General features: G+C 35.0%; 216 protein-coding genes, 5 tRNA genes, 4 pseudogenes and 2 riboswitches (1 of these 227 cut by a window edge). Of the genes and pseudogenes, 85 read left to right on the top strand and 140 right to left on the bottom strand.

What is annotated here, in order from left to right; genetic code table 11:
• From serC to J3U57_RS06445, 6 genes and pseudogenes are all read right to left on the bottom strand, one after another.
• Nucleotides 1–945 carry the 5' portion of a 3-phosphoserine/phosphohydroxythreonine transaminase gene (gene serC / locus J3U57_RS06470; protein WP_267344217.1) on the bottom strand. It extends 141 nt beyond the left edge of the window, so 945 of the gene's 1086 nt are visible here — the first part of the coding sequence; it begins with the start codon at nt 943–945; its stop codon lies beyond the left edge, outside the window.
• 159 nt (nt 946–1104) lie between these two features.
• Nucleotides 1105–2478 carry an argininosuccinate lyase gene (gene argH / locus J3U57_RS06465; protein WP_267332653.1) on the bottom strand — a complete coding sequence of 458 codons (1374 nt, stop codon included), beginning with the start codon at nt 2476–2478 and terminating at the stop codon, nt 1105–1107.
• 205 nt (nt 2479–2683) lie between these two features.
• A pseudogene (locus J3U57_RS06460) lies at nt 2684–3901 on the bottom strand (argininosuccinate synthase); the annotation flags it as partial.
• 104 nt (nt 3902–4005) lie between these two features.
• On the bottom strand, nt 4006–4785 hold the full coding sequence (gene argB, locus J3U57_RS06455; RefSeq protein WP_267344218.1) for an acetylglutamate kinase: 780 nt from the start codon (nt 4783–4785) through the stop codon (nt 4006–4008).
• Between the two features lie 91 nt (nt 4786–4876).
• Nucleotides 4877–5887: an N-acetyl-gamma-glutamyl-phosphate reductase gene (argC, locus tag J3U57_RS06450; protein WP_267344219.1), complete on the bottom strand. Its 1011-nt coding sequence runs from the start codon at nt 5885–5887 to the stop codon at nt 4877–4879.
• Nucleotides 5888–6181: 294 nt separating this feature from the next.
• The gene (locus J3U57_RS06445; protein WP_267344220.1) at nt 6182–7645 is read right to left on the bottom strand and encodes an aminoacyl-histidine dipeptidase; all 1464 of its coding nucleotides are present in this window, start codon (nt 7643–7645) and stop codon (nt 6182–6184) included.
• Between the two features lie 139 nt (nt 7646–7784).
• Here J3U57_RS06445 and gpt point away from each other — a divergent pair, with 139 nt between their 5' ends.
• Genes gpt through proA form a run of 4 tightly spaced genes read left to right on the top strand, consistent with a single transcriptional unit; the run spans nt 7785 to nt 12018 of the window.
• Nucleotides 7785–8318, top strand: coding sequence for a xanthine phosphoribosyltransferase (gene gpt, locus J3U57_RS06440; protein WP_082209453.1), 534 nt, complete (start codon nt 7785–7787; stop codon nt 8316–8318).
• Nucleotides 8319–8334: 16 nt separating this feature from the next.
• Nucleotides 8335–9597, top strand: coding sequence for an alpha/beta hydrolase (locus J3U57_RS06435; protein WP_267344221.1), 1263 nt, complete (start codon nt 8335–8337; stop codon nt 9595–9597).
• Nucleotides 9598–9623: 26 nt separating this feature from the next.
• Nucleotides 9624–10733 (top strand): glutamate 5-kinase, encoded by a 1110-nt coding sequence (gene proB, locus J3U57_RS06430; protein WP_267344222.1) that lies wholly within the window; start codon nt 9624–9626, stop codon nt 10731–10733.
• Between the two features lie 31 nt (nt 10734–10764).
• Nucleotides 10765–12018: a glutamate-5-semialdehyde dehydrogenase gene (gene proA, locus J3U57_RS06425; protein ID WP_267344223.1), complete on the top strand. Its 1254-nt coding sequence runs from the start codon at nt 10765–10767 to the stop codon at nt 12016–12018.
• 56 nt (nt 12019–12074) lie between these two features.
• On the opposite strand, the gene yegQ is transcribed toward proA, so the two are convergent.
• Nucleotides 12075–13418 carry a tRNA 5-hydroxyuridine modification protein YegQ gene (gene yegQ / locus J3U57_RS06420; RefSeq protein ID WP_267344224.1) on the bottom strand — a complete coding sequence of 448 codons (1344 nt, stop codon included), beginning with the start codon at nt 13416–13418 and terminating at the stop codon, nt 12075–12077.
• Nucleotides 13419–13816: 398 nt separating this feature from the next.
• On the opposite strand from yegQ, the gene J3U57_RS06415 reads away from it, so the two are divergent.
• The 3 genes from J3U57_RS06415 to J3U57_RS06405 all read left to right on the top strand — a co-directional run bounded on the left by J3U57_RS06415 (nt 13817) and on the right by J3U57_RS06405 (nt 17690).
• Entirely contained in the window at nt 13817–15118 is a 1302-nt protein-coding gene (locus J3U57_RS06415) for a GntP family permease (protein WP_267344225.1), read from the top strand.
• 17 nt (nt 15119–15135) lie between these two features.
• Nucleotides 15136–16293 (top strand): glycerate kinase, encoded by a 1158-nt coding sequence (locus tag J3U57_RS06410; RefSeq protein WP_267344226.1) that lies wholly within the window; start codon nt 15136–15138, stop codon nt 16291–16293.
• A 242-nt stretch (nt 16294–16535) separates the two neighbouring features.
• Nucleotides 16536–17690 carry a sugar diacid recognition domain-containing protein gene (locus tag J3U57_RS06405; RefSeq protein ID WP_267344227.1) on the top strand — a complete coding sequence of 385 codons (1155 nt, stop codon included), beginning with the start codon at nt 16536–16538 and terminating at the stop codon, nt 17688–17690.
• A 31-nt stretch (nt 17691–17721) separates the two neighbouring features.
• Here the strand turns inward: J3U57_RS06405 and J3U57_RS06400 are convergent, their stop codons facing one another.
• Both J3U57_RS06400 and J3U57_RS06395 read right to left on the bottom strand, forming a co-directional pair.
• Nucleotides 17722–17913, bottom strand: a complete 192-nt coding sequence (locus J3U57_RS06400) for a hypothetical protein (protein WP_267344228.1) — start codon at nt 17911–17913, stop codon at nt 17722–17724.
• 327 nt (nt 17914–18240) lie between these two features.
• A tRNA-Cys gene (locus J3U57_RS06395) sits at nt 18241–18314 on the bottom strand.
• Nucleotides 18315–18719: 405 nt separating this feature from the next.
• Between J3U57_RS06395 and atoD the strand changes: the two genes are divergently transcribed.
• The 12 genes from atoD (at nt 18720) to J3U57_RS06335 (ending at nt 31090) form a co-directional block, all read left to right on the top strand.
• On the top strand, nt 18720–19376 hold the full coding sequence (gene atoD, locus J3U57_RS06390) for an acetate CoA-transferase subunit alpha (protein WP_267344229.1): 657 nt from the start codon (nt 18720–18722) through the stop codon (nt 19374–19376).
• An 11-nt stretch (nt 19377–19387) separates the two neighbouring features.
• Nucleotides 19388–20044: a 3-oxoacid CoA-transferase subunit B gene (locus J3U57_RS06385; RefSeq protein ID WP_267344230.1), complete on the top strand. Its 657-nt coding sequence runs from the start codon at nt 19388–19390 to the stop codon at nt 20042–20044.
• A 6-nt stretch (nt 20045–20050) separates the two neighbouring features.
• Nucleotides 20051–21397: a TIGR00366 family protein gene (locus J3U57_RS06380; protein WP_267344231.1), complete on the top strand. Its 1347-nt coding sequence runs from the start codon at nt 20051–20053 to the stop codon at nt 21395–21397.
• A 23-nt stretch (nt 21398–21420) separates the two neighbouring features.
• A complete protein-coding gene (locus J3U57_RS06375; protein ID WP_267344232.1) occupies nt 21421–22602 on the top strand; it encodes an acetyl-CoA C-acetyltransferase in 1182 nt (393 codons plus the stop codon).
• A 171-nt stretch (nt 22603–22773) separates the two neighbouring features.
• Nucleotides 22774–24618, top strand: coding sequence for a two-component system sensor histidine kinase AtoS (atoS, locus tag J3U57_RS06370; protein ID WP_267344233.1), 1845 nt, complete (start codon nt 22774–22776; stop codon nt 24616–24618).
• A 14-nt stretch (nt 24619–24632) separates the two neighbouring features.
• Nucleotides 24633–26027, top strand: a complete 1395-nt coding sequence (locus J3U57_RS06365; RefSeq protein WP_267344234.1) for a sigma-54-dependent transcriptional regulator — start codon at nt 24633–24635, stop codon at nt 26025–26027.
• A gap of 306 nt (nt 26028–26333) precedes the next feature.
• Nucleotides 26334–27173 (top strand): MurR/RpiR family transcriptional regulator, encoded by an 840-nt coding sequence (locus J3U57_RS06360; protein ID WP_267332641.1) that lies wholly within the window; start codon nt 26334–26336, stop codon nt 27171–27173.
• Between the two features lie 279 nt (nt 27174–27452).
• Nucleotides 27453–27884 carry a PTS sugar transporter subunit IIA gene (locus J3U57_RS06355; RefSeq protein ID WP_267344235.1) on the top strand — a complete coding sequence of 144 codons (432 nt, stop codon included), beginning with the start codon at nt 27453–27455 and terminating at the stop codon, nt 27882–27884.
• Nucleotides 27885–27894: 10 nt separating this feature from the next.
• Nucleotides 27895–28368, top strand: coding sequence for a PTS system mannose/fructose/N-acetylgalactosamine-transporter subunit IIB (locus tag J3U57_RS06350; RefSeq protein ID WP_267332639.1), 474 nt, complete (start codon nt 27895–27897; stop codon nt 28366–28368).
• Nucleotides 28369–28412: 44 nt separating this feature from the next.
• Nucleotides 28413–29207 (top strand): PTS mannose/fructose/sorbose/N-acetylgalactosamine transporter subunit IIC, encoded by a 795-nt coding sequence (locus J3U57_RS06345; RefSeq protein WP_267332638.1) that lies wholly within the window; start codon nt 28413–28415, stop codon nt 29205–29207.
• Entirely contained in the window at nt 29204–30019 is an 816-nt protein-coding gene (locus tag J3U57_RS06340) for a PTS system mannose/fructose/sorbose family transporter subunit IID (RefSeq protein ID WP_065635003.1), read from the top strand. The genes J3U57_RS06345 and J3U57_RS06340 overlap by 4 nt, the downstream gene beginning before the upstream one ends.
• Nucleotides 30020–30028: 9 nt before the next feature.
• On the top strand, nt 30029–31090 hold the full coding sequence (locus tag J3U57_RS06335; protein WP_267344236.1) for a tyrosine-protein phosphatase: 1062 nt from the start codon (nt 30029–30031) through the stop codon (nt 31088–31090).
• Nucleotides 31091–31232: 142 nt separating this feature from the next.
• Here the strand turns inward: J3U57_RS06335 and J3U57_RS06330 are convergent, their stop codons facing one another.
• From J3U57_RS06330 to J3U57_RS06125, 42 genes are all read right to left on the bottom strand, one after another.
• The gene (locus tag J3U57_RS06330) at nt 31233–34304 is read right to left on the bottom strand and encodes an FAD-binding and (Fe-S)-binding domain-containing protein (protein WP_267344237.1); all 3072 of its coding nucleotides are present in this window, start codon (nt 34302–34304) and stop codon (nt 31233–31235) included.
• A gap of 119 nt (nt 34305–34423) precedes the next feature.
• A complete protein-coding gene (locus tag J3U57_RS06325) occupies nt 34424–35035 on the bottom strand; it encodes a YiiX/YebB-like N1pC/P60 family cysteine hydrolase (RefSeq protein ID WP_267344238.1) in 612 nt (203 codons plus the stop codon).
• 88 nt (nt 35036–35123) lie between these two features.
• A complete protein-coding gene (locus J3U57_RS06320) occupies nt 35124–35540 on the bottom strand; it encodes a DUF4878 domain-containing protein (RefSeq protein WP_267332634.1) in 417 nt (138 codons plus the stop codon).
• A 146-nt stretch (nt 35541–35686) separates the two neighbouring features.
• Nucleotides 35687–36394 (bottom strand): tRNA pseudouridine(65) synthase TruC, encoded by a 708-nt coding sequence (gene truC / locus J3U57_RS06315; RefSeq protein WP_267344239.1) that lies wholly within the window; start codon nt 36392–36394, stop codon nt 35687–35689.
• Nucleotides 36395–36415: 21 nt separating this feature from the next.
• Nucleotides 36416–37234: a pyridoxal phosphatase gene (locus tag J3U57_RS06310; protein WP_267332632.1), complete on the bottom strand. Its 819-nt coding sequence runs from the start codon at nt 37232–37234 to the stop codon at nt 36416–36418.
• Nucleotides 37235–37325: 91 nt separating this feature from the next.
• On the bottom strand, nt 37326–37931 hold the full coding sequence (gene recR, locus J3U57_RS06305; RefSeq protein ID WP_267332631.1) for a recombination mediator RecR: 606 nt from the start codon (nt 37929–37931) through the stop codon (nt 37326–37328).
• 210 nt (nt 37932–38141) lie between these two features.
• Nucleotides 38142–38741, bottom strand: a complete 600-nt coding sequence (gene plsY, locus J3U57_RS06300; protein ID WP_267344240.1) for a glycerol-3-phosphate 1-O-acyltransferase PlsY — start codon at nt 38739–38741, stop codon at nt 38142–38144.
• Between the two features lie 149 nt (nt 38742–38890).
• Nucleotides 38891–41731, bottom strand: coding sequence for an excinuclease ABC subunit UvrA (uvrA, locus tag J3U57_RS06295; RefSeq protein WP_416379659.1), 2841 nt, complete (start codon nt 41729–41731; stop codon nt 38891–38893).
• A 314-nt stretch (nt 41732–42045) separates the two neighbouring features.
• Entirely contained in the window at nt 42046–44298 is a 2253-nt protein-coding gene (locus J3U57_RS06290) for a GDSL-type esterase/lipase family protein (protein WP_267344242.1), read from the bottom strand.
• Between the two features lie 13 nt (nt 44299–44311).
• Nucleotides 44312–45097, bottom strand: a complete 786-nt coding sequence (locus tag J3U57_RS06285) for a hypothetical protein (protein ID WP_267344243.1) — start codon at nt 45095–45097, stop codon at nt 44312–44314.
• Nucleotides 45087–47495: a phage tail protein gene (locus J3U57_RS06280; protein ID WP_267344244.1), complete on the bottom strand. Its 2409-nt coding sequence runs from the start codon at nt 47493–47495 to the stop codon at nt 45087–45089. The genes J3U57_RS06285 and J3U57_RS06280 overlap by 11 nt, the downstream gene beginning before the upstream one ends.
• Complete coding sequence (locus tag J3U57_RS06275) at nt 47485–47688, bottom strand: hypothetical protein (RefSeq protein ID WP_065574299.1); 204 nt, start codon at nt 47686–47688, stop codon at nt 47485–47487. Before J3U57_RS06275 ends, J3U57_RS06280 begins: the two co-directional genes overlap by 11 nt.
• Before the next feature lie 15 nt (nt 47689–47703).
• Complete coding sequence (locus J3U57_RS06270) at nt 47704–47937, bottom strand: hypothetical protein (RefSeq protein WP_065574298.1); 234 nt, start codon at nt 47935–47937, stop codon at nt 47704–47706.
• Nucleotides 47938–47954: 17 nt separating this feature from the next.
• Nucleotides 47955–48761, bottom strand: a complete 807-nt coding sequence (locus J3U57_RS06265) for a phage BR0599 family protein (RefSeq protein ID WP_267344245.1) — start codon at nt 48759–48761, stop codon at nt 47955–47957.
• Nucleotides 48742–49929, bottom strand: coding sequence for a hypothetical protein (locus J3U57_RS06260; protein WP_267344247.1), 1188 nt, complete (start codon nt 49927–49929; stop codon nt 48742–48744). Before J3U57_RS06260 ends, J3U57_RS06265 begins: the two co-directional genes overlap by 20 nt.
• A complete protein-coding gene (locus tag J3U57_RS06255) occupies nt 49926–53096 on the bottom strand; it encodes a phage tail length tape measure family protein (RefSeq protein WP_267344248.1) in 3171 nt (1056 codons plus the stop codon). The genes J3U57_RS06260 and J3U57_RS06255 overlap by 4 nt, the downstream gene beginning before the upstream one ends.
• Nucleotides 53097–53098: 2 nt before the next feature.
• A complete protein-coding gene (locus J3U57_RS06250; protein ID WP_267344250.1) occupies nt 53099–53233 on the bottom strand; it encodes a hypothetical protein in 135 nt (44 codons plus the stop codon).
• A 77-nt stretch (nt 53234–53310) separates the two neighbouring features.
• Nucleotides 53311–53727 carry a DUF6631 family protein gene (locus J3U57_RS06245; protein WP_267344252.1) on the bottom strand — a complete coding sequence of 139 codons (417 nt, stop codon included), beginning with the start codon at nt 53725–53727 and terminating at the stop codon, nt 53311–53313.
• A 72-nt stretch (nt 53728–53799) separates the two neighbouring features.
• Nucleotides 53800–54561 carry a hypothetical protein gene (locus tag J3U57_RS06240; protein WP_267344253.1) on the bottom strand — a complete coding sequence of 254 codons (762 nt, stop codon included), beginning with the start codon at nt 54559–54561 and terminating at the stop codon, nt 53800–53802.
• Between the two features lie 19 nt (nt 54562–54580).
• Nucleotides 54581–55030 (bottom strand): hypothetical protein, encoded by a 450-nt coding sequence (locus tag J3U57_RS06235; RefSeq protein WP_267344255.1) that lies wholly within the window; start codon nt 55028–55030, stop codon nt 54581–54583.
• Nucleotides 55027–55548, bottom strand: coding sequence for a gp436 family protein (locus J3U57_RS06230; protein WP_267344256.1), 522 nt, complete (start codon nt 55546–55548; stop codon nt 55027–55029). Before J3U57_RS06230 ends, J3U57_RS06235 begins: the two co-directional genes overlap by 4 nt.
• 25 nt (nt 55549–55573) lie before the next feature.
• The gene (locus tag J3U57_RS06225) at nt 55574–56524 is read right to left on the bottom strand and encodes a hypothetical protein (RefSeq protein WP_267344258.1); all 951 of its coding nucleotides are present in this window, start codon (nt 56522–56524) and stop codon (nt 55574–55576) included.
• Nucleotides 56525–56587: 63 nt separating this feature from the next.
• Nucleotides 56588–56947 carry a hypothetical protein gene (locus J3U57_RS06220; protein WP_220215152.1) on the bottom strand — a complete coding sequence of 120 codons (360 nt, stop codon included), beginning with the start codon at nt 56945–56947 and terminating at the stop codon, nt 56588–56590.
• Between the two features lie 65 nt (nt 56948–57012).
• Nucleotides 57013–58089, bottom strand: a complete 1077-nt coding sequence (locus J3U57_RS06215) for a hypothetical protein (protein WP_267344260.1) — start codon at nt 58087–58089, stop codon at nt 57013–57015.
• 230 nt (nt 58090–58319) lie between these two features.
• Nucleotides 58320–58850 carry a phage virion morphogenesis protein gene (locus J3U57_RS06210; protein WP_267344262.1) on the bottom strand — a complete coding sequence of 177 codons (531 nt, stop codon included), beginning with the start codon at nt 58848–58850 and terminating at the stop codon, nt 58320–58322.
• Between the two features lie 53 nt (nt 58851–58903).
• Entirely contained in the window at nt 58904–60133 is a 1230-nt protein-coding gene (locus tag J3U57_RS06205) for a PBECR2 nuclease fold domain-containing protein (RefSeq protein ID WP_267344264.1), read from the bottom strand.
• Nucleotides 60126–61625, bottom strand: a complete 1500-nt coding sequence (locus J3U57_RS06200; RefSeq protein ID WP_267344265.1) for a DUF935 domain-containing protein — start codon at nt 61623–61625, stop codon at nt 60126–60128. Before J3U57_RS06200 ends, J3U57_RS06205 begins: the two co-directional genes overlap by 8 nt.
• A complete protein-coding gene (locus J3U57_RS06195; protein ID WP_267344267.1) occupies nt 61625–63304 on the bottom strand; it encodes a hypothetical protein in 1680 nt (559 codons plus the stop codon). The genes J3U57_RS06200 and J3U57_RS06195 overlap by 1 nt, the downstream gene beginning before the upstream one ends.
• A complete protein-coding gene (locus J3U57_RS06190) occupies nt 63304–63852 on the bottom strand; it encodes a phage protein Gp27 family protein (protein WP_267344268.1) in 549 nt (182 codons plus the stop codon). Before J3U57_RS06190 ends, J3U57_RS06195 begins: the two co-directional genes overlap by 1 nt.
• Before the next feature lie 2 nt (nt 63853–63854).
• Nucleotides 63855–64151 carry an ArsR family transcriptional regulator gene (locus tag J3U57_RS06185; RefSeq protein WP_267344270.1) on the bottom strand — a complete coding sequence of 99 codons (297 nt, stop codon included), beginning with the start codon at nt 64149–64151 and terminating at the stop codon, nt 63855–63857.
• Between the two features lie 6 nt (nt 64152–64157).
• Nucleotides 64158–64460 carry a DUF2730 family protein gene (locus J3U57_RS06180; RefSeq protein WP_267344272.1) on the bottom strand — a complete coding sequence of 101 codons (303 nt, stop codon included), beginning with the start codon at nt 64458–64460 and terminating at the stop codon, nt 64158–64160.
• Nucleotides 64457–64657 (bottom strand): TraR/DksA C4-type zinc finger protein, encoded by a 201-nt coding sequence (locus J3U57_RS06175; protein ID WP_267344274.1) that lies wholly within the window; start codon nt 64655–64657, stop codon nt 64457–64459. Before J3U57_RS06175 ends, J3U57_RS06180 begins: the two co-directional genes overlap by 4 nt.
• Nucleotides 64658–64761: 104 nt before the next feature.
• On the bottom strand, nt 64762–65229 hold the full coding sequence (locus tag J3U57_RS06170) for a hypothetical protein (RefSeq protein WP_267344275.1): 468 nt from the start codon (nt 65227–65229) through the stop codon (nt 64762–64764).
• Nucleotides 65222–65845, bottom strand: coding sequence for a transglycosylase SLT domain-containing protein (locus tag J3U57_RS06165; protein ID WP_267344276.1), 624 nt, complete (start codon nt 65843–65845; stop codon nt 65222–65224). Before J3U57_RS06165 ends, J3U57_RS06170 begins: the two co-directional genes overlap by 8 nt.
• 2 nt (nt 65846–65847) lie before the next feature.
• Nucleotides 65848–66249, bottom strand: a complete 402-nt coding sequence (locus J3U57_RS06160; RefSeq protein WP_267344277.1) for a putative holin — start codon at nt 66247–66249, stop codon at nt 65848–65850.
• Between the two features lie 82 nt (nt 66250–66331).
• Nucleotides 66332–66724, bottom strand: coding sequence for a hypothetical protein (locus tag J3U57_RS06155; protein WP_267344279.1), 393 nt, complete (start codon nt 66722–66724; stop codon nt 66332–66334).
• Nucleotides 66714–66959, bottom strand: coding sequence for a hypothetical protein (locus J3U57_RS06150; protein ID WP_267344281.1), 246 nt, complete (start codon nt 66957–66959; stop codon nt 66714–66716). The genes J3U57_RS06155 and J3U57_RS06150 overlap by 11 nt, the downstream gene beginning before the upstream one ends.
• An 8-nt stretch (nt 66960–66967) precedes the next feature.
• Complete coding sequence (locus J3U57_RS06145) at nt 66968–67834, bottom strand: hypothetical protein (protein WP_267344283.1); 867 nt, start codon at nt 67832–67834, stop codon at nt 66968–66970.
• A 29-nt stretch (nt 67835–67863) separates the two neighbouring features.
• Entirely contained in the window at nt 67864–68079 is a 216-nt protein-coding gene (locus J3U57_RS06140) for a hypothetical protein (RefSeq protein WP_267344284.1), read from the bottom strand.
• Between the two features lie 163 nt (nt 68080–68242).
• On the bottom strand, nt 68243–68641 hold the full coding sequence (locus tag J3U57_RS06135) for a hypothetical protein (RefSeq protein WP_267344285.1): 399 nt from the start codon (nt 68639–68641) through the stop codon (nt 68243–68245).
• The gene (locus J3U57_RS06130; RefSeq protein ID WP_267344286.1) at nt 68638–69099 is read right to left on the bottom strand and encodes a hypothetical protein; all 462 of its coding nucleotides are present in this window, start codon (nt 69097–69099) and stop codon (nt 68638–68640) included. The genes J3U57_RS06135 and J3U57_RS06130 overlap by 4 nt, the downstream gene beginning before the upstream one ends.
• A 4-nt stretch (nt 69100–69103) precedes the next feature.
• Complete coding sequence (locus J3U57_RS06125; protein WP_267344288.1) at nt 69104–69517, bottom strand: helix-turn-helix domain-containing protein; 414 nt, start codon at nt 69515–69517, stop codon at nt 69104–69106.
• Nucleotides 69518–69610: 93 nt separating this feature from the next.
• Between J3U57_RS06125 and J3U57_RS06120 the strand changes: the two genes are divergently transcribed.
• From J3U57_RS06120 to J3U57_RS06050, 15 genes are all read left to right on the top strand, one after another.
• Nucleotides 69611–69802 (top strand): DNA-binding protein, encoded by a 192-nt coding sequence (locus J3U57_RS06120; protein WP_065567015.1) that lies wholly within the window; start codon nt 69611–69613, stop codon nt 69800–69802.
• Between the two features lie 45 nt (nt 69803–69847).
• On the top strand, nt 69848–70153 hold the full coding sequence (locus J3U57_RS06115) for a helix-turn-helix domain-containing protein (protein ID WP_267344289.1): 306 nt from the start codon (nt 69848–69850) through the stop codon (nt 70151–70153).
• Nucleotides 70154–70164: 11 nt separating this feature from the next.
• Nucleotides 70165–71142, top strand: a complete 978-nt coding sequence (locus J3U57_RS06110; protein WP_267344290.1) for a hypothetical protein — start codon at nt 70165–70167, stop codon at nt 71140–71142.
• Between the two features lie 15 nt (nt 71143–71157).
• Nucleotides 71158–72939: a hypothetical protein gene (locus J3U57_RS06105; RefSeq protein WP_267344291.1), complete on the top strand. Its 1782-nt coding sequence runs from the start codon at nt 71158–71160 to the stop codon at nt 72937–72939.
• Nucleotides 72939–74174, top strand: a complete 1236-nt coding sequence (locus tag J3U57_RS06100; protein ID WP_267344293.1) for an ExeA family protein — start codon at nt 72939–72941, stop codon at nt 74172–74174. Before J3U57_RS06105 ends, J3U57_RS06100 begins: the two co-directional genes overlap by 1 nt.
• Nucleotides 74174–74446: a hypothetical protein gene (locus J3U57_RS06095; RefSeq protein WP_220215129.1), complete on the top strand. Its 273-nt coding sequence runs from the start codon at nt 74174–74176 to the stop codon at nt 74444–74446. The genes J3U57_RS06100 and J3U57_RS06095 overlap by 1 nt, the downstream gene beginning before the upstream one ends.
• A gap of 19 nt (nt 74447–74465) precedes the next feature.
• Nucleotides 74466–74987 (top strand): host-nuclease inhibitor Gam family protein, encoded by a 522-nt coding sequence (locus J3U57_RS06090; RefSeq protein WP_267344295.1) that lies wholly within the window; start codon nt 74466–74468, stop codon nt 74985–74987.
• A 2-nt stretch (nt 74988–74989) separates the two neighbouring features.
• Complete coding sequence (locus tag J3U57_RS06085) at nt 74990–75133, top strand: hypothetical protein (RefSeq protein ID WP_267344296.1); 144 nt, start codon at nt 74990–74992, stop codon at nt 75131–75133.
• Nucleotides 75126–75464 carry a DUF5406 family protein gene (locus tag J3U57_RS06080; RefSeq protein ID WP_267344298.1) on the top strand — a complete coding sequence of 113 codons (339 nt, stop codon included), beginning with the start codon at nt 75126–75128 and terminating at the stop codon, nt 75462–75464. Before J3U57_RS06085 ends, J3U57_RS06080 begins: the two co-directional genes overlap by 8 nt.
• Nucleotides 75455–75736 (top strand): hypothetical protein, encoded by a 282-nt coding sequence (locus tag J3U57_RS06075; RefSeq protein WP_267344299.1) that lies wholly within the window; start codon nt 75455–75457, stop codon nt 75734–75736. The genes J3U57_RS06080 and J3U57_RS06075 overlap by 10 nt, the downstream gene beginning before the upstream one ends.
• Nucleotides 75737–75744: 8 nt before the next feature.
• Entirely contained in the window at nt 75745–76434 is a 690-nt protein-coding gene (locus J3U57_RS06070) for a DUF2786 domain-containing protein (RefSeq protein ID WP_267344300.1), read from the top strand.
• Nucleotides 76435–76836: a gp16 family protein gene (locus tag J3U57_RS06065; RefSeq protein WP_267344301.1), complete on the top strand. Its 402-nt coding sequence runs from the start codon at nt 76435–76437 to the stop codon at nt 76834–76836.
• A 10-nt stretch (nt 76837–76846) separates the two neighbouring features.
• Nucleotides 76847–77353, top strand: a complete 507-nt coding sequence (locus J3U57_RS06060) for a hypothetical protein (protein WP_267344302.1) — start codon at nt 76847–76849, stop codon at nt 77351–77353.
• A gap of 3 nt (nt 77354–77356) precedes the next feature.
• Nucleotides 77357–77719 carry a Mor transcription activator family protein gene (locus J3U57_RS06055; RefSeq protein WP_267344303.1) on the top strand — a complete coding sequence of 121 codons (363 nt, stop codon included), beginning with the start codon at nt 77357–77359 and terminating at the stop codon, nt 77717–77719.
• A 244-nt stretch (nt 77720–77963) separates the two neighbouring features.
• On the top strand, nt 77964–78701 hold the full coding sequence (locus J3U57_RS06050) for a cyclase family protein (RefSeq protein WP_267344305.1): 738 nt from the start codon (nt 77964–77966) through the stop codon (nt 78699–78701).
• A 104-nt stretch (nt 78702–78805) separates the two neighbouring features.
• Here the strand turns inward: J3U57_RS06050 and J3U57_RS06045 are convergent, their stop codons facing one another.
• Nucleotides 78806–79744, bottom strand: a complete 939-nt coding sequence (locus J3U57_RS06045; protein WP_267344307.1) for a sugar kinase — start codon at nt 79742–79744, stop codon at nt 78806–78808.
• Between the two features lie 27 nt (nt 79745–79771).
• The gene (locus tag J3U57_RS06040) at nt 79772–80242 is read right to left on the bottom strand and encodes a YhcH/YjgK/YiaL family protein (RefSeq protein ID WP_267344308.1); all 471 of its coding nucleotides are present in this window, start codon (nt 80240–80242) and stop codon (nt 79772–79774) included.
• A 331-nt stretch (nt 80243–80573) separates the two neighbouring features.
• Between J3U57_RS06040 and J3U57_RS06035 the strand changes: the two genes are divergently transcribed.
• The 3 genes from J3U57_RS06035 to J3U57_RS12790 all read left to right on the top strand — a co-directional run bounded on the left by J3U57_RS06035 (nt 80574) and on the right by J3U57_RS12790 (nt 82666).
• Nucleotides 80574–80702 carry a hypothetical protein gene (locus tag J3U57_RS06035; RefSeq protein WP_267344309.1) on the top strand — a complete coding sequence of 43 codons (129 nt, stop codon included), beginning with the start codon at nt 80574–80576 and terminating at the stop codon, nt 80700–80702.
• A 255-nt stretch (nt 80703–80957) separates the two neighbouring features.
• Entirely contained in the window at nt 80958–81392 is a 435-nt protein-coding gene (locus J3U57_RS06030; protein ID WP_267344310.1) for a hypothetical protein, read from the top strand.
• Between the two features lie 1022 nt (nt 81393–82414).
• Nucleotides 82415–82666, top strand: a complete 252-nt coding sequence (locus J3U57_RS12790) for a hypothetical protein (protein ID WP_416379658.1) — start codon at nt 82415–82417, stop codon at nt 82664–82666.
• Nucleotides 82667–83024: 358 nt separating this feature from the next.
• On the opposite strand, the gene J3U57_RS06020 is transcribed toward J3U57_RS12790, so the two are convergent.
• On the bottom strand, nt 83025–83357 hold the full coding sequence (locus J3U57_RS06020; RefSeq protein WP_065634991.1) for a DMT family transporter: 333 nt from the start codon (nt 83355–83357) through the stop codon (nt 83025–83027).
• A gap of 929 nt (nt 83358–84286) precedes the next feature.
• Nucleotides 84287–84362, bottom strand: a tRNA-Lys gene (locus J3U57_RS06015).
• A 237-nt stretch (nt 84363–84599) separates the two neighbouring features.
• Between J3U57_RS06015 and J3U57_RS06010 the strand changes: the two genes are divergently transcribed.
• On the top strand, nt 84600–85271 hold the full coding sequence (locus J3U57_RS06010) for an OmpW/AlkL family protein (protein WP_267344312.1): 672 nt from the start codon (nt 84600–84602) through the stop codon (nt 85269–85271).
• A 51-nt stretch (nt 85272–85322) separates the two neighbouring features.
• Here the strand turns inward: J3U57_RS06010 and J3U57_RS06005 are convergent, their stop codons facing one another.
• From J3U57_RS06005 to J3U57_RS05975, 7 genes are all read right to left on the bottom strand, one after another.
• Nucleotides 85323–88181: a valine--tRNA ligase gene (locus J3U57_RS06005; RefSeq protein WP_267344313.1), complete on the bottom strand. Its 2859-nt coding sequence runs from the start codon at nt 88179–88181 to the stop codon at nt 85323–85325.
• Between the two features lie 182 nt (nt 88182–88363).
• Nucleotides 88364–89209 (bottom strand): pantoate--beta-alanine ligase, encoded by an 846-nt coding sequence (panC, locus tag J3U57_RS06000; RefSeq protein ID WP_267344314.1) that lies wholly within the window; start codon nt 89207–89209, stop codon nt 88364–88366.
• 18 nt (nt 89210–89227) lie between these two features.
• Nucleotides 89228–90070: a 3-methyl-2-oxobutanoate hydroxymethyltransferase gene (panB, locus tag J3U57_RS05995; RefSeq protein WP_267332612.1), complete on the bottom strand. Its 843-nt coding sequence runs from the start codon at nt 90068–90070 to the stop codon at nt 89228–89230.
• Complete coding sequence (locus tag J3U57_RS05990) at nt 90067–90909, bottom strand: Rossmann-like and DUF2520 domain-containing protein (protein WP_267332611.1); 843 nt, start codon at nt 90907–90909, stop codon at nt 90067–90069. Before J3U57_RS05990 ends, panB begins: the two co-directional genes overlap by 4 nt.
• Nucleotides 90910–91202: 293 nt before the next feature.
• Nucleotides 91203–92564 (bottom strand): hypothetical protein, encoded by a 1362-nt coding sequence (locus J3U57_RS05985; RefSeq protein ID WP_267344315.1) that lies wholly within the window; start codon nt 92562–92564, stop codon nt 91203–91205.
• A gap of 459 nt (nt 92565–93023) precedes the next feature.
• Nucleotides 93024–93479, bottom strand: coding sequence for a DNA polymerase III subunit chi (locus J3U57_RS05980; RefSeq protein WP_065799149.1), 456 nt, complete (start codon nt 93477–93479; stop codon nt 93024–93026).
• 12 nt (nt 93480–93491) lie between these two features.
• Nucleotides 93492–94973: a leucyl aminopeptidase gene (locus tag J3U57_RS05975; protein ID WP_267344316.1), complete on the bottom strand. Its 1482-nt coding sequence runs from the start codon at nt 94971–94973 to the stop codon at nt 93492–93494.
• 138 nt (nt 94974–95111) lie between these two features.
• Here J3U57_RS05975 and lptF point away from each other — a divergent pair, with 138 nt between their 5' ends.
• On the top strand, nt 95112–96212 hold the full coding sequence (gene lptF, locus J3U57_RS05970; protein WP_267344317.1) for an LPS export ABC transporter permease LptF: 1101 nt from the start codon (nt 95112–95114) through the stop codon (nt 96210–96212).
• 12 nt (nt 96213–96224) lie between these two features.
• A complete protein-coding gene (gene lptG / locus J3U57_RS05965) occupies nt 96225–97289 on the top strand; it encodes an LPS export ABC transporter permease LptG (RefSeq protein WP_267344318.1) in 1065 nt (354 codons plus the stop codon).
• A 722-nt stretch (nt 97290–98011) separates the two neighbouring features.
• Here the strand turns inward: lptG and msrB are convergent.
• Genes msrB through msrA form a run of 3 tightly spaced genes read right to left on the bottom strand, consistent with a single transcriptional unit; the run spans nt 98012 to nt 99573 of the window.
• Nucleotides 98012–98449 (bottom strand): peptide-methionine (R)-S-oxide reductase MsrB, encoded by a 438-nt coding sequence (msrB, locus tag J3U57_RS05960; protein WP_323849451.1) that lies wholly within the window; start codon nt 98447–98449, stop codon nt 98012–98014.
• Between the two features lie 54 nt (nt 98450–98503).
• The gene (locus J3U57_RS05955; RefSeq protein WP_267344320.1) at nt 98504–99022 is read right to left on the bottom strand and encodes a cytochrome b; all 519 of its coding nucleotides are present in this window, start codon (nt 99020–99022) and stop codon (nt 98504–98506) included.
• Nucleotides 99022–99573 (bottom strand): peptide-methionine (S)-S-oxide reductase MsrA, encoded by a 552-nt coding sequence (gene msrA / locus J3U57_RS05950; protein ID WP_267344321.1) that lies wholly within the window; start codon nt 99571–99573, stop codon nt 99022–99024. The genes J3U57_RS05955 and msrA overlap by 1 nt, the downstream gene beginning before the upstream one ends.
• 149 nt (nt 99574–99722) lie before the next feature.
• On the opposite strand from msrA, the gene J3U57_RS05945 reads away from it, so the two are divergent.
• Nucleotides 99723–99995, top strand: coding sequence for a DksA/TraR family C4-type zinc finger protein (locus J3U57_RS05945; protein WP_267344322.1), 273 nt, complete (start codon nt 99723–99725; stop codon nt 99993–99995).
• 62 nt (nt 99996–100057) lie between these two features.
• On the opposite strand, the gene J3U57_RS05940 is transcribed toward J3U57_RS05945, so the two are convergent.
• Nucleotides 100058–100699 carry a DUF421 domain-containing protein gene (locus J3U57_RS05940; RefSeq protein WP_267344323.1) on the bottom strand — a complete coding sequence of 214 codons (642 nt, stop codon included), beginning with the start codon at nt 100697–100699 and terminating at the stop codon, nt 100058–100060.
• A 469-nt stretch (nt 100700–101168) separates the two neighbouring features.
• On the opposite strand from J3U57_RS05940, the gene J3U57_RS05935 reads away from it, so the two are divergent.
• A complete protein-coding gene (locus tag J3U57_RS05935; RefSeq protein ID WP_267344324.1) occupies nt 101169–101705 on the top strand; it encodes a DUF2165 domain-containing protein in 537 nt (178 codons plus the stop codon).
• Between the two features lie 97 nt (nt 101706–101802).
• Here the strand turns inward: J3U57_RS05935 and J3U57_RS05930 are convergent, their stop codons facing one another.
• The 3 genes from J3U57_RS05930 to J3U57_RS05920 all read right to left on the bottom strand — a co-directional run bounded on the left by J3U57_RS05930 (nt 101803) and on the right by J3U57_RS05920 (nt 103923).
• On the bottom strand, nt 101803–102552 hold the full coding sequence (locus J3U57_RS05930) for an SDR family oxidoreductase (protein ID WP_267344326.1): 750 nt from the start codon (nt 102550–102552) through the stop codon (nt 101803–101805).
• 22 nt (nt 102553–102574) lie between these two features.
• Nucleotides 102575–103282, bottom strand: coding sequence for a carboxymuconolactone decarboxylase family protein (locus tag J3U57_RS05925; RefSeq protein WP_267344327.1), 708 nt, complete (start codon nt 103280–103282; stop codon nt 102575–102577).
• Between the two features lie 146 nt (nt 103283–103428).
• A complete protein-coding gene (locus J3U57_RS05920) occupies nt 103429–103923 on the bottom strand; it encodes a cupin domain-containing protein (protein WP_267332598.1) in 495 nt (164 codons plus the stop codon).
• 176 nt (nt 103924–104099) lie between these two features.
• On the opposite strand from J3U57_RS05920, the gene J3U57_RS05915 reads away from it, so the two are divergent.
• On the top strand, nt 104100–105005 hold the full coding sequence (locus J3U57_RS05915) for an AraC family transcriptional regulator (RefSeq protein WP_267344328.1): 906 nt from the start codon (nt 104100–104102) through the stop codon (nt 105003–105005).
• 223 nt (nt 105006–105228) lie between these two features.
• Here J3U57_RS05915 and J3U57_RS05910 read toward each other — a convergent pair whose 3' ends face one another.
• The gene (locus tag J3U57_RS05910) at nt 105229–106311 is read right to left on the bottom strand and encodes an ankyrin repeat domain-containing protein (protein WP_267344330.1); all 1083 of its coding nucleotides are present in this window, start codon (nt 106309–106311) and stop codon (nt 105229–105231) included.
• Nucleotides 106312–107099: 788 nt separating this feature from the next.
• Between J3U57_RS05910 and J3U57_RS05905 the strand changes: the two genes are divergently transcribed.
• Complete coding sequence (locus J3U57_RS05905) at nt 107100–107957, top strand: EcsC family protein (protein WP_267344332.1); 858 nt, start codon at nt 107100–107102, stop codon at nt 107955–107957.
• 320 nt (nt 107958–108277) lie between these two features.
• On the opposite strand, the gene J3U57_RS05900 is transcribed toward J3U57_RS05905, so the two are convergent.
• From J3U57_RS05900 to J3U57_RS05890, 3 genes are all read right to left on the bottom strand, one after another.
• Nucleotides 108278–108613, bottom strand: coding sequence for a carboxymuconolactone decarboxylase family protein (locus J3U57_RS05900; protein WP_267344334.1), 336 nt, complete (start codon nt 108611–108613; stop codon nt 108278–108280).
• Nucleotides 108614–108830: 217 nt separating this feature from the next.
• A complete protein-coding gene (locus J3U57_RS05895; protein ID WP_267344335.1) occupies nt 108831–109376 on the bottom strand; it encodes an RNA polymerase sigma factor in 546 nt (181 codons plus the stop codon).
• Complete coding sequence (locus J3U57_RS05890) at nt 109360–109590, bottom strand: DUF2892 domain-containing protein (protein WP_267344336.1); 231 nt, start codon at nt 109588–109590, stop codon at nt 109360–109362. Before J3U57_RS05890 ends, J3U57_RS05895 begins: the two co-directional genes overlap by 17 nt.
• Nucleotides 109591–110867: 1277 nt before the next feature.
• Between J3U57_RS05890 and J3U57_RS05885 the strand changes: the two genes are divergently transcribed.
• Both J3U57_RS05885 and J3U57_RS05880 read left to right on the top strand, forming a co-directional pair.
• Nucleotides 110868–112157 carry a PAAR domain-containing protein gene (locus tag J3U57_RS05885; protein WP_267344337.1) on the top strand — a complete coding sequence of 430 codons (1290 nt, stop codon included), beginning with the start codon at nt 110868–110870 and terminating at the stop codon, nt 112155–112157.
• Nucleotides 112157–112462, top strand: coding sequence for a hypothetical protein (locus J3U57_RS05880; protein WP_267344338.1), 306 nt, complete (start codon nt 112157–112159; stop codon nt 112460–112462). Before J3U57_RS05885 ends, J3U57_RS05880 begins: the two co-directional genes overlap by 1 nt.
• A 21-nt stretch (nt 112463–112483) precedes the next feature.
• On the opposite strand, the gene J3U57_RS12785 is transcribed toward J3U57_RS05880, so the two are convergent.
• The gene (locus J3U57_RS12785) at nt 112484–112558 is read right to left on the bottom strand and encodes a DUF4113 domain-containing protein (RefSeq protein ID WP_416379657.1); all 75 of its coding nucleotides are present in this window, start codon (nt 112556–112558) and stop codon (nt 112484–112486) included.
• Between J3U57_RS12785 and J3U57_RS05875 the strand changes: the two are divergent.
• Nucleotides 112538–112711, top strand: a pseudogene (locus J3U57_RS05875) (IS3 family transposase); the annotation flags it as partial. The gene J3U57_RS12785 and the pseudogene J3U57_RS05875 overlap by 21 nt on opposite strands.
• 398 nt (nt 112712–113109) lie before the next feature.
• On the opposite strand, the pseudogene J3U57_RS12780 reads toward J3U57_RS05875, so the two are convergent.
• The 5 genes and pseudogenes from J3U57_RS12780 to erpA all read right to left on the bottom strand — a co-directional run.
• A pseudogene (locus tag J3U57_RS12780) lies at nt 113110–113157 on the bottom strand (hypothetical protein); the annotation flags it as partial.
• Between the two features lie 5 nt (nt 113158–113162).
• The gene (locus J3U57_RS05870; protein WP_267344339.1) at nt 113163–113294 is read right to left on the bottom strand and encodes a hypothetical protein; all 132 of its coding nucleotides are present in this window, start codon (nt 113292–113294) and stop codon (nt 113163–113165) included.
• 226 nt (nt 113295–113520) lie between these two features.
• Nucleotides 113521–113596 (bottom strand) — tRNA-Gly (locus tag J3U57_RS05865).
• A gap of 17 nt (nt 113597–113613) precedes the next feature.
• A tRNA-Leu gene (locus tag J3U57_RS05860) sits at nt 113614–113701 on the bottom strand.
• 222 nt (nt 113702–113923) lie between these two features.
• The gene (gene erpA / locus J3U57_RS05855; RefSeq protein ID WP_267332595.1) at nt 113924–114262 is read right to left on the bottom strand and encodes an iron-sulfur cluster insertion protein ErpA; all 339 of its coding nucleotides are present in this window, start codon (nt 114260–114262) and stop codon (nt 113924–113926) included.
• Between the two features lie 156 nt (nt 114263–114418).
• Here erpA and hemL point away from each other — a divergent pair, with 156 nt between their 5' ends.
• Nucleotides 114419–115732, top strand: a complete 1314-nt coding sequence (gene hemL / locus J3U57_RS05850) for a glutamate-1-semialdehyde 2,1-aminomutase (protein ID WP_267344341.1) — start codon at nt 114419–114421, stop codon at nt 115730–115732.
• Nucleotides 115733–115780: 48 nt separating this feature from the next.
• On the top strand, nt 115781–116257 hold the full coding sequence (gene bcp / locus J3U57_RS05845) for a thioredoxin-dependent thiol peroxidase (RefSeq protein WP_267332593.1): 477 nt from the start codon (nt 115781–115783) through the stop codon (nt 116255–116257).
• A gap of 21 nt (nt 116258–116278) precedes the next feature.
• Here bcp and J3U57_RS05840 read toward each other — a convergent pair whose 3' ends face one another.
• Nucleotides 116279–117367 carry an AI-2E family transporter gene (locus tag J3U57_RS05840; RefSeq protein ID WP_065633015.1) on the bottom strand — a complete coding sequence of 363 codons (1089 nt, stop codon included), beginning with the start codon at nt 117365–117367 and terminating at the stop codon, nt 116279–116281.
• Between the two features lie 55 nt (nt 117368–117422).
• Nucleotides 117423–118943 (bottom strand): helicase HerA-like C-terminal domain-containing protein, encoded by a 1521-nt coding sequence (locus J3U57_RS05835; RefSeq protein WP_267344342.1) that lies wholly within the window; start codon nt 118941–118943, stop codon nt 117423–117425.
• A gap of 108 nt (nt 118944–119051) precedes the next feature.
• Between J3U57_RS05835 and J3U57_RS05830 the strand changes: the two genes are divergently transcribed.
• Nucleotides 119052–119267: a YdcH family protein gene (locus J3U57_RS05830; protein WP_267332591.1), complete on the top strand. Its 216-nt coding sequence runs from the start codon at nt 119052–119054 to the stop codon at nt 119265–119267.
• Between the two features lie 358 nt (nt 119268–119625).
• On the opposite strand, the gene mgtA is transcribed toward J3U57_RS05830, so the two are convergent.
• Nucleotides 119626–122334 carry a magnesium-translocating P-type ATPase gene (gene mgtA, locus J3U57_RS05825; protein ID WP_267344343.1) on the bottom strand — a complete coding sequence of 903 codons (2709 nt, stop codon included), beginning with the start codon at nt 122332–122334 and terminating at the stop codon, nt 119626–119628.
• A gap of 696 nt (nt 122335–123030) precedes the next feature.
• Here mgtA and J3U57_RS05820 point away from each other — a divergent pair.
• Nucleotides 123031–123729, top strand: a complete 699-nt coding sequence (locus J3U57_RS05820; RefSeq protein WP_267344345.1) for a hypothetical protein — start codon at nt 123031–123033, stop codon at nt 123727–123729.
• 63 nt (nt 123730–123792) lie between these two features.
• On the opposite strand, the gene J3U57_RS05815 is transcribed toward J3U57_RS05820, so the two are convergent.
• The 8 genes from J3U57_RS05815 to hutW form a co-directional block, all read right to left on the bottom strand.
• On the bottom strand, nt 123793–125685 hold the full coding sequence (locus J3U57_RS05815; protein ID WP_267344347.1) for a DNA topoisomerase III: 1893 nt from the start codon (nt 125683–125685) through the stop codon (nt 123793–123795).
• 15 nt (nt 125686–125700) lie between these two features.
• Nucleotides 125701–126471, bottom strand: coding sequence for a GNAT family N-acetyltransferase (locus J3U57_RS05810; protein WP_267344348.1), 771 nt, complete (start codon nt 126469–126471; stop codon nt 125701–125703).
• Between the two features lie 33 nt (nt 126472–126504).
• Nucleotides 126505–127506, bottom strand: coding sequence for a zinc transporter ZntB (zntB, locus tag J3U57_RS05805; protein ID WP_267344349.1), 1002 nt, complete (start codon nt 127504–127506; stop codon nt 126505–126507).
• An 82-nt stretch (nt 127507–127588) separates the two neighbouring features.
• Nucleotides 127589–128365: a heme ABC transporter ATP-binding protein gene (locus J3U57_RS05800; protein ID WP_267344351.1), complete on the bottom strand. Its 777-nt coding sequence runs from the start codon at nt 128363–128365 to the stop codon at nt 127589–127591.
• A 16-nt stretch (nt 128366–128381) separates the two neighbouring features.
• The gene (locus J3U57_RS05795; RefSeq protein ID WP_416379528.1) at nt 128382–129371 is read right to left on the bottom strand and encodes a FecCD family ABC transporter permease; all 990 of its coding nucleotides are present in this window, start codon (nt 129369–129371) and stop codon (nt 128382–128384) included.
• Nucleotides 129372–129417: 46 nt separating this feature from the next.
• Nucleotides 129418–130056: an NAD(P)H-binding protein gene (locus J3U57_RS05790; protein ID WP_267344352.1), complete on the bottom strand. Its 639-nt coding sequence runs from the start codon at nt 130054–130056 to the stop codon at nt 129418–129420.
• Nucleotides 130057–130064: 8 nt separating this feature from the next.
• Nucleotides 130065–130565, bottom strand: coding sequence for a heme utilization cystosolic carrier protein HutX (hutX, locus tag J3U57_RS05785; RefSeq protein WP_267344353.1), 501 nt, complete (start codon nt 130563–130565; stop codon nt 130065–130067).
• A 28-nt stretch (nt 130566–130593) separates the two neighbouring features.
• A complete protein-coding gene (gene hutW, locus J3U57_RS05780; RefSeq protein WP_267332581.1) occupies nt 130594–131994 on the bottom strand; it encodes a heme anaerobic degradation radical SAM methyltransferase ChuW/HutW in 1401 nt (466 codons plus the stop codon).
• 226 nt (nt 131995–132220) lie between these two features.
• Between hutW and J3U57_RS05775 the strand changes: the two genes are divergently transcribed.
• The 5 genes from J3U57_RS05775 to J3U57_RS05755 all read left to right on the top strand — a co-directional run bounded on the left by J3U57_RS05775 (nt 132221) and on the right by J3U57_RS05755 (nt 139475).
• The gene (locus J3U57_RS05775) at nt 132221–133072 is read left to right on the top strand and encodes a heme/hemin ABC transporter substrate-binding protein (RefSeq protein ID WP_267344354.1); all 852 of its coding nucleotides are present in this window, start codon (nt 132221–132223) and stop codon (nt 133070–133072) included.
• A 104-nt stretch (nt 133073–133176) separates the two neighbouring features.
• The gene (locus J3U57_RS05770; protein WP_267344355.1) at nt 133177–135480 is read left to right on the top strand and encodes a TonB-dependent receptor domain-containing protein; all 2304 of its coding nucleotides are present in this window, start codon (nt 133177–133179) and stop codon (nt 135478–135480) included.
• 684 nt (nt 135481–136164) lie between these two features.
• A complete protein-coding gene (locus J3U57_RS05765) occupies nt 136165–137415 on the top strand; it encodes a nucleoside permease (RefSeq protein WP_267344356.1) in 1251 nt (416 codons plus the stop codon).
• 70 nt (nt 137416–137485) lie between these two features.
• Nucleotides 137486–138520 carry an ADP-ribosylglycohydrolase family protein gene (locus tag J3U57_RS05760; protein WP_267344357.1) on the top strand — a complete coding sequence of 345 codons (1035 nt, stop codon included), beginning with the start codon at nt 137486–137488 and terminating at the stop codon, nt 138518–138520.
• On the top strand, nt 138498–139475 hold the full coding sequence (locus J3U57_RS05755) for a PfkB family carbohydrate kinase (RefSeq protein WP_267344358.1): 978 nt from the start codon (nt 138498–138500) through the stop codon (nt 139473–139475). The genes J3U57_RS05760 and J3U57_RS05755 overlap by 23 nt, the downstream gene beginning before the upstream one ends.
• A gap of 169 nt (nt 139476–139644) precedes the next feature.
• Here J3U57_RS05755 and J3U57_RS05750 read toward each other — a convergent pair whose 3' ends face one another.
• From J3U57_RS05750 to dusA, 4 genes are all read right to left on the bottom strand, one after another.
• Entirely contained in the window at nt 139645–140382 is a 738-nt protein-coding gene (locus J3U57_RS05750; protein ID WP_267344360.1) for a GntR family transcriptional regulator, read from the bottom strand.
• Nucleotides 140383–140955: 573 nt separating this feature from the next.
• Nucleotides 140956–141032, bottom strand: a tRNA-Arg gene (locus J3U57_RS05745).
• A gap of 449 nt (nt 141033–141481) precedes the next feature.
• Nucleotides 141482–143500, bottom strand: coding sequence for a DNA helicase Rep (gene rep / locus J3U57_RS05740; RefSeq protein ID WP_267344362.1), 2019 nt, complete (start codon nt 143498–143500; stop codon nt 141482–141484).
• Between the two features lie 102 nt (nt 143501–143602).
• Complete coding sequence (gene dusA, locus J3U57_RS05735) at nt 143603–144598, bottom strand: tRNA dihydrouridine(20/20a) synthase DusA (protein WP_416379656.1); 996 nt, start codon at nt 144596–144598, stop codon at nt 143603–143605.
• A gap of 46 nt (nt 144599–144644) precedes the next feature.
• On the opposite strand from dusA, the gene J3U57_RS05730 reads away from it, so the two are divergent.
• A complete protein-coding gene (locus tag J3U57_RS05730; RefSeq protein WP_267332572.1) occupies nt 144645–145016 on the top strand; it encodes a DUF5362 family protein in 372 nt (123 codons plus the stop codon).
• A gap of 81 nt (nt 145017–145097) precedes the next feature.
• Here the strand turns inward: J3U57_RS05730 and bamE are convergent, their stop codons facing one another.
• Nucleotides 145098–145541, bottom strand: a complete 444-nt coding sequence (gene bamE / locus J3U57_RS05725; RefSeq protein WP_267332571.1) for an outer membrane protein assembly factor BamE — start codon at nt 145539–145541, stop codon at nt 145098–145100.
• 210 nt (nt 145542–145751) lie between these two features.
• Between bamE and J3U57_RS05720 the strand changes: the two genes are divergently transcribed.
• Complete coding sequence (locus J3U57_RS05720) at nt 145752–146363, top strand: FKBP-type peptidyl-prolyl cis-trans isomerase (protein WP_267332570.1); 612 nt, start codon at nt 145752–145754, stop codon at nt 146361–146363.
• A gap of 50 nt (nt 146364–146413) precedes the next feature.
• On the opposite strand, the gene J3U57_RS05715 is transcribed toward J3U57_RS05720, so the two are convergent.
• Nucleotides 146414–147610 carry an MFS transporter gene (locus tag J3U57_RS05715; RefSeq protein ID WP_267344365.1) on the bottom strand — a complete coding sequence of 399 codons (1197 nt, stop codon included), beginning with the start codon at nt 147608–147610 and terminating at the stop codon, nt 146414–146416.
• A 129-nt stretch (nt 147611–147739) separates the two neighbouring features.
• On the opposite strand from J3U57_RS05715, the gene dapB reads away from it, so the two are divergent.
• The 5 genes from dapB (at nt 147740) to J3U57_RS05690 (ending at nt 156300) form a co-directional block, all read left to right on the top strand.
• Nucleotides 147740–148561, top strand: a complete 822-nt coding sequence (gene dapB, locus J3U57_RS05710; RefSeq protein WP_267344366.1) for a 4-hydroxy-tetrahydrodipicolinate reductase — start codon at nt 147740–147742, stop codon at nt 148559–148561.
• A gap of 10 nt (nt 148562–148571) precedes the next feature.
• Nucleotides 148572–149072 (top strand): tRNA adenosine(34) deaminase TadA, encoded by a 501-nt coding sequence (gene tadA / locus J3U57_RS05705; protein WP_267344367.1) that lies wholly within the window; start codon nt 148572–148574, stop codon nt 149070–149072.
• Between the two features lie 526 nt (nt 149073–149598).
• Nucleotides 149599–150138 carry a hypoxanthine phosphoribosyltransferase gene (hpt, locus tag J3U57_RS05700; RefSeq protein ID WP_267332566.1) on the top strand — a complete coding sequence of 180 codons (540 nt, stop codon included), beginning with the start codon at nt 149599–149601 and terminating at the stop codon, nt 150136–150138.
• Nucleotides 150139–150812: 674 nt separating this feature from the next.
• Nucleotides 150813–152495: an autotransporter assembly complex protein TamA gene (locus tag J3U57_RS05695; RefSeq protein ID WP_267344383.1), complete on the top strand. Its 1683-nt coding sequence runs from the start codon at nt 150813–150815 to the stop codon at nt 152493–152495.
• A 1-nt stretch (nt 152496) separates the two neighbouring features.
• Nucleotides 152497–156300, top strand: coding sequence for a translocation/assembly module TamB domain-containing protein (locus tag J3U57_RS05690; protein ID WP_267344368.1), 3804 nt, complete (start codon nt 152497–152499; stop codon nt 156298–156300).
• 156 nt (nt 156301–156456) lie between these two features.
• On the opposite strand, the gene J3U57_RS05685 is transcribed toward J3U57_RS05690, so the two are convergent.
• Nucleotides 156457–157395 carry a hypothetical protein gene (locus J3U57_RS05685; protein WP_267344369.1) on the bottom strand — a complete coding sequence of 313 codons (939 nt, stop codon included), beginning with the start codon at nt 157393–157395 and terminating at the stop codon, nt 156457–156459.
• Between the two features lie 202 nt (nt 157396–157597).
• On the bottom strand, nt 157598–158302 hold the full coding sequence (mnmD, locus tag J3U57_RS05680; RefSeq protein WP_267344370.1) for a tRNA (5-methylaminomethyl-2-thiouridine)(34)-methyltransferase MnmD: 705 nt from the start codon (nt 158300–158302) through the stop codon (nt 157598–157600).
• A 90-nt stretch (nt 158303–158392) separates the two neighbouring features.
• Here mnmD and J3U57_RS05675 point away from each other — a divergent pair, with 90 nt between their 5' ends.
• The 6 genes from J3U57_RS05675 (at nt 158393) to J3U57_RS05650 (ending at nt 163963) form a co-directional block, all read left to right on the top strand.
• Nucleotides 158393–159124 (top strand): 1-acylglycerol-3-phosphate O-acyltransferase, encoded by a 732-nt coding sequence (locus tag J3U57_RS05675; protein WP_323849449.1) that lies wholly within the window; start codon nt 158393–158395, stop codon nt 159122–159124.
• Nucleotides 159125–159127: 3 nt separating this feature from the next.
• Entirely contained in the window at nt 159128–159907 is a 780-nt protein-coding gene (gene cmoM / locus J3U57_RS05670; protein ID WP_267344371.1) for a tRNA uridine 5-oxyacetic acid(34) methyltransferase CmoM, read from the top strand.
• An 862-nt stretch (nt 159908–160769) separates the two neighbouring features.
• Entirely contained in the window at nt 160770–161696 is a 927-nt protein-coding gene (gene rfaD / locus J3U57_RS05665) for an ADP-glyceromanno-heptose 6-epimerase (RefSeq protein WP_267344372.1), read from the top strand.
• Nucleotides 161697–161706: 10 nt separating this feature from the next.
• The gene (gene rfaF / locus J3U57_RS05660) at nt 161707–162750 is read left to right on the top strand and encodes an ADP-heptose--LPS heptosyltransferase RfaF (RefSeq protein WP_267332560.1); all 1044 of its coding nucleotides are present in this window, start codon (nt 161707–161709) and stop codon (nt 162748–162750) included.
• A 6-nt stretch (nt 162751–162756) separates the two neighbouring features.
• On the top strand, nt 162757–163719 hold the full coding sequence (rfaC, locus tag J3U57_RS05655; RefSeq protein ID WP_267344373.1) for a lipopolysaccharide heptosyltransferase RfaC: 963 nt from the start codon (nt 162757–162759) through the stop codon (nt 163717–163719).
• A 43-nt stretch (nt 163720–163762) separates the two neighbouring features.
• Nucleotides 163763–163963: a YaeP family protein gene (locus J3U57_RS05650; RefSeq protein WP_267344374.1), complete on the top strand. Its 201-nt coding sequence runs from the start codon at nt 163763–163765 to the stop codon at nt 163961–163963.
• On the opposite strand, the gene J3U57_RS05645 is transcribed toward J3U57_RS05650, so the two are convergent.
• From J3U57_RS05645 to J3U57_RS05620, 6 genes are all read right to left on the bottom strand, one after another.
• A complete protein-coding gene (locus tag J3U57_RS05645) occupies nt 163956–165359 on the bottom strand; it encodes a heavy metal sensor histidine kinase (RefSeq protein ID WP_065635100.1) in 1404 nt (467 codons plus the stop codon). The genes J3U57_RS05650 and J3U57_RS05645 overlap by 8 nt on opposite strands.
• Nucleotides 165346–166032, bottom strand: a complete 687-nt coding sequence (locus tag J3U57_RS05640) for a heavy metal response regulator transcription factor (protein ID WP_065635101.1) — start codon at nt 166030–166032, stop codon at nt 165346–165348. The genes J3U57_RS05645 and J3U57_RS05640 overlap by 14 nt, the downstream gene beginning before the upstream one ends.
• A 362-nt stretch (nt 166033–166394) precedes the next feature.
• A complete protein-coding gene (gene trmA / locus J3U57_RS05635; protein ID WP_416379655.1) occupies nt 166395–167492 on the bottom strand; it encodes a tRNA (uridine(54)-C5)-methyltransferase TrmA in 1098 nt (365 codons plus the stop codon).
• A 295-nt stretch (nt 167493–167787) separates the two neighbouring features.
• On the bottom strand, nt 167788–167916 hold the full coding sequence (locus tag J3U57_RS05630) for a hypothetical protein (RefSeq protein ID WP_267344378.1): 129 nt from the start codon (nt 167914–167916) through the stop codon (nt 167788–167790).
• A 102-nt stretch (nt 167917–168018) separates the two neighbouring features.
• Nucleotides 168019–168360, bottom strand: coding sequence for a hypothetical protein (locus tag J3U57_RS05625; RefSeq protein WP_267344379.1), 342 nt, complete (start codon nt 168358–168360; stop codon nt 168019–168021).
• Nucleotides 168361–168377: 17 nt separating this feature from the next.
• Complete coding sequence (locus J3U57_RS05620) at nt 168378–169757, bottom strand: hypothetical protein (RefSeq protein ID WP_267348215.1); 1380 nt, start codon at nt 169755–169757, stop codon at nt 168378–168380.
• 601 nt (nt 169758–170358) lie between these two features.
• Here J3U57_RS05620 and srmB point away from each other — a divergent pair.
• Nucleotides 170359–171681 carry an ATP-dependent RNA helicase SrmB gene (gene srmB / locus J3U57_RS05615; protein ID WP_267344804.1) on the top strand — a complete coding sequence of 441 codons (1323 nt, stop codon included), beginning with the start codon at nt 170359–170361 and terminating at the stop codon, nt 171679–171681.
• Between the two features lie 109 nt (nt 171682–171790).
• The gene (locus J3U57_RS05610) at nt 171791–172393 is read left to right on the top strand and encodes a peroxiredoxin C (RefSeq protein ID WP_267332554.1); all 603 of its coding nucleotides are present in this window, start codon (nt 171791–171793) and stop codon (nt 172391–172393) included.
• A 250-nt stretch (nt 172394–172643) separates the two neighbouring features.
• Here J3U57_RS05610 and J3U57_RS05605 read toward each other — a convergent pair whose 3' ends face one another.
• Both J3U57_RS05605 and J3U57_RS05600 read right to left on the bottom strand, forming a co-directional pair.
• On the bottom strand, nt 172644–172958 hold the full coding sequence (locus tag J3U57_RS05605) for a DMT family transporter (protein WP_267344805.1): 315 nt from the start codon (nt 172956–172958) through the stop codon (nt 172644–172646).
• A 31-nt stretch (nt 172959–172989) separates the two neighbouring features.
• Nucleotides 172990–173313, bottom strand: a complete 324-nt coding sequence (locus J3U57_RS05600; RefSeq protein ID WP_267332552.1) for a DMT family transporter — start codon at nt 173311–173313, stop codon at nt 172990–172992.
• 364 nt (nt 173314–173677) lie between these two features.
• Here J3U57_RS05600 and J3U57_RS05595 point away from each other — a divergent pair, with 364 nt between their 5' ends.
• Nucleotides 173678–174325 carry a TetR/AcrR family transcriptional regulator gene (locus J3U57_RS05595; RefSeq protein WP_267344807.1) on the top strand — a complete coding sequence of 216 codons (648 nt, stop codon included), beginning with the start codon at nt 173678–173680 and terminating at the stop codon, nt 174323–174325.
• 59 nt (nt 174326–174384) lie between these two features.
• On the opposite strand, the gene J3U57_RS05590 is transcribed toward J3U57_RS05595, so the two are convergent.
• From J3U57_RS05590 to eco, 8 genes and pseudogenes are all read right to left on the bottom strand, one after another.
• A complete protein-coding gene (locus tag J3U57_RS05590; RefSeq protein ID WP_267344809.1) occupies nt 174385–176628 on the bottom strand; it encodes a TonB-dependent siderophore receptor in 2244 nt (747 codons plus the stop codon).
• Nucleotides 176629–176785: 157 nt separating this feature from the next.
• Nucleotides 176786–177718: an alpha/beta hydrolase gene (locus J3U57_RS05585; protein WP_267344811.1), complete on the bottom strand. Its 933-nt coding sequence runs from the start codon at nt 177716–177718 to the stop codon at nt 176786–176788.
• Nucleotides 177719–177875: 157 nt separating this feature from the next.
• The gene (gene ribB, locus J3U57_RS05580; RefSeq protein WP_267344812.1) at nt 177876–178520 is read right to left on the bottom strand and encodes a 3,4-dihydroxy-2-butanone-4-phosphate synthase; all 645 of its coding nucleotides are present in this window, start codon (nt 178518–178520) and stop codon (nt 177876–177878) included.
• Nucleotides 178521–178720: 200 nt separating this feature from the next.
• Nucleotides 178721–178879: riboswitch (FMN riboswitch) on the bottom strand.
• Nucleotides 178880–179645: 766 nt separating this feature from the next.
• Nucleotides 179646–180482 carry an ABC transporter permease subunit gene (locus J3U57_RS05575; RefSeq protein WP_416379536.1) on the bottom strand — a complete coding sequence of 279 codons (837 nt, stop codon included), beginning with the start codon at nt 180480–180482 and terminating at the stop codon, nt 179646–179648.
• Nucleotides 180483–180647: 165 nt separating this feature from the next.
• Nucleotides 180648–181520, bottom strand: a pseudogene (potH, locus tag J3U57_RS05570) (putrescine ABC transporter permease PotH); the annotation flags it as partial.
• A 318-nt stretch (nt 181521–181838) separates the two neighbouring features.
• The gene (gene potG, locus J3U57_RS05565) at nt 181839–182975 is read right to left on the bottom strand and encodes a putrescine ABC transporter ATP-binding subunit PotG (RefSeq protein ID WP_218056922.1); all 1137 of its coding nucleotides are present in this window, start codon (nt 182973–182975) and stop codon (nt 181839–181841) included.
• A 105-nt stretch (nt 182976–183080) separates the two neighbouring features.
• Nucleotides 183081–184190 (bottom strand): extracellular solute-binding protein, encoded by a 1110-nt coding sequence (locus J3U57_RS05560; protein WP_065635108.1) that lies wholly within the window; start codon nt 184188–184190, stop codon nt 183081–183083.
• 313 nt (nt 184191–184503) lie between these two features.
• Nucleotides 184504–184998, bottom strand: coding sequence for a serine protease inhibitor ecotin (eco, locus tag J3U57_RS05555; protein ID WP_267332547.1), 495 nt, complete (start codon nt 184996–184998; stop codon nt 184504–184506).
• 103 nt (nt 184999–185101) lie between these two features.
• Here eco and ydiK point away from each other — a divergent pair, with 103 nt between their 5' ends.
• From ydiK to J3U57_RS05540, 3 genes are all read left to right on the top strand, one after another.
• A complete protein-coding gene (gene ydiK, locus J3U57_RS05550; RefSeq protein ID WP_267332546.1) occupies nt 185102–186154 on the top strand; it encodes an AI-2E family transporter YdiK in 1053 nt (350 codons plus the stop codon).
• Nucleotides 186155–186293: 139 nt separating this feature from the next.
• Complete coding sequence (gene pssA / locus J3U57_RS05545) at nt 186294–187649, top strand: CDP-diacylglycerol--serine O-phosphatidyltransferase (RefSeq protein WP_267332545.1); 1356 nt, start codon at nt 186294–186296, stop codon at nt 187647–187649.
• Between the two features lie 154 nt (nt 187650–187803).
• Nucleotides 187804–189180 (top strand): MATE family efflux transporter, encoded by a 1377-nt coding sequence (locus tag J3U57_RS05540; protein WP_267332544.1) that lies wholly within the window; start codon nt 187804–187806, stop codon nt 189178–189180.
• A 69-nt stretch (nt 189181–189249) separates the two neighbouring features.
• Here the strand turns inward: J3U57_RS05540 and J3U57_RS05535 are convergent, their stop codons facing one another.
• The 6 genes from J3U57_RS05535 to J3U57_RS05510 all read right to left on the bottom strand — a co-directional run bounded on the left by J3U57_RS05535 (nt 189250) and on the right by J3U57_RS05510 (nt 197146).
• The gene (locus J3U57_RS05535; protein WP_267332543.1) at nt 189250–190143 is read right to left on the bottom strand and encodes a tetratricopeptide repeat protein; all 894 of its coding nucleotides are present in this window, start codon (nt 190141–190143) and stop codon (nt 189250–189252) included.
• A 158-nt stretch (nt 190144–190301) separates the two neighbouring features.
• Nucleotides 190302–193163, bottom strand: a complete 2862-nt coding sequence (locus J3U57_RS05530; RefSeq protein ID WP_267344814.1) for an SEL1-like repeat protein — start codon at nt 193161–193163, stop codon at nt 190302–190304.
• Between the two features lie 231 nt (nt 193164–193394).
• Complete coding sequence (locus tag J3U57_RS05525; protein WP_267332541.1) at nt 193395–194183, bottom strand: tetratricopeptide repeat protein; 789 nt, start codon at nt 194181–194183, stop codon at nt 193395–193397.
• A 221-nt stretch (nt 194184–194404) separates the two neighbouring features.
• Nucleotides 194405–195100 (bottom strand): tetratricopeptide repeat protein, encoded by a 696-nt coding sequence (locus J3U57_RS05520; protein ID WP_267344816.1) that lies wholly within the window; start codon nt 195098–195100, stop codon nt 194405–194407.
• Between the two features lie 261 nt (nt 195101–195361).
• Nucleotides 195362–196255 (bottom strand): DMT family transporter, encoded by an 894-nt coding sequence (locus J3U57_RS05515; RefSeq protein ID WP_267344817.1) that lies wholly within the window; start codon nt 196253–196255, stop codon nt 195362–195364.
• Between the two features lie 24 nt (nt 196256–196279).
• On the bottom strand, nt 196280–197146 hold the full coding sequence (locus J3U57_RS05510; protein ID WP_267344818.1) for a YicC/YloC family endoribonuclease: 867 nt from the start codon (nt 197144–197146) through the stop codon (nt 196280–196282).
• 159 nt (nt 197147–197305) lie between these two features.
• On the opposite strand from J3U57_RS05510, the gene rph reads away from it, so the two are divergent.
• Nucleotides 197306–198022 carry a ribonuclease PH gene (gene rph / locus J3U57_RS05505; RefSeq protein WP_267332537.1) on the top strand — a complete coding sequence of 239 codons (717 nt, stop codon included), beginning with the start codon at nt 197306–197308 and terminating at the stop codon, nt 198020–198022.
• A 13-nt stretch (nt 198023–198035) separates the two neighbouring features.
• The gene (gene pyrE / locus J3U57_RS05500) at nt 198036–198683 is read left to right on the top strand and encodes an orotate phosphoribosyltransferase (protein ID WP_267332536.1); all 648 of its coding nucleotides are present in this window, start codon (nt 198036–198038) and stop codon (nt 198681–198683) included.
• Nucleotides 198684–198814: 131 nt separating this feature from the next.
• On the opposite strand, the gene J3U57_RS05495 is transcribed toward pyrE, so the two are convergent.
• Nucleotides 198815–199519 carry a GntR family transcriptional regulator gene (locus tag J3U57_RS05495; RefSeq protein WP_267332535.1) on the bottom strand — a complete coding sequence of 235 codons (705 nt, stop codon included), beginning with the start codon at nt 199517–199519 and terminating at the stop codon, nt 198815–198817.
• A 176-nt stretch (nt 199520–199695) separates the two neighbouring features.
• Between J3U57_RS05495 and J3U57_RS05490 the strand changes: the two genes are divergently transcribed.
• Nucleotides 199696–201570 (top strand): glucose PTS transporter subunit IIA, encoded by a 1875-nt coding sequence (locus tag J3U57_RS05490; protein ID WP_267344819.1) that lies wholly within the window; start codon nt 199696–199698, stop codon nt 201568–201570.
• 13 nt (nt 201571–201583) lie between these two features.
• Nucleotides 201584–203020, top strand: coding sequence for a 6-phospho-beta-glucosidase (locus tag J3U57_RS05485; RefSeq protein ID WP_267332533.1), 1437 nt, complete (start codon nt 201584–201586; stop codon nt 203018–203020).
• A 124-nt stretch (nt 203021–203144) separates the two neighbouring features.
• Here the strand turns inward: J3U57_RS05485 and dinB are convergent, their stop codons facing one another.
• From dinB to J3U57_RS05450, 7 genes are all read right to left on the bottom strand, one after another.
• Entirely contained in the window at nt 203145–204200 is a 1056-nt protein-coding gene (dinB, locus tag J3U57_RS05480; protein ID WP_267344820.1) for a DNA polymerase IV, read from the bottom strand.
• A gap of 81 nt (nt 204201–204281) precedes the next feature.
• Nucleotides 204282–205988, bottom strand: a complete 1707-nt coding sequence (gene cptA, locus J3U57_RS05475; protein WP_267344822.1) for a phosphoethanolamine transferase CptA — start codon at nt 205986–205988, stop codon at nt 204282–204284.
• 170 nt (nt 205989–206158) lie between these two features.
• Complete coding sequence (gene thiQ / locus J3U57_RS05470) at nt 206159–206863, bottom strand: thiamine ABC transporter ATP-binding protein ThiQ (protein ID WP_267332530.1); 705 nt, start codon at nt 206861–206863, stop codon at nt 206159–206161.
• Complete coding sequence (thiP, locus tag J3U57_RS05465; protein WP_267332529.1) at nt 206850–208415, bottom strand: thiamine/thiamine pyrophosphate ABC transporter permease; 1566 nt, start codon at nt 208413–208415, stop codon at nt 206850–206852. The genes thiQ and thiP overlap by 14 nt, the downstream gene beginning before the upstream one ends.
• A 17-nt stretch (nt 208416–208432) precedes the next feature.
• A complete protein-coding gene (gene thiB / locus J3U57_RS05460) occupies nt 208433–209431 on the bottom strand; it encodes a thiamine ABC transporter substrate binding subunit (RefSeq protein ID WP_267332528.1) in 999 nt (332 codons plus the stop codon).
• Nucleotides 209432–209470: 39 nt separating this feature from the next.
• Nucleotides 209471–209579, bottom strand: a riboswitch (TPP riboswitch).
• A 43-nt stretch (nt 209580–209622) separates the two neighbouring features.
• Nucleotides 209623–209976 (bottom strand): hypothetical protein, encoded by a 354-nt coding sequence (locus J3U57_RS05455; RefSeq protein WP_267344823.1) that lies wholly within the window; start codon nt 209974–209976, stop codon nt 209623–209625.
• Entirely contained in the window at nt 209977–210252 is a 276-nt protein-coding gene (locus J3U57_RS05450) for a hypothetical protein (protein WP_267344825.1), read from the bottom strand.
• A 210-nt stretch (nt 210253–210462) separates the two neighbouring features.
• Between J3U57_RS05450 and argS the strand changes: the two genes are divergently transcribed.
• A complete protein-coding gene (gene argS, locus J3U57_RS05445) occupies nt 210463–212196 on the top strand; it encodes an arginine--tRNA ligase (protein ID WP_267344826.1) in 1734 nt (577 codons plus the stop codon).
• A 550-nt stretch (nt 212197–212746) separates the two neighbouring features.
• Entirely contained in the window at nt 212747–213763 is a 1017-nt protein-coding gene (locus tag J3U57_RS05440; protein WP_267344827.1) for an amidohydrolase family protein, read from the top strand.
• A gap of 100 nt (nt 213764–213863) precedes the next feature.
• Here J3U57_RS05440 and J3U57_RS05435 read toward each other — a convergent pair whose 3' ends face one another.
• From J3U57_RS05435 to rnm, 5 genes are all read right to left on the bottom strand, one after another.
• A complete protein-coding gene (locus J3U57_RS05435) occupies nt 213864–214904 on the bottom strand; it encodes a hypothetical protein (protein WP_267344828.1) in 1041 nt (346 codons plus the stop codon).
• A gap of 204 nt (nt 214905–215108) precedes the next feature.
• Nucleotides 215109–215270, bottom strand: a complete 162-nt coding sequence (locus tag J3U57_RS05430) for a hypothetical protein (protein ID WP_267344829.1) — start codon at nt 215268–215270, stop codon at nt 215109–215111.
• A 528-nt stretch (nt 215271–215798) separates the two neighbouring features.
• Entirely contained in the window at nt 215799–216806 is a 1008-nt protein-coding gene (gene rluB / locus J3U57_RS05425) for a 23S rRNA pseudouridine(2605) synthase RluB (RefSeq protein WP_267344831.1), read from the bottom strand.
• 81 nt (nt 216807–216887) lie between these two features.
• Complete coding sequence (locus J3U57_RS05420) at nt 216888–217508, bottom strand: L-threonylcarbamoyladenylate synthase (protein ID WP_267332521.1); 621 nt, start codon at nt 217506–217508, stop codon at nt 216888–216890.
• A 108-nt stretch (nt 217509–217616) separates the two neighbouring features.
• Nucleotides 217617–218450, bottom strand: a complete 834-nt coding sequence (gene rnm / locus J3U57_RS05415) for an RNase RNM (RefSeq protein ID WP_267344832.1) — start codon at nt 218448–218450, stop codon at nt 217617–217619.
• Between the two features lie 70 nt (nt 218451–218520).
• Here rnm and rraB point away from each other — a divergent pair, with 70 nt between their 5' ends.
• The gene (gene rraB / locus J3U57_RS05410; protein ID WP_267332519.1) at nt 218521–218916 is read left to right on the top strand and encodes a ribonuclease E inhibitor RraB; all 396 of its coding nucleotides are present in this window, start codon (nt 218521–218523) and stop codon (nt 218914–218916) included.
• 69 nt (nt 218917–218985) lie between these two features.
• Here rraB and J3U57_RS05405 read toward each other — a convergent pair whose 3' ends face one another.
• From J3U57_RS05405 to prfA, 5 genes are all read right to left on the bottom strand, one after another.
• Nucleotides 218986–221661, bottom strand: coding sequence for a beta-N-acetylhexosaminidase (locus J3U57_RS05405; RefSeq protein ID WP_267344834.1), 2676 nt, complete (start codon nt 221659–221661; stop codon nt 218986–218988).
• Nucleotides 221662–221670: 9 nt separating this feature from the next.
• The gene (locus J3U57_RS05400; protein ID WP_267344836.1) at nt 221671–223098 is read right to left on the bottom strand and encodes an OprD family outer membrane porin; all 1428 of its coding nucleotides are present in this window, start codon (nt 223096–223098) and stop codon (nt 221671–221673) included.
• Between the two features lie 459 nt (nt 223099–223557).
• Nucleotides 223558–224415 carry a 3-deoxy-8-phosphooctulonate synthase gene (gene kdsA, locus J3U57_RS05395; protein WP_267332516.1) on the bottom strand — a complete coding sequence of 286 codons (858 nt, stop codon included), beginning with the start codon at nt 224413–224415 and terminating at the stop codon, nt 223558–223560.
• A gap of 13 nt (nt 224416–224428) precedes the next feature.
• Complete coding sequence (prmC, locus tag J3U57_RS05390) at nt 224429–225265, bottom strand: peptide chain release factor N(5)-glutamine methyltransferase (RefSeq protein ID WP_267344837.1); 837 nt, start codon at nt 225263–225265, stop codon at nt 224429–224431.
• Nucleotides 225262–226347: a peptide chain release factor 1 gene (gene prfA / locus J3U57_RS05385; protein ID WP_267332515.1), complete on the bottom strand. Its 1086-nt coding sequence runs from the start codon at nt 226345–226347 to the stop codon at nt 225262–225264. The genes prmC and prfA overlap by 4 nt, the downstream gene beginning before the upstream one ends.
• Before the next feature lie 337 nt (nt 226348–226684).
• Between prfA and J3U57_RS05380 the strand changes: the two genes are divergently transcribed.
• The 3 genes from J3U57_RS05380 (at nt 226685) to J3U57_RS12775 (ending at nt 229593) form a co-directional block, all read left to right on the top strand.
• The gene (locus J3U57_RS05380) at nt 226685–227869 is read left to right on the top strand and encodes a carbohydrate porin (RefSeq protein WP_267332514.1); all 1185 of its coding nucleotides are present in this window, start codon (nt 226685–226687) and stop codon (nt 227867–227869) included.
• Nucleotides 227870–228007: 138 nt separating this feature from the next.
• On the top strand, nt 228008–229195 hold the full coding sequence (gene manA / locus J3U57_RS05375; protein WP_267344838.1) for a mannose-6-phosphate isomerase, class I: 1188 nt from the start codon (nt 228008–228010) through the stop codon (nt 229193–229195).
• A 242-nt stretch (nt 229196–229437) separates the two neighbouring features.
• Complete coding sequence (locus tag J3U57_RS12775) at nt 229438–229593, top strand: SymE family type I addiction module toxin (protein WP_416379654.1); 156 nt, start codon at nt 229438–229440, stop codon at nt 229591–229593.
• 42 nt (nt 229594–229635) lie between these two features.
• On the opposite strand, the gene J3U57_RS05370 is transcribed toward J3U57_RS12775, so the two are convergent.
• Both J3U57_RS05370 and J3U57_RS05365 read right to left on the bottom strand, forming a co-directional pair.
• A complete protein-coding gene (locus tag J3U57_RS05370; RefSeq protein WP_267344839.1) occupies nt 229636–230151 on the bottom strand; it encodes a DUF2247 family protein in 516 nt (171 codons plus the stop codon).
• Between the two features lie 272 nt (nt 230152–230423).
• Nucleotides 230424–230686: hypothetical protein (locus J3U57_RS05365; RefSeq protein ID WP_267344840.1), on the bottom strand; the 263-nt coding region annotated here is incomplete at its 5' end.

Below are 230686 nucleotides of genomic sequence, written 5' to 3'. Positions count from 1 at the left end.
TTCGCTAACAAACTTTTTATCAAGATCGTCATTGGGTGACAAGAAGGTTACATTCATGATAGATCGATTAGAGATAGCCACGGTATTACGATAAAAATCAGATTGATCAATAAATTGATATAACAATTGTGCCTTAGCTTGATTACGTTGCTCAATCGCTTTTAATCCACCTAAATTTTTAATCCATTTGAATACTAACCCAGACATGTACCAAGCGAATGTAGGTGGCGTATTAAACATTGAGTCATGATCCATTAAGATTTTATAGTCTAAAACGGAAGGTAATACTTTTTGAGCATGACCAATTAGATCTTCCCGAACGATGACAATCGTGATTCCTGAAGGGCCAATATTTTTCTGTGCCCCCGCGTATATAATGCCATAGCGACTTAAATCAATCGGTTGAGATAAAATACAAGATGATAAATCAGCAACGACTGTTTTATCGCCAAAATTAGGTTGTTCGAATATTTCCACTCCGTCAATGGTTTCATTAGGGCAATAATGAATATACGCGCTATCATCACTCAATTGCCATTCGGACATGGGTTTGATTGAGGTCATGCCTTGGTTTTTAATCACCACATTTTGTTCAATCACATTACAGTATTTTGTTGCCTCTTTGGCGGCACACTGGCTCCAATAACCACTGTTTACATAATCAGCACTTGTTTTATTACCAAGAATATTCAAAGGTACGGCAGCAAATTGCGCTCTTGCTCCACCTTGGCTAAAGAGAATTTTATAATTATTAGGTACGTTTAGAATATCACGAAGATCGTTGGTTGCTTCAATTGCACAAGCATCAAAATCCTTACCTCGATGACTTAACTCCATGACAGAAGCACCTGTATTATGCCAATCTAATAATTCAGTTTGAACTTGTTTTAAGACATCAGCAGGTAGTTTTGCAGGACCTGCACTAAAGTTATAACTTTTACTCATTGCAATTCACTTTAATCCTTTCAAAAAGAGCTCTATTTTTACACTGTCTTAAAAGATATACAATCATATTTTTAGTAAAAATATTTGTTTAATAAATAGGTTTTTATCAAAATGCCGACTTATCATCGGCAAATTATATAGCTAGATTTAGATAGAAAGTTATAAAACTTGTTGTTTTGCGTTGGCTATCGCTATTTTAACTTGTTGTGGTGATACACCACCTTTGGCTAATCGCTTAGCTAAACATGATTCGAGTGAGAGATTTTCATAAACATCTTGTTCAATAACCGAACTGAAGATTTTTAATTCATCCAAAGAGAGTTCTTCTAATGCTTTTTGTTTTGCTATTGCACCAATAACCGCTTCGCCGACAATATGATGCGCTTCTCTAAATGGTATCCCTTTAGCCACCAAATAATCGGCAAGTTCAGTTGCATTAGCGTAACCTTGCTTTGCAGCTTGTCGACAAACAGCATAATTGACTTTTATATCTTCAAGCACTAATGCGGCCATATCTAAACACTCATGCCATGTGTCTAGTGCATCAAATAAATGTTCTTTATCTTCTTGCAGATCTTTATTATAAGCAAGAGGTAAGCCTTTAAAGGTTATCATTGCCCCAGTTAGTGCACCTGCAACTCGCCCTACTTTACCTCGAATAAGTTCTAATGCATCAGGATTCTTTTTTTGTGGCATTAATGATGAACCCGAGGTTACACGATCAGACAATTCAATGAAATTGGCTTCACCGCTATTGAAAATGATTAGATCTTCAGCAAATCGAGATAAATGAACCATACCAATTGACGCATTGTTCAATAGTTCTAAAATATGATCACGATCAGAAACAGAATCTAAACTATTATTGGTCGCGCAAGAAAATCCTAACCAATAAGCTAACTCATCACGATCGATTGGATATGCTGTGCCAGCAAGCGCGCCACTACCCAAAGGACTGACATCTAAACGTTTTAACGTATCTTGCAAACGACTTTCATCACGTGTAAGCATTTCGTAATACGCTAAGCACCAATGCGCAAACGTAACAGGTTGTGCACGTTGTAGATGGGTATAGCCAGGCATAACCGCATCTTGATGCTGCTCGGCTGTAAGCACTAAGCGTTTTCTGAGTTTGTTAATAGCTGTGATAAGGTGAGCAATTTCATCTTTACACCATAATTTTAGATCGGTTGTTGATTGATCGTTACGGCTACGCCCCGTATGTAATTTTTTACCTAAATCACCAACTTTTTCGATGAGTTTTTGCTCTACCCAACTGTGAATATCTTCCGCATCACTTTGTAGAATTTGTTGTGGGTTTTGCCGTACTGATTCTAATAATTCATTTAAAGCTTTTTCTAATTTTTTTTGTTCATCATAAGATAAAACGTCAACTGTCACCAATGCTTTAGACCATGCAATTGATCCAATGATATCTTGCTCTGCAAGCCGATAGTCAAAGCGTAAAGAATCATTAAAATGTTTAAATCGTTGATCTGCTGCTTGGCTAAAACGCCCACCCCATAATGCCATAATTACCTCAAATATTATCTTTAAATCAATTATAAATTTATAAATTAATTAATAATTCTATAACACCATAAACAATATATACAGGACTTTGCCTGTATATATTATTAAGTTTTATCAAATTTAGTGGTTAAAACTATTTTTTAGTTTTAGTCGCTGTTTTCGATTTGTTTGCTGTTGTTTTAGTATCAGCTTTTTTAGCTGGTTGTTTTTTCTTACCTTCATTTAATGCTCGAATGCGTGAAGATAATGAGAACAAGCGAATAAATCCACCTGCGTGACTGTGGTCGTACACTTCATCTTCACCAAAAGTCGCAAATTCTTCACTATATAAGCTATTAGGTGATTTTTTCTGAACGGCTGTAGCACTTCCTTTATAAAGTTTAACGACAACTTCACCTGTCATATCCTCAGCCAAAACATCAGCTGCCGCTTGAATTGAACGACGGTATGGCGCAAACCAACGACCATCATAAACAACATAAGCCATTTCTAAACCTAACTGTTCACGCCATTTGAAGCTATCACGATCTAAAATTAACTGTTCTAAACCTCGTAATGCAGTCATCATAATTGTGCCGCCTGGGGTTTCATAACAACCACGCGATTTTATACCAACTAAACGGTTTTCAATAATATCAACACGGCCTACACCATGTTTAGCACCAATTTTATTTAAAGTCGCAACACAATTGTATGGTGATAATTTCTTGCCATTGACTGAAACCACTTCACCTTTTTCAATACCAATGGTGACAAGTTCTGGTTTATTTGGTGCATCTTCTGGTGATACTGTCCACGCCCAACAATCTGCATTGGCTTGATTCCATGTACTTTCAAGTACACCACCTTCTGTTGAAATATGCCATGCGTTCTCATCACGACTATAGATTTTTTCAACGGTTGCAGTTGTTGGAATTTTACGTACTTTTAGATAATCAATTAAAGCTTCGCGCGAACGCAAGTCCCATTCACGCCAAGGTGCAATAACTTTAAGTTGTGGAGCAAGTGCAGTATACGTTGTTTCAAAGCGCACTTGGTCATTCCCTTTACCTGTAGCGCCATGACATAATGTATCGGCACCCACCTCTAAAGCATATTCAACTTGCGCTTTAGCAATAATAGGACGAGCCATAGAAGTGCCTAGGTAGTATGTACCTTCATATAAAGCACCTGTTTTTAATACCGGGTAAACATAATCTTTAACAAATTCTTCTCGTAAATCGACAACTTTACAAGCTACTGCCCCAGATGCTTTAGCTTTTTTCTCAACATCTTTTAGCTCTTTAGGATCTTGACCAACATTAGCGACTAGAGCATAAACTTCACAATCGCCATAATTTTCTTTTAACCAAGGAATAATTGCTGATGTATCTAAACCACCTGAATAGGCTAAAACAACTTTTTTTGTTCCACTCTTTTTCATGTTATACCCTTTCTTAATTAACTTACGACAAATAAATGAGTTAAAGACGTTTGTTACTTACTTTAAATATAAATGACCAGTTTAATATACTGTCTGAATTATATTTAAGCAATAATTCTTGTCCCTGTTATTCCTGTTTTTCCATTAAATAAATCAATTAGTTTATCTGCTTGTTTCCAACTGGCTATATCAATAGGTCTACCTAATGCTTTAGCCGCTTCAAAAGCTGAATTTACTTTTACTACCATGCCATCGGTAATCACCCCAGTAGCAATTAAATTATCGGCATTTGATTGAGTTAATGATGCTATTAATTGCTTATTACCATCTAAAACACCAACAACATCAGAAAGTAAAATCAAATCAGCATCTAATGTTTTTGCGAGTGCAACCGCTGCATGATCGGCATTAACATTCATCATTTTACCTTCTTGAGTTATACCAATAGAACTCATAATGGGTAGATAACCTGAATTAAGTAGTAAATTTACTAATCTAGGATCGCCACTGCTAGCTTTCCCAACATAACCCAATTCTTCTGATATCTGTTTAACTTCAACACTATTACCATCTGCTAAACAGAGCCCAACGCTTGGAATAGCTAATTTTTTTGCTTCAGATAACAAGGTAGTATTGGCACTGCCTGCTAAACTTCCAACAATAACATCAATCTGATCAGCAGGCGTAACACGTAATCCATTTCGACGCACAACAGGTAAGGATAGACGGTCCATTAAAGAATCAACAACACTACCTCCACCATGAACAATAACAAGTGAACGTTGAAAATTTTTCTTATATTTACTAATCACGTCAAATAGATCACTTAATGCATCTTTATTATCGAGTAACACTCCACCAAGTTTAATAATTAATGGTTTCATTTTCATTTCCTATTGATTCAAATTAAGTTAATCATTTTAAAATTGAATAGTTTGCAAATTGTTAATAAGCTTGTCGCTGAATTTATTTCACCTAAAATAATGAAGTTGTTTCTTCAAAACCAAATCGAATATTCATACATTGTACCGCTTGCGCTGCTGCACCTTTTAATAAATTATCTTCGACCGCAATCAAAATAAGATGTCGCCCTTTTAACGCAAATCCAATATCACAAAATGGCAAATCCACTACGGACTTTAAAGCAGGCCAGGCTTTTTGATAAATTCTGACTAACGGTTTATTGTGATAATATTTATTTAAAGCCGCCAAAATATCATCTGATGTAACGCCTTCTTTTACAAGGCAAGTAATGGTGGCATGAATACCTTGTTTAAAACTGCCAAGATGGGGAGTAAAAATAACGTCTTGCTTTAAATGTGTGGCAATTTCAGGTTGGTGTCGATGTGTAAATAATCCATAAGCATGCAAGCTCACTTCACAAAATAGATTATTAAGTGAAGGTTTACGACCTGCACCACTAACGCCACTTACAGCATTAATAACAGGCCATTGCGTTTTATCTAGTAGATCTTCCTCAATTAATGGTTTTAACGGTAATTGTGATGCGGTGGGATAACAACCAGGCACTGCAATTAATTGTGCTTGTTTTATTGCCTTATAATTCCATTCTGCCAAACCATATACTGCTTGTTCTAACCATGTTTTATGTTGATGTTCAAAACCATAAAATTGCTTATAAAAAGAAGTATCATTAACACGAAAAGCACCTGATAAATCAATAACAGTGCAACCTCGCTCTAAAAAATAAGGCGCAATATTATGGCTAACTTGATGATCAGTTGCGAGAAAAACAACATCAACCTGCTCGATAAGGGAAGAATAATCATTGGTTGCAATTAAAGGTAAATCAACAATACCTTTTAATTGAGGATATAAATCCCGATCTGAGATACATTTTCCCCCATCTTGGCTATTTTCAGAAACAGTTAAGGCGATAATCTCGATATTAGGGTGCTTATTTAAATAATAAGAAAGTTTAGCACCTGCATAACCACTCGCTCCCACAATTATTGCTTTTAACATATTATTCCTTATTTATTATTTTTAATAATAGACATATAGTAGGATATTTATTATATCAACACAAGCAATAAAATGAATTTTTATTCACTTTTTATGAATTTAATTTCATTTTTAATTTAATCTTTAGCAAACAATTTGGACAGTATAGCGGTTTATGCCACCTAAGACGTTAAAAGATAGATATTTTAGCGTGATTGTATGAATCATCACTCAATTAAAATAAGTGATGTCTAAGAAAAAATTAGAAGTGATACTAAAAAGATCCTGTCGGATAAACACGACAGGATTTTAAAATTATCTTAATTGAGTTGCAGAACGTAACATTGCAATGAGTAATTCCCAATAACGAATTACACTTTGGATATTAACTTTTTCATCAGGTGAATGTGGTGAAACAATGGTTGGACCAATCGAGATCATATCCATGTTTGGATAAGACTGCTTAAATAAACCACATTCTAATCCAGCGTGGATAACCATAATCTTCGGTTTTTGCGAGAAGATTTCATAATACTTATCTTGTGCTAACTGTAAAAGGCTCGAATTTAAATTAGGTTCCCAACCGGAGTATCCCCCTTTTATTTCGTAATTCGCATTAGCTAATTGACTAAGCGAAATAAGTGTTGAAACAACGGCATCTTTTGCACTATCAACTTGTGAACGAATTAAAAAATGAACATACAGTTGGTTATCCTCAATATTCACAATCCCTAAATTTAATGAGGTTTCAACAACACCCTGCAATTGATCACTCATTCGCACTACGCCATTTGGTGCCGAATTTAACCAATTGATAATTTTATTTTGATGTTCTGTCGTTAAAACGCGTTTAATCTTATCGGATTTAACTTCAGTTAAGGTAATTTCAAGGTTTGGCTCGACTTGTCCTAATTCATTTTGTAATGTCGATTTGTATTGATCAATAATAGATTCAAATTTAGATAAATCATCTTTACTTAAACTGATTTCGACAAAAGCTTCCCGTGGAATTGCATTACGGAGTGAACCACCTTTAATATCAGCGAGGCGAAATGAAATATCTTGCGCATATTCAGCTAAAAATCGCGCCATTAATTTAATTGCATTACCGCGCCCTAAATGTATATCACAACCAGAATGCCCTCCTTTCAACCCTTTAAGGGCGATCTGCATATAACAATCATGTTTTTCAGGCATAACGGCATAAGTCACAGCGAAAGTAGAGGTAAAATCGACCCCACCAGCACACCCAGTAAAAATTTCGCCTTCATCTTCAGAATCAGTATTAATCAAATAGTGACTTTTTAACCAATCTGGTTGCAAACCAAATGCACCATGCATACCTGTTTCTTCCGACGTTGTCACTAAAACTTCAATTGGACCGTGTTCAATGGCAGGATCGACTAAAACAGCTAGAGCTGATGCTAAACCAATACCATTATCGGCGCCAAGTGTCGTTCCTTTTGCTTTAACCCATTCGCCATCAACATAGGCTTCAATAGGATCGGTAAAAAAATCATGGACTGTGCCTTCATTTTTTTGTGGAACCATATCCATATGAGCTTGCAATGCAATTGATGGGCAATGTTCCATCCCTTTAGTTGCAGGTTTTGTTAACAAAATATTACCAACTTTATCAAGTTCACAATGGATGTGATGTGAATTGGCAAAATCAACTATATATTTAGTTATCATTTGTTCATGATGAGAAGGATGTGGAATCTTACAAATATCATTAAAAATCTGCCAAACAAATTTTGGCTTTAGTGTAGATAGCATAATTTAACCTCAATATTATGTCATTAATGAATTAATGAGTGGTTTTTTTTGTCTAATCACTCTATAATAAGGTGCAATTTTACATCTATTTCAAGCCCATTAATATTAATTTATTAACGATTAAAATTGCAGGTTACTCATGTCAATAGAACAAACACTAACAGAAGAAGAAATTCAAGCTAAAAAACAACATAAAGCAGAACTCATCGCTGAAAAAGAAAAATTCAACGTAACATGGGAAATGCTACAATCCTATGGTCGACAACTTTCAAAAAGATTATTACCCGCAAACCAATGGAAAGGCATCATTGCTGTTAGTCGTGGTGGTTTAGTTCCTGCTGCGATTCTTGCTCGTGAACTAAGTATCCGTTATGTCGATACTGTTTGTATTTCAAGTTATGATCATGATCATCAACGCGAAAAGTTAATCTTAAAACAAGCAAATGGCGATGGTGAAGGTTTTATTGTCGTTGATGATTTAGTTGATACAGGTAATACAGCTCATACTATTCGAGATATGTATCCTAAAGCACGCTTTGTTACTATTTTTGCCAAACCAGCAGGTAAACCATTAGTTGATGATTATATTGTGGATATCGAGCAAGATACTTGGATTGAACAACCATGGGATACTGGCGTGATGTTTGTAAAACCGATTAGTGACCACAAATAATAAGGATACTAAGGTTGTGATAACAAATACCGAAAACCTATCAGAAAAGATCTTTAAACCACAATATGATTATCCTGAAACAACCACGCTGGTCAATCGTATTGATTGCAGCGAAGGTAACAGTGTTAGCCCATTAGATGGTGAAGTTGATTCAAAATGGTATCGGATTGTTAATCCTATTTTATGGTATTGGCGTGGTTTACCCAAATTAGAGTTGGAAGAAGTACTATCAAAAATAGCTGCCTCGACCAAACGCCATACCAATGATAACTGGTTAGATTCAGTCATTGGTTATCAACCAGGTAATTGGATTTATGAGTTTTTGAATCAAGCAGCAAAATGGCAAGCCAAAGCGGATTCTATCGATAAATCCAATTTAACTGAAGATAATAAATCTAAATTAAATCAATATTATTTGATTGCTAGTCAATATTGTAGTATTGCAAGCTATCCTCATTTTAAAAATGATGAGCTAGCTATGTATGCGCAAACATGTGCTTACCAAGCTTATCATAAGGCATTAAGCTATTCACCATTTACAAGCAAAGAATTGGAATTTAACGTCGATGGGCGTAATGTTAAAACAATTTTACATTTACCACAAAATTGTGATGGTGTATGCCCTGTCGTCTTAGTATGTAATGCATTGGGTAATTTACAAATCGATTATTACCGATATTTCAGTGAATTTTTAGCACCAAATGGACTAGCGATGTTAACAGTCGATTTACCAACTGTTGGTTTTAGTCGTAACTTCGCTTTAACACAAAATAGTAGCCAAATTTACCAAGCTATTATTGAACAGCTTTCAAACATTCCTTGGATTGATAGTAATCGTGTTATTGTTGCGGGCTTTCGATTTGGCTCACATATTGCAACGCGTTTGGCTTACTTAATGCCCAATAAAATTAGAGGGTTATTTAATTTCACGCCGTTTGTTCATGAAATGTTTGTAAATAAAGAATTACAAAAAAGTCTTCCTAATGTTTATAAAGACATGTTAGCAAGCCGCCTTGGATTACCTTGTGTATCAAACCAGCAATTAGCAGCAGAATTAAATTATTTTTCGCTTAAAAATCAGGGTCTTTTGACCCATGCTTGTTCTTTGCCTGTTATGAATATTGTTTTTGAAGGTGATAAATTAAGTAGTATTAATGAAGCAAAATTAATTCATTCAACTAAGCAAAATAAAATAGTTACAATACAAAAAACACCATTACAAAAAAACTTACATGATGCTCTAACGCAATCGGTAAAATGGATGGAGACTATTTTGTAATACATTATTTTAAAAAGAGTATTGTTATGGACAATAAAAAACAACAAACTGTAGTGGTTAAACTTGGTACCAGTGTATTAACTGGTGGCACGAAAGAATTAGATCGTGCTCGAATAGTTGAGTTGATTCGACAATGCTCTCACTTACATCAAGCCGGACATAAAATTATCATTGTGACATCTGGGGCAATTGCTGCAGGTCGTGAATACCTAAAATTCCCTACTCTTCCTAATACTGTCGCTTCAAAACAATTGTTAGCATCTGTTGGACAAAGCAAATTAATACAACTTTGGGAACAATTATTTTCGATTTACAAAATTTACATTGGGCAAATGTTACTAACCCGAGCCGATTTAGAAGATCGTGAAAGGTTTTTAAATGCTCAAGATGTCTTAAAGGCAATGTTAGATAACCATATCATTCCTGTAATCAATGAAAATGATGCTGTCGCTACTGCCGAAATCAAAGTTGGAGATAATGATAATTTGTCTGCACTAGCGGCTATTTTAGCCCAAGCAGATAAACTTATATTATTAACAGATATCGAGGGCTTATATACAGCCGATCCGAGATCCGACAAAAATGCAAAATTAATCGCAGAAATTGAACATATTGACGATCATTTACGTAGCATCGCAGGGGATAGTGTTTCAGGTCTTGGCACCGGAGGCATGAGCACTAAAATTCAGGCAGCCGAAGTGGCAGGTAGTGCAGGAATAGAAGTCATCATTGCGGCAGGAAATAAAGAAAATGTGATAATTGATGCCGTCAATAATCAATCGGTTGGTACGCGTTTTTTACCACAAAAAACCCCATTAGAACATCGTAAGCATTGGTTATATGGCGCGCCAAATGCTGGAAAAGTGATACTAGATGACGGTGCTGTCAACGCGATTTTGAATAATGGTAGTTCACTCTTACCTAAAGGAATTGTAGCGGTTGAAAAAGATTTTTCGCGTGGAGAAGTCATTGATATCTGTGATAAGTCAGGAAAACGAATCGCTAGAGGTGTAACTCGTTATAATAGTGATGCATTAAAACAAATTGCAGGACACCATTCTCAAGAAATCAACCAAATCATTGGTTATGAATATGGCGCTGTTGCTGTACATCGTGATGATATGTTAATTAAATAACCTATAAAAATATTATATATAGAGGCAAAAAATGTTACAACAGATGGGAAAAGATGCAAAACAAGCTTCATATCAATTATCACAATGCCCTACTGCCATTAAAAATAAAGTGTTAAGTAGTATTGCTGATTTACTCGAAAAAAACAGCACAATCATCCTTAATGCAAACAAAAAAGATATTGAACTCGCTAAACAACAAGAATTAAGTGAGGCACTACTTGATCGCTTACTTTTAACCCCAGAACGGCTAGCCTCTATCGCAAATGATGTACGTAAAGTCGAATTATTAACCGATCCAATCGGTCAAGTCATTGATGGCTCAACCTTAGAAAACGGATTAAAGTTACAACGTCACCGAGTGCCGCTAGGCGTTATCGGCGTAATTTATGAAGCAAGACCCAATGTAACTATCGATATTGCAGCATTATGTTTAAAAACAGGCAATGCCACAATATTACGTGGCGGTAAAGAAACTATTCACACCAATACCGCTATTATAGCGATTCTTCAACAAGCATTAGAACAAGTTGGACTGCCCAAAACCGCGATACAATTTATTGATAATCCTGATCGTAAATATATCAATGAACTACTAAAGCTCGACCGATATGTTGATATGATTATTCCACGTGGTGGTTCAGCCTTGCATAAATTGTGTCGTGAACACTCCACTATTCCAGTCATTACAGGTGGAATTGGTGTTTGTCATATGTTCATGGATGAAAGTATGGATTTTGATTGTGCATTTCCAATAATTATTAATGCAAAAACCCAACGTCCAAGTACTTGTAATACACTTGAAACATTACTTGTTCATACTAATATTGCCGATACATTTTTACCCAAACTTAGTCAAATCATGGCAGATAATAACGTAATATTACATGCCGATGCTGATGCATTTAAAATTTTAGAAACAGGCGTTGCCAACGTATTTCCTGTTGAAGATGCAGAGCTTCGTCAAGAATGGCTATCAAAAGATTTAAATATTGTCATTGTTGATTCGCTAACCATGGCTGTTGAACACATTCGCGAATATGGCAGTGGTCATTCCGAAGCTATCTTAACGCGTGATTTAGCTAATGCCGAACAGTTCGTTAATTTAGTTGATGCAGCAGCGGTTTATGTCAATGCATCTACTCGCTTTACAGATGGTGGACAATTTGGCCTTGGTGCTGAAGTTGCCGTAAGTACGCAAAAACTGCATGCGCGCGGACCAATGGGACTTGAGGCATTAACGACTTATAAATGGATAGCTTTTGGTGACGATTTGATTCGTCAATAGTAAGATAGTAAAGGCTGTTCGGCTTGTTTGCCGAACAGTTTTGAATCGTAAATAAATTAATCAAAATTACGCATTAGTAGTGCATAATTTAGGTCAATTTCTTCCGGAATTGGGATATAAACAATATGTCCATCACCAAGACCTGCTGGAACAGGTTGCCCTTTTTTATTTTCCATTCGTTCAATTACAAAATTTTTATTGCCTTTTGGCGTCATCATTTCCACACTATCGCCTACCGAAAACTTATTTTTAACAATCACTTCGGCAAGACCATTTAAACGTTCACCGCTAAACTCACCAACAAATTGTTGCCTTTCTGACACTGAATGACTATGCACATAATTTTGCATATCTTCGTGTTTATGACGGCGTAAAAAGCCTTCAGTATAGCCTCGATGCGCTAAAGAATCCAATTCAGCTAATAAGCGAGGATCAAAAGGTTTACCTTCACTTGCTGCATCAATAGCTTGACGGTAAACTTGAGCAGTCCTTGCACAGTAATAAAAAGACTTAGTGCGCCCTTCAATTTTTAAAGAATGAACACCGATCTTAGTCAAATCACCGACTAACTCAACAGCTCTTAAATCTTTTGAATTCATGATATAAGTGCCATGCTCATCTTCATAGGCTTGCATATATTCACCTGGGCGCCCAGATTCTTCAAGCATAAAAACCTGATTAGTGGTTGGTCCAATACCTAAAGTAGGATCAATTTGCTGAACTGGTATAGGTTCACATTTATGCACAATTTGCCCTATTTCATCCTCTTTGCCTTCAGATACTTTATACTCCCAACGACACGCATTAGTACAAGTACCTTGATTTGAATCTCTTTTATTAATGTAACCGGAAAGCAGACAACGCCCTGAATAGGCCATACACAGTGCACCATGAATAAATACTTCAAGCTCCATTTCAGGTACTTTTTCACGTATTTCAGCTATCTCATCGAGTGATAATTCACGCGATAAAACTACACGGGTTAATCCCATTTTTTGCCAAAATTTTACTGTCGCCCAGTTAACGGCATTCGATTGCACCGATAAATGCACTTCCATTTCAGGAAAATGCTCACGAACCAACATAATCAATCCTGGATCTGACATAATAAATGCGTCAGGCTTCATATTAACGATTGGTTCTAAATCTCGAATAAATGTTTTTAATTTTGAATTGTGTGGCGCAATATTAACAACCACATAGAATTTTTTACCCTGTGCATGGGCTTCATTAATCCCGATAGCTAAATTTTCGTGATTAAATTCATTGTTACGAACGCGCAAACTATAACGTGGTTGACCGGCATAAACCGCATCGGCACCATAAGCGAACGCATAACGCATATTTTTTAAAGAACCAGCAGGAGAAAGTAACTCTGGTTTTGCATATAAAAGTGTCATTAAAAAATGCCTCTGATTTCAAGTCAGTATTACTTATCAGTAATAGGTTAAGCAAAATAGGTGGGCATTTTACGCTTAAGCGGATCGGTTGGCAAATTTATGTGAATCACTTAATTTAGATAAATGATTTTAAGCATCATGTAAGAATATTTTGTAAAAATCACTTAAAAAAATATAACATCAATCATATATTGAAACATATATTCTAACTTATTGTTAAAATAATAAATATATTACCCAATAATGTGACGTAGCTCACATCAAATTATAACTACGCCCAATTTTATTAAACTTATAACTTATGATTTTTGGGCAATGTTACATAGCTTTAAACTCATCCTAAGATTAAAATTAGCCGAATTCAAATTAATGCTATTTTCAAAACAAGGAGGATTTTAATGACTGAACTGATCAATTGGTACGGTGCACTAATAGGTTTGTTTTTAGCTATTTTTTTAATTTTGCGTGGTATAAATCCTGTTTATTCACTATTCTTTGGCGCTATCATTGGTGCTTTTATTGGTGGCGCAAACTTACTTCAAACAGTATCGATATTAACTAGCGGTACACAAAGTATTATGGGAACGGTGATTCGTGTATTAGCTGCAGGTATTTTAGCTGGTGTGATGATGGAATCGGGCGCTGCAGAAACGATTGCCCAAGCAGTGGTACGAAAATTAGGTGAGAAAAAAGCATTACTCGCTTTAGCGTTAGCAACAGGAATTATTACCGCATCAGGTGTCTTTATACCTGTTGCAGTATTAATCGTAGCCCCTATCGCACTGTCAGTCGGCAATAAAATGGGCATATCACGTTTAGCACTTTTATTAGCACTATCTGGAGGTGGAAAAGCAGGAAATATTATTTCACCAAACCCAAATACTATAGCCGTTGCAAATGGATTTAATTTAAGTTTAAGCGATGTGATGATAGCTGGTTTCATTCCTGCAATATTTGGGTTAATGGCTACAGTTGTTATTGCTTCATTAATAAAAAATAAAGGCGACAAAATCGCGACTCAAGAAGTGCTAATGTTAAAAAATAATACTGAGGAAAAAACCAATAATCCTTCATTAGGAAAAGCTATTGTCGCCCCCGTTACTGCTATCTTATTACTAATGCTAAGTCCAATTGGTAATATTTTTCATATTGATTTTTTAACTAACTTAAAACTAGATGCATTATATGTTTTACCTATTGCCGGTATGGTTGGTATGATAGCGATGGGTCAGCATCGTAAAATTGCGCTGTACACTAAATCAGGTATCGATAAAATGACGCCGACTGTACTTATTTTGGTTGGAGCTGGTGCTATAGCGGGATTAATTGGTTCATCTAACCTCGCTAAACAAGTCATTGATATTATTGATTCTATGGGAATATCAGGTTATTACCTTTCACCAATTTCAGGTATTTTAATGGCTGCAGCAACCGCTTCAACATCAACAGGGGTAATTCTAGCAACCGGTACATTCGGTACAACCATTACTGATTTAGGAATACCAAGTATAAGCGCTGCTGTCATGATGCATACCGGTGCAACGGTAATTGACTCCTTACCTCAAGGTAACTATTTCCATGTCACTGGTAATAGTATGAACATGTCAATTAAACAACGTATGAAATTAATTCCTTTTGAAGCACTTGTTGGTGGCACGATGACAATCGTCGCAACAATTTTATATGACTTTATTATTTAATATCGGGATATTATGTTATGAAACAAAAAACATTTGTACTTGCACCGGATTCTTTCAAGGAAAGTATGACTGCAAAGGAAGTTTGTAAAGCAATGGAATCAGGTTTAAAAAAAGTATACCCTGATGCAAATTTTATTCATGTTCCTATGGCTGATGGTGGTGAAGGAACAACACAATCCTTAGTTGATGCAACAAATGGTACGCTTTATTCTTGTCAAGTAACAGGTCCTTTAGGCGATAAAGTAACTGCACATTATGGAATATTGGGTGATAAAACTACTGCAGTTATTGAAATGGCTTCTGCAAGTGGCATTCAATTAATATCAAAAGAAAAACGTAACCCGTTGATTACCACAACTTACGGTACTGGTGAATTGATTCTAGCTTGCTTAAAACATGACGTAAAGAAAATCATTTTAGGTATTGGTGGAAGTGCAACTAATGATGGTGGAGCTGGAATGGCTCAAGCTTTAGGGGTTAAATTCTATGATAAAGATCATAAAATATTAAGCAAAGGTGGTGGTGCGCTAGCTGAATTGGTAAAAATTGATGTGACTGATATAAATCCAGCACTAAATACAGTTCAGTTTATAGTTGCAAGTGATGTAACTAATCCATTATGTGGAGAAAAAGGTGCTTCAAACGTTTTTGGTCCACAAAAAGGAGCTACCCCTGAAATGGTCAAACAATTAGATAACAATTTAAAACATTATGCCTCGATTATCCAATCTCAACTCGGCAAAGATGTAGCGACTATTCCTGGTGCAGGGGCTGCAGGTGGATTAGGAGCAGGATTAATGGCTTTTACTAACAGTAAGATGGAACGAGGCATTGATATTGTTATCCAATACAGTGGCTTAAAAAACAAATTAAAAGGTGCCGATTTTTGTTTCACTGGCGAAGGTGGTATTGATTTCCAGACAAAATTCGGAAAAACACCTTATGGTGTTGCACAAGTTGCTAAAGACTTAAGTATACCTGTTATTGCATTAGCGGGTACTGTTGGTAAAAATATTAATGAACTATATCCGGAAGGAATTGATGCAATTTTTGGCATCATTCCATGTGCTGCAAATATAGAAGATTTATTGGATTCAGGTTTTTGCAATATTGAACGAACAAGTGAAAATATAGCTCGTTTAATTAATATTGCTCAACTTAAAAACAAAATCTAGGCAACATCCGAAAATAAGTAAAAAGGATAGAGTAAACTAAAAGATAAAATTTAGTTAAACTTTATCCTTTTTTATAAATAAAATTTTCTTTATTAATATAGTAAAGATATTATCGTTTTCATTTTAGAAAATAATTTACATAACTTAAGTTGATATTATTACAATAAGTTTTATACAAAATGCAATTTAGATCCAATATTTTAATGGCTATTTTATTATTAATCTTTTAAGGTATTTGTCCTATGAAATCTAATAATTTCACGCCAACTCTTGCTCAATATATCGTTGAAAAAACAATGAAAATTATCGAGCACAACGTTAATGTCATGAATGGCGAGGGTAAAATTATTGGTAGTGGAGATTTGGATAGAATTGGACAACTACATGAAGGCGCAATGCTTGCCATTTCACAAAAAAGAGTAGTAACCATCGATTCACCTACAGCAAAAAAACTTAAAGGAGTTAAGCCTGGCGTCAATTTTCCACTTAAATTAAACGATGAAATCGTTGGCGTAATCGGCATCACCGGCGAACCGACTAAAATCACACAATTTGCTCAGTTAGTTTGCATGTCAGCCGAAATGATGATGGAACAAGCGCAATTACTTAATCAATTATCACAAGATAATCGCTTAAAAGAAGAATTTATTTTATCCGTAATTCAATCAGAGAATACTGTAGTAGATGTGACAGAATGGAGCAGAAAACTCAATATCGATCTTTCTTTACCGTACGTTGTTGTGATTATTGAGGTTGATAGCGGTCAACTAGGCATACAAACTGCCATGAGTGAATTACAATATATACAAAATGAGATAATTAACATTACTAAGAATAATCTTGTTGCAATAAAATCATTAACAGAAATTGTCATGTTGATGCCGGCACTGAATAAATTTAATCGTTGGGATCTTGCTAGTCATAAACAAAAATTAGAACAATTAGTAAGTCATATCAAATCTTCCAGTAAATTCCTAGTGAGAATTTCATTGGGGAACTATTTTCATCAAAATAAAGATAGGATTGTCCGTTCCTATCAAACAGCTAAAACAGCGCTGTTAGTCGGTAAACAAAGGATGCCACAATGTCGTAACTTTTATTATCAAGAACTTATTTTACCTGTATTACTTGATAGCTTAAATCAAGATTGGCAAGCTGAAGAGTTACTATCACCTTTGAAAAAATTACAATTAGAAGACTCTAATGGAGTACTACAAAAAACACTTTCCACTTGGTTTTGTCATAATTTACAATATAACAAAACTGCAGAAGCATTATTTATTCATCGCAATACATTAGAGTATCGTTTAAATAAAATTGCGGCTTTAACAGGATTTAATTTGGCCAAATTTGACGACCGAGTGTTACTTTATATTGCCCTGCAACTAAATAAATAGATGCTATAGGTTCAAATTTAATAAAAAATGATTAATGATTTGGACCAATTAAAGGTAAATATTCTTGCCAACGATATTCTCTAATTGGCATCGGTTTAGCATCTTTGAAATAGAGAACTAAAGCGGGTTTAATGCCATTCCAATTATCGACAAATTCATAATGAATAAGCATACCATCTTGAATTAATTTTTTTGCTTTTGCATGATAATTGAAATATGCCATAAGTTATTTTCCTTTCTGTGGTCAATACTAAGTGGTTTTTTAGTAATTATAATTCAAACTTGAATCAACGTTACAGAAAAAACATGAATTGTGTGATGCCATCAATAAAAATAACAAGCATACTCACAACATAAAACAAGACCTAAAATTAAACTCAATCAATCACCAAAACAAGTTAATACCTATGACAGAAATGCCAAAGTTACACCGATGTTAAACCCACTCATAAAGAAGATTTATTCTAACTGTATATTCTAAGTATATTCCAAGTGTTTTAATTTTTTGAGTGATTAATTATTTAATTTATTGATTTTCTAGATGTTTTAATGGAGGCGCGTCCCGGAGTCGAACCGAGGTAGACGGATTTGCAATCCGCAGCATGGCCACTCTGCCAACGCGCCGTAGGGGTCTATCTGAATAGGTGGCAAATATTAGCATTGCCTTGTTTAGACGTCAAGTTTAAATAGACTATAATTACAGCAGTCATGTGTTTTGGGGTTAAATTTTTAAAAATAGAATTTATCTGTGAAAAAAGATACGCAATAACGTATGTTTTAAAAAATAGTGGCTAGCCCATACCGATGCAGTTCTTGGTCATTTTTCCATTCTTTACTCACGCAATAAATTTTGCACTTATATGCAAATTATTTCCTAAAGTCACTTTTATTTTCAATATAAAAATCAGATTAAATACTTTTAAATCAAATAAATAAATTAAATTCCTATCCTCTTATCTGATGTGGTATGGCATTTGCAATTGAAATTGTAATAACAACTATTTTGGTTTTATACCATGGAGGAAATGGATGAAAAAAAAATTAATAAACTCAGAACAAATTAAAGCGCATTTGAAAGATGGCATGTCAATTATGTTTGGTGGATTTATGGGATGTGGCACACCTGAAAAAATCGTCCAAGTCATTCTAGATTCAGGCGTTAAAAATTTGACTTTAATTGGTAATGACACCGCCTTTGTCGATACTGGCGTTGGTCCGTTAATCACCAATAATCGCGTAAAAAGATTAATCGCCTCACATATTGGTACGAACCCTGAAACCGGAAAAAAAATGATTGCAGGTGAAATCGACGTTGAATTAGTTCCACAAGGTACGCTTGCTGAAAGAATTCGTTCTGCCGGTGCTGGTTTAGGTGGCGTATTAACCCCAACTGGTGTTGGAACAATCGTTGAAGAAGGTAAGCAAATTTTGACCATTAATGGGGTTAAATATTTGTTAGAACTCCCTATCCATGCCGATTTGGCAATTATTCAAGCTTATCAAGGCGATTATAGCGGTAATCTTGTTTATCAATACTCAGCTCGCAATTTCAATCCTTTAATCGCAACAGCCGCAAATACCGTAATTGCTCAGGTGGATAATTTACTCGAAATTGGTCAAATCGACCCAGATGCCGTTATGACGCCAGCAGCACTTGTTGATTACATAGTCAGTTCTGATAATTAAGGAGAATCATAATGGATAATAAAGAGTTAATAGCTAGACGTGTCGCACAAGAACTGAAAGATGGCGATGTCGTTAATTTAGGAATTGGTTTGCCAACTCAAGTAGTGAATTACTTGCCGACAGATGTTCATATCACGTTGCAATCGGAAAATGGTTTTTTAGGCTTAGGACCCAAAACAGTTGATCATCCAAACATTGTCAATGCCGGAGGACAACCTTGTGGCATCATCGCAGGTGGTGCGACATTTGATAGTGCATTTTCTTTTGTATTAATTCGAGGTGGTCATGTTGATGCATGCGTGTTAGGTGGTTTAGAAGTTGACCAAGATGCCAATCTAGCCAATTGGATGGTACCAGGCAAAATGGTACCCGGAATGGGCGGAGCGATGGATTTAGTCACAGGCGCTAAAAAAGTGATTATTGCCATGGAGCACTGCACTAAAAATGGCGAAGCAAAAATATTACGCCATTGTACTTTACCACTCACCGCCAAAGGAAAAGTAAACATGATTGTTACCGAACTTGCGGTATTTGAGTTTCGCAATGGCCAGCTTTACTTAATAGAAATGGCAAATGGAGTCGATTTAGCCACAATCAAAAGTAAAACACAAGCTGAGTTTTTAATTGCTGAAAAGTTAAAAACCATGTCAATTGGTCATGAGGAGTAATGCAATATGATCTCTCGATTATCAAAATATACCACGAGTTTAGTTAGCAAATATCTACCTGATCCACTCATTTTTGCATTATTACTTACCTTTGTTATCTTTTTTATGGCATGGGGATTAACCGATTCACAACCTCTTGGCTTAGTTAAAATGTGGGGAGATGGTTTTTGGAACCTACTAGCATTCGGTATGCAAATGGCACTGATTGTTGTGACAGGCCATGCTTTGGCAAGCTCTCCCCCAGTTAAAGCCATTTTAGTCTCAATTGCTTCATTGGCAAAAACCCCAACACAAGCAGCCATGCTTGTTACTTTTGTTGGTTGTATAGCCTGTATTTTAAATTGGGGATTTGGATTGGTTGTAGGCGCTATGTTAGCCAAAGAAGTGGCAAGACAAGTGAAAAATGTTGATTATGGTTTGTTAATTGCATGTGCCTATATTGCTTTCATGACTTGGGGGGGTGGTTTATCAGGCTCGATGCCATTAATGGCTGCTACGCCGAATAATCCTGTTTCTCACTTTATGGTATCAGAAAGTAATCCTCAAGGGATTATCCCTATTTCACACACAATGTTCTCGGCAAGTAATATTTTTATTACAGTCATGTTAGTCATTTGTTTACCGATCTTAGTACGTTTTATGATTCGTAAAGATGATTCGATTCATACTGTTAATCCAGAATTACTGGCTCCTGAACCTGATTTTCAGAAAAAGATCGACCGCAAAACAGCAACAGCAGCTGAAAAATTAGAAGAGAGCAAAATATTATCGTTATTGATCGGTGTACTAGGGATTAGCTATTTAGCCATCTATTTTTACAATCATGGCTTTAACATTACCATCAACACGGTCAATCTAATCTTCTTAACTGCGGGGATCTTATTACACCGCACACCAATGGCATATATGCGCGCGGTGTCTAATGCAGCTAAAAGTACCGCAGGAATCATCATTCAATTTCCATTCTATGCAGGCATCCAGTTAATGATGGAACACTCAGGTTTAGGTGGATTAATTACGGAATTTTTTATCAATATTGCTAATAAAGATACCTTCCCAATTTGGACCTTTTTCAGTTCAGGCATCATTAACTTTGCTGTGCCTTCTGGCGGTGGGCACTGGGTTATTCAAGGACCGTTTGTCATTCCTGCTGCTCAAGCGTTAGGTGCAGATTTAGGTAAATCAACCATGGCCATTGCCTATGGTGAACAGTGGATGAATATGTTACAGCCATTCTGGGCTTTACCTGCTCTTGCAATAGCGGGATTAGGGGTACGAGACATCATGGGCTATTGCATGACAGCCTTAATCTTTACTACTCCAATATTTCTCATCGGTTTGTACTTTTTTTGATTACCAATAAAAGGATGTAAATTATGAAAAAAGCAGTAATTGTTAGCGCCACCCGAACAGCAATAGGCACTTTTAATGGTTCATTAGTATCAGTTGGTACTATTGAATTGGGTGCAATTGTCATACAAGAAGCGTTAAAACGCGCAAAATTAGACGCCAATTTAGTTAATGAAGTGATTATGGGGAATGTATTACAAGCCGGTTTAGGACAAAATCCTGCTAGGCAAGCAGCGTTAAAGGCAAATATTGCTAATAGGGTTCCTGCTTTCACCGTCAATAAAGTGTGTGGTAGTGGGTTAAAATCAGTTGAATTAGCCGCACAAAGTATTTTGGCCGGTGACAACGATATCGTCGTTGCCGGTGGGATGGAAAACATGTCACAAGCGCCCTATTTAATCAACAGCAAAGCTCGTTGGGGATTAAAAATGGGAAATGCCGAACTCTATGACACTTTAGTTAACGACGGTTTAACTTGCGCAACGCATCATTACCATATGGGAATCACAGCAGAAAACGTTGCTCAGCAATATAATATCACTCGCCAAGAGCAAGATCAGCTTGCGTTACGTTCTCAACAGTTAGCCTCTCAAGCAATTAAAAATGGAATGTTTGTTGATGAAATAGTGCCAGTAACCGTGAGTAGCCGTAAAGGGGATATTATCTTTAATCAAGATGAACATCCTAAATTTGATGCCAGTTTAGAGGCATTAACTAAACTCCGCCCTGCTTTTAAAAAAGACGGTACAGTGACGGCTGGCAACGCCTCAGGTATCAATGATGGTGCCGCCGCATTAGTTATCATGTCGGAAAGCAAAGCCAAGGAGTTAGGGCTAAAACCATTAGCATATATCCGTAGTTACGCATCAGGTGGAGTTGCTCCTAGTGTTATGGGATTAGGACCGGTGCCTGCAACTCAATTAGCGCTACAAAAAGCTGGACTAAACCTTTCTGATATTGATTTAATCGAAGCTAACGAAGCCTTTGCCGCTCAGTTTTTAGGCGTTGGTCGAGAGCTCAATCTTGCTCTTGATAAAACCAATATCCATGGTGGAGCTATTGCACTTGGTCATCCTATAGGGGCAAGTGGTGCACGCATTTTAGTCACTTTACTTTACTCAATGATTCATCATGATAAGCAATTAGGTCTTGCAACCCTATGTATTGGTGGTGGATTAGGCACTACGGTCATTATCGAACGTTATTGAAAATAAAGACAATCTAACATGTAAATAATTAATAATTAGATAAAAATTGGTGGTTTAGGCGATCATTCCTATTCCACCGACCTTGTGAGCACGAGTGATTTAATGCATAATCACTTACAGGAATAAAAATTAAATTTAAGATAAATATATAACAACTATTAAAAATAATGGATGATTAAGGATATCAAAGTATTTATGCCGTCTAGTTTTTTCAAAAAATTATACCCCGATAAAATTAGCGCGCGTATCTTTTTATTGGTTACGTTACTTTCTTGCTTTTCTATAATTATCTTTGCCGTATTAATCGACAAAGAAGGTCGCAATCTTCTTAACCAAGAAAAAAGTCAAAAGTTATACGCTATTAGCCAAATGCTTGATCTATTATTGGATGATGCTTACCATAAAATTGACACAAATCTTTCTCATCAACAGCAAATCGAACAAATAAATCAATATCTTTCACCTAAAATAGAACCGCTCTTAGCCAATATGCCTAAAATTGCTGCTGGCTATTATCATAAACAATTAGATGCAATTGTTGTCTATGCCCCTAAATCAGCTTATGGAAACAATGTAGGCAAACCAATAGCTGCTTCGCATAAAGGGCGAGAAGTAATGAATAGCGGTCATAGTATGGTTGATATTGGTAAACAAGTCAGAGGCAACATCATGAATGCCATGATACCCATTGTGCGTGATAATCAAATTTTAGGCTATATTTGGGCAAATGAAACGATTGATGACATTGAAAAACAAACTTTCGTTTTTGATAAAAATGTGATTATTATCAGTATTTTGTGCATGTTAAGTTGCATTTTAATTGCCTGGATTTTATCACAAAAACTCAATTCGGATATCGATGTCATTAAACATGGATTGCATGCATTACCCTTTGATCTTACCTTACATCTGCCTGCGATACGTGGCGAATTAAATGAAATTGTCACTGGCATAAATAATCTTGCCGAAACATTGAGTAAAACCAAAACAATCAATGAACTAATCTTAGAAAACAGCTTAGACGGAGTCATTACTATCGATATTAACGGTGCAATTACCATGCTTAATCCTGCCGCTGAAAAAATGACCGGATATCAATTAAAACAAGTTTTGGGTAAGCCCTACTCAACATTATTAGATGATAAAGAGTTTAAAAGTCCACTACTTGATACTTTATATAACGGCATTGATCATAATAGTGTGGAAGTCGACTTTCCGGTGTCAGGTCAGGTTATCAAAATTTCGTCTAGCACCAGTCACTTAAAAGATCATCAAGGCAATATAATTGGCGCCTTAGTCATTTTTAAAGACATTACCGAACAAAAAGAGATTGAAAAATTAATACAACAAACAGAACGACTTGTGTCATTAGGCGAATTAATGGCAGGTGTTGCCCATGAAATTCGTAATCCTTTAGCGGCAATACGCGGTTTTGTGCAATATTTGCAAAACAATATCAGCAATAGCGAAAAGTCTGAATACATCACAATTATTCTCAACGAGGTGGATTCAATTAACCACGTGATACAACAATTACTAGACTTTGCAGCCCCATCAAAAAACTTTTATAGTTCAATCAATATCAACCACTTAATCGAAGAAGTGTTAATATTGATAAACACTTCACACCGTTCAAATAACATTGATATTGAGCTTTCGCTTGACCACCAGTTATCTACCTTATATTTGGATAAAGAGTTAATTAAACAAGCATTATTAAACTTAATTATTAATGCCATTCAAGCAATACCAGCGCAAGGCATTATACAAATCTCGACAAAATTATCGAGTAATCAAAAGTATCAACTGATTTGTATTAAAGATAATGGTGAAGGTATTCCCGAAGCACTATTTAATAAAATATTTAACCCTTTTTTCACCACAAAACTATCCGGTACTGGTTTAGGATTGCCCATAGTACAAAAGATTATTGCCTCTCATAAAGGTAAAATCACAATTAAAAATAATGTGAACAGTACAGGTGTTACTGTTGAGATCGCACTACCTATTAATTAAAAATTAAGGATCCTATGTCAGAAAAAATTTTAATTGTTGAAGATGAATTAAATTTACGAAAGTTATTAAGTCTTTTGTTATCAGAACAACATTATCAAGTTGTTGAAGCAAGCAATAGTGAAGAAGCGATCGCTATCATCAAACAACAACACATTGATCTTATTTTGTTAGATAATCGTCTACCAAAGATGAGTGGTCTTGAAGCATTAAAAATAATTAAAGCAATAAATCCTGATATCTATGTTATTTTAATGACAGCTTATGCCAGTGTCGACACTGCTGTTGAGGCATTAAAACTCGGTGCTTATGATTATATTGTTAAACCATTTGACTTAGACGAACTAAAAGCGTTGATTTGTCGTACACTTGAATTTAGTCAAGCGCAAAAAAATGGCATTTCGCTAGTGCCACAAATTGAATTAGCCAATTCTGATAATAAAGAGCATATATTAACCAATAGTTTAAATATGATGGAGTTGTGCCGTAATATCGCAAAAGTATCTCAAACCAATACCACCGTCCTGATTACCGGAGAAAGTGGCACAGGTAAAGAGTTAGTTGCGAAAACAATTCATTACTACAGCACCCGATCAACAGGTCCATTTATCAAAATCAATTGTGGTGCTTTACCTGAAACATTGCTTGAAAGTACACTATTTGGTCATGAAAAAGGGGCATTTACTGGCGCTTATCAGCGTCAAATTGGTTTATTTGAACGTGCGCACCTTGGCACGCTATTTTTAGACGAAGTTGGCGAAATGTCGACTAATCTACAAGTAAAATTACTACGAGTTATTCAAGAAAAAGAGTTTGAACCGCTGGGTGGAAATAAATTAATTAAAAGTGATTTTCGACTAATTACAGCAACCAATCGTAACTTACAAAATTTAGTTGAAACAGGAAAATTTCGACAAGATCTGTTTTATCGTTTAAATGTTATGAGCTTAGATTTACCGCCATTACGCGAAAGACAAAATGATATCATGTTATTAGCACGCTATTTCGCTAACCAATTTTGCCACGAACAAAATAAAGCCTTATTGGATTTTTCAATTGATGCGGTAGAAGCACTGAATCAATACGCATGGCCGGGTAACATCCGTGAATTAGCCAATGCCATTGAATATTCGGTGATTATGTCAAATGGATTATTTATCTATGCTAACGATTTACCTGCACAAATAAATGCCAATAAAAACATGCATGATTTAACGGTGAATTTTAAAGATTCTGACTCACCAAGTACCACCTTAAAAGACAAAGTGAAAAATTACGAAAAAGAGCTAATTATTAACGCATTAAAACGCCATAATGGTCATCGTGAAACTACCGCAAATTCGTTAGGTGTTAGCAAACGAACGTTACTTTATAAAATGCAAGAATATAAAATATTTGAAAAAATACACTGATTATTAAATACATTAGCATATCTCGCTAATTGTTACCTTAGTAGCAATATTTTTAAAGCACTTTATCAAATGCTCATCTCATTTTCGCTTTCAGTTAACAATAAGATAAAATCAAAATAATTTGCATGAATATGATTAAGTGGTATTTTACCCATCAACAGCATCAATAAAACTTATTTTATCGAGTGCATCAACGTGAAATAATTAAATCACATTTAGAATAGATAAGATTTAATTATAAATTTTTCAAATTTATACACTAATTTTGTATACTCAGAATATGAGATTTGAACATTGAGGTGGGTAATGATTGATTTAAAACTTAGGGAAGTGAAAAAAGATCTGTCCGCAAAAGAACTTGCTGTGGCAACGTTTATTCAAGCAAACACCGATGCATTAAAAAATATGAGCATTCAATCATTAGCTAAATTAAATCAAGTTAGCACCAGCACCATTTTGCGTTTGTGCAATAAATTAGGATATAGTGGTTTTAGTGATTTTAAAGTCGATCTTATTTCTTCCCTCCCCCGAAAACTCAACACCGATGTGTTACAAGATGACATCAATCTTAATGATTCCCTGCAAGATGTGAATAATAAAGTCCAATCAATGGAAAAATCATCAATAGATGAAACCCACTCGATGATTAATTTGGAATCATTAAATAAAGCTATCGACCTAATCATAGATAGCAATAAAATTATTATTTTTGGCGCAAGTAGCAGTGGATTAGTTGGTAAGGAATTAGAATATCAACTCATTAAAATAAAAAAAGATGTCAGCTGTCATTTCGATTCCCACATTCAAAAAAGTATTGCTAATAATTTAGACGGCAATGATTTAATTATTATTATATCGCACTCAGGTGAAACACCGGAATGCATAGACTTACTTAAGTTAGCTCAAAAAAACAATGTACGTTCTATTGCAATAACTAAAATGGGACAAAGCCAGGTATCATCGCTTGCTGAGGTAATTTTACATACCACATCAACCGAACATGTTTCTCGCTTAATTCCTATTCGTTCCAAAATATCACAAATTTCGGTAATCAACATGCTAGTCACGAATTTGTTTATACGTAAATATGATGAACGCTTGTTACAACAAATCCTACACCGTGAAGAACGAAAATATCCACATTAATAAAACAATGATCAAACAATAAACTAATGTTTGATTAGCCTACCTAATTAATCACTATTAATCATATTGATAGTGAATTTTATCACTTTAACTATGCCACTATCTAAATTGCAATTTACCAAGCCCAAAACACTTTTTTTTATAAATATGATCGAGTTCACAAATTTTTAAAAATTTAAAAAAAAGAGATGACTTACATCGCACATAGATGTAATTTTATTACTAAATATAAAACACATAAAAGTAATATTATTACTAAAAAGCTAAAGGAAATAGATGATGCAAACACAAATACCAATCATTCTTGCCAGTCATGGCCCGTTTGCACAAGGTGCACTTGAATGTGCCGAAATGCTGATGGGTAAACAATCAAACATGCAAGTGATTTCGGTTTTAATCGATAGCAATATTGATAATTTACGCCAACAAATGCAAGAAAGTTATCAAAAATTAAATAATGGTAAAGGTGTAATTATTTTAGTCGATATTCTTGGTGGAACACCATGCAATCTTGCTAGTGAACTTTTATTAACTCATGATGATGTATTGTTGTTTTGTGGCTTTAACATTCCTGTATTACTTGAAGTTTTAAACAATCGAGAAGAAACACTCACAGACGTTAAACAAGCTATTGAAGAAACCTTCCCACAAAGTTGTATTGACGTTAGTCAAGTACTCAATTCTCATCGTGAACAATCTAATGAGCTGTAAGGAGAACACCATGCCAATTAATGTAGCTAGAATTGATGATCGCTTAATCCATGGACAAGTAATTACTACTTGGGTAAAAAATTACGATATTGAACAAGTGCTGATAATCAATGACAAGGTCGCTGCGGATAAAGTACAGCAATCAGTACTAACCATGTCAGCACCGCCAGGATTAAAAGTATTGGTTTTCGGTGTTCAACAATTTATTGATATCTTAAAAAAGACCCCTATCAAAAAACGTACTATGCTTTTATTTACCAATAGTATTGATGTTAATGCCTTAATCGAGGGCGGACTTGAGCTAGAAAAATTGAATGTTGGTGGTATGCGCATGCAAGACGGGCGTCATCAATTATCAAGAGCGGTATCTGTTACGCCTGAAGAAGAACAGGCTTTTAGAAATATTATCGCGAATAATGTTGAAGTTGAAGTCCAAATGGTGCCAAAAGATCCAGTAGTTGATCTTAAAACTTTACTTAACTGATTTTCGCTTTTATCGCTATGACTAATCAAATTGGAGGTTAACTTATGTTAACACAGGCTATTCTTGTCGCCATTTGGGCGGGAATTTGTTCGATGGATGACGTCGGACCACAAATGCTACGAAGACCATTATTAACCGGTACAGTAGCTGGAATTATTATGGGAGATATGGTTCAGGGACTTGCCATTAGTGCTACCCTAGAATTAATGTGGATGGGTATTGGCAATGTAGGGGCTTATTCAGCGCCCGACATTGTTGCAGGCGCAATTATTGGTGTGTCTTTAGGGATTACAACAGGTGGTGGTATTGCAACAGGAATTGCACTTGGCGTGCCGGTCTCTTTACTGTGCCAACAATTACTCATTATTTGGCGTTCGTTTGCTTGTTTCCTTAATCCATGGGCAGAACGTTCTGTATTAAGTGGAAGTTATAAAGGCCTAGCTAGAGTTCACTTTTTTTCAACGCCTGTCTGGTTTTTAATTCGAGCTGTGCCGTGCTTTATTGCGATTTATTTTGGTAGTGATTTAGTTAAAACCATTCTTGATGCTATTCCAAAAAGTATTATTGACGGCATGGGCGTTGCATCAAAATTAATTCCAGCGGTCGGTATTTGTATCTTATTATTAATGTTGTTAAAAGGACGCATGTGGTTCTTCTTTTTACTTGGTTTTATGTTAACCACTTACTTAAAATTACCTATTATTCCAATCACCTTTATCGCCCTTGCCTTTGCTGTGCTTTATGACATGGCGTCAAGTGGTAACAGTAATAACAATAACGCCGAACAATCAGATAATAAACCTGCATTAAATAATACTGAAGAGGACTATGATCTATGAGCACTCAACATAAAATCACTAAAAAAGATCTTAATCGTATCTTTTGGAATCTGCAAACCATGTCTTTTTCTTATAACTATGAAAAAATGCAGATGATCGGATTCGCCCACTGTATGACGCCGGTATTAGAACGGCTTTATCATGATGCTGATCAAGAAACCCGTGTGCGGGCTATGAAACGCCACTTGGAGTTTTTTAACACGCAAATTAATGCAGGTGCATTAATATTAGGTGTAACCGCTGCAATGGAAGAAAAAACCAGCGAAGATGAAAAAGAAGCCGTTGTATCGGTTAAAGCAGGCCTGATGGGACCCTTTGCAGGTCTGGGTGACAGCTTACTAAAATTTACTTGGATGCCAATTTGCGGCAGTATTGGCGCAGCTTTTGCCTTACAAGGTAACATTATTGGTCCGATTTTAATGTTTTTGATTTATAACTTGGTGAATGTACTATCAAAATACTTTTTTATTCATTATGGTTATAACAAAGGGGTTGATCTCATAGAACAATCTAAAAATTCTAACATTATTCAACGAATAAGTAATCTAGCTAATGTTGTAGGTGTTATGGTTTTGGGTTCATTAATTGCAACAACGGTAAAAATATCCACGCCACTATCGATTAATGTCGGTGAACAATCCATAAAAGTACAAGAGATGTTTGATAAAGTCATGCCAAACTGTTTGACCTTACTTTTTGCCTTGGCTACATTCTTTTTAGTTAAAAAATTTCAAGGAAAATATACCGTTACTTTGATTTTAGGTGTCATGGTAATTGGCGTGATATTTTCAATGTTTGGTATATTAAAGTAAGGATGAATCATGATTACAAAAACACAAATAGCATCAGTTATCCGCAATAAAGTTGGACAATTAGAAGTCTCGTTTAACATTGATCAAAACCAACCTGTAGATTTATATTGGACTGATGAAGCTAATGCCAACTCTGTACATAAAACATTAGTGAGTAAAAACATAAAAAGTCCTTTTACTTTTGATGACCCATTACAGGGTAAAAAACGAATTTATTTAATTTTGGCCATTGCAGGAAAAGATAACTTCATATTTGCTGAAAGAACATTACCTATAACCGGACTAAATAATTTTCGTGATTTTGGTGGCTACCTAGGTGCATCAGGTAAACGTGTAAAATGGGGACAACTTTATCGTTCTAATCATTTATATGGTTTAAAGCCGGATGCTGAACAATATATCAAAGCATTAGGGATTAAAACGATTATTGATTATCGAAGCATAAACGAAATCAAAACCAGCCCAAATACTTTTGTCGGTGAAAAACATACCTTCCATTTAGATGCATCAGCACAAACAGCCGAACTGGCCGCACAGTTTGCCGCCGATCCAAGTGATGAAGATCGTGCATTAGTTGAAAGTGTTATTCGAGATATACCAAAAGAGTTGGTCAATGGCGAAGGCAAACAAGTTCTAGAACAATATCGTAATTTTGTATTAAGCGATAAATCTAAAAATGCTTATCGGCAAATGCTCAACGTTGTTTTAGATGCCAATAATAGCCCTAGCATTCAGCATTGTCGTGGCGGAAAGGACAGAACAGGTTATGGGGTATTATTAATTCAAGTCATGCTTGGTGTGAGTGAAGATGACATCATTTATGATTACATGTTGACACACGATAATCGCTTAGAAAGAAATAAAATTAAAATGGCGGCTTATCGCAAGATTACCGATAATGAAGATGTGCTTGGTTATCTGCTAAGTCTAATTGATACTCGAGAAAGTTTTGTAATTGAAATCCTCAATACCATGAAAAAAGTAGCAGGAACGCCAAGTAATTATATCAAGCAAGAGCTTGGTTTTACTGATGAACACTTCAAATTAATGCAATCTATCTACTTAGAATAATTCATTAACAAATAACCAATAGAAAAGCGCAATTTTATTGCGCTTCTTACAATTAATTTAAGGGCTATTTTGCATTGCCCTACTCACTTAAATTTACCATTCATCAATGAAGTTAGTTATGCTAAAGCATGACAATGACACATTAAGTTAAACAATTAAACGAAACCAATTCCAATAATGCCTGCACAGGGTGTTTTAAACTATAGTTATCAAAGCGCTTAACTTGGCTGCGACAAGAATAACCCGTTGTTAAACAAAATTGTTTAGGATATTTTTCAAGTGCTTTTTGCCAAGATAATTGATACAGCTGTTTCGATGAGTGCAAATTATTAACTTCATGACCATATGTACCTGCCATACCACAACATCCAACACTAATAGGTTGTAATTGTGCGCCAAACTGCTTGAAAATATATTGCCACTGTTGATTACTTGCTGGTAATTGTGTCGTTTCGCTACAGTGACCAAGTAAAAACCATTGTTTATCACCATTACTGATTGTGATATTAGGTTTTGAAATCTTAGTTAAAACATGCGTCAGCCACTCATGTGACAGTAAAACACTAAAATCGCCTAACTTATCTTGTAAAATCAATTTATATTCATCACGGTAGCAAAGCACTAAAGCAGGATCAACGCCAACCATTGGAATATTTAATTGCGCTATTTGCGATAACACATCAGAAGCAGTTTGAGCAGTTTTGGCAAATTGTTTTAAAAAGCCTTTTATATGCTGAGCCTTACCATTAGGGACAAAAGGCAATACAACGGGTTTGAAGCCTAATTTTTCAATCAAACACACAAAATCAAATACGACTTTTGCATCGTAATAGGTTGTAAAGGGATCTTGTACCACTAATACATATTGCGCTTTTTCAGTCGCCGATAAATTCTGTAAATATTCTAATTTAACATTTGCGCTAGGATGCCCAATTAACTGTTTTTTTAATGTTGGAAAAGACAACATTGGTAAACTTGCCATTCCAACTGTTTTATTAGTCAGGTATTCTGTCACCGACATTTTCATAAAAAAATTAAAAAAACGTGGGGCACGAGCCATTATTGGTAAATAGGATTCAATATTACCAACTAAATAATCACGCATTGGTCTTAAATAACGGGTGTGGTAAAGTTGTAAAAACCGAGCCTTAAAATCAGGTACATCTATTTTAATCGGACATTGTGTTGAGCATGCTTTGCATGACAAACAATGGGCCATCGAATCTTTTACCTCGTGAGAAAAATCATATTGGCCAAATTTGGCCTGTAAAGTATAAACAAGCTTTTTAGCAAAACTGACTAAACGACTCTGTTCCTTGGGTAATAATGTATTAAGTTCATCTTCTTTAACACCCAATTCTACCATCAAACGTAGCCATTCTCGCACTAATGCTGCCCGCCCTTTCGGTGAATAAATACGGTTTTGAGACAATTTCATTGATGGACACATTGGACTATTAACATCGAAATTAAAGCAAAGACCATTACCATTGCATTCAGTGGCACCATGAAATACGCGTTTTACACTAATTGGAATTTGTCGATCATAAAAACCACGCGTGACTGATTCAATACTTATCATGGGGTCATTACTATTTAATGGTGCACAAATTTTACCTGGATTGAGACGATTATCAGGATCAAATGCTGTTTTGATAATACGAAGCCCATGATATAACGTTTCGCCAAAAAATGCTGGGCTATATTCGCTACGAAAACCTTTACCGTGCTCACCCCAAAGTAAACCGCCATACTTAGCCGTCAGCGCCACAACTTGATCCGAAATTTGCTTTACTAACTTTTCTTGCTGTGGATCACACATATCTAAGGCGGGTCTAACATGTAATACCCCAGAATCGACATGCCCAAACATACCATATGTTAAATTGTGGCTATCAAGTAATGCTCGAAATTCATGAATATAATCGGCTAAGTGCTCAGGAGGAACACATGTATCTTCAACAAAAGGAATCGGCTTACGTGTCCCTTTAGCATTACCAAGCAAACCTACTGCTTTTTTACGCATTGCATAAATTTTTTCAATTTCGCCAAGTTCGTGACATGTTTGATAGCCGATGATGCCTGTTGAATGATCTAACATAAGTTGATCAAGAATCAGGCATAACTTATCCATTTTCCCTTTGACAGAATCAAAATCATTACCAGCAAATTCAACAATATTAATACCTTGCATCTGATGATTATCGACCTCTGTAATTAGGTCCTTAATCGATTGCCAAATAATATCTTCTTTGGCTAGACCTAAAACTTTTGAATCCACTGTTTCAACAGATAAAGCGTCTGCTTTGACTAAAAAGGGAGCATTACTTAGCGCGGATTGAAATGAATCATATTTGATATTAATTAAAAATCGATATTTTGGTAATGGAATAATATTTAATTTAGCTTCGGTGACAAACGCTAATGATCCTTCACTACCTGTTATGATTCGTGTTAAATCAAACTCAGTCAAATTATCATTAAAAACATGTTTAAGATCATAACCGGTCAAAAAGCGATTTAATTGAGGAAATTTATCTAAAATCAATTGACGGTTATTTTTGCAATAATCAAAAACAGAACGATAAATAGAAGAATCATGCGCTAATTTTTCGATTTCGGTTAGATTTTTTTTGCCTGTTTCAAGTAATTCACCAGTAATTAATACCGCTTTGAGTGCCAAAACATGATTAGATGTTTTACCATATATCATCGAACCTTGTCCTGAAGCATCGGTATTAATCATCCCGCCAATGGTTGCCCGATTACTGGTTGAAAGTTCGGGTGCAAAAAAATAACGATAAGGTTTTAAGTATTGATTTAATTGATCCTTAACGACACCAGCTTCAACCCTCACCCAACCTTCTTCAATATTGAGCGCTAAAATTCGGTTCATATAACGTGACAGATCGACAACAATACCACTGTTTAATGACTGCCCGTTGGTGCCTGTTCCTCCACCCCTTGGGGTAAATTTTATCGTTTTAAACTCATCACGTTGAGCTATACTTGCTAGTAATTGTACATCATCAGTTGAACGAGGAAATAAAATAGCTTGAGGCATCAATTGATAGATACTATTATCTGTCGCCATGCTAAGACGTGATGCATAGCTGTGTTCAATATCACCTGTATAAGCAGAATTTTTAAGCGCTATTAAATAGTTAAGTGTTACCTCATTTATTTGAGGCGAGATGGATAATCGAGGAATCATAATAAATCTGCTATCAACAATTGATTTTTTACACAGTGTAATTCAAGCTGAATATATCGTCAAAGCATGTTGATCTATTATACAATGCTCATTATTTAATTTAGTTATGACTAGAAACTTTAATTGACTTCAGGGTACTTATAGATCCAAGTAATATTAGGATAATTAGCAAACGCATTCGGAAATAAGTAAATGCCAGTTAATAACGGAACATGTGAATACGTCCATTCTGGATTAAAATCAGGTTGAACTTTAACAATGGAATCAAAAAGCAGTGTAGTGCAGTACAAATGGGGGTGATCACGCGATGCTAATACAAATTCCTCACCCTTTTTCGTTAAAATATCCTCAACAATTTGCTGCTTTTGTCGATCTGACAAAAAATTAGGTCTGGCTACCGCATATTTTTCGGCAAACTCTGGAGTGATAAATTCGGCTAAACTAGAAATAATGACTTGGTTTGGATAGTTAATATCATCACTTGTTGTTGCGTGAATAATTTTAACTTCAGGCTCGATGGATATTATCATACCAATATGTGAAAAATCCCCACCACTAACCTGATTAACAATAAGACTATCAACTTGAATCCCTTTTCTAAAGATCCAATCGCCCACTTTTACTGAAGCTGTTAATTGACGATTTACATCGGCAGTAGCAACCGGTATATTGGTCAAAACAAACTTCGTCAATATGATAAAAATTATAGGAAAAAAGCGAACATATTTCATCAAAACCAATTCCTAATAAAAAAGGGTAAATACGCTTTACCCTTTCTTATTGTATTATCACAATATTGATTATTCAATCATTGATAGACTAGTTAAAATTCATCAACCATTTACCATCAATTTTTATTAAACTTGCACTCCCACCCTCTTGTTGCGTTTTATCTTTGAAAAAGACAGTGGTTTTAACTTTTGCCATCGTTTTATCTTCATTGATATATTCAGCAGGGGAAGCTTGAACTTTATCAACGCCACCATGTGCTTGAGCCAATTTTTGTGCTTTATCTATGACTTGTTGCATTTTTGATTTAACTAAGTCTTTCATATCAAAATTTTTGTTAGTTTTGTCTTCTGGTAGATACATTAGATTGATAACAGTCTCTAGATCACCGCTATAAACAGCTTTAACACAATTTTCGGCCGTTCTTTCTGGTGATTCTTCGGAAGAACATGCAGAGACTATAAGAGCAAGTAAAAAGACGCTAAAGAATTTCATTACTAATTTCATTGTTTCATTTCCTTACAGGGATAATTTAAAATGTATTAAACTGTTAAGCCATATTGCAATAATAAATATGGCTCATACTTACGAAACATACTAACGTATTTATCTAGATGAATCAAAGGTAAAATAAACAATATACTCAATATCAGCTATTTGAAATTAAGAAGCATATTTTGCCAACTTTGATCTAATTTAGCTTCAATCACTATCGGTTGTTGTGTGATAGGGTGAATTAACGCTAAACAGCTAGCATGTAACATTAATCGTTTAATACCAAAATAGTCAGTGAAAGCTCTATTTTGATGAAGATCGCCATGCTTGCTGTCGCCTAAAATGGGATGAAAGATATGTTTCATATGACGACGTAATTGGTGTTTTCGACCAGTCTTAGGTTTTAACTCTACAAAGCTATATCGTGCTGTTTTAAATTTTCCAACACTGACAGGTATCTCAATTTTGCTAATCGCTCGATAAAAAGTTACAGCATCTTGAGCTGGTTTATTACGTTGCGCAAACTTATCGGCAATTTTATCGAGCTCTTCAATCAAGGGATAATCAATCACTGCTTCACCATCGACATAACCACGAACTACTGCATGATAAGTTTTTTCAATTTGTTTTGAGTTAAATTGTTCTGACATTAGACGCGCAACGTCACTTGATAATGCAAATAATAATACACCAGAGGTTGGTCTATCTAACCGATGTATAGGAAAGACATGCTGCCCAATTTGATCCCTTAGTGTTTGCATAACAACAACGGTTTGTTGTTTGTCTAACCAGCTACGATGTACCAACCATCCTGAAGGCTTATTAATCGCAATTAAATCATTATCTTGATAAAGAATGTCGAACACAATCAATATTTACCACGTTACTTATAAAAAGAGTTTTTTCAATTCAGTTGCAATACTTGGGCTGTTATTATCACCAATTGCATAATTGGCATGTGATTTAACTTCATCATCAGCATTTCCCATCGCGATGCCCAATCCTGCAATCGTTAGCATACTGATGTCATTATAACTGTCACCAAAAGCAACAATTTCGTTTAAATCGATTTGCTCATGTTGTGCCCAATGAGTAAGTCCATTACCTTTAGTATTGCCTTTGATCGCAACATCAGCACGATTCGACCAAGACCATTCACACGAAAACTGATCAAGTTTGTCCACTGCTTGCGAAAATTGCTGTAATGCGGGTAAATTATGACTACTTGTTGCAAATTTAAATATTGCTTTAGACTCTTCAATTACCTTTGCAAAACTATCGACCTTTTTAATTTCAGGCTGTAAAAAAGCTGGTAGCGCATTAACCCATTTAAAAAATCCTTCCAGATGATCATCTAAAACTTCATAAGTCATCATCTTATCAGTGTAAATCAAAGTATGGATACCATAATGATTAACTAGATTTAACAATATATTAGCTTGATCTTTAGTCATTGGTTTTGCCGCTAAAGTTTTATGATTTTCGAAATCATAAAGATACGATCCGTTGCAACAAATAGCCGGCGTTGATAAGTTAAGTTGATAATAATAAGGATAAATAACTGAATGATGGCGACCAGAAACTAAAATAACTTTTATACCTTTATCACTGATTTTTTTTAGTACATCAACTGTTTCTGGTAAAATTAGGCGATTACTCGCCAGTAGTGTGCCATCCATATCAAACGCAACCGCTTTATACTTCATATCTATCCTCTTGTGTTTATACCATTTAACCTTAAAGTAAATATCCAATCGTTAATTTTATACTATAAACAATCTTACTAAATAAATAAGATTAAAATTCTATTTTTTGACGACCAATAAATGAGTGAGATAGTGTTGTACCATCTACCATTTCAAGTTCACCACCTACCGGAACACCATGAGCAATGCGCGTAGCGATAACATTAAATTCAAGACACATTTGCGCAATATAATTAGCTGTAGCATCACCTTCAACAGTCGGATTAGTAGCTAAAATAACTTCATTTATTTGCTCTGTTGATAATCTTTGTTTAAGCAAATCAAGACCAATATCCGTTGGTCCAATACCATCAAGCGGTGATAAATGACCCAATAAGACAAAATAGCGACCACTATATTGTCCTGTTTGTTCAATAGCAATGATATCAGCGGGTGTTTCAACCACACAAAGTTGACCACTGCTTTGTCGGCGAACATTAGCACAAATATTACAAATATCTTGTTCAGTAAAAGTACGACACTGCTTACAATGGCTTATATTAATCATAGCTTCATGCAATACATGCGCTAAATTTATACCACCTTGTCGATTGCGTTGTAATAAATGAAAAGCCATTCGTTGTGCTGATTTTGGTCCTACGCCTGGCAAGCAACGCAAGGATTCCATTAATGATTCTAGTAATGGGCTAATTTGCATAAAATAATTTAGTAACCAACAATTTATTATTTATATTCATCATACCTTGTTTCTATTATTGATTAAACAAGATATGTTCTATTGATTTAATTAACGATTAATCAAATTTATTCAAAATGTGTAAGCAATTTTTCTAATAATTTATATTTTATAAGTCATAATGTTGTTAAATTCAAAACAAATTAGCAAACATTCAATACTGTTTTTCAACTATTTTAAATGTTCACGATAAAAACTTTTAGGCTCAACACCTTTAAATAGTCTGGCAATGTTACTGCTATGCCGAACAATAATTAGGCATGAAAGCATCGCAACAGGTAAGGTGAGTTCAGGTTTAAATAACCAAACATAAAATGGCGCTAAAAGAAAACCAACAATTGCAGCGACAGAAGAATAACCGGTGATAAGTAAGACAATAAGCCAAGTTAAAATAAAACAACCGGTAAAATCTAACCCAATTGGGACCATCATCCCCAAAGCTGTCGCCACGCCCTTTCCACCGCGAAAATGAAAAAAACAAGGAAAAATATGACCCAAACAAGCAGCAATACCAATTATGCCTAAAAAGAAAGGGGAAATACCAAGCCGATAAGCAATATAAACAGGAATAGCACCTTTTAGCATATCAAAAACTAACACAAATACTGCTGGCAATTTGCCACTAATGCGCAGTACATTTGTTGCCCCCGGATTATGAGAACCATGTAATGAGGGATTTTGTAATTGCATAATACGACTAATAATCATCGCACCGGATAGTGATCCACATAAATAGGCAATAATGATCATCGTTACAATTTGTATTATCAAAATGCCATCCCTCATAATTTTTAATGATCCAAGTAAAAACAGGTAATGCCGCATTGGTATTAACTACTTTATGCGGCATTAAATTGTTAATAATACAAATTATACTTAAGTAAAGAACTAATCCCTAATGTCATTATTAACAAACAACTTTAACTCTTTTTTTGCTTTTCTAATAATGGTTTTAAATATTGCCCAGTATAAGATATTTTCGATTCAGCAACATCTTCTGGTGTACCTTCGGCAATTATTTGACCGCCACCACTACCACCTTCAGGCCCCAAATCAACAATCCAATCGGCAGTTTTGACAACATCTAAATTATGTTCAATAACAACAATGGTATTGCCTTTATCCCTCAACGAGTGTAACTGTGCAAGTAACTGTTTTACATCTGCAAAGTGTAAACCAGTAGTTGGTTCATCTAGAATATAAAGTGTGCTACCAGTATCTCGCTTAGATAACTCTTTTGCAAGTTTTACTCGTTGCGCTTCACCGCCGGATAATGTTGTTGCTGACTGACCAATGGTAATATAAGCAAGACCAACATCAATTAAAGTCTGTAATTTGCGTGAAATCATCGGTACCGCATCAAAAAATTCTCGACCTTCTTCAACAGTCATGTTGAGGATTTCGTTAATCGATTTACCTTTGTATTTGATTTCTAATGTTTCTCGATTATATCGTGCGCCATGACACTGATCACAAGGTACATAGATATCGGGCAAAAAGTGCATTTCAACTTTTATTAGACCATCACCTTGACAAGCTTCACAGCGTCCCCCTTTTACATTGAAACTAAATCGACCTGGATTATATCCTCGTGCACGCGCTTCAGGTACGCCTGCATAGAGTTCACGAATAGAAGTAAAAAATCCAGTATAAGTTGCAGGATTAGATCGGGGTGTACGACCAATTGGGCTTTGATCAATCGCAATCACTTTATCAAAATAGTTAAGCCCTTTTATTGCTTTATAAGGTGCAATTTCACTCTTTTCTGCACCATTTAACTCATTTTGTGCAAGTGGATATAAAGTATCATTAATCAAAGTCGATTTACCCGAGCCAGACACGCCAGTAATACAGGTAAATAAGCCGACAGGAATATTTAAGGTAACATCTTTAAGATTATTACCGGTTGCACCAATAAGTGAAAGTATTCGTTTTTTATCGACTTTAGTCCGATTTTTGGGAATTTCAATTTTTTCTTTACCAGATAGATATTGACCAGTTAATGAATTTTTACAGTCCATAATCTGTTTTGGTGTACCTTGTGCAACAACTTCACCACCATGCACACCAGCACCGGGGCCAATATCTATCACATAATCGGCCGCCATAATGGCTTCTTCGTCATGTTCAACGACAATAACGGTATTACCTAGGTCACGTAAATGGGTCAACGTATCAATTAAACGGGTGTTATCTCGTTGATGTAAACCGATTGACGGTTCATCAAGAACGTACATCACGCCAACTAATCCAGCACCGATTTGACTAGCGAGTCGAATACGTTGTGCCTCACCACCCGATAACGTTTCGGCCGAACGTGACAAAGTCAAATAATTTAATCCAACATTAATTAAAAATTGTAGACGATCATTAATCTCTTTCAGTATTTTTTCAGCGATTTGCGCACGTTGACCAGTTAAAGTTAGCTTATCAAAAAAATCTTTGGCTTGCTGTGTACTTAAATCACTAATCGTTGGCAAATTAGTATCATTAACATAGACATGCCGTGCTGTGGCACATAATCGAGAACCACCACAGCTTGGGCAAGGACGATTACTAATATATTTAGCCAGCTCTTCACGAATAGTTTGCGATTCGGTTTCTTTATAGCGGCGAGTTAGATTATTAATAATCCCTTCAAAAACATGTTTACGTTTAACTACATCACCACGATCATTAGTGTAAACAAATTGAATTTCGGTATTACCAGAACCATTTAATAAAATATCTTTTATTTTTGCCGATAATTTTTCATAAGGAGTGTCAATATCAAACTTATAATGCTCGGCGAGTGATGTTAACATCTGAAAGTAATAAAAATTACGACGATCCCATCCCTTAATTGCGCCAGCAGCCAATGAAACCTCGGGCATTTGCACAATACGTTTTGGATCAAAGTATTGCTGTACCCCTAAGCCATCACATTCAGGACAAGCACCCGCTGGGTTATTAAACGAAAATAATCGAGGCTCAAGTTCAGAGATGCTATAACCACAAATTGGACAAGCAAAATTAGCTGAATATAGCTGTTCTTCGGCTTTTGGATCATCTAAATTGGCAACTTTTACAATACCATTTGTTATTGAAAGTGCGGTTTCAATAGATTCAGCTAAACGTAATTTTAAATCATCGCGAATACGAAAACGATCCACCACAACTTCAATCGTATGTTTTTTCTGAAGTTCGAGTATTGGGGGATCAGATAGATCATACACATCACCATCAACTCGAACACGGATATAACCACTGGCTGCGAGCTGCTCAAACAGTTTAACAAATTCACCCTTACGTTCAGTAACAACGGGGGCAAGCAACATATAACGGTTTTCAGATGGCAACGCCATAATACTATCAACCATTTGCGAGACTGTTTGCGCAGCTAAAGGTAAATTATGATTTGGGCAACGTGGTTCACCGATACGAGCAAATAAAAGTCGTAAATAGTCATAAATCTCAGTGATTGTCCCTACTGTTGAACGCGGATTATGCGATGTTGATTTTTGCTCAATCGAAATCGCTGGTGATAATCCTTCAATATGATCCACATCGGGTTTTTCCATAAGCGATAAAAACTGACGAGCATAAGCCGACAACGATTCAACATAACGGCGTTGTCCTTCTGCATATAAAGTATCAAATGCTAACGACGACTTTCCTGAACCAGAAAGTCCGGTAATCACAACCAGCTTATCTCTAGGAATGATTACATTGATATTTTTCAGATTGTGCGTTCGCGCACCACGAATATCGATATCTTTGATTGACATAGATCTCTTCTTAAAGTGAGTTTTTAGACGAATTAGGAAAAAATTAACTGTATATTATACCAGTAACATTTGATTAAATATACTACTATATAGATCAATAGTGTCGGTTAGCAAAATTTCAATCATATTAGCCAATAATTCTTAATTAATTAGCACGAATAAAGCATTTTTTGCCTCTTACTGTGCGTATTCAAACTTTTTGGTAAATAAATTAGAACTAAAAATGATGCAAAACGCGATAATTAAATGATAAATCAATTGATAATTGCATTTTGCATCAGTTTCAATATAAGAAAATAAATTTCTTTTTAACGATCTGTATACCAAACCTCAAATCGACTTAACTCAACATTCATTTCTTGAGTCAACCCTGCGCCACAGTATCGATAGATATTACCAGCAACACCAGATATTGGCGGAATACTATTTGTTACACCTTCCCACGATATTGTTTTTATCTGTGATTCATTCTGATAAAAATCTATTGTTGCATAGCCATTTTGATTAAAATACGCTCTCAATTTAATGCAGTGTTTCCCATCACTATCAGCACTAACGGCCACAGAATCTCCAATTTGGGTATAATTTGATTCTTTCGTTTCCGTGTTATAGCGATGAACATAGATTGAAACAGTAGCGCCAAATCCAAAAAGTATAATACCATTTATCGTATTTTTTCTTCTCCCATTTGCTTGAACTAAAAAAATACCAGTTCCATTAGCAAACATTCCTTCCAAATAAATATTTGTTATTTTATCTTTATTGAATAATTGTATAACATTTGTTCCATAGTTGTCGTAAATGTCCGGTGAAAATTGAAATGATACAATTCTTTTAGGTTCTGCTATTGGTGCTATTAATGTTTTATAATCTCGAAAAATACCCGTATTTTGTAATATATTTTTGTTTACCAATTTTGCTTGATAATTTGCAACAAAATCAAAATGACCAAACAATACCCCGGTAACAATATTATTATCTCCAACTAATTGAATCCGATTTAACCCATATTTTAATTGTCCTATATAATGGGGCGCATCAACCGTACTATAATCGTTAAATTGAAATGATAAAAAACCTGGTGTTGTTTTAATGATATTACCCGTTAATATGTCAGTTATTTTTATTATTGAGTCATTCGCATCATTTAATAGCATTCTGTAAATAATTGATGCGTCAACGTGCTCACACCATACCCAGATGTCCATCAGTATTTGATTTCTACAATCAAATTTAGATGATAAAACAAATGGATTTACCCCAAACTTAGCATTTGTTGTTGTAGACATAGCATCACTGCCAATCGGTGAATTAGACCTTGGATCTAAAAAATAAATGCTTTCATATGTATTATTACTGTCTATTTTTACTATATTATTAAATAGTATATTAGCTAACCAACTCGCTTGATATTGATGCCCTAAATCTCCCCAATGAGTTTTATCTGGTTGTAAATCAGCATAATTATATTTATCTGTGTTTTTTTGCATCCAATTTTTCATTGCTGTATCTAAGTCAAAAATAGGAATGTTTCGCATTTTTGCTATGTATTTTTTGAGATTATTCAGTCGCTCTATTTTTAATAATTTATTATCACCATGTCCAGTCAATCTTGAACGAACAACGTTACATGTTAATAAAATTGGTAGTGCACCTGATTTTTTTATTTTATCTATTAATAAATTTGTTTGAATTAGTGTGTCATTTAATACGTTAGTATTATTAGAACTTGCATCATTAATACCAAACCCAATAAAAACAATATCACATTTCCCGTAAAATTGATTATTTACTATCAATTTTTCGTAATTGTTTGTTGCCCATCCATTATCTAACCGTTGCCCAGAAAATCCAGCATTGAAAACAAAAATATTTTTGTTCTTATACATTTCTCTTAATATGTTTTGCAATTGTATCGGCCATGCGTTTGGAGCATTATCATTATGATTAGAACCTGCTACATTTCTAATCCAGCCTGTTGTCGTATTTCCATCTGTTGTCGAATCGCCATAACATGCGATTTTTACTGTTTGACCCGCTGCCATCTGAGAAATATAATAATCTAGTAAACCATTACTATCCAACTCTGCTTGCACTGTAGAGCCTTTATAACCAATACGAGCGCTACCATCTGAACCAGATAATTCACTTCTTAACGATGAATCACCAACCAAAACCCACCTACCACCCCCAATTCCTCCAGAGCTTTCTGGTGTGCTATTAGCTACAATTATTTTAGGCAGATCACCTGTCCATCGATAATATTGCCCGTCTGATTTATATAAAAGTACTTCATTCGCTAATGTGAGTTTTGCCCCATCTTCAAATGAAGATAATAGTATAAATCCAGTTTTTGCTTGTTCTGTGATATCTTCATTTTGTTTCTTGATGTACGCCATGCGTTTTGCTAGGTCAATAATGGGTTTGTTTAAATTACCATTTAACCCACCACCCACCGTATCATCTCGCATGATGAGCCGTACTTTTCCCCATTCAGGATTTTCTGGAGCATAATCTTGCTCATTATTTAACGCTTCAGTAGTTGCATTTTGTTTATTCATAGTTTATACATCCTCAATACGCTGCGTAGTAATCGTCATTTGCAATAATTTCATCATTGCAATAAATAGTTTTAAATTCAGTTGGTTTATAAAAACGCCCAAATAGCCCAAAATCAGATTTGGGTGATTTGGTTAAATCGGGTAATAGTTGCAATACAGTTTCAATATTGGAAAATTCTGATTTGTCATCAATTAATGTAATGGCTTCAATTGGATCTAGTGATAGTCGATAAAATTCGACAAATACTTTATCGTTTTCATTTGCTAGATTAATGCCTTCATAACGCATCATTAACTCAATATGTTCACTATTTAAAATACCAATTCCTGAGCCAGCCGAATAATCGTATTCAACAATGAACGGTTGTTTAGATGGAGTTGTAATGAATTGAACTGAACCGAATTCATAATTAACAATAAAATCGATGTTTTCAGTTAGATTTTGAATATAGATATCTCTAATGTTCTGATGCCTCAATGAAACATTCATTCCTGATGCGATGCCATTGAACTTTTCTCGTTGCCAACTTTGGCCGCCATTTATGTGCTTACCACCTAAAATTAATGATAGATTTTCAACAGAACGCTCAAACCATGTTGCTGTAATATTTCCGCCAGTGAATGTTATAAAACGCTGATGATTTACCAGACGACCACCAATACTGCGTTTACTGTATTGTTCTTCAAATTCAAAGTTTAGTTTTAGTGATGATACATCACCAATCCAACGCCATTGAGTATTACCAATGTATGGAGCTAAATATACTTTACCTTGTCCGTAATAATATTCACTCTGCATTATCAACCTCCGAGACATCAGTCATTACCCGTCCTTTTGGCAGTTTTACTGTGAATTTGTTTAGTGATTCATAACCGTCACGAATTGTATATAACGTTAGAATATGAATATCATCATTGATATTATCGTCCGTCGATGAATACGGTAATTGAATTAATGTATTAGTTGTATTAATTTGCCAAAGTACTGCTTTTGTATACGAATCAGAAATTTCAATTTGATATGTTGCATTATTTTCAGGTCCAATATTGCTAGATAAGCAGTCAATCAATCTATCAATTTGTAATACTCTGTCACGATGTGCAAAACTCAAAACGTAATTTTCAGCAGTTTTAATTGAATCAGGATATAACATATTGTTGATTCTAATATTGCCCGGCAAATATGGACGAATTTGACGATGCTGCATACAAACACTCTTAATTGGCGCTATACCTTCATTTAGAGTGCCAGCGCTTGTCTGCGTTAAGAGTTTTACATCAACTTTTTCACTTGATAAATAATCAATATCATCAGTTTCAATATTGTTCATGTAAAACCAAATATTAGAGCCAGCTTTATGCGCTCTCGGTAATGAATCTAGGCAACCACGACCTACAATAATTGTATTATTTTTAATATCAACTGAATCGATGCGCATGAATTCGTCATTAATTAAAATTCCTTCACCAATACTTGGTTGATAGTCAGAATCAATTTCAAATTTTGATGTTAATTTATCAATATTACGAATTAATGTTGCACGAGGAGTCCAGTCGCCCTGATTTTGTGTGACAAATTCCGCGCCGGTTGCACGAGATTGTAAAATATAATTAATTGATGCTAAGGTTGGTGCTGATGCCATAACACCTATGTATCCTGACGATGGTTTTACATAATCTAGATCCGCTGCGCTCAATGTTGATACAAGAACCGCATAAGGTAATTCAATAAGTTGTACATCATTAACGGCCCGAATTGAATTATCTGGTGCTACCCATTCGCTTGTTTGTTGTGATGTATTGTAAGATGTTGATGACAAACTAAAAACATCTTGCACGCCAGTTATTAATAAAGCACCATCATTTTGTTCTTCTATTTTTCCGACGCGTAAAATCATATTTTCAATATCACGGTCGGGTAAAGATACACGGAAACACGATGCCGGCTCTAATATGCCGCCACGTCTATCAAATTTAATGATTAAACGTGTAATGCCCGCTGCATTCATTTCAAGATCTCGCTCAGCCACGCGAGCGGCCAGTTCTTGTGTTGGTACTGCTTTATATTCAACTGAATTGCTAATTAAACCGACTTGTTGAATTGATGCTAGATTTTGAGCACGAACAGTTCCATCTTCATGTGTTACAGGATTACTATATGTAACAACTATTTCATTATATGTAGCATCATTACTCGCTGAATCATCATCTTGTACTGATAAAATACCGTTATCATAATTAAATAATGGTAATTTTTCTGGATCATAGTCGTTGCGAATCAGCTTTAATGTTAATTTCCCTGTTGATAAATCAGCATATTGAGCAGCACCAATATGGTCTAAAATTTGCTGTATAAATGTTTGCAATTGGTCTTGTCGGTTGTATCGAAAACATAAACCAAACTTTTCATTAAATAGTGTGTCTGCCGCTTTTTTAAAACTTTCAATATCAATTTCATCCCAGTTTAAGCCACGCCCCCAATCTCGATTGGTTGCGCACTCGAATAATATGTGTGCAGGATTCATTGCATGTATATCACGAACATTTTTATTCAGTGCTGCTCGTAACTCTGCAATTTTCCTTCGGCGTTCTTCTGCTTTTCGTTTTTGTTCTTCTCTCTCTCTTTCAATTTCTTCTTTACTTTTATTTTTATCTATTAAATGACCTCGACCTCTGGAATTCAATGGTCTCATGCGGCTTTCTATTTCACTATCAATGCCAGTTATTTCAGATAAATCATCACGCAATAAGATCAAACATTTTTCTGGATACCAAACATTATTTTTATCCCACCCTTTAGTTGTTCGACGAACTCGATATGACCACGGTTTTGGTGATGCGCTATAGCAACTTATTAATCCGGAGTAAAATGTTGTGACCACACCACGAAATCCCGGAATCAATCCTTTTAAAATACTTTTTAAACTATTTGATGGAATTTGGTTTAGTTCACCCATCATTATTTCAATGTTCCCCTGAATACCACCTTCACCACCAGTGTCTTCTCCACCAAATAAATTGGGCTTATTAATGTAAATAGTGCGATTCTTATTTGCGTCACTTTCTTTTCCCAACCACACAATTTTCTTATCAGCAGTAATTGCGACAATAGAGTTAATTGGACCACGACCTAACCCGCAAAATAAATCCCATGAATAACGATATCCTACGGTAACCTTTTTCTTTTTAGATCCCATTTGACTTCATCCCTGTTTTTGCAATATTGACAATATGTAGTGCTAACGCATCACCTGTTTTTAAAACTATTTCTGAATCAATATATCCATCACGAATAAACGCATTTAAATCCAAGTTATAGCGTTTAAAAAACTCACGTAATCCTCCGGCACAACCACCGCCCGCACGAATATGTTCCATTGTTATTTTCATAATAAATGCTCCAATTTACTTACGAATTGCACTATAACGATAGTTACCGTAACCCAGTACAAACCAATCCGCAGTCCAACAGTCACCGAAAAAAACACACTGAGGAGTGCCCTCATCAGGTATCGGCATATTCCAATCATCTTCGGTTGCAGCGGTTGGACGATTACTTTTGGGTTGTTTCGCAGTAACACGTGCAATCACATAACTGGCAACAATAACAGCAACAAATTTAGCGACAGCCCACCACACAATAAAATTCCTCCAAATTAAAAAAGCTTGACGATTGTGAACGGTGAAATGCCCGGAATGTGGGGTTGTCCACCATAATTGAGATGATTATTAAATTTTTCATTGCAGGTTTTGATGGTTTTATTACATCCGGGATATAAATTAATACGCATCCCTTTACTTAACCCTTGAGTACCACCAAGAACACCAATCACGTTATTAACATGTGCTTTCAATCCACGCAGTTCTTGAATACCATCGATATAAAATTCCATGTATCCACCAGAAAAATAACCCGAATTAAATCCTGATAAATTTACGGTGATATTTGCTCCATCGAGCGCAATAATTTCGATATTCGCGGCTTTATAGTTTTCTTGTCGAATCCGGCAATTGTGGTCATACAGTGCATAGGGACATGAACGCCCGTAGGTCAATCGTAGGCCGCTGCGCTCAAACGAACTTGCAACGCTTGCCGTAATTAATTTTGCTTTTTCAATTGATTCACGTTTAACTTCTTGGATTTTTCCGACCCAGATAACTTTAAATTCATTGTCATTTTCGTGTAACTGATACATTTTGATTACAACAGGTTTGGTGGGTGGTACTCCACGAAATAAACGAACTACGTCCGACGTTGATGGCAATGTAATTTCTAGACTATTACCAGTGCCTATACTTAGTCCTGTATTACTGATTACTTCACTTATCCACGTCACACCATTAAAATCAATATTTCTATCAGCATTGGTATAGCGATAGTATTTTTGTTCATTACGAATAAACTCATATAACGTTAATGGTTTGCCATTATTGGTTGAATATTCAAATTGATTCCAACTCATCTCGCACTCCTCTAAAACTACAAGTTATATTGGCTAGTCCATCGGCATCGGTTACATGTTTCCAGCTAACTGCATCGCTATTTAAACGGCATAATGTTAAAAATGAAACAGAAAGAATATCGTCAGCATTTACATTAATAGGTTCATTCAGTAGTAAACGCTCAATCTCATCAGAAACGATAGCGACAAGTTCAATACGACGATATAGCTCACTGCCATTACATAAAGTTATGACTAAATCTTTTCGACCTGACATTAACCCAATTTCATTAAATCCAGTGTTTTCAACTTCAAGAACTCGACCGTCAACAGTTATGACATTAAAATCACTGGTTTGGCTTGATATCCAAATGTTTTTTTGACAACCATTCAGATAATAAAATAGTTTGCGTAACTGTATTTGCTCATTTCGTTCAGTCAGAAACCAACGAAATTCTGTTACAAAAAATGGTAATTTTGCTGTATCTAATCGTTTTGGAATGCCTGAACCGTTGTCTAATTCAAATAAAACACGCTCATATCGGCATTTGAGAGATTCAGACCAATCAGGCTGAATATTGAGTACTGGAAAGTGTCGGTAAGTTGGCAAAAATGAAATATCGTTACTAAATGCGTTATGCTCACTAATTCGGAAACGAATTTGCGCACTTAATAGGTCATCATTATGCCGTGTAAGTTCTGGCATATCTGTTAATACAGCCAATCGAACAGGATAAATATATGCTCCCGCAAAAAACTGAGTTTTAACTGGATTAACTAATGTGATTGAATTTTCATTTACAGCTGAGACTTCTAGTAATGCTGTTTGATTAATATTGTTAATCTCGCTTTGAATGAGCACTTTATTGCCAACTACAAAATCACGACCAATTGTGTTACACGGCAGAACTGTTGCACCTGTATTAACATCATCATCGAGATAGGTGACGTCTGTATAAACAGGAAAATACCAAGAATTTCCGCCAACAAATGCTAATCGGTTTTCAAACCGTGAACGTTCATTACCATTAATTAGAATTGAAAATTCAAACATCCGGCGCGGTGATAATCGCCGAGCAATGCGTTGTTCTGCGCCACTGTACGATTGTAAAATATCGGTTTTCCATTCCAGTATTTCAGTTATGCCATTAGTCCAATCTGGTTCAGCCTGCCATAAAAATATATTCATGATAACACCTGCTTTAATGTTGGTGCATTAGCATGAATCCATGTCATTAATGCCCTTGAACCATCGACAGAACTAATACCAGACTTCATCATTTCACCGCTATCGAGAACAAGAGTTTGCTGAATTACGGGAGCAGGTTGAACTTGACTTGTTATGCGAGATGATGAATTTTCATCAGATATATTTGGTGCCTTCGGACTGCTGGCATTTGAAACTAAACCACCAGTTGCATAACGATGTAATCGTCCCGTGTTGATTGCATGAAGATAATCAACCCCATATTTTTTAACGGATTCCGCTTTAACAACATATTCTCCGTTAGATAGTTTTGCCGGAATCGAGTCAGACGTTGATGTTCCGGCACCAGTAATATAACCACCAGTTGCCGCGGCTACAGCCGCTGCTCCCATGGCAGAACTACCTGCATTTGCACTAGCCGCAGTAATCATTGCTGCACTAATAATTTCACCTGCAGCTGTGCCTGCAGTAATCATTGATGCAGAAATAGTCTCGGCACCAATTCCAGCAGACATCGATATTGACTCACCCATCAATCCTGCGCCAGTAGCGGAACTGGTTGCAATTGCTGTTTCCATTAGTCCTGCTGAAGCAGCAGCACTTGCATTATCAACAGCTGCATCAGTAGCTGTACCAAATAATGAACTTCCTAAATTTGATAATTCATTCATGGCCATATCAGCAAGTCCTTTACTTGCTACTTGCGCCATTGACGATAAAATGCTTTGCGCTAGATTTTGCAGGGCATCTTTTAATTCAAATGTGCCTTTAGCCAAACTGTCTAAACTACCTTGGATACCGCTTTGCAATCCGTTTTTAAATGCATTTGTTAGTGCATCAGTAGTTTTATTTAGTTCTGCAATTTGTAACTGAAGTGTCGCAAGTGCTTTTTGTGCATTTTCGCCTGCTTGTCCTGGTAATTCAGTCATGGCTTGCAGGATAGGTAAATATTCTGTAAGTTCTTGCGCTGTCTGTTTGTGTAAATCGACTAATTGGCTTTGTGCTTCAACTTGTGTAATTAAACCACTAGTTACTTGTGCTTGAATACTTTGTTCTTTCGTTGATTGACGTGATTGTGCTTGCTGAATTTTTGTTGTGATTTCATTTAAATTCGCGTCAGCTTTTTTCAATGGTAAAATTTGGTCGATTAAATCGATGCCTTCTTTATTACCAGTCTTTTTAAACTGTGCTAATAGATTGTTATACCATTGTTCAACAGTATCATCACTTGCTTTGGTGCCTAACAACAATTCATTTAACTGTTGCTGTAGTGCTAGATTGTTTTTATCATTTGATAATGAAAAATCAGTTTTTTTGTTATGTTTTGCTGCGTTTTTCGCGTCAACTTGTTTTGCCAGTTCAATGGCTCTGTCTTTTTCTGCTTGTGATGCATTTTTATATTTTCCGTTGTTGATTTCATACATCACTCGTTGCAATTCTGTTGTCAGTTTTAGTGATCTTTCAACCCCTTTATTGTATTCAAGAATACCTTTGTCAGTAATATTTTTAACATCTTTATCATATTGACCACCAGAAAATGATTTACCGTCTTTTGAAGTTACCCCCTGTGCTTGTAAATCTTTACGACCTTTTTCATCAGACCACAACGCTGCATATTTTTTACGTAATTCATCAACCGCTTTTGCTTGTTTTTCAGCATCACTGGCATTTTGTTTATGTAGCTCATCAAGCTCCTTTTGGGCATTGATTGCTTTTTCATTAATTACATCTGTGTCATGCTTTTCTTGTGCTTCTTTTTGAAGTTTATCTCGTTGAGCATATTTTTCTTGTAATGCTTTATCATCATTTTTAGTATATGGAATAGATACTGACCCAGGAACAATAAAAAAACCTCTTTTTTTAGCTTTCTCCATTCTTTCAATATCTTCTTCTAGGCTTGATAATCCTAAATCAAACTTAAGCTCTTTCTTTAATTCATTACCTAGAACACTAACCCCATTTTTGAAGCGTCGCCACGCATTTTCTAACCAATTGAGCTGTTCTTTCATCTTATTAGCGCTGACTTCCATCTCTGAAGCATATTTATCTGTAGCGATTGCAATAGCTTCTTCGGTTCTACCTTGTTCTTCTAACGCACTTATACGCTGATAAGTAGCCAGATCTAAAAAATGATATTGTTTATTACTTTCAACCGCCCAGCTAGTGACCGAATTTTCAATACCTTTAAATGATTGAACGGCGTCTTGGGCACTTTTTTCTGTCACGGTTGCCATATAGGCTGATGCTGTAGCGATATTTTCAATCGATTTTGCTGATAATCGTCCCTCTGATGTCAGTTCTGCAATAACATCACGTGTTTCATTGTAGTTATGATTAATTTTACCGATACGTTGAGACATAGTCTCAAGCCCACCTGCAGTAGTACCAGCATAATTACCCGTTGAAATTAATGCACGATTAAACCGCTCTTGGTCTGAAATTATCGTACTTATCACTTGGGATATTTTGTAAAAAGTCGCGATGAAAACACCCACCGATAATGTGGCAGCGCTAAATAATGGCGGTAATCGGCCAGTCATATTGCCGATATTAAATAATGAATTTCCTGCTGACGCAAAATTACCGCTGGCCAATTGCCTGATCATACTAGCAATGCTGCGACGCGTACCTTTAGTATTTAAATCTAATCGTTTGGTGCTTTCATTCAGTGAGTCTACCGTTGATAATGCTGCTCGTTGATTATTGATTTTTCCGAGATAATCATCAAATGTATCGTTATCTATCACGCCAGCTTTTTTTGATTGACGAAGTTTACTTTCTAATGCATCTAATCGACTTAAACCTTTAGTTGCTGGATCAATACTTGCTAATAATTGATCCAACCCAGATTTTAACTTCTCAACCTCTTTTTGATGAGCCTTAGTAACTTTTGCTGCTGCCTCTTGTGCTTTAACGAGTTTATCTTGCTCTTTAATGTAATCATCCCACAACGATTCAATATGAACTCTTTTCCATGATTCAGATTGTTGATTAAATAATTTTTGGAAACTTTCAGCGTTTTTGCGGTTTGCTTCTTGAATGGTTTTTGCTGAATCTTTAACTTCATCACTCACTTCATGAATATTTTTTTTAGCACGATTCACGTCAGCCGTGAACTTCATTGCAATATTCATATCGTTATTAGCCATTATTATTGCTCTCCGCGTAACTGTTTTACAAACTTAGTAACTTGTTTACCACCATTAAAACCAACACAAACATCTTCAATTCGGTTAGCTCGCTCTCGGTTTTGTAGCTTAATTAATTCATCGTAATACAGCAGCAACTGTCGCTGTGTGTAATGAGGTAACTGCTGTGCATCATGTCCGTTTTTGATTAATAGCGTAAAAACTTCACTCCAACTTACTGGTCGACTTGTTTGGCGGCGTTTTGACGAATGATTTTGCGAGTTACCGCGTTCATAAAAAAACCGGAATTAACAACCCACCACCAATCTAATAATTGCAGACCATCGCTATATGACAATGATTCAATAAACGAAATCGGTTTTTGAATTGATGTACTAATTAATGAATAAATCAGTTCTAGATTATTAATAAAGATTGTATCCACTTGTTCAATCGTGATTATGTTTGTACCATTCATCTCATTCACAATTAATGCAACAAACTGGTTAATGTCATTACCAATTGTCAAGGCATCTTTAAATGAATATTCACGTACTGTAATTGTTTCACCAGCTAGCATGATTTCACGATTTGGCATTAATGTTGCTAAATCATTTGATTCTTCTTTTTTTGCTGTCACTTTTTCTGCCATGTTATTTACCTACTAATAAAATTAGAGAGTTGAATAATTAGCGGTGACACATCACCGCATAATAAAATAAATTTATTTCGCCTTTTGAACGTATGAGCCAAAATAACCAAGCGAACTATCCTTGTTTTGACTCATATCAGCTAGAACAGTAGCAGTTAACGGTAATTCACCGTATCCCTCATTGTGTAGTAACGAGAAGTTAGAAATTGGGTTGAATTTAACGCGGAATAGCTCCACAATTACATGTTCATTTTCACGGTCAGTATTGATACCATCGAGCATAAACCATCGTTCAGGCGGTTGTCGGGTAAAAATACCCAAGCTTTCAGCCTTAGCGTATGAATAATCTATCGTTGCAGTTAATGCCGCTGTAGTTAATAATTTGATTAATCCTGCATATGCTGATTCGACTTCATAATCCGTGCCTAATGCTAATGTGGTTCCATCAGCCGTTTTTAACTCAACATCTGCAACAAATGGATGGGCTAATTTTATGCGGTCACCGACAACTAAACCTTCAGGTAATTTTTCATCTGTCGCTATACCAGAATCGACAGTAATCACTTCGCCATAAAGCGCCAAAGCAATATTTTCAATTGACCAATCTTTTAACGTAAGATTTAGCGTACCACTTTTACCCAGTGTTAATTCACCAACTTGTAGACGTTGTCCAGTGTAAGACTCATTTTGCGTAACTGTCTCAACACTTAACTCCATCTCGCAAGAGTCAGCGGTACCCACATGCCGAAAGGCATTAGGTCGAACGGGTGAACTTGCGGTATTACGTGTGGCAAGGTTAATCGTACCCTGAAGACTCATTAATAAATCTGACATATCTTTCTCCTAAAACTATTTATCGGCTACCAATAAAATGCTGGGTTTGAAATGAATCAATCCAAACAAGTACGCCGTTTTGAAAACCTAACGTTTGCCCACCAATCCAACTAACTGGGCGCACTCCATCAATAAACTGAACTGTTTTACCAATCAACAAATTACGCACCGCACCAATCACTGGATTAGCTAGCTGTTTAACATTTTGAATATTGGTTGCTTGACTTGAAATATCACGTGCAACAATCACAACACCAAAATTAACACTTACTGACTGCCGTGTTCCTGTTGGCTTATCATTCGGCGTTTCCTTACCAAGCAAAACGTAAGCAGCAGGGGTAGGTACTGAAGTTAAATCAGCTAGCTTGCTGTATTCAGCACTGGCACCAACAAAAACTAAGGTTTTATCAGACATTAAACCTTTTAGTTTTTCTGCAATGACTGATACATCAAATGGTGCGCTACTCATCGTCCAAAATCCCGTAATGTGTTCATATCAAATACTCTTACCGGTCCAGTCTGTTTTGGTACACCACCTGCGACAGGCAAAGCATCATCAATACCCAGCGAATATTTCCCTTCAGCGACCATTTTTAAAAAGCCCAGAACTTGTTTGTAATCACGCACGATAGGATCGCTTTTTTCATCAGAAACACGATTGCGATGTAATTTGTAACGAACAATAATGCGTGCCCAATCAGCTAGCAGACGTGGTACTTTAATTAATGGTAGTTTGTGCCCACGTTGACGTAAAAAACCGTTTATCTCGGCTTGCGCATCAGCGATTGATTCATTAATGCGTGAGATTGCTCGATTTGCATTAATAACATCATCAGGTAACCAATTTGAAACATCACCACCATTAATAATGACTTCCAATAAATTAGCATCTACGGGCATTTCACCATCTTGAGCAACTAATTGCGATAGCTCAACTAGTCCTGGACGTTCGGATAAATTTAGCAATGTAATGTAATGAATATTCATCATCTTTACCCAAACCAACGATAAATTACCGTTGGTTGTTGTTCACATTATTAACTTTTGCTGGAATAACATTTTCAAACAAATAGCCCGCATCTTTAGCCACAACTAGCTCTTTGACCGATTCACCGACTCGAACACGTTGACCACCCCGTAAACCGATATCTGGATCAATAATCGAACCCGAAACACGATCTTTAAATTGAGCTGTATAACCGAACGTCACACCACCTTTAGTATTTGCTAATTTATTGCGTACCGTGAATGATGCTTTATTTCCCCAAGCACGAAGTAATGCCGGCGATTTACCTGGTTTTGCACTATTTAAAAATGCATCACCGACATAAATGTCCTCTAGCTCTAATAAGTCAGCTAAAAATTCGAGAGGAACTAAACCACTTTCACCGGCATTTCCATGGTATGCTGAAACAATCTTTGGATGACGACGTAATATTGTGGCAACTCGACGTCCTAGTGTGCCGATATTTGGACGCTGAACCATTGAATCAAATGCATCCGTTATTAATGCTACTGGGTTACTATCAGGATTATTCCATTGCTCAGCAGAAGTTAATGTTTGTTTATTGTTGTAATTTGCACCATTAAAAAGCAAATTTGCAGCTCTAACCTCACGATCTAACAAAATTAAATCAGTCGTGGCCTCAACGGCATGACCCAGTGGGTTATAGCCTGTAATGGCTGTATCAATATCATCTTGAGGGACAGGGCTATCGAGTCCCCAATCTTCAACTGAACTTTCTTTTTCTTTGGCACTAAACTCAACTTGATTCGGTTGTGACGTCCGACCAACTTTTGTATTAGGCAAAGTAAATCGCTCTGAAAAATCAAATTCAAGCCATTTAAATGATGTGCTAGAAACAGGTACACGGGGCAAAACCTCATCGGCAATTAACTTATTATTACGGTAAGCGATAGCAATTGCAGTCAACTGAGGTTCGACTGGGAAAGGGCGTTGCATATAAAACTCCTATTTATTAAAACGTGTTTATTAAAGGTCATAGACCATTAGTTAAATAAAAGGCTAAGCTTGTTTGCTTGGTGCAATCCAAATAGTGCCTAACTCATCGGCATCACCCACAACTTCGGCATAGCCAATTATAAAATCACCTGACATCGCTTTTTTAGCTCGACCATCGGCATTTGCTGTGATTGGATCACCAATTGCAATTGCTTCGCTATAAAAAACTTGTGCCAACCCACTGCGCACAACATCAAACACTTCACCGTTACCACCACCAACAATTGTTGATACACCGATTAATAATGCGTTACCGTCAATCGCTGTTTTTGCTAGCCCATCTTCACTACCATGACAGACAATCACGCGTGGTTTGACTTCGCCTTCAGCGGTTTTTGCTACTGTTAATCCTGGAATATTCATATAAAAACCTTTTGGTTAAAATTAAAATGATGCTGACATTAATAATCAGCCTGTAATTAATACTCTTACTTTTTAGCTTTGGTTACATGCGTAACGGCTTGGCTAATTGAAATTGTATTGCCTTTGTCTGCCTGTTCTTTTTGATAGGCTTTGGCAGCATCAGCAATGACTTTTGGATCTTGTTTGCCAACGTTATCTTCACTATCACTAGCAGCCGATTTTTCAGCAAAGTTCATAAAAGCGGGACGCTCTGAAAGTACTTTTTTAATTAAATCAACAGGGGAACTGTTAACAGTTGCATCACCTTCAGCAAATGAAATTGGTTCACTACCCAACGCCATAAATACTTCAACAACTGTAGTTTTATGAGTAGGTAATAATTTTCCACCTTTAACTAATTCATCAGCAAATGATGCAAATTCGGCCCGTTTGTTAGTTTGTTCTTTTTCTAGTAATGCTTGTTCACGTTTGGCTAGTTCAGCATTTTTAGCGTCAATTGCAGCGTGTTGTTCGGCAAAGCTAGCGTCTAAAGGTTGTGGCATTTTTTCTTTCTCCTTTTGTTTTTGAACAGATATTGAACGCAATGATTCAAGGCGCCATTGCGGTAAAAACAAGTCAGCACTAGCAATGCCTTCTTTCTCAATCAAGAGGTCACGCAAATTAGCTAAAATTGAAATCAAATTCTCATCAAATTCTTCATCAGCCATAGAGAACTCTGCGGCACCTTGCTCACCTTCAGACTCCGCAAAACTGACGTCAGGCAAGCCTTTAATGGCCGGCGCTGCAGCACCTAAAAAGCCGATATGCCGAGCATAGTAATGACCCGGTTTAGGATTTCCTGGTGAATCCGGTAAATAAATTGAAAGTGAACGTTTTTTATAACTGCCTGCATTATAGGCTTCAGCAAATTCTGGATTAATCTGATCTAACTTGGCATAAACCAAACCATCTTTTACTTCAAATGATTTTGCCCACGCATACGCAGGAGCAGTTAATTTGGGGTGACCAATTACAGCAGGCGCTTCAGATAAACTTGGATCGTAGCTTTCAGCTAAATCAATACAATTTTCTAAAGTAAAAGTAAGTTTTCTGCCGTCAACGGCAGTATGCGTACCAGGTTTAAAAACGGGAATAAGTGCCATAAAAAATGCTCCAATAAATTGATATAGAGCATCATGATCTATTTTAAAGAAATCGTAATCTGAACGCGGGCAGATAATTATTAGAAGGATTTAATGGAAATTGAAATAAAATATCAGATAAGAGGTATGCTATAAATTATTATAAAGCATTTATGGCCTGATTAAAGTTTTTATACATAAACTTATTAGCATTTCATTATAAAATCGCTTAAAACGCGTTATATTGTGTTTTAAGCAAAACCTAAATGTTCACGAACAACATCGACTAAAAGCAATTTATCTTGGATACTAATACCTAGCCATGGTCTTGCTGGAATAACCACTTGTTTTACTGGACGCCCACCAACATTTAATGCATTAGCGCTGACTGGTTTAATAATGCCCCCAAAATGAAGGATAGCGCCGTACAATAAATTGGTACCAAACAATAATGTATTACCTTCAATCTGCCAATGCAACGTACTTCTTAGATTACCATCTAACGTTAAAATTTTATCTTTTTGCTTGGGCTTAGATTGTTGATACCATGGAGATAATGCTTGCCATGGTATACCATCTGGTGATTCTTGTGCATTAAAGCGTGCTTCATGAATATCTAATAACACTTCACCTATGTGATCAAATAGACCAGACATATCATCTATTGCTGCTTCAATATGAAGCATAGCATCAAGCGCATCTTGTATATTAAACTCAATATTTACGCCAGTCATTTTTTCACCTATACTAGTTTTATCGTATGTACGGGCAGCTTCCGCCAAAGCCTCGAATCCCACGTACAGCGACCCAATCGTGGCGGTGATTGGGTTTTGTTTTATTTACGTTTAAAGACTCGAACACCAACGCGCAGTTGTTCTAGATACTCAGGGGTATCTGGCGCAAATGTTGTTACACCAAGCCAACCATCATCACCAACTTCAAACACCGCTAGCATGGGCTTAACTTCGCCATCAATCATAAAACGCGAGATATAACGCCGACGAACCACCGATTTTTGTAGATGATCAAAGTATTCCATTCTCGTCCAAATCTCATCCGGTAGTTTTAATGAATCAGCTAGTAATAACAAAAATTGCTCACGACCACGTTTTGTAACTTTCAGTTCACCAGTTTTGCTAACAGTGAAAAGCTGTTTACCGATTACTAATGCATCACCGGCTACATCTTTAAAAATAGCTGGCTTAGTTAACGTTGCACCAAATTCATTTAAGAAAATATTGGCATAATCTTCTTCAGTTAAGCCTTTTTCTAACAGTCTATTTTTGCTTACCTCACGGATTGCTGGCCATTCATCAGTTGCTTTGCTTGATGGTAAACCTCGTTTTAAAGTTGGATCTGTATCTAATGGATTTGGTACAAAATTATCAAGTCGTGATTGCCCTGGTCTATGTTCAAAACTTGGATCAATGCCCTCAGGCACTCTTACAATTCTAGGATTACCGCTATTTTCCCCAATTACTTTATCAACCCAATTTATTGTTGGTGCTTTGTCTGGTTGATTTTTTCCCATCCGTTTTAAATCACCTGTAGTGCGTCCACGAACGCGGCACTGACAGCCATAACCATTGGGTGGAAAGTGAGTATTCCACCAAGAATCATTAAAATTTAAAACTAAGTGATCCCAGCTTTCATGTAGCTCTCTTGGATGTTCGACATAGTCACTGTGAAGATATTCCATATAAGGAAATTTAGCATCTTTCAGCTGCTGATAACGACCCGCTTGATAAGCTGAATTTAAATTAGTTTCGTAGATGATACGAGTACGCCAGTTAAAACCGCCGTTATAACTCCAGCCATGTTTTTCGACAATTTCGGCAAAATCCTTTCTAAATTCTTCAAGTGTAGTACCTTGACTAATAGCTTTATCAATGGCTGCACGAAAATCATTTAGTAATGCATTACGATTAGCACCCGCAACCACAAATGCATAATCGTGTTCATTGTTATAGATATCAGCGTAACTATTGGTTGGCACATTTGCTTTACGCCGGAAAAACTCGATTTGCTCTTCAAATGGCAACGAGCCATATGCCACATTAGCCATTTTTGCTATCCTCAAGTAGTTCTGTGCGACCCGCTAAATTAGCAGCAGTTAATGCCTGTGCCATGACAGCCGCATAATCATCAAGCTGCATATCAGGAATAAGTTCATAGAGTTTGTCACGTAGCTCTTCAAGCGATTCAACACCATCAACCAGTTCTTTAATTTGATTGTTCCATTTGTCGGTAACGGGTTGCATCTCGTCATTTAAACGCTGTGATTGCAGCACAGGTGCAAAGTCATTTTGCTTTTGTGACTCGGCAAACTCGGCTATTTTTTCCGGTTGTTCATTCGTCTTGATTTGTTCTGGTTGTGGTTTTTCTTCCCACTCTCCGCCATAAGTATCTTGCACATAGGCAAGCGTTGGGCGGTAGCCTGTTGCATCAATAATATTCTTATCACGTTCTGAAAGGGATTTAAGATCTTCTGGCTCTTCAAAAATACGCGAGACTTGCGGAACGGCTGCATCAGGGAAATTCATCTGCGTAAACCAAGTGCCAGGACCACGATTCCAACTTTCACACATCACATCAGAATCTGATTTTGCAATTGAACTTAATACTGCAGCTTGGAGTGATTCATCACCACCAATTGAACTGGACGCACCACCAGATGAAGTAATTTGACCCACAGTGACACGGCGAATCGCTTCGTTCATGGCAATATAAAATGCGTTATAGTCACCCGCCCCCGAGCGTGCAATTTGTAATAGCTCTAGATTCATCCCTTCAGGAATAATAATTCCAGAATCAGTTTGAATTGCACGAGTCAGGGACAAAAGGTCGCGCTTTTGTTCAGTAGTTGCACCCGTACCATATTTACCAACAGCCGTTGGCATTCCAAACTTTTCAAGAAAGATAAGCCAAAACTTAATATCATTGCGCTTAAAAAAGCTCGGCCAGTAAAGCCAGTGTGCCAAGCCTAAACCATACGGTTCATCGTCGTGGTCGGCACCCGTTGCATAATGCCAAAAATACGGTGATTCACAAGCAACACCCTCATTCATATTGTATGGCGTCAGTAAACGCAGTTCTCCAGTTGGTGTAAAGCGAAAACGGCGACGATCACGCACTTTGATATCATCGATCCAGTACATATTATCTTTGATGCCGTAGATTAATTCTGCAACGGCATAGCCATAGAACACGCCGTAATGCATTAATTTAGTCACACGATCAAAGCCTACTGATTTAAGTAACTCACGCATAGCATCAGCCGCTTCAATATCAATTTGTGCTTCACCGCCTGGTTCAACTTTCCATTCACGAGAGATTACGGCATCTTGGCGTTGGGTAAAGGCGGATTTTACTTCATCGTCGTTTAAGACTTCTTTGTAGATATCAAGTCGGCCACCTCCACGATTACGTAAAACACTATCATCGGATAGCGCTAGTGCACCAAGATAGGGGCGAGTAATATCATTACCGTCACCTGTTCCGGCTACTTCACGGCCAGTTTCAACGCTTGGCTTTTTGCCTTTAAACCAGTTCAACATTAAATAAATCCTCCAAAATCGTTACCACCACGAACTGTTCCAAAACCAGTATCGGCAAATTGTCCAAATGATGAATCATTCACATAACCATATAACTGATGATAAATATCACGCTCGCCTGTTGATTGTCCCTCAATTTGTGCCATTTTATTTAACGTTGCATACCAAGCTAAGCAGCCAGCAATTGCAGAGTCACCGTGGCGAACTAAATCAGGATCTTTTAAGTCCTTCCTCTCCAGTTTCGGCACCATTGGAATTCCGTCAACAGAGCGTACGGCACGTAAATCTTGCTCAATATTTGAATCACGTGGAATATCAATTGTGCCATCTTCAAATGCGCTGATAAATTTTTGCATCCACAGTCCATACCATTGACGGTTTAAATTAATTTCTGCAATAAATGGTCGCCCAAATTTATCTGCTGTGTATTCAGCTAAAACCATGCCTGGGCCAGTAGCATCCATAGCACCACCCATTAAGCGCGGTAATTTGCTAATAATAAAAAATAAAATCTGTTGTTGTTGAGCGGATGGGACATTATTCAGCTCAACCGAAAATGGCACTTTACGCATTAAATTTTGTTCAATAGCCATTGGCCAAATAACTGAAAAATGGCGATGTCTAGCAAAGTCCATTCCAAAAACATGTTCATGTTGGTGATTTAAGACTGCTATCAATGGCTCTATATCTTGCTGAATCCAGTTATCACACCAAGAAATGCGATCTAATTCGTCTTTTTCAGCAAAATCATCACCGCAGATCAAGCGCAATACTGGACGTTCCTCACGCATAGCGCGTTCAATCCAAACACCCGGAATACATACACCTTGACCATCACGAGGAATAGCATCAAGCTCTTCACGCATAGCGGCTTTATTTGGTCCGTATGAATTACGAATTGTTGTATACCATTTCTTTTTTGATTCAATGGTTGGCTCTTCTCCTTTCATATAACAAACACGTTCATATAGACCGTTAGCAACAGCATCATCAAATGTCACTCGGTAAACTTGTGCTGTGTTACCATATATACCGTTTTCGATATCGATAACAAATTGATTAAATGGGTTGGATTTACCATTATGTGATGAAATAACGATGATGCGACCTCCCCAGATTAATAAAGCTGTTGCGGCATCAAGTACACCTTGTACGTCTTGGTGAAACGCAGCCTCATCAATAATGACTAAACCTTGTAAACCACGGATATTAGCGGGACGAGAAGATAACGCCGTAATTTGATAGCCTGATGAAAAACGAATTCGGTACGCCGTGATATAACGTGAATTTTTATTTTCATCAACATCTTCAAATAGAAACTCTTCAATACTTGATACTGATGATGATTGTTGCTCGGCAATAACTTTAGAAAACTTGGCACAATAGCCGATAAATTCAAGGCCTTTTTCTTTTGTGTCACCAATATAGAAAACATTCATACCACCAGCAGATTTACGAGCACCAGCGACAAGTACCGCTTCAAAACTGAATGCAAAAGTAATACCTGTACGACGACCTTTCGGGACAGCTAAAATAGCAGCTTGAATTTTTAACGCTTCAATTTGGTGTTTCATCAACACGCCATCAAATAACGGATTAAAATTATCAGGAATATCACGGGCACGGGCGGGTAATTCCTCCCATTCAATCACTCTAACGGTTGATGCAAGTTGCTTCATTATTTGATCCCTAATACTTTTTCTTTCCAGAATTGGATTGAATTTTCATCAAGACCTTGTGCTTTGGCTACACTATTAAGATTTGACTCTTGCTCGCGCAATAACTTGTCACGTGCCGCTTTTTCAATTTCTTGGCGCTCTTTAAAACTAAGCTGCCTTGCTTGCATGGCCTCTTTAGCGGCTTTAGCTAAAAAGCTGATTTCTTTGATTGTAATATCTTCTGATTCATGTGCTTTAAATGCGGCACGTGTTGCTAACGTTGTGACAGCTTGTGCAAGCAAAGCACCAGATTTGTCATCAACACTATCACCCAATTCATCCACTAAAATACGAGACGCCGTTTCAATTTCACGTAAGCTATTGGTCATTTCATTAAAACCTTTTTGATAGCGGTGAAGACTGGAACGGCTTGGTGTTTCATTACTTGGAAACTTTTGTTGCAGTTCTGCAATCATTTCATCAAGAGTAAGTTGATCTGCTCGTAGTAGTTTCTCAATATAACTACGTACCTCAGGATCTAGTTTGTGGATCGTTGATTTACGTCCCATAATTATGCCCCCGCGCTTGGACGCTTTACACCAGAAACAACAACTTTACCTGTTGCCACATCTGCACCAAAATCAGTTAAACGTCCTACAATGACATTCCCAATAGTTTCTGTTTTAATTAAATCTTGCTGAGATAACCAACTCATATGTGTTTTAACTTGGTCGCGACTAATAGCGTGACCATAGTGATCTAACGCGCTATAGATAATGCTAGAATTACTGCTGTAACTTGGCATTTCATACAAGATACTCAAAATGACCAATCGTTGATCTTCTTTTAAAAATTCGGCGTAACTCATAGTCCCTCACTTGTTCTTTAATAAAAATTGGTTAATGTTATTTAATTGTTGAGATAAACCTGTTAACCGATCAGATACACCAGCTAACGTAGCTTCATTACGACTCAGTTTTTCAATAAGCTGTGTAACTTGATGCTGAGTAGGCACGTGCTTAATTTGATTTTCAAGCGAGACAATACGTGTACGTAGCTCCAATAACTCTTTTGAGCTGGCCGCTTGCCTACTCATTAACCATGAATAAATTGCTATTGCAGCAGTAACTAGCCATTGAACTAAACCAAAATTGAAATTAAGATCAGTAAAATTCATACATGTTTCCTTTTTTCTTCCAATGCTGCACATTCAATACATAAATCAGTAACAATTAACTGTCGACGTTCTTCAGCTATAGGCTCTTCACAGATTCGACAATACAGGCTCGATACTCCTGTCTTTGCTTGATGTTTTGCTAGTATTCGTTCTCGTGCTTCCATTTCAACAATTGATGCTAAATCAGCGTTATCCATTGTTTGCCTCGTTGATATATTTTATTAGTTCAATAAATCGACCTGAGCACTGCCCATATTGGTCATAAAGCTGTTTTAAGGCTTCAGCTAAACCATCCGCCGTATTATTTCGTCGTTTTACGGGTAATTCGCATGGTACCGTCAGTTGTGCTGGTAAAACCATGAGTTGTTGCTTGAGCGGCATTTGCACGGGCTGAGTCGATGAACTGCAAGACACTATCATCAAACACGCAATGATTGCGATCATTAGCTGTTTTATTAAGTGCATCCTGTAATGCTTGAGTTGATTGTTCATCATATAATTTCCTTTCTGCTATCCGTTGTGACAATGAATAACTTGCATCATTAGCTGTTTTAGTTAGTTGCTTTGTGCTCTCAATCAATTGACTTAAAGTATCCATTGCTTGTTGTGCTTCTAAAGCAATATATTCTTGTTTAGCCATTGATTTGCCATGATTGATACCTAATTGGTAAAGTGAACCAAAACCAACAATCAAAAATATTCCCAACAACAAATAACTTTTATTGTTCACAAAAAAGCTTTTGATTAATTTGTATATATTTTTAATCATTACAAACTCCTAAACCCCAATTTTCAGTAATGTAAACAGGTTGCCAACGGTAGATAATGCGAATCGGATAATCACGGTTTTCTTTAAAATTAATGCTCTTACGTCCGCCATTAATATTTTCAACAACGCCCCAGTAGTGCGTGGCATCTTGGTATTCTCGTTTTGCTCGCTGACGATCACGATTCACCCAACCAAGCCCACCGTTATATGCTGAGAGCGTGAATCCCCACCTGTCACAATTGCTAGCAGTTTCATTTATACGTTGATATAACCAATAGTCATACTGAACCAATGCCCGAAGAGACCACGACGGATTGAACGGTTCATTGCTTCCTAATGATTTAGAGTAAGCCCCTGCAATCCAATCCGCAGTAGTTGGCATAAACTGAGCCAAACCTTGAGCACCCACATGTGATTTTGCGTTTACTTTCCATCGAGATTCCTGATGAATTTGCGCTGCAAACAATGAAACAGGTGCATCAAGACCAAATATGGCTCGTGCATTACGTGTCAGTTCCCGTTGATATGGCTTTGCATCATTTGGTACGCCTGCTATAGCAGGTGCTAAATGACAACTAAACAGCATAAACACAACGATTAAAGTTAAATAACGCATGGCTATAATCCAAGTGTTATGCCAAGAATCACAGCGGAAACAATCAACGCCCGACGAATCAGAACAACCGCAAACAGGGTTCGATACTCATCAAGAACAGGGTATTCAGCTGCATATTTAGTTGGTATTTCATCTTCACCTTCTTTTACATATAGCTGCGTATAATAATTTTTTCCGTGTGACCTCCAGTTCTGATAAAGATAACTGCCTGGGGAAGAATATGGAAAAAGTGCCCGATCAAGGTGATATCCAACAACAGCAGAAAGTAAAACAAGAGACAGTTTGTAAGCTACAACTGGCAACTGTTGAGGTGATAGTAGCGTAATAATTGCAAATAAAGTAATGGCGACTAAATACCATTTAAACAAACGAATCTGGGATAATTTTTTGATAGGGTGTTCCATAAAAAACCTCATATCTAATTAGATTAATGTATGAGGTTATTATGATCTTACTTACTAGAAATGTAATTTGAACGGGGGCAGATTAATCTTTGTTTTGATATAAAGTAGATTCAAGCTCTTTCATGCTTGCATCTACATTTATTCGGTACATATCTAATTCTTTATTATAAACGTCTTCTTTTAGTTCAATTAATTCTTGCCGTTTCTCTTCTGATAATTCTTTATTTTTTAATCTTTCATCTATTTTTTTTATGAAACTCTTCTGAGCATTTTCGGCAATTACTTGCTCTAGACTCTTAAATGAAAAACGGGGTAAAAAAGTACAAATACAGTAAGAGATGCCAAAAGCTATACCTGGAATTGCTAAACTATATTCTTGTATCCAAGAATGCAATGAACAAAGTTTATTTAGCAATGGGGTTAATAATGATATTAGAATTGCTTGAACAGCTAGATAAGCTTTTTTATTTAGCACAATTCAATCCTTGTGCCAGTTTCTGCTTTCTTCTAATCTCTAATATGTCATCAAGTAACTTTTCATCATTTATATATAATTTTTTGCTATTTTTTATACCTTTTTCATCAATAACTGTTAACTTAATATACCTTAATGGTTTAAACTTTGCATAAATTCTAATAACAATCCCTCTTACTAATAAGAGGGTTATAATAAACGCGGCTATAAAAATTAAAATGTCTAGAATAGACATGGTATCACCTAAATTATTTTATTTTCTTGCGCAGCTCTATGGCGTAAAACTCGCTCAATAGAATAAGATGTGTTCACAATTTTATCGTCTTCTTTTACTGTTTCTGTGCGCAATGATACAACAAATAAATCATCTTTGGAAAATCTTGTTTCATTTTTGTTAACTCGCTCCAAAAAACTTTCATCATTCATAGCAACTGAAAGGTGAGTATTATCAGGCAAAATAATACTCCATCCACGAACAGAAGAAAAATTTACTTTCGCAAAATTAACATTCAATTCTTCATCATCATATTCTATTGTTTTCAATACAGGGGTAGATTTCTTTTTAAAGTTGATCACGTTATTTTTTGTTACTTCTGTTCTAATTGTTTGATCCGATGTTTTTAAATTAAATGTTGAAGAATTATTAGTCTGTAATGGTTGATAAACCAATTTATCTATCTCTTGTCGAATAATAGGACTTGTTACTAGTTTTTTTACATCCTCTGTACACTCAATCACCTCATCATCAACAATTAATTTCGATGTACCTTTTTGTTTATCAACAATGATTTCAGCAATAACTTTTCCTTTCAACATTTCAATTGCAGACCAAATAGATGCAATTGCTGTTGCACTTCCTGTAGCCAATCCTAAGGCTTGTAACGTATTAACAGATATTCCAATTGCCTCACAAATAACTTCAAAAGACCCTTCTTTATGGGCTTTTATTGTGAGTTTCGGAGTGGCATTTTCACCATTTAATAACTTATCTGAATGCTCTATGAGTGAAGCTAAAGAAGAAAGAGCATTACCAAGCGTTCTTGCATCAATCTGGTTATCAGAATAAGCATCACCGCCATATACAATTGAAAATTCTGTTTGATTTGCCATTATTTTATCCCTTCTATAAAAAACATTTCTTATTCATCACAATTCTTCTGCTTTTCAACTTCTTTTAATTGATCTAAACGTCTATTCGCACTTTTCAGCGCTTCGCCTTTTTCGATAACATTACCAACGCCAAAATCACCTAAAAACGATAACACAGAACGTCCATCAAATTTGCTTTCTTTCTCAACATGTTCAATAAAACCTTGAACTTTTGCTGATTCAAGTGCTATTTCACGGCAAGTCATGGTGTCTTTTTCATATTGAGTTAATTCTCCCTGACGACCGTAATTTTTAGTAGCACAGCCAGTTAAAACTAAAGCTAAACATAAAATTAGTAAATTTAATTTATTTATACTCAGTCCTATTTATTTAAATAGCCTGCTTTAAAGGCTTTTTTAATATTATAGATTAACCATCAATAATCTTCATTTTCTCAATAACTTCAAATCTATCTGTGTTTGTTAAATGGCTAACTTCCTCAACACCACCTTGGGATAAAAGTAATCCACTTATTTCAGATGGATTTTTGTAGATTGCAAATTCATATTCTTTATAACCAGTAAAAGCACCATACCCATTTTTAGCATTAATAAATACAACATAAACAGTTGCATCATGACCATCTATTTTTCCTTGCATATAGCCTTTAAATATATATTGTGCACTATCTGGATCTTTCAGTTTACCCATCATATAGTTTTTTATTTTTCCCTCATATTCTGGGTGAGAATCACAGCCAACTAATAAAAAAACGCTAAATATAATTGAAGTACAAAATAACCAATTTATTTTATTTATTATTTTCATTTTTCACCCCTTAATTTCCTTTTTTGAATTTCGAGTTCTAGCTCATAAATAATCTGATTATTTTCAGATAAAATTGGGTGTAAATACTTGGTTTTAGTATATAAAGCTCGAGCTAAAATTGAAATCAAGATAAAAGCGGACATCGTAATTATTAAAAGTAAATTTTCAGGGAAAAGAGGGCTGTGGATTAGAAGACCGTTTGAAATGATAGAGTATAAATTCATACCCGTTATAAATATTAAAGCTAGAGAAACAATTAAAATACCAAAACTAGGAAGGTTAAAAAATTTTTTTTTAGCTATTAGTTTATTTTCTTGTTTTATATAATTAACAGCTAGTAACAAGCGTTGTAAAGATAATTCACTAATATCTAACTTTTTGTTTCTTAGCTCAATGTAAACATTATAGATATTATTTGCTGCAACTTGTCCGACAGTATGATTAAAATATTGCTCCATAATCTCACCTTTTCCTTTTCACTCCAATATTATTATAAATATTTTCTGCAGAAACTTGACCAGCTATATTTCCGTTAAAAATTTGTTTGGCGGATGTTTGCTGAGCAGTTCCTGCTGTTAAAGCTCCCAGTGCAGCAGCTTTAATTGTTAATGGTGCATTACGATATAATTCAATTAATTCTTTTTCTTCTCTAGATAAAATTAGACCAACTTGTTTTTCTCCGGTTAAAATATATTGAATGTCAGCACCAATTTTAGAAAATGCAATTAGTACTTCCATACCGGGCGATATAATACCTGCTTCATATCTACTCCATGTCTCACGCTTAATACCAAACAATTCAGCAATTGCCGATTGAGTTAATTTTAATTTTTTTCGTTCTTCTTTAATTCTATCTTTTGGTGATGTAATAGTCACAAAAACCCCTTGACTTTGTGATTTAAAAGTCACAATATATAACATATAATTTATAAATCACTTATTAATAACTTATATCAAAAGGAGCTAAAAATGTCTAAAGTTCTCACTCCCGAACAAGTTAAACAACAATTTCAACAAAAAGGTAAAACGATCAAATCTTGGGCGATTGAAAATGGTTACCATCCCGTTGTTGTTTATAACGTTTTAAATGGTTTAAGTCGTGCTCATCGCGGTAAAACACACGATATAGCAGTAAAACTTGGCTTAAAACAAGCCTATTAATACCGATTGTAACAGTTTTTCACATATAGAAAAAGGGCGAAAAACATGCATAAATCACAAATTTCAACGTCTGGCACTCGAATACTTAAGGTACTAAAAGCGCTTAAAGGTTATACATTAACGGGGTTATCTAATGGCGATATCGCAAAGATGATCAATGAATCACCTGTTAATGTAACGCGTTCACTTCAAACACTAATCGAGGAAGGACTAGTAATTAAGCTAGATAATGGTTTGTTTGCTCATAGTGTGCAAATGTTACAAATAGCACAAGCGCATGCAATTCACATCACTAACATGCAAGACCAAATAACAGAAATCAATCAGCGTATTACGGCTGGCGCAAGATAAGGATAACCAAAATGGCAAGAACAGCAAATCCAACTAAAGACGAAATTGAACTACCAGCAATTGATGAGCAAGGGATTAATGATGCAATGAATACCATGACTACTATTCAAAGTGAATATAACGAAGAACGGGATCTAGTTAATCAGCTTTTGGGGCAAGTTCAAATGGCTGACTCATTCAGCCAATTTTCGAAAACGGTTTACGTTTCGAAATTAGCATATGTTAAAGAAAATCAATTGTATAAAAATTTAAAAGGTCGCAAAAACGTAAACGGTTTACTTTTTTCTGGTACATGGGAAGAATTTTGTCAATTATTGGGAATGTCACGAGTTAAAGTTGATGATGATATTGCTAATCTAAGGATATTAGGCGAAGAAGCCCTTGAGTCTATGTCTCGCATGGGCATTGGCTACCGTGAATTACGCCAATATCGCAAGTTGCCCGAAGACCAAAAAACAGCATTAATTGAAGTGGCAAAATCGGGTGATAAAGAATCATTAGTTGAATTAGCAGAAGAGTTTATCGCTAAAAATAATAAAGAAAAAGAGCAGCTCAAAAAAGAAAATAGTAATTTACAAGCGGATTATAAAGCCCTTAGCAAACGCAATGCTGATGTAGCAAAAGAAAAAGAAGAACTAGCAATAAAACTTGCACAATTTGAAATGAAAACCGTACCACTAGATGAACGTTTAGAGCCGTTTAAGAAACAAATAGCAGAAACACAATCACGTATAGATGAATTACTGGAACAGCAACGACAATATTTAAAAATTGTAGATAATCTACAAAAAGAGATTATTGAAAATGATGATTCTTATGATCCAGAACACCATTATCAACTACCTGAGGCATTAGTTATAACGCTAACAGTATTGTATCAGTCATTAAAATTAACATCATCACAGAGTAAACGTATATATAACGATTTTTGGAATAATTTTAGTGATGATATTGAAATAAATCCCAATGAAATTGAGACGAATTATTAATATAAGGTCAAAAAGATGATAACGCCGAATATTCGTGAATATCTAAATAATGTTGCTATCAAATTGGATAATGTTGGTCACGGTCAACGTGGACCAATATTGGATGAAGCACAAGTATTTTTGGGGGTTTCAAGACAAACAATCTACAGACAATTAAAAACAGTTTGCGGTTGGTCAAGTGAGCGTAAAGCCAGAAAAGACAAGGGAAAAATGTCTGTTTCAACTGATTCATTGTTAGCATTGGCAACAATGAGTCGTGAATCAGTGCGTGATAATGGCAAACAAACCATGTTTACAACTACAGCGCGGGGCATATTAGAGCAAAACGGGCATGAGATTAATGTGAGTAATGCAACGCTAAATCGTTTAATGCGACAAAGAAAGTTAAATGCGAAAGCACAACAAGTTGCTAACCCTGTGCAATCATTGCGTGCATTACACCCAAACCACGTTCACGAAATCGATCCGTCACTATGTTTGATTTATTACATGAAAAATAAACAACATATTATGCGGGACCGAGATTTTTATAAAAACAAGTTAGAAAACTACGCAAAAGTTAAATACAAAGTTTGGCGTTACACATTGTATGACCGTGCATCTGGCATGATTATACCGTGGTATGTTGAAGCTGCTGGCGAAAACCAACATTCATTATTCCAATTTTTAATGTTTGCGTGGGGTAAGCAAGATGGACGTTTATTTCATGGTGTACCACAGCTGCTTTACTGGGATAAAGGTTCATCCAATACTTCATCAGCTATCAAAAACTTATTGGACCATTTGGAAGTGAAATACCTTGAGCACGAGGCAGGTAATGCGCGTGCCAAAGGTGGTGTTGAAAATGCCAATAATATTATCGAAACACAGTTCGAAAGCCGTTTGAGGTTCCAACCCGTTAGCAGTATTGATGAATTAAATCACGCAGCAATGAATTGGGCAGAAGCCTATAACGCTAATCGTTTACCTGGGCAAGATACACGTTTGCGTCGTACAGGATTATCAGAGCCTATCTCACGTCAAAGCCTATGGCAACATATTAAAGCAGAACAATTACGAATATTGCCGTCAGTAGAAATTTGCCAAGCATTAATGGCAAGTCGTGAACAACAGCGACAAGTGAAAGCAGATTTAAGCATTAGCTTCAAACATCCACAATCAGAATCATCATTAATCTATAGTCTAAAAGGCTTAGATGGCGTTGCTGTTAAAGATAAAGTTAGTGTGCGTTCATTAGTTTACGGTGATTGCGCAATCCAAATTGAAGTACCGCGTTATGACGGAGAGGCACTGATTTATCGTATTGAGCCTGATCGCAATTTTGATCAGTTTGGACAACGTTTAGATGCGCCAGTTATTGGCGAGGAATATAAATCTAAAGGTGATACCGAAATTGAACAAGCAGCAAAAGCGATGGATCAAGTGGCATACCCTGACATGACCGAAGATGAAATCAAAAAAGCGAAACAAAAACAAATAGCACCGTTTGATGGCAAGCTCAATACACTGAGTTATCTAGGTGATATAAATCATCCAGCCTATTTTGAACAAAAAGGCAATGAAATTGAAACACCGGAACATTTAAAGCCAGCTATAACAACATTAACGCTAACAGCAGCATTAATGCGCATTACTAGTTCAATCGGTCGTAGATTAACAATAGATGAAAATAAGTGGCTATCTGCACGTTATCAAGATGGTGTGCCTGAAGATTCGTTAGAATCACTGATTCGTACATTTACAACGCCCGTTACAGCAATCGCAGACGGTACAACAGGTTTTAGGAGTGTTAAATAATGTTGAAATTAAAAAGCGTAATGAAGCAATTCAATATCAAACAGGCGCAACTCGCTAAACATATTGATTATAAAGGAAATTCAATCAGCCAAGCAGTAATTAACCAGCTCGTTAATCACAATATTTGGCCACGCTCTATTAAACATGAAGAACTAGAGCAGAAGATTGAAAAAGCATTAATAAAATTAGGTTTAAGCAATGATTATTTACTAAATATTTTTGAAGAAGAAACTGACACAGCCGAAATCTTGGCGGACGACGCTGTGCCAGTTGACTCAAATGAAAATGAACATTTAACAAAGGAGTCAGCCTATATGTTACTACGAAAACAAACTATAAATCGAGATGCGCGTGCACATTTTCGCATTCCTCGTGACCCGTTCACTGACGAAATGACCGAAGACGCTGATGTTTATCTATCTGATGATATCCGTTACGTTCGTGCAGCAATGCGTCAAACAGCCAAGCATGGTGGAATGCTGTCAGTGATAGGTGAATCGGGAAGCGGTAAATCGACATTGCGACATGATTTAATTGATTGGATCAATATTAATCATGAACCAATCACTGTTATCGAGCCTTATGTACTAGGTTTAGAAGACAATGAGGTTAAAGGAAAATCGCTCAAAAGTATGGATATAAGTAGTGCAATTATAAGCGCTATCAATCCCCAAGCTAAACCAAAACGTAGTGCAGAAGCCCGCGCAAGGCAAATGCACGAATTACTGAAAAATAGTGCGCTATCAGGTCGTAAACATCTGTTAATTATTGAAGAAGCACACGGATTACCAATTCCAACGCTAAAGCACCTAAAGCGATTTTATGAACTGCAAGAAGGTTTTAAAAAATTAATATCAATAATTCTAATTGGACAAACAGAACTACAAACCAAATTATCAGAATATAATCCTGAAGTTCGTGAAGTTGTGCAACGTTGTGAAGTGGTTAATCTAAAACCATTAGATTTTAAAGTTGAAGAATATATCAAACATAAATTCGCTCGCATCAATATGGACTATACAACATTATTTGATTCGTCTGCATTTAACGAAATCATTAACCGATTAAGAGTTGCATCAACTCGACGTGGTGAAAAGCAAGTGCGGTCATTGTGTTACCCATTAGCAGTAAATAACTTAGTTTCTAACGCATTAAATCTAGCTGCACGTATAGGTGCCCCGAAAGTTACAGATGAAGTGATTGTTGAATGTATAAAAGATCGGGGAGATATCTAATGAAAAATAACCACGTAATCAATAATGGAATAAATGCTGTTAATAAAGCAATCAATGCATTATCAAATGAAGAGTTGACAGTTATTGGTTTTTATCATGATTCACTTTCAAGACCTACGGTTGAAATTGAACACCACCCCAAATGCAATAAATATATAGCCGCAGGGCAAGCAACATATTATCGGCATGAAGGTTATTATCGGTTTGGTCAATTTGAATTAGCTGGTTGTCGTATTGTATGGAAAGAACGCGATATTAGTCGGTTGCACTAATCTAAGAGGAGCTATAGAAATGATAAAAACTAAAAAACATATTAAAGCTAGCGCATCAATCTATGTTGTGCAATCTAAAAAGCAAGCGTCAGAAGCTATTAAATATTTAGGCGATATACAGCGTGAATTAACCCGATTAGAAACCGAAATGAACGACAAAATTGCTGATATAACAGGAAGCTATTCATCCAGTATTGAAGTATTAAAAAAGAAGTCGACAGAAATACAAAAAGGTATTCAAATTTGGTGCGAAGCAAACAGGGATGAATTAACCAATAATGGAAAAGTCAAATCTGCCAATCTAACAACTGGCGAAGTTCAATGGCGTAATCGCCCTCCGTCATGTGTTATTCGTGGAATAGAAACAGTTATTGAATCGCTCAAAAGTTTAGGATTAAATCGTTTTATTCGGACAAAAGAAGAGATCAACAAAGACGCCATTTTGAATGAACCAAACGTTGTTGCTCATGTTCCCGGCATCACTATCAAAAAAGATATTGAAGATTTTGCGATAGTGCCATTTGAACAGGAGGTTGTGTAAATATGCAAACACAAGATTATTTAATTGTGTATCTGTTTTTACTCAATAACGTAGCTAATTTTATTCAGTACTGCAAATTACGCGGTTTATCTGAATTTGAAGCAGATCGCATCATTGACGAGCTAGAGGAATTAACAAATGGCTAATAATATCAATTTTGACCCAAATTATATAGCAAATCTGCGTGCGGCAGAGCAAAAAATTAAACTCGTATTTGGTATTTGGCAATACAGATACGAGACTATTGTTGATGTAAAGATCAATCGTTATGGGATCCCTGCCATCGATTGGGCTATTGAAGTTTTGTACGAACAACTATTTGGAGATCAAGAACCTGCTATTTTAATTATGAAAGATATTGAAGGCAATGAGCTAGAAACGTGGGATGAAGATGAAGATGAATATGACTGGTTAAAATCTATGTTGATTAGTGCAGAAATACTTTCATTTGAAGGAGACAAGTCTATATGGAAATAAATAAGTTTTCTAATCCAAAACGTTATATGCCTGATTACCAAGTATCAATTAGTCATATCCGTGCATATATGCATGGGGTCAATGGACAAGGCTATATTGATGGAAAGCTTTATGATGAACTCTATGACAAATATAGAAAATTAACGCTAATTGGAATATTGAAAAAGCACATTATTCGATTGTTAGAAAAGCATATTTGTAAGTTCATCATTATGTATTGTGTTAGTGCTTTTATATTTTTTGTTTGGTTTATTGGTTGGGTAATTTTTTAGGTTTTAATATGACAGATAAAAATGAAAAGTATATTGAAAAAATCAAAAAACTTTTAGCTTTAGCAAAATCAACAAACCCTCACGAAGCTGCTATTGCAATGAATCAAGCCATCAAATTGATGGTAAAACATAATATTAGTAATAAAGATGTGGAATTATCTGAAATTGAGGAACATGTGTCAAAACATGCCCCGTCAAATGCAGAAAAACCACCAAGATATTTTTCAATATTAGTAAGTATCATTTCAAGCGCATTTGGTGTGCGAGCTTATTTTACTTGGGAAAACAATAAACGAAAGGTTTCATTTTATGGACTTAGAGAACGACCACAATTGGCAGCTTATACATTTGACGTTTTAAGTGTTCAATTAGTTAAAGCTCGAAAAGAATTTTTATCGCAACAAAATGGTAATTGTAAAAAAATCACTAAAATCAACCGAGCTGATGCGTTCTGTGTTGGCTGGGTTAATGGTGTTTATCAATTAATTGAAGATTTTGCAATGACTGATGAAGAACTAAATCTATTAGCTGAATATAGAAAGACCAAAGACTTATCACCTGCTAAGGTTAGAGATGCTAAAAAATGTAATGGTTCGGATTCTGCACAATTTATTGGGTATTATCAAGGTAAGAATGCTCAGTTGAATCATGGCGTGTCAAGTTCAGGTTATTCTCCATCATTAATAGGGGTTAAATAGATGAAATCTAAATCCATCAAGCTGATTCATATTGCAAAATCTCAACTTAATCTTGATGACGATACATATCGTCATCTATTACTGAATGTAACTAAAAAAACTAGTACCAAGGATATGACCGTTTGGGAACTGGAAAAAATCCTAAACAACATGAAATTAAAAGGTTTTAAAGTTAAATCATCAAAAAAAACGGGGAAGATAACTGCTACAGAACTAGTTCATAAAAAAATACGCTCATTATGGCTGGAACTAGCTGATGCAGGTGAAGTAAAAAATCGCTCAGAAAAAGCCATTAATTCATATGTAAAACGTATTACTGGTGTTGAAGTGATGGATTGGTTGAATACCGCTCAAGCGATGAGAGTTATTGAAAGCCTTAAAAATTGGCTGGCTCGCATATAAAGGATAGAGAATGAAGCTAACACGTTGCCCTATTTGTCATAACGAAATTAATTTAGAAGCATTGATGGAGGATGATTCTGGCAGAGAACTACTAAGATTGGTAAGTAATTTAAGTTATGGCTGCGCTAAACCTATGATCGCATATATTGGTTTATTTCGTACAAAAAAATCAAATTTAAGTAACACACGAGCAGTAAATTTGATAAACGAAGTGCTACAACATTTTCAACCAAGTAGGCATCTGGCACATGCATTAAGAGAAACCGTTAATAATATTCATGCTAAACGTGCACTGGGTGAATACAAACCATTCAAAAATCATAATTATCTAAAGTCAGTTTATGATTCTACTAAGCATTTATTTGCATACATTGAGCATAAAGAAGAAGACAAACCTATTCGTAGTAGTAACGAAGAATATTTTGAGCAGATGTACAGAACAGGCGTTGATTTTAGTAAGTTAGAAAAAAATATACCAGGCGCACTAGATTGGTATAAGAAGAAAACAGGAGCGTAAATTATGACTAAGTCTGCAATGTCAATTAAACGTCATGAATTACTCACACACGTATCATTATCTGTAGCTAACGATGCGATGGATTACGGTTTACCTGAAGATATTGCAGCACAACTCGGTGATAATATTGCAAATACAATTTCAGAACTTTTTGGAGGTCAAAACTTCACGTTTCCGCGTGATTATATCTTCAAACTTAACCAACGTGATCTACAAATCTATGATGCATTTAAAGGTAACAACTATGCAGAACTAAGCCAAAAATATAATATGACGGAACGGGGTATCAGGAAAGTAATTGACCGAGTTCATAAACGAATGATAAAAGAAAAACAACCAACCTTATTTAATTTCAACGATGCCTAATCAATTTTTAGAGCAAAATTTTTTAGGTAGTTTTTTATTTCATATTTAGTAACATTTTTTCAAAAAACAATTTCATTATTTCCCTGTTTATTTTGTTATATCCCATTTATCTCATCATTCTGTTATTATTTATCATGTTCTATTTCATAAAAATTATATTTTTATAACTGAAAATTATTAGTTTAGAGAATTTACTCACCTTACAATAAACCAATCATACATTTTTTTAAAAAAAGGAGCTATTTTGAATAACGAAGTCTTGCAAGCATTAAATTTATTAAAATCGAAAAAATGGGTAGATTTAACTCATGCATTCGATCACAATTCTCCCCATTTTTTTATGTTTAAACCTGCTGAAATAAAAACGCTGTTCGATCATAGCGACGGCTTTTTAGCACAGAATTTTAGTTTCGCTGGTCAATATGGTACCCACTTAGATGCACCAATTCATTTTGTTCCTAATACTCGGTATTTGCATGAACTTGAATTACAAGAATTAGTATTACCATTAATCGTAATCGATCAATCTAAACGCGCAGAACAAGATCCCAACTTTTCTTTTTCTAAAGATGATGTTTTAGCTTTTGAAAAACAACACGGACAAATTGAAGCGGGTAGTTTTGTCGCACTGCGAACAGACTGGAGTAAGAAATGGCCTTCACAATCAGCAATGGAAAATAAAGATATAGAAGGAAACAATCAAATTCCAGGCTGGGGAATTGATGCATTAAAATTTTTATTTGAAGAGCGTAAAATTAAAGCTATTGGTCACGAAACGTTTGATACTGACTCTGCGAAAGCATTTCGAGAAAATAATGCGTTAAAGGGTGAATACTATGTTTTAGAGCAAGATACTTATCAAGTTGAGTTAATGACCAATTTAGATCAATTGCCAACCAAAGGAGCAGTTATTTTTAATATCGTAGCCAAACCCAATAATGCCTCAGGTTTTCCGGTACGTTCTTTTGCAATATTGCCCTAATCTATTTATTTAACCCTAAAAATTAGCATTTAATATTTTATAACTAATATATTAATTTACGTTATTGTGGTATAAAAAACGGTCATTATTGACCGTTTTATTGGCTAATTTTCAATTAATGTCGGCGTAGCATCCAAAGGAATAATAGCCCCACGATACTGAATAACAGTGCCGGCAACAAGGTGCCCTTGCAATGCTGATTGCGCAGGATTTTGCCCACTTAAACGTGCACCCAGGTAACCGGCACTAAATGAGTCGCCTGCAGCTGTCGTATCAATCACTTTTTCTTTGGCTATTTTATTAGCAGGTACATCAAAACGTCCTTCGGCTGATTCGATAATACAACTATCGCTACCACGTTTAATCACAATTTCTGTCACACCAAAGTTTTTAGTACGGTCAATGACTTGTTCATATGGTAGTTTGCCCCATAATAGATCTTCGTCATCTAGCGTTAAAAATGCAATATCGGTGTAAGATAGAATATCGGCATATACGCTACGCGCTAAATCAAGACTACGCCATAAGCGCGGACGGAAGTTATTATCAAAAATCACTTTACCACCATTGGCTTTAACGCGTTTTAATAAATCCAATAATTTCAGAATACTTTCAGCATCTAATATGGCGATACTAATGCCACTCAAATAAACATATTCATAGTGAGCTATTTGCTGGGTGATACTTTCAGTTTGAGTCGTCTTTAACCAAAACTTAGCCGCTGCATCATTACGCCAATAATAAAATGAGCGTTCGCCATGTTCATCGGTCACAATCGAATAAAGCCCAGGCATTTTATCAGACATTTTTTGCACAAGATCGGTTTGGATCTGCTCTTTTTGCCAGCTATCAAGCATTTCTTGACTGAAAGGATCAGTTCCTAATCCAGTCACATAGTGAATCGAAAAATCTTTATTTTTTAATAAACGAGATAAATAAACCGACGTATTAAGTGTATCGCCTCCAAAGCTGCGGGTTGTTGAATCTTGTTTTATCGAAAGTTCAATCATACATTCGCCAATAACAGCGATTTTTGTTGTCATAGTGCTACCTAAAATCCTTACTTCTATTTATAAATAATCCAATGCGATTTTTACCACAACTTTTCGAACCGTTGCAATCTTATTATCGACAGCACAAAGCGGTTTATGCACTTCATTAGGTAAAAAAACAATAAAATCGTTCGGTTGTAATATTAACATGGTTTCTTCTTTTGGCGTCTCGATAAAAGCAATATCATTTTCAGCGATTTTATCATCTAAAATTTGAGTATAAGGAGGTAAAGTAGAAATAGCCATCCCTTCTTGACCCGCTAAAACAATTTGCACATCAATATATTTTTTATGGTATTCAGGCTTTGCTTCATGAATATATCTTGATGAATTATCAGACACCATAAAAAACATATTATCACCGTCAATATCATAACGACCAACAGGGGTATTGCTATTAACATTGTCTTTTACATATTCAATGGATTGTTTTATTTTGGCGGGTAAATAAGGGACTAACCCTAAATGATTAATATTACCTAAAATCATACTCAATGATCCTTAACTGAGAAATTGGCACAATACCAGATACTTTCATTATTTGGAATAATGGCATCGGATAGAATAGCGACTTAAATTTTTATGAGTATATACTTAAGTCACCTATTTTTGTAGGGGTATTATGAATAACTTTTTTACTCTCTTTTATGTTTTTAATAACTTGATATATTTTTCGGTAATTACACAAGGAAAGTGAATGAAATTATCATTTCCAAAAATAACTCGTTATGATGATTAAAATTCAAGTTTAAAATAATATCATTTATCTAATTCAGACAATTAATCAAAACTGGACTTAATGCTGTTAGCGATCGATATAATGAAATATTTAGAGCGAAAGATTACCGATATTTTATCTATTGGTTATCTGGATAGCGATAATCAAATTTTAACTCGATTGAGTATTTATCACATTGATACGCAATTACTTGATTTATCTTCTACTTAAAAGCTATCGTCATCAATATTTGCAATAATCTGCCAACACTTTATATCATTAATCTTTTATGATTATAGATAATGAAGATATTTTATAGCGCTTTGTATGTTGCGGTTATTTAACATTTGAGAATCAAGGTCAATAATATTTACTAAGTAAAAATAGGCTTGCTTAAAAATCGCTACAAATGGGCGAGAGCTTATCAATTTTGTCTTTGAACTCGCTCTAAGCCAAGCTGCTAGATAGATAGAAAAGGATGATTTTATGACTAAAATAGTGGAATTATGGCACAAGCAACAATTGCCAATTAAAGACGGTATTTATTTTGCCAGTGGTCAATCTATTGCGCTCAATGCGGTATTTTTTCCGCAATTATCAATTCAGATAGGTGAACAATTTGACCTTGATGTTATTTTAAATAACGACGCCGATAATTTAACCAATATTGATATTTTCGATAAAATCTTCCTTGCTAATGGTGATCAATGCATTATAGGAGAAGGAAGTTATGGTTCAGAAGGTTTTATTGCCTATCTATCGGCTAATCAGGATTTAATTTGGGTGATATATTTTGAAAAATCGAATCCTTTTATCAAAGTATTATCATTAACTGACCAATCAATTATGGTTGAATCAAGCGCCAATTTTCAATTGATTATCGAACTGGCTAATCCGGTCAATCTTAAATTAATAAAATAAATTACAAATTACCTTTATTTGATCTAGGGGTGCTCAATTATTTATCAAAAAAATAAACAGAATATATAATATTTCAATTGTAAAACAATTGGTTATAATGAAATAACAATCATTCTATAAAAGAATAAAAAATGAGTGAATTAGCTAAATTATGCCAAGACTTAGATTTCCCCTTTATTGATACCTTTAGTCAAGACTGGAAATATGAAGTCCCAATTAAATATCGAACGTCTGAGTGGTTAGCGAAATATTTATACGTTTATCTTAATAATAATTACTCAACGGTACAAAAACAGATACTCATGAATTTGTGTCTTAACATATGCAATGATTTATTATCTGAAAATCCTAACCAAAACAATCCTATAATTTTTCAATTATTGAAGGTACTCTATAGCCATTATCAACTACATTGGCAGCTAATTCATTATTGGGCGGCAACAAATCAACCTTTAGATAATTGCTTTGCTTTAACCCCAAAAATAAGAGAATTACAACAAACATATCTTATTAATGCTAAAGAGTGGCTTGCGTTAAATCAGGCAGAACAAGATCTGTTAACCGCTAAGAACAATTTTTGGCAATGTCCAGATTTTTTAATGCAGCTTCAAATCGCCCTGAATTTATCATCGCAACAAGTTGTCGCATTAAGATTAATCGGTGAGGGTAAATTAAAGGATGAACAGCTAAGCCATTTACTACCAAGCATTATTGCTATCGCATTAGATAATAAGAATGATAACTGTATTCTTGCACAAGACATTTTACTAAAGCTGAAAAGCAATCCCTATATTAATCAGCAAATAATCAATCTATTAAATGATTATATTGATGATCATGATCAAATTATCTACCGCAAAATGGTGCAGCTATTGGCTATTTTAGATTTTCCAGATTTAACCAATCGGTTAATGAATCGCTGTAAAACGAGTAATAGAATTGAAATTGTTCAAATTTATAATGATTTTACCAAACAGATAATCAATCAATCTAACCGCCTATCGGACGATGAATTAAACCTAATTCAAAACCGATGTGATAGTGCAGCACCTGGTCCATGGCAATCGTACGTGGAAGGTCGTGATCATAGCAGTGGTAGCAATTTTATTATGACGGGGAATGAACACGAGCGTGGTGAGGATATTGAACTAATTGGTGCAACAAATAACGATCAAGACTTTATCGCCCATGCAAGACAAGATATACCTGAGTTAATTAACGAAATCAGACGATTAAAGCAGTTAATCGCCCAAAACATGCAGCCTAAAAAATGAAATTAGGTAAAATCATTATGCCTTTGCTAGCTTAACCCGAAAACGTTTTAAAAAGAAAAAGAATTGGCAAAGATAATTTATCTAAAAAGGCACTTAACGCTATGAATCATGACAACTTGCAACTAAATAGCCATTTAGATACAAGACGGTTAAGTATAAAATCATTGAAATAACTATTTTCAGAATGAAAAATCAGTGTTTTTAGCAAAGGTAACAAAATAGAATATCACGTGATGTTTATCAAAGATCTCATTAAACCAGAATAAAACTTGTCATCGAATCTTATTTCATCGTTTTATCCTATTTAATCAATGAATTTTTGCTGGTGACTCAGTGGTCAACCAGCAACTTTTTTCCATCAATGCGCTGCAACTTTTGAAAAAAGATTAATAATGACCACACCAAACATAATAAATCCCATACCAATTAAAGCGGCAAGATCTAATGTTTGTTTCATAAATATCCAGGCAATTAAACTAATAAACACAATCCCAATTCCAGACCAAATTGCATAAGCGATACCGACAGGAATGGTTTTTAAGGCCAATGAAAGAACATAAAACGACGCACTATAACCAATAATGGTAATTATTGAATACAACAAATGCGTAAAGCCGTTAGAAAGTTTTAACGAAGAAGTTGCAATCACTTCACAAATAATCGCAATAAAAAGTAATAGATATGAATTCATATTATGACTCATAAGTTGGTTGAAATAAAAAATGAAGACTCACCACAAATCTTAGTGTAAAAATGATCAATAAAAACTCAATAATCACACAATTCAGGAAAAAATAGAATAAATGCTGTGGTATAAGGGGATCAGAAAAGAGCTATTTAAAAAATACCGATTAAACATACAATGTTTATCATCCACCCAACACCTTGATGTAATATATCACTCCTCAATAATAAAGTAAAAAGTTAAAAGAAAGCGGATTACATTTTAGTATATTACTTTTCGAGTGATGAGTAGCTTAATGTAATTATCAATTTTCATTGATTTATACAGTTGATTCAGGACTTTTTATAATCAAGCTAAACTATTTAATATGTTAATCAGCACGACAATTGCTCATAATTTTTGATAAAATACAAATAGCCAACTAAAAGATTTTGGTAGTCTATTTAATCTCATACATAGAACAAATAGTTCAATTAAATACCTGTACTTCAATTAGCATTCAATACTATCATCTTACAGCATTATCTCAAAAAAGGTTCAGCTACTAAGCAAACACAAAAAACTTAATAATGAAAAAATTATGCTAACAATGATAAAGCCGATTAATAATTTACCAACCTTGTAATAAAATTTATTTTCCTGATTTTCCCGCTTCTTTCTATTGAAACAGAGCAGAAAAATACCTATGAGAAGAATCGGTAAATAGATATACCAAAAACAAAACGGTGCAGCTATTACAAGAATTAGAATTGCTTGACCTGTAGTGAGTGAAAACATCTGAAATTTATATACTTAAATGATTATAACGTGCCATTGAGAATCATCAGAAATCTATGATTCAACTTTATAAAGGAGAAAGAGTATATGTAACGTCTTAATAAATCAATAATTATTTTTTAAGAAGCGTTATCATCGTTTTGGATGACGCTGGTAAATGGTGGGTTGTGAGGGGATCGAACCCGCGACCAATTGATTAAGAGTCAACTGCTCTACCGACTGAGCTAACAACCCACGAAAGAATTGGAGCTATTGTATATAAACTTAATAAACAATGCAAATTATGATTGGCATTTTTTTAAAATGTGAACTAAATTGCAGAATTATCAAATTTATTATGATATTTTTTTAATATTAAAAGAGTTATACTAATAAAATAATTTTAGACATAAAATCTGAAAAACATTAAATAAAATTCCATTTTTTGCATATTTATAAATTATGGATTAGAAGTAAAACGAGGAGGCAAAAATGAAAATATCTTCTATTGCAATGCTCATGTCAATGGGTTTAGCAAGTTCTATGGCTTATGCACATCATGCAAATGAAATCATCGTCCGTGGTGGTCCTGTTTACGTTCACCCAAAAGATTCAAGTGATCATGTTAAAGTAGGCGGAGCCAAAAGTGATTTAAAGGCTAAGGCAGATAAGGACACACAGCTCGGTTTAAACTTTCAGTATATGGTGACTGATAATCTTGGTATTGAACTACTCGCCGCAACCCCATTTAGTCATCGTGTAAAACTTGGAGGGGGCAACTCTACTGGTTTAGCGGGTGCTCATCTTGGTAAAATTAAGCATTTACCACCAACATTAAGTGCTGTATTTTACCCACTTGATAGTAGCTATGAGTTCCAACCTTATGTGGGATTAGGCGTTAACTATACTTTCTTCTTTGATGAAAAACTGAGTGGCGATGCTAAAAATGCAGGTTTTCATGGTTTAGATTTGGATAGCTCTTGGGGATTAGCTGCGCAAGTTGGTGCTGATTATAACATTACTGAAAATTGGCTTATCAATGCTCAATTACGTTATATCGATATTGAAACTAAAGCTAAAACTCATTTAGGTGATACCAAAGTAACGGCCAAGTATAAACTTGATCCATGGGTTGCCATGATTGGTGTTGGTTATAAATTCTAATATTATCAGGTCTAAAAAAACTCTCGTAACAACGAGAGTTTTTTTTTCAAACTAAAGACTTTTTATTGCTTCATACTGCTCTTGTAATTTAGCTTTGTCAGCCACATAGCCTTGTTGTTTTTCTTTCTCTTTAGCCACTACAGCTGCTGGTGCTTTATCAACAAAGCTGGCATTGGAAAGCTTGTTATCAATACGTGCAATTTCGCCTTCAATGCGAGCTATTTCTTTTTCAAGACGAGCTAGCTCATCATCTTTATTGATCAAACCAGCCATTGGAATAAGTAACTCTGCACCATCAACCAATTTGGTTACCGATAATGGCCCTGCCTCACCTTCATCTAACAAGACAATTTCGGATAATCTTGCTAAAGACTCAATAAATGTGACATTGTCACTAATAATGCGATGCACAGTCGGCGATGCTTTTCTAATCAATAATTGTAACGGTTTGCTTGGTGCAATATTCATTTCAGCACGAATATTGCGAACAGCGATAACGGCATCTTTAATCCAATTGATATCAGCAACTGCTTCATTATCAGCTAATTTGCTATCAAAGGCAGGCATTGGTTGTAACATAATAGTATCTGCTTTGATGGCCATTAATGGTTTTACACTTTGCCAAATAGCCTCAGTTATAAATGGAATGATTGGATGAGCCAAACGCAAGAGTGCTTCAAGGACTGTTACTAACGTATGACGAGCTGCTCGTTGTTGATTTTGCTCGCCATTAGCTAATACTGATTTGGTTAACTCCAAATACCAGTCACAGAACTGATTCCAAGTAAATTCATATAAGATATTAGCCGCTAAATCGAAACGATAAGTATCAAATGCTTCGCGGTATGTTTTCACCGTTTGATTAAACTCCGCTAAGATCCATTTATCCGCTAATGAATACTCTAAATCACCACCTTTAAATCCACAATCGTGATCTTGAGTGTTCATTAATACATAACGGCTAGCATTCCATAGTTTATTACAGAAATTACGATAACCTTCTAAACGTTTTAGATCCCAATTAATATCACGACCAGTGGACGCCAGTGCCGCTAAAGTAAAACGTAATGCATCGGTACCGTGGGCTTCAATGCCATTAGGGAACTGTTTTTCAGTACGTTTGGCAATTTTTTCAGCAAGCTGTGGTTGCATCATGTTACCAGTACGTTTTTCTAATAAATCGGCAAGTGATATTCCATCAATCATATCTAAAGGATCAATAACATTCCCTTTAGATTTTGACATTTTCTGCCCTTCTTCATCACGAATCAAGCCAGTTACATAAACTGTTTTAAAAGGTACTTGAGGTTTGCCATGTTCATCTTTGATGAAATGCATCGTCATCATAATCATTCTTGCGACCCAGAAGAAGATAATATCAAAACCAGTTACAAGAACATTAGTTGGATGGAAAGTCGCTAAATCATCGGTCTTTTCTGGCCAACCTAAGGTTGAGAATGTCCACAGCGCTGATGAGAACCAAGTATCAAGTACATCATCATCTTGTGATAACTCGATATCAGCAGATAGACCGTTTTCACGGCGAACTTCAGCTTCGTCACGACCAACATAGACATTACCTTGATTATCATACCAAGCCGGAATTCGGTGTCCCCACCATAATTGGCGCGAAATACACCAATCTTGGATGTCATTCATCCATGAAAAATACATGTTTTCGTACTGTTTAGGTACAAATTGAATATCGCCATTTTTTACAGCAGCTATTGCTGGTTCAGCTAAGACTTTAGCGCGAACATACCACTGATCGGTTAACATTGGTTCAATGACCACGCCACCACGATCGCCGTAAGGAATGGTCAGATCATGTGGTTCAATTTTTTCTAAAATACCTTGAACTTCACACTCTGCAACAACTAATTTACGTGCGGCAAAGCGTTCTAAATTTTGGAATTGTGTCGGAATATCAGTTGAGTAAGCGGTGCTTGACTCACCATTAGTATCAAATACTTCTGCTTGCGTACGAATCTCACCATCAAAGGTAAAGATATTAATCATCGGTAGTTGATGACGACGCCCTACTTCATAGTCATTAAAGTCATGAGCAGGCGTAATTTTTACACAACCCGTACCTTTTGTCATATCCGCATGTTCATCCCCAACAATAGGAATACGACGATTGACAAAAGGTAATATAACAAATTTACCAATAAGATCTTTATAACGAGGATCTTCAGGATTAACCGCCACCCCAGTATCACCAAATAGTGTTTCAGGACGAGTGGTTGCGACAACAAGATAATCTTTACCATCTGCCGTTTTTGCACCATCCGCTAATGGGTAGCGCAAATGCCACATTGAACCTTTAACTTCACGATTTTCAACTTCAAGATCTGAAATTGCCGTGCGTAATTTTGGGTCCCAATTTACTAAGCGTTTACCGCGATAAATCAAATCTTCTTGATAAAGTCTTACAAAAACCTCTTTAACAGCATTAGAAAGGCCTTCATCCATCGTAAAACGTTCACGATCCCAATCAACCGAATCCCCTAAACGTCGCATCTGTTTAGTAATGCTACCACCTGATTCGGCTTTCCATTGCCAAATTTTTTCGATAAAGGCATCTCGACCATAATCATGGCGAGTTTTATTTTCTTCAGCGGCAATTTTACGTTCTACCACCATTTGGGTAGCAATACCTGCATGGTCAGTACCTGATTGCCAAAGCGTGTTATTACCTTGCATACGGTGATAGCGAATTAGTGCATCCATAATGGTCTGTTGAAATGCATGTCCCATATGCAAACTACCAGTTACGTTTGGTGGTGGAATAGCAATGCAATAGCTAGGCTGAGATTTGTCACCATTAGGCTTAAAGTAACCACTTTCTTCCCAATGTTGATAGATAGGTTGTTCGATTTCTTGTGGATTATAAGTCGTATTTTTCATAATAAAGGCATCAATCCTAATTCAAGGCATAAAAATGGCTATTATTCTACAGTAAAAAGACATAACAATAAATTGCTATACGAATAAAGTCGTTGATTAAATCGATTTTCCGAGACGGGTAGAATATGTTAAAAAAAAGATCGCCGGTCGATAAGCGATCTTTTATATTAATAAATTGATTGTTAATGATGATAAATAAAATTATCGATCAATCGAGTTTTACCAATATAAACCGCTAAAGCGCATAGTGTATCTTGTGTTAACTGCGATACGGGTTTTAATGAACTAAGATCGACAAATTCAATATAATCAATTTTAGCAAGTGACTGTTGTTCAATAAGTAATTGCATCGCGCTAAGAATGGTCGCTACTGATCTTTCCCCTTGAGCGATCATAGTATTAGCAAGTTCTATCGATTGATAAAGACAAACGGCTGCTTTGCGCTCATTATCAGACAAATAGCTATTGCGCGAACTCTTAGCCAATCCATCACTTTCACGCACAATCGGACAACCAATAATTTCGATGGGAATATTGAAATCTTGAACCATTCGTTGAATGACGGCTAATTGTTGCGCATCTTTTTGTCCAAAATAGGCGCGATCAGGTTGAGTAATATTAAATAGTTTGGTGACAACCGTACAAACACCTTTAAAATGTCCCGGTCGCTTTTTTCCACAAAGCGCATCAGTTAAACCATTAACATTGACATAGCTATTGAAATTCGCGTCATACATTTCATCGGCGGACGGACAAAAAATCAAATCAACGCCCATTTGCTGACAGGCTTTTTTATCTCTTTCTAAATCACGCGGATAGCTAGCTAGGTCCTCTTTAGGACCAAACTGCATTGGATTAACGAATATTGTAACAATCACTCTTTGATTATCTTTTTTAGCGCTAGCCATTAAGCTTTGATGACCTTCATGCAGATATCCCATGGTCGGCACTAAACCAATACTTTCGCCATTGTTACGCCAAGCTTTAACCTGATCGCGGACTTCATCGATAGTGGTTATAACTTTCATGTTTATTATTCTTCCAAGCTAGTTTGAAAATTCAGATTTGAGTTTAGTCATGATCTCATCATCAATAGCAAACTCATGAATAGGTGCAGGGAATTGTTGCTGTTTAACTTCTTGGCAATAATCCGCAAATGCCTGTTTCATTTGGTCCCCCATTGGGGCAAAAGATTTAACAAATTTGGACGATACACCATCATACATAGATAACATATCTTGATAGACTAAAACTTGCCCATCACAACCATGACCTGCACCAATCCCAATAGTAGGAACGCTAACAAGTTCAGTTATGAATTTAGCTAAATCGGCAGGTACACATTCGAGTAAAATTGCCGCAGCACCTGCCTGTTCAACAGCTAAAGCATCTAAAATAATCGCTTTCGCTGCTTGGTAATTTTTACCTTGTACTTTGTAACCACCCAATGCTAATACTGATTGTGGCATTAAGCCAATATGAGCAATAACCGGTATAGAAGCTTGCGCTATCATTTTGATATGTTCGCAAAAAGCCTGCCCACCTTCAAGTTTAACGGCTTGAGCATTGCCTTCTTGAATCAATCGACCAGCATTATACACTGCATCATAAACAGAAGCATGGTAAGACATAAACGGTAAATCGGTTACAACTAAAGCCGTTTTAGCCGCTCTAGCAACAGCTTTTGAATGATGAATCATATCCTCCATGGTGACCGATACAGTGCTATCATATCCAAGCATAACCATGCCTAAGGAGTCTCCAACTAACAGACAATCAACACCACTTTCATCCATTAGTTTTGCGGTAGTATAGTCATAAGCTGTCAACATCGTAATTTTTTGTTTATTTTGTTTATATTTTTGTAAAGTAAGGATAGTATTTTTCAAGGTAACAACTCCAATTCTAATTGTCGATAGTCCTTATTGGGATGTTTTTGTCGACTAATATTAAGCAAAATAGTCGATAATTGTTGATAAATTGGTTTGAGCTCATTTGGCATTGCCATCATATGTTGCTTAATGGTTTCAATATCGTTACGCTCTACAGGTCCAGTTAATGCATCAATGACACCCGCTTTACAAATGTTGTTAGCATTACCAAGAAATAGAGGATGCCAAGCTTGTTCACTAAACTCTTTATCTAATCCACATTGATTAAGTAAATCTACACCTATTTGTACCAGAGCTAGCACTTGATTACTTAGCATGACACAAGCAGCATGATATAGTGGCTTTTTATTTGCTGAAAGAATTGCCAAGCGATTAGGTAATAGCGCTAAAAAACGTTGTAATTGGTCGATAATAGCTTTATTTGCTTCGAGTGTAAAAGAGACGTCCGACATAGCATTATAGCAATCGAACTTATCATAAATAGCGTATAAAGGGTGTAATGAAAAAGCAAATGGATGCACAACTTTATTTTGCTGAAATATGTGTGATGTCAATAAGCCACTACAATGGCCAATCCATTTATTGGTAATAGGTAATTGACATAAATCATGCCAAACAGAAGCAATTTGACCATCAGCTACTGTCACCAATAAACAATCGCAATCATTCACTAAATCAGCTAAAGATGAATAGGCATAAGATTGAGTAAAATCACTTGCTTGTTTGGCATGTTCATAAGTTCGGCTATAAAAGCCTGCAACTTGCAAACCAGATAAACTAAAATATTTCGCTAGTGTGCACCCAACTTTACCTGCTCCAATAAAACCAATAATCATATAAATACATCAATTTTAAAATGATCTGCATTATAACTGAATCGCCTTAATATTCAATGCGATTGATATAATCGACTCTAATAAAATTTCAATCACTATCTAATTGAATGATATGGCATTGAGTTGCTAGTTATTCTTTGATATTTTGTCAAATAAAACCACTAATTTAGGTTATTTTTTAAGCGAAAAAAATTGGCAAACCTAATATCGTAAAACGATATTAGGTTTGCCATTATAACTTTATAAATAGAGCATTTATTTTAAGCTAATTATACAATTTAAATAAAAAATAATTACGGCGTGACGCATCCTGTTAAATAATTAGGCTCTTCATCACCTCGATTACCTATAACGCCATTTCTTGCATCCACAACATAATGATTTTGATCACTTCTTAAATCCGATGTCCAATAATAAGCACCTCCAAAATAGGGATCATGATAATTATCCCAATCACTACCGACATAATAATCATTCGTTACACTTCCCCATTCAGAAAATAATTTACCCATCCACTGTCCACTACTATTTCGGTAACTAATTAATCGTCGATCTACTTCTTTCACACCCGGTACGCCATTATTCCAATTAATATTATTACCACTTCCATCGGTTACTCGATTCGAATTGGTGAAATCCAAAACCCCTGGTAATCGGTAACCTCCATTTAATGAGTTACATCTATTTTCTGAATTCAAATACCCCCCTGAGGCACCAGGAATACCAATATACCAGCGCGATATCGTAAATGTATAAAAAACGATAGATTTATCTCTATTCGCATATAATCTAAATGTGAAAGGTGTAAATACGCCACCATTACTCGATAAAGATAGACCTTTTAGGGTTACACGCAATAAACCGCCATAATTACTCAAACTTAAACTCACACCACTACCAGACACTTGTCCAACGCTACTCCCATTGATATTTATTAGTTCATCAGCAGATAATCCAGCAACTTTCAAATCAAAAAATAAATTATTTGATCCCGTTGTTGGAAAGTTATTTTGTGGATTGTTAAGATCATAAGAATAAAATCCTTTTCCATACTTCCAATTATCTCCAACATCTTCTTCGCTCGCTAAATTGGGTTTTGCATAGCAAAATTTTGCAAGTGAATCAACGTTCGGATAAAGATAATAACTTTTACTTCCACCTTGAAACATACTAGTATTTGGTATGCCATATTGTGTTGATATAAACCCAACTACGGGTGTAGATAGCGTCAATTGGTAAGGTGCATTACAGCCTTCTAATTCACTATTGAAATTACTTTTTACAAAATCAGTTATGTTATTTCCCTCATAATCATACCAATTTAACGCTATATTCCCAGTAACCGCTGGTTGACCATCACCATCTCTGTCCCCCCAGTAATTCGATGCAGTAATAATCTGTGTTAATGACTGTTGTGGATAACTTGAGTTTTCATTAGGAGGTGAAACAAACGTTTTAATATCAGAAAACTTTGCTTTACCTGTGACAAGCTGAATAGGATTTGAGGAGGTTGAAACATCATTATCAGGTGCGACTTTTGTGCCATCGGGCAATATTATTCTTAAAAGAGGGGTAATATCAGTTGCTTTGGTTAAGCCGTTGAATGATATATAAGGGGCATTACCTTTAATTGCATTAACCGATTGTGCTGACAAAGCCGAAGTGTGATTGATAAAAGTAAATAGACTTAAAAATAATAATAGATTTTTATTTTTTAAAAAGTTGCCAAGTATTGATGAATTATTGGCTGGCCTCTAATCCCTTATATTTTAACATATTAGCATATCCTTTTCTATTTTATTTACTTTTTTTATTAATTTTTAATTAAGATTAATAATCTGCTAAAGTATAAATAACTGCAGATGGCTGAGCAACAAGAAATCTGAGATATTTGTTAAGATTTGTTAACTTCAATCATTATCAATCTTCACCAAAATAACGGAGAGTAAACAAAATAAAAAGATAATAAACATCTGTCATTTTCTTATATAAAATGACAGAATAACAAATAGATGATAGTAAAAAAGTATTAAATTTTCATCAATACAAAACGCGAATTAGTGATGTTAATTACCCAATTTTTTATATAGTTTAACGAGTTAACTCAGTATTTTTTATTCACATAACACAGGGATAGTTTTCAAATTAAACCCCGCATCTTTATAAGATTTGTATCTTTCTCGGGCGAGCGATTTTAATCGCTCATCAACCGGAACAAAATCTATAATATTATGGTAAACAGCAGAAAAATCAGGAAATTGCTCTTGCAAGTTAATTAAGATTTGTCGATTACCATTACTGCGCTTTTGCGGCCAACAAATTTCAACAGGTGATCCGCCTTTCATGCCTTCACCTGCTAAATTATGGGGTACAAAATTATCTGTATCTAATTGCCAAAGATACTCATCAATTCTCTCTGCTTGCATCTGATCATGACAAGTTACAAGTATACGTTGATTGTTTTGATATGCTTCAACAATTTTTTCACAAGCAAGTTTTTCATGATATAAAATACCTGATTGATCTGCTTGTGTCTGGTTTTGTAAAAGATAGAAAATGACTTTTTTCATAATAAAATGAATTTACTGAGCCATTAAATATTCAACTAACATCGCCACCGGTCGACCAGTCGCACCTTTACTCGCGCCAGATTTCCAAGCGGTTCCTGCTATATCTAAATGCGCCCATTGATATTTTTCAGTGAATCGAGACAAAAAACATGCAGCAGTAATCGTCCCACCATCGCGACCAGCAGCATTCACAATATCAGCACACGTTGATTTAATTTGATCTTGGAAATTATCATCAATTGGCAACGCCCAAGCTTTATCATCAGCGTTATTTGATGCAGTAACTAATTGAGCAACTAATTGTTCATTATTACCCATCACGCCAGTATAATGATGGCCTAAAGCAATAATACAAGCCCCAGTTAATGTTGCAATATCGATAACAGCTTTAGGTTGATATTTTTCAACATAGGTTAGTACATCACATAACACCAAACGACCTTCTGCATCGGTATTAATCACTTCAACCGTGATACCTGACATAGTGGTTAAAATGTCCCCAGGGCGGTAAGCATTACCATCTGGCATATTTTCACAACCCGCCATGACACCAACTACATTAATAGGTAGTGCTAGCTCGGCTACGGCTTGCATCACCCCATAAACAGTTGCTGCACCACACATGTCGTACTTCATTTCGTCCATACCGGCAGCGGGTTTAATTGAAATGCCACCTGAATCAAATGTTAATCCTTTACCAACTAAAACATAAGGTTGAGCATTTTTGTCTTTGGCACCTTTATATTCAATAATGGTCATGATTGATTCGTTCTCTGAACCGCGACCTACCGCTAAATAAGCATTCATATTTAATTTAGCTAACTCTTTTTCGCCTAGGCACGACACGTTTAAAGATGTGTGCTTTTTACCCAATTTTTTACCTTGTTCAGCTAAATATTGGGCATTGCATACATTAGATGGCATATTGGCAATTGTTTTAGTTGCATTAACCGCTTCTGCAATAATTTGACCTTGCACTAAATAATTTGTAATAGATTTAAGCTGTTTTTTATCACTGGATACTAATGTTATTTTATTTAAACTTGGTAATGGGGATTTTTTTGATTTGAATTGATCAAAATTATAAGTTATATCGTTAATAATTTGGGGTAATTGCTTAACGATATCGTGATTAATGGCTGAGCAAATCGTTAATAAGTCCCAACTAATATTTTTAACTTTCTTTTCAATTAATGTTGTAATAACGGCTTTAATTGTAGTTTTAGCTCGGGCTAAATCGAACTCTTTTAATTTACCACACCCAACAAATAATAATTTTTGTTTTAAATTATTTGAACCAGAATATAAAAATGCCGTTTTACCCAGTTCACCGCTGATATCTTCTGATTTAATTAATTGCTGAATAAAACCATTAGTAGCATCATCAACTTCTTTCAATATTGCAGACTTAGTTTTGTCGTCGTTAACAGCAATAACTAAACATTCTGATTTTTGATCTGTGATAGTAAGGCTATTTTTAATTAAAATTTCCATAAGGATTCTCTTATATTATATTCGTTGTGATTACTAATATTTTATCGGTTCATTTGGGGATAGCAACAAAAAGATAACTAAACAAAACAAATCAGATTATAATAGGCAAATTTATAGAAACGTTTAGATAGGTTAAATGTGATAATTCGTCGATATTTAGTTAAAGAAACATTAAAAACACAAGGGGCAATACTGTTTATTTTGTTATTAATTTTCTTTTCACAAAAATTAATTAGAATATTATCCAGTGCTATTGAAGGCAATATTCCACGTGATTTGATTATGCCTTTACTGGTTTTAGGTATTTCTAATATGGCCGATTTAATTTTACCTTTGAGTCTTTTTCTTGGCATTTTAGTGACCTTTGGCCGGTTGTATTCTGATAGTGAAATGGTTGCTATGCAAGCTTGTGGTGTAAAAAAGAATTTAACCTATCAAGTTGTATTTTTTCTATGTATATTGACTTGTGCATTAACCTCAATAAACTGCCTTTGGTTTGGACCTTGGTCGAGTCTTAAACAAGATCAATTAATTGAAAATGCTAAAATTAATCCTAGTTTAGCGGGGCTTTTAGCGGGTCAATTCCAACAAACACCAGATGGTAATTCAGTCATTTATATCAACAGCGTCAATAATAATGCCTTAGATAAAGTATTTATTGCACAAATCAATCCTAAGAACAACCAACGACCTTCAATTATTATTGCTAATAAAGGTAAAACCGGTCATGATGATGAGGGTAACCAGATTATTACATTAGAAGATGCCAATCGTTATGAAGGTACTGCGCAGTTGAAAGATTTTCGGATATCAAATTTTCATAATTATTTAGGCATTATAAAGCCCAGAGAGCTGGATTCTATTGATGATGAAAAAACCGATGTCCAACAATTGAGTTTAACAAATTTAATCCAAACTAAAACGCTGAAAGCAGAAGCTGAATTTTATTGGCGACTAACACTTATTATTTCTGTCCCACTTATGGCATTTTTAGTTATACCGCTAAGTGTTTCTAACCCTAGGCAAGGTCGCTTGGCACAAATTTTACCCGCCCTATTGCTGTATTTGATTTATTTTCTATTAGCAAGCTCAATTAAAGCAAATGCCGGTAAAGGTCGATTAGATCCCGCCTTATGGTTTTATATCATTAATTTAATTTATTTTATAATAGCTTTGTTTTTAAACTGTTGGGATAACTTATTTATGCGTAAACTTCGTTTAAAATATATTGCATCATAAAGGAGAAAAAGGATGTTTTCGATTTTAGATCGCTATATTGGTAAAACTATTTTAAGCACAATTGGTATTTGCCTATTTTTATTAATTAGCTTATCGGGCATTATACGTTTTATCGACCAATTAAGAAAAATAAAAGTTGACTATGATGCTTTTGCTGTGGGTATCTATTCTTTATTAATGGTACCAAAAGATTTAGAGATTTTTTTCCCTATGGCTGCATTACTAGGTGCATTAATAGGTTTAGGTATATTAGCGTCTCGTAGTGAGCTAATTGTCATGGAAACGTCTGGATTTAGTCGTTTTAAAATAGCATTAGCCGTGATGAAAACAGCATTACCATTAGTGATTTTAACAATGGCGATTGGTGAATGGGTTGCTCCCGTGAGTGAACAAACTGCTCGTAATATGCGATCTGAAAAATTATATGGAAATTCATTAATGGCACAACAAAATGGTCTGTGGGCAAAAGATGGCAACGATTATGTATTTATCGGCCATGTCAATAATGATAACTCCATCTCTAATATTGATATTTATTCAGTAGATAATAATAAATTATTATCAATTACTCATGCCGAAAGTGCTGTATTTAAAGATAACAAATGGACTTTATTACAAATTGAAAGAAATGATCTAACCCAACCAAACAAAATAATCGATAATGATATGGTATCGATGCCATGGAAAACAAACATCACTCCAGACAAACTTAATATTGTTGCTTTCGATCCTGATTCACTATCTGCTTCTGGACTTTACCAATACGCCCAATATTTAAAAAGTTCAGGTCAAGACACTAAATATTATGATTTACTTTTCTGGAAAAAACTTATTAAACCGATTTCTGTTGCAGTCATGATGTTATTAGCACTTTCGTTTATTTTTGGGCCTTTACGTAGCGTATCGATGGGAGTACGTGTCATCATTGGGATAAGTTTTGGATTTATCTTCTATATTGCCGATAATCTTTTTGCACAAGCAAGTATCGTTATGGGTATCTATCCTGTGATAGGATCAATGTTAACAAGTTTAGTTTTTTTAATTATCAGCTATGTTTTATTTAAACGTAAGAATTAGCTAGCAATTTTTATATTGTTTATCCTTAATGATAGAGATAACAAGTATTTTAAAAATTATTTTTGCGCATCATTCAGTAAACACGTAGGCAAAATAATTAAGCTTTTTATCTCTATTTTAATCATCTCAATGTAGCTTTGTTATAAAGAAAAACTAAAAATCATAACATGGCTTTCACCTAATTAGTAAAAACAAAAAATTATTAAGCCGAAAAGTCATTAGCATTGCGCTAAAACGTTTATTGTGAAATCAGTCAATATTTTATACAAAAAGCTAACAGAATATTCTATTTCAATATCAAGCTTTCCGGTTCACACATGTCGTTGAAGTGTCGTCGAAACCAGTGAGCACGTTTAAAAAACAGAACAATTGCAACAGAAATGCTTTCGCTATGGATTAAACATGAGTATTAACCGAAAATTTAGTAAGATTTAAAATCTAGTCATCAAAATAGAATGATGCTAGTAAAGTTAAATAGACAACGAGATATCGTAATAATCACTTTTATGCTAATTTATCTTTATTAAGACACCCATCATGTTGATCTTCATTGTTAGTATTTGAGATGTTATTTTAAAAAAAAGCATTTAACTGATAATCTAAATTGCTTTAATGGTTTTCGATAGCGAATGTATTGACAAACCTACCTAATAAAATTGATTACAAAAAAGCTGAAAATCCTACCAATCGTCGATACGATGATAGGATTAAAATTATTCAAATTACTCAAAAAGCGGTAAGTATTGACCATAACCTGCTGCTTGAAGTTGTTCTTTCGGTATAAAGCGTAAAGCGGCAGAATTGATACAATAGCGTAATCCTCCTAATGATTTTGGACCATCATCAAAAACATGACCAAGATGGGAATCGGCTTTTAGTGAACGCACTTCAGTACGATGCATGCCATGACTTTGATCTAGTTTTTCAATAATGCTTTTGTTATCAATCGGTTTACTAAAACTTGGCCAACCACAACCAGAATCAAATTTATCTAAGGAGGTAAATAATGGCTCTCCCGAGACTATATCGACATATAAACCATCTTGGTGATTTGCATTGAATTCATTTTCAAAAGGCGGCTCAGTACCATTTTGTTGAGTAACATAATATTGCATCGGACTCAATGCTGACACTGCTTTTTCTTTCATTAACTTATTCATAATGCACCTAACTATTTTAAAGAGTTAAACATCAATTAATGGTAAAAATTGGCTTTACAGCATCGATTGTAATACTTTATCTTTCATCCCGAAATAATGATACAAGGCTCCTGCAATATGTAAAACCAAAAATATTGCTAACAAATAGCAACCTAACAGATGAGCACGATGAAAAAACATATACCCCGCGTTTGGCATATCAATAGCAGGAATTGAGATGACCCCAAAAACATTAAGATCATGACTACTCATCAAATACCCCGACAATGGAATTAAAAGCAATAAAATATAGATAAATCCTTGTATTGATTTTGACAAAATTCGTTGTAATTTTTTATCATAGGGCAAAACATTAGGTACGCCCTGTTTGATGTTGATATAAATGCGCCAAATCGTCAATAAAAATACCACTAAGCCAAAAGATTTATGCAGTAAATAAATAGAAAACATTCCGCCTAAAAATTGCGACAAAGTGATTTTAAATAGTAACAGTGATACCACCATACAAACCAATATCGCAGATAGCCAATGGTTCCATTTTTGACAAGCACTATATTGAGGATAATTTTGCATTATTTATTCACCTTTGGACTGTTTTTATCTAACCAATGTTTGGATATAAAGTGAGAACGTCCAGAGAGTTGATAATAACGGTCATAATGTTGTGATTGTTTTTTATAGTAGTTTTGATGATACTCTTCTGCTGGATAAAATACGACAGCAGGTTCTATCTTCACTTGAATAGGACTAGAAAATCGGTGACTTTCTTCCAATGCCTGTTTAGATTCTAGCGCGAGTTTATGCTGAAATTCATTATGATAAAAAATAACGGGACGATAAGAATCGCCTCTGTCAGCAAATTGACCGCCTGCATCAGTTGGATCAATTTGTTGCCAAAAAATATTCAACAACGTTTTATAGCTAATTTTTTTCGGATCAAAAGTGATTAAAACCGCTTCGGTATGACCTGTATCACCTTGACAAACTTGTTGATAAGTAGGATTAGCTACATGCCCCCCCGTGTATCCTGACACCACATCAATTACACCTTCATATTTATCAAAAGGTTTTACCATACACCAAAAACAACCACCTGCAAAAGTTGCTTGTTCATATTGTTGCATATAAACCTCCAATTAAACGATATTAATTAAAAGCGTTGCCAGTTACATAATACCACCATTACTACAAACATCTCTATTATTAATCACTTTTTTTTACTTGAAAATGATTAAATTATCACCATATTGAGTTGTAAGGGGGGAATTCCATCATGGCAAGTGGCTGGGCATCGGATGATGCAGTTAATCAACAAATTGAAGGTACTATTGCAGATGCAATAGAAAACGCAAGGCGTCAATTAAATCAAGGTTTAGAAAGTGCTCATTTTTGTATTGAATGTGGCGATCCTATACCCGAAGCACGGCAATTAGCTTTACTGGGGGTTCAATATTGCTTAGTTTGCCAGCAAAATATAGATAAAACTTTAGCTAAGACGGCAAATTTATATAATCGACGTGGTAGTAAAGATAGCCAATTACGTTAGAATTTATTAAGGTGGATAGTTATTTATCCACCTATTTATAAAATAAAATCAATAAATTATGCTTATTTATTTACTTTATCGTAAGGATAAATAATTAATTTATTATTAAACCATTCAGCACAGAAAATGTCTTCTGATTTTTCATAACCCTGTTTCTTAATTTCCTCTTTAACCCAATCTTCGTTTTTATTTAATTCTTTCAAGTTTTCTTGGCTTATTTTTCCTTCCTCAATCACAAGTACGGCGATATCTTTTTCACCTTTTTTGATAATAGTTAATGATCCATTCAATTCGTACCAGACATGTTTTAATTCAGTAAAAGTACAAATTCCCTGTATATTGATTAAGGTTTCAAAATCTCTAACGGGTAAATTGGCTTTGATAAAATTATCGGTTAATAACTTCCCATTTTTAACTAACCGAATAGGCGTACCATCAATCGCATCTCTTAAATGTGAATTTTTTGATTTAATAAATCGAATTAAAACTAATAACCCAGCCCAAATGGCGACAAGTCCAGAAGCTTGTAAAGCAGAGACAGTTGGACTAAGTAAAGCACCACCAACAAGCGCACCAATGACCATACTCCCAACCTGATCTAACTGAGACATAGGGGCAATTTGACTTTTACCAGACAATTTGACATAAATAAGTAAAATGACTAAGGCCAACAAAAACTTGGGGGCCATCTCTAATAAATACATACCTAACCTCCAGACACACTTTGTAATATTATGTAAAAAAATAGAAGTTACTTAATCTTTAATGGGTTAAAATCGATTTACTTGATAGGTATAACTTGCTAATTAATTTGAAAATAAAATGACTGATTTAACGAATAACATCACTAGTCATCTTTTACTATTTGCATGATTGAGAAACATAGTTTCACGCTTAAATATTTTGACTAAGCGAGCCCAGTCATGCTACTAATAAATAAAAAAAATAGCAACATTAGCTGTTATTAAAATGCTTCTATCAATGTTCAACTCTTCGTTTTTCATTTTTAATACCTGATAATATTTCTTCGATTAATCCGAGTATATATCAGGCTTGTCACTAAATCATTTGTTTGTATTGATTTGTCAATTACCTAAGTGTAAATTGTGACGTTCTAGTGTCAATAACAGTGCGTGATTGACAAATTTTATTGAATATTAAAAAGGTTTGGATGTGAAAAATTTATTAAATTTAATTGGAATTCAACAACTTTTAAAAGCAACAATTGCCTTTACCGTTGGTTTTTTTTGTGTATTGGTCGGATATGACAATATTATTGATTTTAATACTAATTATGCCTTTGTAAAAAGTGTATTATCGATGGATACGATGGAACCATTTTTTTCGGGAAGTCCTGCTATGACGTCTAGAGCGATCAGTAATACAACGCTCCATTTAATTGGATATTGGGTAATAATTATAGGTGAATTACTTACCGGTTTAGTCTGTCTATTTGCTTCGCTTTATATGTTTGCATCCATCAACAAATCTCGATTTGTGAATGGACAAGTGATTTATTTAGTCGGTGCAACGCTAGCCATTTTAATTTGGTACTTTGGTTTTGCTGTCATTGGTGGTGAATATTTTTCCATGTGGGCTAATAAAATGAACGGGCAATCCAAAGCTTATACATTTGCAACATTTATCTTGATCACTGCGCTGTTTGTTTATATGCCGTTATTAAAAAAAGACGATAAACTATCGGATTGAATTCAAACCAACTTTTTATATAACGATATGGATTTTTACGCTTTTTAATTTTAATTAAAGCGTAAAATCCATATCAAAAAATAGCCTGTTAACTTAGCTAAACTTGCTGACAACTAGGACGAATGATAATCTCATTCAAAGTAGTATCTACAGGTGAATTAATAGTAAAAGCAATCACTTGAGCAATGCGTTCTGGGGCAATAGCGACTTGTTGATAAAGTTTATCAATCGCGGGCTTAATATCTTGATCGGTAATAGTATGAGTAAGCTCTGTTGCAATTGCACCGGGTGATATTACACTGACTCGTATATTACTCTTTGCCAAGGCTTCTTCTTGTCTTAAACTATCACTAATAGCTAACACCGCAGATTTTGTTGCACTATAAACACCACCGCCAGGATGAGTTATATGCCCAGCTATAGATGAAATATTAATAAAATGACCTTGTTTCTTTTGTCGCATCGGTAATAATGCCGCTGCAATGCCATATAAAGTTCCTTTAATATTAACATCGATCATTTTTTCCCATTCATCGACTTTTAATTTATCAAAAGTCGATTGTGGCATTAAACCGGCATTATTGATCCACACATCAATTTGACCATATTCATCCAGCGCTTTTTTCGCTAACATATCAACGTCATTTCGTTTTGTCACATCCGTTAATTGATAAGTCGCAATGCCACCAGCAGAAAAGATCTCAGCAACGATTTTCTCAAGTTTATCTTTACGCCTTGCGCCTAATACAATTTTATTACCTTGGGCTGCAAGTAACTTGGCTGTAGCTTCACCAATACCACTTGATGCACCTGTTATAACAATAACTTTTTGTGAATTTTGCTTCATTATTTGTCTCCTTAACGCCTGTTTATTTCAAAACATTGACGAATGCCTGAGCTAATACATCAGCTTGCTCATTACCAACTTTAGATTGTAATATATCTCTAACTTCACGGATTTGAGCTTGAGTTAAACCTATGTTCATCGCCATATGTATGTGTGATTGAAGTTGACTATCAACACCACCAAGGCTCGCTAATGCAGCAATAGTTGCAATTTCACGGCTTTGATAATCAATATTATTACGTCCAAAAATATCACCAAATAAGTGAGCTTTTAAAAACTGATTAATCGCGGGAGCAAAATCCATCAAGCCGCCAGAAACAGGCTGTCCGACTAAATAAGTCTGAATCTCGGTACCTAACTGCAAACTGGTTTTATTAGTGGGTAAGGGATCAGGCTCTTTACCCATCATATCCTTAATGCCGTTTTGATGACGCTTATCCAAAAGTTGCTTAAAAGTTCCAATAGCATTTAAACTACGCGGAAAGCCAGTGTAAGCATACATTTGAATAAGTACTTCTTTAATTTCGTTTATCGTTAAACCATTATCTAATCCTTCCATTAATGACACTTTTAGCTTAGGCATATCACCTTGAGCGGTAAAGGCTGCAATAGGAATAATAAATTGTTGTTTTACGGTTAATTGATGGTTATCCATAGTTGATGCCTCACAAATTGTTGATAAACTCCATATCATAAAAAAAGAAATAATGACACGAACTATTTTTTGCATAGTGTTTCCTGCTAAAACAAGCTAAGCAAAATAAAAGTAACTACCATACGACCACTTTTATACTTAAAAAATTACGTATAAACTAACAGTATAAACATTGATTAATGATGCAAATGAATAAGTTAACTTTACTATTTGCTTAATAATTACTTTTTATCGTAATATTGTTCATCGGTCACTTTTTCTAACCATTCAACATTTTTACCATCCAGTTCCTCAACCACGGAAAGATGAGTCATAGCATTGTGTGGTGATGCACCATGCCAATGTTTTACACCCGGTGGGCAAGTAATTACATCTCCAGGATGAATTTCGACAATAGGACCGCCCCATTCTTGAGTAAAGCCAACACCGGAAGTGACGACTAAAGTTTGCCCTAATGGATGAGTATGCCATGCTGAACGAGCACCGGGTTCAAATGTCACATAAGCGCCAGAGGTCCGAGATGGACTCGTAGCAGGAAATAGAGGATCGATTCTTACATCACCTGTAAAAAATTTATCTGAGCCTTTGATGGAAGCCTGTGTACCATTTTTGGTCACTTTTTGCGACATAGCATTATTCTCCTTAGCGTAAATTCGGATTGAAAAACAAGTCACAATCATTGTTGTGATTAATAATGTTATTGATAATTTTCTCATAACAATCCCATTAGTTAATTAAAGATTATCTATGCGTTACTATAAACATCTCAATTAATTATCAATAGACACAATTCTATTAAATTCTTGCCTAATAATTTCAGTTACAATATTATTTTTACTGATAAGCTTTAAAATAGTTCTCACTATGTTTGGGTGAATGTTAAGGAAATCTAATGAAAAGAAGCGATCTAAACAGTGAACTGACCACAATAAATCAGCAAGTAAAACAACATATGTTACGATGGGCTCAAACTGCGGGTGACTACCCTACTGCGATAAATGGTTTGGGTATTTATCGCCGTGACATGACAGATTATAACGAAAACTGCTTCTACCAACCACTAGTATCTATTATTATTCAAGGGAGTAAACGCTCGTTAATTGGCACCGAACAACACATTTATGGTGAAGGCGATTATCTCGTTACCTCAGTTGATATTCCAGCAGTAAACTCTATAACAATTGCATCGCAAACAAAACCGTTTTTATCCCTTGCCTTATACCTTAATACGCAAATTATCAACCAACTTATCACTGAGTATCCACAGTTAGCCAATATTAAAGCCATTGCTTTCAAAGGAATTAGTATAAAAAAAGTTGAATTAGACATACTCACCGCTTTTTTTCGATTGATCCAATTACTCGATAAGCCTGAACAAATTTCGATATTAGCCCCAATGATCATCAAAGAAATCCATTATTTACTGCTTATTGGACCTTTCGGGCAACACTTGCGTTCTATCAATACAAAAGGCACACAAAGCCATCAAATTGCTTCAACAATTGATTGGCTAAAAAATCACTATAAACAACCCATTACTGTTGAAGCATTAGCCGAAAAAGCCAATATGTCATTAGCGACGTTTCATCGACATTTTAAACAGGTGACCACGCTAAGCCCATTACAATATCAAAAACAGTTACGTCTTTATGAAGCTCGTCGTTTAATGTTGTCAGAAAATTATCATGCTAATAGTGCCGGACTTAAGGTCGGTTATGAAAGCCAAACGCAATTTAATCGGGAGTACAAACGTCTGTTTGGTACATCACCCCATAAGGATATTAAAAATCTTCAGTAAACTCAAAATAGCAATTATCATATTTTGACAAATATCATGAATATTGAAAATTACGTCAAACGGGACATTGCACCAATCCATGGCACATTATAATTTTGGTTTTTAGCTAAATTTGACCTTGATAGATAACCAATTGTTCCGCCTTTTTTCAATGACTACTGCTCGACTTTTTTCTCTATTTGTATAAATAACGCTCTTTTATTCTTTACTGTTAGGTTAGTGTTTAATCGTCATACTCACCATCAAGAAGCTTATTGATACATTTTTCAGGATCACCAATAAACTCTTGCCAACTGCACATTGGGGTAAGCATATCGTGTTCAAGATCTAAGCAGCAAATCATTTTTTTTATCGGTGACCAAACAAGGTAAAGTTCATAGTTTTCAACTTTTTCAATAAAACAAAGTAGATTTTTTCGATGCCATTTAATCTCCTGCAAATCGACTAATTGATAAAACGTAATGTATTTTGAATGCGTATCTTTACCCGAAAAATAAATCTTCTTTGGTGGTTGTTTTAAGTATTCAAGCATATCAGCAGGAATTTTATAACGCTTAATTTGCCGTATTTTTTCTTGCTCGTCATGCCATTGAGGTGGTTCTAACGATTTCAATACTTGCATTAATTGTGTATTATTTTCTCTTAAAGCTACTGAATAGGCACGCAAACCATCTTTATCAGTGATAGTCACATCACAGCCATTTTTTATCAGGTATAACGCAATGTCATTATGATTAGCTCTCACGGCTTCAATAAGTGGCGTTGATGCATATGGAAAAACCATATTAGGTTGATGATAGTTTATATCAGCACCCATCTCTAACCACATTTTGATTTTATCCATATTACCGTCAAAGGCACTTGACCGAAGTGCTGCACCACCATATTTTTTTATGGTAACACCATATTTTTCGAATAATTGGATATGTTCATATTTATCACCGTATTGAATTCGCTCAAATATTTCTCCATAATTTTTGATTGGTAAAAAATCAAGAGCATTATGTTCTAATAACAGTTCAACAATCTTATTTTTGCTGTGCTGAGCGGCCATTTCGATAATCGTTAACTCGCCAATATCAAGCGAAACCTGCTTAGCTAGCAACCATTTTAAAGCAGGTAACTGATTAGTCATTACTGCAATTGCGATCGGTACCATATCGATATATTTATTAAAATGAATAGATTTATTAATATCCCAGTCAGCTTGATACAGTGCCTGCATTTTTTCCAAATCTGATTCATATATGGCTAGTGCCACTTCAGGTAACGTCTCAAAGTTACCTATAGAAGGTATGTTGTACATCAATTACTCCATCTTGCATTAACAGCTATGTATTATACATTTTGATAATTATCTCTATTAAATTCAACTACTAAATGCTTAATCTGCGTTATTGTGAATCACAATTATGAGATGTTGCGGCGTTAATAATAAATAATCGATCATATCTTTATGTATAAAATTAAGGAGATATCTGACTATAGGTTTATCATGAATTTAAGGATCTTTTGCAAAATGCAACAGTATAGATTCCTCAATAATTTTTACAAAAAAATATCAAATCAAAGCATAATGATGTTGCTATATGATTTGTTTGCGATTTAGTAAAAGTTAATAATCGACAATAAAACCGCATTTAAAAATTAATACTAATCTTTACTTTTTATTCTATATTTTTATGCTATATTGCGAATAATAACGACTTTTCATTTACAATTTATAACAACTGGATCGCTAAAACGGTTTAGCAATACAAAACATTTTTATTTTAAATAGACTGAAAATAATCTTAATAAATAAGATTTATAAGAAAAGAATAAAGTAGCATAGATAGTTTGCAAAATATAGCACATAGCTCAGCAGTACATTAATAGCCACTCTCCATATTGGAACAACATGTTAGCAATAAAAGCTATTGAAATTTTTAAAGCAACACTGTTACTTATAAAAAAGAGCAAAATGATCAAGAATGGCTTGCCATTAATATAATTGAGCATAATACCTGTGTTGAGTAATTTTGTATGAATAACGCATAAATGAAACCTTAGATTATCAAAAATTTTTGCATAATAAGCACTAGATAGTGACATATGAATACAAAAGGAATTAAAGTGACAATTCAAGAAAACTTACAAGATTTAAGTGATTTACAAACAGCTGTAGCATTATTGGAGTCACCATCTATCATTGCAAGAATGTCTAGTTTGATTGGTTCTCCAATAGAAGAAGCAGTAAAAAAACTGCCAACAGCGGTATCCAAAAAAGTCAATAATATTATTGGTTCAGCCCTTCATAAAGCTGCTGATGCAGCACTATGGAGCCTTGATAATGAGCCAAATAGATCCGCTTCAACTAAACTTCACAAGCTTTATGCTGCCACATCGGGTGCTTTAGGTGGCGCTTTTGGGTTTACATCACTATTTATTGAGCTACCAATATCGACGACGATTATAATGCGTGCAGTAGCCGATGTTGCACGTAGTGAAGGATTTGATTTAAATCTTTTTACCACTAAAACAGCCTGCGTTGAGGTATTTGCCTTAGGTGCAAATACCAAAACAGATGATAATAGTACTGACACTGGGTATTATCTATCACGTAGTTTTATGACTAAATCGATGAACCATCTATCAAAAGAATTAGCTGAAATTGCCACAAAACACGGTGCTGGTACCATCACGCATATTAGTCATAACCAAGCAGGAAAATGGTTCAGTAAACTAATAGAAACAGTTGCTTCACAATTTGGCATTGTAATAACCAACAAATTTGCTGCACAAGTGGTACCAATTATAGGGGCAATCACTGGAGCGACAATGAACACGCTGTTTACTAGTTTCTATCAAGATATGGCTCGAGGACATTTTATCATCAAAAGATTAGAGGCAAAATACGGCTATGAACATGTTAAAGAGATGTATAACAAAATAAAAAATGTCAAACATTAACATGTCCAGCACTAATATAACCAAGCAAAATAATATAGGGTAAAGAGATAAAATACTTAATTAGTGTTGGGATCTGTAAGCAATATAGCTTATTCTGCCATACTGGTTAAGTGAACGGTATGCGAGAAGTTGTAAACTGAAAACAAGCCTGAATGGTACAGGCTTAAATAATTGTTAATAGCTATTAACTCAAATCTTCATTACTCAATGCTCTCGGCACTTTTACCAAGCTCAACTGTTTATCAAAAAAGACATGAAACTGGGGTTCCCAATCCCCACGCATCTTCGAATTCAACATTTTTTACTTTGAAAATAAAGTATTAAACAATATTTTCATCAAACAAACGTAGTGCTAAAAGACCATGAGCCATTGTTGCTCCCGCTCTTACCGCAGAGGCAACAGAAATCAATTCAGCTAACTCTTCTTTCGTTGCACCTGCTCGTTTAGCACCTTCGGTATGAACATCAATACAATAAGCACACTGCGTTGTTAGTGCGACCGCTAACGCAATAAATTCTCTGGTTTTTATTGGAATATATCCATCTTTTCGTTTAATAGCATGATCAAAGTCAAGAAAGGCTTTTGTTTCTTGAGGTGCTAGATTTAATAACAATGGGATATATTGCAGATCATCTGGTGATTGATAATGACTCATTTTTTAACTTCCCCTGATAATGTTTTTAATTTGTTGATTGACCCAATAAACCAACAAGTAGGGCAACCACGCAATAATAATATGAGGCAAAACAGTAAAATGATGTTAACCATTAAATGTAAGTTCATTAGAAATAATGATCAGCATCAGTATGATTGCACTTACACATTTTGCTGAATGCAAAGTGATTGAATTGCAACAATACATACTAATTTCCTTATAATTTATCGTTGTTATTTAAATTCCCTCGAATATTCAACTCCTTTTTTATTATTGTTCTTGCTCGGTGAAGCCTACTTTTTACAGCTTCAATACTAATACCTAGTTTTTCAACTACTTCTGGTGCTGTATATTCTTCGATATCTCGCATGATTAAAACCTTGCGATAGATAACGGGTAACGAAATAATTAAATTTGTTAAATCAATACGAAGATCGATATCGTTATTTGGTGAAGCGATACTCTCTAGATTAAATTCATTAATTGTATTTGTAGGCATCCTCGCTCTGAACAGGCGATAACACTCTCTTTCTATTATTCGAAATAACCAACTGGCAAAAGTTGCGATTGTTTTTAATGTGCCAATCTTTCTATGTAATTGCCACAAAGCAATTTGTACGGCATCTTCAACGTCTTCAGTTGTTGAGCATGTTCGTCTAGCAAACCGTTTAATATCTGGTTGGCATACGATTAGTAACTGTGATAAGGCTTGTTTATCTCCTGAACACGCTGCTTGAATAAGTTTTTCAGTATTTTGATTCATTGTCATTTGCCTGTTGTAATACCTTTGAGAATACAGCCCGCAATGGGCAAAATCCAATTAAAGCTGTAAAGGCTAATATGCCAGCAATAATAAATATCATAATCTGCCATATAATTGAATATACAAAATAATTTGCTACTAAACCAATAATGATAGACATAAGTAATCGAATAGTACGTTCCCATATTGGCAAATTTTGTTTTAAATTGAGCATCAGCGTTTCCTTTTATAAATAAATGTTTATTTTTTTATATAGAGGATAAAAATCAACAAAAGGATTCATTAAATTTGAATTAACACATTCAAATAAAAATTAGATAACATAAAGCTGTTTGTGCAACCATTTATCTAACCGAACCACTCATTCCTTCATCATTCTTCGGCACTGTTCTACATACTAAGCATGATTGTAAGAAGTGCTGCTCAGGTCTAACATATAAACTGTTTAACTTTTTCAGCGCGGACATTCTATAATTTATTATTCAAATCAAACTATTTTGAGAGTGCTTCTCTTTTTTATCGGGTAATATTAGTATTTACGATAGGATAACAACCAAAAGCCATCAGATTCTGTTTGGTTTGCCAGTAAAACAAAATGGGAGACTTTGAATTACTCGGTTCAATGTAAAAAAATACCCCTGATCGTCTTTTAATGTATAGGCTTCCAGTACTGGTGGTATAGATTTATGAATGATTAAATCGGTTAACAATGTCATTGTTGATACCTTGTTATTTTTATTTGAATAAAAAATAAGCTATATCGAGGCGGAAAAGACTAAAAAATAAGACATAGATTAATTTTTTTTATTGACACTTTAAATAAATCATCTAACAGACAATCAGGAAAACTATACCTGTTGCTATACTTATTTTGTTTAGCTTTAGTGGGATACCTATGGTATGAACTGGGAAGATAAAAGCGATAGCCTTTTTATTTCATGAAAAAGTTATATTATAAGATATCTTTGTATGAAAAGATTCGAAGCGGGAAACGTTCTCTGGTATTTAGACGTAACTCTATGAAATCTCATGAGTTAAAAATGCTACATAGCAAGGATGTACCCTTTGATGTACCACTTCTTGTTAGATACCTACTTTAATAGTGATAGAGCTGTTAATCAATACAAATCATCTAAAAAAACTTTGAAAAACTCAAATACCATAAACGTAAAGAAGATGGTTATAGTATCTGACTTGTGTGGTTGAAGGCCCCAAAAGTACTAAAAAGGTACATGGCTATTTATTTGATGACCCAACAATACTTACTCCTGATATTGTCTACAATAACCCTTACTTGAAAATTATTACTTATATAAACAACATCATACTATCTTAATTGAATTGTAAAAATTGTTGTTCTGAATAAAAAAACATCGTATCTTAATTGACACTATTTAGCTTATATAAACAATATAAATGCAATAAATATCTTCCAAAAATCTAATTTATTCTCACACAAAAAATAAAAAAAATTTAATAAGGATATCATTTATGGAAAAAAGAATTGCTGTTATTGGTGATCCAACGACTACTGGTGGACGTATAATTAGTGGTAATCAGCGTGTTACTGGTGATGGTTCTCCGGTTGCTTTGTTAGGTGATAAAACAACTTGTCCCAAATGCAAATCAATCGGGACAATTATTGAAGGTGCGAAAAATTGGATCGTAGACGGCAAACCTGTTGCTTATGATGGATGCGTTATTGCGTGTAAATGCTCTCCAGTTGGTCATAATAAAATTATAGCTAGTCACAGTTGCATGTTTGTTGATGTGGCAACCAGTTATAACACAACAACGTGTTCACTCGGGAATACGTCTTCAATACAATCAGATTATACAAACGAAGAAAGTAATAACTTAATTCGAATAGATGCTAGCCGTTTATTAAAATGCGCAGATGAATTGTGTGAAAAACATTTATACCACAAAGACATAAAACAAGCATTCATAGAAAAAATTTCAAATTTCGCAAACGATATTGTTGATCAGGTTGATAACCACTCAATGACCTATGAACAAGGTAGTGAGAAAATTAAGGAAGAAGAGGATAGTCTCTGGAAGCAAAGTTTGAAATGGTTAACTAATGGATTATCTGTTTTTGGTGGTGTAGGGATGGTGATGGCTGGATGGGCGTTATGTAGTACAGGTGTAGGGTGTCTTATCGGTGCTCCCCTTATGTTACATGGTGTTAATAGTGCTTATGAAGGCGGAGTTGGCCTTGCTAGTGGCGTTGCTAATGTGTTTGATGGTGGAAATAGAGATTTAAATATTAGTGGACCGCTAAGAAAAGTCTACCAAACTAGTGCCACAGCATTAGGATTTGATGCTTCAGTCGGTGATTTAACTTATGATTTAATCGACTTTGGTATCTCAATTCGTGGTAAGCTAAAGCTTGTACCCAAACTAAATGAATTAGGTAATCCTAAGTTCAAACTATTCTTCTATGGCCGACAAGATTTAGAAAAAGCATATTTACAAATGAGTAAAAAATTACTCAGTTTCGAAATATTTAGTGATACACTCACCTTAATTAATGTTTATGAAGATTTAAAAAAAGCGTTTGTGCTCGATAATGAGACACAGCAGGTTAGAATGGTGGTTAGCGAATCAGAAAAAATAAGTAACGTCAAAGATATTATAGATGACTGTTCTTTGGTTGTGACAATAACCGGAGATAATGATGATACTACACCAGGCTACTATCTTTGTGAAAGAGTCGATGGTTCTAAATATAAAAAGGATTATTCTGGAAATATTACAGAAGGAGGTTTAACGCATTGATGAGTACATATATTTATATTAGTTATTATAGTTTAGTTGTGGTTGGTATTTTGATTAGAGTCTATTTTTCAAATTTCATTGCAATGGATTTTTATTCTAATAAAAAACTCAACTGGAAAAGACGGGCAGCTATCTTTTATTACTACGTTGTTTTATTTTATAGTGCTTATATTTTGGTATTAGCAAAAAATGGCGACTTAACTAATCGTATTTACGTCCTACCTATTGTACCTATTGTTGTTGTGTATATATATTTTTTGGATTTTATTGAAGCTCCTCGTCGTTTTAAAAAAAGAAAAAAATAAAACAACGCTAACATACTTCTCTTATTTAACCATTAACAGCTCATCCCAACGCGTGGTATAACGCGGGCTTAGTATCGTGAGTTTAAGATAGGTCAACCACGAAAAATATTGGTGACTGATTTAACCTATGTGAGGGTTAAACAACATTGGCACTACCAGTGTGTCATCGTTGATATCAGTAATCGAGAGATAATTGGGCGAAGTGCTGGTAGGCATAAAACATCGACATTGGTCATGCAAGCCAAACAACCAACTGCGACACTTCTCCGCAATCGACAACACACCCCGAGCCTCAATACCCCGTAATACTCTAAGCACATCCTCCTTACCAATCCTATCCATCGGTAATGCCCCAACACAGGTAACATATCCTTACGCAAATACCGCTCAATTTGTACCGCTGTACTTTGACGTTTATCCCGCTTATCCAACCACTTAAATAGCAGCCACCGCACACTAAACTCAGCAAAAGACTCCACCGAAGACGAAACCTCGTCTATTATCTCTTGCTCAGAAACTCCTAATAAATAACGTTCATCAATATCCAACGCATTAGAACTAAGAGAACTCCCTGAAATAGATAGAGAACCCGGTGAAATCCCTTGCTTCACCAACAAATGATTAGACTCACAGCGCACTCTAGCTTCCGCAAGCCCAACCTCAGAATATACCTCCAACGAAATACGCTGCCGTTTACCATTTAAGGTAAACCGAAAATGCCATGATTTACCACCTGAAGACGATACATATAGCGCCACACTTCAATATCTTTTAAGGTATAAGCTTTCGATTTAGGTTTACAATTTTTCACTAAGGCATCAGACAAAGCCATAGACAATCTCCTCAAAAAAACAAAACAGAAAAAAAGAGATTCCAATTATTAAGAGATAGAACTAAAAAACAGTCAAAAATGCAATGTACCGTTAGATGTACCACTTGACAGTGGATTATAGTACACCTCAGTACTCTTTAATGGGGTACAAAATAAGGCTTAATGGCTGGTTTTAAAAGAGAAAAACCGCCAAGTGTTTGATTATAAAATACTATAAATCGTGAACTGGAGCGGGAAACGAGGTTCGAACTCGCGACCTCAACCTTGGCAAGGTTGCGCTCTACCAACTGAGCTATTCCCGCATGAGAAGTGTTTTAAATGGTGCCCGGGGCGAGACTTGAACTCGCACGGCCAAAAAGGCCGAGGGATTTTAAATCCCTTGTGTCTACCGATTTCACCACCCGGGCTCAAAACTAATTACTTAAATGTAAGTGTGTTTTGAATGCTGTGCATTTTACCCATCTTAATTTTCACGTCAACAAAAAAATCAAAATAATTGATCAACTGCTCAATGTTTGTCACATTTTTAAAGAATATTTAATCTTCTACATCAAAATTGAACAATTTTACTCATTAAACATTATTTAATTCAACCTGACAAAATAAAATGGATAAAGAATAATGACAATTTAAACACTAAACGATGAGCCACAGCCACACGTAGTTGTTGCGTTCGGGTTATCAACAACAAAGCGTGAACCTTGTAAGCCTTCAACATAATCAATAGTGCCACCAACAAGATATTGCAGGCTCATGGGATCAATCACCAATGCAACACCATTTTTTTCGATGGCTAGATCATCTTCATTGACTTTCTCATCAAAGGTAAAACCGTATTGAAAGCCACTACAACCCCCACCAGTTATATATACCCTTAATTTAAGATTCGGGTTTTCTTCTTCTGTTACTAATGATTTGACTTTATTTGCAGCGGCATCTGTAAAGTTAATCGGTAAAGCATCGCTCATTTTTTTCTCCTAATTTAATTGTTGTTATTATATACCTTTGCTACAACAAAATACAAAATGGAAACTGATATTCGATAAATTTATTCTAATCATCTTGAATTTAAGTTCATTTTATGAATAAATACTGCAACAAATTTTTATCAAAAAAACATGATTATGATAAATAAATTCAAATCTGAAAAATGTTACAAACAAGCCTTATCGGTTATGCCAGGTGGCGTTAACTCACCGGTTCGAGCATTTAATGGCGTTGGGGGTACACCGCTATTTATTGAGCGAGCCAATGGTGCTTATATTTATGATGTCGATGACAAGGCCTACATCGATTATGTTGGTTCATGGGGGCCAATGATTTTGGGTCATAACGATCCAGATGTTGCGAATGCCGTTATCCATGCGGTACACAACGGATTAAGTTTTGGCGCACCAACCGAGATTGAAACTAAATTAGCGACGCTTGTCACCGAACTGATGCCTTCGATAGAAATGCTACGAATGGTGAATTCTGGAACTGAAGCCACAATGAGCGCTATTCGTCTTGCTCGAGGTTTTACCGGTCGAGATAAAATTATCAAATTTGAAGGCTGCTACCATGGACATGCCGATTATTTACTTGTAAAAGCAGGTTCTGGAGCGCTTACATTTGGTCATCCGACTTCCCCAGGTGTTCCAAATGATTTTGTTAAGCATACACTTGTATGTGATTATAATTGTCTTGAATCAGTAAAAAAACAATTTGAACAATACCCTAATGACATTGCCGCCATAATTGTTGAACCGGTTGCAGGAAATATGAACTGCATACCCGCCAACAAAGCATTTTTACAAGGCCTTCGAGATCTTTGTAATCAATACAATAGTTTATTAATTATTGATGAAGTCATGACTGGTTTTAGAATAGCACTTGGTGGTGCGCAAGAGTATTATGGTGTAACGCCAGATCTAACTTGCTTAGGCAAAATTATTGGTGGAGGAATGCCGGTTGGTGCATTTGGTGGTCGTGCAGAAATAATGAATCAACTTGCACCGACAGGACCAATTTACCAAGCAGGAACACTGTCTGGTAATCCGGTAGCGATGGCAGCAGGATTTACTACCTTAACCAAGTTAACCGATGTCGGTATTTATGATGATCTTGATGAAAAAACAACGATGCTAGCAAATGGCTTATTATCGGCAGCAAAACAATACGATATTCCTTTAGTCGTCAATCATGTTGGCGCAATGTTTGGATTATTTTTTACAACTGCTGATGAAGTAACCACTTATCAAGATGTAATGAATTGTGATATTGAATTATTCAAAAAATTCTATCATTATATGCTCGAAGAAGGCATCTATTTCGCTCCTTCGGCCTTCGAAGCTGGATTTATGTCACTTAAGCATTCTAATACAGAAATCAATAAAACCATCGATGCAGCAACGCGTTTTTTTAGCAGCATTAGCAAACAAAAAAACAAAGAGTATTAATACTACTATCAATGAAAATATTAAACTATTAACATAGGTAACAAACATATGGTTAATCCACTAAAAGAAGGTGAAAAAGCACCTCAGTTTTCGCTACCAGATCAAGATGGAGAATTAATAAGTTCGAAAGATTTTAAAGGTCAACGTATTTTGATTTATTTTTATCCAAAGGCGATGACACCCGGTTGTACAGTACAAGCCTGTAATTTACGTGACGCTATAGATGAGTTTAAAAAATACAATGTGGTGATAATTGGAATTAGTACTGATAAGCCAGAAAAATTATCACGCTTTGCTGAAAAAGAATTATTAAACTTTACGTTGCTTTCTGATGAAAATCATGAAGTTTGCCAAGCTTTTGGTACGTGGGGTGAAAAAGAGTTTATGGGTAAAAAATACGATGGCATACACCGTATTAGTTTTTTAATTAGTAAAGATGGCAAGATTGAAAAAGTCTTTGAAGATTTCAAAACTAGCAACCATCACGAAGTGGTTTTAGATTATCTTAAAAACCACGCTCAATAATTTAAAAAGCAGATTAAATCATTAATCTGCTTTCTCTTGCTTTACTTCATTAGTATTTAATTCTTCGGTTTTTGGCCAGGCATTAATAATAGCTTTGACTAACGTCGCTAAAGGTATAGCAAAAAATATTCCCCAAAATCCCCATAATCCACCAAATACTATTACAGCCACAATAATGACTAAAGGATGAAGATTAAGTTTTTCAGAAAACAGACATGGCACAAGCAAATTACCATCTAATGCTTGGATTAAAACATAAAAGAAAATCAAATACCCAAATTCAGCACTAATGCCCCATTGGAAAAGGGCAATTAAAACAACTGGAATACTTGAAATAATAATACCAATATAAGGCACTAAAACAGAAAGACCAACAATTACTGCAAGCAATAAACCATAATCTAAACCAAAGTACCAAAAAGGAATATAAACACACACCGCTAAAATAATAATATGTAACACATTACCTACAATATAATTAGATATTTGCAAATCCATTTCAGCAGCAACTTGGTTTAAAATGCTACGATTTCTTGGTAAAATTTTAGAACAGTATCCCCATATTTTAGTTTTATCTTTTAATAGAAAAAACATCATAATAGGTACCAGTACTGCATTAATAACTACCGATACCAACCCGAATAACGACACTATTGAAAACTGCAATAACGAATTACCTGTTTGTACAAACTTATTGGTAATACCTTGAATAATTGAATCAAATAGCCCAACATCAATCAATTCAGGATAATGTTGTGGCAATGAAGTGAGAAAGTTATTAGTAAAATTCAACATATTTGGAATATTGGTAATAAGACTCACACCTTGTTGCCAAACTAACGGAACTAAGATCATAAATCCTGCTAAAACAATCAAAATAAAAACAAGTAAAACAATGATAACCGCTAATGTTCTTGGGACCTTTCTTTTATTCAGATAATTGACAGGTGTATTGAGTAAATAAGAAAGCACGATAGCAATTAAAATCGGTAACAATATTTTATTGAAAAAATAGATGATAAAAAAAAGAAAAATGATCACAGCCATTAATGAAACAACATGGGGATCACTAAATCGCCTTTTATACCACTCAATAAACAACTTTAACATGCAAATACTCCTAATTTTGCTTTCTAATTGTAACCAATCATCGTTTTTAGTTTAGTTACTTTTTAAATCCACCCAAAATCCCACGGGTAATTTGTTTGCCAATTTGATTCACAACTTGTCTGGTTGCACTTTTTACGACTTGCTGTGCTAATCCATCGTGTTGTCCGCCTTTTGGTCCTTTGCTACCAAAAATCAAAGAACTCAGCACATCCATTATGCCAGCATGGTTTTGTTGGTTTGCTTCAGTTTGATCACCTTGTTGTTTAGATTCAAATTGGTTGGTAGTTGAATTATTAAAGCTAAAACCAGCCTGAATTTTTTCATAAGCAGACTCTCGATCGAATGTTTGCGAATATTTTTTATAGAATGGTGAGTCATGGATGATGGCGGCTTGTTTATCTTCTGGCATAGGGCCCATTTGTGAACAGGGTGCAATAACAAATGCACGTTCTACCATATTGGGGCGACCTTTCTCATCGAGAAACGAGATCAATGCTTCCCCAACCCCAAGTTCCATAATGGCTTTTTCTGTATCAAAACTTGGATTAGCTCGCATTGTTTGAGCTGCAACCTTAACAGCCTTTTGATCTTTAGGGGTAAAGGCACGTAACGCATGTTGCACTCGATTACCTAATTGACCAAGTACTGTATCGGGTATATCGGTAGGATTTTGCGTCGCAAAATAAACCCCAACGCCTTTAGAACGAATTAAGCGCACCACCTGCTCTATTTTTTCGAGTAATGCCGGTGAAGTATCATTAAATAGTAGATGCGCTTCATCAAAAAAGAAAATAAGTTTAGGCTTTTCAAGATCGCCAACTTCGGGCAGATGCTCAAAAAGTTCTGATAATAGCCATAATAAAAACACCGAGTAGAGTTTTGGCGAATTATATAATTTTTCTGCAGACAAAATATTTACAACGCCACGCCCTTGATCATTGATTTGCATTAGATCTGCAATCTCAAGCATAGGTTCACCTAAGAAAAATTCTGCCCCTTGTTGCTCAAGCGTCAATAAACTACGCTGAATAGCACCAATTGAGGATGCAGAAATATTACCGTATTGAGTTGTAAATTTTTTTGCGTTATCGCCAATAAACTGAATCAGTGAACGTAGATCTTTAAAATCAATTAAAAGTAAACCGTTATCATCAGCAATTTTAAAAATAAGCTGTAACACGCCCGCTTGGGTATCATTAAGGTTCAATAATCTTGCTAGCAGAATCGGTCCGATATCAGAAACAGTACTGCGAACAGGTATTCCCTTCTGAGCAAAAACATCCCATAATTCCATAGGACAGGAATCGGGGGTCCAGTTTGAAACGTGAATATTATCTAAGCGAGCTTGTAATTTAGGCGTCAAAACCCCTTTTTCACCAATACCAGTTAAATCACCCTTAACATCGGCTAAAAAAACCGGTACACCAATTTGTGAAAAGCTCTCGGCCATTTTTTGCAACGTGACGGTTTTACCTGTTCCAGTCGCACCTGTTATCAAACCATGTCGATTTGCCATTGAAGCAAGAATAGACAAATCTTTACTATCACTTTTTGCAATAACAATCGATTCACTCATGGATTAATCCTCATAAAAATTGCTATTAAAACAACTAAGAATATTGTAAGCTGAAACAGCAATAACTGCTATTATTATTATTTTATCGAGTAGAAATAAGGAGTTACTATGTTCCCTGAATATCGAGAATTAATCTCAAAATTAAAAAGTACTGATTTACACTTTCAAAAATTATTTGATGAGCATAATGAATTAGATCAAAAAATTAAAAACATTGAATCAGGCATTGCTGTCGATACAACTGAAATGTTAGAAACATTGAAAAAGCAAAAATTAAAATTAAAAGATGAACTTTATGAAATACTAAAAAAAGCGTCTGACTAGCAAATTGAATCTATGTTTCGAATACATCGATTGTTGAACTAAAAAAATAAACCCCAAATTCTGGGGTTTATTATAATACTATCTACGATATGATTAGCTACTTTTCACCAATTGTTCTTGTGTTTTTTTCTGTTTACGGCTTTTAATTAGCATAATTGAATTTTTATGTGGTGTCTTCATGTATATTTCCTTCTTATTATTGTTATATAATCTAATTTTATAATATAGTGGTTTTATTTAAAAAATCAACCTTTGTATTTATAGTCCCAAACGACGAGTATTTAGGCTTTACATGGCTTAATTGAATTGATGATATAAGTGATGTAATACTTACATCACTTATATTGACATAATAAATTTAAAACCATTGGCCAAAACGTTTTATATAAATACGTTTCATTAATTGAGCGACACAACAGTAACTAAATAGCGTTGCAATTAGCCAAGGAAAATATGTCCACGGTAAAGGCTCAAGCCCAATTAGGCTCCCTAGCGGTGAAAAAGGTATATAAATACCAATAGCCATAATAAATAATGTCATCACTATCACAGGGAAAGCGGCTGTGCTTTGTACAAAAGGAATTTTTTGCGTTCTAAGCATATGAACAACAAGCGTTTGGGAAAGTAACCCCTCTATAAACCAACCGGAATGGAATAAAGCCTGAGCTTCAATGCTATTCGCACTAAACACAAACCACATAAGAGCATAAGTGGTAATATCAAAAATAGACGATGTTGGCCCAATCCAGATCATAAAGCGTCTAATATTTAACGCATCCCATTTTCGAGGTTTTTGTAAAAACTCTTCATCCATCTTATCCCAAGGTAATGATAATTGCGAAATATCATATAATAAGTTTTGAATTAATAAATGAATCGCGAGCATGGGTAAAAATGGTAGAAATGCACTAGCCACTAATACAGAAAAGATGTTACCAAAGTTAGAACTTGCGGTCATATTTAGGTATTTCATAATATTACCGAACGTTTCGCGTCCACAAATTACACCTTCTTCTAGTACAAGTAAGCTTTTCTCAAGCAAAATGATATCGGCTGACTCTTTAGCAATATCAGTAGCTGTGTCCACTGAAATACCAACATCGGCATCACGCAGTGCAGGTGCATCATTAATCCCATCCCCTAAAAACCCAACCGTATGACCATTATCCTGTAATAATCGAATAATACGTGATTTTTGTAATGGCGTTAACTTAGCAAAGATTGTGCGTTGTTCTATTTGTACTTTGAGCTGATTATCATCCATTTTTTCAATTTCAGTTCCTAACAATGGAATCCCTGGCTCTAATCCCACTTCGCGACACACTTTAATAGTGATAATCTCGTTATCGCCTGTTAACACTTTAACGGCAACACCATGTTCATTTAATGCTGAAATAGCTTCATATGCGCTCTCTTTTGGTGGATCTAAAAACGTCAAAAAACCACGAATTGCTAATGCTTTTTCATCTTGCACATTGTATTGATTTTTTGTTTCGCCTACGGCAATATTTTTTACACCAACGGCTAATACTCTAAATCCATCTTTATTATAATTATGAGCAAGTTCAATCAGCGCTTGTTTACGGTTATCGTCTAATGGTAAATATTCACCATTTTCATAAACATAACTCGAAATAGACAGCATCTCTTCAACTGCCCCTTTACAAATCATTAAATGACTATCATCTGCATTTTGTACCACAACGGATAAACGGCGACGGACAAAATCAAACGGCAATTCATCAATTTTTTTATAAAGGCCAACACCCACTTTTTTAACACTAGTTTTTTCTTCAGCAAAACGAATGATTGCTTTATCCATCAAGTTTTTCATTCCACTTTGATAGTAGCTATTGAGCCATGCCAGTTGTAAAACAGAGGGATCAACCTGCCCATTAATGTCTAAGTGATGTTCTAAAATGATTTTATCTTGTGTTAATGTACCTGTTTTATCTGTACATAAAATGTCCATCGCTCCAAAGTTTTGGATGGCATTTAAACGTTTTACCACCACTTTTCGTTTTGCCATGCCAACCGCACCTTTAGCTAGATTTGCACTAACAATCATTGGTAACATTTCTGGCGTTAACCCGACAGCAACAGCTAATGCAAATAGTGTAGCTTCGCCCCAGTCCCCTTTAGAAAACCCATTTATTAAAAGGACAATTGGTACCATAATAAGCATAAAACGAATCAGTAACCAACTTACACTGTTCACACCTCGGTCAAATGAGGTTTCAGCGCGAGATCCAACAATAGATTTAGCCAATGAACCAAAGTGGGTATCTGCCCCAGTAGCCACAACAATTGCTTTTGCCGTTCCACTCACTACATTGGTTCCCATAAAGCAAACATTGTTCACATCAAGAATATTACCTTTAGATATATCTGCTTGATTAACCTGATCACTATTTTTTTGTGAAACGGCGCCTAATGTATCGTATTTTTCAACGGGAATGGATTCACCGGTTAACACTGCTTGACTCACAAATAAATCACGAGACTCAATTAACCGAATATCAGCCGGTATCATGTCACCAGCCGACAAATAAACAATATCCCCTGGCACGATTTCATTCAACGGAATTTCGTAATGTTCAGGATTCATATCTTTATGTGGACGCCTTAACACGGTAGCGGTTGTGCGAATCATCGATTTTAATGCTTCCGCTGCTTTATTCGATCTGAACTCTTGCCAAAATCGTAATAAACCACTAAGTGTCACCATCGTTAATATGATAATAATACTTGTTAAATCGGTTTCTTCACCTTTTTGTAAAGGTAACCAATAATCAGTAATAAAACTGACAATGGCTAAAATTAGTAATACAAAAATGAAAGGATTATTAAAAGCCATCAATAATTGCACAATTAAAGAAGGGACTTTTTCTCGTGCGACTTCATTTTTTCCATATTGTTCGATTCGTTCTTTCGCATTTTCTTGCGTTAAGCCAGAGAGGCTGGTTTGATATTTAGACAAAATAGTTTCAAGACTATTTTGCGCCTCTTTAATTGCTTTCACGCCGACTTGATTTTCGTTATTTATATTTGATGTATGTTTTGTCATCTTTTGTACCTTAACTCATCATTTTTTGACAAAAAGATCCCGTCATCTAGTTGGCAAATCAACTATAGACAATCAAAATTTGTGAATAACCATAAATTTATTGCATAGCAAAACTAACCTTGTAGGTTGGTATGTCGCAAAAATCTATTAGTAATAAGAAAATTAAATGTGTATTAGATACAACTCGGTGGTTCTAAATGTTTTTCAGACAGATATAAAACACATAGCATATGTGTATGTGCGCAATGATGTTTTGAATTTATGTGATAGCGTGTAGAAAAATGCATATCGTTCACCGTTACCGTTTATCAATTTTCGGCTTGTGAACTGAAAAAATGAATATTTAGACAGGTCATTAACCGATGGTGATTTGTTTTAATTTGTCTCCCCAGCTGTTGGGGTGACCCGAATGAGCGTCCATATTTCTCCTGTAAACTGAACTAAACCCTTTGCGTTTCAACTTTCCCTAACCCTCATTTTTAACCACCTAATAGTTAAAAAAGTAAGAAAAGCCCAAAGGCGGGCAAGTTATACGCTTTTAAAAAAAAGAAGTCAACCTATTATGGCAAATAATGGCTTTGAACGCTTAAAAACAGCACTTATTGCCTTAACTGCAACAATTTTAGTGTAGAATTGATACACGTTTTATCCATAATCCGTTACAATATGATAACTGTTTAAACTAGGATAAATAGAATGGAATTTAGTACATTATTTAATGATAATTGGCTCAACTTAATCGTTATTTTTGCACTATCAATAATTGCGTTTGTTTTCAAAAAAAAACCTAAAAGTAACTATTTTGAAAATATTATTAAGTACACTGATATTTTAGAAAAAACACCACAGCCACAATATCAAAAAGACTATTTAAACAATATTAAAAAGAAATTACTCTGGGAAAAAGTGTGTTTTTATCGTTCAGGCAATCGTAACAAGGAGAGAATTGCTATATCCTTAATCAATAGTGATATTTATAACATTATTGATTTAACACAGTTAAATTCATTAACCCAATACTTTGCTATTGAGAAAAATAAAATTTACCCTTTAAAACTTTTTCTCGTTAAAGAATTTGTTGTGAGCTGTATAGCTGCGGTTATTGCTATTATTTTTGTACTATCTAATCTCAACACTATTTTTAAATCACCTGAAATTATTAGTATAATCATTGCTATATTAACCATTTTTATCATCACAATTATTATTAGCCAATTTATTGTGCCTGTAATAAAAAGACTCAATATGCTTAGATTGATTCTTAAGGATAACGATTTCCTTAATCGAGCCAATCACCAACTTGCCGTTATTATTGAAGATGATCAAAAAATCAATATATCCATTGCCGAGCAAGTTTTTGTTCAAAATGAGCAAGAGAGCGATAACAATAATTAAAAATAAGTAATATGTCACACTGACAAATAACCGGATTTAAGTATCAGTTTTAAATCAAGAAAATTAAGATTGAATATTTAATCGACTATTTCTGAGTTGCTCAACTAAATTCACCAGTGATGAATTTAGTTGACACATAAATTCCTGATAAGAAAATTCCTTTTTACTTATTTGATCTAATTGTAATTCCCAATGGGCCGTCATATCTGGCATAGACATTGTTTCTGGAATTGAAAGTATCAAATTCCGGCCAACTTGCGTTGATCGAATAGATTTGCCTTGTCGAGTTAAAAATTGACGCTTAAATAAAAGTTCAATGATGCCAGCTCTAGTTGCTTCAGTGCCTAATCCATCTGTCTCACGCAATATTTTTTTTACTTCAGGATCTTTGACAAATCGCGCAATACCAGTCATAGCAGAAAGCAAGGTAGCATCAGTAAATGGCCTTGGTGGCACAGTTTGTTTGTCCACCAGTTCAGCATCAATACACTGCACACTATCACCTTTTTTTACTAATTTAGTCAATAAAGGGCTATTTTCACTACTCTCTAATTCCCCTTCATTTTGACTATTTTTAATGCTGAATAATACTTTCCATCCCTCATCAAGCATTTGATTAGCCTTCGCAACAAATTTACCACCTTCAATATCAACATCAATTTGTAATTCTGCATATTTATAAGCCGTATAAAATTGAGCCAGATACTGCGTTGCAATAACTTGATAAACCGATTGTTCATGATCTGATAAATTACTCATTTTGACTTTGCGTAAAGTAGGAATAATGGCATGGTGAGCTTCGACTTTTTTATCATTCCAAGCTTTAGAACGTAATGTAAAATCAGCATTATCCACAGCAGTTTGCAGTTGTGGGCAATTATTTTCGATAGCAGATTTTACGCCATTAATCTGCTTTAAATGATCTTGGGGTAAAAATCGACAATCAGATCTTGGATAGGTAATTAATTTATGTTTTTCATATAAAGATTGGCAAATATCTAATACTTCTTGGGCACTTAATCCATTTTTTTTAGCCATCTCAATTTGTAAAGTAGATAAATTAAATGGCATTGGTGGAGCTAACTCTTTCTTTTTATTACTTACTTTATCGATAATACCTGTTTGATTTTTTATCCTTTGACAAACATTCTCAGCCAATTTTTTAACTAATATTCGTCCCTCCTCATCTTGATAAGGGGAACAAGCCTCACTCGGTTGCCATTTGGCTTTAAAGATCTCTTTATGTTTAGTTTCTAAAACGGCATAGACTTCATAAAAAGATTTAGGAACAAACTGTTCAATATCTAAATCACGCCTTACCACTAAACCTAATACAGGCGTTTGTACACGCCCAATTGATAATACACCTCGGTAACCATTGCGTTGCCCAACTATAGTACATAATCGGCTCATATTAATCCCATAAAGCCAATCAGCTCGGGCTCTTGCTAATGCCGAGGTCGATAAAGGAATAAAATCTTGGTTACTACGTAACTGTTCCAACGATTTTTCTACAGCACTAGCATTTAAATCACTAATTAAACAACGTTGAATAGTTTTACGTTTCTCTGGTAATAATTGACAATAATTGAGCACTTCATCAACCAGCAATTGCCCTTCTCTATCGGGGTCGCCAGCATGCACTATTTGACCGGCTGATTTAATCAAATCGACCAATATATTGAATTGTTTTTCAGTACTGCTTTTTGGTGTTAATAGCCATTTTTCGGGCACAATAGGCAAATCAGCGATGGTCCATTTTTTATAACGTTGATCATAGGCTTCCGGAGTAGCTTGTTCCAATAAGTGACCAATACACCAACTGACAATATCCCCATTGCTGGCTTTAATAAAACCATTACCTTTTTGATGAGGCTTAGGTAACACATCAGCAATGGCTCTAGCCAAACTTGGTTTTTCGGCAATAAAAAGACGATAGAATTGATTAGATTGCATAATACGTTATATTAATCATGAATGCCAAATATGATAAGCTTGATAAGATTTATTTAGTATAAAACCTAGTTTAGTCGCCATTTTTAAAGACGCATGATTATGTGCATCCCATTTGGGTGATATCTGACGCTCCAGACAGGTTAAAATTAACTTTGCTGAGCAAATCAAACCAAGACCTTTCCGTCTGTGTGGCGCTATTGTGTCGACTTCTATTTCAATACAATTATTATATGCCAAATAAGAGGACGCCCCAGAAACAATAATATTATCTTTCAAAATAACATATCCTAATCCATATTTTCTAAACTCAGAATAAGCGTTAAAATTGTTGCATAAGTCCTTAGACCATTCAAGCGAAGTAATCTGTTGATAATCATTTTCATCAATTGCTTTTAGTCGATAACCTTCAGATAGTTGTGAAACGATAGCTTGTAGTTTTTGGCGTTTAAATAATTGTTCAGAATAAAAACTATAACGGGTAAATTTCTCATAACAACTGGGATATGTCCGTTCTATCAAACTTTGCCAAGTTTGATCATCTGCAATAACAATAAAATAATTGTTACCATAAATTGTTGGAATATAGCTGAGCATATCCTGATTGGGGCAACCTGCACAAAAAAAGAAACAACCAACATTCACGACTGCAGAGTTGGGTTGTAAAGCGTTATCAGTGTATGCATAACCAATATTGCCTTGCCAATAAGCCTGCAAAAGGGATTGATGAAATTTTTTAAATAATGGCTTGATAGCTTTAACATCGGTAACGTTATGAAAGTTCACCATCATCTACCCTTTTTGACTAAAAAATTCACTGTTTTACCACCATTTTTTGCATTTAAGCCATATTACCGATCCAATACAAATCACAATAATTATTAACACTAATCCTAGAAAGGACCAACTCTTTTCACTCATTGGAATACCCGCTAAATTTACGCCTAATAAGCTTGTTAAGAATGTAATTGGCGTAAAAATAATGGTAAATAGAGACATTAAATAAATTCGTTTATTGGTCGATTCAGCCAAAAAGCTATTAATTTGTTCCATAATTGATGCCAATCTTAATAAACAACTGTCAATATCAGATACATAATGGCTTTGCTGATTAGAAATATCATGTAAACGTTGACGGTCATTGTCATCAATCCAAGATATTCTTTCTGTTGAAATTTTTACAAAAATATCCCGCTGTGGTGATAATAAACGACGTAAAACAATTAGTTGTTTACGTACTCTTCCTATCTCTTTATGGGAAAAAATATGCTGATTTAACACCAAATCTTCAAGTTTAATAATTTTGTTGTGTACACTATCAAAAGACAAATTAACTTGATCACTAATCAGTTCAGAAACTTGAATCAGCCAATCAGCAACATCGACAGGCCCTATCCCTTTTTCTAAATTATCTTTTAATTGAAAAATAGCATCAATTTGCTGATGTCTAGAGGAGATGATTAAATTATCAATAATATAAAAGCGAAATGTTACAATCGGATCAGGCAATTCATTTGGTGTGAAATTAACCCCTTTTAGCACAACTAAAATCCCTGAATCAAAACGAATTTCCTTTGAAATCTGATTAGGTTTGATTAATTCGCTTTTGACTAAATCAGGAATTATCGTAGTTGAGTGTATCCAATTGATTGTTTCAGGCTTAGCAAAATCTAAATGAATCCAACAGGGTTTTTCAACCGATGCTTCACTATTTTCATCTAAGCTTACAGCTTTGCCTTTGCCATCTAATTGACAACTAAAAATAGGCTCAGATGCCAATAAGTGAGCAACAGGAATTGATTTTGGGTTGTTAAATTGATCCATAAGCTACACCTGTAAATTAATTTTAGATAATTATATACCTAAACCAATATAAAATGCAGTGATGAATAATAGTTATTTCTATTCAGGGTGTTAAATAAATTTGTGGCACAACCTGATTTATTGGATGCGGATATATTCCTAATTCAACGCCATACCAATGTTTAATGTTATTGACAGTTATCACCTCTGCTGGTGTACCTTGTTCAACTATCTTTCCTTGATTAAGTAATAAAATCTTATCCGCATATAAAGCAGCTAAATTAAGATCATGTAATATACAACACACAGCTAAATTTTGTTGCTTGGCTAATTTTTTTAATAACCTTAAAGTGTGCTGTTGATGATATAAATCGAGCGCTGAAGTCGGTTCATCTAAAAACAGTAATTTTTCTCTTGGCGTAGGTTGCCACTGCTGGGCTAACACTCTTGCTAATTGAACACGTTGCTGTTCACCGCCAGATAAACTTCGATAATCGCGATCGGCTAATTTTAAACAATCAGTTTGCTCCATGGTCTCAAATATAGCTTGCTCAACATAGTCTTTTCCGTAAGGCGCACGTCCCATAGCAACGACTTCTTTAACACTGAAAGGAAAGGTAAGTTGACTATGCTGTAGCATCACCGTTCTAACTTTCGCTAACTGTTTTGCCGACCATTGGTTTAATGGTTTATTAAGTAAAAAACACGCGCCAGATGATGGCTGCTGATACCCCGTTAATAGCCTTAACAAAGTCGATTTACCCGCACCATTGGGGCCAATAATAATGACAATTTCACCAGCATTAATGGTCAAAGAAACCTCATTAATAATAGTTTTACTGCCATAAGCAAATGTTAAATTATTTGCAATTAACATCATGATCTAATTCCATCTGTTACTTCTGCCTTAAAATCAGCCAAAGAAAATAGGGACCACCAATGAGGCTGGTGAACAGTCCAACAGGTATTTCAGCTGGGGCAATCAAGGTTCGAGCTAGTGTATCGGCCAATAATAACAGGCAAGCGCCACCAAGTGCAGAACCCGGCAGTAACCATTGATGATTGGCCCCCATCCGTAAACGAATCATATGTGGAACAACTAAACCAACAAAAGCGATAATACCACTCACGGCAACAGCTGTGCCTATCAATAATGCACAAAGTAATAATAAATATTGCTTTATACGAAGGACATTAATACCTAGATAGTGCGCATCTTCATCACCAAGCTGCAAGATATTAAGTTGATAAGAAAGTTTAAAAATACAAATTAATGCAGGAACAATTAGAGACATAGCAACGAGTACCAAATCCCATGAGCCTTTACCTAAATGTCCCATTGACCACAAAGATAATTGTCTTAATTGAGATTCATCACTAACATAGCTTAAACAGCCCATTACAGCCGCAATAATTGCATTAATTGCTACACCTAATAAAACCATTTTAGCTAAATTACATTGTTCGTTCAGGCTATAAAGATAAATCAGCAAGCAAATAAAAAAACTGCCGATAAAAGCGGCAACCATCTTACCGTAAAGCATCATAATAGGTGGAAAAATGGTTGGAAATAAAATCGATAATCCGACCATTAAACTTGCGCCACTACTAATTCCAAGTAGACCTGAGTCCGCTAATGGATTTCTGAATAACCCCTGCATCACCGCTCCCGAACTGGCTAATGCCATTCCCACAATAACAGCTAAAATTATGCGAGGTAAACGAATATTGAGCCAAATATTTAATATCGGATCGTCAAATGACATTGTTGCAAGTTGGGTAATGGGAAATTTAAGTGCGCCAATGTTTGCCGCAAAAATAATCAACACACAAAGGATAACCAATAATGCCCATAATATTATTCGTTGACTAACATTACGCACCAACTTACCTCACTGATAATATCAACTTGATCATATATATTTATATGCATTAATTATGAACGGCTAGATGAGGATCAACCACACTATATGCACAATTATCAAATTGCTTATTTTCTATTTTGGTTAAAATCGTATTAGCTAGCTCTGCTCGATGGATAAAACCATGAACTTCCTGATTAAAATAACATTGAGCGCTATAAGTAATTTCGCCATTACGTAGTCCACCTGGTCGTAAAATCAAATACGACAACGAACTTGTTTGCAACCACACTTCAGCTAATGACTTTTCTCGAACGGCGTGACCAAAGGCTTGTTTTGCCCTAGCAGATAACGTGTTCCACGAATCACCACAGCCTAAAGAAGTGACCAAAACCATGTTGGAAATACCTGCTTGCTCTGCACAATCAATAATCTTTCGCTGTGCTGTATAGTTACCTGTTTCACCACCTAAAGTTGAAACAATAACAGAGCCAGCACCAGCATGTTCAAACATAGCGTTTAACAAAGTAGTATTCGTTGCATCGCCGACATAAGTTTCAATACCTTGTTGCGAAAGCTGTTTGGCAAAATCTGCATGCCTAACTAATACAATACAACGCCAGTCAGGATGACGTTGTCTTACCAACTGCGCTAGTTGGTAACCCGTACCTTGATTTGGGCTTACCCCAAAAATAAATAATGTTTTCATAATATGTTTTAATTGAATTTTTGCATCAAAGCTCTAAATTTTTCTAGTTGATCGGCTTTAAGTTGATGATTTTCATCACGACCAACAAATATTTTAAACATCGACTGTCCCAAATGATTTAAAAAAATCATCGATGCTGTCGACATCTTCATAAATTTTCGTTCAATAAACGCAATATATTGACAATGTTCAGCTTTAATATGACCACTTAAACCTTTTTGATGGCGTAAATTAAAATATTTTTGACTATGTGTGCCAGGCGGTAGCTCACCTGAAATTTCAGCAATAATATCACCTGTATGAATCAAAAACATTACATCACCCCAAGTTGTTACTTCATCCCAAATAGCATCGAAATGATCACCATCAACAATTTTAGCTTCTGGCATAGCTTGAATGACTTGCGTTAAAGTAACTTGATAGTCTTGTGCAATTTTTTCTAGCAAATCTTCTGGATTAGTTTGCATATAAGTTGCTAAGTGAGTTAAATGTGTTTGTTTATCTACCATAGAAGTATCCTTATTGATGTGATGTTATTTAGACATGTTGTTTATGATTAACCGATTTTGACATACCCTGCATTGCTTTCATAGACTGTCTAGCCGTTGCCATTTTTTGTTGCAATTCAATATGTTCTGGATTATTCAATTGTAATAATAATTGTTGTAAAGCTTGAAGAATATTACTTGACCAATAACGTCCCGATAAAGTTAATTGCAAACAATGTGCTTGATTTTTTAATAGACCAACTTGGTACCATTGTTCAATTAAGGGATCGAATAATTCGGCATGATCGGTTAAACCATTTAAATCAATTCTACCCTTTTCAATACCTGCTTGTAATTTATATAACCAATCGCCAATTAAAGGTTTACCTGTTAACATCATTAATGGTTTTTTACCTTGATCGAGCTGCGCATAATAACTCGCTAAATCACGATTAAGCATAAAAGAGTGCCCACCTAATCGTCCACCCGCACACGAGCCGTAAGCAAAAAAATGAGAACCTTGCTTTATCAGAAAATTATATAAATTACGTTCTCGACTGGTTTTAGACCAATGCGCATTAGTTAAATGATGCCAACCTTGTTTTTCAAGATACTTTGCGCCTTGTTGATATAAATCGCATTTATCAGTAACTGAAGGTAGCTCAATACGTTTATTTTCAACGCCCTTAGCTAAAGGAGTGGTTGGCAGTAAATTAAGGGCATAAAGATCAACCCCATCAATAGGTAGATTATCGACTATTTCTAAATCTTGTTGCCAAGTTTGATAAGTTTGGTTAGGTAATCCAAACATTAAATCACAAACTAACGCGACACTATCTCGAGCTGCTATACGCTCAAAGCCATCAATAATTTGTTGTTTAGAAGATTGACGACCTAATTTTTGCCTAATATCCGTATCGAAAGTTTGCACACCAATCGAAAAACGATTGGCTCCAGCTTCAATATAGCTATCAATGCGATCATCATCAAAATCAGAAATGCGCCCTTCTACAGTAATTTCACAATCGGGAGCTAAGGGAGCAAATTGCTTAAAATAGCGAATGACTCTAGCCAATTGACCTGCTGCCAAGGCTGATGGTGTACCACCACCAAAATAGATTGCATGAATCGGGGCCGATTGCATAGCATTATTGGTAATTTCTAACGATATCTCGTGTAAAAGATAGTCAACATAGGTTTCGGTATTATGCTTACGTAGTGGATTTTGATAAAAACCACAGAATTGACAATGAATATCACAAAAAGGCACATGCACATAAATTAACCTTTTTTTACCTTTCAATTCAGATAATTGAATATTTTCCCATTGCTTTTCAATTAAGTCTTGGTCCAGCGGTAAACTTGCTTGTAAAGGCATTACTGCCCAACGATTTTTAAAAGGTAAAACGGAATTCGCAGCAAAAAAAGCACTCACATCTAACGATTTCATAACGGCTATGTGTAAATAAAATTTGCCAAGATTAAATAATAATTATTATCATTTATCAATATTTTTTATTAATTTATTTTATAATTAATTGATATTTATTTAATTTTTTTGCTAAAAAAATGTAGTAATTAATAAGATTTATAAAATAATTTATATGACAATATTGATAATAGTTATCATTTTCACTATATTACTACCCTCAATACCGAGACACAGGGAGTGTTAAATGTTAAAAAAAATTATGACAAAAGTAACTGCGTTACTATTCATCTTTGTTTTCAATTGTTTGATTAATTATAGCTTTGCTAATGAAAGAATCGTTATTGCAGGGGCAAGCTTAACTGAAATTGTTTATGCCCTAGGCGCTGGTGAGCAAGTTGTTGGTATTGATAAAACGAGTACCTATCCTGAATCAGTAAAAAATCTACCTCAAATTGGTTATTGGAAATTATTAAATATTGAAGGAATTTTATCTTTACACCCCTCTCTTTTTATCGCATTTAAAGATATAGAACCTGATAATATCTTTGCTCAAGTTGCCAATGCTAAGGTAAGTGTATTGGCGTTAAACCGAATCCCTGGTACTGTTGATTTACTATATGAAAATATTGATAAAATCGCTGATAAATTAAATAAAAAAACCGAAGGACAGCAATTAATCAATAAAATTAAAACCAATCTTTCACAAATCCAAAAAGACATTTCCAATCATCATGAAAAAACAAAAGTGCTTTTCTTAATGAGCATGGCTGGGACCAATTCAGTTGCGGGTAAAAATACAACAGCGGATGCATTAATCACGATTGCTGGCGGTGAAAATTTAGCCACACATGCAAGTTATAAAAGTTATACCCCTGAATCGCTAATTGTGATGAATCCGCAGGTTATTGTTTTTAATACCCACTCTATTGAACAGTTAGGTGGTTTAGACAAAATCAATACTATCCCAGGTATTACAGAAACAGATGCTTACAAAAATCACCGTATAACTGTTGTTGATGATCAATATCTTTTTGGGATAGGACCAAGAGTTGATGAGATTACAAAAATTTTATACCAAAGCTTCTATCCAAAATGAAGTTCATCCTGATTTTTATATAAATTTTAATAATGTTTGACAATAAATTAGAAGCAATTGAAGTGAATCATTTTATTTAATTTACTAAGTCTAAAAGGATTACAATGTTCAATTTTACAAATTTAAAAAAAACCAGCACGTTAGCTTTGGGTCTGACTTTTGCAGTCCCGAGTATTGCCGCTGAAAAACATGATGACGATAAAATTAATGACACGATGACTGTCACCGCGCATGAAGCATTTAAAAAACCGGGCACAAATACTGAAATTTCTGAACAAGATATTAGACGTGATGGCGGAACAAATTTTGGAACAATCATGCGTTATCAACCCCTGATTTCGGCTTCAGGCACTATTTCTGGTTCAGGAAGTGGAAAAAGTAGTTGGGATAGAGGTGGATTTACCGGTTATAACATCCGCGGTTTGGATGCAAACCGCGTATCGATTGATATTGATGGAATGCCTTTACCTATTGCACAAGGGCGCGTAAATTCAGTCGGTCGGGCTGGATTTGGTTCTTATGGTATCGGGCGTGATTATATTGATACTTATATGTACAATAAAGTTGATATTCAATCAGGTGCAACCTCGGTTGGTAATCCTAATAATGCTTTAGGGGGTTCTGTTTCATTCCAAACAAAAACAGCAAGTTACTACTTATACCCAGGTAAAACAAGTTATTTTGGTTTCCAAAATAACTACGATTCAGCAGATCATAGTTATCATCAAGGGCTAACCATGGCAGGTGGTGATGATTATCTTAATGGTATATTAGTTTTGAGTCGTCGTGATGGTCAGCAAACAAGAAATCATGGGGATTCTATTAGCAGTTATCCTGAAAATTGGCACTCTAATTCCATTTTAGCCGGTTTTGGCTGGCAAATGACCGATGAACATTTATTAAATACAACCATCGACTTTAATAGTAAAACAAAAAATTCACATTACGATACATGGGATAGAACAGGTAGCAAGATTGAATCTTTGGATCACCAAAGAAGTAAAAATAATCGCTTCAATTTATCTATCAAAGATCAGTGGCGCCCAACCGACCTTAGCTTGATCGATATATTAACGACCCAATTAAGTTATCAACGTACTAATGTTTATGATGATACTGATTTACGTCATAAAACTAAAGGAAACTTTAATACCCAAACCAACTATAACACTAAGACTTATAACTTTATTACAACATTATTAAAAAATTACGAAAATCAAAAAATTAGTGCGGGTTTAAATGCTAAATGGGGTAAAGACGAATCACCGTTTTATACTTCTGCTAAATCTGAAAATAGTAAAATCTTTCCTGATGGTGACTATACCAAACCTCAAGCCGATAGCCGTTCTTATCAATTAGGTGGATTTGTTGAAGACCGTATTAGCTTTAACTATAACGAAACAAATAACTACTATTTGGTTCCGGGCATTAGAGCGATATATCAAAACACTAAACCGCGTAATTTGGATAATATGTCTGTAACGGGTATCAACTCATCTAATTTGAGCAAACAGTACAGTGATAATAGCGATTTCCAAATTTTACCATCACTTGCATTGATGTACGATATTAATCCTGATTTTACTGCCTACTTACAATATAAACGTAGTGCGCAAATGCCGAATCAAAATCAATTATACGGTTCTTATTTAGCTCATAGTAAGATGTATGTTTTAGTTGGTGACTCTAACCTAAAAACCGAAACAAGTAATAACTTTGAATTAGGTTTAAAAGGACATCCGGTTTCAGGAATAACGTTATCATCAGCCGTATTCTATAATCGCTATAAAAACTTCATTGCCTATACTCGATATAAAAAAGATTTTGTCGGCACGGGTAATCGTATCGTTTATCAATCTGAAAACCGCGATAAAGCTTATATTTATGGTGCCGAACTAAGCAGTGAATTTAATTTTGGCACATGGTCTAATGCGGTAAATGGTTTAAGTGCTAGATTCGCAATCGGCTATAACCAAGGTAAATCAAAATCCAATTACTTAGGCGATAAAAATGTCGAAATGGACTCTGTTGCGCCATTAAAAAGCGTTATAGGTCTAGCTTGGGATGATCCAAATAAATTTTATGGGGTTGCCATTACAACAACGCTGCAAAAAGGGAAAAAAGCGGAATCGACTAATCGCGAATCGTATGGAAATGATGGTAAACCGATCACTGACTCAAAAGATGAGTATTTTAGAGTACCAGGACATGGAATTATCGATCTTACCGGTTATGTCAACATTAGCAAGAATGTTAAATTAAGCGGGGGTATTTACAATCTTACCAATCAAAAATATTGGGATTATTTGAGTAATAATAAGCTATATAGCACCTCTGATCATAAATATCTTGATATGTTTACAGCACCAGGGCGAACCTTCCAATTAGGTTTAGACATTGATTTTTAATCCCAACAACAGTTAGTATCAAAGTTAGGTTAAACCTGACTTTGATTACTTTTACAGTAATAAATTTAAAATTATGCACAATGCGAATGTATAAAAACTGAAAATTATATGATTTACAAATATCGATAAAAATAGTTAATGGCACAAAATAGTCTATAACGTATCGATTCAAACAATTATGTAGATTTTTCATTCTATGTGCTAAAAAATAGACCACACAACAGATTTTACACATAGAAGATAGACTTTTTATTATTATGAAGGCTAAGTAACAGCAAAATAAGAAGCGAATTAACTAACAGACGTTTGAGAGAAGAGTCATTATAAAACTATTTAATTGCAGCTAAAATGATTGGTTATAAAGGTTATATAAACATTTAATCCTTGCTAAAAGTTAGCTAAAAATACGTATAAATTGCTCAATCAAGTAAGCATTACTCATATTCCATCTTATAGTATCGATAATAAGAAAGTTTATTTAAAAAAATAAAAAACGATATAAGTGATTAATATTCAAATAAAATTATCTCTATCCTTTTATATTGTTAATAACGAATTTAAATTTATTTTGCTAAAAAAATAAACAATTCTTACTAACTTCGAATTCCTGTGTTAATATTGTCGCGATGCAATACCTTTATATAACCTATAGATAATTGTAACATACAAGTGGAGTTCATTTATATGAATATGAATAATATAAAGCTTTCTTCTATGATGTTTCTTGAGTGGTTTATTTGGGGCGCGTGGTTTGTGCCTGTTTCACAATTTTTGATTAAAAATGGTTTTTCTCCTGCGCAAATTAGTCTGTGTTATGCGACGACTTCAATTGCAGCAGTAATTTCTCCAATCATTATTGGTTCGATTACAGATCGTTATTTTGCAGCACAAAAAGTATTAGCTGTATTATGCCTAGTCGGGGCACTTTTGATGTACCTTGCAGCACAGCAAACAACTTTCAATTTATTTTTTCCTATATTACTCTTATACGCTTTAACCTATATGCCAACAGTGGCTTTAACTAATACCATTGCTTTATCAAATGTCAGTGATGCAGAACGTTATTTTCCACGTATTCGAGTATTAGGTACAATTGGCTGGATAGCATCTGGCGTTGTGTGTGGTTTTCTACCAACACTGCTAGGCTTTGGTGATATCTCGAAAAGTAATATTCCGCTTATCATCACAGCTATAAGCTCTGCCGTATTAGGACTATTTGCATTTATGTTACCTAATACGCCACCAAAAAGTACAGGCAAAATTAGCTTAAGAGTAATTTTAGGCTTAGATGCTATTATTTTATTAAAAGATAAAGAATTTAGAAACTTTACATTATGTTCATTTTTATTCTGTATTCCACTCGCTTTTTATTACCCATTTTCAAACAGTTACCTTACCGAAATGGGCATGACAAATGCAACTGGATGGCTATCCCTTGGTCAAGTTTCTGAAATTCTATTTATGCTTTGTCTTCCTCTCTTTATCAAACGATTTGGTATAAAAAATGTATTAATGCTTGGGTTAATTACCGCCGCTATACGTTATGGAATATTCGTCTATGGCTCTGTGGATAATCTGTTTATTTATAGTTTGTTAATTATTGGTATTTTACTACATGGTGTTAGTTATGATTTCTATTTTGTTACCGGCTATGTCTATGTTGATAAAAAAGCCCCACCACACGTTCGAGCCTCTGCTCAGGGATTATTTTCACTGTTCTGCCTAGGTTTAGGAAATTTAGTTGGTTATAACTTATGTGGAACAATGATGGAATACTTTTTTCAAAATGAAACACCTGAAAATGGTTTAACTTACAATTGGGCTGGCATGTGGGGCTCTGGTGCATTAATGATTGTGGTCATTGCAGTAATATTTCTACTATTTTTCAGAGAAAAACGTGAAATCGAACCAATTAAAGTTGATCAATTGCAATAACATTGATCTCGAATTTATGCTGGTCATTAATCACTTTGCGAGTAATTTACAGAATTAAATAGAGGATATTATGTCTATCTCTAAGGAAAATAAAATATTAGGTACGTTTTATGGACAAGCCATTGGCGATGCAATGGGAATGCCATCTGAACTGTGGCCAAGAACAAAAGTACAGTCCTATTTTGGATGGATAGATACTTTTTTACCAGGTCCGAAAGAAAATAATGCAGCCTGTTATTTCAATCAAGCTGAATTTACTGATGATACTTCAATGGCACTCGCGCTTGCAGATGCCATTATTGAGTGTAATGGCCAAATTGAGCCAAACACTATTGCCAATAATATAATGAAGTGGGCACAAAATTTCGATGCTTTTAACAAAAATGTCTTAGGACCAACTTCAAAAATTGCACTTAATCAAATTTCGCAAGGCAAATCAATTGATTCATTAGAAAATAATGGAACAACAAATGGGGCGGCAATGCGTGTATCGCCACTAGGTTGTTTGTTACCGGCAGATAATTTAGATGATTTCATCGAACAAATTACGCTTGCTTCAAGCCCAACACATAAGTCAGATATAGCCATTGCTGGCGCAGTCACCATCGCATGGGCTATATCTAAAGCAATAGATCATTGTAGTTGGCAACAAATTAAATTAGGTTTAGCAACGATTGCTGATATTGCTCAAACACGAAAAATAACCACGTTTAGCCCTTCAATATCAAAACGAATTGAGCTGGCACTTAATCTGGCTGAAAAGCCAGGAGGCGTTCAGTCTAAGCTGTCCGATATTTATAATATTGTCGGTGCTGGCACCAGTACACTTGAAGCCGTTCCCGCTGCATTAGCAATAGTTGAAATTGCAAAAACCGATCCTAATCAATCAGCCATACTTTGTGCAAACCTTGGTGGTGATACAGATACTATTGGTGCAATGGCGACCGCAATTTGTGGTGCACTAAATGGAGTTGAGAGTATCAATCCATTATGGATAAAACAACTTAATGAAGCTAATCAATTAGATTTTACACACTATAGCAAAGAGTTTTATCGTTTAAGACGGATAAAGGAGTCAGCTAATGGTCAACCAACAGCTCATTAGGCAAATTGAGTGTTTAACAACTAAACGGCAAATTTGTCTTATTGGCGCTGCCGTTATTGACTTAGTGATGCAAACTCCTTTTATTCCCAGCTCAGGTGGTGAAGTTTTGTTATCACAGCAAGAAAAACATATAGGAGGATGTGCCTTTAATATTGCATTAATGCTAAAACAATTAGGTATGCAATCATACAATGCGCTACCTATTGGAACGGGTATTTGGGCAACACAAATTAGCCAATTAATGCAACATCATCAGATTGTATCAGAGTTTACTCATCTTGAAGAGGATAATGGCTGGTGTTTGGCGCTGGTTGACCCCACAGGTGAGAGAACTTTTTTTACTATTGAAGGTATTGAAAGTACTTGGAATAAACAATTACTTGCTAATCTTCATATAGAAAAAAACGCAATAATTTATTTATGTGGTTACCAATTATCGAGTAAAACAGGATCCGAAATTCTCGATTGGGTAGAATCTCTTTCTCAACCTTTTGACCTTTTTATTGATTTTGGTCCAAGAATATCAACGTTAAATTCCGAAATTTTTGATCGGTTATTCGCTTTAAAACCCATTATATCGGTCAATCGACAAGAGGCTGAATTTCTTGGTCTTGACAGTAAATCTAGCAATTTTAAAGATGCTGTACAAAACTTTGCCCATAATTGGTTTACCAAGCATCATACACCAATCATTATTCGATTAGATTACGAAGGTGCCTACGTTTATCAAAAAGGAGAACAAAAGTGGGTGGATATATTTCCAGTCACAGTAATCGATACAATTGGTGCAGGAGATAATCATGCAGGAGGAGTGCTTGCTGCTTTATCAGCTGGTTGGTCTTTATCCGATGCAGTTACGTTAGGCAATGCAGTTGCATCTTACACTGTTGGTCAAAAAGGTGCGGACTGTTCACCAACCAAGCAACAACTTATTAAACATATAAAACAAGAATAAGTGAACCGTTTTTAAACAAATTTTTTATTCATTCGTTACTAGACATAACAATCGCAAAAAGACAATCGGGGGACTTATTCCCCCTTTTTCAATGCGCCAATTTGACTATAATCTAATTTTTTACTCGATAATAAGATAAACACAGTTAAATCTAATCAATCCAATATGCTTACTCTTCTGTTGTAAAGACATATAAATCACTTCGGCAGTGACAAATGCTATATTCAATAGGAATGTAATTTTCATCAAAAACCTGCTGTTTGATAATCAATACAGGTTCAGACTTTTCCACTGACATCACTTGCATAAACTCTTCATTCGGTGCACTAGCACATACCCAGTTTTTAACATGCATCGGAATAATGTTATGTGTCTGGAAAAAGGTATATAAAGATGTTTGTACATCATCAATATTATCAATAAGTGCTTTAGGAACATAGGATTGTTCAATCGATACAGGATAGTCATCAATATAACGAATACGTTTTAGAATAAAAACATCTTCATTTAAGTCAACACCAAGATACCTTGCTATTTCTGGACTGACATTACTTAATTGTTTATTAACCCAAATTGTGTTTGGTTTCTGACCTAATATTTGAATTTGTTCAGAAAAACCTTTTAGACTTTTGAGTGAATATTCGAATGAACCATTCACATAGGTACCATAGCCTCGTGCACGAATAATAAATCCGTTATTTTCTAATATTTCTAGAGCCTTACGTATAGTAATTCTAGAAATATTGAGTTGTTGAGTAAACTCCCTTTCACTCGGTAAAAAATCACCTTTCTTCAATGTTCCTGAAGTAATTAGCTTAACAATTATTTCAACAATTTGTTGATATAAAGGTAATTTAATACTTTTATCTAATAGTCGATTTAAGTTAGAGATTAAATTATTGCTCATTATTTCCTCATTACTAATGATACGCTTTTATTAAGACTATTTGGTTTTCTTTACGATCACGTATAATTATTAACTAAACATAAAATATGTTTAAAAATCAAGGGATCAATAGCTATCTATGAAATAAATAAAACCTAGCTTTACCATTATTTGGATGATAATGATTAACTTAAGATGCTTTATTAAGTTATTTTCAAGTAAATTATTTATAGTTAATAATGATATAGCAAAATTCTAATGCACTAGAGTGAACAAAAAATAAAGAATTTATAAATAGCTAAATGCTTTTGTTAGTTTACTCAAAACAATTAAAACACGTTGTAAATCGATACCATTTATGAAATCAACAATATTAAAAATTTGAGGCGTATATCATTAAGTTGTTCCATCAAATTTAAAAATATTTTTTTACTTTGCGAAATCAAGATTTACTTTATGCACTAGAATGGTAAAAATACGAAACTATTTACCTAGATTCTAATTAGATGCAATAACGCTTTATTCAAAGTATAGATCACAGAAAACCAACTTTTAAACTAGTACGAGACAACTATTTATTATCAAGAATTCTTATGGCGTCCCCTACAGGATTCGAACCTGTGACCTACGGCTTAGAAGGCCGTTGCTCTATCCAGCTGAGCTAAGGAGACAATGATATGTTTTGTAGAAAAGACGCTGAACATTATATAAAGCTATTTTGATCCGTCAATGATTTTTAATGCTTTATCTAGTTAGGTTGACAAAATATCATCAATTCTTCCATTTCTTGAACGTTATCAGTCATAATTCATGGTTTATAATAAAATCATATTATAAAATATAATTTAAAAATATCTATTGTAAAAACAAGCTAACTTATTCTTATTTTATTGGACATAAATGACCCAATAACCCGTAATAACTTTCTCAAAGATTATAATAATAATTTATTCGTTTTACTAACTGGTTTTATTAAAAATTGTAAATTAGTCTACAGTGGGTAGCGCCCCAGACAAAGTTAGCATGTAGGACTACCATAGTTAACCCCAAAAAGCATTAAACGAGTTTATTTACAAACCATTAAATGAATTAGCTTTTATATTTTGGATAATATTCAGGGTTATTGTTTGGCGTTAGCAATTTGAGCTTTGAGCATAGCTAATCTACTTTGCCCTTGTTGCATTTTTTTTTCGGGAGATAATTCAGTTGATTGATCTTGCCATGCTAAATCATCTTGAGGTAACTCTAATAAAAATCGACTTGGTTCAACATACATTGTTTCCCCAAATTGTTTGCGTTGGCGACTAAATGAAAACGTTAATTCTCGTTGAGCACGCGTAATTCCAACATAAGCTAAACGGCGCTCTTCTTCAATATTGTCTTCATCAATACTGGTTTGATGCGGTAATAGTCCTTCAGACATACCAACAAGGTAGACATAGGGAAATTCTAACCCTTTAGATGCATGTAACGTCATCAACTGAACTTGATCTAACTCTTCTTCCGATTCATTACGTTCTAACATATCTCGCAAAGTAAACCTAGCTACAGCTTGCTCAAGCGTCATTCCTTCATCAAGATCATCACCTTGCAGCATATCATTTAACCAGCTCACTAACTGCTCTACATTACGCATCCGCATTTGCCCTGCGGTTGGTGAAGCTGATGTTTCATAGATCCAGCTTTCATAATGAATACCATGTATGAGTTCATGAATAGCATTCATAGGTTCACTATGTGATTGCTGAATTAGTGTGTCAAACCATTGAATAAATAATTTTAAAGACTCCATTCGTTTACCGGATAACACTTCTGTTAGCCCCATATCATGACTTGCTTGAAATAAACTAACACCGCGATGATTTGCCCATTCCCCAAGTTTTTGTATCGTCGCTGGACCAATTTCTCTTTTTGGTGTATTGATAATGCGAATAAAAGCATTATCGTCATCCGGATTAGTAAGTAAACGTAAATAAGCCATTAGGTCTTTAATTTCAATACGAGAAAAAAACGAAGTACCACCTGATATACGATAAGGTATTCGATACTGCATTAGCATCTTTTCAATTAAACGCGCTTGATGATTACCTCGATATAAAATGGCATATTGACCATATTGGCTATTATTAGCAAAGCGATGAGCAATCAAATCATTAACCACTTTTTCAGATTCGTGCTCTTCACTATCTGCCGAAATCACTCTTAATACTTCACCGTAACCATGTTCCGAAAACAGTTTTTTTTCAAAAATATGAGGATTATTTTCAATTAAAATATTAGCCACTTTTAATATACGTCCTGAAGAGCGATAATTTTGCTCTAACTTAATCACGGCTAATTGAGGAAAATCTTGCTTAAGTAACACTAAATTTTGTGGACGAGCACCTCGCCAAGAATATATCGATTGGTCATCATCCCCAACAACCGTAAATTTAGCTCGGTTACCCACTAATAATTTGATAAATTCATACTGACTAGTATTAGTATCTTGATACTCATCAACCAGTAAATAGCGTACACGATTTTGCCATTTTTCCCGCACTTCTTGATTGTTTTTTAATAATAAAGTAGGAAGCAAAATAAGATCATCAAAATCCAAAATACTACATGCTTTTAATTGTTTTTCATAAAGTTGATAACAATGGGCAAATAACTTTTCTTTGTTAGTTTGAGCTCTTGCCATAGCGACAGTTGCATCAATAATATCATTTTTCCAATTCGAAATGGTTGATCGCAATTGGTTAATTAAATCTTTATCACCTTCTAACCATTGCTGAGTCAGTTCTTTTAGTAAGGCAATTTGATCATGATCATCAAATAATGAAAAATTAGCTTTAATACCGAGATGGTGATACTCTCGACGCACAATATCAAGACCTAAAGTATGAAAGGTCGAAATTTTTAATCCCCGCGTCTCTTTTTTAGTCAAAGACAAAGCAATCCGCTCTTTCATTTCTCGCGCAGCTTTGTTGGTAAACGTTACCGCAACAATATGACGAGGTAAATACTCTTTAACGCGTATTAAATACGCGATTTTATTAATAATAACACGAGTTTTGCCAGAACCAGCCCCAGCTAAAACTAAGCAAGGTCCGGATACATATTCAACCGCTTGTTGTTGACTTGAATTTAAACGCACTGATTTTGACCATTAGAAAAATTGGCATTTAGTATATACTGTTTTTATAACTCGATACAAATACCGATAATTAAGCTTTTTTTAATGTTTTTTATTCAAAAATTAATGAATAAAGGCCAACGCCTGTTCAACGACTTCAATCCCCGCGCCTTTTTTATGAGCATTTTCACTGAGATAACGACGCCACTGTTTAGCACCTTTGCGACCATTAAAAATACCTAGGGTGTGACGCATGATATGATTTAATTGTGCGCCTTGGGTCAATTGCTGTTCGATATAAGGGTATAAAGCTTTTATAGCTGATATAGCATCAATACTGGGTTTATCGATACCAAAAATTTGGGCATCAATTTTAGTCAGTAACAAAGGATTTTGGTAAGCTTCCCGGCCAACCATCACTCCATCAACAAATTGTAAATGATGTTTGATCTCATCAATTGTTTTTACGCCACCATTTAGCGCAATAGTTAGTTGTGGATAGTCGCACTTTAATTGATAAACACGAGCATAATCTAATGGAGGGACTTCACGATTTTCTTTTGGACTAAGCCCCGATAACCATGCTTTGCGAGCATGAACAATAAAGGTATTAGTAAAAGGTAAAAGTGTATCAATGAATTGGCGTAAAAAATCATAACTATCTAAATGATCAATACCAATTCTTGTTTTGACCGTAACGGGAATATCAACATGATCTTGCATCGCCGATACACATCTTGCCACTAAATCAGCCTTGCCCATCAAGCAAGCGCCAAACATACCATTTTGCACACGGTCAGAAGGACAACCAACATTAAGATTAATTTCGTTATAGCCTCGTTGCTCAGCTAATTTAGCACACTTTGCAAGTGCAACAGGATCACTGCCACCTAATTGAAGGCATAAAGGATGTTCAGCTAAATTAAAATCTAAATAATCACCCTTACCAAATAAAATCGCGCCCGTTGTTACCATTTCGGTATACAACAATGTTTGCTTAGTTAATATGCGATGAAAATAACGGCAGTGCTTATCGGTCCAATCAAGCATAGGAGCTACCGAAAAGCGGTTTAGACAAAAATTAGCCAAAAAAACCTCGACATGAATATAAAAGTTGATATTCTATCTACCACTTTTAAATAGTGCAATAATATAAGGAATGAACATGGATATAAATGAAACAAATAAAATTTCATTTCAATTAACAGAAGTATTAAAAAAACACATGAATTTTATTGCAGGAATACAACAAGTTTTTGGCGTAATTATGATCATTACTGGCGCGTTAACCTGTTTAGGTATTATCACTGCTATAATAGGTATTCCAGAAATTATCGCTGGCGTTAAACTGTTTAAATCAGGCAGCGCAATTAAATTAACAACCTATGGAAAAAAAGAGCAAGATATGGTGGCTTCGCTTGAAAATTTATATGGTTTTTGGAAGTACTCACTGATAACCTTTATTATTTCTATCGTATTTACAGTGATATATTTGGTAATGATAGTCAGTTATCTTAGTTCAAATATGTATTACTAGTGACTCGCCATATTTTATTAAAAATAAACATTGAAATTTTTAGGATAAATACTCACCTCGCTATTTAGCGAGGGGAAGTATTTATTGAGAGTCAGATTCTGATTTCGCTTCTGCACTACTTTGCTCATCATCTGATTTAATATCAATAGGATCGGATATCTGTTGTTGATTCATTTCTTCTAACGATTTAGAACCTTCTAACTCTGTCGCTTTAATATCCGTGACAATACCCATTTCGTTAAAGTAAACAGTGTAATTTCTTTGGCTTACTTGACCATGCTGTGGTTGTTGTCGAAATACATAATACCAAACATTATCACCAAAAATAGAGGTTAACATTGGTGATCCCATGATAAATACAACCTGATCTTTAGTTTGACCTGTTTTTAATAGTTCAATTGCCTCTGGTGTTACATAATTACCTTGATTGATATCTGGTCGGTAAACCCAACGATCAACGACCGAACAACCAGTTAATAACACACTAGTTACAATGACAAGCGAGGTAAATTTACGAAACTGCATCTACACTTAATCCATTTTAGAAATTTAATAATGACTATTATCGCTGATATTTTGGCTAAGTGCTAGCCAAATTAACAAATTCTTTGTTATTAAGTGATGAAATGGTCATTATTTACGACTAAAACAAATTACTTCTTGACTTTTATGCGCGTATCTACAAACTTATAAACTTCTTTATAAACCTTATCTACTCATCATTAAAGGTCAAAAATGAAATTAGAAACTATCGAACAAAAAGCCAGCTATGCAATTGGCTTACAAATTGGACAACAATTAAAAGAGTCAGGATTAAAAAATTTAGAACTTAATGCGTTAAAATTGGCGATGGAAGATGTGCTATCTGGTAATCAACCCGCATTACCATTGCAAGAACTACATGATGCGCTTCGTCAAATTCATGAACAAGCCACTCAAGAAAAGGCTAAACAAGCAGAAAAGATTGCACAAGCAGGTAAAGAATTTCTGGCACAAAATCTAAAAAAAGAAGGTATAAAGTCGACTGAATCAGGTTTACAGTATCAAATTATTACCGAAGGTAATGGCGCTTTACCTAAAGCAACCGATCGCGTACAAGTACATTACACAGGACAATTAATTGATGGAACTGTGTTTGATAGTTCAGTTGAACGTGGACAACCTGCTGAATTCCCAGTTAATGGCGTGATTCCTGGCTGGGTTGAAGCATTACAATTAATGCCAGAAGGTTCAAAATGGCGATTATACATTCCACAAGAGTTAGCTTATGGCGCACATGGTGCAGGTGCATCAATTCCACCGTATAGTGCACTTATTTTTGATGTCGAGTTATTAAAAGTATTATAAAAAACATGGACGCTTGCTCGCGTCCATTTTTACTTATCAATCTGTCCGATCTATTTTAAGTTTTTAGGTAGAAAATAGGAACTTAATGCAGCCATAAGTAATAAGATGCTCGCTGCACCAAAAGCGACTAGATGAGTATGTAAATTATCATATGCCCAACCACCCAACCATGAACCTATCATGGCACCGATTTGATGACCTAAGTAAGTTAATCCAGAAAGTAATCCCACAATTTTTACACCATAAATATCGGCAGTTATTGCGCCCGATGTAGATAATGCGCCCGCCCAAACTAATCCACCAACAGCCGCGACAGTAAAAAGCTGCCATTTGGTCGATGCTAATACCAACGCAATAAAACCGATTGCGCGAACCAAATAAACAAGCATCAAAATGTTTTTACGTTGCACAATATCAGATATATAACCCAGCACTAAAGTACTAAAAATGGCAACTAAACCTATCAAGCCAATTCCTGTAGAACTGGTTACCGAATCAAACCCATGATCAACCAACATTGGGACGCCATGCGTACCTAATAAATTCATACTAAATCCACAAGTAAAAAGCCCAAAACTAAGTTGCCAAAAAGGACGTGTTTTTAAGACATCAATAAGTTTGATATCAACCGGTTGAGTTTGCACTGCCGCTTGTTCTCTCTGGTCGATAGCGGCGTGATTATCTTTCATAATAAACAGTGCAATGGGCATAGCTAGAATCGTAAAAAATACTGAAAACGCCACTAATGTATTTTGCCAACCATATAACGGAATAAAAAAGGCAAATACAGGTAGCATCACGGCAATGCCCGCCATACTGCCTGTTGATACAATAAATAGTGCAAACCCTCTTCGCTTATGAAACCATTTCGCCACAATAGGCGTAAAACTGACCGCACCAACAAATGAAGTACCAAATGACAAAGCAATACCAAACGAAAAAAGAAAGTTCCAATAATCACGAGACATTGCTGACCATATTGTTGATAGAATAATCATCACCGTACCAAGTAACAACACAAAGCGCGTACCATATTTCCCCACTAAGTAGCCGGCTATCGGCATGGCAATACCCGAAAACAACATACCAATAGCAATAATGCCTGAAAGGATACTACGACTAAAACCCAGATCATTTGCGATAGGTAGAAAAAACACCCCCATACTCATTCTCAGTCCACTTGATAGCAGCGTTAAAAGTGCAGCTGCAATAACTATGTTCCAGCCAAAATACCATGGACATCTCATCATTGCCTCCTATCACGTTTTCTTAAAAACAACTTTAAAAAGTATATAATTTTGAATTATGTATAACTTTTTTATTTTCCGCTATAATATTTATTTATCTAAATCTAAAAAAAAGTTAAGGATAGTTATATGTCAACAAATATGATTCGTATTGCAATCGCAGGCGCTGGTGGCAAGATGGGACGACAGCTCATCCAAGCTGTTTCGCAAATTGACGGGGTTACCTTAGGTGCGGCTTTTGAGCGAAAGGGCTCTTCATTGGTTGGTAGTGATGCGGGAGAGCTTGCAGGAATCGGGGGTTGTAACATAAAAGTCACCGACAATTTAGAACAAGCGAAAGACAAATTTGATGTATTAATTGATTTTACGCGTCCTGAAGGTACTTTATCCCACTTAGCTTTTTGTGTAGCACACAGTAAAATGATGATAATTGGTACCACTGGATTTGATGAAGCGGGTAAACAAGCCATTGCCGATGCAGCAAAAAAAATCGCTATTGTATTTGCCGCTAATTTTAGTGTTGGTGTTAACCTTGTTTTAAAATTACTGGAAAAAGCCACTAAAATTATGGGCGATTATACCGATATCGAAATCATTGAAGCACATCATCGTCACAAAGTTGATGCACCATCTGGTACAGCACTTGCCATGGGTGAAGCAATTGCTGATGCACTAGGTTGTCATTTGAAAGATCGCGCTGTTTATTGTCGTGAAGGTCATACTGGTGAACGGCCTAAAGGTGCTATTGGTTTTGCTACTATTCGCGCAGGTGATATCGTTGGCGAACACACAGCTATTTTTGCCGACATTGGTGAACGCGTTGAAATAAGCCACAAAGCTTCTAGCCGTATGACTTTTGCTAACGGTGCGGTGCGTGCTGCATTATGGCTTGCTAAACAGCCTGTCGGTTTATATGACATGCGGGATGTATTAAATTTGAATGATTTGTAATTGTATTGCTATGTCTGATGAATATTGGATGCAACATGCATTAATGCTTGCCAAACGCGCCGAATCTATTGGAGAAATCCCCGTCGGCGCAGTAATCATTGATGAAAATAATCAAATAATTGGCGAAGGCTTTAATCATTCCATTATTAAAAATAATCCGACTGCGCATGCTGAAATTATGGCAATAGAGCAAGCAGGACTTTTATTAAATAACTATCGTTTAATTAATACCACCCTTTATGTCACCTTGGAACCCTGTATTATGTGTGCAGGCGCCATCATTCATAGTCGTATAAAACGTGTCGTATATGGGGCAAATGATTTAAAAACGGGTGCGGCGGGATCGTTTATTGATATCCTCAATTATCAAGGTCTTAATCACTACGCCGAAGTCACAGGCGGAGTTTTAATGGATGAATGTAGTGCAATATTGAGCAATTTTTTTAAAAAACGACGCTTACAGAAAAAATTATTAAAGCAATCACGTCAAAATAATGCTGAACAAGGATAGATATTGTTGTTAGTTGAATAAATAGATTTTGCTAAACTTAAAAAAGTGCAAAAAATAAAAAAATATTAATCGATTTGCATCAAAATGGAATCAAATTTTGCCGATTTGAGTTTTATTGATACTAAGCAAATTAACGTTATTGCGTACTATCCAAAAAATTTTTAATATACTCAGCCTACAAAGCAATTATCCTCACTCATATGATTAATTGAGTGAGTAGTTGGTCAAATCACTATTATTTCAATTTTTTACAAAGTTTTTAAAGGGTTTAAAGTAAATCTTTTTACCCGAACAGATAAAATACCCATACAAGATTCTCACAATATGCAATAGCCAAAATTGCACAGTAGCAAAAATATAAAGCTTCGGTTTATTATCATTAAATGAAAATATCTAATCCTCATATCAGCTAATCTTATATTTATTCTAAACTTTCAATAAAAAATGTGGTTAGTTGTTCTTTTTATCGAGGAATATTGTTAGAATCTAAAACGATATTTTTAGAAAATTAATTCGAGCACTATTCATGAAAAAGCATACCTTAGAAATGATGATATCTGCACAAGATATCCAAAAACGCGTTTTTGAACTTGGACAACAAATCAGTAAAGACTATCAAAATAGCCAAAATGAACTCATTTTAGTCGGTCTTTTGCGGGGATCATTCATCTTTATGGCGGATCTAAGTCGTGCCATCACTGTTGGACACGAAGTTGATTTTATGACAGCATCAAGTTACGGCAATGCTGTAGTAAGTAACCGAGATGTTAAGATATTAAAAGACCTTGATGAGGATATACGTGATAAAGATGTTTTAATTGTTGAAGATATTATTGATACAGGCAATACCTTAAGTAAAGTTATGGCAATATTAAAATTGCGTCATCCCCGCAGTATTGAAATTTGTACTTTGCTTGATAAACCTTCTCGTCGTGAAGTATCGGTGCCGGTTAAATATATTGGATTTTCTATACCTGATGAGTTTGTCGTTGGTTATGGTATAGATTATGCACAGCATTATCGCCATTTACCTTATATTGGGCAGGTCACGTTAATTGAATCTTAATCAATAGTTTATTAACATCAATAATGGGTAGAGCTAAAATATGTCCCAAACTAGCTTACATTTTCAATCGATAAATTAAGATAGTCCCATAATTTGAGTTGACCGGCATGAACCAGCAAGCTCACTGGAGATCAAATATTGCCGGTTATCAATTTCATCAAGTATTGATCAATTTTATTAAGATCATCACCTCACATCATTATTATTGGCAATTTAAAAAACCGATTTCTCTTTGCAACAGATAATAAGGCTTATACTAACAACCTTATTACATTTTATATTGAAAATATATCTTTTATCTCGACATTTTGTCATCTCAATAGCAAAACGAGAATGACCAGAAAAAAAGTCGTACTCTAACTTGATTTAAAGTAGGTCAAGTTGCTTAATTCACGCAACTACACGGCTGAGTTTTGCCATTTCAAATGCGAATAGATTATCAATGTAGTTAAACAACGCAACAATAGATAAATCATTACTAACCAGCAAAGCACTTCTAGTCGATAATTTAATGCTTTTTTACTTAGCTTATCATAGACGATGATAAGCTTAATATGATAAATTTGTCATCCAAACGAATTCGAAAAATTAACCTAATATAGATAGTATTTAAAATAATCAATCTTATCGAGGTATACGTGTCACGATTTTCCCGTTCATTATGTCTAGTTTTGATGATAACCACAGCATCTAGTTATGCTGATATGAAATTATCCATTAAAGGGTTATCAGGAGAACTGGCTGATAATGTCGATGCGCGTATTTCGTTAATTGAGTCCAATAAAATTAATAATACGCCCAATTTTAAACGTTATTTTGAAAGTGAAGTTCAAAAAGCGCTACGCGCTTTAGGTTACTACTCCCCTACTTTTGACTATGACGAACAAGATCCTAAAGTCTTAAAAGTAAAAATTACACCAGGTGAACCCGTCATTGTTGAACAACTCAATATTAATATCACGGGTGAAGGTCAACATGATGAGGATTTTAAAGCGTTACTTAACAATAATCTGCCCAAAATTGGCGATGTGCTCAATCATGGTATCTATGAGTCATTCAAAAAAGCATTACTCAATTTGTCGCTCGACAAGGGGTATTTTGATGCCAATATGACTAAACACCAATTAGCCGTCTCAAATTATGAACATCAAGCTTTTTGGAATATTGATTTTGATACGGGTCAACGTTACAAATTTGGTAAAGTTAGCTTTCCCGATGCCAAAATTCGCAACGATTATCTAGCTAACATAGTGCCATTTAAAGAAGGTGATAGGTATACTGCCGAGCAATTATCGTTATTGAATCGGCGTTTAAGTTCAACTAACTGGTTCAATTCAGTTGTTGTGACCCCCGATTTTCCTCACTTAACAGCAAATAAAGAACTCCCGATCGTTGTCGCAACGTCACCTCGTAAAAAGAATAATATGGACTTAGGACTGGGTTATTCAACCGATAATGGCGTTCATGGAAAAATTGGCTGGAATAAGCCGTGGATAAATAGTCGTGGGCAAAGTTTTCAAAGCAATCTTTCGTTATCGTCACCAGAACAAACAATATCCATGAGTTATAAAATTCCCTTAAAAAAATCTCCATTAGAACAATATTACACGATCCAAGGTGGTTACAAAAAAATTGATAATAATGATACCTACTCGCGCTCTTATACCTTTGGGGTACTACGAAATTGGGATCATTTTGAGGGTTGGCAAACGGCTTTAGGTTTGAACATGTTGCGAGATAACTTTACCCAAGGTGATTCAAGTTATAAAACCTTTTTATACTATCCTTCTGTGAGTTTATCGCGAATTCGTAGTGATGGTAATTTATTAGCCATGTGGGGCGATTCACAACGGTATTCAGTTGAAGCGGCGGCAGATGCATTGGGTTCAGATATCAATTTAGTACGCTTTCAAGCGCAACAAACTTGGATCCGGTCATTGCAAAAAACACATCGATTTATTGCTCGAGGTAATTTTGGTATTATTCAAGCGAGTAATTTTGATAGAGTACCGCCATCGTTTAGATTCTTTGCTGGTGGTGATCGTAGTATTCGTGGCTATAAATATCAATCTATTTCCCCTGAAGATAAAAAAGGCAAGTTAAAAGGCGCCTCAAAGTTGATCACCGGCTCAGGTGAATATCAATATAATGTAACAGGTGCATGGTGGGGAGCTGTATTTGTGGATACGGGTGAAGCAATCGATAAAGTTGATAAAGCAAAATTCTATACAGGTACAGGTGTTGGCGTAAGATGGGCATCTCCTGTTGGTCCGATAAAATTAGATTTAGCCACCCCATTAAATAGGAAAGATAAAGGCTCTATTCATCTCTATATTGGTCTAGGAAGTGAATTATAATATGGCAGAAAATTCTATTAATTCGAATCAATCTAAAGCCTCGCATAACCGACATAAATGGAAAAAGCGTAGTGTTGTCATATTGTCTATTTTTATCTTCTTGATAACATTTGTCATTGTCATGATTTACACCAGTTTAGGCGTAAAATTGACAATGTTTGCGCTAAATAAATTTTTGCCTGAATTAAAAATCGAACAGGTAGACGGCACTTTTCATAATTTACATATCAAAGGGCTTTCTCTTAATTTGACTGGTGTTAATGTGTCAGTTGATGATGCATCACTTGAACTTTCAGGTTCATGCCTGATTCAAACAGTAGTGTGTTTAAAACATTTTAATGCTGATGGAGTCAATGTTAATGTTAATACGCAAGAAATTGAAAGCTCACCTGACGAAGTGGTTGATAATACCTCGCGTTTTACAATAAAAACCCCCTTACCTATCAAATTACAATCCACTCAACTCAATAATGTCAAAGTGAGTGTTGATGATATGCAATTTGGTCTATCAAGCTTTAATGGTAAAGCAACGTGGGTCAATGAAAAAATTTATGTTTACCCTACTACTGCAATGGGACTTTATGCGATATTTGCTGATACACCTTCAACCCCGATGCCAGCGCAAAAAAATGAAACCAGTTTAGCTATTAATGAACAGATTAATCAATTATTTAATCAACCGCTAATAAGTTCATTACCTCAAGTTAGTATTCCTTTAGATATTAATGTAACGAGTTTATCTGGAAATGATTGGTTGTTACATATTGGAGGTGAAGATTATCACTTCAATCAGGTCACAATAAATACCGATATGGTAAACAATCACATTGTTGTAAAAAAAGTAGATACAGAGATTAAAACCCCTTATGCTAATGGTCACGCCTTAGTATTGGGTGAAATTACTCTCGGTAATGATTGGCCAATTGTTGCCTTAGTCAAAGCTGATACCGAGCAAAATCATTTTAATGGTCAATTTTCTGGAAAATTACTGGGTGAATTATACACTCACACTCGCTTAGATGGGCTAAACCAATTTGATCTTGATGGCCATATCAATTTTATCGAAAAATATTTACCAGTAATGACCAAACTTAATGGTAAACACATTCAATGGCCAATTGAAGGGACAGCCCAATATCAACTTAACGATTTTAATTTAACGCTGGGCGGTAACGTTCAGCAGTATGATTTAACAGCAAAAGGATCGGTAGCCGGCGAAAATATTCCCGCAACCACATTCGATGTGGCCGGTAAAGGTACAAATCAAGATGCAACTTTAGATCATAGCAGAATTAAATTACCGCAAGGCAACATAGACCTTGCTGGTCACATTAGTTGGCTAAAAGCGTTGCAATGGGATACTAATATTAAGCTTGATCATGTCGACATTACCAAAGAACTCCCTGATTATCCGATTTTATTAAATGGTCAACTTAAAACAAGTGGAAGCTTAGAAGGTGATAATTGGCAAGTGAATATTACCGATCTACAACTCAAAGGTAAAATAAAACAAGCTGATTTTGCAGCTAATGGTAATATGTTTGTTGATTCGAATCAGTCTTTATCGGCAAATAATCTCGCTATTATGTGGGGGAAAAATCAAATTAGTGTTGATGGTTCAACCCAAAAAGCGAATTTAAATGCCAAACTGAATTTAGCGTCGTTAGGATTACTGTTCGATGATATACAAGGGGCAATTGTTGGTAATATCAGAATGAATGGAACAAATGCAAATCCCATTGTTGACTCGAATTTGACTGTCACTGCATTAAGTTTAGGCAATATGTCCATTGCTAAAGCAAACTTAGCCGGAAAAATTCAATATCAAAATCAGTTAAGTGGTCAACTGAAACTAATTGGTGATAATATCCAATTAGCAAGCGAAACAATAAAAAAAGCCAATATCGAACTGACAGGTAACGAAAAGAAACATACATTAACGCTGGCGCTTGATGGACTTCCAGCATCGTTAAAGACAACCTTAACAGGTCAAATTGATAAAGATCATACTAAATGGACCGGAAATATTGCTAATGCACTGTTAAATTTAGATAATAATAACCACTGGCAGTTAACCAAACCGATATCATTATCTTATGATGTCACCAATCAGATCCCAACAATCGGGGCGCATTGTTGGCGTAATAATTATTCTAACCTATGTTTAGACAAACCATTATCAATATCAGCCAATAGCTCAAGCACAATTTCCCTTAAAGACATTGATTTGGCTAAATTACCGATACCCAATGAAGGGGATACTAAAATTACCGGAAGTTTAGATGGAAGAGTCGATATTAAGTTCAATGACAATAACAAAATTCCATCCATCAAAGCCAACATAAATAGTAATAAAGTTTATGTACAGCAAAATATAGGTAGTCAAACTTTACCCATCCCTTTTGATTTATTTAACATTAATGCTGAATTTAATGAACAACAAGCAAAATTAGATTGGCGTTTTAGTTTAAAGCAACTAGGTAAAGTAAGAGGTAATTTGATAATTGATGATCCAATTAATCAGAAAAAACTAGGTGGCCAATTAATTATTGATAATTTGGCATTAGCTATACTCAACCCATTATTGGATAAAAATGAATATGCTAAAGGCGCAATTAATGGTGCCGTAAAATTTTCCGGTTCGCTTATCGATCCGTCTTTAACGGGTGACATTAACCTAAAACAAAGTGAAATCAAATCTAATCAGCTACCTGTTGATATTAATTCCGCTATGGTAGATATAAAATTAAATGGTAAATCATCAACATTAAAAGGAATTTTAACGACACAAGCCGGTAATATCAATATTAATGGTCATGCTAGTTGGCTGAATTTAAATAAATGGCAAGCTGAAATCACTGTCAATGGCGCAGCAATGCAAGTCACAGTGCCACCAATGATTGTGATGAATGTTGTGCCTGATATTAAAATTAATGCCTCTCAAGATGAATTAACGTTATTAGGTAAAGTCAGTATTCCAAAAGGTAAAATTACCGTTGATTCACTGCCACCATCGAGCGTGGATGTATCGTCTGACGAGGTCATGCTGGATAAAAATCGTCATCAGATCGAGCCACAAAAATTTGGAATGAAAATCAATAGTCACCTAGATATCGAAATTGGTGATGATGTTACCGTTGATGCCTTTGGTCTAAATGCTTCATTAAAAGGTAATTTAATCGCTACTCAAACAAATAAAGGATTGGATTTGCACGGTGAAATTCATATTCCAAACGGTCGATTCCATGCTTATGGGCAAGATTTAATCATTCGAAAAGGTGTCATTACCTTTTCTGGACCAACCGACCACGCTATGCTTGATGTTGAAGCCATCCGTAATCCGGATTCAATGGACAATAATAAAATTACGGCTGGCATTCGTGTTACTGGCTCGTCAGAAGATCCGAAAATCGAAGTGTTTTCAGATCCGGCAATGTCACAGCAAGAAGCTTTGTCATACTTAGTGCGAGGTCAAGGGCTTGACAGTACTGATCAAAGTGACAACGATATGATGACAGCGCTATTAGTGGGGATTGGTACATCGAAAACAGGGAAATATATTGGTGATATAGGGAATGTTTTTGGCATCAAAAATTTGACTTTAGATACACAAGGGGCAGGTAATAGCTCTAAAGTAGTTGTAAGTGGCTATATTTTACCTAACTTACAGCTTAAATATGGTGTTGGTATTTTTGATTCGCTAGCCACTTTTACTTTACGTTATAGATTAATGCCAAGTCTCTACTTAGAGGCTACATCAGGACTTGCCCAAGCACTCGATCTCATTTATCAGTTCGAATTTTAGAATTAACTAATAAAAATAATGTTAAGTTAATAATACTATTAATTAATAAGCGAAAGTCAGTGTTTATGAAAGCGTGGATTGATTGTATTTTACTGCAATGTTGCTAATGAGTAAAAGCGAGCAGACCCCATGCTAAGCAGGGGGGCATTAAGGCGATTATTGTTCTAATTTTCCGTCTTCGAAAGGCGCATATCCAATACCTCTTTCGATGTAAGCATCTTTTACTTGACGGCATGGATAGGTTTGTCTAATTGTTTCTTCTAATTGAATTCCTTTTAAAAAATCTGAATTTTCAGCCTTAACTTGTTCTAGTTTATCGATGCAAGCATTATAAGTAGTCACAAATTCTGTATTGTTTTGAGTATAAAACTTGACAAGCTTGTTATGTTGATTTTGCCAAGCGTTATTCCAAGCAACTCTACACACCGCTAAAAGTTTTAAATCGTCAGCACAATAAATGGGCTCTTTAGCTTTAATTGTTTGCAGATCGTCGTTAGCTAATTCTTCAGTTGCTTTTTCTTGTAATGCTTCTTGCGCGATACTACAATTAGAAATAGTTCGTTTATCTAACTTACATAATGATGTCATTTTAGTTTTAAGTTGATCAAAGGATAATTGTTTTAACTCTTTTTTACCTTCATCAACTTTTTCTTTAAAAATAGTTTCCCATGCAACACATTTAGGATTACCGCTTGTACTTGAAAATAAAGCTTTTTTACATTCATCAATCTTTAAATACTCATCAATAACGTCAGTCCATGCCAAGCCATTAACTTGTTTTTGAATATCTGCCATTGCGGAATCAATGGCTTGTTTTTGCTCAGCTTCTTTACGCTGTTTCTCTTGTTCATCTTTTAATTGTTTGTCTTTTTTAATAGCACTTTCTGCCGCCAAACACTCTGGATTATTACTGACTTTTTCAGCAGCATTTTTATCTTTTGCCATAAAAGCTTTTTTAAAATCTTGGGTGCATTGTTCAAGTTTTTCGGTTGCTGCATCAATATTTTTTAGAAAATATTCTTCATTTTTTTCTTCACAACCAGCTAAAGCCATAGCGCCTATTAACACCAGTGGTAATAGTTTAAAAGTTTTCATGTTTTCTCCTGTTCAACTTAAGTTGTACTTTCCTTATGTTATTAAAAAATAATCTATTCTTATATTTCAAGATATTATATCAATGAGTTTATAAATTTTAGTAAATTGTTGAATTATTCGTTACCGTATTGACTTATCTTATTAATTACAAGATGATTGATAATAAATGATTATGACAATTTTATCTACTTAGCATAACTTATCATTTATAGCCAATTAGCATTTCTCGCTTTACCCCAAATCCTTTTTGCTTATTAACAACAAAGCCAGCACTCAGTAAATTACGGCGCACAAAACCCGCTGCGGTAAACGTTGCAAAACGTCCACCTGAGCGAGTTAGCTTATAGCAAGCCTTAAACAAGGATTCAGACCACATGTCGGGATTTTTAGCCGGTGAAAAACCATCAAAAAACCATGCATCAATTAAAATATGTTGTTTAGTTAAAAATGTTGCAAATTGTGCAACATCATCATAACAAACCGATAAATTGACATCTTGACTTAATAACGTCGATTGACTCAAATGCTCGCGCAATTTTTTTGCTAATGGCGCTATAGGATGATCTTTTGCAATGACACTATTGTGTATTTTTTTCATTTCATCCATCGATAATGGATATTTTTCGACACTAAAAAATTGCAATTTTTTTAGTGGGTGATCGGGGTTGTGCTTTTTGAATTGTAAAAAATGATGCCATAAAACTAAAAAACTCAGTCCTGAACCAAAACCGGTTTCACCGACAATAAATGTGTGATGATTGTGTTGTAAAAATCGCAAATTAAGCTCATTGCCTTCAATAAATACATATGTTGTTTCAGCAACCGCACCATCAGTATTGAAATATACATCATCAAAATAACCAGAAATTGCTGTATTATTGTCCCAAATAATTGTCGATTTTTGCATAAATACCCTTAATGTGTGAAACAGACAAGCTAACTGTATATTAGCCTAGATTAAGTATATAATACGCGCATTAAACTTATGAGGTAAATTATGGTTTTTCTTTTTCGCTTAATTAGTGTAATAGTTATAGGGATTATTATTTGTGTCTTAGGCATAGTTTTTTGTCTATTTAATCCACGTAATCCAAAAAATATTGCTCGATTCGCTCATCTTTTTAGCTTCTTTTTTAAACCAATCTTAGGGCTAAAAATTGATACACGTAAATATCCTGATATCGAAAAAATAGGTAGTTGCGTCTATATCGCCAACCACCAAAATAATTTTGATATGATTGTTGCAGCCGATATTTTTCAACCTAAAACAGTTACAGTTGGTAAAAAGAGTCTTGCTTGGATTCCTTTTTTTGGTCAGCTCTATTATCTCACCGGTAATATTCTAATTGATCGCAATAATAAAACTAAAGCGCATGATACGATTGCATTAGTTGTTGATGAAATAAAAAAACAAGGCATCTCAATTTGGATGTTTCCTGAAGGTACCCGTAGTCAAGGTCGTGGCTTACTGCCATTTAAAACCGGTGCATTTAAAGCTGCGATTGCCGCCGGTGTGCCAATTGTGCCTATTTGTGTTTCTGATACCAATTCGATTAAATTAAATCGTTTAAACAACGGCCATATGATTGTTGAGATGCTTGCACCGATCGAAACGAAAAACCTACGAAAAGAGGATGCTCGCACTTTAATGGAACAGTGCCATCAATTGATGAGTGACAAAATCGAACAAATCAATATGCAAGCCAAGCAACAAGATAATCAAAAATAATTTATGACTAAACAAGACCGTAACTTTGATGATATCAGCGATAAGTTTGCACAAAACATTTATGGCACAACAAAAGGAAAAATTCGTGAAGCGATTGTTTGGCAAGAGCTAGTTAAAATCTTAACATGTTACCCTGCCAATCAATCATTAAGAATTCTTGATGCAGGTGGTGGACAAGGGCAAATTGCTTGTCGATTAGCCCAAATGGGACACCAAGTCACGCTTTGTGATATTTCTGAGCACATGTTAGCTTTAGCCAAACAAAAAGCCCAAACTGAAAACCTTACGTTGAATTTCATCCATAGCTCAATTCAACAGCTCAGTAATTATGTTCATGAACAATTTGATCTCGTCATTTGTCATGCTGTTTTAGAATGGGTGGCAGACCCTGTTGAGGTCATAGCATCTTTAAAAAAATACTTAAAACCTGAGGGTTATCTATCTTTGATGTTTTATAACCTTGATGCATTACTATTTAAAACGGTCACACTAGGCAATTTTGGTTACACCCAAGCAGGTCTTCGTAAACGTAAAAAAAAGACGCTCTCACCCGATTATCCAAGAAAACCTCATGATGTCTACACTTGGTTAACTCACCTTGGCTTTGTTATTACCAATAAAACAGGAATTCGAGTTTTTCATGATTACTTAAACAATAAATCCAAAGCTGAAAGTCATTTTGATCAATTACTTGAGTTAGAAAAACAGTATTGCCAAACTGAACCTTATCTGAGTTTAGCTAGATACATTTTGATAAGTGCAAAATTAAACAATGACCAATAAGTTATAGATAAAATATAGCCTTCTATCAGGCTATATTCATCTTCTAAAATAAGTAGCATTATGCCTTTACAATTAATAAAGGTTCTGTCCGCACTGCCTAACAACAATTGGTATTGCTTTCGAAATTTCAATTTGTTCTTTTACTTCGACTCATCTAATCAGCAGTTAATTAGCCAACAAGCGTACTCTATAAATTTTACACAAACAATCAAGATTGCACGATAATTAGCCTTAATTAAAGGCTTTAGCAATGATAGTCAAAAAACTAAAAAATTTACGCAAAAACATTCTACTTGTTATCATTTTGGTGGCAACGTTGAACAAGTTTGGTTAACAACGCTTAAACAGTTGCTGAATCGACATTCATAAAAAATCGATATTAAAAATAATACAACGCTTTTATAGGCAGGCAATGTTTGCTTTGACAAAAGCTGGGATTAGCGCTTTAACCGTTATTGATACAACAAATTCTTTTGTTGGTATTATTAATTATGATGTTATTTGAAAATGGCTCAACGGTTATCTCTGATTTACGCCATAAATACGTTTAAAGTGGCATATTAACTGACTGCATTATCAATAATAACCAATATACTAATGCCGTCATAGCACTGACAAAACACTATAGAACAAATCAAATTACCGCTTTGCTAGTACTTAATGATCAGCAAAACAAGTAGAAATACTTGATATTTCTAATATCGAGTATAAATTACCCCATTTAGTTAGTTAAGTGGTCAATTGTTCTGTACAATTTAGTTACTAATGCTCAATGATGACTTTAACTTAAATGATTACTCGAAAATTTTTGCATAAATCGGTATCATAAGTAGATTAAATAGATTAGTTAAGGAAAATGATTATGATCGTAGTAACGGGTGGCGCTGGGTTTATAGGAAGCAATATTGTTAAAGGATTAAATAATCAAGGATATCAAGATATTTTAGTTGTCGACGATTTAACCGATGGAACTAAATTCGCAAATTTAGTCGATTTAGATATTGCTGACTATATGGATAAAGATGAATTCATTTCAGCTATCATTGCGGGAGAACAGCTCAATATTGAAGCGATCTTCCATCAAGGTGCTTGTTCATCAACAACAGAATGGGATGGCAAGTTTATGATGGAAAACAACTATGATTATTCGAAAGATTTGTTACATTACTGTTTAGATTTCAATATTCCTTTTTTATATGCATCATCTGCGGCAACTTATGGTGGACGTAGTGATAACTTTATTGAAGATCGCTGTTATGAAAAACCGTTAAACGTCTATGGATATTCTAAGTTTCTTTTTGATCAATATGTAAGAAAAATCCTACCTGATGCAACTTCACAAGTGTGTGGTTTTCGCTATTTTAATGTTTACGGACCACGCGAAAATCATAAAGGCAGTATGGCTAGCGTTGCTTTTCACTTGAACGAACAAATCCATAAAGGTGAAAAACCGAAATTATTTGTTGGCAGTGATAATTTTAAACGCGACTTTATTTATGTTGGCGATGTAGTTGATGTCAATTTATGGTTTTGGAAAAATAATATCTCTGGGATTTACAATTGTGGTACAGGCCGCGCCGAGTCATTCCAAGCTGTCGCAGATGCGGTATTAAGTTATCACAAAAAAGAGGAAATTGATTACATTCCATTTCCTGATCACCTAAAAGGACGTTATCAACGTTTTACACAAGCAGATTTAACTAAGTTTAGAAAAACGGGTTGTCCAATTGATTTTAAAACAGTAAGTGAAGGGACAACTGAATATATGCAATGGCTTAATGAGCAATAAAGGAAGTCAAATGAAAACGTTGATAATTGGCCCGTCTTGGGTGGGTGATATGATGATGTCACAAAGCCTATATCGAACTTTAAAACAACTTGATCCTAGCGTTGAAATCGATGTCATGGCACCCGCTTGGTGTCGAGCATTACTGAATAAAATGCCAGAAGTAAATCAATCGATTGCAATGCCTTTAGGTCATGGTGAATTTAATCTTATGCAACGTTATCATTTAGGTAAAGAGCTACGTAATAACAATTATGAACAAGCTTTTATTTTGCCTAATTCGCTTAAATCAGCATTAATTCCTTTTTTCGCCAAAATTCCTAAACGAACAGGTTGGAAAGGTGAAATGCGTTATGGATTATTAAATGACTTGCGCAAATTAGATAAACCAGCGTTTCCACAAATGGTCGAACGTTATGTTGCACTTGCTTATCCTAAACAACAAATTCATTCAGCACAAGATCTGCCTAAACCATTATTGTGGCCAAAATTAGAGGTTAGTCAGGAGGATATAACCAATACTTTAACCCTGTTCAATATTGCAAACGATGAACCTTTAATTGGTTTTTGTCCTGGCGCTGAATTTGGACCGGCTAAACGATGGCCCGATTACCATTATGCAGCACTAGCCGATATGATTGTAAGCCAACATGCTAAAATTTTAATATTTGGTTCGGCAAACGATCGGGAAGTTGGAAATCAAATTATGGCCAAAATGACGCATAGTGATCAATGTATTAATCTTGCTGGCGAAACACAGCTTGAGCAAGCAATTAATTTAATTGCAGGCTGTAAAGCAATTGTTACTAATGATTCTGGTTTAATGCATGTTGCTGCCGCATTAGATCGGCCTTTAGTGGCGCTTTATGGGCCAAGTAGTCCTGATTTTACGCCACCTTTATCCAACAGAGCAGAAATTATTCGATTAATCACCGGATATCACAAAGTACGTAAAGGCGATGGCGATCAAGGGTATCACCAAAGTTTGATCGATATAAAACCCGCTCAAGTGTTCGAAACGTTAATGAATCTCATCGTACGTTGTGAAAAAGAGTAACTAATCATGCGTGTACTTGTTGTTAAAACCTCTTCGATGGGGGATGTGCTGCATACACTACCTGCACTAACTGATGCAGCAAATTGCTTAACTGATGTTACTTTTGACTGGGTGGTAGAAGAGAACTTTGCCCAAATTCCCAGTTGGCATTTTGCGGTAGATACAGTTATACCAGTGGCAATCCGACGTTGGCGCAAAAATTGGTTTGCAAAACCAATACGGCAAGAACGTCACGCTTTTATTGAGCAACTTCAACAGAAGCAATATGATGCAATTATCGATGCACAAGGGCTTATTAAAAGTGCGTTTTTGATTACACGCAAGGCTAAAGGCATTAAACATGGCTTAGACCGTCAAAGCATCAAGGAGCCCATAGCGAGTTGGTTTTACGATATAAAGCACCACATACCCAAGCAAATGCATGCAATTGAACGTGTTAGAATGTTATTTGCCCAAAGCCTTAATTACCCTACTCCAACCCTCACTGGCGATTATGCTATTGCTCGCCACTTTCTAAGTACTTTACCGAGTGATGCAGGACAATACCTTATTTTTTTACATGCTACAACGCGGGATGAAAAACATTGGAGTGAGGAGCAATGGCGAGAATTAATCAAACAAATTGAGCCAACAGGTTTAAAAATTAAATTACCCTGGGGGGCACCACATGAACAACAACGAGCAATTCGCCTTGCGCAAGGTTTTAACCATGTTGAAGTGTTACCAAAACTCTCATTAAATGATATTGCGACCATTATTGCAGGTGCTAAAGCGGTTGTTTCGGTTGATACCGGATTGAGTCATCTAACAGCAGCGATAGATAGACCAAATATTACGCTATTTGGTCAAACTGATCCTAAGTTAATTGGTGGTTATGGCAAAAATCAATACAGTATTATTTCGCCAGAAAAAAGCATGAAAACAATCACTGCACAGCACGTTTACCAAAAATTGACTGATTTGTTATAAATGAGTCAATCCATCATTGCTTAACTAAAAAGGGATAAAATTAATGAATAATTATTGTGAATTAATTCGTGAAAAATATGCACAAATTGGCAGTAATGAACTTGGTTACATTGAAGATGCGCTAAGTGCTGTTATGCAAGCACTTGATGAAGTAGCCAGCAACCAACTTGTCCCTAAAGAGTTAAGAGATAAAGCGGCTTACGCAGCCGCAAATTTACTAATTAGCGACTTTAATATCACATAGCAGTGGGTAAATTGATAATAAACCGTGTAGATTGTTCATCAGACTCGACATAAATAGAGCCTTTATGCGTTTCAATTATTGATTTTACAATTGCTAATCCAATACCCGCTCCAGAAGCATCATTTCCATTACGATGACGAGATTCATCTACACGATAAAACCGGTCAAAAAGATGAGGTAAATGCCGGCTATCAATTTTCTTACCTGGATTAGAAATGATGATCTTTACACGTTTATCGGTGACTTGACTTAAAACAATTCTGATAATTTGATTTTCAGGCGTATAACGAATAGCATTGGATAAAATATTACTTATTGCTCTAGCTAGCATCATTTTATCACCTTGAATATGCGCACAATTACCTTCCAGATTAAAAGCAATATTCTTTTCATCAGTAAGGGGTTCAAAATATTCACACATTAAGCTGAGCATATTATGTAAGTCAATATCGATTAAATTTGGCACTAATTGACGATTATCAGCCTGAGCTAAGAACAGCATATCCGATATCATTAATGACATTCTTTCATACTCTTCTAAGTTAGAATATAAAATTTCTCGGTATTCTTCAGTTGATCGAGCATTATTTAACACGATTTGAGTTTGCGTAGTTAAGTTAGTAATGGGTGTTCGCATTTCATGCGCAATATCAGCAGTAAAATTACGCTGACGAAGAAAAACATCTTCCATTCGACTAAGCATATTGTTAAATGCGCGTACAAGGCTGACGTATTTGATAGGAACAGTCGAGGTTGAAATTCGATAATTAAGGCTTTTCATATTAATACGCTCAATTTTCTTAATTAAGCGATTAATCGGCTTTTGAGTGTAATATATCGAAATGATTGATCCAATTAGCGCAAGCACACATGAGATTGCAATAAGTAAACCAAGCCCATTTCTTAATCGATTAATAAATTCTAATTGTAAATCACGACCAACAGCTACAATAGTCGTATATTGATTATGTGGTTCAACCATAACGCGTGAAGCGGCGATTCGATAAGATGATTTATCCATATTGGATATTGCTGTCGTATGCTCAGTGACTATCTTTTCAAATTCATCTGGTTTTAGAGCAAGCATTAAATTAGGACCACGTGTCCGATATAATATTTTACCAGAATCATCAATAATATAGACAAACAGATGATGATGACCTGTCAAAATTAATAATAAATTTTGAAAAAACTCATCACGATTATCATCAGGAGAATAATAAGTAAGCTCTCGTTCAATAGAAGAAATTACCGAATTCAATTCAGTGACATTTTGTTGAATCGAAAATTTTTCAAATGAACGTTCGATCAAATAACTAAAACAATAAAGTAACCCACATGTCAGTAAGCACACAATTAAGGGCAAACGAAATGAGATAATTTTAATCCGCTTCATCCAATACATCTAATTTATATCCCATTCCACGCACAGTATGTATTAATTTGGGTTCAAACCCAGCATCGATTTTATTTCGTAATCGCCTAATTGCCACATCTATCACGTTGGTGTCACTATCAAAATTCATATCCCACACTTGTGAAGCAATAAGCGATCGAGGTAAAACCTCGCCAGGATAACGTAAAAAATACTCCAGTAATAAAAATTCTTTATTAGTTAATTCGATTCTTTTATCCGCTCGCGTAACTGTGCGCTTAGGTAAGTCCATCACCAAATCAGCAATGGTAAGTTGATAATTGTTAACTTGGGGAACATTACGTCTTAATAATGATTTGACCCTCGCCAAAAGTTCAGCAAACGAAAATGGCTTAACTAAGTAATCATCAGCACCTAAATTAAGACCTTTAACTTTATCATCAACACTACCCATTGCGGTAAGCAAAATAATTTGTGTATCTTTGCCTGCCTCACGTAAAGATTGGACAATTTTCCAACCAACGATATCGGGTAACATCACATCAAGTATGATTAAGTCATAATCTTCGGTCATAGCACGATGATAACCATCTAAACCATTATCGGTTAAATCAACAATAAAACCAGATTCAATTAAACCTTGGCGTAAGTATTCGCCTGTTTTATGTTCATCTTCAACAACTAACAATTTCATTTTGAGTATTTCCTTTATTATTTTAGTTGATTATCGAAATTGCATAATGCTGTAATAGGATATATGAAAAAACCAAATGACATCATGACAAATTAATGACTATATTGTAATTTTTATGTCACTAATTAGTTTGTTTGTCTCTGTTATAGTATGCACACAATGATTCATGAGGCTAGACATTATTGTTTCATTGTTTTATTTCCTTTCATCCATTCCTTGCAATTTAATGCAGCCCTAGTTTATCTAGGGTTTTTTTTTATTAATAATAAAGAAAATAGCGTTCTGTTAACCAAACACCGATTCTTGCCTTGAAAGGTATGTGTTATTCTAACAAAATTAAAGCATTTTGGGTACGCAAAGAACTATTTTTTCTGTAGTACTACGCCCATTTCTATATGATCGGTATATGGGAACTGATCAAACATAGCTAAGTGTTTAATTTCATGTGTTGCGATAAGTTGTTGCAAATTTTCTTTTAAAGTATAAGGATTGCATGAAATATAGATGATTGTAGCGTAGTTTTTAAGATTATTGATAGTGCCTTGGTCTAATCCACCTCGTGGTGGATCAACTAAAACGGTCTGGCACTGATAACTGTCTAGATCAATGCCTTTTAATCGATTAAATTCACGCTCTTTTCTAATTGCGCAAGTAAACTCCTCGGCAGATAGTCTGGCTATCACTAAATTATCAATTTGATTAACCACAATATTATGTTGTGCCGAATAGACCGAAGCTTTGGCAATTTCTGTCGCTAAAACTTTACGAAAGTTTTGTGCTAAAGCAACCGAAAAATTACCATTACCACAATAAAATTCAAGTAAATCGCCAGATGAACCTTTAGTCACTGAAATTGCCCACTCTAACATTTTGATATTAACTGCGGCATTAGGCTGAGTAAAACTATTTTCAACTTGACGATATTGAAATGTTTTATCCAGCACTGGCAAAACTTCATCCACATAATCAACATCAATTGAAATTTTTTGATTACTTGAACGCCCCACTAAATTGACATTAATTCCCTGATCGGCTAATTGTTGCTTTAACAATCTTGCTTGAGCAATCCAATTTTCATCGAGTTTTTTATGATATAACAACGTAATTAATAGTTGGCCACTCAACGTGGAAAAATAGTCTATTTGAAAAAGTAAATGACGTAATGATTCATTGTACTGTAAAAGTGGTAAAACAGCTTGCATGGCTTGATTAATAAGCTTTGTTGCAATAGGAAAGCTATCGATGCGAACCCGTTTCTTAGTTTTTTTATCATACATAATATGATAAAGATCTTCACCATTATGCCATATTCTAAATTCAGCACGCATCCGATAATGACTTACTGGAGAAGAATAAACTTTCAATTCAGGTAGCACAAAATCGCTAAAAAGTGTTTTTAGATTATTGATTTTGTTTTGTAATTGTCGGTTATATTGATCGTTGGAAAAACATTCAGTCATCTTCATTAAGTCATCGCTATTAGGGTAATATGATAAAAGAAATACTGCTCATCATCGAATAACTAATCAACTACCATAAATAATTCAATCAGGTGATTAATTAAAAACGCGATTTAAAAGCAGTAATAGTATGATTTAATAAAATCCTATTAATCATAACATATACATGAAGGCTGTTATAACAATAAACACATTATTAGCCTAGGATTTAGACATTTTACTTAAAATTTAATATAAATTTTTGTTATATATAAAACTGCATTGATTGATCTATCCGTAATAAATCATTTTAAATTCAAACTCTTGAATTAGATTTTTCTTTAAATATCGCATCGACTATTTTTGATACATAATCCTTTGTATGTTTTTTGCACTCTAAAAATTGCGCCAGTTCGCTACGCTCTCTGGAGGCAATTTTTATCATTAATCCTTTTCCTTAAACTGCTGCTTGTTTCACGCTCATTACATGATCTGCTAACGTTCTTAATCGCTAGCAAATCATCAATTACGCATGATATATAACAAACTATTTTTCTTCTTCAGATAATAACTGTTTTAGCTTTCTCTCATACCAATCATGGTAAGATACGGGTTCAAACGACCAACTGTTAGGAATTTTGAAGCCACTATCGGTTACAATTAAATTAGTTATATCTAAATTTATTAAACTTTTTAATGGCATGCCCGCATTTAAAATTGCTTTATTTCCTAGCATTTTATATCGTTTTACTCGCACATTTAACGGTAAATCTAACTCTTTTAACGACAAATAAAGCGATACACCATAAAGCTGGACAAACATTCTTTCACGATAAAAATAAATATTATCAAAACGCTCACTCTGTTTTAATTTTTCAGTAATGTTCATTATCCTTTTATGACCTTCTAAAACGTTATACAAGCAACTCTTGCGCTTGTTGTTGTACTCCAGGAGGTATCAACGTCACCATAATTAGAATGAACATTAAATACAAGCCCCCCCGTAGTTTTATGATTAACTACGTAGTCACCGGTATACCAGTTACTGCCTGTATAATACTCATTATTTACCATCCCCCATTCGTTAAATAACCCGCCAATCCAATGCTCATTCCAATAACTGATTCTTCGTTGATAAACATTACCTTGACCAGGTAACCCCATCGCCAATCTCTCACCAGATACAATATCCTTACCGTTTGCATTCGTTAAATCAAACACTTCAGGAAGTTTATAATTCCCCCCCAAAGTACGACAAAAAGCCTGACCATCATCAAAAAAAGTATTATCAGTACTTGGTTTTACTAAGTACCAACGCCAAATGGTAAATTGATAGATTAGATTAGTTTTACTTTGATCGCTATAGAGTTTAAATGTTGAAACTGAAAACGACTTATTTGGCGAGTCTATAGCAGGTCCTTTCAATGTAATACGTACCGCATAATCACCTTCGCGACTGAGTGATAAAGAAATTCCAGTACCCGATGAAGCATTGACTGTATTACTATTTATTGCAATAAATTCATTTGCAGTTAGACCTGCCAATTGCATAATAAAAAAGAAATTATTAGAACCGGTTGTTGGAAAATTACTTGTGGCATCATTAATATTTTGCGGTTTAAATCCTCTATCCGGATCCCATTGCTCAGGGGGACCAGCATAATTGCCATTTTCATATATATCTCCTGGTTGACTTCCTTTACCAAAAACTAAATGAGGTTTTAAATAACACGCTTTTTTTACATTCGGAATAATGTAATAGCTATGACTTCCGCCCTTGAATGAACTCATATCCGGTATGCCATAGTTAGTCAATAACGCGCCATCATCGGCACTAAGTGTTAATTTATAGGGGGATTTACACGCATCTAACTCACTATTCGGATTCGATTTAATATTGTCTGTTATATCGACACCTTCAACATCCTCCCACTTTGCTTTCAAATAACCCGTGACAGTAGAAAGCTTATCCCCATCTGCATCACGCCAATAATTATTTGCTACTATTGCATTGGCTAACGGCATTGATGGATAACTAGTAAAAGGTAAATTGGTTTTGATATCAGCAAATGTTGGTGATGGTTTATCTATTACTATTGGAGTTAAAGAAGTTGAAGTATCTTCCAAAACGGATATTGCCTGATTATTCGGTAATATTAACGATAAGAGTGGTAATACCGTCGTTGAAGTTGTCTTTCCCTCATCAAAACTGATATAAGGACTATTACCATTTATTACCTGTGCTGTTTGTGTCGTTAAAGCATGTACCGGCTTTATCGATACCACTGTAAACAACACCGACAAAAATAGAGTGTATAAACCTGTTTTTACTATCCCCTTTCTTAAAAACGCTTTGAATAAGGAGATATGATTAAGCTTATTGATATAGAATAAATAAAGAGATGAATTTGAAAATGGATTTTTGTATAAAGAATGAAACTCTTGATAACAATTACTATCACTATTAACTAATAAAAACGATGCCCGATGCCCGATGCCCGATGCCCGATGCCCGATGCCCGATGCCCGATGCCCGATGCCCGATTAAGACCATATTTTAACATATTTTTACCATTCCTTGTAGCAGTATAACGGGTATTTTTTTGAAATTATTCAACAATATATACTGTTAAAAAAAATAACTTCAATAACAATATTACGCTAATCGAATAATAATTTAATAATATACTAAATGATATGAATTTTTTTGTAATGTGTTTTTCCGTAAAGTTTTGTAAGGCGTTGATGACGCTTAAAGGTACACGTTGATGGACTGCAAATTATTTATTTTCCGTTCAACCATTAAGCATTGCTACGCTTTTATTGATTGTAGTTATAGGGATTGCCGCTATAATGTGTAACAAAATTTTAGATAAAAAAGATCATTATGACCGCACAAACTTTTTTAGATTTAGGATTAGATGAGATCTTAATCGAAAACCTGCAAGCACAAAATATTCATACACCAACAGCCATTCAGGCGCAAACTATTCCTGCCGCACTCGAGGGTAAAGATATTTTAGGATCTGCACCCACAGGTACCGGCAAAACATTGGCTTTTTTAATCCCAGCGGTGCAACATCTGCTCGATTTTCCTAGACGTAAACCTGGTCCACCACGTATTTTAATTTTAACACCAACTCGTGAACTTGCCATGCAAATTGCAGAACAATCGAAGCGCCTAACACAATCAACGCATCTGAGCACTGCGACAATAACCGGCGGTGTGGCTTATATGAATCATGCTGAAGTGTTTAGCAAAAATCAAGATATTGTGATAGCGACAACCGGTCGATTATTACAATATATCAAAGAAGAAAATTTTGATTGCCGCGCTGTTGAAATGTTAATTTTAGATGAAGCTGATCGTATGTTAGATATGGGCTTTTCACAAGATGTTGAAACCATTTCGGCAGAGACGCGTTGGCGTAAACAAACACTTTTATTCTCGGCAACGCTTGAAGGTGAAGGATTGCATAACTTTGCCAGCCGTATCTTAAATGATCCAATCGAAATTAATGCCGATCCTTCACGCAAAGAGCGCAAAAAGATCTTACAATTTTATTATCGAGCCGATGATTTAACGCATAAAGTGGCTTTATTAATCCATTTATTAAAACAAGACGAGTTGAAAAAAACCATTATCTTTGTGCGTAAACGTGAACGTGTGCATGAATTGGTGACTTGGTTACATCAAGCTGGCATCAATAGTTGTTACTTAGAAGGTGAAATGGTACAAGCCAAACGCAACGAAGCAATAAAAAGAATGAGCAATAATACCGTTAATGTATTAGTGGCGACTGATGTCGCTGCACGCGGTATTGACATTGATGATATTAGCCATGTGATTAATTTTGACGCCCCTAAAACAGCGGATGTTTATTTACACCGCATTGGTCGTACGGCTCGTGCTGGCAAAAAAGGCACGGCGATAATGCTAATCGAAGCTCATGATAATGAGTTATTGCAAAAAATTGAACGTTACATTCAAGAACCGATTAAGTTAAGAACTATTGATGAATTGAGACCGAAAACCAAAGCCCCTAAACGCGTAACCAAGAAAAAGCCATCACAAAAAGCAAAATTAAAAAGTGAAACTAAAAAACAAGATGCAAAAAATAAAAAAATAAAATTGCGCCATCGTGATACTAAAAATAAAGGGAAGCCGAAAAAATCAATAAGTAATTTCGAACAAAAACAACAAAGTTAATAGTTTGAACTTATGAAATCAATTGCTTATAACGAATTGGACAAATAGCGTTAATTGCTATAATAACTCCCGTTGCTTGATTTATATTTTATTTGTTAAGGAGAAAATTATGACATTAGTCACTCGCAAAGCCCCTGATTTTACTTCAGCAGCTGTTTTAGGTACTGGCGAAATTGTAAACAATTTTAATTTAGCTGATCATATCAAAGGTAAATATGCAGTTGTATTCTTTTGGCCAATGGACTTCACTTTTGTTTGCCCTTCAGAAATTATTGCTTTTGATCACCGTTTAGATGAATTTAAAAAACGTGGAGTTGAAGTAATTGGTGTTTCAATGGACTCTGAGTATGTTCACAACGCTTGGCGTAATACTCCACAAGATAAAGGTGGTATTGGTGAAGTCAAATTCCCAATTGTCGCGGACATTAAACATGCAATTATGCAAGCATATGGCGTTGAACATCCTGAAGCTGGTGTTGCTCTACGTGCGTCATTCTTTATCGATAAATCGGGTATTGTTCGTCACGAAACTATCAATGATTTACCAATTGGTCGCAATATTGATGAAATGATTCGTATTGTTGATGCTTTCCAATTCCACGAAGAACATGGCGAAGTTTGTCCTGCACAATGGACAAAAGGTAAACAAGGTATGCAAGCTAATCCAAACGGCGTTGCAAGTTACCTAAAACAACACGCTAAAGAAATTTAATTATTACATTATCGTTCTAACGTTTTATTCAAAAGCTTTGCGTTAACCGGAGTTTATCTCCGGTTTTTTTATCTATTATTTTATTGTAATTTAGAATTATCAAAGCATAGTTTATGCTGAACGTTTTAGTTTTTTTATATGATAAATAATTGGATAATTCAACTTATCGATAAGTAGGATCGCAACAGTGGGGTTTATGTTCTAGTAATGAAATCAATAACAGGCATTGATTAAGATTGATAATATTGCATCACATCGTCATATGTAATCCAACTACTCCAATAATGATGATAAGTAAACCAAATAAACGTTGCATATTTTTAGGTTCATTAAATAAAAATATATTGGCTAATACTGCACCAGATGTTCCAAGCCCTACCCAAACAGGGTAAACAATACTTAACTCAAGATAATGAAGTGAAAAATAAAATAATACAAAAGAGATAAAAAAACCGCCCCAATAGGCAATTAATCTTAGTATATTTTTTTTCTCTGCATAAAGCTTAAGCCCCACTGCACCTACAACTTCAAAAATCGATGCAGTCAAAATTAACAGCCAACCCATGAATACTTATCTCCTACTAATATCCTTATTGTTAACTATCAGTACGTTTAAGTTGAATAACACCAATAATAATTAAAGCCACAAAAAACACGTGAAGCAATGTGATATGTTTATCAAATAATAACACATCAAAAATGGTTGCACCGACTGCACCAACCCCTGAAAAAATTGCATACACAGTACCTGTAGGTATGGTTTTGCAGGCATTTGTTAAAAACGTAAAATCAACAATAAGTAAAGTGATAATGATAAGCCAATGCCATAATTCGGTTGCGACACTGAATCCAAAGATCCAACACAACTCAAAAAAACAGGTAAGCACGACAAATGCCCACTCTTTATTTATATTAGACATAGCTACCTCATTGCTATCATCAACTCTTTTTATCATTATTTAGTTTTGCTTTTTCACCGAATTTGTATCGTAGAAAACAAAAGATGGTTCGCAAACCAAGAAAGTTGCCACCAAAAGAAATTAGTTAATTTGTTAAAAAAGACAAAGCCTGTTTTATACTGAAATGTATATAATTACTTAAACTTTTTTACAAAATTCTATTATAAATTGTTTATAATAAAATAATTCTACAACGAAGAAATAGAAATTGCAAGGTTAAAATCGTTTATTATTCAATAGTTCAAGCTTTCATGATTAGGTTAGTTTTGCATGAATTATTACAATAACGATATAATATTAATGCTGTAACATCTTGAGATTAGCTATGAAAAATTCCGATAAAATGAAAAATACAGGGCCAAAAGGACTTGAAGCCCAAGCAATGGTAATGGCAGCGATAGATTTTATGGAGGAAGTTGGCAATTCCGCTTTTAGTGTACGTAAACTTGCCGCCAAAATTGCTTGTGATCCAATGTCACTACAGTATCATTTTAAATCAAAAAAAGGACTGGAACGGGCAATGGCTGAAGAATTAACCCGTAGAATATCAACTATTGATAACAGCATGCCTTGGGATGAACGCCTTCGACATTTAGCTTATCAATATCGGCAAATAGCTCTTGCCTATCCAAATAGTTTTAAATTAATGCAGCAGTTTTGGAGTACAGGACTTGCCGATTATATTCGAGCTGAATATGTTTGTCAGGCGTTAACGGATGCTGGCTTTAATGATAATCAAGTAACCCGTTTTTGTTTAGGTTATTACGCTTGTATTATTGGGCTTGCGGCTTCTGAAGCGGGGGGATTACTTCGCCCTGCTGATGATGCAGATCTTAATGACATTGAAAATTTGCCTCAGCAAGGTTTTACATTGACAAAAAAATTAGCTCCTGCATTTCAAGCTGTTGAACCCGGTCAAGTATTTGCTTTTACCGTCGAGCTATTTTTACAAGGCATAAAAAAAGCATTATAAATAAAACTATCGCTGAGCAATTGATCATGTCCAGCGTATGAAGATAAAAGCAAACTTACTTAAAATGAAAGATTTGTACCAATAAATAACGTACGACCAGGTTCATTATAAGTTGCTGCACCCGCACCACGAACGGTTATCACGCCATTTTTTGGATTTTTTAGAGATGATGAATTACCCTCTCTAAATAAACGTTTATTAAAGAGATTATCAACACCTGCAGTTAGGGTAAAGTTTTTATTAAATTGATACTGACCACTAAGATTCAAAATTGCATAAGGGCTTAGTTGATGAGTTGAAGTATCGGTTACTTTATCCCCAAGATAGTCATATTTTTTCGGTTTTTGTTTACCATACCAAGTTAATGCTGTTAAAAATGAGAGTTGTTCAGTCACTTGCCAGTCAATTGCTGAATTGAGAGTATACTTTGGAATGATCGATAAATAATCCCCTGTTTGTTTATTTTTTGACTGTAACATCCATGTAAGATTATTACGCCAATTAATGGTTGATGTAACCGGCACCGTTAAGCTACCCTCTAAACCTTCAACCACGGCTTTAGGTACATTTTGCCATTGAAAAATATTCGAATTTTTGAAGGCGTTTTTTCCACCATCAGCTTGACCAATTGATCTGATACCTGAATCAATTTTATCACGATAATCATTACGGAAATAAGTCATACCAGCAATAAGACCGTCATTATGAAATTCTAAACCTATCTCTTTATTTACACTAGTTTCAGCTTTTAAATTATTATTACCAATTAGATAACAACTACCGCCAGCACCATAACACCCTTGTCCTCGACTATAAAGTAGATAGTTAGGATTTGATTGATACAAGTTTGGAGCCTTATAAGCTCGAGCAATACCTAATTTTAAGGTAAAATAGTCACCTAATTCTTGAGCTAAATTCAAACTTGGGCTCCAGTTGCTACCCGAGTCACTTTGGTGATTATAGCGTAATGCAGGTGTTAACATTGTTGTTTGGGTTAACTCAATATTGTCTTCGACAAACATTCCCCATAAATTAGCTGAACTTTCCACGCTTCGATTTTTATCTTTAATCCATGGTACACTGCCGCCTTCTTCTGTGGATTGAGTATTTGAAGTAGGATCTTTCATTTTTTGATGATTATATTCAGCTCCAATGGTAATGGTTTGCGGCACAACAATAGTCAACGGTAAATTGGTTTCATTATGTAAGGTAATATTATCATATTTGATCGTTGAAAAATCGCCATCATCAAATCGACCTTCTGTACCACCAGCCAAACCTTCATTTAAACGACTGTTGCGTGTTTTTTCTACTTGTACATAAGACATGGTATTGACACCATTATCCCAATAGCCTCGATGGGTTAATGCATAATTTTGTCGATACATTCTATTCGTTTCATCATTGTAAAAACGACTTACTAATGGATTTGGGTTATTATTTTGTGTATCACCCGCATAAATATTACCTTGACGACTCACACCAGCTTCAAATTCCAATGATTGCTGTTTGCTAATATCCCAACGTAGTAATCCATTTAGATCTTTATTACGTACCCCTTCACGCCCTGCACTAGTAGAATTAGGATTAATCTGATGTTTTTTATTGATATCCCAATCATCAGCCTCGGTTTTATTAATATTCCCATATAAACGCATGCTTAGATCATCGGTTAAACCACCAGTTAATACAAAGTCGGTTCGTTTGGTTGCTCCCTCTTCGCTATGAGATGGTAAATTGATATAGCTGTTTAACGCGCCATGCCATTCATTGGTTGGCTGTTTAGTAATAATATTAATCACCCCACCGGCAGCTCCATCACCATAACGTGCAGCAGCTGGTCCACGAATAACATCAATCCGCTGAACAATATCAGCAGGTACCCAGTTAGTATCACCACGTGTATCACGCTCTCCTCGCCATCCATAACGAACTGACATACGACTTTTTACCGGTTTACCATCCACTAAAATAAGGGTGTTTTCTGGTCCCATGCCACGAATATCAATTTGACGATTATTACCACGTTGACCACTGGTTGAGTTACCAGTCAAGTTAACACCAGGCATGGTACGAATAATTTCAGAGAGATCATTTTTGGGAGGCATTTTACTGATATCTTTTTCGGTAATAACTGAAACACCTAGTGCTTGCCTAGTTTGTTCTGCTGCTGTAACAACCATTACATCATCACTATCATTATTTTTGTTGGTTGATGACGGGGTATTGTCTGCGTAGACATTATGACAAACAAAGCTAATTAAAACCGTCAATAGATAAGTCGATTTACGTTTTAAAATCATGTATTTTATTTCCTAAAAAAATGGGAGAGTTAATTAATAATAGTTATCATTATTAATTAACTGTAAATAATGTAAACCGAATTTACACAAAGAAAGTCTATTTGATTGTATTTAAAGCAAAAAAATTTATAAATTAATCGGTGATAATTCAATATTTTTAATTGGCATTAAAATTTACTTGTATCCCCTCTTGCAGTGCAAAAATAGCCACCGTTTTATGAGACTGATTAGGATAAATAGTATAATTCAATTGTAGATTCGTAATATTAGCTTGTTTTAATTTTTCAAATAGTCGCGTTGAAGAATCAACCATTTTTCGATTTTGACGATGCTGTAATAATATTTTTTGTTCCGCTTCAGGTAAACTCAACTCAGCAGTAAGTAATGATTGCTCGGCTCCACCGACAGAAAGCCATAAATTAACTGGTTTACCCAAAGTTGGGCGCTTATCGTCGGCTAGATGTTTAGACAATAAGTCAAACATATATCCACCACTAAACCACATCGATGGGCTAGAAATAATATAAGTATCAAAAGCTATCGGTTTTGCTAAAAAAGCATAAAGATTAAATAATCCCCCATATGAATGACCAAAAATCGCTCGTTTGTTAGGATTAATAGGAAAACGTTTTTCTATTTCAGGTTTAAGCTCTTTTGTTAGAAAATCATAAAAATCATCTGCTCCACCATAACTTACAGGTAAATTAATTTGATGATTAGGCAAAATTTCGGCAATTAGCTTTTCAGGTTTAGGTAAATAATCCAATCCGCGTCGAGATTCACCCGAATAATCAATTGCGACAATCATTCCTTCCTTAATCACACAACGATCACAAGCTTGATTGGTCATCATATTGTAAGCAGTTAAAAAATAGCTGTCGCCATCAAGTAAGTAAATAACTGGCCAACCATCTTTGGGTGTTGGTTTATTTGGTGTATAGATAGTTATTTTATAATCGCCAATTGATTTGGAATGAACAACTTCGGTTTTAGCATTCGCCACAATAACATTCATTGATTTTTGACGATCTGTTTGACAACCAGTCAACATAAAAATAACCACAAAATAGACCAAAATTAAACGTAACATAGAGTAAACCAGTTAAAATTGAAATAGTAACTTATTTTATTCATCTAATTGATATAACATCAATGATCACATCATATAAAAATAGTGAATATTTTTAATAACATTATCAAATAATTATCTACGCCGACTAAGTCGGCGTATATCAATCATACCCTTATTACACACTATGCGTTTTTCGATATTCAACGATATCTTCGATAGTAACCACTGGTAAATTATGCTGTTTGGCAAATTCAACTATTTGCGGAGCTCTTGCCATTGAGCCATCATCATTGGTGATTTCACAAATGACCGCAGCAGGTTTGAAACCGGCCAAAGTCACTAAATCAACCGACGCTTCAGTATGGCCTCGACGTGTTAACACTCCACCTTCTTGAGCCACTAATGGAAAAATATGTCCTGGATGATTTAAATCACACGGTTTAGCATGATCAGCAACGGCCGCTTTAATAGTGGTTACACGATCTGCGGCTGAAACGCCTGTTGTTACGCCTTGAGCCGCTTCAATTGATATCGTAAATGCGGTATGATTTTTGCTAGTATTATTCGCCACCATCATAGGTAATTGTAATTTATCACAATAAGCTTTTGGCATACATAAACAGACAATGCCACTGCCATGACGAATAGTCAGTGCCATTTGTGGCGTAGTGATGGTTTCGGCTGACCAAACAATATCGCCTTCGTTTTCACGATCTTCATCATCTAAAACTAAAACACCTTGACCGGCTTTGATGGAACTGATTGCACGCTCTACCCGTTCAATAGCTGTTCCAAATTCTTTTAAATTAAACTGATTCATGGTAAATACCTATCCTTTTATAAAATAATTATATTTATCCCAAAGCAATACAGAACAAATCTGATATCGATACATAAAAAAATTGTAACAATTAAGCAGATATCATTAAGTAAAACTATAAGTATAAATAAATTAAATACCAGAATCAGGGCAAGTGCTTGACCATAATGATTTTGCTAATAGCAAATTAAGAAAAGATAAGCTACTCTCTTTCATCCAGACTTTAACTGTCGGCTTTGGAATTACACCAAATCTGCTTGTCCTTAATGTTTATCAATATTAAATAATAATAGGATAAATATTAAGCGCTCGTGGGCTATACCACCGGTGGGGAATTACGCCCCGCCCTGAGAACTTTGTCGTTAAATTGACGGCATATACTATAATACAAAATAAGTAAAAAAACACGGAAATTTATTAAGTTAGCCTCAAGCAATTGTATCGAAAGTACTATATCAATTAGAAAAACACGTTTATAGCTAATTGCACTAAGCGCTAACCACTGTTATTTAGCTTATCGCTTAATGTTATTTAGGGTAACAACTTTAATAACAGTTAATAGGATTGATTAATATCGATACCTATTGTTATACATTAACAACCTAGACCTAAACGCTAAAGGCGTTTATAAACTCAATAACAAAGCTAGCTTAGAGTCACTTAATTCTAACTATTCATGTTAATAAACCACACAAAGATAGCAAAGGCTATAATTGTCACGCAAAGTAACATCCTATTATACGTTAAAATCAGCATAATAATTTATGTTGCGCAATACATTGAACCAATCAGCACTGATACAACACAATTACAGATCATGATTTAATAATCGGCCAACAGCAATTCAAGCGCCAAATAGCTTCGACTAAATCTTTTTAACAATGGCACATGAAGGATGAGAATAAGATAAACAAATGCGGCTAAAAGTATTATGTTGAGATTGTGGCAGATGAAGAATTATCATTTTCAATGATTCATAATGTACTTTTATTAACGTGACAAAATCGAGACTAAACTTGTAGTATAAGCGCTAAAACAGGTTATAACCTGAATTTAGCGCTTGCATTGTAACACTCAAAAACAACGGTAGGCAAAGCCTAAAATCCCATTAAACATTAATATTATCTAATGTCCGCGCATTTCACGCATTTTGCGTCGTTCAGCTTTACGCATCCATAACCATGAGATAAATCCAATTATTCCTACTATGAATAAGATAATTGTTGCCAATGCGTTGACCTGAGGATCGACCCCTAATCTCACTTTCGAAAAGATTAATTTTGGCAATGTCATTGCGCCTGGACCAGTAACAAAGTTGGCAATAACCACATCATCAAGTGATAGCGTAAACGCCAATAACCAACCTGAAACTAAAGCCGGTGCAATCATTGGTAACGTAATAATGAAAAATACTTTTAAAGGATTGGCACCTAAATCTAACGCTGCCTCTTCAATTGACTTATCAAGCTCGCGCAACCTTGCACTTATAACGACTGTGACATAAGCTGTACAGAAAGTTGCATGCGCCATCCAAATGGTGATAGCGCCACGATCTTTTGGCCAACCTAATACTTGTCCCATTCCAACAAATAAGAGTAATAATGCTAAACCAGTAATAACGTCAGGCATGACTAATGGTGCAGTAGTCATAAATGAAAAAAGATTAGATCCTTTAAATCGTCTAAAGCGGATAATTGCATACGATGCTAACGTACCAAGAACAATAGCAAGCGTTGCAGCCCCTGCGGCAATGGATAAACTTAATCCTACCGCTTTAAGCAGGGTTTCGTTATGCACTAGTTCAACGTACCATTTAGTCGAAAAATCAGCCCAAACGGTTACCAGACGAGAGCTATTAAACGAATAAACAATTAAAATAATCATTGGGATATATAAAAAAGAAAATACCACCAATAAAATCAGCGCCTTTAAACTGCGACATATTAACGCTAAAGTGATAATCAAGGTAACAATCACACTGAAAATCAAACAACCAATGTATAAATGACTATTGCCAATTAATTCTAATCCTGAAGACGAGATCAAAACAGTTAACAATAAAGCGCCTAAGAATGAAGCAATAAAAATAATCACAGCGGATCGCATAATAACAGGTAAATTGTTCATCTATTTACCTCCCAATTGTCGATTTTGGAATTTATTAAAGTAGTAAATAGGTATAATTAATATCAATAACATTACCGAAGCCACTGCAGATGCTGCCGGCCAGTCATGGTTATTGAAGAATTCAGTCCAAAGTTGTGTACCTATCATAATGCCTTCAGAGGGACCTAATAGTTCAGGAATCACATACTCCCCAACAGCCGGAATAAAGACCAACATACCGCCAGCAATTACGCCATTTTTAGTTAATGGCACAATAATTTTAAAAAAGGTTTTAATTGGTTTACATCCCAAATCTAATGCTGCCTCGATCAACGTAGAGTCCACTTTACTTAATGAGGTATAAATTGGCAGTACCACAAAAGGTAAATAAGAATAAACAATACCAATATAAACCGCAAAATAGGTCTTCATGATGATAAGTGGTTGATCAATAACGCCTAACCACATTAAAAAATTATTGAGTAGCCCATTAGGATTTAAAATACCTATCCAAGCATATACTCGAATTAAAAACGAAGTCCATGATGGTAAGATAATTAATAATAATAAGATATTTCGAGTTGAGGCTTTACATTGTGAAATAGCCCAAGCTAATGGATAGCCAATTAAAATACATAGAATCGTTGAAATAGCCGCTACTTTCAATGATTGCAAATAAGAATCAATGTAAATGGTATCGCTCAGTAAATTTAAGTAATTACCAAAATTTAAAGCAATATTGAGTAAACCATCATCATAACTGAATAAATCAGTATAAGGCGGTACCGCTGAAGCCATTTCAGAAAAACTAATTCGAAATACAATTAAAAATGGTAATAAAAACAGTAATAACATCCATAAATAAGGGATACTAATCACTGCTAGTCGACCATATAACGTCATTAAATCTGAGTCATTACGTTGTTGGCGCATCTTTTTATAAGCAAAATAGATTGCGACCAAACCAGCAGGAATAAATAAAATACTGCCGGCAATAATCAAACGATAAGCAAATTTAGATGGCTTATAATAGGCTAAGTAGAATCCTAAACATGACAATAAAAAGCTGAATGTCATTGCAGTGAAAAGCGCATCTAAAAATAGATTGTCAAATGAATCTGTTGAGACAAAACGCCAATAAACATTGAGTAATACAAATGCATTCAACAATAAACCCAATAAAATGGATCGCATCATGATATCCTCTTTTGTTTATTCGGTAAGCACAACACAACTATCAATATCCCAACTCAGATTGACAATGTCGCCCCATGTTGGCATACCTTTACGATAACGATGTTCGTTTTGTAACTGCGCAATAATAATTTGCCCACTTGGTAATTTGACATGATAAATTGATAAATCACCAAGATAGGCAATTTCAACAACCTCACCACTTGCTACGTTGTAACCTTGTTCTGGAATTTCGTCACATAATTTAATTTTTTCTGGGCGTAGTGCAACTTGAATAGGAACCCCTTCAACCGCTGGTGAATCATAATCGACTTTTAATGGGTGTTTGATCATTGGGCAGTTAAGAATCAAACCATCTTCTAATGTTTCTTGCAAAATACCATCGAAAATATTCACTGATCCAATAAATTCAGCACTGTAACGGCTGTTTGGATGTTCGTAAATCTCTTCTGGTTCACCGATTTGTACAAATTGACCTTTATTCATAATGGCAATTCGTCCTGCCATCGTCATTGCTTCTTCTTGATCGTGCGTAACCATAACACAAGTTGCACCTACTTGTTCTAAAATGCTAACTACTTCAAGTTGCATACGATCACGAAGTTGTTTATCCAAAGCACCCATTGGTTCATCAAGTAATAATAATTTTGGTCTTTTCGCTAGACTGCGAGCCAACGCTACACGTTGTCTTTGACCACCTGATAGCTGATGGGGTTTACGTTTACCAAATTGTTCCATATGAACAAGCGCTAACATCTCTTCAACGCGTTGTTTGATTTCGTGCGCATTTAATTTGTCTTGTTTTAAGCCAAAAGCAATATTTTGCTCAACCGTCATGTGAGGAAATAAAGCATACGATTGAAACATCATATTGATTGGGCGATTGTAAGGAGGCACTTGCGATAAGTCCTTACCATCTAAAATAATCTGTCCGGATGTAGGTTGTTCAAAACCAGCAAGCATACGCAATAATGTTGATTTTCCACTGCCCGATGCCCCTAACAAGGCAAATATCTCACCGGTATAAATGGTGAGGTTGACATCATCAACCGCATAATAATCATCATTAAAAACTTTCGTTAAATTTTTGATCTCCAGTAATGGAGTTATCATCTTTTTTTTAGGCTGTACCTGATTTGTTGTTTTATTGTTCACTCTTTTTTCCTCATAACAACAAGCCATAAAAAACGAGACGGAAAGATCAAATTAACCTCTCCGTCTATATTAGACTAGTAAATAGTGTAGTACCAAAAATATCGGTTATTTACCAGTTTTTAGTTTTGTCCACGTGCGGGTAATAACACGTTCAAGTTTTGGTTCTTTTACTTTTAAAGTGAATAATTTTTCCATTACTTCTGGTTTTGGATAAACCGCTGGATCATTTTTCACTTCTGGTTTAACAAACTCATCATTAGCCGCTTTATTCGCACTTGCAAAGTTAACATCGTTGGTTACTTGCGCTGCAATTTCTGGTTTCATGACAAAGTTTAAGAACTCATGTGCTTCTTCTACATTTTCTGAATCTTTTGGAATAGCAAAAGTATCAAAGAAGACTAATGCCCCTTCTTTTGGAATTTGATAACCAATATGTACGCCGTTTTTCGCTTCGTTTGCTCTATCTCGGGATTGTAAAATATCGCCTGACCAACCTAAAATAACGCAAATATCGCCGTTAGCAAGATCTGTAATATATTGTGAGGAATGGAAGTAACGAATATTCGGTCTCACTTTTTCTAACAACTCGTAAGCAGCACCAGTGTAATCTTTAGCATCTGTACTATTTGGATCTTTACCTAAATATTGAAGAGCACTAGCAAAAATTTCGGTCGGAGCATCTAAAAATGCGACTCCACAATCTTTGAGTTTTTCCATATTTTCGGGTTTAAACACTAAGTCCCAGCTATCTACAGGTGCATTATCGCCTAAACGTTCTTTCACCTTATCGATGTTATAACCAATACCCGTTGTCATCCAAACATAAGGAATGGCATAGGTATTATCAGGATCGTGGTTAGCCATCAATTTCATTAAATTAGGATCTAGATTTTTCCAATTTGGTAATTTACTTTTATCTAGCGGTAAATAAATTCCAGATTTAATTTGTCTAGCTAAAAAGCTATCAGAAGGCGATACGACATCAAAACCTGAATGCCCTGCCATGAGTTTTCCTTCTAATGCTTCGTTTGAATCATAAACATCATAAACCAGTTTTATACCTGTTGATTTTTCAAAATCACTGATAGTTTGTGAACCGATTTGTCCTGCCCAATTATAAAAATGGACGACTCGATCTTTAGCTATTGCTGATTGAGATAACGCTAGTGAAACACCAGCTACGATTGAAAGAATTGTTTTACGTTGAGTAAACATGCTCACCACTTCTCCTCTAGTTTAGGGATATTACATGTTAGACACAAGCCCATTGGATAACTTCAATGGACCCCCAAATTTTACCAATAACTTCGTTAAAAAGTATGGCGAAACCGAGGTAATCAGGCAATCACAAGTCATTAATAAATTTAATGAACGAGTAGAGCTAACCTTGCATTACGAGGGATAAAATACCTTTTTTTTTTGAGATGTCTACTTAAAATATCAAATATCCTAAGTTTCGGGGTTGAGTGACGATATTTTGACCGCTCAACCCACTATTTATCATAAATTGACAATTAATTTAGCTGTTTTATTCGGCAGTCGCTTGCAAAATTTTGGCATCTGCTTGCCAAACACGATATTTAACAGTTAAATCATTTGGTACATAAAAAACGATTGGTAAACGGCTATTATAATTTAGCGTTCCAATATTGTTACCGATAGTTACAAATTGATTTTTATTAGCACTTTCTGGGCAAGCCATGAGTGTTGATATGCCATCTTTGGCTTTATCTACCACATAATATGAATATCCCCAACCTTTCAATTCTTGTTGTTTAATAGTCGCGCTAAGGCTATGCGCATTGCAATCAACATTCATATCTTTACCAACTAATACTTCGACACGGGCACTATTTTCATCTTTTAATGCAGGAAGATGAATAGCATAGCGAGTATAGCCAGGCATGGCTTCTGGGAAAGGTGCTGTATCATTTACATTTTGTACAACTTTAGCTGATTTTGGTGATGTCGAACACGCCGCTAATGCAACACTCATCATCATTAATAACATTATTTTCTTCATTTTTACACCTCCGAAAAAAGTATAATGGTTAACATACAACATATGCTTTTTGAATCTTATTGCGTATAATAACATTTTCTAGACTAAATAATATGGTACAAAAATGCCAGCTGAAAACAATACGTACGATTTACTTAAATTGATTCTAAACCTATTAATAATAGGATTACTAATCATTATTACTTATCGTGTAGTTGAACCTTTTTTGTTTGGTTTTTTTTGGGCGGTCATGGTGGTTATTGCCACTTGGCCATTAATGATCAAAATCCAACAAAAACTATTTAATAAACGCTGGTTATCACTATTAGTCATGGCACTAATTTTGGCTTTCGTTTGTATTATACCATTTATATTAATTATTAGTAGTGTTGCACAAAATGGTCATTATTTAATTGAATGGGCTAGAACACTACCTCATCGTGAATTACCGACATTAGATTGGTTAAGCAGCCTACCTATGTTTGGAAATGAATTACACCAAAAATGGTTAGAAATTATTCAAACAGATGGATCGGAGCTGATTTCTGATATCCAGCCATATATCGGTATTTTGGTTGGATGGCTTTTAGAACAAGCGACCAATATCAGTATATTCATCTTCCATGCCGGTGTAATGATCATCTTTAGTTTATTATTATTTCTTAAAGGTGAAAGTATTACAAAATACGTCTATGTTTTTGCTAATCGTTTATCAAAACACTATGGTAAAACAACCGTTACTTTAGCCGGTCAAGCAATAAGAGCCGTAGCTTTAGGTGTTGTCGTTACCGCCATTACGTTAGCACTAATTGGTGGCATCAGTTTTGTGCTTACTAACATGCCTTTCCCTGGCATTTTGACGCTCATTTTATTTATCTGCTGTGTGGCGCAAATTGGTCCGGTCATTGTCATGATAGGCTGCATTATCTGGCAATTTTGGGATGGAAATACCATTTCGGCGATTGTATTAATTTTTGTTGCGATTATTTTAACCACACTTGATAGTGTAATGCGTGCATATTTAATAAAAAAAGGCGCCGATTTACCATTTTTGCTCATATTGTTTGGTGTTATTGGAGGAATACTCGCCTTTGGTATTATGGGATTGTTTATCGGTCCAGTTGTGTTAGCATTGACTTATAAGCTTATTGAATCATGGGTCGATGAACAAGCTTAACAATAAAGTTGAATAGTCATTAATCGAAGCTTGTTACAAACTTGATTTATGCCCTTAATGTAATGTAAAAAGGAGTATTATTTTCTGGTGTATTTTATGCTATGCTACTACATAGCCCAGTTACAATAATATATAAATAATGAGAATACCTTTTATTAGATATAACCATCAAAAGCATCTTGATGATTTAGCAAAAATTCCTCAAGATGCTAGTCAATACCGCATTTTATTTGATCCAAATTCATACAGAATTGCTTTGCTCGACAGTATTTATAAAGCACAACACCGAATTTACATAATAGCGTTATATTTAGAGCAAGATGAAGCTGGACAAGAAATCTTAAATGCACTTTATCAGGCAAAAAAACAAAAACCAAATTTAGACATTAAAATTTTTGTCGACTGGCATCGAGCACAACGCGGACGGTTTGGAGAAGATAAAAACCAAACCAATGCTCGTTATTATAATCAGATGAAGCAGCAGCATCCCGATATTGACATTCCAGTTTATGGTGTACCCATTAACCGTCGAGAAGTACTTGGTGTGTTACATCTTAAAGGGTTAATTATTGATGATACAGTCATATATAGCGGGGCAAGTATCAATAATGTCTATTTACATAAGTTCAATAAATATCGGTATGATAGATACCATTTTATCACAAATAAAACGCTAGCTGATTGCATGATAAAATATGTCAATGATAATTTTTTACCTTTTGAGGGATTACAGCGTTTAGATGTAGAACACCATAAAACCCGTAAACAAATTAAAGCTGAAATAAAAACATTACGCCAACACCTTAGTGAAGCAAATTATCAATATGAAAGTTATGCAAGTAACAATGAATTAACCGTCTCGCCTATTGCAGGACTTGGGCGCAATAATAGTTTAAATAAAATTATTCATCATCTGATTAATACAACACAACATAACGTTATATTTTGTACCCCTTATTTCAATTTACCCAATATCTTGGTTCGCGATATTATTCGATTACTTAGAAAAGGGAGACAAGTGGAAATTATTATTGGCGATAAAGAAGCAAATGATTTTTATATTCCGCCAGATAAACCTTTTAATATTTCGGGTGGATTACCTTATTTATACGAAATCAATTTAAGAAACTTTATTGAACGCTTACAACCTTATATTGATAAACAACAATTAATTATTCGTTTGTGGAAAGATGAAGATCAAACTTATCACCTTAAAGGTGTTTGGGTAGACAATCAATGGATGCTTATTACAGGCAATAATCTTAATCCGCGTGCTTGGCGTTTAGATCTGGAAAATGGCATTTTAGTTCATGACCCTAAACAAGAGTTACAAAAACAAATTAAGCAGGAACTCGATACCATTCGTCAAAAAACGACGTTGGTTACTCATTTCCAACAAATTCAAGCTAGTCAATTTTATCCAAAACAGGTACATAAATTGATTAAACGCTTAAGTCGCATTCGTGTTGATAGAATTATTAAACGTTTGTTATAACGTGTTAGACTAAATAAATTTAAATTAGTTGGTATTGAGATCAGTCATTACGCTTTTAATACCCCTTTAGTCATGCAATTTAAATTATTTCAAACGCAAATATCGCGCTTTTTTAATATTTTTTACAACATTTAACTGTGGGAAAATAGAATCGATGACTCACTCTCAAGATGTTTACAATGATTTCAAAAATAAAAAAATTAGTTGGTTATTTTGGCAGTATGCTTTACCGGCGGTAATTGGTACTATTGTCAATACACTGTATAACATTATTGATGGGATATTTATTGGTCACTGGATTGGTCGTGAGGCACTGAGTGGAGCTGGTATTATTTTACCTGTAATGAACCTGACCGCGGGTATCGGTATGCTTGTAGGTATTGGGTCAGCCAGTCGCATATCGATTTTTTTAGGTCGTGGAGAAACGGATAAAGCCGAAAAAATTGCTGGCACATCATTTATGTTAACGGCTGTTTTAAGCGGTATAACTTTAGCATCACTACTCTACTTTGTTGATCCCGTGTTACATTTTGTCGGCTCCAGCCCAACCAATCATCAATATGCTAAAGAGTTTTTGCAAGTATATTTGCCCGGTAGCATATTTATTACGTTAACATTTAATTATAACAACATGATGCGGGCAAGCGGTTACCCATTTAAAGCAATGGTCACCATGTTTATTAGTGTCATTGCCAATATCATTTTAGCACCTATTTTTATCATTGGCTTTGGTTGGGGGATGCGTGGTGCAGCTTTTGCAACTACTTTATCGATGTTCATTAGCTTTTTATTTGTGATGCAGCACTTTATCAGTAAAAATAGTAATATCAAACTGTATCGATGTAACTTTAGACTTAATTGGATATATATTAAATCAATTTTATCAATTGGTATGTCACCTTTTGCGATGCAAGTCGCCGCCTCTATTGTGGTTGTGTTTATTAATTGGCAACTTACCCATTATGCTCCTTTGTCAAACGTTTCAAGTGATGATGCAATTGCAGGTTATTCCAATGCTAATCGATTAATTACATTGATTATTATGATTGTTATTGGTATCAATCAAGGAATGCAACCGATTATTGGCTATAACTATGGTTCGAAAGACTATCTACGAGTTAAAGCCACTTTCTTCTATGGGGTCAAAGTTGCAACAGTCATTACTAGCATTGGCTTTATTTTAGGATTTTTTGTTCCAGATGTGTTAGTGCGCGCATTTAGTTCTGATGAGGATTTAGTGCACATATCGGCGATAGCTTTACGATACACGACTTTATCGTTTGCTTTTGTCGGTTTTCAAATGGTTACCACAAGCTTTTTTCAGTGTATTGGTATGGCAAAAATATCCATTTTATTAAGTCTTTCCCGACAAATTTTGATCTTATTGCCAACACTATACCTATTACCGTTATGCTTTGGATTAGATGGAGTTTGGGCCTCATCACCAACAGCAGATCTTTTATCAACTGGCGTTGCATTTACGGTACTATTTTGGTATTTCAAATCGATAAAGAGTCGATGTCACCAATAGTTAGTATAAAAAAATAAATTCATTACTTTTTTAATCGATATAAATTATGACCAGTTTTAAGGTTAAAGATCAAAAACAAATTGGAATATCACCAACATCAGGGTCATCACATGCTTGAATAAAGTATTGTGTTGACTTGACATAGTTTGGCTCAACAAAAACACCTTGAATAAACATTAATCCTAAGTAATATTTTGCATGAACATCAGTTTTTGCAGCATCTTCAAATAGTTTTATCGCTTGAACATAATCTGGTTGGCTGCCATCATTATTTATATACATAAGAGCAAGGTCATTTTCAATGTTTAATTTGGCGCTGTCTATAATCCATGATTTTGCATCATTATAATTTTTCTCAACGCCGTTACCATTTAAATACATTAGACCTAACATTACTTTAGCGCGATTATCGTTTTGTGCAACTGACTTATCAAACCAACTTTTTGCTTGCTGATAATCTTTTTCAACACCATACCCATTTGTAAACATTAAACCTAATTGCAATTGTGCACGTACATCACCTTGTAGAGCCGCTTTTTCATACCACACTTTTGCTTTAGCATAATCTTGTTCACCAGCATACCCATAAAAGTAATAACAGCCTAAAGCATATTGAGCATCAGCATTTCCTTGTTGTGCTGATTTTTCATACCATTGCTTAGCTAAGTGACTATTGTGTTCAATACCAATGCTATTTTGGTACAATGTGGCTAAATCAAATTCTGCACCAGCATCACCTTGTAAAGCAGCAGCGTCAAGCCATTGTTTTAATTTAATACTATCTTGTAGCTCATTACCATCAACATATTGATATTGAATGCCAAAATCATATTGCGGTTTTTCTGGTAAACTTTCAGCTGTCATTTGCAAAAGTTCATCATTACTTAATTTTTTTAATTCATTAGCGTTGGCTGAACTCACAGACAATAAAAATAAGAGTAAAGCAGTTACATTTTTATTCATCTTTTATTTCTAAACTCCATTACTTGAAATCCCCGTTGTTAGGTCATAACAATGGTGGCTTCAACTATCTTTGATTAAACCCTTACTCAGGTAAAAGCGCTAACAGGTTATTTTATTTAAATACTATTTTTTATTGAATATACACATCATCTATTTGATTATTGACAAATTTGATGTTGAAAGCCATTTTCGCAAGCGTTTTGTAACCATTGCTTAGCTAATTTAGGATTTTTTTTGACGCCTAAGCCATGTAAATACATTACCCCTAAATAATACTGGGAATGCGCAAAACCTTGTGCTGCACTCTGTTCAAAAAATTGTTTTGCTTTAGTAAAATCTGGCTTGATAACATAATTATTATAGCCACTCTTATCATCAACGCCATAATAGTAAATTTGTCCCAAGGCGCTGTTAGCGCGAGGTTGATTTTGATAAGCGGCATTTAGAAAATAATCTAATGAATATCCATTAAACTCGGTACTATCTAGACCATAAAAATCGAAATAAGCCACCATATATGATGCTTTAACATTACCTTGGTCAGCGGATTTCCAGTACCAATAATTAGCTTCAGTATAGTTTTTTAGAGGTACGCCATGCCCCATTCGATACATTTCACCTAGATAAAATTGGGCCTCATCACTCCCCATCAATGCAGCATTTTGGTACCACTGTTTGGCTTTAGTATAATCTTGTTCAACACCATAGCCCTTGTCATATATTAAGCCCAAGTTGAATGCTGCGTTAGCATCATTTTGTGCGGCAGCCTTTTCAAACCATTGTTTTGCAGCAGTGTAATCTTGTTCGATCCCCTTACCTTTGGCATAAATCAGTCCTAACGCCAGTTGAGCACGACTATCATTTTGTAATGCTGCTTTTTCGAACCACGCTTTAGCAATGGTCGAATTTTGCTCAACACCAATACCTTCAAGATAAAATTTTCCGATATTATATTGAGCATCAGCATTACCTTGTAGTGCCGCCTTTTCAAACCATTCTTTAGCTTTCTTATTATTCTGTTGTACTCCATTATTATTCTTTGCATATAAAAATGCTAACTGTAACTGAGCGGTTACATCGCCTTGTAGCGCTAACTGTTCATTCAAGGCTAACATTTTAGCTTCATGCGATAATAGCGTTGTTTCTTTTGTTACATCATCTACACTTTCGGATTTATTTGTTGCTTTTTTTCGCCACTCTTTAGCTTTAGCAGGATTGGGGGCAACGCCTAGCCCTGTTTCATACAAATTAGCCAATGCTAGTTGTGCATCCATGTTATTTTTTAAAGCAGCTCTTTCAAACCACTGTTTAGCTTTTACATAATCTTGATCGGTACCATTCGCTGTTAAGTACAAACTTGCTAATTGCACCTGCGCATCATCATGCCCTTGCTGCGCCGCTTGTTCATACCACTGCTTAGCTTTAATAATATCTTGCGTAACACCATAACCATATTGATAAAATTTGCCCAAAGCATATTGTGCATTCACATTACCTTGTAAAGCGGCTTTTTCATACCATTGTTTAGCTTTAGTGAAATTAATCTCAGTACCTTGTCCCTTTTTATATATTTCACCTAGATAAAACTGATAATTAGAGTTGCCTCGTGAAGCGGCTTTTTCGAACCACTCATTAGCTTTGACATAGTCTTGTTTAACACCTTTACCATTTTGATACATTAGACCTAAATTAAATTCAGCATGATCACTAATTTTTGTTGCCGCTTTTTCAAAAAACTCTTTGGCTTTTACATAATCTTGTTTTACCCCATCGCCATTTAAATAAAGTAATCCTAATTGCTCTTGCGGTCTTGAGTCAGGAAGTGCTGCACTTTTCTCAAACAACTCTTTAGCTTTGACAAAATCTTGTTTTACACCATTGCCATTTTTATACAGCATAGCTAAAAAGTATTGCGACAATTTATCATTTCGTTTAGCTGATTTTTCTAACCATTGCTTAGCTTGTACATAATCTTGTTCTGAACCAATACCATAATAATAGTAGATACCTGTTTCGTATTCACCATCAAGATCGCCTTGTTCTGCGGCTTTTTCGAACCATTGTTTGGCTTTGGAAAAATTGACATCAACACCATATGGCTCTTGATTGGTATAACTAAAAGCTAAAGATACCATTGCATTGATATCGCCTTGTAATGATCTTTTTTCATACCATTGCTGAACTTTACTATAATCCTGACTAAGGTCGTCAACATCTTCATTGTTATCTATTTTGTTAAATTCTGCTTGAGATAAACCTTGTTGACGTGCAGCCTCAAACCACTGATTAGCAATGTTTTCGTCTTGCTTTACCCCTTCACCACGTAGATATAACTGACCTAATTTATATTGTGCATAAGCATAGCCCTGCTTAGCAGATTTTTCGAACCAATTTTTAGCGTCAATATAATAGTTTGCATCTTCTTGTGCTTTTGCATAGTTTATTATGCCTAAGTAGTATTGGGCTTTGGGATGATTTTGCAGAGCGGCAATGTTAAGCCAATATTTGGCACCATCAATATATTGCATTTGCCCTATACCATAAAGTGCAAACTGCCCTAAATTAGCTTGAGCATCACTGTGACCCTGATTAGCTGCATTAGCAAACCACTTTCTTGCTAATCTATAATCTTTTATTACACCATATCCATGTTGATATAAAACGCCCAAATAAAATTGAGCATTACTATCACCTTCAGCGGCTGCTTTTTCAAACCATTCTTTAGCTTTAGCGTAATTTTTTTCTAATCCTTCATCACCGATAAAATACAAAAAACCAACTCTAAATTTAACATCATTGTTGGTTTGCGAAGTTAACTTTTCAAATAATTCTTTAGCCTTTAGATAGTTTTTTTCAACACCATTGCCTTCTTGATATCGAACCGCTAACTCATATTGTGCACTTGGAACTTGTTGTTCATAAGCCAACTGTAACAACTCATCTAATTTTAAATTTTCTTGCTCATTGGCATGAACCAAATTTATTGACATGAGTAATAATATTAGTAGATATTTCTTCATTTCTTATTTTGTTCCTTGATTATTATTACCTCAGAAAACAAGTTTATACCGAACAGTTTAAATTGTTTTATTATGATAAGCATAAACGATATAGAGAAAATTAGGAATCTAAAGATGTATTTCTGCATCAGGAAAGATTTTATTAAACATGGATTTGATGACAAAACCGTGTAATCGATTTTTCAATTAAAATAGATTTACTTTAGACCAAATGTTCTTTGGATTGATAGCTTATTTACAAATTTCACTATCCAGTCCATTTTCACATGCTTTTTTGTACCATTTTTGTGCTTGTTCTGGATCTCTTTTTACCGCATTTCCATCTTCATACATGATACCTAAATTATACTGAGCTTCGGGTTGATCTTGAGCTGCGGCTCTTTCAAACCACTCTTTCGCCAATTTTAAATCTTTTTCAACGCCTTTGCCTTCATAATATATCCACGCTAAATTAGTTTGTGCTTCAGCATCACCTTGAAGTGCTGCCTTTTCAAACCACTCTTTTGCTTTGGTATAATTTTGCTCTATTCCCTCTCCAGTGTCATACATAATGCCTAAATTGAATTGAGCATCGACAAAACCTTGTGCAGCTGCTTTTTCGTACCATGTTTTTGCTTGAGTAAAATCTTGTTCAACACCTCTACCATTCTCGTACATCATGCCCAAATTAAATTGCGCATCAACATCACCTTGTGATGCGGCTTTCTCAAACCAGTTTTTAGATTGAACATAATCTGGAGCACTTCCCATACCTGTGTAGTAAATTTGTCCTAAATTGAATTGAGCCTCAACAATACCTTGCGATGCCGCTTTTTCATACCATTGCTTAGCTTTTTCATAGTCCTGTTCAACACCTTTACCCTGTTCATACATAACACCTAAATAAAATTGTGCTTCAGGATCGTTTTGTTCTGATGCTAAGTTAGACAAATCGTTGATGCTTAAATTTTTGATATCTTGTGCACTTACTGCATTAGTTAAAAATAAAAAAAATAAAATAATTGTGTATAATTTTTTCACTTCTTATTCCTTAACTACGAGATAGTTATATTATTTAGATTATCGTATTTACATTTTATTCTAGCAATATAAATAATGATTACCAATTAATTTTAATTAAGTTTATTAAATTACGTTTATGCTTAAAATGGACGATAGTGGCAAAATATTAAAACAATACTGGGATTGTCGTAATTATTTAGGAGGCGACTGCCTCCGTGTAGTGAGTTAAATTTTGTTAATTATTTACAAATTGGATGATTAGCACCATTTTCACAAGCTTTTTCAAACCATTCTGATGCTTTGTCGTCATCTTTTGGTAAACCACCCATACCGTTTTGATACATCACACCTAAGTTAAATTGTGCTTCTGGTTTTCCTTGCTGTGCAGCTTTTTCCATCCAAACTCTTGCTTTATCGTAATCTTTTTTGACACCTTCGCCTAACAAATACATTTGACCATATTGATATTGTGCATTAACAAAACCTTGTTCTGCAGATTTTTCAAAAAGCTCTCGGGCTTTTGCAAAATTTTGCGATACACCACGACCATTTTGATACAAGGTTGCTAAATTGTATTGACCATGCTGATCATTTTGCGCTGCTGATTTTTCATATAACTGTTTAGCTTTTTCATAACTTTGTTCACCAGCAATACCATTTTCATAAAAAACACCTAAATTAGACTGTGCCGGTGCATAACCTTGTGCCGCTGATTTTTCGTATAATTCTCTCGCTTTAGCTTGATCTTTCTCAACATTTATACCGTCTTGATAATCTTGTGCTAAAGAGTATTGTGCTTTAGCATCATTTTTTTCATTAGCAAGTTTAATAATTTCTTCTCGAGGCAGTTTTTCTATATCTTCTAAAGAGGTTTCTGCATTGGCTATACCCGTTAAAAACAAAAACAGTAAGCTTGTGGTGAATATTTTTTTCATGTTTTTTCCTTATCATCTTTATAGGTTAAATAATTTATATTATTTTCTATTCTTGTACTTGGTAATATTGTCAAAATTATTGTCTAATAACAAATGATAGCATTAATAATTTTGACTAATATCAAAATTATTTAATAAAAATAGGTCATTGATTTCAGGGTAACTCTTTGCTATGAAAAATTTAATGATAATATGCATTTTATAAATATATCGGTGGAGGACAACTACTATTTACTAACAATGTATTTAATTATCTTGAGTCTAAACTGATGCTTTACTTAAGGTCGATAGCGTAACTAAAACAAGGCAAATAAAAATAAATATCACCCCCAACCAACCTAAAAAAGATAGATACTCACCGACAATTAACATGGCCAAAATAGCTGCAATAACCGGTTCTAATAGTGTAATAGTTGTTGCTGTGCTAGCCGATATTTTTGACAGCCCATAACCATAACATAAATACCCGATAAACATGGGAATCAATGCCATATAAAGGCTTATGGTTATATTGATTAATGAATCAAATAACTGAGATCCTACTAAAATCATAACTGGAATTAACAATAAACCTCCGCATCCAAATGTCGTTCCCATCGCTGCTTTGCTGGATATACCTTTTAACATCATTTGACGAGCCGACCAAGAGTATAATGCATAAGTGAATCCAGCAATTAAACCAAGCAAAATACCAATAGCCAAATGACTATATTGCGTTGATGTCGCACTATTTTCAGAAAAACAAAGAAGCATAATGCCTAAAATGCCAAAAGCCGCGCCAATAACCCATTGTTTAGTAATATGAAAATCCTTGCTACGATACTCAATTATTGCTGAAAGAATCGGTGCCGTTCCAATAGATACTACTGTACCAACAGTCACACCAGATAGTCGCATAGAAGAGTAAAATGCTAGCGGATAAAGGGAAACAGCAATACTTCCAACCAGTAAAAAACCTAAGTGATTTGCTATTAACCTACGTTCTTTAAATATATTAGATAGAGCAAAAATAGATTGTAATAATCCCCCTACCCCCATGGCAAAGGAACCAATAAATAAAGGAGAGAGTGATGGGGCTAACGTTGCTGCCGTACCTGTTGTACCCCATAAGATTGATGCCAATATGACGGCAATAACACCGTATGAACGATTCATTGTTGCTTAAAGTGAGTTAGTTTTTTACTCAATGTTTTGTACTTGTTCTCTAATTTGTTCAATGAGAACTTTTAGTTCAATAGCACTTGCTGTCACCTCAGCATTGATTGATTTAGAGGCAATTGTATTCGATTCACGGTTAAATTCTTGCATCATAAAGTCCAATCTACGACCCACTGCTTCGTTTTTCTTTAAAATCGAATAGGTTTCTTTCACATGCGTTGTTAAACGATCAAGCTCTTCTGCCACATCAATACGTTGGGCAAGCATAAGTATTTCCTGCTCAAGACGAGAGTTATCAAGTTCTATATTCGCTTCTTCAAGTTTACTTTTCAGTTTCTCTTTTTGCCATTCCAATATTTGAGGCATACACTTTTTAATTTTATTAACTTGTTCTGTAATACCTTCTAATCGTTGAATAATTAAATCACGAAGAGCTTGACCTTCTCGTTCACGAACGGTGATAAATTCATCAATAGTAATATCCAATAGGGCCAAAATCTCTTGTGAAATCGTGTCAAGGTTTTGCTCTTTTGCTGATAACACACCAGGCCAACGCAACACATCGATAGGATTGACTTCAGCAGCTTGGTGCTGCGTTTTAATCCAATCTGCAGCAGTTAAAATTTGTTTAGCTAATTCTTTGTTAAGTAATAATTCTTGACCTTGTGCAGCAGAATCCAATTCAAAGCGCAAATTGCATTCAATTTTTCCTCGAGTTAAACGATTACGTAAGCGTTCACGAATAATAGGCTCTAACGATCGAAACTGTTCTGGCAAACGGATATACGTTTCTAAATATCGTTGGTTGACTGAACGTAATTCCCACGAAGCATTACCCCATTGTTGATTTAGTTCTTTTCTTGCATAAGCCGTCATACTTGAAATCATAATTGCACCCTAAAATTGAAAAACTTGCTGGGCATTGTATCACAAATTCTGTATAATATGCTCTTAGCTTAGGCTAAACATCAACGTAATCCAGTTGATGTCCTCCTAAATGATTAGCTCAATACGATAATTTTTTAAATTAAACTGCTGGAGAATTGCATGCGCCCGTCTGGTCGATCTGCGGAACAAGTCCGCCCAATCAAAATAACCCGTCATTATACTAAGCATGCAGAAGGTTCTGTATTGGTTGAATTTGGTGAAACCAAGGTACTTTGTAATGCCACTGTTGATGAAGGTGTTCCACGCTTTTTAAAAGGTCAAAATCAAGGTTGGGTTACCGCCGAATATGGTATGTTACCGCGCGCGACCAATTCACGAAATCAACGCGAAGCAGCTAAAGGTAAACAAACAGGCCGTACAATGGAAATTCAACGCCTTATAGCGCGTTCATTACGAGCAATGATTGATCTTAAATTACTCGGTGAATATACCATTACTTTAGATTGCGATGTCATTCAAGCTGACGGTGGCACCAGAACGGCGTCTATAACTGGTGCTTGTGTCGCGCTTAATGATGCCATCAACCAAATGTTGGTTAAAGGACAAATTAAACAAAACCCAATCAAATCTTTAGTCGCTGCGGTATCTGTTGGTATTGTTGAAGGCGAAGCATTATGTGATTTGGAATACATTGAGGATTCTAACGCAGAAACCGATATGAACGTGGTCATGACCGACGATGGTCGAATAATTGAAGTACAAGGCACGGCCGAAGGCGAACCGTTCAGCCACGATGAATTATTGAAATTATTAGATCTAGCTAAAAACGGCATTGCCGCTATTATTGAAGCACAAAAGCAGGCCTTAAAAGATTAATTGGAGATAATCGATGAAATCATATAAAAGTGAATTTATAGAATTTGCTTTAGAAAGGCAAGCATTAAAATTTGGTGAATTCACCTTAAAATCGGGTCGTAAAAGCCCCTATTTTTTTAATGCAGGACTGTTTAACACTGGCAAAGATCTCGCTTTATTAGGTCGTTTTTATGCAGCAGCATTAACCGATGCTAATTTACAATATGATGTCATTTTTGGTCCAGCCTATAAAGGTATTCCTATCGTCTCATCAACGGTTGTTGCACTTTCAGAACACCATAATGTTGATGTGCCTTACTGTTTTAATCGCAAAGAGGCGAAAGATCATGGTGAAGGCGGTAATTTAGTAGGAAGTTCTATTTATCAACAGCGAGTTATGTTAGTTGACGATGTAATTACAGCCGGTACAGCCATTCGTGAATCAATGCGAATACTTGAAGACAACAAATCTAAATTAGCGGGTGTGCTTATCTGCTTGGATCGTCAAGAAAAAGGCCGCGGTGACCTTTCAGCTATTCAGGAGATTAAACAAACTTATCAATGTGATGTCATTTCAATCATCACACTAGATGACTTGATTCAATATTTATATAAAGATCCTGCCCGCCAAGACCAAGTTAAACAGGTCGAGGCTTATCGCGCGGAATATGGCATAAGGTAATTACTGGCTGATGTTGTTTAAAAATAGATTCAATCAAGCGCTTTTAAAGCGCTTTTTTTATCTTAAACAGTGATAAAACAATAGTAATAAATAAGTTAATCGACTAAATGAGGATGAAAGGTTTTTAACTATTACTTCGAATGACTTTGCACATAAAATTTGGCATTATCATAATGATAAATGATCTGGGAAAAATCGAAAGGCTCACCGGCCGAAGTATAAAAGATCTCCTCAACACATAGCGCGGGATCACCCGCTTTTAACCCTAAATAGGTTGCAACATCTTGCTCTAATTTTATCGCGTTAAAATATTTATCCGAAAATCCGATATTGATATTACACGTCTCTTGTACATAACTAAATATAGAATGCTCTGCTATTTGTTTATTCAAATAAGAGACTAATTTTTTGCGATAATAAGATTGTTCAAAGCCATAGACTTCACCATCGACATAACGTAAACGTTTGATAAAGTATACGTCTTCGTCATCACTGCATTGCAGATTTTCTTTAACTTTCTGGTTGGGCTTAATGATATCAACATTAAACACTTCGGACGATCCTGGTAAATCGTTTAAATCGACACTAAAACCATGGCTTTCTAAAAAATTAAGATAACCACTCTTTTTAGGTTGACGAACAAAAATACCGCTACCTTGAATCTGGTAAATAACACCATGACGCTCTAAACGATTAAGGGCTTTTATAATCGTAGTCCGGCTAACCTGATATTGATTTATTAATCCTTCAATATTAGGTAACTGGGTATCTTTAGGCATTTTTTGTTGATAGATAGTTTGCTTAATTTTTTCAGCAACATCTTGATATTTCAGCATGGCAAACTCTTTATTCTTCTTATAAGTAAATGTTATCTATTTTATACAGGTTAATAAGATTTTTAAACTAAGCGAATGAAAAGTTAGATCTAGATCACAAACAATATAATTGGTCATTAACAATTTCAATTTTATCGATAAGATAAGCTTACTAACCTTTTTGAGGAGTAAAATCGATGTCGTCAAAAATCAGAGACTATAATCAACTCGCTATTGATATTCTAAATGAGCTAGGAGGTGAAAATAATATTGTTACCGTAGCTCGCTGTACTACGCGTCTACGAATTGTTACCCAAAAAACACCTGAACACGCTAAAGAAACCATTGCTAAAATGCCAGGAGTCATCACGGTAGTTGAAAAAGGTGGACAAATTCAGATTGTTATTGGTACCAATGTTGAAAAAGTTTACAACGCATTTATAAAACTCATTAACACGGATAACAAAATTGAAAAAAATGCCCAAAGCGGAATGTTAAATCGCATTATTGCAACCATGTCAGCTGTTTTTGCCCCATTTGTTTATGTTCTAGCTGCATCAGGGATTCTACAAGGGATCTTAATTTTAATTAAATTAGCTTTTCCTCAGTTTGCAACAACCGGTACCTGTCAAATATTCAATTTTATTTCATGGGCACCTTTTGCTTTTTTACCTATTTTTATTGCAATTACTGCCTCACAACACTTTCGTTGTAATATTTATATTGCGGTCGCTTGTTGTGCAGCTTTATTATCGCCAACATGGGCAGAACTTGCGGCTTTAATAAAATCGGGGCAAGAAATTGATCTATTTGGTATCGCTTTATCTGAAACCACTTACACTTCAACCGTATTACCACCCCTATTTTTAGTATGGTTGCTATCTTACCTTGAACGATTTTTAGAACCACGTTTACACAGCATTATTAAACCACTGTTAATGCCTCTTATCTGTTTAGTGATTATGGTGCCACTAACCTTACTAGCTATTGGACCAGTAACAGCAGGTGCCGCTCACTATATTGCTCATGGCTATAACTGGATAGTTAACCTTGCACCATCTGTTGCAGGTGGAATAATTGGCGCTGTATGGCAAGTCTTTGTCATATTTGGCGTACATTGGGGTATTACGCCTGTTATCATTGAAAATATTAACCAGTATGGTCAAGACTCATTCCAAGCTTTCCAAACTATCGCCGTTATTGGTCAAGTTGGTGCTGCATTAGGTTTTTATTTGAAAACTCGCACGCAAGAAATGAAAGGGGTATCATTATCCGCTTTCGTGACAGGACTATTTGGTATTACCGAACCAGCCATTTATGGCGTTAATTTACGCTTTAAAAAACCTTTTATTTATGGTTGCTTATGTGGAGCACTTGGCGGGATTGTTGCAGGTTTGTTTTCACCCTATTACTATACTTATGCCGCATTACCTGGACCATTAACTATTGTCAATGCGATTAATCCTGAACATCCTGGATCATTTATTGGTGTTTTAATTGGATCAGCAATTGCATTATTCGGTCCTGTGTTGATAATCCAAATTTTAGGAACGGGTGAAGCGAAACAAGCACAGTCAAATGAGATTGAAAATGATACCCCCAAATTAGTATTGGGCGATCTAGAAATAACAAGTCCAATGTCAGGTAAAGCATTACCACTGAGTGAAGTCCCTGATCCTGCTTTTGCTCAAAAACTTATGGGGGAAGGTATTGCCATTGAGCCAACTGATAATCATGTATATGCGCCTGATGATGCACAGGTTACCGCTGTGTTTGCAAGTTCTAAACATGCTATTGGTTTAACATTAAATAATGGCGTTGAATTACTGATCCATGTTGGAATTGATACCGTTAATTTGACAAATAATGAATTTAGTTATCATGTAGAACTCAATCAAAAAGTGAAAAAAGGTGATTTGTTAATTAGTTTCGATCCAAAAGCGATCAAACAAGCAGGATATCCACTAATTACACCAATTATTATTGTCAATACCGATCAATATCAACAAATTATTTCAACGGAAAATACAGAAGTTACACCTAAAAATATCATATTTAAAATTAAGCAATAATAGGGAAAAAGTTATGAAGCAAAAAACATTTTTATGGGGTGGAGCGTTAGCTGCCCATCAATTTGAAGGCGGTTGGAATGAAGGAGGCAAAGGCCCAAGTGTTGTCGATGTAATGACAGCGGGTGCCCATGGTGTTCCAAGACAAATAACTGAAGGTATAGAAGCGGATAAATTTTATCCGAATCATACTGCTATTGATTTTTATCATCACTATAAAGAAGATATTAAGCTATTTGCAGAGTTAGGTCTAAAATGTCTGCGTACTTCCATTGCATGGACGAGAATTTATCCTAAAGGGGATGAACTTGAGCCTAATGAAGAAGGACTAAAATTCTACGATGCGGTATTCGATGAATTAATTGCCCATGGCATTGAACCCGTTATCACCCTATCGCATTTCGAGATGCCACTGCATATTGCCCGTCACTATGGTGGATTCCGAAATCGTAAAACCGTAGAGTTTTTTGAGCGTTTTGCTATTACCTGTTTTGAACGTTATAAACACAAAGTCAAATACTGGATGACGTTTAACGAGATTAATAACCAAATGGATACCAGTAATCCAATCTTTTTCTGGACTAATTCAGGTGTTCAAGTTAAACCGGGCGAAAATCCTCAAGAAGTGCTTTATCAAGTTGCGCACTATGAGCTGTTAGCGAGTGCTAAAGCTGTGATTGCTGGCAAAAAAATTAACCCAGATTTTCAAATTGGTTGCATGGTATCTCATGTACCTATTTATCCGTTTTCTTGTAATCCTGAAGATATGATGGCCTCAGAAATCGCGATGCATCAGCGCTTCTTTTTCCCTGATGTACATGTTCGTGGCTATTATCCAGCATACGCATTAAAAGAGTTTGAACGCGAAGGCTACAAACTTGATATTACTGAAGAAGATTTAGCTTTTTTAAAACAAGGTACTGTTGATTACATCGGCTTTAGCTACTACATGTCAACTGTCGTAAAAGCTGATGTTAAAAATGATAACCGTGATAATATCGTCAATGGTGCACTACCTAATGCAGTTGAAAACCCTTATATAAAAAGCAGTGACTGGGGCTGGCCAATAGATCCTGAAGGTTTGCGCTATACACTTAACCGTTTATATGATCGCTATCAGTTACCTTTATTTATTGTGGAAAATGGTTTTGGTGCAATTGATGAATTAGAACATGATAATCAAATTCATGATAAACCTCGCGTTGAATATCTGGGCGCACATATTAAAGCAATGTTAAAAGCTATTGACTATGATGGCGTTGACGTGATGGGCTATACCGCATGGGGAATTATTGATGTGGTTTCTTTCACTACGGGTGAAATGAAAAAACGTTATGGCGTGATTTATGTCGATCGTGATAATGAAGGTAACGGCACAATGAAACGCTATAAAAAAGATTCATTTCAATGGTATAAACACGTCATAGCCACCAACGGCGCTGATTTAAAATAGTGCCGTTTATTGCTTGATTAGACACAATGAGGATTTTATTACTACAGGTAAAATCCTCATAGACACGTTATATTGTTAACCGTCAGCTAACACAATGATTGACTAACAAACATTTTCAGAATCATCAAAAATTAAAAATTAACTGTTTATCCAATTGTGGGTCAATTAATGTAACATGAAAACCAATTAACCTGACACCTCGATTATTACGCCTTTCTTGCCATACTTTATAAGCTTGAGCAATTAAATCTTGTTTATCTAATTTTGGCCAGACGTGTTCTTGAGTGGTTAATTGAAAATCATCGAATTTGAATTTGACGCCTTGTCTTGCAATCGATAGATCTGTTCTAACTTTACTTAACCTTTTCTCTAATTCATCATACAGGGGATCAAGTTGGTCTAAACATGCTTCCCATTGATAAATATCATCGATTAACGTGCGTTCAACCCCTACCGATTTACGTTGTCGATCATTACAGACCTCGCGTTCATCAATACCTTGGCATCGTTCAAATAACACTCGACCAAATTTACCAAACTGATTAAGCAGCTTGGTAAGATCGTAATTAACAACATCGTTACAAGTAAATAAGCCCAATTCAGTCAGTTTTTTTTCGGTCACTTTACCTACACCGGGAATTTTATTAAGTGGTAACTGTGCAATAAAATTGTTCACTTGTTCGGGTCTAATGACATACTGACCATTAGGTTTATTCATATCTGATGCAATTTTTGCGAGAAATTTTAAAGGTGCAACACCGGCTGAAGCTGTTAATTCAAGTTCATTAAAAATAGCTTGGCGTATATCTTGGGCAATAAGCGTTGCTGAACCATAACAAAGTTTACACTCTGTTACATCTAAATAAGCTTCATCAAGCGAAAGTGTTTCAATTGCAGAAGTATAACGCGCAAATATTTGGTGAATCTGATTTGATACCTCTTTATAAACTGCATGTCTACCAGGAATTACTTTAAGATTAGGACATAGTTTTATCGCTTGTGCTGTTGACATCGCACTATGTACACCAAATTGACGTGCTAAATAATTAGCTGTTGCAACAACACCTCGTTTGCGAGGATCGCCGCCTACTGCAATAGGTAAATGACGATAACGAGGATTATCTCGCATTTCAACTGCAGCATAAAAACAATCCATATCAATATGAATAATTTTTCGCATAATGGGTTTAATTGTACTTAAGATATAACTGTATAAATATACAATATCATACCTTAAGTACTCGTGCAAACGGACAATAAATTAGTGTGATAATTTATCAAAATCGATCAATCCATTTTTATCATAAGGATCGCCTATCCACCGAGTTGATTGATGAAAGTTAGGATTAACAATACTTTTTTGCGGTTCATATAAGTTATAACTCAGTCCAGCTAAATCAGACCAAGTATGAATCAAATCTTGGGTACTGTATTTACGATCAACATAATTTTGATAATTATTAGGATGCGTTGCCCGCCACTGCGGTGATTGCCAAAGCATAAATGGTACGGTGTACATGGTTTTCGTTGGTGCTTTTTCATTACGACCTAATACATCATGAGGTGGAGTTTGGTAAACATCTTCACCATGATCAGAAAAATACAAGATAAAACCATTTTCGTGGCTTTGTTTAAACATTTTAAACAAGGTTGTTGTGACATAATCATTATAACTGACCGCATTATCATAACTATTATAAACATCTAACTTATCGTCATCTAAAGAATGAGCAATGCCAGTTTTATCGCGAAAACGGTCATGTTCGCCATCTTTTGGATAGCGAAACTCATATTTCATATGTGTACCAAGCAGATGAATAACAATGAATTTCTTTTCTGCTGGATCGGCTAACACAGATTTAAAAGGCGGAAAAACTGACTCATCATACTGCCTTGAACTTTGATTGCGATCATTATTCATAAAAAACTGCTCATCAGCCTGTTTTGAAAACATAGTTAACATGGTATTACGTTCTGTCATTGTCTGTTGATTAGTGATCCAAAACGTTTTATAACCTGCTTGTTTCATCAAGTAAATTAGTGAGGGAGTTTTCAAATATAAATCAGGATGCCGCTCATCAGCAAAGGTTAACGCTTGTTGTAGAATTTCAATGGTGTACGGTCTTGAAGATACAACATCATTAAATACGAGTAAATCTGGATTATCCTTTTTAAATTGTTCAATTTGAGGCGTCGTATCGCGTCCATAACCATAAATCCCCATGCGATTACGAGTGGTGGATTCACCAATAATTAGCACTAACGTTCTTGGCGTATCACCATTAGCATCGGTTAAATTTTCTAACTTTGGTAAGGTTTGCAAGTGATTTAAGATATCTTCCATGCTAGATAATTGCGAACGATAAGCTATGTAACTATTGAGTAATTGCCAAGGTACTGTGGTTTCCATACGTGTTAATAAATGTTTATACGCCTCTTCAAAGGTGTTTTTTTTGACAGTTAAGCTAATTACTAACGGCATTATCGCGTAAATAGCAATTAGCATAGATACTATCCACTTGGTACCATTTTTAACATAAACAGGTTTGACTTTTTTCCATAAATAAATTGCAATTAAAATATAAACAACAAGGATAACCACCAATTTCCAACTTAAATATTGTTGAATAAATTCATGTGATTCATTGAAGTTTGATTCCGCCATGACAAAAAATACACTCTGTGAAAATTCTTGTCGGTAAATGACAAAATATCCAATTGAAATCAAAGACAGGCCACCAACAATTATTCCATAAACAGCGGTGATTTTACGGGTATAATTAGGAAAAAATAAAACAGGAATTAGCCAAATCAAACTATAAATTATTGCATCGCGCAAACCAATAAAGTTGGAGTGTCCAGATAAGGCTATATAAAGTTGTAAAGCACAAGAAAAATAGCAAAAAAATAGAATGATAAAAATAAGATTTGACCAACTAAATTTTGCAGACTGGTTAAATTTTTGCATAACTTTTTTTTCAACAAGGAATAATTAAGTTTTATAAGTTATCTTTTCGAGATTAATAAAACCTTAAGGTATTTATTAAAGTTAATAATTAATAACAACCCTAGTTACTAAAATAAAAAAACTTAATATATAATTGATCAAGTTATCACTAAATTAACATTATTATTATATTAGTCAATTTTTATACCTAACAATTTTGCAACAGCACTATACTGTGGTTGCATTAATTGCGCAGGCCGTTCATTAAAAATAATCTGTCCATCTTCTACCACTAAACAACGCGAGAAATAGTTCAATGATTCATCTAGATAATGCGATACCATCATTAGCGTTAAATCATACTGATGACAAATTTGATTAACTAACGATAACATTTCTTGACGTAAAGCTTGATCAAGGGCTGAAAAAGGCTCATCCAACAATAAAATTGGACGATGTTGTATCAAACAACGAGCCAGCGCTACTCGTTGACGTTGCCCTCCTGATAATTGTTCTGGATAACGCTCTGAAAATCCAGCCAACCCGACTTGTTCAAGAATATTAGCGATTGTATTTTGCTCAGCTTGTGTAAGTTTTAATGATGGTTTAATTCCTAAAGCGATGTTTTGTTGAACTGTTAAGTGACTAAATAAATTATTGTGTTGAAATAACATCGACACAGGACGTTTGCCCGGCGCAATTTTTGTCATATTTTGATGATTAAGTTTAATTGTGCCTGAATTTGGAAAAATAAACCCAGCGATTAAACTCAATAAAGTACTTTTACCTGCACCACTTGGTCCAACAATCACGACGTGCTCTTTTGCTGCAATATTAATTTCAAAATGCATATTAAAATTATCGTAATGATAATTTACTTGATTAAGTTCGATCATAATCCATCACAACCATTAAGCTAAAAGATAACATCAATAAAATTGCAGCCGTCACAGTACCTTCTTGATAATGATAGTGTGATATTTGCTCATATAAATAATAAGGTAAGGTGGTTAAAGCTTGCCCACCAAACAAAGCAATAACACCAAAATCACCAAATGACAAAATAACAGCAAAAGCAAAACTCATTACCATCAACTTTTTTAATGCCTTAAATTCAATCAAGTAAAAATGTGTTAAACCTTGAATATTAAGCGATTGGCAAAGTTGCCAATAACGTAAACTCACTTCATACATGGGGATTGAAAGATTTTTTAGTAAAAAAGGTAACGCCATCAGTGCGTTACACAACATCACTAATATTGAAATAATAATTATATTGTTGGCATATTGAAATAATAATAAGAAAAGCCCTGAAGCTAAAACCATACTTGGAATGGCCAAAATTAATGAACCAATTAACATTAAACGATTGCTCCATTTAATTTGTTGATTAATCAATAATCGGCTATTGGTCCAAAGTAACAATAATGCAAGAAACATTGCAATAAAAGCAGAACCTACTGCAATGATAATTGAGGTAAGCAGTGCTTTTAAAAGTGCCGCTGTTAATAACGCAAATTTGAAAAAATAAATACCTTCAATCAATATTGTAACCAACGGTAATAAAATAAATAAACTCCCAATCAAAATGATGACATAACTGATCAATGATAAATAGTAAGGAATCGGAACTTGATAAGTTTGATGAACAAATCGAATATGCATTTTTTTGATTCGATTTATTCTTTGCATGATGATAAGAAAACCAATACAACAAATTAGTTGCAAAAAAGAAAGTAACACGGCTTGTATAAGATCAAAATCACGGATCGACTGATATATTGCTACCTCAATAGTGGTATATTTTGGCCCGCCGCCAAGAGCTAACACGATTGCAAAACTTGAAAAACATAACATAAAAATCAGTGCTGCCATTGGTAAGATTTGTCGACGCAATAATGGCCATTCAACTAACTTAAAAAAAGTAAAAGCAGAAAAATTTAACTGAGCAGCTAACTGTTTTTGTTCGATAGGAACACTTTTTAAGGATTGATAAAACAAACAACAAGCATAAGGAAAATTTAAAAACACATGGGCTAATAATATACCTTTCAAACCATAAATTGATAATTCAATTGGTAGATTCAAAAATTGAAAAATTAACGAAACGATACCATGCTGACCATACACTGAAAGCAAACCAGTAACCACAACTAAAGTCGGTAAAATAAAGGTAACCGGCATTATTTTGATGAGTAATCCTTGACATGGAAAGTCTACCATAGCTAATGCTTTCGCCATCAATACTGCCAATATGATGGCTAAACAAGTTGATAAACCAGCTTGCAAAACTGTTACCCAAATAATATGCAGTAAATAATGATCAAAATAGATGCTTATATTATCGGTTCGAATTGCAAATCCCCAAAGCGCAATAAGTGCCGTGCCTAATATGAGCAAAATCAAACCAACAGCACTGATACCTGGAATTAAGGATTGAAATTTCAATATTCGTTCCGATGACATTATTTACTGACAGCAACTTGCCATTCACGCACCCACGATTTCTGATTTAATTCAACTTGCTTTGCATCAAATTCAAGGGCTTTTTTCACTGTATCAATCTGTTGATAAGCTGCTGGCAAATCGGTTTTTATAATTGGATACATGACATTTTTTTCAGCAAATTGACGTTGAATCTCGGGTGTTAATAAATAATGTAAAAATTGGCGAGCTAACTCTGGTTGTTGTGTATATTTTACAATGGCAGCCACTTCAACTTGACGATAATGCCCCTCATCAAAAATGGCGGCAGCAAAACGATGATCGTTATCAGAAATTATATGTGCAACAGGGGAAGTGCTGTAACTTAATACTAAATCTGCTTCATTTTTCAAAAACATGCCGTAAGATTCGCTCCAACCTTTTGTTACTGTTACGGTATTTTTAGCTATTTTTTGCCATGCTTGCGCAGCATCATCACCATAAACTTTTTTAACCCACAGCAGCAAACCTAATCCAGGCGTGCTAGTTCTAGGATCTTGATAAATGATTTTCCAATGATCTTTATTGTCAACTAACTGTTGCATAGATCGCGGTGGATTTTTTATCTTCTGTTTATTATAAATAAAGGCAAAATAACCGAAGTCATATGGCATAAACTCATTATCCCACCAGTCAGTATAGAGATTATCGGGTTTGTCGATCTGATGTGGAATAAAAATATTCGTTAATTTTGCTTGCTCAAGTAGATTATTATCCAACCCTAAAACAACATCAGCATTGGTTTTATCACCTTCAAGCTGAATACGATTTAAAATTGAAACACCATCACCTAACGTAATTACTTCTAGCTGACAATGACATTGAGCTTCAAAACCCTGTTTGATAGCTTCTCCAGGCCCCCACTCCGACATAAACGAATTATAGCTATATATTGTTAAAGTCGGTTGCTGTGCGCCAGAAAAATGCGACCAAAACAATGATATAAATAGAACAGTTGATAACAACAATTGACGAAACATTTTGCCTCCAAATAGCAAGAAAAAGACAAAAGGTTTGAGCAGATATAATAACTCAAATCCCTCCGCTGGCATGATCCAGTTCAGGTTCGACGGGTTATGTTAACACAACTAACACTCTCAGCCCATTAGGGCACCCCGTTGAGAACAGCATTAGTGTAGTCGGTGAAGGCTTAATTGTAAATAGTTGTTACTCACTGTTGCCATTCAAACTTCTTTGCCATTTTAGAATAAATTAACTTAAACTTACCAGTGTTGATCTTATACTGCTCTCCTTTACAAAATTCCGGTTTAGGATCTTTTATTAGTCCAGCTTCATCACCATATTCATGTTCATGTTCATCATCATAATAGTCAGTCACATAATGTTTTAGGTTTATCGTTAAATCCTTATTGACCGAAAATTCAATAAAACAACTCACATCCTCATAAGAATATTGACTATCCAAAAGCACCGCATCAAGCAATTTACCTTGTTCATCATAACTAGTTAGTTGAATATTGAGTAATGGGGTATCAGATATCCCATACCAATTATAAATAATCACTTAAAGACAATTATTCCGCATAAAACCACCTACTTCGTAATAACGAATTCCTTCATGAAAGGGAATAAATTCATAGGACGTATTTTGGATCGGGAAATCAATCTCTTGCTCATTTAAAGGGCAAGTGAGTTTTGCATACTTATCCAAAAGGACATTTTCACCATGATTATTTGATTTATAGTATTTTATCAATTGTGAGGAGGTTATCGGTAGTTTGAGCTCTTGCTGATTGTTATGGTCTTGGGCAAATGCCAAAGTTGAAAAGACAAAAAGCATTGACAATCAGTTAGTTAAATAAATTTTGGCACATGTTTTCTTTTTATTTTTTTCTATTTTATAGTTAAGTTTATCTATCACCCTTAAATTAAAAAATTTTTGTTTATAAAAAAATTAGCTATTTACTTGTCCTTAACTAATCCCACAGTGACAATTTATCAATTTATCAGTATTATATTGGGCATTTTATTTTAATTGATTAGGTTCAGTGTGAATATTCAACAACTATTAACACAACGTGTTTCCCAAGCAATGATTATGGCCGGTGCTGATAAAAACTGTGACGCTTTAATCAAGCAATCCGCTAAAGTTCAATTTGGTGATTATCAAGCAAATGGTATCATGTCTACTGCTAAAAAATTGGGAATGCCACCACGCGCATTAGCTGAAAAAGTTTTACAACATCTTGATATTGATGATATTGCCGATAAAGTGGAAATCGCTGGGCCGGGTTTTATTAATATCTTCTTAAAAAATAGTTGGATTGCTGAACAAAACGAAGTCGCGCTAAGTAGTGATAAACTCAATATTACTTTACCCGCCAAACCTCAAACTATTGTGGTTGATTACTCGGCACCCAATGTTGCTAAAGAGATGCACGTCGGTCATCTACGCTCAACCATTATTGGTGATGCCAGTGTACGAGTATTAAGCTTTCTTGGTCATAATGTTATCCGTGCCAACCATGTTGGAGATTGGGGAACCCAATTTGGGATGTTAATTGCCTATCTTGAAAAAATGGAAAATGAACATGCCAACGACATGGAGCTTTCAGATTTAGAATCGTTCTATCGCGCAGCTAAAAAACATTACGATGAAGACGAAGCCTTTGCCGAAAAAGCCCGTAATTATGTAGTAAAACTTCAAGGTGGTGACAAATATTGCCGTGAAATGTGGCGAAAATTGGTTGATATCACCATGACGCAAAATATTGCCACATATAAACGCCTTAATGTCACATTATCGATTGAAGATACAATGGGCGAAAGCATCTATAACAGCATGCTACCAGGCATTGTTGCCGATCTAAAACAGAAAAAATTAGCGGTTGAAAGTGACGGTGCAATCGTTGTATTTTTAGATGAATATAAAAATAAAGAAGGCGAACCCATGGGCGTTATCATCCAAAAACGTGATGGTGGCTATCTTTATGCAACAACCGACATTGCCTGTGTTAAATATCGTTATGAAACACTTCATGCTGAACGTATTTTATATTATACCGATTCACGTCAACATCAACATTTAGAACAAGTTTGGGATATCGTGCATAAAGCGAAATATGTACCAGAATCCTTAAAACTTGAGCATCACATGTTTGGTATGATGTTAGGTAAAGATGGCAAGCCGTTTAAGACGCGTTCTGGTGACACCGTTAAATTAAACGATCTGCTTGATGAAGCGACAGAACGAGCGACTACTTTAATTCGAAATAAAAATCCAGACTTAACCGATACTGAGCTTGCCCAAGTGGTTGACGCTGTAGCAATAGGTGCGGTCAAATATGCTGATCTTTCCAAAAATCGTACCACCGATTATGTGTTTGATTGGGATAATATGTTGTCATTTGAGGGAAATACGGCCCCTTATTTACAATATGCTTATACGCGCGTGCTTTCTGTATTTAGAAAATCAAATATCAGCGAAGACAGCTTAAGCGGCACTATTAATTTAGGTACGGATAAAGAGCGAGCATTAGCGATTCGATTAATACAATTTGATGAAACTGTATCAAACGTTGCCGCAGAAGGCACACCACATGTACTTTGCGCCTATTTATACGATATCGCTACCCTATTTTCTAGTTTCTATGAAAATTGCCCTATTTTAACGGCGGAAAACGAAAACTTGAAACAAAGCCGCTTAAAATTGGCTTCGTTAACCGCTAAAACCCTTAAAATCGGTCTTGATATGTTAGGAATCAAAACTGTCGAAAAAATGTAACATTAGCATACCACCGATAAAATTCATCATCGGTGGTTTTTTCATTAAAACACATAAATTCTTTTAAAATTTTTACACGCTGATATATTAAAGAACGCTAAAAATCCAATTCATCCATATGCTCTTTAGTGTTAAACAAAGCAATACTACACTTTTCGAGATTGACAATAAATCGCATAATACTTTTGTTGGTCTCGATTTTTGGACAATAGATTATTGATATAAAATAGGTAGTTATTGATTAAAAATCCTGTAATACCAAAATTAAATTTTATATAGAAGCTTGAATTTGGGATAAAAATCTAAAAAATAATACTTTAACCTTTTCATTTATTTACATATTTTTATAAGGACGGCACTTGATATTAAAAATAGTTTAGTTAGAATTCTTTCAAATTATTTAAGCAACCAAGAGTAGTTGACCATGACAAAATATAAATCAACAGTCCTAAACAACATTGTTGATTTATTGTTAATCCTCCATCTTAGGGGGATTTTTTTTATCTATTATTTTATCTAATTTAGCTCAATTGAATCGTAGAGGCACATTATGACCGATAATAAAAAGATGTTATTAACCAGTCGAGATCAAAGTTTAAAAGCATATTTAATGAATAAAATTAAACAAAATGGCGGTTGGGTTAATTCACATATGCATGCCGATCGTGCTTTTACGATCACTGTTGACAGTTTTGATGTTTATCAAAAGCAGACTCTAATTGAAAAATGGGATACGTTAGATAAAGTCAAAGCATCGATGAGTGAAGACGATTATTACCGCCATTTCAGCATGGCGGTTGAGCGAATGATCGAACAAGGGGTCAGTGCCATGGGATCATTTGTCGATATCGATCCAATTGCAGAAGAGCGAGCAATCAAAGGCGCACTAAGAGCCCGTGAAACTTATAAAAATGACATTATCATAAAATTAGTCAATCAAACCCTTAAAGGTGTTATTGATAAAGAAGCACGTTACTGGTTTGATAAAGGTGCAGATTTAGTTGATATCATTGGTGGATTACCACGTCGTGATGAACGTGATCATGGTGAAGGAATGGGGCTAAAACATCTTGATGTATTGATGCAAACAGGAAAATCATTAGGCAAAATGGTCCATGTTCATGTTGATCAATTTAACTCCTCAGACGAGATTGAAACCGAACAACTCACCGATAAAACTTTGGAACATGGCATGCACGGACGCGTAGTAGCAATTCATAGTATTTCAATTACTGCGCATAGTTTGGAATATCGTCAAAAACTCTATAAAAAAATGAAAGAAGCGAAAATGATGGTCATCGCTTGCCCATTCGCATGGATCGATAGCCCTCGCCGTGAAGAACAAGGTCCTACTCGTAATTCTCTTACTCCTGTTGATGAACTTGCCGCTGCAGGTATTCCTGTTGCGATTGGTACCGATAATGTCAGTGATTATATGTTACCATTTTCAACAGGCAACATGTGGGAAGAGCTTAAACTACTCGTTACAGGATGCCGGTATACCGATTTAGACAATGTGGTAAATGTCGCTACCAAAAACGGACGAATGGTATTAGGAATTGAATAATAATTGAATGAAACACAATAAAATTTGACCAATAAAAAATCCCACAGTTTTTAATCTATTGTGGGATCGTTATATAGCTACTACTATCGATTAATCAAACTTAATATTTTTTATCTTTTATAGTGACATCAGCTTCATTTTCATATCTGACAAAATTAACATTATTATTTCTAACTTCTCTTTTTACCTTCTCTTTACATCTATCTGTATCACAATATACATTTAATGTACCATCAGTTTGCTTTTGAAAGGAGACTTTAGCATCGGCTTCACTTTCATTACGAACAAATACAATATCTGAACTATAATGTGTCGCATAATTTACAGCATTTTCACATTGTGTATCTGCACAGTATACCTTTGTTTTATCTCTATTTGCTATTCTCTTTTGTTCTTTTTCTTGTTGTTCACGAATTAGTTGTCGCTCAAACAAGGCTTGCTCCTTATCCCAATAATCATCTATTAATTTATCGATATCTTTATATTTTTTTATTTTTACGGAATAATAAAGCTTTTTGGCTTGTTCTAATGTTTTTCTTGCATCTTCATAATTATGATAATCAGCATACTCTTTAGCTTTTTGATAAAGATTTTCTATCACTAACATAATGTATTTATTATTATTAATATCATATAATTTTTGGACATCTCTGGAAGGTTTCAATTCAAGCGCATTATGATATAAATCGACTTTAGCCTTATATCCTTCAATATCTGTCGCTACTATTGAATTAGCCTTGATAACATAGCATTTAAATAAATTTTCATTTATGTCCAAACGACTATATGCATTTAAAAAAAACGTTAATTCATTACTATAAAATTGATTACTTAAGCGATCATGCATTTCCATTAATTTATTATAAGTGGAAATTTTGTCTTCGTAATCGTTAGCCGCGCTATCAGCTAAGTCTGCTTCATATTTAACCATCACGCGATTAACCAAATTGCGCAAATGCTCAGCATCTTCTTGCTTGAATTTAGCTATACCTTTTTGTTCAATATTGAGTGCTAATATATTAATACTTTGAAGATAGTATCCTTCATTATATGCTTCTTCATAAGTGCGTGTATGGCTACAACTCGCTAACCAAAACATTAACAAAACAACAACTAAATTCCTTATAATTTTTACTTCCATTTGTTAAACCTATCTTTAATCATTGAAAATGATTTACATTATTCTAATTAGTTACATAAAAAATTATATAGTTAAAACTAAAAAAAATATCCATTTATTTTGAATTTAAAATCCCTGCCTCAATTCATATTTGTAGGGATTTAATTGTTACTCGTTGCGATAGCGCCTGATCTATTATTTTATTAGCTAAATCCGATCTCATTTCTAATGTTTCTTTAGTTTCATTACATAACTTTGGCTGTCGGTACCGGTAATTGATTTACCATATTCATAATATTGTTTAGCAATGGTTTGTTCTAACTGCTCAATAGTGTATTTATCAACAAAGGAAGTTACTGTTTGACTAGAGAAACAATCGTTTAACATGATTCTGAGCAAGCTTTGATAGATATCAATGCAAGTCTGATAATCTGTGGTTGCGGTATTAGCTAAACTTGTTTCATAATGTGCTGTAATATTACTAACTAAAGAATGTAGTTTTTTTTAGCACTATCTTTATCAAATTTACGTTCACCTTTCTCTTCAATACCGGTGGCTAATAAACTAATACTTTCTAAATATTTTCCTTCTTTATATGCATCGTCACCAGTACGAGTATAACAGGCTGTTAAAAGAAAAATTAAAAAATTGCTATAGTTAACCGCATCATATTTCCTTTCAAAAATTTTAGTTAAATTATCAGTCCATTGCAGATGACAATCGTTTGTTTTTTTATCACTAATTAACTCAGTATTAATCAGCGTAACAAAGTTTATAAAAAATTTTTGGCGATTTATTAACTTTTTTTGCTATAGTCATGAGCAAAAATCTAAATTAAATTTAATTTTGAAAAGATGAGATAGCGTTGTTGAAAGTATCCTCCCAATAATATCGAATTCATTAGGAGGACAGATTCTATTTACGAGTCGGCTTTTTTGCTGTCGCTTGGCGCGAGGATCGAGATAAGTTATTCAGTTTGACTCGCTTAGGCCGAACATTAGACTTACCCAAAGTAGAATTTACAGTAAAACTTTTAATTTCGGCAGGTAAACCAACAATTTCGCGTAAATAATTGACTGAATCAAGGCTTAACTCCATCCATGTACCACGTGATAAACCTTTAGGTAGCGTGATGTTACCATAACGAATACGCAACAATCGACTTACTTGTACATCTATGGCTTCCCACATTCTACGAACTTCTCGATTACGGCCTTCGGTAATGACCACATTAAACCATTGATTAAGACCATCACCACCTTGCGCTTTGATCGATTTAAATGATGCAGGACCATCTTCAAGTTGTATACCTTTGCGCAGTTGACTAATTTGTTGATCGGTCACATTACCAAAAACCCGAACCGCATATTCTCGCTCAATTTCATGTCTGGGATGCATTAACCGATTGGCAAGTTCACCATCTGTAGTAAATAGTAGCAATCCCGAAGTATTAATATCAAGCCGACCGATATTCACCCATCTAGCATTTTTCAAACGAGGCAAACGTTCAAACACGGTTGCTCGACCTTGAGGATCGTTACGGGAACAAATCTCACCTTCTGGTTTATAGTAGGCAAGTACACGACAGATTTCTTTTTCTTTACTCCGAAGTTGTACTAGATGACCGTTAATACGAATTTTAGGATTAGTATTAATATCAACGCGATCACCTAATGTTGCAATTTTACCATCAACACTAATTTGACCTGCGGCGATCATTGCTTCAATTTCACGGCGAGAACCATTACCCAAGTTGGCTAAGACTTTCTGTAATTTTTCGCTGTTATCGTGTACAGACGGTGCCCGCTTTGTCGAAAATGATTTTTGCAGCTTTACCGGTTTGTCTGTTGATTTATTGCTTTTTATTTTTCTTGTATCTGCTGTGTTTTCATATTTTGAAACTGCTGTTGTGCTATGTTTCATATTGTCCTCACTGTTACCTTCTCAGGTATCATTTATCTATTCAAAACATTATCAATATTAAAATAACGTATAAAAAAACGGCTATTCAAATGGTGTAGTATCACCACTACCTTGACGAATAATATCAGGGTAGTCATGGGTCAAGTCTATAACGGTTGTTGGTTGTTCGCTAATATAGCCGCCATGTACAATCGCATCAAGTTGATGGCCAATTTTATCTTCTATCTCATCGGGATCGGATTGGGCCTGAGTATCATTGGGTAAAATTAATGTAGTTGTCATCAAAGGTTGACCTAATAATTCCAATAAAGTCAGATCTATTTTGTTATCAGGAATACGTAATCCAATCGTTTTACGTTTTTCATTCATTAATCGTCGTGGAACTTCTTTACTCGCGGACAAAATAAAAACATACCGACCTGGTGTATTATTTTTTAAGAGCCGAAAAGTGGTATTATCCACAAAAGCGTAGGATGAAAGTTCTGAAAGATCACGGCACATTAGCGTAAAATTGTGATGTTTATCTAACTGACGGATTTGACAAATACGATCTACGCCATATTTATTATCTAACAAACAACCAAGTGAATAGCCAGAATCAGTCGGAAAAGCTATTACGCCACCATCATTCAATATTTTTACCACTTGCTCTAATAATCGAGTTTGTGGATTATCAGGATGAATATAAAAAGTTTGGCTCATAATGTTGTTCAATCCAATTTTATATTTAACATATCATTTTAGTTTAAATGATCACAATCAATAATTTTCAACAATATCAATCTGACGTATCTTAATATCAATCTTCATTTATAACACCCAATTATGCCAGATTGGTGTAACACTGCTTGGTAGTGGTGCTGTTTTACCTAAATCAAGATAATTAACCAAATCATGAAAATCCGATCCTTGTGATGCCAGTAATCCAAATTCATTTGCAAGTTTAGCTAATAATTGTAGATCAGTTGGTGTTTGTCGACTTTGCGAAACTTCCATTGCATCACCGCCAAATTGTTTAAAATCACTAAGCAAAAGTTTTAACTTAGTTAACGTTAAATCATAACGACTGGGATGTGCAAGTACTGCTTGCCCTCCCGCATTATGTATCGCATTTACCGCGTGATCAATCGTGCAACATTGCGAAGGTACGTAAGCATAACCACTTTTGCCTAAATATTTTTTGAAGGCTCGATTCACATCTTTTACATACCCTTTAGCCACTAAAAAACGTGCAAAATGAGCACGTGAGACAATATCACCTTTAGCATATTCTTGAGCTTGTTCATAAGCATTTTCAATACTTACTTTTGCTAATTTATTACTAATAGCCTTTGCTCTATCTATGCGACCTTGCTCTTGCCGTAATAACAAAGCAGTTAATTGGGGATCTTCAATATCAATATTTAAGCCAACAATGTGTATTTCATTATTTTTCCAGGCTGTTGATATTTCAACGCCACGAATTAATTTTATAGGTAATTTGTCTTTTTCAATAGTGTATATAGCTTCTGGCAATCCTTTTACTGTATCATGATCGGTAATAGCCAACATTTGAAGTTGATTTTCAACGGCCCTTTTGACTAAATCTGTTGGCTTTAAAATTCCATCCGATGCAGTAGTGTGCGAATGTAAGTCAACGATCATTTTTTTCTCGATAATTATTTTTAAACGTGTAATATACCACACAATTTGTATGACCACTAAAAGGTATATTATGAAAGATCAAATTATGCTTGCTCAGCAAGATACATTAGCTATTATTGAGGAACTTTTAGATGATGGTAGCGATCCTCATGCACTTTATTTGATTGAACATCATATTTCATCACAAAATTTTGATAATTTAGAAAAGGTTGCAGTAGAAGCTTACAAATTAGGCTATGAAGCAACCGATCCCGATGAAGATGTAGATGATGCGGGTAATTTAGTTATTGGCTTTGATATTATTGCAGAAAGCCCTCTTAATGCCGAACTTATCAACGCACAAATTGCTGAAATAATCACGCTGGCCAATCAATTTAACGTCAATTACGACGGATGGGGTACTTATTATGAAGATGGTAGTGATGATGATTTTATTGAAGACGAATCTGCTGAGACCCTCCACTAATCATAAAAAATAATAAACGGCATTCTTATCCGCATATTTAACGGATAAGAATATTTATTGCTTAACGTATTATAATTCTTCGATACGACTCTTTCTTTTCTGATTTGGCGAAACACTACGCACAAAAATTTTGTCGTGATGATTCAGCGAAACTGGACCTTGATAACGCTGCCACTGCTGCCCTTTATCAATTGAATATTCAATACTTAAACCAGGGAAAACAATATTTGCTATCAATTTACCATTTTCAATTTTTGCTCCAGGGACAGGTAGACGATAATCAACTAAAGCCGTATCCAATTTAGCTAATTCTCGTTGCCCTAATAAATTGGCAAATTGGTTCCAATCATTAAAAAGTTTTTGCTGATCAACATAATGAGTTTCACCTATTTTGAATTGGCGATCTTTTTGATAATTTGTTTCCCAATCGGCTTTATGCCATGCGCGTTCGGCAACACTGAGTAATCGAGGATAGGCCATATAAGCCATTTTCTCATCTGTGCGAATATTTTCAGTCCAGATTTGTGCTGATAAACCATATGCACCTGGCCAATCCATTGTACCTTTAGCTGCAAAGGCATCACCGTTACGATCAAAAGAAGTTTCAGCATTTTGTGGCAAGTTATCTGGCGCAAAACTGAAGATTTTGCGTTCGTCATTAAACCGAGCAGCCCAATAATACCCGCTTTCTTTTGGGTTAACTTCGTAAGGCATATCTAAATAGACATAATCAGGATTAGATACAATAACTTTATAGCCCTTATTGGCAAATTCATTCACTGAATCATACCCGCCCCAATACAAGTTATCCCAGAAATTGACAATCACTTCATCGGTGGCAAAAGCGTTGGCATCAGTAGCAAATTTTACACCATCTTGCCAAACTTGCATGCGATTAATCCCATTGTCTTTAATGATTTTACTTACTTCGACGGCAAAATAACTTGGTAAATGTTCAAAATTCTCAACTACGCCAGTATTGACAAAGGTTTGGCAGGCTTGTGATTTTGCCCATGGATGATCTTCAACACTTTGATCGATTAAACCTTTACCAGCCTCTTTTTGAGCGGCATGGATATCTTGGTAGCCATTACCGAAATGAATGTTTTTTGCTTCATCACCACCAAAATGCCAAGTTGTAATGGGCTGGTTAGCTTCAACATGCATTTTAGCGATTTCACTAATGACTTTATTAACAAATTTTTTCGAAGACTCCAAACATGGATTGAGATAACTTTGTCGATTATAAAATTGTACCGTTGTTGTATTGGATGTATCGCTTGGATCAACCAATCGATATTCATTCGCTTGTTGTTCTTGTCCTTGTTCCATTAGGCGTTGATATCTCACCTCCATCGACCTAATAGCGGCTCTAGCATGAGCAGGCATATCGATTTCTGGGATGACTTCAATAAAACGAGCATTGGCGTATTTTACGATTTCAATATAATCATCTCGAGTAAAGTATCCACTGCCGCTATTATTGCTATTTGGACCCGATCCGAGTTGTGGTAATAAGCATTTTTTCTCACTCAAATCATGACAACGTTTACTACCAAAATTGGTCAGTTCAGGTAAACCTGGAATTTCAATTCGCCACCCCTCATCATCACTCAAATGGAAATGAAATTTATTCATTTTATATTTTGACATCGTATCAAGTAACTGAAATACCGCTTCTTTACTTTTGAAATTTCGACCGGTATCTAACATCATTCCACGATATTCGAATCGCGGGGCATCCTCAGCTGAAAGTACAGGAATAATTTGAGGATTATTGGCATGTAATACAGATAATATCGATTCTACACCATAAAAAATGCCACTTTGATCAAAAGCTAAAATGGTTGCCCCTTCAGGAGTGATATCTAACTTATAACTCCCTTTTACCCCTTTCTCAAATGCACTTTTATCAATTGAGGCTTTAATGTTAAAGCCTTTACCGCTAACAGGGATATTCAATACTTTAAAATGTTCATTTAATACCGATTCGCTCTCTTTTGCTAAGCCATTAAGGACTAAATTAACACCATTTTCATTGAGGATGACCATTTCCTTACCAACAGTAAGTTTCGATGGTGTCGGCAAAATCTGTCCTCTTAACAACTCGGCATTAATAAGTTGTATATCATTGTTATGTTGATAACGATGTTCAGGCGTCATTAAAATATTATGATCATTGGGGGATATTTTCCATTGTTCGCCTAAAGGTTCAACAAATGCCGATAGATTATCAGAATCAGTATCCGTATTAACAATCACTTTAGGTTCAGCATTTGACGAGGTAACATACCATCTTGGCATCACATCACTTTCACTAATTTGCCAATATTCACCAATGATGGGAATGTTCACAATAGCTTTCTCGGGAATGCCTTTGAATTTGTTAGTCGGTTCAAGCTTGTGCAAATCACCTGTCACATGGGTGATTTTAAATTGATCATTATTGACGGCTAAAATCATCCGAATATTATGAAAATAGATTGCCCAATCTTTGTCAGTTATCGCAGGCCCCGTGTTTTTAAGCGTTAACGTCACTTTGTTACAAGATGCCCAATCTGCCCCCAATGCAGCACAATCTACACCATGATTTACAGCATTATTATCAACTATATGATAATTTAGGCGTAATTGTGAACTCATGGTATCCACAATTTTTTGTGAAGCATTCACTGATTGTGCGGTGCCCATACAGAATAATGATGCTATCGATGTAGCTATAATAGCTGATTTAAATTTTATCATGACAATTACCTATTTTTGTTTAGCATTGAAAATGGTGAAAGGAACAGTAACAATAAATTTGATATCGTGTTCATCTTGGAAGATATTGCCATATCCGCCCTTCCAGCTTGGGATATTGGTGTGATTGTTGTATTTGGTATAATGAAGTTGTAAAGACGTATCTTTTATCCAACCATTTTGTACGGTATAACCTAAATCAAAATTATAAGCTGACTCAATTAAACGTTTCTTTTGGTTAAACTGTTTGTTTGTGCTCGGTTTTGCATCCCAACCATAAGCATAAGACGTACCTGCTTTCCAACCGGTTAAGTAATTTGATAGATCGCCTAAATCATAAGTGACTTCAGTAAATATCGCCTTCTCACCATTGGCATTAAAGTCAGAACGTGAATTCCACCACACATCTAATCGACCATTTGAAGAAGCATAATCCGGCGTCATGCGCTGTAGAAAGTAGCCCTGTTCCCCTTTCGCTTTAACAACCACACCTTCAAGTCGTAGACCAACCGGTCCCATTTGATAACCTAAAGTAGCTGCTTGCAACCACGCCAAACCATCATAAACATTTTTTCCTTTATGAGACTGATCTTTAGCCCCATAAAATTGATAACTCATGGTAAGTGGATTATTGAAAATATCGGTTTTATATGAGGCTTTACCAAAAAATTGGTTCATATAATTTTGCGCTTGACCAAAGGCGGTTTCTAACACTAAATCATTTTTAAAGTCATATTTCAAACCTGCTGAATGTAAATAATCAATTTTTTTTCCTTTCCCCCATTGCCGAAATTCATATAGTCTTTTATACCATGGTGCTTTGTATTTATCTGCCCACATATAAGACATGGATAAAGCGCCGGCATCATCGAAATCAAGCAAACTACCAAACTCCACACCTCGATAAGTACCGGGTAATAAACTCCAATGAGGTGCTAATAAAGTTTGACCGGAAGGTTGAATATAGCCAGCTTTGGTCCAAAACAGTTCATCGATTTTAAAATTGACTTGTGCTTTATAAAAACTCAAACCACTGACGTCTTTTTCCAAGTCTTTTTTTCGGTCGTCATCCCAACAAGTATGTACACCACTAAAACCAATTTCATTTGGATGACCATTACCGCCATTACTAACTTCCCAAGCGCCATAACCACCAAGTTCGATAGCAAAATGATCTGCAATATAGCCTGATTTAAAATCTAAGTTACTATTGAAGGTCGATTGTCTTATGTTTTTTTCATATTTATGTAGATCAATATTTTTTCTTTCTCGATCACGATTCCAAAAAAATACATTCCCCGTGAGCGATGAATCATCAACAAAGTTATTTTCATAAACGGCATATACAGGATTAATACTATAAAAAAAAGAGAAGGATAAAATATATTTTGTTAGAAAATGAAAACGGGATGGTATAATTGCAAGCATATTTACATTCATGTTTGTTTCCCTAAAATTATTTTATTTATACAACAAGTCACAGCCTCACTTTAAAAATTTTTTGCAAAGTTAAATCACTAACTTATTTTCATGTAAATGACAATTAACGCCTATTTTAGCAAGCGATTTACATCAGATAACAGATAAATAAGTATTTTTATAATGCATAAACATATTTTAGTTCGCAAATTAAATGATCTTAAATCGTGATCAAAATCACCAAAAAATAGAAATTAATACTATTTTTATTAAATAAAAGCCGACTTTTTTCAGATAAAAAAATAATTATTTAAGCGATCTTTAAAAACTAAACAGTAATGTGATAGGTAAAGTAATAAATTGAATATATTGAATTATTATCAATATGAGCAATATTTAGAAAGTATCGAACAAAAAAAAGAGAAACGATTCACATTTCTCTTTTTTTCAATTTGCCGTTAATAACAGACTTTATTAGTATTAGTTTTCCGTATCGATTTCGTCAAAACTTTTTACTAACTCATCAATTGCTTTCATCTGTTTTAAAAATGGTTCTAATTTTGCTAATGGTAGCGCTGATGGACCATCACATTTTGCATGACTAGGATCTGGATGAGATTCTAAAAATAAACCAGCAATACCTACAGCCATACCTGAACGTGCAAGCTCAGTCACTTGACCCCGTCGACCGCCAGACGCTGCGCCCATTGGATCTCGACATTGTAAAGCATGGGTGACATCAAAAATAACAGGTGAACCATGACTGGCTTTTTTCATAATATTAAAACCCAGCATATCAACGACTAAATTATCATAACCAAAACAGCTACCACGATCACAAAGAATAATTTGATCGTTACCAGCTTCTTCAAACTTTTCGACAATATTCCCCATTTGGCCTGGGCTTACAAATTGTGGTTTTTTAACATTTATCACCGCACCAGTTTTAGCCATTGCAACAACCAGATCTGTTTGTCTTGCTAAAAATGCAGGCAACTGAATTACATCAACTACATCTGCAACTGGCTGGCATTGCGCTTCGGTATGCACATCGGTAATCACTTTTATACCAAATTGCTTTTTTAGTTCTTCAAAAATTTTCAAGCCTTCTTCCAAACCTGGTCCACGATAAGAGTGTACTGAAGAACGATTTGCCTTATCAAAAGAGGCTTTGAAAATATAAGGGATATTCAATTTATTTGTCACGGTAACATAATGTTCACAGATTTTCATGGCTAAATCACGTGATTCAAGAACATTCATACCACCAAATAACACAAATGGTAAATCATTAGCGACAGTAATATCGCCAACTTTAACTCTTTTTTGTTGCTTCATAAAATATTCCTAGTTAAGGTTTAAACCATCGACCAAGCGTAACCCTATCGTTACCACTATAGTCAGCGACGGTTTCGACTAATTGAAATCCATGTTGTTTGAAAATTGTTTGAACGGCCAAACCTTGTTTCCAGCCGTGTTCAATTAGCAACCAACCATATTGATGAAGGTGTTTAGTTGCACCCTGTACAATTAATTTAATATCTGCCAGCCCCTCATCTTCCGAAACCAGTGCTGTTCTTGGTTCATATCGCACATCACCATGCGATAAATGTATATCGGTTGGTTCGATGTAAGGCGGATTACTGGTAATCATTGAAAATTTACGATTCTTAATCGGCTTATACCAATCACCTTGTAAAAAATAAACGTTATTAACCCCAATTTGATTAGCATTTTCTTGAGCTAAAATTAATGCATCTTTATTTTTTTCTACTGCGGTAAATAAACAATCTGGGCGCTCTGTTGCCATTGCAATAGCAATAGCACCTGTCCCTGTCCCCAAGTCTAGGACTTCGCAAGGTATTTTAGATAAATATTCCAAACCTAATTCAACTAATTTTTCAGTGTCGGGTCTTGGAATCAATGTGGCATTTGAGACACGAAACTTTAAAGACCAAAATTCCTTTTCACCCGTGATATAGGCAATCGGTTCACCAGCTTGACGTCTTTTAAGATATCCATCTAAGGCAATTAGCTCATCATCATTAAGTAATGTTTCACTAAAAGCCATCAAAAATGTGCGTGTTTTATGCGTAACAAAGCTCAATAAAATTTCAGCATCACGTTTAGGGCTCTCACTTTCAGTGAGCGTTTGTGATGCTGATTTTAGCCATTCTAAATAAGTCATTCATCCTGTTCCGATAATGCCGCAAGTTGATCTGCTTGATACTCTTGAACGATTGGATCAATCAACATTTCTAATTTACCTTCCATCACTTCATCTAGGCGATAAATAGTCAGGTTAATACGGTGATCAGTAACTCGACCCTGTGGGTAATTGTACGTTCTAATTCTATCTGAACGATCACCTGAACCTAATAAATTACGTCTGGTTGAAGCTTCTTCTTGTTGTCGTTTTCGCGTTTCTGCATCTTGAATACGTGCAGCTAATACAGACATCGCCTTAGCTTTATTTTTATGTTGTGAACGCTCATCTTGACACTCAACGACAATACCGGTTGGAATATGGGTAATACGAATAGCTGAATCAGTGGTATTAACGTGCTGACCACCCGCCCCTGAGGAACGATAAGTATCAATTTTTAAGTCTGCTGGGTTAATTTCTGGCATTTCCGCTTCGGGAATTTCAGGTAATACTGCAACTGTACACGCTGAAGTATGAATTCGACCTTGCGATTCGGTTTCTGGTACACGTTGAACACGATGGCCACCTGATTCAAATTTCAAGTTACCGTATACACCATCACCACTAACCAGCATAATCACTTCTTTATAACCGCCATGTTCACCATCATTTGAGCTCATGATTTCAACTCGCCAATTTTTTGATTCAGCATAGCGAGTATACATTCTTGCCAAATCCCCAGCAAAAATGGCCGCTTCATCACCTCCAGTCCCTGCTCTAACTTCAACAAAGCAGTTGTAATCATCATTAGGGTCTTTAGGTAATAATAGAACTTGTAATTGTCTTTCTTGTTCTTCAACTTGACCTAATGCTTCATCGAGTTCTTCTTGAGCCATTTCACTCATTTCAGGATCTGACAACATCATTTTAGCGGTTTCAATGTTTTCTTGTGTTTGCTTCCAACTCGTAAAACATTTAACCACGCCAGATAATTGAGAGTATTCTTTAGAAAGCGTACGAAAACGATTTTGATCGGCAATAACCGAAGCATCAGATAATAATGCTTGAACTTCTTCATAGCGCTCTTGCAGGGTTTCTAACTTGCTGATAATAGAAGATTTCATAAAAAGTATAATTTTAACGATAAATAATTAAATTTGCTGGGCATTATATACTTTATTGTATGCAAAATACAGTTTCAGCTTGTTGTCTGCTTAGTTAAATAACCTTGATAAAAATCGGCAAAAATTAATCCATAAAAAATCAATCTACTAAAAATGTTGCACATGTCACATAAATCGCTTTTTCAAGTTTTAAAAAATTGAATCACCTCATAACATATAAATGTAAACGTTATCATTTATTTTGCATAATATAAAAAATAATAACTAATAAATCATATAAAAATTGGATGTTATCGTATACATAAACTAATTTTAAACTATTTAAGGAGTCGCAATCATGAAAAAATTTTTTGTATTAAGTTTATTGGGATTAAGTTCTATTGCCAATGCTGCAATTCAATGGGATACACAACAAGGGCAATTAAAATTATATGGTGATGTTGAATTCAATACCGATGCAGCAAGCAGCAAACAACAACTAAGTTCATTAAAACAAACCGCTGATAAAAAAAATCAACCTGCCGACAAAGATCGCTGGGATATCAATGGGCGAATTTTGATTGGTTTAGATGGTTATCGAGAAATCAACCATTCTAATTATGCTGGTTTTACAGTACAACCTCTTGCTGATTTAAGTGGTGATATGAACCTTGATGATGCAGCTTTTTACTTTGGGCAAAAAAAGGAGTGGAATATTAAAATTGGTCGTTACGAAGCTTATGACATGTTTCCACTGGGTCAAGATACGTTTATCGAATATTCAGGCAATACCGCCAATGATCTTTATGAAGACGGTTTTGGATATATTTATATGATGAAAGAAGGTCGAGGTAGGAGCAAAAATGGCGGGAGTATTCAATTAAATAAACCCTTTTTAACTAATTTTAATTTCGAATTAAATGGATTAATTAACAATGGTGAGAAGATGTTTAATAAGTCGACTTATCATGGCTATAACATCGACAAAAAGAAAAATGTTGCGTATGTTCGCCCTGTTTTATCTTGGAAAAATGATAGTATATCAACAGCAATTGCAGCCGAAACCAATGTTGTTAAAAATGCTTATGGTTACTATGACAATGATGAAAAATTTCGAGATCAATCTAAACGAACAGGCTATGGCGCAACATTCTCATGGAATAGCGAAGGTGACTGGAACGCATCGAATAAAGGACTTAAAATCAATACTAGCTTTGCATATATGAATGCCAAAGATGAAAAAGATATGACTATAGGTACCAATCTAGTTTGGGAACAAATTGGATTTGGGTACATTTTTGCCAATAATGATATTAAAAAATTTAACCTAGAAAATCGTATCAAAGACGGTCATATCAATAATAAAGGAAAATATAAAATCCATACAGTTAATGCTTCTTACTTAATTAATAACGTATTAGATATGGACAATTTTAATATTTATTTAGGTACCTATTATTCACTATTGGATAGAAGTAAATCTCATGGTGATAATACCGATGATCGCTATGGTGCACGTGTAAGGTTTAAATATTTCTATTAATTAGTAATAAAAGCCAGTTTAGTTATTTAATTTGCTGGCTTATATTTATTAGTTTGCAAGTTTTTTTATCAAGGGTATAGTTACCTACAATTACTTAGTGATTTCAACACCAATTTTTTATTGTTAATGGTAAAAACGATGAAACAAACAATATGGAAACTCGAAAACCCAATTAAACACTTTGATTGGGGTAGTATGGATCAGATAACAAAAATTTTGGGGATCAGTAATCCCAGTCAAAAACCAATGGCGGAAATTTGGATGGGAGCGCACCCAATCGGCTGTTCAACAGCCATTGAAATTGACAATCACAAAGTCAAACTTGATAAATTGATCAATGATAACCCGCAAGCTATTTTAGGTGAAGATACATACAAAAAATTTGCTGGTTTACCTTATCTTTTTAAAATACTTTCCGCGAATAAAGCCTTATCAATACAGGTTCATCCAACAAAAACCGCGGCTAAATGTGGTTTTGAAAAAGAAAATCAATTAGGCATTGCCCTTAATGATCCAAAGCGAAATTATAAAGATCCTAATCATAAACCAGAATTAATTTACGCCTTAACCCCCTTTAAAGCGATGCGATCATTTCGACCTATCGATGAAATACTTATGCTGTTTGCAAAAATTAACGTTTCGATACTTGAAAATGAAATCGTAAAATTGAAAAATAATCGTTCACCTCAGCAATTGAAACTGTTCTTTACAGCGTTATTGAATCTTTCGGAAAAAGAAAAATTACAATTAATTAATCAATTACTAAATAGCATAAACGATATAGAAATTGAGCCTTTTTCAACAATCAAGATGCTTGCTCAAGAATATCCAAATGATATCGGTATATTTATGCCATTAATTTTAAATGTTATTGAACTACAACCCGGGCAAGCTATGTTTTTAGATGCGCAAACGCCTCATGCTTATATCAAAGGAACAGGACTTGAAGTAATGGCAAACTCAGATAATGTACTTAGAGCAGGCTTAACGCACAAACACATTGATATACAGCAGTTAGTAAACAATACAAGTTTTGATAGCTTAAGTTTAAATAATTTACTAATAAAACCAATAATCAAAGCTAATAGAACCTCTTTTCCGGTTCCAGTTGACGATTTTAATTTCGAAATTATATACAGTAATGATCAACAACAAGAACAAAAGGTAACTAGCGCACAAATAGTATTATGCCTTGAAGGAAAGATTTGCTTGACCACAGAATTTGAATCAGTAGTCCTTAGCAAAGGAGAATCAGCTTTTATTGCTTATCAAGCTAAAGCGTATTGTTATACAGGAGAAGGGATTTTAGCTAAGGCTTCTAATTAAAATAAAAATCTAGCCTGATTGTGGATGATTAACTATCTTTTTCCACCGCTGATTTAGTGGTACGCATGTCTTTATCACTGTTTTAATATGCCACTGAGGCATCGAGTACTACCGTACCGCCACTTATCGATACCGGTATCACCTTAAAGTCGGCTTTGTTTTCAATATCACTAAAACTTATGGTGCCAGTATCTAACCGGTTTTTTGATTTATCCGCAGTGGAGGCTAGGTGATTTTATACCATCGGCTACGTGCCACAAGGCACAAAACCTAACCCCAAACCACAACTGACCATTAAAGGCAGGTGGCTGGAGCAGGTAGGCTTTTATGTAGGCTGCCCTGTTATTATTAAAATAGAGCAGGGCAAGTTAATTATTGAACTTGTGATGCAGATCTAAAAAGAGATAAGAAGAGCCCCGATATAGGAACGGGGGATTAAATTAAATACCTAATTCATTTAATTCTTTTTTTATCCACAAATTATGATCTGATATAATTTTGAGATAGTTTTTATCAGAATAGAACTCATTTGGAGTCATTACGTTGTTAACTCCTTGAATTATATTCGGACCACTATTGGGTTCTCCCCATTCGTTCCAGAAATTATTTAATTCCAGCGGTCCATACAAACTATCTTTTGGTAAGTTATTTAGTAATTCTTTTATTGAGAACACGACCCATTTTCTCTTTGAAAGGGTTAAATTAACATTATTAAACTCACAAAGCTTACTAAGTATATCAATAACCTCATCGTTTATTTCTGTACAAAAAGACAATTCAGAAACTAATATAAAAGAAGCATCATTTGGCTCAAGAATAGCTAACTGTTCACATGCATAATCGCTAACACTATTCGGTGATAATGTACCTATGGGGAGGCCTTTATAGCCTAAATAAACCACTCCCCAGTCAACTATTCTTAGTTTTTCAAATTCATTAAATATTTTATTTATCATGGTTTAGATGGTATCCCATTTATTTTTCCATTTGGTACAAACATACGATGACTTACACCACCTAACTTAGGATCTACTATCCATTCAAATCTACCAGGAACACCATTTAGGCTTCCTTCCAGTTGATGAAGGGTTGCTCCGTTGTTTAAGGTTGTTTTTGTCGCTTAACCTGCATAATTGTCAATAATATCATTAAATCCATGCGATTTAGCTGTAGGAGGGAATTCTTGAACAGCTCCTGGCTTTGGTTTACCTGGATAAACTGTTATTTGTTAACCATCAATATCTAATACCGGTTTATTAGTTACTTGATCAATCTTATTGCCACTACCTGAGCCTTTTTCACCATAACCAACTCTTGGATTATCTAAGATCTCATTAGAAATGGTTTGATTTCCACCACCTTTATTCGCACTCGTTCCCTTTCCGGCATTAAATTGTTTAATGATTGTATTATTTGCTCTATCATAAACAATTTTATAAGCCCCGTTTTCACTAAGAGTCGTTCTTATTTCATTTAATAGGGCTGATGGAT

This window comes from Gilliamella sp. B3464 (assembly GCF_026536145.1).
Classification (GTDB): Bacteria; Pseudomonadota; Gammaproteobacteria; order Enterobacterales; family Orbaceae; genus Gilliamella.
This window is presented reverse-complemented; position numbering and strand designations above follow the sequence as displayed.

Excerpts from the sequence above, each read along its gene's own strand:
- J3U57_RS05600 (WP_267332552.1), bottom strand. The coding sequence starts at position 173,313 with ATGTCTAATATAAATAAAGAGTGGGCATTTGTCGTGCTTACCTGTTTT.
- J3U57_RS05880 (WP_267344338.1), top strand. The coding sequence starts at position 112,157 with ATGAGTACATATATTTATATTAGTTATTATAGTTTAGTTGTGGTTGGT.
- J3U57_RS06175 (WP_267344274.1), bottom strand. The coding sequence starts at position 64,657 with ATGGATAACGCTGATTTAGCATCAATTGTTGAAATGGAAGCACGAGAA.
- J3U57_RS05560 (WP_065635108.1), bottom strand. The coding sequence starts at position 184,190 with ATGTTTACTCAACGTAAAACAATTCTTTCAATCGTAGCTGGTGTTTCA.
- J3U57_RS06310 (WP_267332632.1), bottom strand. The coding sequence starts at position 37,234 with ATGAAGTATAAAGCGGTTGCGTTTGATATGGATGGCACACTACTGGCG.
- rph (WP_267332537.1), top strand. The coding sequence starts at position 197,306 with ATGCGCCCGTCTGGTCGATCTGCGGAACAAGTCCGCCCAATCAAAATA.
- J3U57_RS06445 (WP_267344220.1), bottom strand. The coding sequence starts at position 7,645 with ATGCTATCTACACTAAAGCCAAAATTTGTTTGGCAGATTTTTAATGAT.
- J3U57_RS06035 (WP_267344309.1), top strand. The coding sequence starts at position 80,574 with ATGAAATATTTAGAGCGAAAGATTACCGATATTTTATCTATTGGTTAT.
- J3U57_RS05895 (WP_267344335.1), bottom strand. The coding sequence starts at position 109,376 with ATGAATCAAAATACTGAAAAACTTATTCAAGCAGCGTGTTCAGGAGAT.
- J3U57_RS05770 (WP_267344355.1), top strand. The coding sequence starts at position 133,177 with ATGTTCAATTTTACAAATTTAAAAAAAACCAGCACGTTAGCTTTGGGT.
- J3U57_RS06325 (WP_267344238.1), bottom strand. The coding sequence starts at position 35,035 with ATGAAATATGTTCGCTTTTTTCCTATAATTTTTATCATATTGACGAAG.
- hemL (WP_267344341.1), top strand. The coding sequence starts at position 114,419 with ATGATAAATAAATTCAAATCTGAAAAATGTTACAAACAAGCCTTATCG.
- J3U57_RS05585 (WP_267344811.1), bottom strand. The coding sequence starts at position 177,718 with ATGTTACGTTTAATTTTGGTCTATTTTGTGGTTATTTTTATGTTGACT.
- rraB (WP_267332519.1), top strand. The coding sequence starts at position 218,521 with ATGAAAGATCAAATTATGCTTGCTCAGCAAGATACATTAGCTATTATT.
- J3U57_RS06030 (WP_267344310.1), top strand. The coding sequence starts at position 80,958 with ATGACTAAAATAGTGGAATTATGGCACAAGCAACAATTGCCAATTAAA.
- J3U57_RS05380 (WP_267332514.1), top strand. The coding sequence starts at position 226,685 with ATGAAAAAATTTTTTGTATTAAGTTTATTGGGATTAAGTTCTATTGCC.
- J3U57_RS06140 (WP_267344284.1), bottom strand. The coding sequence starts at position 68,079 with ATGACTTGCCGTGAAATAGCACTTGAATCAGCAAAAGTTCAAGGTTTT.
- J3U57_RS05730 (WP_267332572.1), top strand. The coding sequence starts at position 144,645 with ATGGATATAAATGAAACAAATAAAATTTCATTTCAATTAACAGAAGTA.
- erpA (WP_267332595.1), bottom strand. The coding sequence starts at position 114,262 with ATGAGCGATGCTTTACCGATTAACTTTACAGATGCCGCTGCAAATAAA.
- J3U57_RS06195 (WP_267344267.1), bottom strand. The coding sequence starts at position 63,304 with ATGAAGCAACTTGCATCAACCGTTAGAGTGATTGAATGGGAGGAATTA.
- J3U57_RS05900 (WP_267344334.1), bottom strand. The coding sequence starts at position 108,613 with ATGAGTCATTATCAATCACCAGATGATCTGCAATATATCCCATTGTTA.
- J3U57_RS06340 (WP_065635003.1), top strand. The coding sequence starts at position 29,204 with ATGAGCACTCAACATAAAATCACTAAAAAAGATCTTAATCGTATCTTT.
- thiB (WP_267332528.1), bottom strand. The coding sequence starts at position 209,431 with ATGTTTCGTCAATTGTTGTTATCAACTGTTCTATTTATATCATTGTTT.
- pyrE (WP_267332536.1), top strand. The coding sequence starts at position 198,036 with ATGAAATCATATAAAAGTGAATTTATAGAATTTGCTTTAGAAAGGCAA.
- rfaF (WP_267332560.1), top strand. The coding sequence starts at position 161,707 with ATGAAAACGTTGATAATTGGCCCGTCTTGGGTGGGTGATATGATGATG.
- J3U57_RS06020 (WP_065634991.1), bottom strand. The coding sequence starts at position 83,357 with ATGAATTCATATCTATTACTTTTTATTGCGATTATTTGTGAAGTGATT.
- J3U57_RS05810 (WP_267344348.1), bottom strand. The coding sequence starts at position 126,471 with ATGGTGAACTTTCATAACGTTACCGATGTTAAAGCTATCAAGCCATTA.
- J3U57_RS06405 (WP_267344227.1), top strand. The coding sequence starts at position 16,536 with ATGAAATCTAATAATTTCACGCCAACTCTTGCTCAATATATCGTTGAA.
- J3U57_RS06385 (WP_267344230.1), top strand. The coding sequence starts at position 19,388 with ATGGATAATAAAGAGTTAATAGCTAGACGTGTCGCACAAGAACTGAAA.
- J3U57_RS05640 (WP_065635101.1), bottom strand. The coding sequence starts at position 166,032 with ATGAAATTGTTAGTTGTTGAAGATGAACATAAAACAGGCGAATACTTA.
- J3U57_RS05930 (WP_267344326.1), bottom strand. The coding sequence starts at position 102,552 with ATGAAGCAAAATTCACAAAAAGTTATTGTTATAACAGGTGCATCAAGT.
- J3U57_RS05715 (WP_267344365.1), bottom strand. The coding sequence starts at position 147,610 with ATGAGATGTCCATGGTATTTTGGCTGGAACATAGTTATTGCAGCTGCA.
- J3U57_RS05870 (WP_267344339.1), bottom strand. The coding sequence starts at position 113,294 with ATGGCTTTGTCTGATGCCTTAGTGAAAAATTGTAAACCTAAATCGAAA.
- J3U57_RS05625 (WP_267344379.1), bottom strand. The coding sequence starts at position 168,360 with ATGAACATTACTGAAAAATTAAAACAGAGTGAGCGTTTTGATAATATT.
- dinB (WP_267344820.1), bottom strand. The coding sequence starts at position 204,200 with ATGCGAAAAATTATTCATATTGATATGGATTGTTTTTATGCTGCAGTT.
- J3U57_RS05920 (WP_267332598.1), bottom strand. The coding sequence starts at position 103,923 with ATGAGAAAATTATCAATAACATTATTAATCACAACAATGATTGTGACT.
- dapB (WP_267344366.1), top strand. The coding sequence starts at position 147,740 with ATGTCAACAAATATGATTCGTATTGCAATCGCAGGCGCTGGTGGCAAG.
- J3U57_RS05975 (WP_267344316.1), bottom strand. The coding sequence starts at position 94,973 with ATGGAAATTTTAATTAAAAATAGCCTTACTATCACAGATCAAAAATCA.
- zntB (WP_267344349.1), bottom strand. The coding sequence starts at position 127,506 with ATGGATCAATTTAACAACCCAAAATCAATTCCTGTTGCTCACTTATTG.
- msrB (WP_323849451.1), bottom strand. The coding sequence starts at position 98,449 with ATGAATAAGTTAATGAAAGAAAAAGCAGTGTCAGCATTGAGTCCGATG.
- thiQ (WP_267332530.1), bottom strand. The coding sequence starts at position 206,863 with ATGATCGAACTTAATCAAGTAAATTATCATTACGATAATTTTAATATG.
- J3U57_RS05750 (WP_267344360.1), bottom strand. The coding sequence starts at position 140,382 with ATGAGCAATAATTTAATCTCTAACTTAAATCGACTATTAGATAAAAGT.
- J3U57_RS06235 (WP_267344255.1), bottom strand. The coding sequence starts at position 55,030 with ATGAGTAGCGCACCATTTGATGTATCAGTCATTGCAGAAAAACTAAAA.
- J3U57_RS05495 (WP_267332535.1), bottom strand. The coding sequence starts at position 199,519 with ATGCTGAAATATCAAGATGTTGCTGAAAAAATTAAGCAAACTATCTAT.
- J3U57_RS06075 (WP_267344299.1), top strand. The coding sequence starts at position 75,455 with ATGGAAATAAATAAGTTTTCTAATCCAAAACGTTATATGCCTGATTAC.
- J3U57_RS06120 (WP_065567015.1), top strand. The coding sequence starts at position 69,611 with ATGTCTAAAGTTCTCACTCCCGAACAAGTTAAACAACAATTTCAACAA.
- J3U57_RS05535 (WP_267332543.1), bottom strand. The coding sequence starts at position 190,143 with ATGAATAAAAATGTAACTGCTTTACTCTTATTTTTATTGTCTGTGAGT.
- gpt (WP_082209453.1), top strand. The coding sequence starts at position 7,785 with ATGTCAATAGAACAAACACTAACAGAAGAAGAAATTCAAGCTAAAAAA.
- J3U57_RS05910 (WP_267344330.1), bottom strand. The coding sequence starts at position 106,311 with ATGTACAACATACCTTCTATAGGTAACTTTGAGACGTTACCTGAAGTG.
- J3U57_RS05595 (WP_267344807.1), top strand. The coding sequence starts at position 173,678 with ATGAAAAATTCCGATAAAATGAAAAATACAGGGCCAAAAGGACTTGAA.
- J3U57_RS06145 (WP_267344283.1), bottom strand. The coding sequence starts at position 67,834 with ATGGCAAATCAAACAGAATTTTCAATTGTATATGGCGGTGATGCTTAT.
- J3U57_RS05755 (WP_267344358.1), top strand. The coding sequence starts at position 138,498 with ATGGTCAACCAACAGCTCATTAGGCAAATTGAGTGTTTAACAACTAAA.
- J3U57_RS05890 (WP_267344336.1), bottom strand. The coding sequence starts at position 109,590 with ATGCTCAATTTAAAACAAAATTTGCCAATATGGGAACGTACTATTCGA.
- J3U57_RS06330 (WP_267344237.1), bottom strand. The coding sequence starts at position 34,304 with ATGATTCCTCGATTATCCATCTCGCCTCAAATAAATGAGGTAACACTT.
- J3U57_RS05790 (WP_267344352.1), bottom strand. The coding sequence starts at position 130,056 with ATGAAAACATTATTTATTTTTGGGGTAAGCCCAAATCAAGGTACGGGT.
- J3U57_RS06010 (WP_267344312.1), top strand. The coding sequence starts at position 84,600 with ATGAAAATATCTTCTATTGCAATGCTCATGTCAATGGGTTTAGCAAGT.
- J3U57_RS05720 (WP_267332570.1), top strand. The coding sequence starts at position 145,752 with ATGAAATTAGAAACTATCGAACAAAAAGCCAGCTATGCAATTGGCTTA.
- srmB (WP_267344804.1), top strand. The coding sequence starts at position 170,359 with ATGACCGCACAAACTTTTTTAGATTTAGGATTAGATGAGATCTTAATC.
- J3U57_RS06415 (WP_267344225.1), top strand. The coding sequence starts at position 13,817 with ATGACTGAACTGATCAATTGGTACGGTGCACTAATAGGTTTGTTTTTA.
- J3U57_RS05980 (WP_065799149.1), bottom strand. The coding sequence starts at position 93,479 with ATGAAAAAAGTCATTTTCTATCTTTTACAAAACCAGACACAAGCAGAT.
- J3U57_RS05515 (WP_267344817.1), bottom strand. The coding sequence starts at position 196,255 with ATGAATCGTTCATACGGTGTTATTGCCGTCATATTGGCATCAATCTTA.
- J3U57_RS05905 (WP_267344332.1), top strand. The coding sequence starts at position 107,100 with ATGAATACAAAAGGAATTAAAGTGACAATTCAAGAAAACTTACAAGAT.
- J3U57_RS06365 (WP_267344234.1), top strand. The coding sequence starts at position 24,633 with ATGTCAGAAAAAATTTTAATTGTTGAAGATGAATTAAATTTACGAAAG.
- J3U57_RS05765 (WP_267344356.1), top strand. The coding sequence starts at position 136,165 with ATGAATATGAATAATATAAAGCTTTCTTCTATGATGTTTCTTGAGTGG.
- hutW (WP_267332581.1), bottom strand. The coding sequence starts at position 131,994 with ATGAAATCGTTAGATGTGAGTGCTTTTTTTGCTGCGAATTCCGTTTTA.
- atoD (WP_267344229.1), top strand. The coding sequence starts at position 18,720 with ATGAAAAAAAAATTAATAAACTCAGAACAAATTAAAGCGCATTTGAAA.
- J3U57_RS06355 (WP_267344235.1), top strand. The coding sequence starts at position 27,453 with ATGCAAACACAAATACCAATCATTCTTGCCAGTCATGGCCCGTTTGCA.
- J3U57_RS06260 (WP_267344247.1), bottom strand. The coding sequence starts at position 49,929 with ATGAATATATTTTTATGGCAGGCTGAACCAGATTGGACTAATGGCATA.
- J3U57_RS05485 (WP_267332533.1), top strand. The coding sequence starts at position 201,584 with ATGAAGCAAAAAACATTTTTATGGGGTGGAGCGTTAGCTGCCCATCAA.
- argC (WP_267344219.1), bottom strand. The coding sequence starts at position 5,887 with ATGTTAAAAGCAATAATTGTGGGAGCGAGTGGTTATGCAGGTGCTAAA.
- J3U57_RS06375 (WP_267344232.1), top strand. The coding sequence starts at position 21,421 with ATGAAAAAAGCAGTAATTGTTAGCGCCACCCGAACAGCAATAGGCACT.
- J3U57_RS05370 (WP_267344839.1), bottom strand. The coding sequence starts at position 230,151 with ATGATAAATAAAATATTTAATGAATTTGAAAAACTAAGAATAGTTGAC.
- J3U57_RS06290 (WP_267344242.1), bottom strand. The coding sequence starts at position 44,298 with ATGAATAAACAAAATGCAACTACTGAAGCGTTAAATAATGAGCAAGAT.
- J3U57_RS06115 (WP_267344289.1), top strand. The coding sequence starts at position 69,848 with ATGCATAAATCACAAATTTCAACGTCTGGCACTCGAATACTTAAGGTA.
- J3U57_RS06165 (WP_267344276.1), bottom strand. The coding sequence starts at position 65,845 with ATGCGTTATTTAACTTTAATCGTTGTGTTTATGCTGTTTAGTTGTCAT.
- J3U57_RS06170 (WP_267344275.1), bottom strand. The coding sequence starts at position 65,229 with ATGATTAAAAATATATACAAATTAATCAAAAGCTTTTTTGTGAACAAT.
- J3U57_RS05540 (WP_267332544.1), top strand. The coding sequence starts at position 187,804 with ATGACTCACTCTCAAGATGTTTACAATGATTTCAAAAATAAAAAAATT.
- J3U57_RS06135 (WP_267344285.1), bottom strand. The coding sequence starts at position 68,641 with ATGAAAATAATAAATAAAATAAATTGGTTATTTTGTACTTCAATTATA.
- J3U57_RS06255 (WP_267344248.1), bottom strand. The coding sequence starts at position 53,096 with ATGGCTAATAACGATATGAATATTGCAATGAAGTTCACGGCTGACGTG.
- bamE (WP_267332571.1), bottom strand. The coding sequence starts at position 145,541 with ATGCAGTTTCGTAAATTTACCTCGCTTGTCATTGTAACTAGTGTGTTA.
- J3U57_RS06190 (WP_267344268.1), bottom strand. The coding sequence starts at position 63,852 with ATGGGACGTAAATCAACGATCCACAAACTAGATCCTGAGGTACGTAGT.
- J3U57_RS06240 (WP_267344253.1), bottom strand. The coding sequence starts at position 54,561 with ATGTCAGATTTATTAATGAGTCTTCAGGGTACGATTAACCTTGCCACA.
- J3U57_RS06045 (WP_267344307.1), bottom strand. The coding sequence starts at position 79,744 with ATGACAACAAAAATCGCTGTTATTGGCGAATGTATGATTGAACTTTCG.
- J3U57_RS05605 (WP_267344805.1), bottom strand. The coding sequence starts at position 172,958 with ATGGGTTGGCTGTTAATTTTGACTGCATCGATTTTTGAAGTTGTAGGT.
- panC (WP_267344314.1), bottom strand. The coding sequence starts at position 89,209 with ATGAAAGTTATAACCACTATCGATGAAGTCCGCGATCAGGTTAAAGCT.
- J3U57_RS06085 (WP_267344296.1), top strand. The coding sequence starts at position 74,990 with ATGCAAACACAAGATTATTTAATTGTGTATCTGTTTTTACTCAATAAC.
- J3U57_RS05435 (WP_267344828.1), bottom strand. The coding sequence starts at position 214,904 with ATGGAAGTAAAAATTATAAGGAATTTAGTTGTTGTTTTGTTAATGTTT.
- J3U57_RS05915 (WP_267344328.1), top strand. The coding sequence starts at position 104,100 with ATGAAAAGAAGCGATCTAAACAGTGAACTGACCACAATAAATCAGCAA.
- J3U57_RS06410 (WP_267344226.1), top strand. The coding sequence starts at position 15,136 with ATGAAACAAAAAACATTTGTACTTGCACCGGATTCTTTCAAGGAAAGT.
- J3U57_RS06130 (WP_267344286.1), bottom strand. The coding sequence starts at position 69,099 with ATGGAGCAATATTTTAATCATACTGTCGGACAAGTTGCAGCAAATAAT.
- msrA (WP_267344321.1), bottom strand. The coding sequence starts at position 99,573 with ATGCAACAATATGAACAAGCAACTTTTGCAGGTGGTTGTTTTTGGTGT.
- recR (WP_267332631.1), bottom strand. The coding sequence starts at position 37,931 with ATGCAAATTAGCCCATTACTAGAATCATTAATGGAATCCTTGCGTTGC.
- J3U57_RS06095 (WP_220215129.1), top strand. The coding sequence starts at position 74,174 with ATGAAAAATAACCACGTAATCAATAATGGAATAAATGCTGTTAATAAA.
- J3U57_RS06285 (WP_267344243.1), bottom strand. The coding sequence starts at position 45,097 with ATGCAGAGTGAATATTATTACGGACAAGGTAAAGTATATTTAGCTCCA.
- ribB (WP_267344812.1), bottom strand. The coding sequence starts at position 178,520 with ATGAATCAGTTTAATTTAAAAGAATTTGGAACAGCTATTGAACGGGTA.
- J3U57_RS06090 (WP_267344295.1), top strand. The coding sequence starts at position 74,466 with ATGATAAAAACTAAAAAACATATTAAAGCTAGCGCATCAATCTATGTT.
- J3U57_RS05650 (WP_267344374.1), top strand. The coding sequence starts at position 163,763 with ATGAATAATTATTGTGAATTAATTCGTGAAAAATATGCACAAATTGGC.
- J3U57_RS05675 (WP_323849449.1), top strand. The coding sequence starts at position 158,393 with ATGGTTTTTCTTTTTCGCTTAATTAGTGTAATAGTTATAGGGATTATT.
- J3U57_RS06100 (WP_267344293.1), top strand. The coding sequence starts at position 72,939 with ATGTTGAAATTAAAAAGCGTAATGAAGCAATTCAATATCAAACAGGCG.
- J3U57_RS05940 (WP_267344323.1), bottom strand. The coding sequence starts at position 100,699 with ATGTATTTATTAGAGATGGCCCCCAAGTTTTTGTTGGCCTTAGTCATT.
- J3U57_RS05405 (WP_267344834.1), bottom strand. The coding sequence starts at position 221,661 with ATGATAAAATTTAAATCAGCTATTATAGCTACATCGATAGCATCATTA.
- J3U57_RS06215 (WP_267344260.1), bottom strand. The coding sequence starts at position 58,089 with ATGGCACTTATTCCCGTTTTTAAACCTGGTACGCATACTGCCGTTGAC.
- hpt (WP_267332566.1), top strand. The coding sequence starts at position 149,599 with ATGAAAAAGCATACCTTAGAAATGATGATATCTGCACAAGATATCCAA.
- manA (WP_267344838.1), top strand. The coding sequence starts at position 228,008 with ATGAAACAAACAATATGGAAACTCGAAAACCCAATTAAACACTTTGAT.
- kdsA (WP_267332516.1), bottom strand. The coding sequence starts at position 224,415 with ATGAAGCAACAAAAAAGAGTTAAAGTTGGCGATATTACTGTCGCTAAT.
- J3U57_RS06380 (WP_267344231.1), top strand. The coding sequence starts at position 20,051 with ATGATCTCTCGATTATCAAAATATACCACGAGTTTAGTTAGCAAATAT.
- J3U57_RS05530 (WP_267344814.1), bottom strand. The coding sequence starts at position 193,163 with ATGAAGAAATATCTACTAATATTATTACTCATGTCAATAAATTTGGTT.
- J3U57_RS06180 (WP_267344272.1), bottom strand. The coding sequence starts at position 64,460 with ATGAATTTTACTGATCTTAATTTCAATTTTGGTTTAGTTCAATGGCTA.
- argB (WP_267344218.1), bottom strand. The coding sequence starts at position 4,785 with ATGAAACCATTAATTATTAAACTTGGTGGAGTGTTACTCGATAATAAA.
- J3U57_RS06160 (WP_267344277.1), bottom strand. The coding sequence starts at position 66,249 with ATGGAACACCCTATCAAAAAATTATCCCAGATTCGTTTGTTTAAATGG.
- J3U57_RS05685 (WP_267344369.1), bottom strand. The coding sequence starts at position 157,395 with ATGAAAACTTTTAAACTATTACCACTGGTGTTAATAGGCGCTATGGCT.
- J3U57_RS06245 (WP_267344252.1), bottom strand. The coding sequence starts at position 53,727 with ATGGCAGAAAAAGTGACAGCAAAAAAAGAAGAATCAAATGATTTAGCA.
- trmA (WP_416379655.1), bottom strand. The coding sequence starts at position 167,492 with ATGACTGAATGTTTTTCCAACGATCAATATAACCGACAATTACAAAAC.
- J3U57_RS06205 (WP_267344264.1), bottom strand. The coding sequence starts at position 60,133 with ATGGCTAATGTGGCATATGGCTCGTTGCCATTTGAAGAGCAAATCGAG.
- J3U57_RS06200 (WP_267344265.1), bottom strand. The coding sequence starts at position 61,625 with ATGTTGAACTGGTTTAAAGGCAAAAAGCCAAGCGTTGAAACTGGCCGT.
- J3U57_RS06350 (WP_267332639.1), top strand. The coding sequence starts at position 27,895 with ATGCCAATTAATGTAGCTAGAATTGATGATCGCTTAATCCATGGACAA.
- J3U57_RS06400 (WP_267344228.1), bottom strand. The coding sequence starts at position 17,913 with ATGGCATATTTCAATTATCATGCAAAAGCAAAAAAATTAATTCAAGAT.
- tadA (WP_267344367.1), top strand. The coding sequence starts at position 148,572 with ATGTCTGATGAATATTGGATGCAACATGCATTAATGCTTGCCAAACGC.
- proA (WP_267344223.1), top strand. The coding sequence starts at position 10,765 with ATGTTACAACAGATGGGAAAAGATGCAAAACAAGCTTCATATCAATTA.
- J3U57_RS05490 (WP_267344819.1), top strand. The coding sequence starts at position 199,696 with ATGTCGTCAAAAATCAGAGACTATAATCAACTCGCTATTGATATTCTA.
- J3U57_RS05925 (WP_267344327.1), bottom strand. The coding sequence starts at position 103,282 with ATGCAAAAAATAGTTCGTGTCATTATTTCTTTTTTTATGATATGGAGT.
- J3U57_RS06320 (WP_267332634.1), bottom strand. The coding sequence starts at position 35,540 with ATGAAATTAGTAATGAAATTCTTTAGCGTCTTTTTACTTGCTCTTATA.
- J3U57_RS06105 (WP_267344291.1), top strand. The coding sequence starts at position 71,158 with ATGATAACGCCGAATATTCGTGAATATCTAAATAATGTTGCTATCAAA.
- J3U57_RS05775 (WP_267344354.1), top strand. The coding sequence starts at position 132,221 with ATGTTAAAAAAAATTATGACAAAAGTAACTGCGTTACTATTCATCTTT.
- J3U57_RS05835 (WP_267344342.1), bottom strand. The coding sequence starts at position 118,943 with ATGAGTGAATCGATTGTTATTGCAAAAAGTGATAGTAAAGATTTGTCT.
- J3U57_RS05645 (WP_065635100.1), bottom strand. The coding sequence starts at position 165,359 with ATGAAGCGGATTAAAATTATCTCATTTCGTTTGCCCTTAATTGTGTGC.
- J3U57_RS06110 (WP_267344290.1), top strand. The coding sequence starts at position 70,165 with ATGGCAAGAACAGCAAATCCAACTAAAGACGAAATTGAACTACCAGCA.
- J3U57_RS06150 (WP_267344281.1), bottom strand. The coding sequence starts at position 66,959 with ATGTCTATTCTAGACATTTTAATTTTTATAGCCGCGTTTATTATAACC.
- J3U57_RS05690 (WP_267344368.1), top strand. The coding sequence starts at position 152,497 with ATGGCAGAAAATTCTATTAATTCGAATCAATCTAAAGCCTCGCATAAC.
- cmoM (WP_267344371.1), top strand. The coding sequence starts at position 159,128 with ATGACTAAACAAGACCGTAACTTTGATGATATCAGCGATAAGTTTGCA.
- J3U57_RS05440 (WP_267344827.1), top strand. The coding sequence starts at position 212,747 with ATGACCGATAATAAAAAGATGTTATTAACCAGTCGAGATCAAAGTTTA.
- J3U57_RS06060 (WP_267344302.1), top strand. The coding sequence starts at position 76,847 with ATGAAGCTAACACGTTGCCCTATTTGTCATAACGAAATTAATTTAGAA.
- J3U57_RS05520 (WP_267344816.1), bottom strand. The coding sequence starts at position 195,100 with ATGAAAAAAATATTCACCACAAGCTTACTGTTTTTGTTTTTAACGGGT.
- J3U57_RS05695 (WP_267344383.1), top strand. The coding sequence starts at position 150,813 with ATGATAACCACAGCATCTAGTTATGCTGATATGAAATTATCCATTAAA.
- J3U57_RS05945 (WP_267344322.1), top strand. The coding sequence starts at position 99,723 with ATGGCAAGTGGCTGGGCATCGGATGATGCAGTTAATCAACAAATTGAA.
- J3U57_RS05510 (WP_267344818.1), bottom strand. The coding sequence starts at position 197,146 with ATGATTTCAAGTATGACGGCTTATGCAAGAAAAGAACTAAATCAACAA.
- J3U57_RS05820 (WP_267344345.1), top strand. The coding sequence starts at position 123,031 with ATGGAATTTAGTACATTATTTAATGATAATTGGCTCAACTTAATCGTT.
- J3U57_RS05630 (WP_267344378.1), bottom strand. The coding sequence starts at position 167,916 with ATGATAAAAATTGCCTCCAGAGAGCGTAGCGAACTGGCGCAATTTTTA.
- J3U57_RS05815 (WP_267344347.1), bottom strand. The coding sequence starts at position 125,685 with ATGCAATCTAATCAATTCTATCGTCTTTTTATTGCCGAAAAACCAAGT.
- J3U57_RS05760 (WP_267344357.1), top strand. The coding sequence starts at position 137,486 with ATGTCTATCTCTAAGGAAAATAAAATATTAGGTACGTTTTATGGACAA.
- cptA (WP_267344822.1), bottom strand. The coding sequence starts at position 205,988 with ATGCAAAAATTTAACCAGTCTGCAAAATTTAGTTGGTCAAATCTTATT.
- ydiK (WP_267332546.1), top strand. The coding sequence starts at position 185,102 with ATGCCAGCTGAAAACAATACGTACGATTTACTTAAATTGATTCTAAAC.
- yegQ (WP_267344224.1), bottom strand. The coding sequence starts at position 13,418 with ATGACACTTTTATATGCAAAACCAGAGTTACTTTCTCCTGCTGGTTCT.
- prfA (WP_267332515.1), bottom strand. The coding sequence starts at position 226,347 with ATGAAATCTTCTATTATCAGCAAGTTAGAAACCCTGCAAGAGCGCTAT.
- J3U57_RS06185 (WP_267344270.1), bottom strand. The coding sequence starts at position 64,151 with ATGAGTTACGCCGAATTTTTAAAAGAAGATCAACGATTGGTCATTTTG.
- pssA (WP_267332545.1), top strand. The coding sequence starts at position 186,294 with ATGAGAATACCTTTTATTAGATATAACCATCAAAAGCATCTTGATGAT.
- J3U57_RS05800 (WP_267344351.1), bottom strand. The coding sequence starts at position 128,365 with ATGATGTTAATTGCAAATAATTTAACATTTGCTTATGGCAGTAAAACT.
- mgtA (WP_267344343.1), bottom strand. The coding sequence starts at position 122,334 with ATGACAAAACATACATCAAATATAAATAACGAAAATCAAGTCGGCGTG.
- J3U57_RS06335 (WP_267344236.1), top strand. The coding sequence starts at position 30,029 with ATGATTACAAAAACACAAATAGCATCAGTTATCCGCAATAAAGTTGGA.
- J3U57_RS05840 (WP_065633015.1), bottom strand. The coding sequence starts at position 117,367 with ATGTTAAAGTTGTTTATTGAGTGGTATAAAAGGCGATTTAGTGATCCC.
- rfaC (WP_267344373.1), top strand. The coding sequence starts at position 162,757 with ATGCGTGTACTTGTTGTTAAAACCTCTTCGATGGGGGATGTGCTGCAT.
- rfaD (WP_267344372.1), top strand. The coding sequence starts at position 160,770 with ATGATCGTAGTAACGGGTGGCGCTGGGTTTATAGGAAGCAATATTGTT.
- lptG (WP_267344318.1), top strand. The coding sequence starts at position 96,225 with ATGTTTTCGATTTTAGATCGCTATATTGGTAAAACTATTTTAAGCACA.
- J3U57_RS06005 (WP_267344313.1), bottom strand. The coding sequence starts at position 88,181 with ATGAAAAATACGACTTATAATCCACAAGAAATCGAACAACCTATCTAT.
- J3U57_RS06275 (WP_065574299.1), bottom strand. The coding sequence starts at position 47,688 with ATGAAAATAACAATGGAACATATTCGTGCGGGCGGTGGTTGTGCCGGA.
- J3U57_RS06345 (WP_267332638.1), top strand. The coding sequence starts at position 28,413 with ATGTTAACACAGGCTATTCTTGTCGCCATTTGGGCGGGAATTTGTTCG.
- J3U57_RS06265 (WP_267344245.1), bottom strand. The coding sequence starts at position 48,761 with ATGAGTTGGAATCAATTTGAATATTCAACCAATAATGGCAAACCATTA.
- J3U57_RS06065 (WP_267344301.1), top strand. The coding sequence starts at position 76,435 with ATGAAATCTAAATCCATCAAGCTGATTCATATTGCAAAATCTCAACTT.
- J3U57_RS05420 (WP_267332521.1), bottom strand. The coding sequence starts at position 217,508 with ATGAGCCAAACTTTTTATATTCATCCTGATAATCCACAAACTCGATTA.
- proB (WP_267344222.1), top strand. The coding sequence starts at position 9,624 with ATGGACAATAAAAAACAACAAACTGTAGTGGTTAAACTTGGTACCAGT.
- J3U57_RS05885 (WP_267344337.1), top strand. The coding sequence starts at position 110,868 with ATGGAAAAAAGAATTGCTGTTATTGGTGATCCAACGACTACTGGTGGA.
- J3U57_RS06070 (WP_267344300.1), top strand. The coding sequence starts at position 75,745 with ATGACAGATAAAAATGAAAAGTATATTGAAAAAATCAAAAAACTTTTA.
- J3U57_RS06040 (WP_267344308.1), bottom strand. The coding sequence starts at position 80,242 with ATGATTTTAGGTAATATTAATCATTTAGGGTTAGTCCCTTATTTACCC.
- J3U57_RS05955 (WP_267344320.1), bottom strand. The coding sequence starts at position 99,022 with ATGCAAAATTATCCTCAATATAGTGCTTGTCAAAAATGGAACCATTGG.
- J3U57_RS05400 (WP_267344836.1), bottom strand. The coding sequence starts at position 223,098 with ATGAATGTAAATATGCTTGCAATTATACCATCCCGTTTTCATTTTCTA.
- J3U57_RS06080 (WP_267344298.1), top strand. The coding sequence starts at position 75,126 with ATGGCTAATAATATCAATTTTGACCCAAATTATATAGCAAATCTGCGT.
- J3U57_RS05830 (WP_267332591.1), top strand. The coding sequence starts at position 119,052 with ATGTTCCCTGAATATCGAGAATTAATCTCAAAATTAAAAAGTACTGAT.
- mnmD (WP_267344370.1), bottom strand. The coding sequence starts at position 158,302 with ATGCAAAAATCGACAATTATTTGGGACAATAATACAGCAATTTCTGGT.
- J3U57_RS05450 (WP_267344825.1), bottom strand. The coding sequence starts at position 210,252 with ATGCTTTTTGTCTTTTCAACTTTGGCATTTGCCCAAGACCATAACAAT.
- prmC (WP_267344837.1), bottom strand. The coding sequence starts at position 225,265 with ATGACTTATTTAGAATGGCTAAAATCAGCATCACAAACGCTCACTGAA.
- hutX (WP_267344353.1), bottom strand. The coding sequence starts at position 130,565 with ATGGTAGATAAACAAACACATTTAACTCACTTAGCAACTTATATGCAA.
- bcp (WP_267332593.1), top strand. The coding sequence starts at position 115,781 with ATGGTTAATCCACTAAAAGAAGGTGAAAAAGCACCTCAGTTTTCGCTA.
- argH (WP_267332653.1), bottom strand. The coding sequence starts at position 2,478 with ATGGCATTATGGGGTGGGCGTTTTAGCCAAGCAGCAGATCAACGATTT.
- J3U57_RS06225 (WP_267344258.1), bottom strand. The coding sequence starts at position 56,524 with ATGCAACGCCCTTTCCCAGTCGAACCTCAGTTGACTGCAATTGCTATC.
- J3U57_RS05430 (WP_267344829.1), bottom strand. The coding sequence starts at position 215,270 with ATGTTAAACGATTGTTTCTCTAGTCAAACAGTAACTTCCTTTGTTGAT.
- J3U57_RS06055 (WP_267344303.1), top strand. The coding sequence starts at position 77,357 with ATGACTAAGTCTGCAATGTCAATTAAACGTCATGAATTACTCACACAC.
- J3U57_RS06360 (WP_267332641.1), top strand. The coding sequence starts at position 26,334 with ATGATTGATTTAAAACTTAGGGAAGTGAAAAAAGATCTGTCCGCAAAA.
- rluB (WP_267344831.1), bottom strand. The coding sequence starts at position 216,806 with ATGAAACATAGCACAACAGCAGTTTCAAAATATGAAAACACAGCAGAT.
- J3U57_RS05610 (WP_267332554.1), top strand. The coding sequence starts at position 171,791 with ATGACATTAGTCACTCGCAAAGCCCCTGATTTTACTTCAGCAGCTGTT.
- rnm (WP_267344832.1), bottom strand. The coding sequence starts at position 218,450 with ATGATCGTTGACTTACATTCGCACACTACTGCATCGGATGGAATTTTA.
- J3U57_RS06280 (WP_267344244.1), bottom strand. The coding sequence starts at position 47,495 with ATGGGATCTAAAAAGAAAAAGGTTACCGTAGGATATCGTTATTCATGG.
- J3U57_RS05590 (WP_267344809.1), bottom strand. The coding sequence starts at position 176,628 with ATGATTTTAAAACGTAAATCGACTTATCTATTGACGGTTTTAATTAGC.
- eco (WP_267332547.1), bottom strand. The coding sequence starts at position 184,998 with ATGAAGAAAATAATGTTATTAATGATGATGAGTGTTGCATTAGCGGCG.
- J3U57_RS06220 (WP_220215152.1), bottom strand. The coding sequence starts at position 56,947 with ATGAATATTCCAGGATTAACAGTAGCAAAAACCGCTGAAGGCGAAGTC.
- atoS (WP_267344233.1), top strand. The coding sequence starts at position 22,774 with ATGATTAAGGATATCAAAGTATTTATGCCGTCTAGTTTTTTCAAAAAA.
- J3U57_RS06230 (WP_267344256.1), bottom strand. The coding sequence starts at position 55,548 with ATGAATATTCATTACATTACATTGCTAAATTTATCCGAACGTCCAGGA.
- J3U57_RS05990 (WP_267332611.1), bottom strand. The coding sequence starts at position 90,909 with ATGATTATTGGTTTTATTGGAGCAGGTAAAGTTGGGTGCACACTAGCG.